At 59.3% G+C, this 192,955-nt stretch carries 192 protein-coding genes and 7 pseudogenes (1 of these 199 cut by a window edge); 122 read left to right on the forward strand and 77 right to left on the reverse strand.

Annotated elements, in window-relative coordinates; translation table 11 throughout:
* The 14 genes from nadC to AC5SSZ_RS12965 all read left to right on the forward strand — a co-directional run.
* A protein-coding gene (nadC, locus tag AC5SSZ_RS12900; RefSeq protein WP_007803184.1) for a carboxylating nicotinate-nucleotide diphosphorylase crosses the window boundary here: on the forward strand, positions 1 to 621 show its 3' portion. It extends 231 nt beyond the left edge of the window; the window shows 621 of its 852 coding nt (coding positions 232–852); its start codon lies beyond the left edge, outside the window; the stop codon is at positions 619 to 621.
* A 132-nt stretch (positions 622 to 753) separates the two neighbouring features.
* Entirely contained in the window at positions 754 to 2,523 is a 1,770-nt protein-coding gene (locus AC5SSZ_RS12905; protein WP_040545931.1) for a thiamine pyrophosphate-binding protein, read from the forward strand.
* Positions 2,523 to 3,557 (forward strand): 2-hydroxyacid dehydrogenase, encoded by a 1,035-nt coding sequence (locus AC5SSZ_RS12910; protein WP_007803182.1) that lies wholly within the window; start codon positions 2,523 to 2,525, stop codon positions 3,555 to 3,557. The genes AC5SSZ_RS12905 and AC5SSZ_RS12910 overlap by 1 nt, the downstream gene beginning before the upstream one ends.
* A gap of 386 nt (positions 3,558 to 3,943) precedes the next feature.
* Positions 3,944 to 4,471, forward strand: coding sequence for a MarR family winged helix-turn-helix transcriptional regulator (locus AC5SSZ_RS12915; RefSeq protein WP_229678654.1), 528 nt, complete (start codon positions 3,944 to 3,946; stop codon positions 4,469 to 4,471).
* A 310-nt stretch (positions 4,472 to 4,781) separates the two neighbouring features.
* Positions 4,782 to 5,771 carry a TAXI family TRAP transporter solute-binding subunit gene (locus AC5SSZ_RS12920; protein ID WP_076626055.1) on the forward strand — a complete coding sequence of 330 codons (990 nt, stop codon included), beginning with the start codon at positions 4,782 to 4,784 and terminating at the stop codon, positions 5,769 to 5,771.
* A gap of 220 nt (positions 5,772 to 5,991) precedes the next feature.
* Positions 5,992 to 7,842, forward strand: a complete 1,851-nt coding sequence (locus AC5SSZ_RS12925; protein ID WP_007803178.1) for a TRAP transporter permease — start codon at positions 5,992 to 5,994, stop codon at positions 7,840 to 7,842.
* A 200-nt stretch (positions 7,843 to 8,042) separates the two neighbouring features.
* Positions 8,043 to 8,618 (forward strand): putative antibiotic biosynthesis monooxygenase, encoded by a 576-nt coding sequence (locus AC5SSZ_RS12930; RefSeq protein WP_040545926.1) that lies wholly within the window; start codon positions 8,043 to 8,045, stop codon positions 8,616 to 8,618.
* 311 nt (positions 8,619 to 8,929) lie between these two features.
* On the forward strand, positions 8,930 to 10,210 hold the full coding sequence (locus tag AC5SSZ_RS12935; protein ID WP_040545925.1) for a Rieske 2Fe-2S domain-containing protein: 1,281 nt from the start codon (positions 8,930 to 8,932) through the stop codon (positions 10,208 to 10,210).
* Between the two features lie 127 nt (positions 10,211 to 10,337).
* Positions 10,338 to 11,480, forward strand: a complete 1,143-nt coding sequence (locus tag AC5SSZ_RS12940; RefSeq protein ID WP_495438355.1) for an alpha-hydroxy acid oxidase — start codon at positions 10,338 to 10,340, stop codon at positions 11,478 to 11,480.
* Positions 11,481 to 11,609: 129 nt separating this feature from the next.
* Positions 11,610 to 12,548, forward strand: a complete 939-nt coding sequence (locus tag AC5SSZ_RS12945) for a PDR/VanB family oxidoreductase (protein WP_007803173.1) — start codon at positions 11,610 to 11,612, stop codon at positions 12,546 to 12,548.
* Positions 12,505 to 13,725 (forward strand): Gfo/Idh/MocA family protein, encoded by a 1,221-nt coding sequence (locus AC5SSZ_RS12950; protein ID WP_256359826.1) that lies wholly within the window; start codon positions 12,505 to 12,507, stop codon positions 13,723 to 13,725. The genes AC5SSZ_RS12945 and AC5SSZ_RS12950 overlap by 44 nt, the downstream gene beginning before the upstream one ends.
* On the forward strand, positions 13,722 to 14,714 hold the full coding sequence (locus tag AC5SSZ_RS12955; protein WP_274566166.1) for an ABC transporter substrate-binding protein: 993 nt from the start codon (positions 13,722 to 13,724) through the stop codon (positions 14,712 to 14,714). The genes AC5SSZ_RS12950 and AC5SSZ_RS12955 overlap by 4 nt, the downstream gene beginning before the upstream one ends.
* A 13-nt stretch (positions 14,715 to 14,727) precedes the next feature.
* A complete protein-coding gene (locus tag AC5SSZ_RS12960) occupies positions 14,728 to 15,171 on the forward strand; it encodes a hypothetical protein (RefSeq protein WP_274566165.1) in 444 nt (147 codons plus the stop codon).
* Positions 15,172 to 15,198: 27 nt separating this feature from the next.
* Positions 15,199 to 16,134, forward strand: coding sequence for an EamA family transporter (locus AC5SSZ_RS12965; RefSeq protein WP_007803166.1), 936 nt, complete (start codon positions 15,199 to 15,201; stop codon positions 16,132 to 16,134).
* On the opposite strand, the gene AC5SSZ_RS12970 is transcribed toward AC5SSZ_RS12965, so the two are convergent.
* Positions 16,131 to 16,583, reverse strand: a complete 453-nt coding sequence (locus AC5SSZ_RS12970; protein ID WP_229678653.1) for a MarR family winged helix-turn-helix transcriptional regulator — start codon at positions 16,581 to 16,583, stop codon at positions 16,131 to 16,133. The genes AC5SSZ_RS12965 and AC5SSZ_RS12970 overlap by 4 nt on opposite strands.
* 115 nt (positions 16,584 to 16,698) lie before the next feature.
* Between AC5SSZ_RS12970 and AC5SSZ_RS12975 the strand changes: the two genes are divergently transcribed.
* From AC5SSZ_RS12975 to AC5SSZ_RS12990, 4 genes and pseudogenes are all read left to right on the forward strand, one after another.
* Positions 16,699 to 17,064, forward strand: a complete 366-nt coding sequence (locus AC5SSZ_RS12975; protein WP_495438356.1) for a Rieske (2Fe-2S) protein — start codon at positions 16,699 to 16,701, stop codon at positions 17,062 to 17,064.
* A complete protein-coding gene (locus AC5SSZ_RS12980) occupies positions 17,051 to 17,350 on the forward strand; it encodes a hypothetical protein (protein ID WP_274566160.1) in 300 nt (99 codons plus the stop codon). The genes AC5SSZ_RS12975 and AC5SSZ_RS12980 overlap by 14 nt, the downstream gene beginning before the upstream one ends.
* A gap of 41 nt (positions 17,351 to 17,391) precedes the next feature.
* Positions 17,392 to 18,609 carry an amidohydrolase family protein gene (locus AC5SSZ_RS12985; RefSeq protein WP_437161079.1) on the forward strand — a complete coding sequence of 406 codons (1,218 nt, stop codon included), beginning with the start codon at positions 17,392 to 17,394 and terminating at the stop codon, positions 18,607 to 18,609.
* A 394-nt stretch (positions 18,610 to 19,003) separates the two neighbouring features.
* Positions 19,004 to 19,666: pseudogene (locus AC5SSZ_RS12990) on the forward strand (IS3 family transposase); the annotation flags it as partial.
* A gap of 331 nt (positions 19,667 to 19,997) precedes the next feature.
* On the opposite strand, the gene AC5SSZ_RS12995 reads toward AC5SSZ_RS12990, so the two are convergent.
* Entirely contained in the window at positions 19,998 to 20,549 is a 552-nt protein-coding gene (locus AC5SSZ_RS12995) for a MarR family winged helix-turn-helix transcriptional regulator (RefSeq protein WP_082032860.1), read from the reverse strand.
* Between the two features lie 93 nt (positions 20,550 to 20,642).
* Between AC5SSZ_RS12995 and AC5SSZ_RS13000 the strand changes: the two genes are divergently transcribed.
* The 4 genes and pseudogenes from AC5SSZ_RS13000 (at position 20,643) to AC5SSZ_RS13015 (ending at position 24,124) form a co-directional block, all read left to right on the forward strand.
* Positions 20,643 to 21,353, forward strand: a complete 711-nt coding sequence (locus AC5SSZ_RS13000; RefSeq protein WP_495438357.1) for an alpha/beta fold hydrolase — start codon at positions 20,643 to 20,645, stop codon at positions 21,351 to 21,353.
* Positions 21,354 to 21,416: 63 nt separating this feature from the next.
* On the forward strand, positions 21,417 to 22,334 hold the full coding sequence (locus AC5SSZ_RS13005; protein ID WP_495438358.1) for an alpha/beta fold hydrolase: 918 nt from the start codon (positions 21,417 to 21,419) through the stop codon (positions 22,332 to 22,334).
* A gap of 162 nt (positions 22,335 to 22,496) precedes the next feature.
* A pseudogene (locus tag AC5SSZ_RS13010) lies at positions 22,497 to 23,196 on the forward strand (IS3 family transposase); the annotation flags it as partial.
* 103 nt (positions 23,197 to 23,299) lie between these two features.
* Positions 23,300 to 24,124 carry a universal stress protein gene (locus AC5SSZ_RS13015; RefSeq protein ID WP_235872053.1) on the forward strand — a complete coding sequence of 275 codons (825 nt, stop codon included), beginning with the start codon at positions 23,300 to 23,302 and terminating at the stop codon, positions 24,122 to 24,124.
* A 79-nt stretch (positions 24,125 to 24,203) separates the two neighbouring features.
* Here AC5SSZ_RS13015 and AC5SSZ_RS13020 read toward each other — a convergent pair whose 3' ends face one another.
* The gene (locus tag AC5SSZ_RS13020; RefSeq protein WP_274566150.1) at positions 24,204 to 25,169 is read right to left on the reverse strand and encodes a LysR family transcriptional regulator; all 966 of its coding nucleotides are present in this window, start codon (positions 25,167 to 25,169) and stop codon (positions 24,204 to 24,206) included.
* 301 nt (positions 25,170 to 25,470) lie between these two features.
* Here AC5SSZ_RS13020 and AC5SSZ_RS13025 point away from each other — a divergent pair, with 301 nt between their 5' ends.
* A complete protein-coding gene (locus AC5SSZ_RS13025) occupies positions 25,471 to 26,214 on the forward strand; it encodes a 3-hydroxyacyl-CoA dehydrogenase family protein (protein ID WP_495438359.1) in 744 nt (247 codons plus the stop codon).
* Here the strand turns inward: AC5SSZ_RS13025 and AC5SSZ_RS13030 are convergent.
* Positions 26,139 to 27,500, reverse strand: coding sequence for an ISKra4 family transposase (locus AC5SSZ_RS13030; RefSeq protein ID WP_040182552.1), 1,362 nt, complete (start codon positions 27,498 to 27,500; stop codon positions 26,139 to 26,141). The two genes, AC5SSZ_RS13025 and AC5SSZ_RS13030, sit on opposite strands and share 76 nt — an antisense overlap.
* A 163-nt stretch (positions 27,501 to 27,663) precedes the next feature.
* On the opposite strand from AC5SSZ_RS13030, the gene AC5SSZ_RS13035 reads away from it, so the two are divergent.
* From AC5SSZ_RS13035 to phnE, 4 genes are read left to right on the forward strand one after another with little or no spacing between them, the layout of a single operon-like run.
* Complete coding sequence (locus tag AC5SSZ_RS13035) at positions 27,664 to 28,737, forward strand: cytochrome c peroxidase (RefSeq protein ID WP_274844608.1); 1,074 nt, start codon at positions 27,664 to 27,666, stop codon at positions 28,735 to 28,737.
* Between the two features lie 11 nt (positions 28,738 to 28,748).
* Positions 28,749 to 29,612: a phosphate/phosphite/phosphonate ABC transporter substrate-binding protein gene (locus AC5SSZ_RS13040; protein WP_240672228.1), complete on the forward strand. Its 864-nt coding sequence runs from the start codon at positions 28,749 to 28,751 to the stop codon at positions 29,610 to 29,612.
* A complete protein-coding gene (locus tag AC5SSZ_RS13045; protein WP_052453653.1) occupies positions 29,609 to 30,391 on the forward strand; it encodes a phosphonate ABC transporter ATP-binding protein in 783 nt (260 codons plus the stop codon). The genes AC5SSZ_RS13040 and AC5SSZ_RS13045 overlap by 4 nt, the downstream gene beginning before the upstream one ends.
* On the forward strand, positions 30,391 to 31,149 hold the full coding sequence (phnE, locus tag AC5SSZ_RS13050) for a phosphonate ABC transporter, permease protein PhnE (protein WP_009820129.1): 759 nt from the start codon (positions 30,391 to 30,393) through the stop codon (positions 31,147 to 31,149). Before AC5SSZ_RS13045 ends, phnE begins: the two co-directional genes overlap by 1 nt.
* Positions 31,150 to 31,152: 3 nt before the next feature.
* On the opposite strand, the gene AC5SSZ_RS13055 is transcribed toward phnE, so the two are convergent.
* Entirely contained in the window at positions 31,153 to 31,629 is a 477-nt protein-coding gene (locus AC5SSZ_RS13055; RefSeq protein WP_043872282.1) for a L,D-transpeptidase family protein, read from the reverse strand.
* Positions 31,630 to 31,728: 99 nt separating this feature from the next.
* Complete coding sequence (locus tag AC5SSZ_RS13060) at positions 31,729 to 34,125, reverse strand: heavy metal translocating P-type ATPase (protein ID WP_234994810.1); 2,397 nt, start codon at positions 34,123 to 34,125, stop codon at positions 31,729 to 31,731.
* Between the two features lie 169 nt (positions 34,126 to 34,294).
* On the opposite strand from AC5SSZ_RS13060, the gene AC5SSZ_RS13065 reads away from it, so the two are divergent.
* On the forward strand, positions 34,295 to 34,564 hold the full coding sequence (locus tag AC5SSZ_RS13065) for a hypothetical protein (RefSeq protein ID WP_050686128.1): 270 nt from the start codon (positions 34,295 to 34,297) through the stop codon (positions 34,562 to 34,564).
* A gap of 39 nt (positions 34,565 to 34,603) precedes the next feature.
* Here the strand turns inward: AC5SSZ_RS13065 and AC5SSZ_RS13070 are convergent, their stop codons facing one another.
* Both AC5SSZ_RS13070 and AC5SSZ_RS13075 read right to left on the reverse strand, forming a co-directional pair.
* A complete protein-coding gene (locus tag AC5SSZ_RS13070) occupies positions 34,604 to 35,269 on the reverse strand; it encodes a L,D-transpeptidase (protein ID WP_043872284.1) in 666 nt (221 codons plus the stop codon).
* 202 nt (positions 35,270 to 35,471) lie between these two features.
* Positions 35,472 to 36,539, reverse strand: a complete 1,068-nt coding sequence (locus AC5SSZ_RS13075; protein WP_050686115.1) for a hypothetical protein — start codon at positions 36,537 to 36,539, stop codon at positions 35,472 to 35,474.
* Positions 36,540 to 36,765: 226 nt separating this feature from the next.
* On the opposite strand from AC5SSZ_RS13075, the gene AC5SSZ_RS13080 reads away from it, so the two are divergent.
* From AC5SSZ_RS13080 to repC, 4 genes are all read left to right on the forward strand, one after another.
* Positions 36,766 to 37,674 (forward strand): recombinase family protein, encoded by a 909-nt coding sequence (locus tag AC5SSZ_RS13080; RefSeq protein WP_065331700.1) that lies wholly within the window; start codon positions 36,766 to 36,768, stop codon positions 37,672 to 37,674.
* A gap of 342 nt (positions 37,675 to 38,016) precedes the next feature.
* On the forward strand, positions 38,017 to 39,216 hold the full coding sequence (repA, locus tag AC5SSZ_RS13085; protein ID WP_065331699.1) for a plasmid partitioning protein RepA: 1,200 nt from the start codon (positions 38,017 to 38,019) through the stop codon (positions 39,214 to 39,216).
* Positions 39,216 to 40,184, forward strand: coding sequence for a plasmid partitioning protein RepB (repB, locus tag AC5SSZ_RS13090; protein WP_228711381.1), 969 nt, complete (start codon positions 39,216 to 39,218; stop codon positions 40,182 to 40,184). The genes repA and repB overlap by 1 nt, the downstream gene beginning before the upstream one ends.
* Positions 40,185 to 40,421: 237 nt before the next feature.
* The gene (gene repC / locus AC5SSZ_RS13095) at positions 40,422 to 41,477 is read left to right on the forward strand and encodes a plasmid replication protein RepC (protein WP_065331697.1); all 1,056 of its coding nucleotides are present in this window, start codon (positions 40,422 to 40,424) and stop codon (positions 41,475 to 41,477) included.
* A 174-nt stretch (positions 41,478 to 41,651) separates the two neighbouring features.
* Here the strand turns inward: repC and AC5SSZ_RS13100 are convergent, their stop codons facing one another.
* Positions 41,652 to 42,164 carry an RES family NAD+ phosphorylase gene (locus AC5SSZ_RS13100; RefSeq protein ID WP_065331696.1) on the reverse strand — a complete coding sequence of 171 codons (513 nt, stop codon included), beginning with the start codon at positions 42,162 to 42,164 and terminating at the stop codon, positions 41,652 to 41,654.
* Positions 42,164 to 42,514 carry an MbcA/ParS/Xre antitoxin family protein gene (locus tag AC5SSZ_RS13105; protein WP_065331695.1) on the reverse strand — a complete coding sequence of 117 codons (351 nt, stop codon included), beginning with the start codon at positions 42,512 to 42,514 and terminating at the stop codon, positions 42,164 to 42,166. Before AC5SSZ_RS13105 ends, AC5SSZ_RS13100 begins: the two co-directional genes overlap by 1 nt.
* A gap of 459 nt (positions 42,515 to 42,973) precedes the next feature.
* On the opposite strand from AC5SSZ_RS13105, the gene AC5SSZ_RS13110 reads away from it, so the two are divergent.
* The 17 genes and pseudogenes from AC5SSZ_RS13110 (at position 42,974) to AC5SSZ_RS13190 (ending at position 57,724) form a co-directional block, all read left to right on the forward strand.
* A complete protein-coding gene (locus AC5SSZ_RS13110; protein ID WP_065331694.1) occupies positions 42,974 to 43,444 on the forward strand; it encodes a hypothetical protein in 471 nt (156 codons plus the stop codon).
* 40 nt (positions 43,445 to 43,484) lie between these two features.
* Entirely contained in the window at positions 43,485 to 44,423 is a 939-nt protein-coding gene (locus tag AC5SSZ_RS13115; protein ID WP_065331693.1) for an ArdC family protein, read from the forward strand.
* Positions 44,424 to 44,492: 69 nt separating this feature from the next.
* Positions 44,493 to 44,882 carry a DUF3768 domain-containing protein gene (locus AC5SSZ_RS13120; protein WP_065331692.1) on the forward strand — a complete coding sequence of 130 codons (390 nt, stop codon included), beginning with the start codon at positions 44,493 to 44,495 and terminating at the stop codon, positions 44,880 to 44,882.
* A 154-nt stretch (positions 44,883 to 45,036) separates the two neighbouring features.
* Positions 45,037 to 47,019: pseudogene (locus tag AC5SSZ_RS13125) on the forward strand (ParB/RepB/Spo0J family partition protein).
* A gap of 76 nt (positions 47,020 to 47,095) precedes the next feature.
* Positions 47,096 to 47,689, forward strand: a complete 594-nt coding sequence (locus tag AC5SSZ_RS13130) for a hypothetical protein (protein WP_025042408.1) — start codon at positions 47,096 to 47,098, stop codon at positions 47,687 to 47,689.
* The gene (locus AC5SSZ_RS13135) at positions 47,689 to 48,342 is read left to right on the forward strand and encodes a DUF6927 domain-containing protein (RefSeq protein ID WP_024099305.1); all 654 of its coding nucleotides are present in this window, start codon (positions 47,689 to 47,691) and stop codon (positions 48,340 to 48,342) included. Before AC5SSZ_RS13130 ends, AC5SSZ_RS13135 begins: the two co-directional genes overlap by 1 nt.
* A gap of 124 nt (positions 48,343 to 48,466) precedes the next feature.
* Positions 48,467 to 48,793, forward strand: coding sequence for a type II toxin-antitoxin system PrlF family antitoxin (locus AC5SSZ_RS13140; RefSeq protein ID WP_005668772.1), 327 nt, complete (start codon positions 48,467 to 48,469; stop codon positions 48,791 to 48,793).
* Complete coding sequence (locus tag AC5SSZ_RS13145) at positions 48,790 to 49,308, forward strand: type II toxin-antitoxin system YhaV family toxin (protein WP_065331691.1); 519 nt, start codon at positions 48,790 to 48,792, stop codon at positions 49,306 to 49,308. Before AC5SSZ_RS13140 ends, AC5SSZ_RS13145 begins: the two co-directional genes overlap by 4 nt.
* Positions 49,309 to 49,402: 94 nt before the next feature.
* Entirely contained in the window at positions 49,403 to 49,567 is a 165-nt protein-coding gene (locus tag AC5SSZ_RS13150; RefSeq protein ID WP_165610558.1) for a hypothetical protein, read from the forward strand.
* A complete protein-coding gene (locus AC5SSZ_RS13155) occupies positions 49,557 to 49,709 on the forward strand; it encodes an antitoxin PaaA2 family protein (protein WP_009820264.1) in 153 nt (50 codons plus the stop codon). Before AC5SSZ_RS13150 ends, AC5SSZ_RS13155 begins: the two co-directional genes overlap by 11 nt.
* 102 nt (positions 49,710 to 49,811) lie before the next feature.
* Positions 49,812 to 54,074: a bifunctional class I SAM-dependent methyltransferase/DEAD/DEAH box helicase gene (locus AC5SSZ_RS13160; RefSeq protein ID WP_065331690.1), complete on the forward strand. Its 4,263-nt coding sequence runs from the start codon at positions 49,812 to 49,814 to the stop codon at positions 54,072 to 54,074.
* 121 nt (positions 54,075 to 54,195) lie between these two features.
* On the forward strand, positions 54,196 to 54,582 hold the full coding sequence (locus tag AC5SSZ_RS13165) for a DUF6878 family protein (protein ID WP_065331689.1): 387 nt from the start codon (positions 54,196 to 54,198) through the stop codon (positions 54,580 to 54,582).
* Between the two features lies 1 nt (position 54,583).
* Positions 54,584 to 55,045: a DUF6915 family protein gene (locus AC5SSZ_RS13170; protein ID WP_065331688.1), complete on the forward strand. Its 462-nt coding sequence runs from the start codon at positions 54,584 to 54,586 to the stop codon at positions 55,043 to 55,045.
* A gap of 100 nt (positions 55,046 to 55,145) precedes the next feature.
* Positions 55,146 to 55,448, forward strand: coding sequence for a hypothetical protein (locus AC5SSZ_RS13175; protein ID WP_065331687.1), 303 nt, complete (start codon positions 55,146 to 55,148; stop codon positions 55,446 to 55,448).
* Positions 55,449 to 55,574: 126 nt separating this feature from the next.
* On the forward strand, positions 55,575 to 56,303 hold the full coding sequence (locus tag AC5SSZ_RS13180) for a DUF736 family protein (RefSeq protein ID WP_065331686.1): 729 nt from the start codon (positions 55,575 to 55,577) through the stop codon (positions 56,301 to 56,303).
* Between the two features lie 155 nt (positions 56,304 to 56,458).
* Complete coding sequence (locus AC5SSZ_RS13185) at positions 56,459 to 56,995, forward strand: hypothetical protein (protein WP_228711382.1); 537 nt, start codon at positions 56,459 to 56,461, stop codon at positions 56,993 to 56,995.
* Between the two features lie 147 nt (positions 56,996 to 57,142).
* Positions 57,143 to 57,724: a rhomboid family intramembrane serine protease gene (locus AC5SSZ_RS13190; RefSeq protein WP_040610019.1), complete on the forward strand. Its 582-nt coding sequence runs from the start codon at positions 57,143 to 57,145 to the stop codon at positions 57,722 to 57,724.
* Between the two features lie 254 nt (positions 57,725 to 57,978).
* Here AC5SSZ_RS13190 and AC5SSZ_RS13195 read toward each other — a convergent pair whose 3' ends face one another.
* The 3 genes from AC5SSZ_RS13195 to AC5SSZ_RS13205 all read right to left on the reverse strand — a co-directional run bounded on the left by AC5SSZ_RS13195 (position 57,979) and on the right by AC5SSZ_RS13205 (position 61,362).
* On the reverse strand, positions 57,979 to 59,424 hold the full coding sequence (locus AC5SSZ_RS13195) for an IS1182 family transposase (RefSeq protein ID WP_065331940.1): 1,446 nt from the start codon (positions 59,422 to 59,424) through the stop codon (positions 57,979 to 57,981).
* 100 nt (positions 59,425 to 59,524) lie between these two features.
* Positions 59,525 to 60,331 (reverse strand): abortive infection family protein, encoded by an 807-nt coding sequence (locus tag AC5SSZ_RS13200; RefSeq protein ID WP_228711384.1) that lies wholly within the window; start codon positions 60,329 to 60,331, stop codon positions 59,525 to 59,527.
* A gap of 80 nt (positions 60,332 to 60,411) precedes the next feature.
* Positions 60,412 to 61,362, reverse strand: coding sequence for a hypothetical protein (locus tag AC5SSZ_RS13205; protein ID WP_495438360.1), 951 nt, complete (start codon positions 61,360 to 61,362; stop codon positions 60,412 to 60,414).
* A 242-nt stretch (positions 61,363 to 61,604) separates the two neighbouring features.
* On the opposite strand from AC5SSZ_RS13205, the gene AC5SSZ_RS13210 reads away from it, so the two are divergent.
* The 7 genes from AC5SSZ_RS13210 to AC5SSZ_RS13240 all read left to right on the forward strand — a co-directional run bounded on the left by AC5SSZ_RS13210 (position 61,605) and on the right by AC5SSZ_RS13240 (position 71,561).
* A protein-coding gene (locus AC5SSZ_RS13210) for an IS5 family transposase (RefSeq protein ID WP_495437918.1) occupies positions 61,605 to 62,362 on the forward strand; the annotation gives its coding sequence in 2 pieces (ribosomal slippage) (positions 61,605 to 61,926 and positions 61,926 to 62,362; 759 coding nt in all).
* Between the two features lie 913 nt (positions 62,363 to 63,275).
* On the forward strand, positions 63,276 to 64,205 hold the full coding sequence (locus AC5SSZ_RS13215) for a DUF2493 domain-containing protein (protein ID WP_065331804.1): 930 nt from the start codon (positions 63,276 to 63,278) through the stop codon (positions 64,203 to 64,205).
* A 132-nt stretch (positions 64,206 to 64,337) separates the two neighbouring features.
* A complete protein-coding gene (locus AC5SSZ_RS13220) occupies positions 64,338 to 65,354 on the forward strand; it encodes a nucleotidyltransferase family protein (RefSeq protein WP_241389327.1) in 1,017 nt (338 codons plus the stop codon).
* 539 nt (positions 65,355 to 65,893) lie between these two features.
* Positions 65,894 to 66,100, forward strand: a complete 207-nt coding sequence (locus AC5SSZ_RS13225; RefSeq protein WP_007120662.1) for a hypothetical protein — start codon at positions 65,894 to 65,896, stop codon at positions 66,098 to 66,100.
* Positions 66,101 to 66,662: 562 nt separating this feature from the next.
* On the forward strand, positions 66,663 to 67,256 hold the full coding sequence (locus tag AC5SSZ_RS13230) for a transposase (RefSeq protein WP_274841081.1): 594 nt from the start codon (positions 66,663 to 66,665) through the stop codon (positions 67,254 to 67,256).
* Positions 67,243 to 69,552 (forward strand): relaxase/mobilization nuclease domain-containing protein, encoded by a 2,310-nt coding sequence (locus AC5SSZ_RS13235; protein ID WP_274841082.1) that lies wholly within the window; start codon positions 67,243 to 67,245, stop codon positions 69,550 to 69,552. Before AC5SSZ_RS13230 ends, AC5SSZ_RS13235 begins: the two co-directional genes overlap by 14 nt.
* Positions 69,553 to 69,560: 8 nt before the next feature.
* Positions 69,561 to 71,561, forward strand: coding sequence for a type IV secretory system conjugative DNA transfer family protein (locus AC5SSZ_RS13240; protein WP_495438361.1), 2,001 nt, complete (start codon positions 69,561 to 69,563; stop codon positions 71,559 to 71,561).
* A 239-nt stretch (positions 71,562 to 71,800) separates the two neighbouring features.
* Here the strand turns inward: AC5SSZ_RS13240 and qatD are convergent, their stop codons facing one another.
* The 5 genes from qatD to AC5SSZ_RS13265 all read right to left on the reverse strand — a co-directional run bounded on the left by qatD (position 71,801) and on the right by AC5SSZ_RS13265 (position 77,953).
* A complete protein-coding gene (qatD, locus tag AC5SSZ_RS13245) occupies positions 71,801 to 72,556 on the reverse strand; it encodes a Qat anti-phage system TatD family nuclease QatD (protein ID WP_495438362.1) in 756 nt (251 codons plus the stop codon).
* Complete coding sequence (qatC, locus tag AC5SSZ_RS13250; RefSeq protein ID WP_495438363.1) at positions 72,553 to 73,887, reverse strand: Qat anti-phage system QueC-like protein QatC; 1,335 nt, start codon at positions 73,885 to 73,887, stop codon at positions 72,553 to 72,555. The genes qatD and qatC overlap by 4 nt, the downstream gene beginning before the upstream one ends.
* 11 nt (positions 73,888 to 73,898) lie before the next feature.
* The gene (gene qatB / locus AC5SSZ_RS13255; protein ID WP_495438364.1) at positions 73,899 to 74,804 is read right to left on the reverse strand and encodes a Qat anti-phage system associated protein QatB; all 906 of its coding nucleotides are present in this window, start codon (positions 74,802 to 74,804) and stop codon (positions 73,899 to 73,901) included.
* On the reverse strand, positions 74,804 to 76,759 hold the full coding sequence (gene qatA, locus AC5SSZ_RS13260) for a Qat anti-phage system ATPase QatA (RefSeq protein ID WP_495438365.1): 1,956 nt from the start codon (positions 76,757 to 76,759) through the stop codon (positions 74,804 to 74,806). The genes qatB and qatA overlap by 1 nt, the downstream gene beginning before the upstream one ends.
* A 276-nt stretch (positions 76,760 to 77,035) precedes the next feature.
* Positions 77,036 to 77,953, reverse strand: coding sequence for a DMT family transporter (locus AC5SSZ_RS13265; RefSeq protein WP_495438366.1), 918 nt, complete (start codon positions 77,951 to 77,953; stop codon positions 77,036 to 77,038).
* A 268-nt stretch (positions 77,954 to 78,221) separates the two neighbouring features.
* Between AC5SSZ_RS13265 and AC5SSZ_RS13270 the strand changes: the two genes are divergently transcribed.
* The 3 genes from AC5SSZ_RS13270 to AC5SSZ_RS13280 are packed head-to-tail and all read left to right on the forward strand — an operon-like array spanning position 78,222 to position 84,263.
* A complete protein-coding gene (locus AC5SSZ_RS13270) occupies positions 78,222 to 80,939 on the forward strand; it encodes a DNA methyltransferase (protein WP_495438367.1) in 2,718 nt (905 codons plus the stop codon).
* Positions 80,932 to 82,992, forward strand: a complete 2,061-nt coding sequence (locus AC5SSZ_RS13275; RefSeq protein ID WP_495438368.1) for a DEAD/DEAH box helicase — start codon at positions 80,932 to 80,934, stop codon at positions 82,990 to 82,992. The genes AC5SSZ_RS13270 and AC5SSZ_RS13275 overlap by 8 nt, the downstream gene beginning before the upstream one ends.
* Before the next feature lie 5 nt (positions 82,993 to 82,997).
* The gene (locus AC5SSZ_RS13280; protein ID WP_495438369.1) at positions 82,998 to 84,263 is read left to right on the forward strand and encodes a GIY-YIG nuclease family protein; all 1,266 of its coding nucleotides are present in this window, start codon (positions 82,998 to 83,000) and stop codon (positions 84,261 to 84,263) included.
* Positions 84,264 to 84,316: 53 nt separating this feature from the next.
* Here the strand turns inward: AC5SSZ_RS13280 and AC5SSZ_RS13285 are convergent, their stop codons facing one another.
* Genes AC5SSZ_RS13285 through AC5SSZ_RS13360 form a run of 16 tightly spaced genes read right to left on the reverse strand, consistent with a single transcriptional unit; the run spans position 84,317 to position 97,223 of the window.
* Positions 84,317 to 85,714: a hypothetical protein gene (locus tag AC5SSZ_RS13285; RefSeq protein ID WP_495438370.1), complete on the reverse strand. Its 1,398-nt coding sequence runs from the start codon at positions 85,712 to 85,714 to the stop codon at positions 84,317 to 84,319.
* A gap of 30 nt (positions 85,715 to 85,744) precedes the next feature.
* The gene (locus tag AC5SSZ_RS13290; protein ID WP_495438371.1) at positions 85,745 to 86,821 is read right to left on the reverse strand and encodes a TrbL/VirB6 family protein; all 1,077 of its coding nucleotides are present in this window, start codon (positions 86,819 to 86,821) and stop codon (positions 85,745 to 85,747) included.
* Between the two features lie 12 nt (positions 86,822 to 86,833).
* Entirely contained in the window at positions 86,834 to 87,244 is a 411-nt protein-coding gene (locus tag AC5SSZ_RS13295) for a hypothetical protein (RefSeq protein ID WP_495438372.1), read from the reverse strand.
* Positions 87,241 to 87,435: a DUF4177 domain-containing protein gene (locus AC5SSZ_RS13300; RefSeq protein ID WP_230798254.1), complete on the reverse strand. Its 195-nt coding sequence runs from the start codon at positions 87,433 to 87,435 to the stop codon at positions 87,241 to 87,243. Before AC5SSZ_RS13300 ends, AC5SSZ_RS13295 begins: the two co-directional genes overlap by 4 nt.
* Positions 87,432 to 88,418, reverse strand: coding sequence for an ATPase, T2SS/T4P/T4SS family (locus AC5SSZ_RS13305; protein WP_495438373.1), 987 nt, complete (start codon positions 88,416 to 88,418; stop codon positions 87,432 to 87,434). Before AC5SSZ_RS13305 ends, AC5SSZ_RS13300 begins: the two co-directional genes overlap by 4 nt.
* Before the next feature lie 4 nt (positions 88,419 to 88,422).
* Positions 88,423 to 89,802: a TraB/TrbI/VirB10 family type IV secretion system protein gene (locus tag AC5SSZ_RS13310; RefSeq protein WP_046212123.1), complete on the reverse strand. Its 1,380-nt coding sequence runs from the start codon at positions 89,800 to 89,802 to the stop codon at positions 88,423 to 88,425.
* Positions 89,799 to 90,494 carry a TrbG/VirB9 family P-type conjugative transfer protein gene (locus AC5SSZ_RS13315; RefSeq protein ID WP_046212124.1) on the reverse strand — a complete coding sequence of 232 codons (696 nt, stop codon included), beginning with the start codon at positions 90,492 to 90,494 and terminating at the stop codon, positions 89,799 to 89,801. Before AC5SSZ_RS13315 ends, AC5SSZ_RS13310 begins: the two co-directional genes overlap by 4 nt.
* A gap of 1 nt (position 90,495) precedes the next feature.
* On the reverse strand, positions 90,496 to 91,149 hold the full coding sequence (locus tag AC5SSZ_RS13320) for a VirB8 family type IV secretion system protein (RefSeq protein ID WP_046212125.1): 654 nt from the start codon (positions 91,147 to 91,149) through the stop codon (positions 90,496 to 90,498).
* A 16-nt stretch (positions 91,150 to 91,165) separates the two neighbouring features.
* Complete coding sequence (locus tag AC5SSZ_RS13325; RefSeq protein ID WP_046212126.1) at positions 91,166 to 91,975, reverse strand: type IV secretion system protein; 810 nt, start codon at positions 91,973 to 91,975, stop codon at positions 91,166 to 91,168.
* Positions 91,975 to 93,129, reverse strand: a complete 1,155-nt coding sequence (locus AC5SSZ_RS13330) for a lytic transglycosylase domain-containing protein (protein WP_317963141.1) — start codon at positions 93,127 to 93,129, stop codon at positions 91,975 to 91,977. The genes AC5SSZ_RS13325 and AC5SSZ_RS13330 overlap by 1 nt, the downstream gene beginning before the upstream one ends.
* Positions 93,119 to 93,286 carry a hypothetical protein gene (locus AC5SSZ_RS13335; protein ID WP_165198600.1) on the reverse strand — a complete coding sequence of 56 codons (168 nt, stop codon included), beginning with the start codon at positions 93,284 to 93,286 and terminating at the stop codon, positions 93,119 to 93,121. Before AC5SSZ_RS13335 ends, AC5SSZ_RS13330 begins: the two co-directional genes overlap by 11 nt.
* Entirely contained in the window at positions 93,283 to 95,646 is a 2,364-nt protein-coding gene (locus tag AC5SSZ_RS13340; protein ID WP_495438374.1) for a VirB4 family type IV secretion/conjugal transfer ATPase, read from the reverse strand. Before AC5SSZ_RS13340 ends, AC5SSZ_RS13335 begins: the two co-directional genes overlap by 4 nt.
* Positions 95,636 to 95,914: a VirB3 family type IV secretion system protein gene (locus AC5SSZ_RS13345; protein ID WP_008327373.1), complete on the reverse strand. Its 279-nt coding sequence runs from the start codon at positions 95,912 to 95,914 to the stop codon at positions 95,636 to 95,638. The genes AC5SSZ_RS13340 and AC5SSZ_RS13345 overlap by 11 nt, the downstream gene beginning before the upstream one ends.
* Positions 95,907 to 96,200, reverse strand: a complete 294-nt coding sequence (locus tag AC5SSZ_RS13350; RefSeq protein ID WP_012187323.1) for a TrbC/VirB2 family protein — start codon at positions 96,198 to 96,200, stop codon at positions 95,907 to 95,909. Before AC5SSZ_RS13350 ends, AC5SSZ_RS13345 begins: the two co-directional genes overlap by 8 nt.
* The gene (locus AC5SSZ_RS13355) at positions 96,197 to 96,811 is read right to left on the reverse strand and encodes a lytic transglycosylase domain-containing protein (RefSeq protein WP_350080339.1); all 615 of its coding nucleotides are present in this window, start codon (positions 96,809 to 96,811) and stop codon (positions 96,197 to 96,199) included. The genes AC5SSZ_RS13350 and AC5SSZ_RS13355 overlap by 4 nt, the downstream gene beginning before the upstream one ends.
* 43 nt (positions 96,812 to 96,854) lie before the next feature.
* Positions 96,855 to 97,223: a hypothetical protein gene (locus AC5SSZ_RS13360; RefSeq protein ID WP_093363101.1), complete on the reverse strand. Its 369-nt coding sequence runs from the start codon at positions 97,221 to 97,223 to the stop codon at positions 96,855 to 96,857.
* Positions 97,224 to 97,433: 210 nt separating this feature from the next.
* On the opposite strand from AC5SSZ_RS13360, the gene AC5SSZ_RS13365 reads away from it, so the two are divergent.
* The 3 genes from AC5SSZ_RS13365 (at position 97,434) to AC5SSZ_RS13375 (ending at position 98,452) form a co-directional block, all read left to right on the forward strand.
* A complete protein-coding gene (locus AC5SSZ_RS13365; RefSeq protein WP_317963157.1) occupies positions 97,434 to 97,685 on the forward strand; it encodes a hypothetical protein in 252 nt (83 codons plus the stop codon).
* 124 nt (positions 97,686 to 97,809) lie between these two features.
* A complete protein-coding gene (locus AC5SSZ_RS13370) occupies positions 97,810 to 98,067 on the forward strand; it encodes a helix-turn-helix domain-containing protein (protein ID WP_132464589.1) in 258 nt (85 codons plus the stop codon).
* Between the two features lie 166 nt (positions 98,068 to 98,233).
* Positions 98,234 to 98,452, forward strand: coding sequence for a hypothetical protein (locus AC5SSZ_RS13375; RefSeq protein ID WP_274840943.1), 219 nt, complete (start codon positions 98,234 to 98,236; stop codon positions 98,450 to 98,452).
* Between the two features lie 109 nt (positions 98,453 to 98,561).
* Here AC5SSZ_RS13375 and AC5SSZ_RS13380 read toward each other — a convergent pair whose 3' ends face one another.
* From AC5SSZ_RS13380 to AC5SSZ_RS13405, 6 genes are all read right to left on the reverse strand, one after another.
* Positions 98,562 to 99,317, reverse strand: a complete 756-nt coding sequence (locus AC5SSZ_RS13380) for a hypothetical protein (RefSeq protein WP_168594906.1) — start codon at positions 99,315 to 99,317, stop codon at positions 98,562 to 98,564.
* A 434-nt stretch (positions 99,318 to 99,751) separates the two neighbouring features.
* Positions 99,752 to 100,696, reverse strand: coding sequence for a cation diffusion facilitator family transporter (locus AC5SSZ_RS13385; RefSeq protein ID WP_008282971.1), 945 nt, complete (start codon positions 100,694 to 100,696; stop codon positions 99,752 to 99,754).
* Complete coding sequence (locus AC5SSZ_RS13390; protein WP_008282972.1) at positions 100,686 to 101,456, reverse strand: transglutaminase-like domain-containing protein; 771 nt, start codon at positions 101,454 to 101,456, stop codon at positions 100,686 to 100,688. Before AC5SSZ_RS13390 ends, AC5SSZ_RS13385 begins: the two co-directional genes overlap by 11 nt.
* Before the next feature lie 93 nt (positions 101,457 to 101,549).
* Entirely contained in the window at positions 101,550 to 102,284 is a 735-nt protein-coding gene (locus AC5SSZ_RS13395; RefSeq protein WP_008282973.1) for a cytochrome c biogenesis CcdA family protein, read from the reverse strand.
* A gap of 78 nt (positions 102,285 to 102,362) precedes the next feature.
* Positions 102,363 to 102,689: a YnfA family protein gene (locus AC5SSZ_RS13400; protein WP_043872274.1), complete on the reverse strand. Its 327-nt coding sequence runs from the start codon at positions 102,687 to 102,689 to the stop codon at positions 102,363 to 102,365.
* Position 102,690: 1 nt separating this feature from the next.
* Positions 102,691 to 103,119, reverse strand: a complete 429-nt coding sequence (locus AC5SSZ_RS13405; protein ID WP_037239845.1) for a MerR family transcriptional regulator — start codon at positions 103,117 to 103,119, stop codon at positions 102,691 to 102,693.
* A gap of 213 nt (positions 103,120 to 103,332) precedes the next feature.
* Between AC5SSZ_RS13405 and AC5SSZ_RS13410 the strand changes: the two genes are divergently transcribed.
* From AC5SSZ_RS13410 to lnt, 10 genes are read left to right on the forward strand one after another with little or no spacing between them, the layout of a single operon-like run.
* Entirely contained in the window at positions 103,333 to 103,899 is a 567-nt protein-coding gene (locus AC5SSZ_RS13410; protein ID WP_043872275.1) for an SCO family protein, read from the forward strand.
* Between the two features lie 5 nt (positions 103,900 to 103,904).
* Positions 103,905 to 104,327, forward strand: a complete 423-nt coding sequence (locus AC5SSZ_RS13415; RefSeq protein ID WP_009820114.1) for a disulfide bond formation protein B — start codon at positions 103,905 to 103,907, stop codon at positions 104,325 to 104,327.
* A complete protein-coding gene (locus tag AC5SSZ_RS13420; protein WP_009820115.1) occupies positions 104,324 to 104,983 on the forward strand; it encodes a DsbA family protein in 660 nt (219 codons plus the stop codon). The genes AC5SSZ_RS13415 and AC5SSZ_RS13420 overlap by 4 nt, the downstream gene beginning before the upstream one ends.
* Positions 104,984 to 105,011: 28 nt before the next feature.
* Entirely contained in the window at positions 105,012 to 105,479 is a 468-nt protein-coding gene (locus tag AC5SSZ_RS13425; RefSeq protein ID WP_040652268.1) for a copper chaperone PCu(A)C, read from the forward strand.
* On the forward strand, positions 105,479 to 106,105 hold the full coding sequence (locus AC5SSZ_RS13430) for an SCO family protein (protein WP_043872276.1): 627 nt from the start codon (positions 105,479 to 105,481) through the stop codon (positions 106,103 to 106,105). The genes AC5SSZ_RS13425 and AC5SSZ_RS13430 overlap by 1 nt, the downstream gene beginning before the upstream one ends.
* The gene (locus AC5SSZ_RS13435) at positions 106,102 to 107,475 is read left to right on the forward strand and encodes a M23 family metallopeptidase (RefSeq protein ID WP_043872277.1); all 1,374 of its coding nucleotides are present in this window, start codon (positions 106,102 to 106,104) and stop codon (positions 107,473 to 107,475) included. The genes AC5SSZ_RS13430 and AC5SSZ_RS13435 overlap by 4 nt, the downstream gene beginning before the upstream one ends.
* Before the next feature lie 3 nt (positions 107,476 to 107,478).
* Entirely contained in the window at positions 107,479 to 107,937 is a 459-nt protein-coding gene (locus AC5SSZ_RS13440; protein ID WP_009820119.1) for a DUF411 domain-containing protein, read from the forward strand.
* 22 nt (positions 107,938 to 107,959) lie between these two features.
* Positions 107,960 to 108,745, forward strand: a complete 786-nt coding sequence (locus AC5SSZ_RS13445) for a ZIP family metal transporter (protein ID WP_040652270.1) — start codon at positions 107,960 to 107,962, stop codon at positions 108,743 to 108,745.
* A complete protein-coding gene (lspA, locus tag AC5SSZ_RS13450) occupies positions 108,726 to 109,220 on the forward strand; it encodes a signal peptidase II (RefSeq protein ID WP_009820121.1) in 495 nt (164 codons plus the stop codon). Before AC5SSZ_RS13445 ends, lspA begins: the two co-directional genes overlap by 20 nt.
* A complete protein-coding gene (gene lnt / locus AC5SSZ_RS13455) occupies positions 109,217 to 110,506 on the forward strand; it encodes an apolipoprotein N-acyltransferase (RefSeq protein ID WP_495438375.1) in 1,290 nt (429 codons plus the stop codon). Before lspA ends, lnt begins: the two co-directional genes overlap by 4 nt.
* Here the strand turns inward: lnt and AC5SSZ_RS13460 are convergent.
* Positions 110,442 to 111,143, reverse strand: coding sequence for an IS6 family transposase (locus tag AC5SSZ_RS13460; RefSeq protein ID WP_065331824.1), 702 nt, complete (start codon positions 111,141 to 111,143; stop codon positions 110,442 to 110,444). The genes lnt and AC5SSZ_RS13460 overlap by 65 nt on opposite strands.
* Positions 111,144 to 111,496: 353 nt before the next feature.
* On the opposite strand from AC5SSZ_RS13460, the gene AC5SSZ_RS13465 reads away from it, so the two are divergent.
* A complete protein-coding gene (locus tag AC5SSZ_RS13465) occupies positions 111,497 to 113,587 on the forward strand; it encodes a protein-disulfide reductase DsbD family protein (RefSeq protein ID WP_412074550.1) in 2,091 nt (696 codons plus the stop codon).
* 2 nt (positions 113,588 to 113,589) lie between these two features.
* Here the strand turns inward: AC5SSZ_RS13465 and AC5SSZ_RS13470 are convergent.
* The 4 genes and pseudogenes from AC5SSZ_RS13470 to AC5SSZ_RS13485 all read right to left on the reverse strand — a co-directional run bounded on the left by AC5SSZ_RS13470 (position 113,590) and on the right by AC5SSZ_RS13485 (position 118,358).
* A pseudogene (locus AC5SSZ_RS13470) lies at positions 113,590 to 114,310 on the reverse strand (MauE/DoxX family redox-associated membrane protein).
* Positions 114,311 to 114,378: 68 nt separating this feature from the next.
* On the reverse strand, positions 114,379 to 115,329 hold the full coding sequence (locus AC5SSZ_RS13475; RefSeq protein WP_050686576.1) for a DUF305 domain-containing protein: 951 nt from the start codon (positions 115,327 to 115,329) through the stop codon (positions 114,379 to 114,381).
* 119 nt (positions 115,330 to 115,448) lie between these two features.
* On the reverse strand, positions 115,449 to 115,838 hold the full coding sequence (gene cueR / locus AC5SSZ_RS13480) for a Cu(I)-responsive transcriptional regulator (protein ID WP_005619161.1): 390 nt from the start codon (positions 115,836 to 115,838) through the stop codon (positions 115,449 to 115,451).
* Between the two features lie 9 nt (positions 115,839 to 115,847).
* The gene (locus AC5SSZ_RS13485; protein WP_043847201.1) at positions 115,848 to 118,358 is read right to left on the reverse strand and encodes a heavy metal translocating P-type ATPase; all 2,511 of its coding nucleotides are present in this window, start codon (positions 118,356 to 118,358) and stop codon (positions 115,848 to 115,850) included.
* 146 nt (positions 118,359 to 118,504) lie between these two features.
* On the opposite strand from AC5SSZ_RS13485, the gene AC5SSZ_RS13490 reads away from it, so the two are divergent.
* The gene (locus AC5SSZ_RS13490; RefSeq protein ID WP_065333231.1) at positions 118,505 to 118,699 is read left to right on the forward strand and encodes a heavy-metal-associated domain-containing protein; all 195 of its coding nucleotides are present in this window, start codon (positions 118,505 to 118,507) and stop codon (positions 118,697 to 118,699) included.
* An 8-nt stretch (positions 118,700 to 118,707) separates the two neighbouring features.
* On the opposite strand, the gene AC5SSZ_RS13495 is transcribed toward AC5SSZ_RS13490, so the two are convergent.
* The 10 genes from AC5SSZ_RS13495 to AC5SSZ_RS13540 form a co-directional block, all read right to left on the reverse strand.
* Positions 118,708 to 119,427: a DsbA family protein gene (locus AC5SSZ_RS13495; RefSeq protein ID WP_005619167.1), complete on the reverse strand. Its 720-nt coding sequence runs from the start codon at positions 119,425 to 119,427 to the stop codon at positions 118,708 to 118,710.
* Entirely contained in the window at positions 119,427 to 119,921 is a 495-nt protein-coding gene (locus tag AC5SSZ_RS13500; RefSeq protein ID WP_005619169.1) for a c-type cytochrome, read from the reverse strand. The genes AC5SSZ_RS13495 and AC5SSZ_RS13500 overlap by 1 nt, the downstream gene beginning before the upstream one ends.
* Positions 119,918 to 121,306, reverse strand: coding sequence for a multicopper oxidase family protein (locus AC5SSZ_RS13505; protein ID WP_005619171.1), 1,389 nt, complete (start codon positions 121,304 to 121,306; stop codon positions 119,918 to 119,920). Before AC5SSZ_RS13505 ends, AC5SSZ_RS13500 begins: the two co-directional genes overlap by 4 nt.
* A gap of 16 nt (positions 121,307 to 121,322) precedes the next feature.
* Positions 121,323 to 122,213 carry a c-type cytochrome gene (locus AC5SSZ_RS13510; RefSeq protein ID WP_005619174.1) on the reverse strand — a complete coding sequence of 297 codons (891 nt, stop codon included), beginning with the start codon at positions 122,211 to 122,213 and terminating at the stop codon, positions 121,323 to 121,325.
* A gap of 4 nt (positions 122,214 to 122,217) precedes the next feature.
* Positions 122,218 to 122,808 carry a c-type cytochrome gene (locus AC5SSZ_RS13515; protein WP_005619176.1) on the reverse strand — a complete coding sequence of 197 codons (591 nt, stop codon included), beginning with the start codon at positions 122,806 to 122,808 and terminating at the stop codon, positions 122,218 to 122,220.
* A 14-nt stretch (positions 122,809 to 122,822) separates the two neighbouring features.
* The gene (locus tag AC5SSZ_RS13520) at positions 122,823 to 123,281 is read right to left on the reverse strand and encodes a c-type cytochrome (RefSeq protein WP_005619178.1); all 459 of its coding nucleotides are present in this window, start codon (positions 123,279 to 123,281) and stop codon (positions 122,823 to 122,825) included.
* Positions 123,281 to 123,853 carry a L,D-transpeptidase gene (locus AC5SSZ_RS13525; protein ID WP_005619181.1) on the reverse strand — a complete coding sequence of 191 codons (573 nt, stop codon included), beginning with the start codon at positions 123,851 to 123,853 and terminating at the stop codon, positions 123,281 to 123,283. Before AC5SSZ_RS13525 ends, AC5SSZ_RS13520 begins: the two co-directional genes overlap by 1 nt.
* Before the next feature lie 128 nt (positions 123,854 to 123,981).
* Positions 123,982 to 124,575, reverse strand: coding sequence for a L,D-transpeptidase (locus AC5SSZ_RS13530; protein WP_005619183.1), 594 nt, complete (start codon positions 124,573 to 124,575; stop codon positions 123,982 to 123,984).
* 17 nt (positions 124,576 to 124,592) lie between these two features.
* Positions 124,593 to 126,035 carry an ATP-binding protein gene (locus tag AC5SSZ_RS13535; RefSeq protein ID WP_050672446.1) on the reverse strand — a complete coding sequence of 481 codons (1,443 nt, stop codon included), beginning with the start codon at positions 126,033 to 126,035 and terminating at the stop codon, positions 124,593 to 124,595.
* Positions 126,032 to 126,751: a response regulator gene (locus AC5SSZ_RS13540; RefSeq protein ID WP_274840845.1), complete on the reverse strand. Its 720-nt coding sequence runs from the start codon at positions 126,749 to 126,751 to the stop codon at positions 126,032 to 126,034. Before AC5SSZ_RS13540 ends, AC5SSZ_RS13535 begins: the two co-directional genes overlap by 4 nt.
* Positions 126,752 to 126,876: 125 nt before the next feature.
* On the opposite strand from AC5SSZ_RS13540, the gene AC5SSZ_RS13545 reads away from it, so the two are divergent.
* The 3 genes from AC5SSZ_RS13545 to AC5SSZ_RS13555 all read left to right on the forward strand — a co-directional run bounded on the left by AC5SSZ_RS13545 (position 126,877) and on the right by AC5SSZ_RS13555 (position 128,394).
* On the forward strand, positions 126,877 to 127,323 hold the full coding sequence (locus tag AC5SSZ_RS13545) for a DUF411 domain-containing protein (RefSeq protein WP_005619190.1): 447 nt from the start codon (positions 126,877 to 126,879) through the stop codon (positions 127,321 to 127,323).
* A gap of 97 nt (positions 127,324 to 127,420) precedes the next feature.
* The gene (locus AC5SSZ_RS13550) at positions 127,421 to 127,963 is read left to right on the forward strand and encodes a hypothetical protein (protein ID WP_050672448.1); all 543 of its coding nucleotides are present in this window, start codon (positions 127,421 to 127,423) and stop codon (positions 127,961 to 127,963) included.
* A gap of 119 nt (positions 127,964 to 128,082) precedes the next feature.
* Positions 128,083 to 128,394, forward strand: a complete 312-nt coding sequence (locus tag AC5SSZ_RS13555) for a DUF2933 domain-containing protein (protein ID WP_037953520.1) — start codon at positions 128,083 to 128,085, stop codon at positions 128,392 to 128,394.
* A gap of 280 nt (positions 128,395 to 128,674) precedes the next feature.
* Here AC5SSZ_RS13555 and ccmI (AC5SSZ_RS13560) read toward each other — a convergent pair whose 3' ends face one another.
* The 4 genes from ccmI (AC5SSZ_RS13560) to AC5SSZ_RS13575 are packed head-to-tail and all read right to left on the reverse strand — an operon-like array spanning position 128,675 to position 132,865.
* A complete protein-coding gene (ccmI, locus tag AC5SSZ_RS13560; protein WP_274840846.1) occupies positions 128,675 to 129,832 on the reverse strand; it encodes a c-type cytochrome biogenesis protein CcmI in 1,158 nt (385 codons plus the stop codon).
* A complete protein-coding gene (locus tag AC5SSZ_RS13565; protein WP_009824475.1) occupies positions 129,829 to 130,299 on the reverse strand; it encodes a cytochrome c-type biogenesis protein in 471 nt (156 codons plus the stop codon). Before AC5SSZ_RS13565 ends, ccmI (AC5SSZ_RS13560) begins: the two co-directional genes overlap by 4 nt.
* Positions 130,296 to 130,862: a DsbE family thiol:disulfide interchange protein gene (locus tag AC5SSZ_RS13570; RefSeq protein ID WP_009824474.1), complete on the reverse strand. Its 567-nt coding sequence runs from the start codon at positions 130,860 to 130,862 to the stop codon at positions 130,296 to 130,298. Before AC5SSZ_RS13570 ends, AC5SSZ_RS13565 begins: the two co-directional genes overlap by 4 nt.
* 2 nt (positions 130,863 to 130,864) lie before the next feature.
* A complete protein-coding gene (locus AC5SSZ_RS13575) occupies positions 130,865 to 132,865 on the reverse strand; it encodes a heme lyase CcmF/NrfE family subunit (protein ID WP_043847210.1) in 2,001 nt (666 codons plus the stop codon).
* A 196-nt stretch (positions 132,866 to 133,061) separates the two neighbouring features.
* On the opposite strand from AC5SSZ_RS13575, the gene AC5SSZ_RS13580 reads away from it, so the two are divergent.
* The 8 genes from AC5SSZ_RS13580 (at position 133,062) to AC5SSZ_RS13615 (ending at position 140,506) form a co-directional block, all read left to right on the forward strand.
* Positions 133,062 to 133,607 carry an EF-hand domain-containing protein gene (locus AC5SSZ_RS13580; protein ID WP_043847211.1) on the forward strand — a complete coding sequence of 182 codons (546 nt, stop codon included), beginning with the start codon at positions 133,062 to 133,064 and terminating at the stop codon, positions 133,605 to 133,607.
* A 39-nt stretch (positions 133,608 to 133,646) separates the two neighbouring features.
* Positions 133,647 to 134,114: a rhodanese-like domain-containing protein gene (locus tag AC5SSZ_RS13585; protein WP_043847215.1), complete on the forward strand. Its 468-nt coding sequence runs from the start codon at positions 133,647 to 133,649 to the stop codon at positions 134,112 to 134,114.
* Position 134,115: 1 nt separating this feature from the next.
* On the forward strand, positions 134,116 to 135,567 hold the full coding sequence (locus AC5SSZ_RS13590; protein ID WP_043847217.1) for a multicopper oxidase family protein: 1,452 nt from the start codon (positions 134,116 to 134,118) through the stop codon (positions 135,565 to 135,567).
* 70 nt (positions 135,568 to 135,637) lie between these two features.
* Positions 135,638 to 135,781: a hypothetical protein gene (locus AC5SSZ_RS13595; protein WP_009824469.1), complete on the forward strand. Its 144-nt coding sequence runs from the start codon at positions 135,638 to 135,640 to the stop codon at positions 135,779 to 135,781.
* Positions 135,771 to 136,445 (forward strand): TVP38/TMEM64 family protein, encoded by a 675-nt coding sequence (locus AC5SSZ_RS13600; RefSeq protein WP_065333228.1) that lies wholly within the window; start codon positions 135,771 to 135,773, stop codon positions 136,443 to 136,445. Before AC5SSZ_RS13595 ends, AC5SSZ_RS13600 begins: the two co-directional genes overlap by 11 nt.
* An 87-nt stretch (positions 136,446 to 136,532) precedes the next feature.
* The gene (gene petA, locus AC5SSZ_RS13605) at positions 136,533 to 137,090 is read left to right on the forward strand and encodes a ubiquinol-cytochrome c reductase iron-sulfur subunit (protein ID WP_009824465.1); all 558 of its coding nucleotides are present in this window, start codon (positions 136,533 to 136,535) and stop codon (positions 137,088 to 137,090) included.
* 121 nt (positions 137,091 to 137,211) lie between these two features.
* The gene (locus AC5SSZ_RS13610) at positions 137,212 to 139,557 is read left to right on the forward strand and encodes a heavy metal translocating P-type ATPase (RefSeq protein WP_043847221.1); all 2,346 of its coding nucleotides are present in this window, start codon (positions 137,212 to 137,214) and stop codon (positions 139,555 to 139,557) included.
* An 85-nt stretch (positions 139,558 to 139,642) separates the two neighbouring features.
* Positions 139,643 to 140,506 carry a cation diffusion facilitator family transporter gene (locus AC5SSZ_RS13615; RefSeq protein ID WP_227512169.1) on the forward strand — a complete coding sequence of 288 codons (864 nt, stop codon included), beginning with the start codon at positions 139,643 to 139,645 and terminating at the stop codon, positions 140,504 to 140,506.
* Between the two features lie 117 nt (positions 140,507 to 140,623).
* On the opposite strand, the gene AC5SSZ_RS13620 is transcribed toward AC5SSZ_RS13615, so the two are convergent.
* Positions 140,624 to 141,337, reverse strand: a complete 714-nt coding sequence (locus tag AC5SSZ_RS13620) for a Crp/Fnr family transcriptional regulator (protein WP_247744727.1) — start codon at positions 141,335 to 141,337, stop codon at positions 140,624 to 140,626.
* A gap of 65 nt (positions 141,338 to 141,402) precedes the next feature.
* Between AC5SSZ_RS13620 and AC5SSZ_RS13625 the strand changes: the two genes are divergently transcribed.
* The gene (locus tag AC5SSZ_RS13625; RefSeq protein WP_009824461.1) at positions 141,403 to 141,786 is read left to right on the forward strand and encodes a hypothetical protein; all 384 of its coding nucleotides are present in this window, start codon (positions 141,403 to 141,405) and stop codon (positions 141,784 to 141,786) included.
* A 69-nt stretch (positions 141,787 to 141,855) separates the two neighbouring features.
* On the opposite strand, the gene lgt (AC5SSZ_RS13630) is transcribed toward AC5SSZ_RS13625, so the two are convergent.
* The gene (gene lgt / locus AC5SSZ_RS13630; protein WP_050672452.1) at positions 141,856 to 142,785 is read right to left on the reverse strand and encodes a prolipoprotein diacylglyceryl transferase; all 930 of its coding nucleotides are present in this window, start codon (positions 142,783 to 142,785) and stop codon (positions 141,856 to 141,858) included.
* A 357-nt stretch (positions 142,786 to 143,142) separates the two neighbouring features.
* Here lgt (AC5SSZ_RS13630) and AC5SSZ_RS13635 point away from each other — a divergent pair, with 357 nt between their 5' ends.
* The 5 genes and pseudogenes from AC5SSZ_RS13635 (at position 143,143) to AC5SSZ_RS13655 (ending at position 146,737) form a co-directional block, all read left to right on the forward strand.
* The gene (locus tag AC5SSZ_RS13635) at positions 143,143 to 143,910 is read left to right on the forward strand and encodes a DUF3047 domain-containing protein (RefSeq protein WP_231886351.1); all 768 of its coding nucleotides are present in this window, start codon (positions 143,143 to 143,145) and stop codon (positions 143,908 to 143,910) included.
* Between the two features lie 255 nt (positions 143,911 to 144,165).
* Positions 144,166 to 144,291: pseudogene (locus AC5SSZ_RS13640) on the forward strand (multicopper oxidase domain-containing protein); the annotation flags it as partial.
* A 52-nt stretch (positions 144,292 to 144,343) separates the two neighbouring features.
* The gene (locus AC5SSZ_RS13645; protein ID WP_233152357.1) at positions 144,344 to 144,457 is read left to right on the forward strand and encodes a multicopper oxidase domain-containing protein; all 114 of its coding nucleotides are present in this window, start codon (positions 144,344 to 144,346) and stop codon (positions 144,455 to 144,457) included.
* Between the two features lie 26 nt (positions 144,458 to 144,483).
* Positions 144,484 to 145,323, forward strand: a complete 840-nt coding sequence (locus tag AC5SSZ_RS13650; protein WP_240477019.1) for a multicopper oxidase family protein — start codon at positions 144,484 to 144,486, stop codon at positions 145,321 to 145,323.
* Positions 145,324 to 145,492: 169 nt separating this feature from the next.
* Positions 145,493 to 146,737 (forward strand): sialidase family protein, encoded by a 1,245-nt coding sequence (locus AC5SSZ_RS13655; RefSeq protein ID WP_050672453.1) that lies wholly within the window; start codon positions 145,493 to 145,495, stop codon positions 146,735 to 146,737.
* 43 nt (positions 146,738 to 146,780) lie between these two features.
* Here the strand turns inward: AC5SSZ_RS13655 and AC5SSZ_RS13660 are convergent, their stop codons facing one another.
* The 6 genes from AC5SSZ_RS13660 to AC5SSZ_RS13685 form a co-directional block, all read right to left on the reverse strand.
* Positions 146,781 to 147,383, reverse strand: a complete 603-nt coding sequence (locus tag AC5SSZ_RS13660) for a hypothetical protein (protein ID WP_227512168.1) — start codon at positions 147,381 to 147,383, stop codon at positions 146,781 to 146,783.
* A gap of 322 nt (positions 147,384 to 147,705) precedes the next feature.
* Entirely contained in the window at positions 147,706 to 149,157 is a 1,452-nt protein-coding gene (merA, locus tag AC5SSZ_RS13665; RefSeq protein WP_050672454.1) for a mercury(II) reductase, read from the reverse strand.
* Between the two features lie 58 nt (positions 149,158 to 149,215).
* Complete coding sequence (locus AC5SSZ_RS13670; protein ID WP_050672455.1) at positions 149,216 to 150,565, reverse strand: dihydrolipoyl dehydrogenase family protein; 1,350 nt, start codon at positions 150,563 to 150,565, stop codon at positions 149,216 to 149,218.
* Positions 150,549 to 150,989 (reverse strand): mercury resistance system transport protein MerF, encoded by a 441-nt coding sequence (gene merF, locus AC5SSZ_RS13675; RefSeq protein ID WP_081285561.1) that lies wholly within the window; start codon positions 150,987 to 150,989, stop codon positions 150,549 to 150,551. The genes AC5SSZ_RS13670 and merF overlap by 17 nt, the downstream gene beginning before the upstream one ends.
* Before the next feature lie 37 nt (positions 150,990 to 151,026).
* Positions 151,027 to 151,332 (reverse strand): heavy-metal-associated domain-containing protein, encoded by a 306-nt coding sequence (locus tag AC5SSZ_RS13680; RefSeq protein ID WP_048535538.1) that lies wholly within the window; start codon positions 151,330 to 151,332, stop codon positions 151,027 to 151,029.
* A gap of 12 nt (positions 151,333 to 151,344) precedes the next feature.
* Positions 151,345 to 151,752 (reverse strand): mercuric transporter MerT family protein, encoded by a 408-nt coding sequence (locus AC5SSZ_RS13685; RefSeq protein WP_009824452.1) that lies wholly within the window; start codon positions 151,750 to 151,752, stop codon positions 151,345 to 151,347.
* A gap of 96 nt (positions 151,753 to 151,848) precedes the next feature.
* On the opposite strand from AC5SSZ_RS13685, the gene AC5SSZ_RS13690 reads away from it, so the two are divergent.
* On the forward strand, positions 151,849 to 152,250 hold the full coding sequence (locus AC5SSZ_RS13690; RefSeq protein WP_037953553.1) for a MerR family transcriptional regulator: 402 nt from the start codon (positions 151,849 to 151,851) through the stop codon (positions 152,248 to 152,250).
* A 69-nt stretch (positions 152,251 to 152,319) separates the two neighbouring features.
* Here the strand turns inward: AC5SSZ_RS13690 and AC5SSZ_RS13695 are convergent, their stop codons facing one another.
* From AC5SSZ_RS13695 to AC5SSZ_RS13705, 3 genes and pseudogenes are all read right to left on the reverse strand, one after another.
* A complete protein-coding gene (locus AC5SSZ_RS13695) occupies positions 152,320 to 152,451 on the reverse strand; it encodes a hypothetical protein (protein WP_264753311.1) in 132 nt (43 codons plus the stop codon).
* An 81-nt stretch (positions 152,452 to 152,532) separates the two neighbouring features.
* Positions 152,533 to 153,312 (reverse strand): arsenic resistance protein, encoded by a 780-nt coding sequence (locus AC5SSZ_RS13700; protein WP_227512167.1) that lies wholly within the window; start codon positions 153,310 to 153,312, stop codon positions 152,533 to 152,535.
* 297 nt (positions 153,313 to 153,609) lie between these two features.
* Positions 153,610 to 153,975, reverse strand: a pseudogene (locus tag AC5SSZ_RS13705) (hypothetical protein); the annotation flags it as partial.
* Between the two features lie 63 nt (positions 153,976 to 154,038).
* Here AC5SSZ_RS13705 and AC5SSZ_RS13710 point away from each other — a divergent pair.
* The 8 genes from AC5SSZ_RS13710 (at position 154,039) to ccmI (AC5SSZ_RS13745) (ending at position 162,300) form a co-directional block, all read left to right on the forward strand.
* A complete protein-coding gene (locus AC5SSZ_RS13710; protein ID WP_040182552.1) occupies positions 154,039 to 155,400 on the forward strand; it encodes an ISKra4 family transposase in 1,362 nt (453 codons plus the stop codon).
* Positions 155,401 to 155,611: 211 nt separating this feature from the next.
* Positions 155,612 to 156,334 (forward strand): response regulator, encoded by a 723-nt coding sequence (locus AC5SSZ_RS13715; protein WP_046212146.1) that lies wholly within the window; start codon positions 155,612 to 155,614, stop codon positions 156,332 to 156,334.
* Positions 156,334 to 157,800 (forward strand): ATP-binding protein, encoded by a 1,467-nt coding sequence (locus AC5SSZ_RS13720; protein ID WP_412074551.1) that lies wholly within the window; start codon positions 156,334 to 156,336, stop codon positions 157,798 to 157,800. Before AC5SSZ_RS13715 ends, AC5SSZ_RS13720 begins: the two co-directional genes overlap by 1 nt.
* A 49-nt stretch (positions 157,801 to 157,849) precedes the next feature.
* Positions 157,850 to 158,041 carry an SHOCT domain-containing protein gene (locus tag AC5SSZ_RS13725; RefSeq protein WP_058239124.1) on the forward strand — a complete coding sequence of 64 codons (192 nt, stop codon included), beginning with the start codon at positions 157,850 to 157,852 and terminating at the stop codon, positions 158,039 to 158,041.
* Positions 158,042 to 158,106: 65 nt separating this feature from the next.
* Entirely contained in the window at positions 158,107 to 160,107 is a 2,001-nt protein-coding gene (locus AC5SSZ_RS13730) for a heme lyase CcmF/NrfE family subunit (RefSeq protein ID WP_046212145.1), read from the forward strand.
* Between the two features lie 8 nt (positions 160,108 to 160,115).
* The gene (locus AC5SSZ_RS13735; protein ID WP_046212144.1) at positions 160,116 to 160,682 is read left to right on the forward strand and encodes a DsbE family thiol:disulfide interchange protein; all 567 of its coding nucleotides are present in this window, start codon (positions 160,116 to 160,118) and stop codon (positions 160,680 to 160,682) included.
* Positions 160,679 to 161,152: a cytochrome c-type biogenesis protein gene (locus tag AC5SSZ_RS13740; protein ID WP_058239070.1), complete on the forward strand. Its 474-nt coding sequence runs from the start codon at positions 160,679 to 160,681 to the stop codon at positions 161,150 to 161,152. The genes AC5SSZ_RS13735 and AC5SSZ_RS13740 overlap by 4 nt, the downstream gene beginning before the upstream one ends.
* Positions 161,149 to 162,300: a c-type cytochrome biogenesis protein CcmI gene (ccmI, locus tag AC5SSZ_RS13745; RefSeq protein ID WP_050686135.1), complete on the forward strand. Its 1,152-nt coding sequence runs from the start codon at positions 161,149 to 161,151 to the stop codon at positions 162,298 to 162,300. The genes AC5SSZ_RS13740 and ccmI (AC5SSZ_RS13745) overlap by 4 nt, the downstream gene beginning before the upstream one ends.
* Positions 162,301 to 162,328: 28 nt before the next feature.
* Here ccmI (AC5SSZ_RS13745) and AC5SSZ_RS13750 read toward each other — a convergent pair whose 3' ends face one another.
* Complete coding sequence (locus AC5SSZ_RS13750) at positions 162,329 to 164,458, reverse strand: protein-disulfide reductase DsbD family protein (protein WP_046212141.1); 2,130 nt, start codon at positions 164,456 to 164,458, stop codon at positions 162,329 to 162,331.
* Between the two features lie 285 nt (positions 164,459 to 164,743).
* Entirely contained in the window at positions 164,744 to 165,046 is a 303-nt protein-coding gene (locus tag AC5SSZ_RS13755) for a DUF2933 domain-containing protein (protein WP_046212140.1), read from the reverse strand.
* Positions 165,047 to 165,202: 156 nt separating this feature from the next.
* Between AC5SSZ_RS13755 and AC5SSZ_RS13760 the strand changes: the two genes are divergently transcribed.
* From AC5SSZ_RS13760 to AC5SSZ_RS13790, 7 genes are all read left to right on the forward strand, one after another.
* Complete coding sequence (locus tag AC5SSZ_RS13760) at positions 165,203 to 165,763, forward strand: L,D-transpeptidase (RefSeq protein ID WP_046212139.1); 561 nt, start codon at positions 165,203 to 165,205, stop codon at positions 165,761 to 165,763.
* Between the two features lie 28 nt (positions 165,764 to 165,791).
* Positions 165,792 to 166,262 (forward strand): c-type cytochrome, encoded by a 471-nt coding sequence (locus AC5SSZ_RS13765; protein WP_046212138.1) that lies wholly within the window; start codon positions 165,792 to 165,794, stop codon positions 166,260 to 166,262.
* Positions 166,263 to 166,634: 372 nt separating this feature from the next.
* A complete protein-coding gene (locus tag AC5SSZ_RS13770) occupies positions 166,635 to 167,228 on the forward strand; it encodes a c-type cytochrome (protein WP_040182553.1) in 594 nt (197 codons plus the stop codon).
* 2 nt (positions 167,229 to 167,230) lie between these two features.
* Entirely contained in the window at positions 167,231 to 168,148 is a 918-nt protein-coding gene (locus AC5SSZ_RS13775; RefSeq protein WP_040182554.1) for a c-type cytochrome, read from the forward strand.
* 43 nt (positions 168,149 to 168,191) lie between these two features.
* Positions 168,192 to 169,586: a multicopper oxidase family protein gene (locus tag AC5SSZ_RS13780; RefSeq protein WP_058239069.1), complete on the forward strand. Its 1,395-nt coding sequence runs from the start codon at positions 168,192 to 168,194 to the stop codon at positions 169,584 to 169,586.
* Positions 169,583 to 170,065, forward strand: coding sequence for a c-type cytochrome (locus AC5SSZ_RS13785; RefSeq protein ID WP_058239068.1), 483 nt, complete (start codon positions 169,583 to 169,585; stop codon positions 170,063 to 170,065). The genes AC5SSZ_RS13780 and AC5SSZ_RS13785 overlap by 4 nt, the downstream gene beginning before the upstream one ends.
* 1 nt (position 170,066) lies before the next feature.
* Complete coding sequence (locus tag AC5SSZ_RS13790; RefSeq protein ID WP_040182558.1) at positions 170,067 to 170,798, forward strand: DsbA family protein; 732 nt, start codon at positions 170,067 to 170,069, stop codon at positions 170,796 to 170,798.
* Positions 170,799 to 170,840: 42 nt separating this feature from the next.
* On the opposite strand, the gene AC5SSZ_RS13795 is transcribed toward AC5SSZ_RS13790, so the two are convergent.
* Positions 170,841 to 171,041 (reverse strand): heavy-metal-associated domain-containing protein, encoded by a 201-nt coding sequence (locus tag AC5SSZ_RS13795; RefSeq protein WP_058239067.1) that lies wholly within the window; start codon positions 171,039 to 171,041, stop codon positions 170,841 to 170,843.
* 152 nt (positions 171,042 to 171,193) lie between these two features.
* Here AC5SSZ_RS13795 and AC5SSZ_RS13800 point away from each other — a divergent pair, with 152 nt between their 5' ends.
* Together AC5SSZ_RS13800 and cueR (AC5SSZ_RS13805) are read left to right on the forward strand one after the other, a co-directional pair.
* Positions 171,194 to 173,704: a heavy metal translocating P-type ATPase gene (locus AC5SSZ_RS13800; RefSeq protein ID WP_058239123.1), complete on the forward strand. Its 2,511-nt coding sequence runs from the start codon at positions 171,194 to 171,196 to the stop codon at positions 173,702 to 173,704.
* 12 nt (positions 173,705 to 173,716) lie between these two features.
* The gene (gene cueR / locus AC5SSZ_RS13805; RefSeq protein WP_038008399.1) at positions 173,717 to 174,115 is read left to right on the forward strand and encodes a Cu(I)-responsive transcriptional regulator; all 399 of its coding nucleotides are present in this window, start codon (positions 173,717 to 173,719) and stop codon (positions 174,113 to 174,115) included.
* Between the two features lie 21 nt (positions 174,116 to 174,136).
* Here cueR (AC5SSZ_RS13805) and AC5SSZ_RS13810 read toward each other — a convergent pair whose 3' ends face one another.
* Both AC5SSZ_RS13810 and AC5SSZ_RS13815 read right to left on the reverse strand, forming a co-directional pair.
* On the reverse strand, positions 174,137 to 174,901 hold the full coding sequence (locus AC5SSZ_RS13810) for a MauE/DoxX family redox-associated membrane protein (protein ID WP_012187037.1): 765 nt from the start codon (positions 174,899 to 174,901) through the stop codon (positions 174,137 to 174,139).
* A gap of 12 nt (positions 174,902 to 174,913) precedes the next feature.
* On the reverse strand, positions 174,914 to 175,702 hold the full coding sequence (locus tag AC5SSZ_RS13815) for a DUF305 domain-containing protein (protein WP_367397392.1): 789 nt from the start codon (positions 175,700 to 175,702) through the stop codon (positions 174,914 to 174,916).
* A gap of 227 nt (positions 175,703 to 175,929) precedes the next feature.
* Between AC5SSZ_RS13815 and AC5SSZ_RS13820 the strand changes: the two genes are divergently transcribed.
* From AC5SSZ_RS13820 to AC5SSZ_RS13835, 4 genes are all read left to right on the forward strand, one after another.
* Complete coding sequence (locus AC5SSZ_RS13820; RefSeq protein WP_082204816.1) at positions 175,930 to 176,511, forward strand: L,D-transpeptidase; 582 nt, start codon at positions 175,930 to 175,932, stop codon at positions 176,509 to 176,511.
* A gap of 125 nt (positions 176,512 to 176,636) precedes the next feature.
* Positions 176,637 to 177,899 carry a multicopper oxidase family protein gene (locus tag AC5SSZ_RS13825; RefSeq protein ID WP_007803424.1) on the forward strand — a complete coding sequence of 421 codons (1,263 nt, stop codon included), beginning with the start codon at positions 176,637 to 176,639 and terminating at the stop codon, positions 177,897 to 177,899.
* A gap of 113 nt (positions 177,900 to 178,012) precedes the next feature.
* Positions 178,013 to 178,525, forward strand: a complete 513-nt coding sequence (locus AC5SSZ_RS13830; RefSeq protein ID WP_442416241.1) for a disulfide bond formation protein B — start codon at positions 178,013 to 178,015, stop codon at positions 178,523 to 178,525.
* 42 nt (positions 178,526 to 178,567) lie between these two features.
* Complete coding sequence (locus AC5SSZ_RS13835) at positions 178,568 to 179,233, forward strand: L,D-transpeptidase (RefSeq protein ID WP_012187180.1); 666 nt, start codon at positions 178,568 to 178,570, stop codon at positions 179,231 to 179,233.
* Between the two features lie 76 nt (positions 179,234 to 179,309).
* Here AC5SSZ_RS13835 and AC5SSZ_RS13840 read toward each other — a convergent pair whose 3' ends face one another.
* Positions 179,310 to 179,867: a hypothetical protein gene (locus AC5SSZ_RS13840; protein ID WP_012187179.1), complete on the reverse strand. Its 558-nt coding sequence runs from the start codon at positions 179,865 to 179,867 to the stop codon at positions 179,310 to 179,312.
* A 397-nt stretch (positions 179,868 to 180,264) separates the two neighbouring features.
* On the opposite strand from AC5SSZ_RS13840, the gene AC5SSZ_RS13845 reads away from it, so the two are divergent.
* The 5 genes from AC5SSZ_RS13845 to AC5SSZ_RS13865 all read left to right on the forward strand — a co-directional run bounded on the left by AC5SSZ_RS13845 (position 180,265) and on the right by AC5SSZ_RS13865 (position 186,220).
* Positions 180,265 to 180,858 (forward strand): EF-hand domain-containing protein, encoded by a 594-nt coding sequence (locus tag AC5SSZ_RS13845; protein ID WP_223229252.1) that lies wholly within the window; start codon positions 180,265 to 180,267, stop codon positions 180,856 to 180,858.
* Positions 180,859 to 180,997: 139 nt separating this feature from the next.
* Positions 180,998 to 181,384 (forward strand): DUF302 domain-containing protein, encoded by a 387-nt coding sequence (locus AC5SSZ_RS13850; protein ID WP_050686143.1) that lies wholly within the window; start codon positions 180,998 to 181,000, stop codon positions 181,382 to 181,384.
* Positions 181,385 to 181,489: 105 nt separating this feature from the next.
* Positions 181,490 to 182,410 carry a prolipoprotein diacylglyceryl transferase gene (lgt, locus tag AC5SSZ_RS13855; RefSeq protein ID WP_050686145.1) on the forward strand — a complete coding sequence of 307 codons (921 nt, stop codon included), beginning with the start codon at positions 181,490 to 181,492 and terminating at the stop codon, positions 182,408 to 182,410.
* 78 nt (positions 182,411 to 182,488) lie between these two features.
* Positions 182,489 to 184,834: a copper-transporting P-type ATPase gene (locus AC5SSZ_RS13860; RefSeq protein WP_012187177.1), complete on the forward strand. Its 2,346-nt coding sequence runs from the start codon at positions 182,489 to 182,491 to the stop codon at positions 184,832 to 184,834.
* Positions 184,835 to 184,882: 48 nt separating this feature from the next.
* Positions 184,883 to 186,220 (forward strand): APC family permease, encoded by a 1,338-nt coding sequence (locus AC5SSZ_RS13865; RefSeq protein ID WP_007803442.1) that lies wholly within the window; start codon positions 184,883 to 184,885, stop codon positions 186,218 to 186,220.
* Between the two features lie 161 nt (positions 186,221 to 186,381).
* On the opposite strand, the gene AC5SSZ_RS13870 is transcribed toward AC5SSZ_RS13865, so the two are convergent.
* Entirely contained in the window at positions 186,382 to 187,743 is a 1,362-nt protein-coding gene (locus AC5SSZ_RS13870; RefSeq protein ID WP_040182552.1) for an ISKra4 family transposase, read from the reverse strand.
* A 232-nt stretch (positions 187,744 to 187,975) separates the two neighbouring features.
* Between AC5SSZ_RS13870 and AC5SSZ_RS13875 the strand changes: the two genes are divergently transcribed.
* The 4 genes and pseudogenes from AC5SSZ_RS13875 to AC5SSZ_RS13890 all read left to right on the forward strand — a co-directional run bounded on the left by AC5SSZ_RS13875 (position 187,976) and on the right by AC5SSZ_RS13890 (position 192,883).
* Complete coding sequence (locus AC5SSZ_RS13875) at positions 187,976 to 189,433, forward strand: transposase (RefSeq protein ID WP_495438380.1); 1,458 nt, start codon at positions 187,976 to 187,978, stop codon at positions 189,431 to 189,433.
* Between the two features lie 22 nt (positions 189,434 to 189,455).
* Positions 189,456 to 190,817, forward strand: a complete 1,362-nt coding sequence (locus tag AC5SSZ_RS13880) for an ISKra4 family transposase (protein ID WP_027246198.1) — start codon at positions 189,456 to 189,458, stop codon at positions 190,815 to 190,817.
* Positions 190,818 to 190,844: 27 nt separating this feature from the next.
* Positions 190,845 to 191,447, forward strand: a pseudogene (locus AC5SSZ_RS13885) (lytic transglycosylase domain-containing protein); the annotation flags it as partial.
* Positions 191,448 to 191,531: 84 nt separating this feature from the next.
* Positions 191,532 to 192,883 (forward strand): IS3 family transposase gene (locus AC5SSZ_RS13890; protein ID WP_154665125.1). Its coding sequence is split into 2 segments (ribosomal slippage): positions 191,532 to 191,868 and positions 191,868 to 192,883, totalling 1,353 coding nucleotides; the frame shifts between segments, so codons are not numbered across the junction.
* The last annotated feature ends 72 nt before the right edge of the window (positions 192,884 to 192,955 follow it).

Below are 192,955 nucleotides of genomic sequence, written 5' to 3' on the forward strand. Positions count from 1 at the left end.
GCGGATGGTACGGCCTGCAAAACGGGCGATACCTTGATGCGTATAGAGGGATCGGCGGCGTCGATCCTTGCCGCAGAGCGTGTTGCCCTGAACTTTGCCGGGCGGTTGTCCGGGACGGCAACTTTGACAGCGTCCTATGTGCAGGAACTTGCGGGTACCAAGACACGTATCACCTGTACACGCAAAACCACACCGGGGCTGAAGCTTGTCGAGAAACTCGCGATTTTGCATGGCGGCGGCCACAATCACCGGTTTTCCCTGTCCGATGCAATCCTGATCAAGGACAACCATATCGCAGCGGCTGGTGGCATCAAACAGGTGTTGGAAGCCGTTCAGCGAAATGTGGGTCACATGGTCGTGGTCGAGATCGAGATCGACGGTTTGCATCAGTTGGACGAGGTGCTTCAGACCGGGGGCGCAGATGTCATCATGTTTGACAATATGTCGACCGAAGACATGGCCGAAGCCGTAAAGCGCATTGACGGGCGGGCGAAGACAGAAGCCAGCGGGAATGTGACCCTTGGCCGTTTGCGCGAAATCGCATCGGCAAATGTGGATTATATTTCCTCCGGTGCTTTGACCCATTCGGCGGGGACCGTCGATTTCGGTTTGGATTTCTGATCCTCTGAACCGCTCCAGACCGTCTGAAATGCAAAATGCCCGCCCTTTCGGCGGGCAATAAATACCTATTGCGTACGCCTTTCAAAATGGGGCGCTGCTGCATCAACACTTCATAAGGAAAGGCCAAAACACATGACAGAGCACAGGCTGTATCAGGTTGAGCGCCCAGTATCGTCGGATAGTTTGGGAGTTTGGGGTAGCGATGTATTTGCGGATATGTTGCGAGGTTTGGGGGTGAAGTATGTTGCGCTGAACCCTGGGTCGAGCTTTCGGGGTTTGCATGACAGCCTTGTGAACCACCTTGGTAATGAAGATCCGCAGATGCTGTTGTGTCTGCACGAAGAGCATGCGGTTGCGATTGCACATGGCTATGCGAAGGTGACGGGGGAGCCATTGGCGGTGATTCTGCACAGCAACGTGGGTCTGATGCATGGGACGATGGCGATCTTCAACGCATGGTGTGATCGGGTTCCTGTGCTGATCTATGGTGCGACGGGGCCGGTTGATGCGGCGCTGCGGCGTCCTTGGATTGACTGGCTCCATACCTGCCGTGACCAGGCGTCGATGATCCGGAATTATGTGAAATGGGACGATCAGCCTGGCTCGATGGAGGCGGCGCTGGAATCGATGTTGCGTGCGGATGTGATCGCGCGGAGCGAGCCGAAAGGGCCGACCTATGTGAACTTTGATGTGTCGATCCAGGAAAAGCAGCACGCGCAGGCCCCGGCGCTGCCGGATTTTGCGCGTTACCAGCCGCCTTTGCCTGCGGCTCCTTCGGCCGAAGGCGTGGCACGTGCGGCGGACCTGCTGAAGAACGCCAAGGCGCCTGTGGTGCTGGCGGGGCGGGTGTCGCGCGATCCGGCGGATTGGGCGCGGCGTGTGGCCTTTGTCGAGGGGCTGGGGGCGAAGGTTCTGACGGATATCCGGATCGGGGCGTCTTTCCCGACGGATCACCCGCGGCATCGGGGTAAACCAGCCTTCTTCATCGACGACGCGGCGGGCGCGGTGCTGCGCGAGGCCGATGTGATCCTGAGTCTGGACTGGCTGGATGTCGCGGGTACGCTGAAACTGGCGGGCGAAGTGACGGCGCAGGTGATCCAGGCGTCGCTGGATTATCAGCTGCACAATGGCTGGGGGATGGAGCATCAGGCGCTGCCTGCGCTGGATCTGCACCTGGCCTGTGGCCCGGATGTTGCGATGCATGCGATTGCCGATGCCCTGGGTGTAGGGGCGGGCGAGATGCCCGGTGATTTGCCGGTCAAACCCGCGCTGAACGCCCCCGATGCAGATGTTGAGCTTGATATCATGACGCTGGCCGGGGCGCTTGGCGAAGGTTTGGAAGGTGTCTGTGCCAGCTTTGTGCGTTGGCCGTTGGGTTGGGCGGGCGAGGCGTGGCACTTCCGTCATCCGCTGGACTTCCTGGGTTCGGATGGCGGCGCGGGGATCGGCTCGGGTCCTGGGATGCTGATCGGGGCGGCGCTGGCGCTGAAAGACAGCGACCGGCTGCCTGTTGCGGTTCTTGGGGACGGCGACTTCATGATGGCGGCCTCGGCATTTTGGACGGCGGCGCATTATGGCACTCCGTTCCTGGCGGTGGTGTCGAACAATCGCTCGTTCTACAATGACGAGGTGCACCAGGAACGCGTGGCAGTGGCCCGCAACCGCCCGGTCGAGAACAAGTGGATCGGCCAGCGTATCGGTGATCCGGATATCGACATTGCCGGAGTTGCGCGGGCGCAGGGCTGCGAAGGGATCGGCCCGGTCTTTACCGCGGGCGAGCTGGTCGAGGCGATCAAACAGGGCGTCGAGATGGTGCGCGCGGGCAAGAGCGTAGTGATCGATGCACGTGTCCAGCCGGGGTATAACCCCAACATGGTCGCTGGCCTGACGCGGAGCGACTGATGATGACCCCGAAGATCTATATTGCGCAGGATCCTGTGCTGGAAGAGGTGTTGGACACCGCAACGGATCGGCTGCGGGCCGAAGGCTGGGAGGTCGTTCGCGGCCCCCAGATCACCCCGGGTGTTCCGCTGCGGCTGACGGAAGAGCAACGGCAGGCGCTGCTGTCGGACGTTGATATCATCGTGGCCAGCTCGCGGTCGCGGCTGAGCGAGGCGGATCTGGATGCCTCACCACGGCTGCGGGCGCTGGTCTTTCCGACGATCGGGGTGGATGCGGTCGATCTGGAGGCCTGTGCCGCGCGTGGTCTGATCGTGGCCAATGGTGCAACGCCCGAGAACTTTCTGGCGATGTCAGAGGCGACAGTGATGCTGATGCTGGTGCTGCTGTACCGGCTGCATGAATCCGAACGCCTGCTACGCGAAAATGCGGGCCGGCCGCAGCAGATGTATGCGCGGATGGTGCGGGGCCGGACGATCGGCCTGATCGGGTCTGGCCGGATTGGGGCCGGGGTGATCGAGCGACTGCTGGCGTTCGAGCCGGCACAGATCCTGGTGCACGATCCGTTCCTGACACCTGACACCGCACCCGCGGGCGTACGGTTGGTGGAGCGCGACGCGCTGCTGACCACGTCCGATGTGGTCAGCCTGCATGTGCCGCTCAACGCGCAGACGCGAGGCATGATTGCCGAGGCGGAACTGCGCGCGATGAAGACAAATGCGGTTCTGATCAACACCTCGCGCGGGGGTCTCATTGACGAGGATGCGCTGGTGCGGGTGATGACAGCAGGACACCTGGCCGGTGCGGGGCTGGACGTGACGGAAACCGAACCGCTGCCCGCCGACCACCCGCTGCGCGGCCTCGACCGGGTGATCCTCACCCCGCATATCCTGGGCCACACCATTGATCTCTACACGGTCATGCCCGACGTCCTCGTCGAAAACGCAACACGCATCATGAAAGGTGATCTGCCGACATATGTCAGGAACCCCGATGTGGTGGAACGCTGGCGACAAAAGTTGAACGATCTGAACTGACCAACCCCTCCGCGCGAACGGTGTGCACAGCCGAACTGCAGAGCCTATGTTCCTTGCACCTATTGAATGGCCGTGAACCGCGCCGGGTTTGCCGGAGGCGTTACACAACGGTTGCCCGGCGCTGTGCGGCACAGTGGTGCAAGGCAGGTGTCGGCGCATGATGGTCGCGTACTGGAAAGCAACCGGCGCACAATCCCGACACAGGGGCAAAACCACCCCGGAAGAAAGTCCATACTCGGGCCCAACGATAGGCACCCCGGCTTCCATGTCTTGACTTTGTACCAAGGCTCGGCACCTATGTTGCGCGCGCCACAACTCTGGAGTTCTTAGCTATCAAGTCCGGGCGGGCGCGCTGTTTGGATAAAAACCATGTGTGGAGACAGGCCGTGAGCGATGCGATGAAAGAAAAGCAATCAAGCCACGTACCTGTCCAACCCGACGAGCGCATGGCCCGGCTGGTGCGACTGGCGGCCCGCGGGTTCAACCGGGCGCTTCAACTTCGACTGCAAACGGAAAATGTTACGTTCGGTCAGTGGATTTTCCTGCGCATCCTCTGGCAGGAAGACGGGTTGTCGCAACGCGAACTGAGCGACCGGGCGCATCTCACCGAACCCACCGCCCACACCGCGCTCATCAAAATGGAAGAATTGGGTTTCATAGAGCGACGCAACGTCGAGGGCAACAAACGGCGCCAGCACGCGTTTCTGACGCGGAAGGGCTTGGAGCTGCGCGACGTTCTCGAACCTCTGGCGCTCGAAGTGAACGATGCAGCGATGGCGGGACTGTCCAAGAAAGCTCAGGAAGACTTGCGACACGCACTTGCCGTGATGATCCGGAACCTCGAAAATGACGAACAGGATGCGGCCGCCAGAGGGGTCCGTGTTCCCCCGACCAAGGGCAACACAGCAAACTGAATCGCGAGCCATGCGTGCCGAGGGTCCGGCGCGGGCCATTCAATGGCGGTGGCGGACATAGAGAGCCTATGGGGGCGGGGGTTTGAGGCCTGCTGCTCCGGGGCTCCACGGGTTGATAGTGCGTCACGACAAAGCACCTACGCCGGACACACGGCTTCGGCGTGTTCCGCGTCAGGAACTATGACCTGAGTGGCTTTCGCTGAACAATAATCTCGACTTCAATCAGGGTTGACGGGTGCGAGTGGATAGACTATTGGCATTAAAGATAGATATCTAATATTAGATGTCTACTGAAAACAGGGAGGAAGACATGAAATTTCCAATCAAAGCCGTTGCCGCATCGATCGGCCTTGCGGTTCTTGCGAGCGCTGCTTCCGCAGAAAGCGTTAATGTGACCCTTTCAGGCGGCAATCCCTCGGGGCTTTGGTCGCTTCTGGGCGCTGGTATTGACCGTGCCGTCAAGGCGGATGACCCGAGCGGCGTGGTGACCTATCAGGCCACCGGGGGTGGCTTTGCGAACATCGGCCTTCTGGGCCGTGAACGGACCGACCTGGGGATGGCACATGATGCCGAGATCAAGCTGGCCCTCGCAGGGGACGAACCGTTTGACGCGCCGATCGAGAACCTTCAAGCCATCGGCTACATGTACAACTGGGCGCCGATGCACTTCTTCATCAAGAAGTCTCTTGCCGAAGAATATGGCATCGACAGCATTGACGACCTCGCGACGTCCGGCGCGGCGATCCGTGTTGCGAACAACAATGCCGGGAACATCGTCGCCAACATCACGACCTTCATGCTCGAAGAGGCGGGCTACGACGAAGCCACGATCGAGTCCAATGGCGGCGTGCTTGTCCGCGGTGGTTCGTCACAGCAAGCAGATCTGATTGCAGACGGCCGCACCGATATGGTGATCAACGGCATTTTCATCGGACATTCGTCGTTCCGTAAAGTTGACGAGGGCAATGACGTCGTGTTGCTCAGCGTTCCCGAAAACATCATCGCTGCGACCAACGAGCGTTTCGGAACCGGCACGTTCACAATTCCAGCCGACAGCTACAAGAACCAGACCGAAGATGTCGTCACGCTCGCACTGGGTGCGATGGTAATCACTTCCGATGTACTGCCGGAAGAAACTGGCTACATGCTCGCAAAGAGCATCGCGTCCAATATCGACGAGATCCGCGGCGTGCATAAGGCGATGCAGGCGCTCACACCGGAACTTCTGACGTCGCAGACCACGCTGCCGTTCCATCCTGGTGCGGAGCGTGCCTACAAGGAACTGGGTCTGCTCAAGTAAGGTCGATCCCGCGATCCGGCCGGCGCGCGCTGCAACGACACGCGCCGGCCCACTCATGGACTGCACAGAGCAATGCCCCGCGGTGGCTACGTGAGATGTCACGTCATGTCATCGCGCGGCCCATACATCGCGGTTCTTTCTCTTCTCTGCCTTATACGGGGTCTACATGAATTTTCCTTCGCTTACAGAAACCGGTCGTCGTAGAAATTTAGGCTCGCCGATGAGAACCATCGTCATGGTTCTGGCGGCGGCATTCGCGGTTTGGGTAATCCACTCGAACCTCTTCATCATCTCCGATCCGCTCATTCAGGGCATTCTGTTCGTATCGGGCATTTTCACGATTCTCTTCCTCGCGATCGGCGCGACCTCGCGCGCGCCGGACAGCATTCCGATCTATGATTGGGTTCTCTCTGCGCTGAGCCTGGCCACAGGGGTGTATTTCTACGTGACCTCGGGAGCGATTGCGGACCGGATCAGTCTACTCGACGAATTCACAACCGATCAGTTTTTCTTTGGCTCAGCCTTGTTGTTTCTGACCATCGAAGCGACCCGCCGGACCACCGGCCTAGGCCTGACCGGCGTTGTCGCCCTCTTCCTGATTTATAATCTGTTTGGCTCTCTTCTGCCGCCGCCATTCGGGCATCGCGTCAGCGAGTTCAGCTATCTCTTGGATATTCTGGTTTTCACCACCGATGGACTTTTTGGCGTGCCGCTTCAGGTCGTTGCCAGCTATGTTTTCCTGTTCGTGATGTTTGGAACATTCCTGGCCAAGGCCGGGGGAGGGGACTTCTTTTTCAACCTTGCAGCGCTTGTGACCGGCAATGCGCGCGGCGGCCCCGCCAAAATCGCGATCATTTCGTCGGGCCTGTACGGCACGATGTCCGGGAGCCCAACATCCGATGTTGTTGCAACGGGGTCGATCACGATCCCTGTCATGAAGCGACTCGGCTATCGGGCACGGTTCGCGGGGGCGGTGGAAGTCGCGGCGTCGTCTGGCGGAAGCGCGATGCCTCCGATCATGGGGTCAGCAGCCTTCATCATGGCCGAGTATTCCGGCATTTCCTACAACGCCATCGTGCTCGCCGCTCTGGTGCCGGCGCTTCTATACTACACGGGTGTCTTCGCTCAGGTTCACTTCCGGTCAGTCAAGCACAACCTTCGACCCTCTGCAGACGAAATACCTTCAGCAAAGGAAACATTCAGGACCGGATGGGTTTTCCTGCTGCCGATCATCGGCATCATCGTCGCCCTCATTCTGGGGTATTCCCCGACCTTCACAGCCGGTGTCGGAGTTCTAGTAACCATCCTGTCCGCGATGATGCTGAAAGACACACGGCTGTCACTGTGGCAGTTGGTGGAAGGGCTGGGGGCGACTACGCTCCAGATTCTGCCAGTCGCCGGCGCTTGTGCCGCGGCCGGTCTTGTGATTGGCGGCTTGTCGATGACCGGCCTTGGAATGAAATCCGCGAACGTCATTTTGACTGTCAGCAACATGCAACCACTGCTGACACTCGTTATCGCCGCGGTCGTCACGATTGTTCTCGGTCTCGGGATGCCAACGCCCAGTGCGTATATCCTGGCAGCCGTGCTGGTCGGACCGGCGCTGGCAAAGCTCGGTTTCCCGACGTTGCCGAGCCAGATGTTTCTGCTCTACTATGCGATTCTCTCGGCACTTACGCCACCGATCGCCGTGGCAGCAATCGCGGCCTCAGCGATCGCCGACGAAGACCCCTTCAAGATCGCTTTCTCCGCAGTCCGGCTGGCCATCGTCGGCTTCCTTCTGCCCTTCGCCTTCGTGTGGAACCCAGGCATCCTCCTAGAGCTCGGTCCTCTGGCAAACACTTTGGCCGTAGTGGGCGCCTTTGCCGGAGCACTCGCGGTCGCAGCCTCTCTGGAAGGCTTGGTCAAGACGCAACTCAGTGCAGTCGAACGGGGCGTACTGCCAATCGCTGCGATTGGCGCCGTAAGCCCTTACTTGGCGGTATCCGCGATCTGTATTTTAGTGATTGTCGCAATGCTATTCCGGCAGATCGCATTCACGACAGAAAACGCCCGCGTGGACAGTGCCTAGCTGTGGCGCCTCAGCAGGTTGACCCGATTGAAGCGCAGTCTGGTCATCGAGGGATTCAACCCAGAGACGGCATGTGGCCTGGGCCAATTTTTAAGGTTGGTCCGGGCCGGTCGGCCTATGACGCGGAACACAGGCGGCTACTTCCATAGGTGGGAGCTGATCACTTCGCAACCGGCGCAAAGTATTTCGAGGTTCAGGAAATGAATGAAACACCGGGGCCGGAAGAACTTGGGCCAAAACAGCTTAGTATTGGCACCGACGCGATCCCCGAGCTGTCGGTTTCCATCAGAGCACCCCTTGCACAGGCCGCGGTCGTCGCGAAGGCGATAAACGATGCCGCTCTGTATCACCTAGATTGGAACCGATTTGACGCTCGCATGTCCCTACAGAATCAGACTGGCATTGACCAGATCATCTTTTCGGTGACCTTGCTTGGGGAAGAAGCATCCGTTTCGCTCCGAGACGGAATGGCCGCCTTGGCCCATGATCTCGAAGAGAGGCTGAGCTTCGCTTCGGTGACTGTAGGGCACCAGGTGCCGGCCAACGGTACTGACCCGAAACCGCCAGCCGCGCCGCGCTATTGGAAGGCCTGGGTCACCAGCATGCTGGGTGTCTATCCCCTGCTGATCCTTATCTACTACGCGCTGCAACCGCTCACGCAAAACCTTCCAGGTCCCGTGTCTCTGTTTCTTGTTGCGCTGGTGCTCACCGGAGTGAACGGTGTCTACGTTGCGCCGTTTCTGGGCAAGAGATTGCGTCCATGGCTCACACGGTGAAGCGAGATGGTTCGCTTGCCGCGACTTATGCACAGGCTGGCTGCCATGACACCTCAGAGACGGGCCCGGCAAGCCGCTGTCGGGGAGGTTCCGGACCACAATTGCGCGAAAGTATCTCGGTTTTGCGATCTCGTCAGCTTGATCTAGTTCAGAACCCGCTATTTCGGACAACAAGTTAGGTCGATACCTACAACGCGGGAAAAAAAAGTGGCAGGTTACGTTGACAGATAAAACTTAGAGAGCTAAGAATAGTTGAGAGGTCGAAAACCACTCATCCACTGAAAGAGTCGGATGCCATTGGAGGAGCCCAGATGCTTACACCCGAAGAGAATGAACTGCTTACACGCGTAACGGGGGATGCCCCGATGGCGCGACTTATGCGTCAGCATTGGACGCCTGTATGCCTGATCGAAGAGGTTGAAGAGTCGGACGGCAAACCGCTTCGAGTCGAAGTTCTCGGCGAAAGCTATGTCGCGTTCCGGGATACCAAGGGTCGTCTGGGAATGCTGGATGAGCTTTGCCCGCACAGAAAGGCCTCTCTGGTCTATGGCCGTAACGAGGAATGTGGGCTGCGCTGCCTCTATCACGGCTGGAAGATGGATGTTGAAGGCAATGTCGTCGCAATGTCTTCAGAGCCGGAAGGCAGTCCATTGATGGACAAGGTCAAACATCGTTCCTACCCCGTGCGGGAGTGGGGCGGCTTCGTCTGGGCTTGGCTCGGCGAGAAAGATGATATGCCCGAGTTCCAGCCGCCGGCCTTTGCGCCAACCGAAGACACCCCAGTTTCGATCCTGAAGATTCGCGTGCCCGCCAACTGGGCGCAGATTCACGAGGGCCAGATCGATAGCGCGCATTCATCATCGCTCCATTCCTCGAATATGGTTCCGGCACGGGTCGAGGGCGCCGCGGCGGACGACAAATCATGGTACCGCCCATCGACAGACAAATCTCCGCGTATGCAGACTGAAACCACGAGCTACGGTTTCCATTACGCGGCGATCCGTAAGCCGATCAAAAACGCTCAGACGCACAACTATCTCCGGATCACCGAATTTATCGCGCCCTATTATTCGCTGATTCCGCCGAACAACAACTACCGGGTCGCCAGCGTCATCGTGCCGATCAATGACGATGAGACAGCGTTTCACTTCATAGCCTTCGACGGACCGAACGTTCCCTCCACTGAAGAGTGGCGCAAGTTTGCCCATGCCGTACCGGGTGAGGACGTGGACCACAAATGGCGCTCTCTCCGGACGTTGGAGAACGACTTCAAGCAGGACCGAGAAAGGATGAAAGAGGGCCACTTTACCGGCGTGGACGGCATTCCGAACGAAGATATTGTGATGTGGGTTTCGATGGGTAGCCGCGTACAGCGTCACACGGACATTCTTGGGGCCTCCGACCTGGCGATTGTCGAGTTCCGCCGCCTCATGGCCGATGCGGCAAAGAAAGTCGCCGAAGGTGGCCAGGCAATCGGCACCGAGTCGAAGATTCCGCAAAGGGTAATCGCCTCTCACGAGGGAGTGTATCCTAAGGACGTCGATTGGCGAACACTGGTGGACACGTCGAGCAAGACGGAAGCGGCGGAATAACTTGCGCACATGTTTCCTCCCTGAACCGTCCAAGGCCTCAAGGGGTTTTGGGCGGCTCTTTTTTCGTGGTGCCGTCGGACTTTCATAGCTTCCCTCGACGGATTCTGCTCGGCGGGCGACAGGCGTTATGACGACAGCAATCAATATCGAAGACTTGCGGGCGCAGGCACGGCGTCGCCTGCCACGGGTGGTGTTCGATTATTTGGATGGGGGCGCGGAATCGGAGGTGACGCTGCGGCACAATCGCAGTTCCTTCACGAATATCGTTCTCACGCCGCGAATCCTCAAAGGGGGGAGCGTCGATCTCACCTTGGAGCTGTTCGGGGAAACATACTCGAAGCCGTTTTTCATAGGGCCGACAGGGCTGAACGGCCTCTACTGGCCCCAGGGAGATCTGCACCTCGCCGCTGCGGCCGAACGAGCCGGGGTCGGGTTCACGGTTTCGACCGCCTCGAACACGACGCTGGAAGAGATCGCGCGGAGGAGCAAGGGTCCCCTCTGGTTCCAGCTTTATCCGTGGGGGAAGGGCGCATTCGCTGATGCGCTGATCGACCGGGCACAGGCGGCCGGTTACTCGGCTCTGGTACTGACTGTCGATTCACTCGTGGGCGGCAAGCGCGAACGTGATCTGCGGCACGGCTCCGCCCACGAAATCCGCATTGGCCCCCGGACTGTTCTCGATGGGCTTCTGCATCCTGCTTGGCTGACCTCCGTATGGCTCGGGCCGCACCGTCCCAGACTTGAGAACCTCTTGGACTTTGTCGGAAACAGCGCGAGCGACAGAGAACTGGCCGAGTTTACCCGATCTCAGCGGAACCCGGAGTTTTCTTGGGGAGATGTTCGCCGCATTCGGGAGAAATGGAAAGGCCCGCTGCTGATCAAGGGTATCATGTGCCCAGAAGATGCGATTGACGCGCAACGCGCCGGTGTGGATGGAATCGTCGTCTCGAACCATGGTGGCCGTCAGCTTGATGGCGCTCCTGCCACCATCGACGTACTCGCAGATATCATCGCGGCTCTTGATCGGAAGTTTCCGGTTCTGCTGGACGGCGGCATTCGTCGCGGCAGTGACATCGTGAAAGCCCTCGCCTTGGGTGCGAAGGGCATTCTGCTGGGTCGCGCGCCGCTCTATGGCTTGGCGGCGCAAGGCGAGGCGGGCGTGTCACGGGCGCTTTCGATCCTTGAAGAGGAGATGACGAGGACCATGACCTTTGTGGGCGCAAGATCCGTGTCTGCGGTCTCTGATTTCAACGTCGAAATTCGACGGTAATAAATGGTTCCTCCGCCAGTAGCGCTTGCACGATCAACGTTTTGGATGACTGCGTAGTTCAAGGTCGGTTGACACACATAACTTAGCTATCTAAACAAATTCACAATCACGACCATATGGGAGGACCTCATGGAGAATATCAAGATGCGCGTCGAGAAACGGCGTGACTTGACCCCGAGCATCGCCGAATTCACCCTGGTGCCGGTTGGGGCCGATGTGCTCCCTAGTTTCGATCCTGGTGCTCACATCACCTTGGAAACTCCGTCCGGAGCGATGCGTCGCTATTCACTGATCAACGATGGCAGCGACCCAAAGGAATTTGTTGTCGCGATCAAAAGAGAACCGAATTCGCGTGGGGGCTCCGCGTCGATGCACGAACAGGCGACCGTCGGGTCCGAGTTGACAGTCGAATTCCCGGAAAACGATTTCCCGCTAACCGATGTTCAGAAGTACCTGCTCATCGCCGGCGGTATCGGGATCACGCCGATTCTGTCGATGGCACGGTATCTCGACAAGAAGGGCAAGATGCTCAGAATCATCTACGTCAGCCGCAGTCCGGAGGAATCGGCCTATCTGGATGAACTGATGAGAGATTTCGATGGCCGGATCATTGTGCACCATGACGGCGGCGCTCCGGATGCAGTCTACGATTTCTGGGACGATCTCGTCACGCCCCGTGCCACTCACGTCTTCTGTTGTGGTCCGAAACCGCTGATGGATGAAATCAAGGCCGTTTCCGGGCACTGGCCGGAGGGGCGAGTTCACTTCGAGGATTTCAAGCCCGTCGATGTGGTGCGCCAAGACGATGTCTCTTTCGAAGTGGAGCTGAAAAAAAGTAGCGAAACCGTCACGGTGCCCGAAGATCGTTCGATCTTGGAGGCATTGCGTGACGCCGGATTCGCAACGTCCAGCTCCTGTGAAAGTGGCACATGCGGCACCTGCAAGATCCGCCTCCTCGAAGGGGAAGCTGACCATCGCGACATGGTGCTTATGGAAGAGGAAAAAAGCGACCATATAATGATTTGTGTATCGCGCGCGCTATCGGGGAGGCTGGTTCTTGACCTCTGATCCCGTCCGCCTCGGAGTTGCGGGATTGGGGCGGGCTTTCATGCTGATGGTCCCCACCTTTGATGCCGACGCACGCGTCAAGCTCACGGCCGCGGCCGCGCCGAGGGCGGAAAGCCGGGCCGCATTCGAAGAGCAATACGGCGGTGTCGCCTATCCGACTGTCGAGGAACTATGCGCCGATCCATCTGTGGAAGCGATCTACATCGCCACCCCGCACCAAATGCATGTAGATCACGTTCTGGCCGCGGCGCGCGCTGGAAAGCACATTCTCGTGGAAAAGCCGCTCGCGATCTCGATGGAAGACGCCGAGACCATGGTCGCCGCCGCGAACGAGGCGGGGGTTCACCTGATCGTTGGGCCCAGCCACAGTTTCGATCCGCCGGTCGAGCTGGCCGCGCAGTTGATCGCGAGCGGCAAGTTCGGCCAGCTGAGAATGATCCAGGCCCTTAACTACACTGACTTCCTGTATCGTCCCCGACGCCCGGAGGAGCTGCGCACCGAAGAAGGAGGAGGGGTGCTGTTCAGCCAGGCCATCCACCAGATCGACGTGGTCCGACGGCTTGCGGGCGGCATGGGAGAGAAGATTTATGCCATGACCGGGGCATGGGATCCAAAGCGTCCAACAGAAGGCGCCTTTACGGCGCTGATGAACTTTGAGGGTGGATGCGTCGCCAATCTCACCTATTCGGGCTATGCCCATTTCGATAGCGACATTTGGATGAACGACGTCGGAGAGCTGGGGCAGCGAAAACTCGCCGGCGCCTATGGCGATGCAAGGCGGGCGCTGATGGACCTCGATCCCGATGACGAGGCGCGCCTCAAGACGACGCGCACATTCGGCAGCGGTAAGACGGTCGACGCAAAGCACAACGAGCATTTTGGCCCAGTCATCGCGCTTTGCGACCGTGCCGACCTAAAGCTGACTCCGGACGGAGTTGAAGTATTTGGTGACACCGAGCGTGGCTTCATCGAAGTGACATTCGGGCCCGCGCCACGTAGAACCGTGAACGATGCACTGGTAGCCGCTGTCCGCCAGAACAAGGCCCCCGTCCAGACGGGCGCGTGGGGTCTGGCAAGCCTGGAGGTTTGCCATGCGATCCTGCAGTCCGCCTCGACCGGCCAACCTGTCGACCTGCGGCAACAATGCAAAACAAATGAGGAGGAACAAACTGGATGAGCAATCTCAAACTATCCCTTGCCATGGGAAATTATGACCGGACGCGTGCCATTGTGGATGGAAGAGTGCAGATAGACGGTGTCGATCCCGTGCCCATGCTACTGTCCCCAGAGGAAATGTTCTTCCGGGCATTCCGCCACGAAGCTTTCGATATCAGCGAAATTTCGTTGTCCTCCTATTCGATCTCGGTCGCCCGCGGAAATCCGCACTATGTCGCGATCCCGGTCTTTCTGAGCCGGGCATTCCGTCACACTTCAGTCTACATTCGAACCGACAAAGGGATCGACACGCCGCAGGATCTAAAGGGCAAGCGCATTGGCATCGCCGAATACCAGCTGTCCGCCAATGTCTGGGTGCGCGGCATTCTCGAAGAGGAATACGGTGTCAAACCCTCCGACATCATCTGGGTGCGCGGCGGTATGGATACGCCGGGCCGGCCCGAAAAGATCAAGGTTCAGTTACCCGACAATATCCGCATGGAAGAGGCGCCAGTTGGCAGCACGCTGAATGGCATGCTCGAGGCCGGTGAGATCGACGGCTTCGTCGGCCCGCGTTGGCCGCGTTGTTTCGCCGAGCGGCATCCGCACGTAGGTCGGCTCTTTGCAGACAGCATCGCTACGGCCGAAGCCTATTTCGAAAAGACACGGATCTTTCCGATCATGCATGTCCTTGGGGTGCGCCGCAGCCTCGCAGAAGAATACCCGTTCCTACCCGCCGCCCTGCTCAAGGCGTTCACGCAATCGAAGCTGTTGGCAGAAGAAGCTCTGTCTGACACCTCGGCAACGAAAGTAACGATGCCCTTCGTCGAGGATAATCTCAACCGCGTGCATGCGCTAATGGGTGACGACCCATGGAGCTATGGCGTCGGCGGCAACGCCCATGTCCTGAACAAGTTTTTGGATTACCACGCGAGTCAGGGTCTGTCCCCGCGCCGAGTGGAGATCGAAGAACTGTTCCATCCCTCGACCCTAGAAGCCTACAGCCTTTAAGAGGAGCGCCACAATGGAAGAGTACGCACCCGGAGATATCGTCGAGGTCGAAACACCGAAGGGGTTGGCTTACGTGCAGCTCACCCATACCCACCCGAGCTATCCTCCCGTGGTCAAGTTCCTCCCGGGGCCTTACGAGCACCGGCCCGACAATGTGACTGTATTGGCCGAAAAACCCGCACCGATGGCCATGGTACCCTTAACAGGGGCATTGAATCGGTTAGGGTTGAAGCACGCGCTTGCCGGAAGGTCGGACATTCCGCATTCGGAAAGAAGTTTCCCGATTTTCCGGATGCCGATTCGCGACAAGCAAGGCGAGATCATCTATTGGTGGTTCTGGGACGGCCAAGGGTTGACCTATTCTACCGAGCTGATGGAGCAGCAGGAGACGCTGCCAATGCGCGAGGTTATATCCTCAGACCACTTCCTGGATCAGTTGCTGGCCCATGACAAGTAGCAGGTACAATCCGCGCCGACACGCGCGATGACTGCGGGGTTCGGCGGCCTCTTGGCCGCGTTCGGAGCGTTCTGCTACGCCTTGAGTTCGGTTTCCATTGCCAAGAGTTCCCAATCGGTTCAAGGCCGCGGCAACGACGTTCTTATCTCTGTGCTGATGACCGCCGTTGTCTCCGGGGCGCTTTGGCTGCTCCTGGGTCCAACGATGCCGGAACTTGGACGCGGTGTACTCATTGGTGTGGCCTATTTCGTTGCAGCCGGGGTGCTTGGCAACGTTGTCGGCCGTCTTACGCTGTTTCGCTCCGTAGAGCTTGCCGGAGCCATCGAGACCGGTTTCATCCGACGCCTGATACCGGTGTTTGCGGCGCTGTTGGCGTTCTTTCTGCTGGGTGAGGTCATCACCACACCTGTGGTCATCGCCTTCTTTCTGGTTACCAGCGGCGTGGTGGTCATGATGTCACGCGCTTCTGTCAAATCGGCTTCTGACTTAGCGGTCGGAGAGCCCGACCCTCTAGAGAGGAACAAGGGCCGCGCGATGGCCGTAGCGTCGGCCGCCGGATATGGTGGCTCTTTCGTCTCCCGAAAACTCGCGATGCAGACTTTGCCAGACCCTCTGGCCGGCGTGTTCATCGGTGCGATGACGGGTCTAATGTGGTTCGCGGTCTCCTGGGTGTTCCGGTTCAAATCGCGCAACGCGCTGTCCTGGCGAATTCAGCGGCCGAGCGGGTGGCAACTTCTGGCTGGCGGTTCGATGACCGTTGGACAAGTGGCGCTGTTCTTTTCGCTTATATTTACTGATGTGACCGTCGTCGCGATCATGTCATCGATCGAGATGTTCTTTGCCGCCTGGCTCGCAGGCCATATCTTCAAAACCGAACGGCGCCCAGGTCCCAGATTCTACCTGGCGTCTGCACTGGCCGCGACCGGTGTGACACTTCTCGCCCTTGCGCCAAGGTTTGGTTAGCGGGACTGGCAACACACGCTTGCGAGATTATCCAGAAGCTTGTCCATCGCAGCGAAAAGGCGACCCAACTCGTCGGGTTCAAATCCCGCCGAGGCGTGATCTGCCGCGAGACGCGCAGATTTCATTGCGCCATCGATCCTTCGAAGGCCTGTGTCAGTCAGGTCGACATGAACCACGCGCCGGTCGGACTGGCTGCGGTTACGCGTGATAAGATCTCGCTTTTCGAGCTCGTCCAGTACGCGTGTAGATGACGCCTTTTCGATGCCCAGCAACCCGGAAAGCTCGGATTGTTTTAGTTTGCCTTCCTCTCTCAGGCACCGGAGATGAATGTACTGCGCCATGCTGAGCCCGGTTTCGCGCAACTGCTCCTGCAGCAGCTTACCATAAAGATGATGCGCCAGGCGGAGCGACGCCCCAAGACCACGTTTCCTAGAAGGTGATTGCGGCACGATTTGCGCCCCCCTAATTTAGATGTCTTATTTCTTGACAATTCTAAAGCCACTCTTATAGTAAGGCAATCTTACTAACTTGAAGCAAGACTGGGCAACAGACGGAGGAGCTAAGATGCCAGAAAGATTGCTATGTGCGGTGTCGGACTTGAGCGACAAGACGGCAAAGATTTGCGAGGTCGACGGGGTCGAGATCGGGGTCATTCGGCACAAAGGAGACATCGTTGCATATAAGAACGTGTGTCCGCACCAAGGTGGCCCGGTATGCGAAGGCCTAAAGATGCCGCAGGTCTGCGTCGAACTCGACGACCAGCAGCGCGCGCTCCGGCAGACCTTCAACGAAGACGAACTGCATTTCGTTTGCCCGTGGCATGGCTGGGAATTCAAGATTGCGACGGGCGAAGCGGTCGGCGATCCGAAATACAAAATGAAACGCTACAACGTGGTGGAGAGAGGGGGTGAGGTCTATGTCGAAATTTGATCAAATAGCCACTGAAGCTCCTGCTCTGGACGCATCGCTCGATGCTGTCCTGAATGCACTTCGCAACCCCGAAAGCAGTGGCCTGCGCGCCGAGCAACTTCAGGCGCTGCTTTCACACGCTGTGACTGCATATGCAAAACTTCGCGAAACCAATGACGGCTTGCCCGCATTCCCACGAGACAACGATGTCTCGGCGACAGCTGTCGCCATCGCCGCGACCGGCATTCTCGATGCCGCCGATATGGCGGTGTTCGAGTTGGGCATGTGGCAGACACTAAATCCGTAACACGAGGGGAGAGAGATAAAATGTCATTAACGGGCAACACGATGAACTACAGTTCGGATAACGATCCGGCGATCCAGGAATTTAATACCAGCAAGCTGCTGAAGAACGCACGTAAGCAAGCGGAAGATCGCAACTACAAAGACTTCTTCATTTGCGATGTGGACAGCCACCACTATGAGACTGAGGCCTTGCCGGAAATCCTGCAGTACATGGACGACCCAGTGATGCGCCATCTTGGCTTGTCAGCCGGTAACGTTGGTCGAGCCGGCCTTATTCCGCAGGCGATCGGTTCGCAGGACATGGCTGGGCGCGTGACGCGCTATGCGGGTCGGGACAAAGAAATTGTCCCCGAAGAGCCGCACCGCGACATCACTTTGGCCCGGCGCTGGATGGACGCGATGGGTACGGATATGGCGTGCCTTTTCCCAACCCCAATGCTGCTGTTGGCGACGCACCCCCAAGTCGAGGTCGAGGTGGCAATGGCCCGCGCCTATAACCGTTGGCTGAGCGAGCGCATTCTTGAAGAAGACAATCGCCTCGTATCCATGGTCTATCTGCCCATGAACGAGCCGCACGAAGCCGAGAAGATGATTGACGAGTTCGCCGAAAAGAAAGGCGTCGTTGGGTTCCTTTCGACTGGCTATCTCAAGCGCCCAGTGCATGACAGCGCAAACATGCGTATTTATGCCAAACTGGAAGAGCACGGAATGCCTCTTGGCTTCCACGCGGCTTATCACTGGGCCGACACCTCGTTGGCACAGCTGAACAAGTTTATCTCAGTTCACGCGCTTGGTTTCAGCTTCTGTAACATCATCCACATGACCAACTGGGTTATGAACGGCATGCCCGAGCGTTTCCCAAAATTGAAAACCATGTGGATCGAAAGTGGTCTGGCTTGGGTTCCCTTCCTGATGCAACGGCTGGACAACGAGTACATGATGCGTACATCCGATGCCCCGCTCTTGAAGAAAAAACCCAGCGATTACATGCGCGAGATGTTCTACTCTACGCAGCCGATGGAGCTGGTGGACAACCGCGAAGCGTTGGAGGTCACCTTCAAGATGATAAACGCAGAATCGCAGTTGCTCTATTCGTCCGACTACCCGCATTGGGATATGGATCTTCCGAGCACGATCTATGATCTTCCGTTCTTGGACGAGAAGGCCAAGCGGAGCATTCTAGGTGGAAACGCGCAGAAACTGTTCAATCTTGACCCAGTTATGTCCGAGTGGAAACTGGAGGCAAACGCCAAAGGTTGACGCCGTTCTCGTCGTCCGTTTCCAACAGGACACGCATATACGGATCGCTGCGAGGCTGCCCGGAGAACATCCGGGTGGCCTTTTTCATGCTCGAGCGGCGCGCAGTTTGTCTAACGGCGTGAGCGTCCGTTGAACCCGCCCTAACGGTGTCGAGGATGATGTGACCCCCGGAATCGCCCTCGATTCTGGTTAGGGTTTTTCGCTAGATTTCCCAGGCTGGGAGAGGAGCGGAAACGCATGAAGGCATCGAAGTTCACGGACGCGTAGAAGGCGTTCATCATCAAGCAGGCCGAGGACGGGACGCCCGTCGCGGAGGTCTGCCCGAAAGAGGACGCTGGTCGATGAGATGCTGGCGGATTGGCAGGTGTCGATCCGCCAGGCCTGTGCGGTGATCCGGTTCGGATACCGTCGTGTCCATGTGCTGTTGAAGCGCGAGGGCTAGGAGATCAATGCTAAGTAGACCTATCGCATTTACAAGGAATTGGGCATGCAGCTCAGGAACAAGACGCCCAAGCGGCGGGTGAAGGCGAAGCTACGAGAGGACTGTACGGAAGCCGTTGGGCCGAACGATGTCTGGGCCATGGACTTCGTGCATGACCGACTGGCAACGGGGCGGAAGATCAGAGTTCTGACGGTTGTCGACACCTTCTCAGGCTTCGTGCCGGTGCTTGATCCGCGGTTCAGCTATCGAGGCGAGGATGTGGTCGCTACGCTCGAGCGGGTATGCCGCCGTATCGGCTATTCGGCCACGATCCGGGTCGACCAGGGCAGCGAGTTCATCTCGCGCGACATGGACCTTTGGGCCTACCAGCGCGGCATCACGCTCGACTTCTCGAGACCAGGCAAACCGACGGACAATCCCTTCATCGAGGCGTTCAATGGGCGATTCCGGGGAGAATGCCTGAACAGCCATTGGTTCATGAGCCTTGAAGATGCGGCGGAAAAGTTGGAGGCTTGGCATAGAGACTACAACGAGGAACGGCCGCACAGCGCCATCGGGCACAAAGTCCCGGCGTACCTGATGAAAACAGCGCACGACACCAGCCCGTGTACCTGATCAAAGGGCGGAAACTCTGACAACCGCCGAGGGCGCGTTGGGTAGCACATTACATAGGCGGCCCAGGAAATCTTCTGTCACACGTTTGATGGAGAAAATCTGGTCGTTGTTGTCTATATCTTCCTCCGATCTGCGGTCATTCGAAATGGCCTCTGATTTTAGGTGAGCATGCTCTTGCGGTTCCACTCTTCAGCAATTTTCTGCCCACTTGACTGGTCACCGCCGATTGGAATGTCGGCTTTTTTATCGCTGACGGGTGAGGTCCTAGGTTTCCAAAGGAAATAGCCGCCCACTGCACATGCAATAAGAAGTGCCCCTTTGACGCTTGGGGTTAATCGACGAATTTACGGCGCATGCGCCGTGCGCTCGCATCCAGATCGTCGCTCTTGCCAGTCCAACCTGGAACGCCGCCAGCGATCTTCGTCAGTAGCGACATATATTGCCGCCGCTCCGCCTTTGAAAGGGGCGCCAGCATGGACGCCTCCCTGGCCATGAGTTCGGGAATGAATGCACTATACGCACGCCGTCCCAGATCGGTCAGGTAGAGCAATTGACGGCGATTATCACCCGGATCGACATCTCGTGTAATCATGCCATTTTTGTTCAGCGCGTTAACTGCACGGCTTACATTGGTCTTGGAATGACCGGTCAGATCGCACATTTCCTGGGCCGCCACGCCATCGCGAAACGACAAAAAAAGCAGCAAGATCGCCTCGGATCGCTTCAGGCCAAGCTCATTTTCAATAACCCTGAATAAGGGCTCTCGATAGAAGTTGAGAATATAGGAGGCTTTGTAGGCGAACGGTATTTCAGTACCGTTCAGGATCACATCGCGGTCCTGTAAACCCACATCCTTCTCATTTTTGCTTTCATCGGGTTTCATAGTTGCAATTGGGACTAATTATAGTTGCATATGGAACGAATTCATCCTATCATATATACACTGAATAACATCTTAACGCCATGGGAGGTAATCATGAAAATCATATTGGTGCATGGAGGCTGGCAGGGCGGCTGGGCGTGGGACGACGTCGCCGCAGCGCTTGAAGAGAAGGGCCATGAGACCTTCCACCCCACAATGTTGGGCCACGAAAAGGACGACGACAGGGCCGGGGTGACAATTTCCAAAATTGCCGACGACCTCATTGCCAGGATCAAGGACCAAGGCTGGACAGAGTTCGCAATAGTCGGACATAGCGGCGGCGGCCCGCTGGCGCAATTGGTGGCTGACGCTATGCCGGATGCAGTAAAAAACATTACCTTTGTGGACGCCTGGGTCCTGCACGATGGCGAATGCATAAATGATGTACTGCCCGCAGAACTCGTGGGAGGTCTGACCGCGATGGCCAGCGCATCTCCTGACGACACGGTCCCCATGACCCGGGAGTTGTGGGGCAGAGCTTTCATGCAGGACGCCAATGCGGAAAGCTTGGACCGGCTTGCGCAGCGGTTGATACCCTGCCCGATGGGATGGCTCGATCAACCGATCCGCCTCAACAGCTTCTGGCGAAGCAAACACCCATCTGCCTACGTCTTCCTCAAAGAAGATATGGCCATGCCTGCTGAGGTCTATCGCAACATGGCGTCCCGCCTGGAAAATCCCAAAACCGCCGAAAGTCCCGGCAGCCATCAGGCGATGATGACACGCCCACGCGAATTGGCCGACACCATCGACAGCGTCCTCTGATGCGTCCCAATGCATTGATCCCTGGAGGGTGCAGCTTCAGGTTCCCCAAGGCAATGGAATCCAATGATTGAGGACGCATGCCTGTCCAAAACATCCGGCCCCCTTGGGCTGGATTGCGTTTACGCCGACATCATTGCCCCGGCTGACACCGATTTCGCAAGAACCCACGTCATGGTACACGGCGGCATGCACACTGGCGCCTGCTGGATGCGGACGCCGGATAACCGGGAAGGTTGGGCTATACGGCTCGCTCGCACCGGTGATCGCGTCATATGCGTCGATTGGCCGGGGTGCGGCCGCAGCGGTTATGTCCCGCCCGAAAAGTTGACGGGACAGCTCGTTGCCGACCAGATAGCTGCGGCGGTAAAAACTCTCAAGGGCGAAATCATCCTCTGGACCCATTCTATGGGCGGCGCCATTGGCTGGCGGATTGCCGAATTGCTGGCCGGCCGGCTCAGCCGTTTGGTCGCGATCGCGCCTGGCCCGCCTGGCAACATCCAGCCAGTCGCCAAACTGATGTCTCAAGGCCCGGATCGATTGACCATGGAATTTGCCGGCGTTCCACTCGATGTACATCCGAACGGGCCGGTTGTGCTCAGCCATGAGGCAGCCCGCGCCAAACTCATAGGCTCAAGCACGCAGTTTCCCCGTCAACACACTGACAGCTACCTTGCCGGACTGCAGGCAGTCCCTCGACAACTTTTTCTGGAGCGTGTCAATTTCGAAGGTCAGCAATTGCGAATGTTGACCCCAAATGCACTGGCCGGGACCCAGGTTCTGATTGTCACCGGCGACAGCGACCCCGATCATCCCCCCGCTACGGACTCCGCTATCGGCGATTTCCTGACGGAACAGGGGATGATCAGCCGCTTTGTATACTTACCCGACCATGACATCACCGGAAACGGACACATGATGATGCTCGAACGCAACAGCGATCAGATCCTTGATCTTATCCTAGTTCTTATCAACGAGTCGTAGAGAATCAGCCCAACGCAAACACAGGATACGGGCTCTGCTCAGCGCTCGTCCAGTTGAGAAAATGGCGGGTATGACAGGGATTGAACCTGTGACTCTGGAGCAGCCCCCTGAAAGTGGTCCACCAACTGGGATAGCTTTGTCCCATAGATTGGAGGATCAGCGATGGCTGCAAAACGAGAGAAGCCGAAAGATATTGTATCTAAGCTTCGACAGGTTGAAGTGCTGCAGGGACAAGGTGTGACACTTGTCGAGGCGGTGCGTCAGATCGGCGTGACGCAGCAAACGTTTTATCGATGGCGTAAACTTTATGGCGGGATGCAGCGGTCACAACTTGCTCGGCTGAGAGAGATTGAGAAAGAGAACCAGAGGCTGAGACGGGCGGTGTCTAATCTGAGCTTGGACGAGCTCATTCCAACCGAGGCAGCCAGGGGAAACTTCTTAACCTTCGCGTCGCCGCAAGTGCATTGACCAAGTTCGGCAGGAACTGGGCGTGTCTGAGCGCCGCGCCTGCCGTACTTTGGCCCAGCACCGATTCACGCAGTGTAAAATTCCGCTGGGCTGTGTTGATGAGACACGTTTGACAGGCGACATCATCGAGCTGGCCGATTAGTACGGGCGCTATGAATATCGGATGGTGACGGGTCTGCTGAACAACGCGGGCTGGCTGGTGAACCACAAGCGGGTCGAGCGCATCTGGCGACGCGAAGGGCTGAAGGACCCCAAAAAGCAGAAGAAAAAGGGACGGCTCTGGCTGAACGACGGGTCGTGTGTGCGCCTGCGGCCCGAGCGACCCAACCATGTCTGGTCCTACGACTTCGTCCAGGACCGCACCGCTGATGGCCGGGGCTATCGGACGCTTACTAGCGGCGATCGCGACCCGGCTATCTCTTGAAGTGCGGCAAAAAACATAGACATCTAAGTAATCAGATGATAGCGTGCCTTAGCGTTCGATCAGTGAGGCGAAGATGAGCATCAAGAATATCCTTATTACGCATTCCGGGAGTGCTGGATTCCCGAGTGGCGTAGGTCATGCGACAAAAATTGCGGCCAAGCACGATGCATGGCTGACGGCGGTATATGGCAGCACTTCTTCCTACTTCGAACATGTTCTCGGCCTGACCGAAGACCTTCTCGGCAAGCTCGGAAATGTGCGGAATGAGAAAATCGAAGCTGCTCGAGCCTTTTTTGAGGAGCAAGCTTCTTCGGCTGGAGTGGCCGAACGGTCGCGTTTTGTTATGCCAAGCGAGATCGGAAAGTTAAGTTTGCCCGAAATCGCACGTAATTTTGATTTTGTGGTGACAGGCTACCACTCGAACCTTCCTACCGATGAATTTCGTGCTGTGAACCCCGATCTCATGGCACTACAAAGCGGCCGCCCAGTCCTTGTTGTACCCAATGGATACTCCACCGACAAACTTGGTTCACATGCTCTCGTCGCCTGGGATGGAAAGCGCTCGGCAGCCCGAGCGCTCAACGACGCTATGACGATCTTGGAGGAGAGACCGCGCAAGGTCACGATCTTGAGCGTTGGCGCGAGCCTGCCGAAAATGCCCGAAGGAACAGACATTGTCACCCACCTCCGACGCCATGGTGTTGACGTGGAACAGGTCGAGCGCCCCAAAGGCAAGAACGGCATAGCCGACGTTATTCAACGGACCGCTGCCGAGTTGGGGGCAAAGTTGATCGTGATGGGGGCTTTCGAACACAGCAAGTTTTCGCAAGACCTGTTCGGGGGCGTTACCCACGAAGTCATCAGGAGCAGCCAAGTGCCGGTGTTCATGTCCCACTGACCGCATCGTCGTGCCCTTCGGAGGGTGTCCTTTGCATGGCTCGCAGTGTCGCCCCCCGCGCGGGGCCTTCTGTACATGATCATGCAGGCTCGGCGAAGGATTGGCGGATTCGATCCATGAGCTGAATTTGCGGCGCGGAGAACACCGTCTTCTTGTCGTAGACTAGGAACAGTGGCATCGCAATTTCCAGCTCTGGTGTATCCACAAGGCGAAGCCCCGACGCCTCTGGGTCCCTCGGCAATGCGCTCTTGAAGACGAAACCGGCCCCGACATCGGCGCGGATCGCATTTAGGATCGGCTCGGGATGCCCGAAGGCCAGTACGCTGTTGGTTCTCACAACCCCAGCGGCGCGCAGCACCTCGTCGATGAGTTCTCGCGCCATTTGCCCCTTCGGCGGGGTGATCAGCGGCAATGTCCCTAGCTCATCGATATAAGCGACATCGCCGACCAATCGGCTCTCTATCGCGGCCACCAGATAAAGCGGCTCGCGCCAGAGCAATTCGATCTCCAACCGTGAGGTGTCGCGATTGTGATCAACCAAAGTGATCCCGAAGTCGCAATCCCCAAGCAGTACTGATTCCGTGGCAAGGTAGGGGCTGGCCATCGACACCGAAATCCTGGCTGATGGGAATTCCTTTTTGAACGCAATTATAGTTTCAGACAATTTGTAAGTGCCGGCCACCATCGACGAGGCGATCCGCGTTCGGCCAACCAGACCTTTCTTGATGTCTGCAAGGTCAAGAAACATATCTGAGCTGCGCTGAATAGTTTCCTTCGCCCAGGCAAGAGTGCGACGCCCGGCTTGTGTTAGTTCGATGTTGCGCCCAGCCTTGCGCACCAACTTGACACCAAGGCTCTTCTCAAGACTGCGCAGGTGGGCGGTAACTGCGGGTTGCGCGATATTCAGATACTCCGCCGCGCGGGTTACACTGTTGAATTTGGCGATCGTGCAAAAGACGTGCAGCTTGTGCAGCGTGAGGTTGCGCGACCGAAGCAAGTCTTTCGACAGCGTGTCGCTCGGTTCTTCTGGCCGATCTTTGGGCAATTCCTGTTCTCCTGTGTCAGGCATCCGGTTTGATGGCTCGGAAGCATACCAAAACCACAATAAATCAGTCGGGCAAGTTCAGGAATCAACTCAGTTGATTGAGCGCCCGGCATTAAATCATAACCATAGCCATATATATTGTCGACGTTTGCGTATTGGACGCGAGGCCGCTCGGCATCGCACAATCGGAACATTCCTGATCCTCGCGCGGCTATCGCAGCGGCTCGGGTGAAACAGTCGGCTATAAGCCTGTCGTCCAGAAGAGGCGAAGGTTCATACCATTTCAAGGGAGGAGGAAAGTTTGAAGGAATTTGCGTTCGGTACGGAGCCGCCCGGGTCCGGTAGGATTTGCGTCGTCGGGGCCGGATTCATGGGATGCGTCATCGCGACACTCTATGCGCATCACGGCTATGATGCGGTGATCTGCGACAGCAATCAGACCATGCTTGACACTTATGTGGAGCGGGCCCGCCCGATCGCGGCAGGACTGGTCGAGAATTCGGATGCATCGGAGGCCATGCTAGCCGGAGTGACACTTGAGCCGGATCTTGCAAGCGCAGTCGAAGGGGCCTTCCTCGTGCATGAAGCAGTGCAGGAATCCCTGGAAGTCAAACAGGCCCTGTTCGCGGAACTCGACAGAATCTGTCCAGAAAACATGGTGCTGGCAACCAACACCTCGTCCTTCCTGATCTCCGACATCGCCGCGCAAATGACGCGCAAAGAGCGGATGATGGGCATTCACTATGTTACTCCGGGTCATATCGTTCCGGTAATCGAGTTGATCCACGCGGCCGATACACCGGCGGAGTTGGTGGCATGGAGCCGCAAGCTGGTGCAGAACATCGAACATGTTGGTGTCGCGATCCTCGAACGTCCGGGCTTTCTTGTGAACCGAATTCAGTTTGCCATGCTGACCGAGATCTATCGTCTGATGGACGAAGGCTTGGGGGAGTGGACAAAACATGGGGGTCATGCGGCGCGTTTTCTGTTTGCGACGGTCAGCCGACCATCGAGAACTGCGGCCCTTGTGACGGCTACTCGGTGAGCCCCTTTGGGCGACCACCGCATCCTTCTGCGCTTTCCCATGCGGGCATTGGCAATGTCATCGACTGATCCTTCGGCACGAGATGACGAGATGGGCAGCCCGTTACGGTACCGTCGGCCATAGTCGACAAGGGATTCCATGTTGTTCGCGAGATAGGTGTACAGTGTCCCGCATCGGGCCTGCACACGAGCGGCAGCGGTGCGGACAGCCAAAGGTTCTTCCGCAAGGCGGGTGCAATCGTGCATGAGCCCTTTCAGATAAGTTTCCGCGACCCGTGCTCTGCCATGCCACAGCCACCAGCGAAGGCTTTTCGCGGGGCGCTGGAACAGCACCGGAATTCCAGTGAATCCCGGTATCTGGACCAGACCCTGAACGGCGGCCTCGACATGTCGAATACGCATCGAGATGTGCCACCAGTCGAGGATATGCTTCACCTGGCCGTCGCCACCCATGGCATTCCGTATGAGGTTCGGGAGAGCAAGCTCGCCATCAGAGATTACCGTCAACAGACGGCCCGGCTTCCATCCAAAGTCTGACAGCTCTTCTCGCATCCGGCTGCCTGGCGATGCCGTCGCATTGGCGACCAAGCCAAATCGTCGGCACATATTGCGACTTTCAATCTTACCGACCACAAGATCCAGGTGTCGCTGCTGATACTCCGGTCGACAGCGGATATGCGCACCGTCCAGAAAAACCGTCAAACCCCCTTTGGGAAGTGCTTCAGCGGGATCGCCTGATGCCCTTCGACTTTTCTCGAGCCCCGCGGCTACTCTTCCCAACCGGTCACGCACCGTGGTGTGATGGGGCGGATGGCAGGGGAGGAAGCTTTTCATCAGCCGCGCGGCTTCGCGAAAGGAATGCCGGGACCCGAGTTCCGCATGGAGCCGCTGCAGCTCCGGGGTAGCCCGGTCAGGAAAGAAATAGGCCAGCGGAGAAATAGGTCCGCCTGGCATCGCCGCTGACCTGGCATCACACGAACAGCGGCGCAAGCGCGCGGCTTTGACCCGAACCCGCCCAAAGAGCGTGTCGAGATCGCGCGTGCGATAGTCATGAATGGCACGAACCGAGGCGCAATCCGGGCATACGCGGCTTTCTCGGATGATTTCCTCAACCTGATCGCAAAGAATTGCCCGCTGAATCTGTTCGACAACCCTCTTCCCATCCTCGAGGCGCAACCCGATCCCGTCTGGACAGGTCACCCGGTAGGGTCGTGAAATGCCGTCAAGCTGATGAGTGCGCTTCTCCCCGTTGTCGAAGGTAGTTTCGATTGTAATCCGTACGTCCATGGCAGCCCCACACGCAAAGAACTCACCTTAGCACGGGCCGCAACGACGAAGATGACCCCCATGTTTTGTCCACTCCCTCGTTGGATTTCCCATCTCACAATTAAGGGCTACGCGACAGCAGGGCATCGACGAGACCGACCTGCCATTGGTGGCCTATGGCGACATGCTATTCGACAGCGCGCAAATCTTTGGCAATCCGGCGCAGGGTCTCGGGGTCGCTTGTTCGACCTGTCACAACCGATCGGACGTTAACCAGAGGCTTTTCATTCCGGGTGCGAGCCATCAACCAGGCGCGATCGATGTCGATGGCGCCTTCTTCAACCCGATCTTCAATGACCGGCGTGATGATCCGATTGACATCCCCAGCCTCCGTGGCCTGCGCTTCACCGGGCCCTACGGCCGCGATGGCCGCTTCGCCTCCTTGCGCGATTTCACCCGCAACGTCATCGTCAACGAGTTCGGCGGCGATGAACCGACGCCCTTCATGCTGGATGCTCTGCTCGCCTACATGCTCGAATTCGACTTCCTGCCCAACTCCATGCTGACACCGGATGGTCAGCTGACCGAAGCCGCTCCCGAGGCAGCGCAGCGCGGCGAAGCGATCTTCAATACACCCTTCGCGGCGCTCGGCGACCGTTCCTGCTCCAGCTGCCACGTCCCGGACACGAACTTCCTGGACCGGCAGGCCCATGATATCGGCTCGGTTGCGTTGGCCTACGATGGCGCCCGCACCGGTGCGATGGATACACCCACGCTGCTCGGCACCGTCTACACCGCGCCCTATTTCCACGACGGGTCGCTGCCGACCCTGGCCGCTGTCGTGGACTGGTTCGACGAATCGAAGTCGCTCGGCCTGACCGGAGCGGAACGGGCCGACCTGACGGCCTATCTGGAGACCGTGGGCGCAGCGGACGAGCCCTATGAGGCATTCGACGCCGAGAACACCGCCTTCCGGCTGGCATTCTCCGAACTGACGACCTTCGCCTCGACGCTTGATACGCTGCTGCCGCAGCGGGATGCAAAACATATCCTGCTGCTGACCGACACCGTGGCCGCGGACCTTTCGGCGGACGCCAGCACAATGTCGAACCTGGCTGCGCGGCCTGAAGTCTACGCGTTGGCCCAACGTCTGGCCGAGGTTGGTGACGCCGTTCGTACTGATGACTGGGTGGCTGCCGAAACAAGCTGGACCGCGTTCAAGTCCGAAGCCGACGCAATCGAAGAGAGGGCATTCTGATGGCGATCCATATGAACCGCAGAACGATGTTGGCGCTGGCCGCTGCGGGCGCAGTATCGCTCGCAACCCCGCTGGCCGCGCAGGACACTGCGTTGCGGCTGGCTTTCATCCCGCAGGAGAACCCCGAGAAGCTCCTGGGCGACATAGAGGCCATCAGCGGCTGGCTGGCCAGTGAGATCGGCGTCCCCGTCGAAGGGTTCGTCACCATCGACCATGCGGCGGCGGTCGAGGCGCTGAGAAACGGCGACGCCGACATCTCCTTCATGGGCGCCCTGCCCTTCGTTCTGGCCGAGGCCGAGATCGGCGCGGTGCCGCTTCTCTCCGAGGTCTACCGCGACGCGCCGAGTTATACGGGACGCATTTTCGTGCGTCGCGACAGTGGCATCGGCGCGCTTGCAGACCTGCGCGGACGCGACATCGCATTCGCCGATCCGATCTCGGAATCGGGCTATCTCTACCCGCTCGCCGAATTCGTCGAGGCTCGGCTGATCGACGGCCCAGGCGCGGCGGAGGCATTCTTCGGCCGCGTCTTCTTCGCAGGCGGCTATCAGCAGGCCATGCAGGCGATGGCCGAAGGTCTGGTCGACGCTGCGGGTGCCAGCCAGTATGCCGACCTGCTCCTGACGCCGCAGCAGCAAGCACAGGTGACATGGATCGCGGAAAGCCCGCCAATCCCCAGCCATGTCGTGATCGCGCGACCCGGGTTGGATGCCGAGGTGCAAGACCGCTTCACCAACGCGATGCTGCGGCTCAACGAGCCCGAGAACCGCGACAAGCTGCGCTATCTCTACGGGCCGGACGGCTATGTCAGGGCCGACCCTGCCGCCTATGACGGCGTGCGCGACATGGCACGGCGATATGGGCTCCTGGAATGACCACCGCCATCCGGATCGACGACCTGAACTTTGCCCATCCGGGCGGGAGTGTTCCGGCGCTGGAGCGAGTCTCGCTTACGATTTCGACCGGCGAAAGCGTCGCTTTGCTCGGCCCGTCCGGGGCAGGAAAAACAACGCTGCTGGCATTGCTCGATGGCAGGCTCCACGGCTGGCGCGGGCGCGTTTCAGTCTTGGGTGCGCCGCTCGATCCAGACCAACCGCCGCCGCGCGCAAGCCGACCTGATACCGGTTTCGTATTTCAGGAATTCGCCTTGGTCGAACGCTCCACGGTTCTGCGCAACGTGCTCAACGGCCGCCTAGGCCGGATGGCGCCCCTGCGCGCCCTGCTGGGGTCGCCAAGGCCACATGATCTCGACATTGCGCGCACAGCCCTCACTGATTGCGGCATTGCCGATCTCGCCGAACGCCGGGTCGACAGTCTCAGCGGCGGCCAGCGGCAGCGCGTGGCCATTGCGCGGTGTCTCGCGCAGGAGCCACGGCTGATCCTCGCCGACGAGCCGGTGAGCAACCTCGACCCCACCCGCGCTGGGGAGGTCTTGGCGCTGCTGACCGGGGCGGCGCAAGCGCGCGGCGCAACGGCGCTGTTTTCCTCGCACCAGCCCGACCTGGCGCGGCGTTTCGCGCAGCGCATCATCGGCATGCGGAACGGGCGGATCGTGTTCGATGTGCCGACATCCGAGTTGCAGGACGAGGCGACGGCGGCTCTCTACCGGGAGGCAGAGCCGATGCCCGGTTCCGGCCTCCGGGCGGTGTCCTGATGGGCCACCGCAGGTTCGGCGGCTTCGCGACCAGCACCCTGATCGCAGGCGCAATCCTCTGGTCCTTCGCCACGACCGATGTCGAGTTGTCGCGTCTCGTTTCGGCCGGTCCGCGGATCGCTGACTTTCTCGGGCGGATGTTCCCGCCCGATCCGACAGTGATGGCCGAGATCAGGAAGGGCAGCGCGGAAACGCTGAGAATAGCGATCCTCGGTTCCCTCGGCGCTGTGATCCTGTCGATCCCTCTGGCCATCCTCGCCTCCGAGACCATGGTCTCGCGCATGGTGTTCGGCCCTGTGCGCGCGCTGCTGGCCTTTATCCGGGCCGTGCCGCTGATCCTCGTGGCCATGCTTATGGTGGGCGCTGTCGGGCTCGGGCCGCTGCCCGGCATCATCGCGGTCGCCTTTCATGCAACGGGGATGCTCGCCAAGTTCTATGCCGAGGCGATCGACGGCGTGTCCCGCGCGCCGATCGCAGCACTGGAAAGCGCCGGCGCCGGACCGCTCGTGCGGCTCAGGCATGCGATCTGGCCGCAGATGGCCCCAGTCATTGCCCGCGACACGATTTTCCGGTTCGAACTGAACCTGCGCGAGTCGCTGATCCTCGGCATCGTCGGCGCGGGTGGGATCGGCTTCTACATCCAGACCTACGTGAGATCCTTCCAGTATGATAAGGCCGCCAGCGTCACGATTGCGGTCGTCGTCATGGTCATGGCCATTGAGGCGATCAACGTCGCACTGCGGCGCCGCTTCACCTGATCCTTAGGCGTAAATGTCGATCGGTGTCCCGTCCCTGACCATGGCATAGATTTCCTCGATCTGGCGGTCAGTGACGGCGATGCAGCCTGCCGTCCAGTCGCGGACATTCATTGGGTCGATCCCCTTGCGCGGTCCTCCGTGGATGAAAATGTCGCCACCGGGCGACTTTCCTTGCGCCTGCGCAAAAGCGATGTCTGCCGCGTTGGGATATGAGATGCCAATCGACAGGTGAAAGAGGCTCTCCGGGTTGCGCCGATCAATCACGTAGGAGCCCTCCGGCGTACGGCCGTCCCCCTCGAACTGCTTGTGACCTTCGGGCGCGAAGCCTAATCCGATGGGATAGGTCCGCAAGACGTCATCCACCCCGTCCAGAACCAGAAACCGCTGTGCCTTATACATGCGTAGCCGGGTCACTTCGGGTCCGTTGTAAGACCGGAACTTGCTGGCACAACCTGACAGGAAGGAGGCCAATCCGCCCATCAAAAAGGCGCGCCGTGGAAATCTGGTGTTTGTCACTGCTCGACGCCCCTTTTTGCGAGGTCTGTTGGTGCCAGAGGTTACTCTACCGAAGACGTCGGATCAATGACCGTGCGCCAGTGCTCCCTTCGCCATCTGCTCGCCCACCGGTTCACCGCCCGAAGGCCCGTCCTTGATCCGATGGCCGTTCAAAAGCCGCAGCGCATTGGCGACCACCAACAGGGAAACGCCTACATCCGCAGCGATGGCGCCCCACATCGAGGCCATCCCGAACGCGGTCAGCCCGACGAACAGCGCCTTTGTTGCCAGCGATATACCGATATTCTGGTGGATAATCGTCATTGTCCGCCGAGAGTGAGTAATCAGCCACGGCACTCGAGCCAGATCGTCGGTCATCAGTGCAATATCTGCCGTTTCGATCGCCGCATCCGATCCGACAGCCCCCATGGCAATGGCATAATGCGCGCGCGCCATTGCGGGCGCGTCGTTCACGCCGTCGCCGATCATCGCCACCATATCGTGGCATTCCACCAGTTCCTCGATGGCCTTCACCTTGTCTTCTGGCAAGAGTTCGGCGCGCACCTCGTCAATGCCGACCTCGGCCGCCACCGCACGTGCGGTGCGTTCGTTGTCGCCCGTCAACATCACGATTGTCTTCACACCCTGCGCGTGCAGACGCGCAACGATACCCTTTGCATCGGGGCGAATGCGGTCACGAAGCTCCAGCACGCCGGTCACGCCGGTCTCGTCACCCACGGCAACCAGGGTGCTGCCTGCCCCTTCGATCCGGTCCCGAAGATCCGCCGGAATGGCATTGCTGAAACCTTTCTCTTGGGCAAACCGATCTGATCCGAGCCAGATCGCGCGCCGGTCGGCGCGTCCTTCGAGCCCGCGCCCAGGCACGGTCCGCGTGTCCTCTGCGGCAGACACGGAAACACCATCGCTTTCTGCGCGCGCGAGGATGGCGCGTGCCAGCGGGTGCGAGGACCGCGCCTCCAGACTGGCTGCCAGCGTGATGATTTCGCGAGCGGAGGCTTCACCCAGCGGGTGAACCGCCGCCACCTCAGGCTCGCCCATGGTGATCGTTCCCGTCTTGTCCATCGCCAGCGCTGTGGTGCGCCCTGGCGCTTCGACATAAGCGCCGCCCTTGATGAGCACCCCTGCTCGCGCCGAAGCGGCCAGCGCTGCTACAATGGACACCGGCGTAGAAATGACCAGTGCGCAAGGACATGCGATGACAAGAAGGACCAGCGCATTGTAGAACCAATAGTCCCAGGCGCCGCCGAGCAAGAGTGGCGGCACCACCGCGATGGTGATCGCCACCGCCATCACGATGGGTGTATAAATGCGCGCGAATTTCGCCACCCATTGCTCGACCGGCGCGCGGCGGGCATGGGCATCACCGACCAGACGGATGATCTTGGCCAACACTGTGTCGGAAGCTGCCTTGGTCGCTCGTACCGTCAGTGTGCCTTCGCCGTTGATCGTGCCGGCATAGACCTCATCGCCCGGCTCCTTTGGCACGAGCGCGCTTTCTCCGGTAATGGGAGCCTGATCGACGGCTCCCGCCCCCTCCACCACTTCACCGTCGAGGGGGATGCGGTCGCCGCCGCGCACAATGAAGCGATCGTTCACGGCGACCTCTGCCGCAGGCACATCGGTTTCGCTGCCATCTGATCGGATCACCCGAGCTGTCGGCGGCGCCAGATCCAGCAAGGCCGATACCGCGTTGCGGGCCCGCCCCACACTCCAGCTCTCAAGGTAAAGCGAAAGTGAGAAGAAAAACGCAACCGTCGCGGCCTCGAAGAATTCGCCCAGCCCGATGGCACCCGCCACTGCGACCACCATCAACAAGTTCATGTCAGGGGAAAACCGTCGCGCGGAAGACCAAGCCTTGGGCGCGACCAGCCAGACCCCGAAGAGAATTGCCACCGCGAATAACCCTGCTTCCGCGAGTGGCATCGGCATTTCTCCGTGCCCTGCGAATAGCCCGAGCGCACCACCCATGCCGGTTTCGACGATGTGGTAGAGAAAACCTGCCACCCAGAAGCCGCCGCTGAGCGCGGTAAACCGCTTTTGACGTGCCAGATGCGCGGCCTGATTCTCTGCTGCGTTGTCGGCGTCCCACGGTTTTGCGCTCATGCCGGTACTCGCGACCAGTTGCGAAATCTCGTTGTCCGAAATCCCGACTGCGGTATCCAGAATTGTCATCCGCCCATTGATGACATCGAACGCCAGATGCTCAGTCCCGCCGACTTTTGGACCGACCACCCTATTCAGGATTGCCACCTCTTCGGCACAATCCAGACCGGAAACTTGAAAACTTCGCCCATTCGACGGGATGGATTCTGCCGGTCCCGTGTTGGCTCCAGCACCGCAGCACGCAGCACCATCTCCATGAGAGTAGCGAGCTACGCTCGCATGTTTGTGATCATCAACATGATCGTGACTGCAGTCAGAGCTGTGCTTGTGGTCGTGGCGGTGGCCATTGGAAGACATGGGATTGACCTCGGGATTCGTTCATTCCACATTGAGATAGCCCCTACAGTAACTAGAGCTTCAAGAGCTAAAACAGAAACTTGGTCAAGTAAGGACACCGATCTGCGGAACCTTGAAACGCGTTGCCAAGTCTGTGGACGCGGCTGACCTGCCAAAAAGTGAGATAGATATGCTTCAAAAATATGCGGTGATCATGGTTGCAACATTGGCCCTGGCTGGCTGTGCGGTACCTCCGAAGGAAGACAACGATCCATTCAGGGTCGGGAATATTCCAGAATCTGTCGCAGCCCTCGCTGCACCCGACCAGGATCTCAACACGGCACGGCTACGTCCCGAAGATAATTGCTATTGGTATGCGCATAGTGGGCCTGTGGAAACGACCTTGGTCCCGTTGCGATCGGCAGGCGGCAATCCCATCTGCGTCGCGCGCCAATCCTGATTGACGCGTCCAAGCGTCGGATTGACGGCGCGGCTTGGGTCAACTCTGCGGAGTCACGCTGTCCTCGGCCGAATATAGGAACGCCATCGAGCCAATCTCCACATTCGGATACAGATCGTTTATGTGCGCCATGACCATCCGGACGCAACCGGAACTTGCTCGGCCGCCGATGCTTCGCGGCTGTGGTGTACCATGGATGCGCAGATAGGTGTCTCGGTCCCCGACAAAGAGATAAAGCGCCCGTGACCCGAGCGCGTTCTCAGGTCCGGGTTCCATACCGTCAGCGATATCGGCGTAGAGCTCCGGGTCGCGGTCAATCATGTTCTGTGTTGGCTGCCAATGCGGCCACCTGACCTTGCGCTTAATCGTGTAGACACCCGGCTCATAAAGTTTGCCACGAGCAATCGCTACGCCATAGCGCATCGCCGTTCCGCCTTCCTCGATATGGTAAAGATAGCGCGCAACAGCATCGACATGGATGTCACCGGCCACAAGACCATCTTTAGCTACAACCCGCTGCGGCAGAAAGCGCGGATGCAGGCCCCACGGGTTTGATGTGGCTGGATTATAGCCCGGCGGTGTAACCTGTGCATCCCAAGCAGCCTTTTCCGCTTCAGTGGGCCAGGTGTCAGCGAGGAGCGGACTCGAGATAGACGCCGAGAACAATGCGGTAGTCGTCTGGATGAAGTGTCGTCTTGTCAGCATGTATCGTGCTCCGCGCAGTTTCTATTTCGGTGTCGGATCTGTCAGATCGATTTGCTCCACGCTAAAACGTCTAGCAACTAGAGGTTCAAGGGTTAAATTTTCACTTAACCGCGAGAAGCAGAGGGTTGAATAGCGATTTCAATGCTAGACGTTCACGCGCCAACTGGGTCAGCAAAGGGCTAAATCCAAAAAGGCTTCTCTACTATATCGTTGCACGCCACATCCGATAGCGCCCCTGCCCGGTCACCTCACGGATCAGACCCCGCGCTTCCAACCAGCCAAGGTTGCGCTGGACGGCGGCGCGGCTGGCGCCAGTCAAGATTTCGGTCATCGGTGCAGAGACGAGTGGCCACTCGGTCAGTAAGGCGCGGAGAGCAGGTGGCGTCTTGCCCGAGAGCGGTGCCATTTCGGCGTCTGCGCGCATAGCCCATGCCTCTATGTCGTCTAGGTGCCGCATCGCGCTCAAGGATGCTGTCATCATCCCATCGAGCCAACGCGCCAGACGGTCAGCGGGTGGGCCGCCAGCGCGCAGCCCCCCTGATCCGCCCATGGCCAGAGGTGCAAAGACTGCCCCCCTTCCCTCACCGGCCGCAATCCTTGCGGCTGTGACTGCCGCCTCCATCCCGTCTCCGTGCTGTCCAAGACCAGCGAGGTTCCAGAGGTGGAAACCCATGCAGGCGCGGCTGATCGGATGCAGATCGACAGCTCGCGCCATCAGATCCAGCCAGCCGCTCGCACGATTCATGAAAGGTTCGGCATCATCACCAAGGTTCTCGGGGTCGCGGCGGTCGAGAAAGGCGGAAAGGTCCACCTCGGGCCCCGGCCCGCCGCTCAAACGGCGAACTGCCCATCCGACACGCGCGAGTGCTGCGGTGTCCTCCTGAACGCCTGACAGGCGCATGGATATCCAAAGAGCAAGGCGATCCGGGACGATACGATCACCCACAAACCAGCTGAGGTCAGCTGCCTCGATCAGGGCAAGCCTGTGTCGCCATCCTTCGGGGCCGCGCTTCAGGCGGTCGTCCAGCGCGCCGACGCGACCAGCTACACTGGCAAGACGCGCGGCGAGACCCGCCTCTGCTTTCCGCCATTCATCAAGGACTTCGGTTTCGCGCGGTTCGGCCCGTGGTCCGGGCGGCAGATAATCCGGCTCCTCTTCCATGGGACCGGGCAAGAACCAAAGATCGTCCTCGGACGACTGTTCCACCCCCTCAGCATCGAGAAAGAGAGCGTCCGATTCATCATGAAAGGCAGGCGCTTGAGGCTTCATATGTGCAAAATACTGGATTTTTGCATTTTACCCAAGGGTTTTGTCAGAGTGGACCCACGCTTCTTAGATAGCACGCGCGGGCGATGGTCGGCGAGGGCTCTCTGATCGCGCTCAGCGCAAGGAAACCAAGGGTTTTTGGACGAGCACGACGAGCGAGCACTTACTTGCTTTCGTTTACAAACGGTCATTTAGTGGCGATACCTTAAATTGCAAACGGCTCGTTTTCATGCCCTTGATAGGCTATGCACGCGTATCCACAGAGGATCAGACCCCCCTGCCCCAGTCAGAGGCCCTTCAATCTGCGGGATGTTCCGAGATTTTCGAAGAGCACGCCTCAGGTGGAAATCGTGCGCGGCCTGTGCTTGCCCGCGTGCTGGAGCGAGTTGACAAAGGCGATACGCTGGTCGTCGTTCGGATCGACCGGCTTGCACGGTCCTTGTCGCATCTTCTCGAAGTGATTGAGCGTCTGGAGGCCAAGGGTGCCTTCTTTCGCTCCCTGCAGGACCCCATCGACACCTCATCCCCGCAGGGCAAATTCACGCTGCAAGTTCTGGGCGCTGCCGCCGAGTTTGAACGTGCCCTGATCCGAGAGCGTACCAAGGCCGGCCTTGCCTCGGCACGCGCCAAAGGGCGCGTAGGTGGCAACCCAGGGCTTCGCGCCAAGGACCCCGCCGCGCTTCGCAAGGTCCGGCTGGCGCGACAGGAAGGCTACATGGAGCGTCTGAACGAGACCGCGCAGGATTGGGTGCCCCATGTGCGCCGCTTGCGCCCCGATATGGCTTGGGAAGACGTCCTGCGGATTGTCAATGGCCCCCTGCCGCCAGATCGCCATTGGACCCAAAGCCGCCTGCTCCGCGCCGTGAAGGCGTATGTGCGCGACGGATATCTGCCCAATGAAGTGCTTGGCCGCGCCGGACGCCGCGAAACCAACGATCGCCTGCCCGCAATCGTCGCCGGCATCAAGGGCGCGGACCCAGACATCACTCTTCAGGCAATCTGCGACCGGCTTGAGTCTATGCGTGAGCGCACCCCTCGAGGTCGCACGAGCTGGCAGCCGTCGTCGGTCAAGATGCTGCTCGAACGAGCGGAGCGACTTGGACTAATTTCATCAGAATCGGCTCACTCCCGACTGTAATTAGCAGGGGCTCATCCAACAGAATCTATTGCTCCAGACACCGTCAGAAGGACAATTGTGCCATTGGTTGCATGGGTTTAGCTGAAACCATCCAAACAATTCGGATTGGTGGCTTGAAACGCGATCGTGTCGACTTAATGCAATAAAATCAAACGTTTGCGGCTATCCTGATGCGGCTGAACGTATTGGCGCTGTGGATAACTTTCACACTACATCTAGATTCTTCTTGCCGGACTCACCGGATCGTGGCATTCCCATCCTGACGGCAAAACGCGTCAGATACGCTGTACACCGTCAGAATGACCAAGAGCCTCAACAGAGGCCGAGAGTGGGCGGCAGGATATGGATGATCGTAACGTTGGATACGCGCAAGGCATAGGGTCTTCCGACATCGGAGCATTTGCCGACAATCTGGCTGAGTCTTTGGATCGCCAGATGAAGATCGCTTTCGAGCCCGAAGAACGAAAGTCCCTGCGCCGTTTCAGTTCTACCGAGGTCGCCAGCCTCCTGCGCGTGAGCACATCTAACCTGCGCAACCGGCACAAGGACGGCAGCTTCCCGGAAGTACATACAGACAACCGCGGACACCGGTTCTACACAGCCCAAGAGATTGATGAGTTGCGCGATATTCTGGGGCGCACTGGAAAGAACGCAGAAAACTACCGCCCTGGTCGACGTGAGGGCGATCGTCTCCAGGTGATATCTGTCGTCAATTTCAAAGGCGGATCGTCAAAAACGACAGCAACGATACATCTTGCACAACGGTATGCCTTGCGAGGCTACCGAGTATTGGTTTTGGATCTCGATCCGCAGGCAAGTCTGACCACCTTTTTCGGCTTTCGGCCCGAGCTCGAGTTCGCCGAAGGCGGCACAATCTATGATGCCCTGAGATATGAGGAACAAGTTCCACTCTCAGCCGTCATCCAAAAAACCTACTTCCACAAGCTCGATATGGTCCCAGCGGGCCTAATGCTATCGGAATACGAAACCGAGACGGCAAACGCCCTCGCCCGCCGGGTGCAGCCCATATTTGCGGAGCGTCTCGCCTTAGCGCTTGAGGAAGTAGAGGCGAATTACGACATCGTTCTGATCGACTGCCCACCTCAACTTGGTTTTTTGACCCTTACGGCGTTGGCAGCCTCGACGGGGCTTTTGGTAACCGTGGTACCTGGCATGCTCGACATCGCTTCCATGAGCCAGTTCCTGAAACTTGCTTCGGAAACGGTCAAGGCCGTGGAAGAAGCCATTGGCCGGCGCGTTACCTGGGACTTCGTAAAGTTCTTGATCACGAGATACGAACCGTCGGACGGGCCTCAGACGCAAATGGCAGGCTACCTGAGATCGATCTTGGCCGGACAGGTCATGACTGAACCAATGTTGAAATCTACGGCAATCTCGGACGCTGGTATGACCCAACAAACCGTCTACGAAGTTGATCCGAGCCAATTCATCAGAAAAACGATTGATCGCGCTCTGACCAGCGTGAACGGCGTTGGCGATGAGTTGGAACAGACAATCCAAATGGCATGGGGGCGTCGCTGATGGCCCGAAACATCTTCAATCAGCCACCAAAGGACGAGAAGGAGAGCGCGGCCCCCTCCCCTACCCCACCAAAGGCAGCAAAACTGCCAGGATCTGTTGGCGGATTGCGCGACTCTTTGCGCGAGATTACCGCGAATTCGATCCGTGACATCGAGCCCGACCAGATTGATATGGATGGCCTGCGCGATCGGTTGGTGCTGGAGGATTCCAGTATTGATGAGTTGGCCGAAAGCATTCGCAAGCATGGGCAACAAGTGCCAATTATGGTCCGTCCATCGGCCCAACCGGACAGATACCGCATCATCTACGGACGACGCAGGCTTGCAGCGATCCGCATGGTCGGCGGAACGGTCAAGGCGATCGTTCGAACCTTGGATGATGACGCATCTCTGATCGCACAGGGCCAAGAGAACAACCTCCGACTAGACCCGTCTTTCATTGAGAAATCTCTTTTTATCAAAGAGATGCAGGAATCAGGTTACAAGCCAAACGTCATTCAGGATGCTCTCGGCTTGACACGGCAGGGCGTGTCCAACCATCGCGTGGTCATAGAGCAACTGCCAGAAGGGCTTGTACAGCTGATAGGGCCGGCACATGGCATCGGACGACGGCAATGGGGTGACCTGGCCGCTTTCTCGAAAAAGATAGATCTGGTGAACACGGCCAAAGAGGTGATTGCCGCCCTGCCCGACGACACTCCAAGCGCGGAAAAGTTTCAGGCAGTCTACTCGGCTTGTTCGAACAAGGCACGTAGCGACAAGAAGCAAGCCAACGGCAGCCTAACGTCCGTCGTCAAAGATGCGGACGGTAGCTCTGTGGGAACGCTGACAATCGATCAGAAAACGATCGCCATCAAGATCGCCAAGAAGGACAACCCAGAATTCGGCCAATGGATCGAAGAGCGCGCGGAGGCAGCGCTTTTGAAGCTCTTCGAACAGTGGCGGAATGAGAGCGGCTCTGGGTCCTAACCCAAGCCACACAGAGTAACGCGAGCAGAGGAGAAAAGCGAAGACCAGAAGAAAAGAGCCCCCCAAAGTTTCCCCTGGAGAGCCCTCATCATTCGATTAGCACTCATGATGTAGCAACCTCCAGCAAACCGGTCAAGAGTCACCGATTCGGTGGACGGATTTTTATTGCCTTTTCCTGAGCGAAATCTCGGGAAGAGACTGGGAAGCTGTGGGCCGAACGGTCGTCGTGAACAAACCATGGCATTTACAAAACTATCGATCAGAACCGCTGGTGCTGATGCATCACGCGGCTCAATTTCTGCGGATGAAACCGACATCTGGACCATCTTCAGGGCACTGAGAGATGCACGTAGTGTATTCGGTCTGCGTCCTGGCCATATCCAAACACTTCAAGCCATGCTCAGTTTCTTGAAGCCCGGCCATGGCGAAACGGTTTTCGCGTCCAACGACTCGATTTGCCAGCGCGTCGGCGGAATCGACGAACGGACGCTCCGCAGACACATCAACCGCTTCGTCGAACTCGGGTTCATCAAACGCAATGACAGCTCGAACCGAAAGCGCTACCGCGTTCGCTCGTCCAGCGGGGAATGCATCAGCTATGGACTGTCTCTAACCCCCCTCCTCCAACGCGCGAGCGAGCTTATCGCCATCGCACATGAGATGGATAATAACCGGCGGGATCGGATATTTGTCCGCAAACAGATCCTTACAAAGCTCGCCCATTTGGAAGAGCATGATCCCAGCAACTCATTCATCAACCACGCACGGAGAGCTCTACGCAGGAAGCTGAGCCTGCCCGAATACCACGCGCTGCTCGCTGACACGGACAGAGAATGCCTGAGTTTGAATACACCAGATGACACACCAGAAACTGTGGAATTGCCCGCCAATGACGGACAAACTGTCCGGCACCAATCTAAGTCCGAAGAAGAAAAAAAAGATTTAGATAGCAACATAGGCAATGAAGCTCTGAAACCGGACTTGCTAACCTCAGTCTGCGATCAAGCGACATCGTTCTCCACAGAGAAACTTAGAGACTGGTTGGACATTGAGATACATGCTCGAACACTTGCACCCATGATGGGCATTCACCCAGAAACGTTCGAGAAAGCCAAGAATGCGGTAGGAGCTCAGAAAGCGTCATGCGCGATCTTCATCATGCTGCAACTTGGACAACGCATCAGGGACTTTGGAGCGTATTTTCACAGTATCACCTTGGGCCAACGTCAAGACCAGTTTGATCCAGTGGCTTTGATCAAGCGTCTGTCAAAAACTGCTATGCAAACCGCCTAGTGTCCACCGCGGTGGACGTCTGGCCGGCAACTAGTCCAATGACGCGCGGTCTCTCCACGTGCATCAAAGCGACCGAGCCAAATTACACTAGGGCGATACTGCACGGTCAATCCGTGTTCCTCCGACCCGCCGATGTCCACCGCGGTGGACAGATCAGGCACCAAGTCTCACAACTCACATGCGTGACAGCCGCTCTTCGTCATCCACCACTTCCAAAGAACCTATATTGTCAGTCCAGACCCACAGCACAATATTGAAGTCAGATGATGACGCGCCCTTTGCAAAACTCTGGATCAGAAGCCCCGCGAACCGATCTGCTATGAGGGCGCTTGCCAAATCCTGTGTCGGCACAGGTTGGCCATCGAGCATCTTCATGCGCCATGCAGGGTCGGCAAGCATTGACGCTGTCACACCATACCGATCGAGCCTGTCCTGATCGCGGGTATCGAAAATAGGCCCAAGGTCGGCCTTGTAGGACACCAGGATAGTGGGTTGCAGGCTGCCTACCTGGTTGGCTTCTCTAAGAGCGGTCGCGGGATCCAGCGAGGTGTAGAGGGCAGGGGTGCCCTTGGCATTAAAGCGCCCTCCATAGAGTTCAGCGCCTAGTCCGGACAGAGGTTCACGCGCATAGACCGGGTTCAGGGCGCGGTAGAGCGGCCCTGAGTAGCGTCCATCTTTCAGCGGCATCAGGCAAAGACGCCTGCATCGACCGCATCGATGTATTCCAGAACTTGCTGAGCTTTGCCTTCCTGAACCAGCTGCATGGCTGTTCGGCCATCAAAGCCGGGCAGGGGCTCTGACCGGTACCATGCATAGGCCATCAGTTCCGAGCCGAAGCGGGGTTCGACTTTGTTCAGCACCTCTACCAATTCGCGCAGGCGGCGCTGCGTCTTGTCCGAACCGATGCGGGCTCGCCTCTGCAACGCGTCTTTGCCCAAGCCGACGGTCAATGCGATCTCTTCTGCTGATGTGCGTAGCACCGCGGCGATCTTCCGCGGTTCGAATTGCCCAGCTTCAGCAAAGCTCGTGATGTGCATGATCTGTGCTCCTACAGTGATACTGACGGTATATAGCGGCAATATTGCTGAAATTCAAGTTTTCAGGAAGTGCTGTGCCTTCGTTTCCCATACTTATTCGTAACGCTCCATTACTCAGAACGTCGAAAACCCTGATTTTTGGGCTTGAGAAGTCGCCGTTGGCGCGTTCTTTTCCGATCGAGAACGTCAGATAAGTTATTGATAATATGACAAAGACTGCGGCAGTCGGACCGGAGTTGCCGATATGGCTTGCCGATCTTGGATCGGAACCGGCACTTACTGCATGCAGTCACTGGGGTCCGCGGTGGTGTCGAGCCATTGACAGTTACCTCAGACCAGTTGGCTGGTGGAAAGTGAAAGTGGACTTCGGGTTTTGTGACTGACGGATGAGGGCCTTTGGGGTGCCTCGGACGGGTCCGGGCCGGGTTCCGGTCTGCCGTTCCTGATAAGGGCATTCCCATGCAAATAGGTGTCTTGCGCGTCTTGCGCGCGACCGCTGCCTCCTGGTGGCGGCATAGAGAACTGCGCCGAACTGGCCAGACGGCGCTGGCACAGCAGCTCGAACGCCAGACCGTCCAGCGTGACCTCGGCTATCTCAGGCAGGCGGCGACAATGCCGGACGCGCATGTGATCTGCGGGGAGGGTGGCACTTTCCTGCATCTCGGCTGGACCAACGTTTCGACTCTCACGCCGATCGAGTGCTTTCCGTTGGCCGCCCTGGCAGTCGCACGAGGGACGCCCCTCATCGATATCCGGCCCATCACCGATGTCATCGCCTTCGCGAACCTGCCGCAGGTGAGGCGGGACGGATCGGTCAACCCTGAGCATTCGGGTGCCGGCAGGTCCGTTTCTCTGACCACCTACATCGACATGGTCGAAGAGCTCGGCGCGAGCATCACCAACGATCCACGGCCCTGTCGGTCAACCTAGTCGCCACTCCCTCTCATCAACACTCGAAAGGAGGCCAGCCATGGCCCGATCCCGCACGCCCAAATTCGATGCCTCCGAGGTCATCACCAACGAAATCATCCGCATCATCGAGCGCGGCGTCCTGCCCTGGCGCAAGCCCTGGACCATTGGCGGCAGCTCTCGTCCCCTGCGCGTGGGCGGAGAACCCTACCAGGGTGTGAACAACTTCCTGCTCACCATGCGAACGGTGATGGCGGGCCACAGCTCGCCCTTCTGGATGACGTTGCCGCAGGCCAATGCGTTGGACGCAAAGGTCCGCAAGGGCGAGAAATCCTCTGTCGTCGTCTATTACGGCCAAAGCCGGAAAGACGCGGGCGGCGAGGACGACCGCAGCGATGGCGATGATCGCTCCGAGGAAGCCCGCATCTTCCGCTTCCAGAAAGCCTACCGCGTGTTCAATGCCTGCCAGATCGATGGCCTGCCCGACAGTTTCTTCCCCGACCCGGAGCCCGCACCCGAGCATCCTCCGTCCGAGCCCATCCCGCACATGCAGGCGTTTTTCGACGCCATCGACATCACGACCGTCTTCACGGGGACGGAAGCCTACTATTTGCCACCTGTAGACAAGGTGTTCATGCCATCCATTTCCAGGTTCGAGAACCCGCGGAACTTCTACGGGGTCTGGGCGCATGAGCTCGCCCATGCCACCAAGGCGCGCCATCGGCTGAACCGCGACTACGGCCTCTCGCGCTTCGGCAACACGGCCTATGCCCGCGAAGAGATCGTCGCCGAGCTGACCTCGGTGTTCCTTGGTCAGACGCTCGGCTTTACGGCCCATACGCTCGAGATGAACGCGGCGTATCTCTACAATTGGCTGCGGGTTCTGCGCTCGGACAAGGGCGCCATCTTCAAACACGCCGCTGACGCGCAGCGCGCCTGCGACTACCTGATCGCACTGTCGGAGGCGGGCAGGGCATGGGAGGTCGACCAGGCCGCTTGAGGGGATGTGTGTCGGCAAAGGGAAAGCAGGCTTTGGGAAGGGTGTTTCAACTTCACAGAGGAATGCCCCATGACCAGTACCGCACAACCCCAGACAGACCGCCCGGACTCGAGTGTGATCGCAGCGCAGAACGACGCGTTTCGCAAGCTCGCTTGCCTCGGGGTGCCGCCCGCGCAGCCCATACAGGGCCGCATGCATGTCACCCGCTCGATTATGGAGGCTGGTGACGGCTTCATGGCCGAGGCGGTGAAGGCCACGGGCATGTTCGAGACCTTCGAGCCCGAGAACGATCCCGAAGGATGGCATGATTTCGGGGCGGTCGAGGTCCGCGGCGAGACCGTGTTCTGGAAACTGGATTTGTACGAAGCGGATTCCGACTTCCGCTATGGCGCCGAGGCCCCGGACAATCCCGCCACCACCATGCGCGTGCTGACCATCATGCTGGCGCGCGACTGGTAGGGGAGGGGACACCCCTCCTGACAGCCCAGGCGATGAAGGCCCGCTGACCCCTCAAAGGGAGAGTGGGCCTTTTGTTGTGGTGATCCCTGAAGACGGGGATTGGCCGCGCATCTGAATGCGCGGGCCGCTCCAAACCCACCGAAAAGGAAACGCCATGACCACAAGCTTCAAACCCGTCTCCGTCGCCATCGGCGATCTGGTCTCACATCCCGCCAATGTGCGCAGCAACTCGCCGGAAACCTATGATCCTGAGAACATCGCCCATCTGAAGGCAAGCATCGCCGTTCTGGGTCTCCTGCAGCCGCTCATGGTCCAGAAGCTCGACGGCAAATATGCTGTCCTCGCCGGTGGCCGTCGGCATGCCGCGCTGAAGGAGCTGGTCGCGGACAGGGCCGCGAAAGGCTTCACGGCGAAGGCCAAGATCGACTGCCGTCTTGTGCCAGAGGATTGCGATGTCACCACGGCCCTGTCGCTCGCTGAGAACATCACCCAGGCGCCGATGAATGCCATCGACGAGTTCGAGGCTTTCGCGCGGATGATGGAGGTCGACGACCAGACGCCCGAGACGATCGCAAAGACCTTCGGCACCACGGTGGCGGCCGTGAAAGGCCGGTTGCGCTATGGCCTAATCCACCCCGACATCCGCGCCGCGGCCCGGGCCAAGACGATCACGCTCGACACGATGAAGGCCTTTGCGGAGCATCCGAGCCAGGAGGTGCAGCGCGAAGTCTTCGAGGCGCTCACCAAGGAAGATAGCTACCTGCAGGCCTATACGGTCCGCCAGGCGCTCAAATCCCGCGGCGTGCAGGTCAGTGACGATATCGGGGCCTTCGTGCGCGCGGACTACGAGGCGCGGGGCGGCGCTGTCGCCGCTGACCTTCTGGAAGAGCATTCCGTGCTCGAAGACGCCGCGCTGGTCGAGACCATCCTGCTCGAGAAGCTCGGTGCCGCCGCCGAAGAGGCCCGCATAAAGCTGGGCTTTGCCTGGGCCGATGCCATGGTCCGCTATGATTACGCGACCATGGCCGACTACGGCCGCGTTTATCCCGGCCCGATCGAGCCTGATGAGGCTGCGCAAAAGCGCATCGATGAGATCACCGCCGAGCTTGAGAAACTGCAGCTCGAGATGGAGGATGAGGGGCTCGAGGACGGTGCCTACAACGCGCTTTACGAGCGCGTGGACGCCTTGGAAGAGGAAGCCCGCGACCTGCAGGAGGCCTACAGCGCCGAGGACCTCGCGCGGTCTGGGGTAATCGCGTCCTGGTCGGGCGGGCAGGTGACCCTCCATGTTGGCCTCGTCCGCCCGGAAGACACCGTCAAAAAGGAGGGCGCGCGCGGCTCCTCGGCTAGCCCGACCGGGGAGGAGGCCCCAGACGCCGGCGAAATCACCTATCCGGCCTCACTGGCTGAGGACCTCAAGACCGAGCGAGCCATGGCGCTTGGGGCCGCGATGGCGCTGCATCCGGAAGCTACGCTCGATCTGACGCTCTTCAAGCTGGTGAGCGACGTTCTGGCCAGCGGCATGAGTGTCACGCAGGCGATCAAGATCGATGCCCGCAAGTAATACCGCAGCCATGCCAAGATGGACGAGATCGACGCAACCTCGCGCGAGCAGGTGGCGGCGGCGCATGAGGCGCTGGACCTCTCCTGGCTCGATGACACCCGCGCGCCCGCCGATCAGTTCGCGGCGTTTCGCGCGCTGGAGGCAGGCGAAAAGGCCAAGCTCGTGGCCTATGCCACGGCCAGCACCACGCAGTCCTGCTTCGCGCGGGACCGCCAGCGCGACAGCCTGATGCATGCGTTCGAGATCGAGATCATGCCCGACATCCGCTCCCACTGGACGCCGAATGCGGCGCTCTTCAACCGCTTCAAGAAGGCTTGGCTCCTGAAGATCCTCGGCGAGGATCTGGGTCTCGCCCAGGAGGCGGTGACGCTGGCCTCGTCGAGCAAGAAGGAGATCGTCGCCTTTTGTGACAAGCTCTTCGCCGAGCCCTTCGCCACGCTCACGGACGCGCAGCGCGCTGCCGTGGCCGCCTGGTGCCCGCCCATGATGCAGACAGCCGGTGTCGCCTGTGATGAGGCGGAGCCCGCGGCGGAAACCCCGGAGCCTGACGGCGACATCGCGCAAGCGGCCTGAGTCCTCACGCGACCCGCGCGTGGACCATGCCGCCCGCGCGGGTCGACCCTTCCAAACCGAACAGAAAGACATCCCCATGGCTATTCTCAAGTTCTCTGCCTCCGCTGTTGCGGCGCAAATCGCACATGCGCGTGCCTGCAAGACCTTCCTGCCCAACTGGAACGGGCCCGTGGACAGGCCGGCCCTGATCCTCATCGTCGGCAATGGTGTGCATCTGCGCTCAAACGGCATCGATGGCACGACCACCCGTATCGTTACCACCGAGCAGGCCGATCCCTCCTTCGCCTTCGCCGACGGCATGAACCCGTTTCGGGACACCGACTGGATGGCGCAGCGCCGCATGGCGTTTCGCGATCTGACCGGCCAGTTTTACACCGACATCCTGGATGACGTGCAGGTGCTCATCGACCGGGGGCGAGGGGCCATCCGGCTCGCCACCGATGGCCACAGCATCCGCGTCTTCGTGCGCCGGGCCTCGGACTATCTCATCGGCGGGACCTACGAAGTGCCCTCGGGCCTCGGTGGCACCTTCAGGGTCATCCTCAAGGATGCCTGCGACACCTTTGCGATCGTGCAGAACTGTGGCAATTGCGAGGATTTTGACGCCATGCAGCCCTACCGCGTGCCGCTCGATGCGCTGATGGAAATCGATGACCGGAGGGCGGCGTGATGGGTTGGCTCTTCTACACCGACGGCCGCGTCCAGACCTACGCGGATGAGAAAGCGGAGATTGCTCGGCTGTGCACCTTCGAGGGCGAAAGGCGCAAGACGGAACTGGTCAAAGCCTGCAAGGTGGGTTCGACTTGGTACGCGGCGGCAAAGGTCACAAATATCGACGGCACCCCTGTCGAAGACACGACCTATGTCACCGATGCGGATGGCTCCATCACTTTCGCCGCCGTATTCCTTACCCGATATGATGACGGCTGCTGGGGCTACAAGGACATGGAGGAAAGCGCGGGACCGGTCGAATCCCGCGCGCCACTGAGCCTATTGGCCCTGCTGTCCGAGCTGAAAGACCCAGACAGCTATGCTCATGCCTGGCGCCAGCGCTGCCAGGACTGGGCTGCGATCCCGGACTACGAGGAAGGCGACAAGATCAAGCTCGCCACCCCTGTGACGCTCACCGATGGCAGTACCTGCCAGATTGTCACCGCGACCCACTACAGGCGTGGGCGGCAAAAGCGCCGCTGCTACCGCATCGAGGAAACTGGTGGGCTCGTACGCCTGTCGAAGGCCTCGCTTGCGGGCTCGGAGCTGCTCAGCTCCACGAAAGGTGCGGCTAGCCCGGTGCTGGCGGAGTTCCTGGCGGGGCGAAATTAGGTCCTGCGCCGGACGGTTCATCGACCTGCCCGGCGACAGCAGATGCTGCGGCTTGTCTTGACAAGGCAATGCAAATGCATTACCTATCGCGGGCAGCAAAGCCCCTTTTCTTCAGGAGACTGCCATGACAGCCCTCGCACAAGATGTCTCGAAGCTCACGGATCGGTATCAGACGACCGTGCCGGCGGGTGTGCGCAAACAGCTCAAGCTGGGCAAGGGCGACCAGATTCGTTACTGCACCGAGCCGAGTGGCAGGGTCTATATCGAGCCCGTGCGCAGCGACGAGGAAGATCCCGTGCTCGGAGCCTTTCTCGATTTTGTCGAGGCCGATATCAAGGCGCATCCGGACCGCATTCGGGCTTTCGATGGGGCTTTGCATGACCGTCTTGCAGCACTGGTCGGAGACGTTGATGTCGATCTCGATGCGCCGCTATCGCTCGAGGATGAATGAGCGGCGATAGCGTGCCCGCCCAAGCGCCCCTTGTCGTGAATGGATGGTCGATTTATGCGCACCCACTCTTTCTGGACCAGCTCGAAGGGCTGGTCGAGGAGGTAGAGGCGCGTAAGGCTCGCGATCCCAAGACCTGGCACAAGAAAAACCCGACGAAACGGCTGGCCGCCATCTTCAAGCTGGTCACCGAGGCCATACCTGCAGATCCGGGTGCCGCCGCCTTCCGGCAAGGCGGCACACTCGGCGATCACCGCAAGCACTGGTTCCGGGCGAAATTCTTCCAGCAGTATCGGCTGTTCTACCGGTTCAACAGCGATGCGAAGGTCATCGTGGTGGCATGGGTGAACGACGACAAGACCCTGCGCGCCTATGGCAGCAAGACGGATGCCTATGCGACGTTCAAAGGGATGCTGGAAGATGGCAATCCACCTGACAATTTCGACGCGCTCTTGAAAGAAGCAGCGGCGGCGAACAAGCGGTTCGAGACGTCCCTTGAAGCGGCGCCCGATCGGTAAGTGGGCCAGCTTGCTGTGACCCTTTGGCATTATCGTTTACGACGCCCCGCTGGTAGATGTAGCATCGGCTGATAATACGGTCGGAGAAAGCACAATGATTGAGGCGGAAAAGGATAGGCAGCACCTCGGGCTAGAGGAGCAATGCGCGCCTGACCTGACGGGGCACCGTTTCCCAATTGCTGTGCACATTGCAGACATGCCCGATGACCTCGGCAAGCTGCTGGATATCGGGCTCGAGGAGCATTTCCGTGGCGGCTGATGTCAATTCGTATGACGCGTGGTTTCGCGCGAAGGTGCAGGCCGCGCTGGAGGAGGAATGCACGGGAACATCTCAAGTTCAGGTGATGCAGGCCGCACAGGCATTGATTGATGCGAAACGGGAGGTCGAACCCAAGTCCTGACCAAGCCTTGGAGGTCAGCGCAGTCTGACCCCCGTCACCCTGAAAAGCGAAAGTGGGCTTTTGTCCTTTGGAACTCAGACCCTGATCCAAAGGAAAATCCCCATGTCCAAACCCAAACTGGCAAACCCGGCTCTCGCAATCTCCGAAGCCGATCTCGCCTCTGCGCTAGCGCTAATCGGCGCGGAGTTCGACCACCAACCCCTGCGCAGCTCAGCGCTCGCGCGCATCATGCGCGAGACGTTTCATGGCAGCGATGCCGGCGGTGCCTGGGACTGGCGCATGGCCTATGACCTGATGCAGGCCGCGGCCGTCCAGGTGCTGCTGCGTGGGGCCGACGCGGCAGGTGACATCGCTGCTGCAAAGCTGCTTGCCTCACGGCTGCTGACGGAAACCCGCCGGTCAGAGCAGCAGATCCGGCTGCAGCAGTTTTCCACGCCAATGCCATTTTCCGCCTTGGCTGTGCGGGCGGCTGCGGTCCGCAAGGGCGAGACCGTTCTGGAGCCCTCGGCTGGCACCGGTGCCCTGGCAGTTTTCGCTGCCCGGGCCGGTGCCACCCTTGTGCTCAACGAGATCGACCCCTTTCGCCAGAGCCTTTTGCGCGCGGTCTTTGGCGGCGATGTGACGGGCCATGACGGTGAGCATATCGACGATCTGCTGCAGACGCCGGTTCTACCCGACGTCGTGGTGATGAACCCGCCCTTTGCCTCCTCGGTCGATCGCTCGCGAGACAAGCACATCGCTGCCAAACATCTCATTGCGGCCGCGAAGCGCCTGGCACCCGGTGGGCGGCTGGTGGCGATCATGCCGCCGGGGTTCAGCCCCGAACGTGATGGCGCGCATTGGTCGCGCGCCTGCGGTCTCCTGACGCCGCGACTGGCGTTGACGATACCGGGGCAGGTCTACCGCAAGCTCGGCACCTCGGTGGAAACCCAACTGATGGTCTTCGACAAGGTGCAGGAGGACGGCGAGATGATCCGCGCCGCGGTTCAGGATCTGGAGGAAGCCCTTCCTTTTGTTGACACCATGGCCGCAAACCGGCCTGAGACGCGCCCAGTCCAACGGGCGGCGACAAACCCTCATGCGCGATCGGTCGGTCCACTACTTGTCACGCGCAAGCGCCCAGTTGCCAAAGTTGCGGCGTCCAACGCTCAGACCAACGCCGCCATACCGCTCACTTTCACAAGCCTTGAGGCCCCGCGCGACAACACGCCCGTCTCGGACATCTATGCGCGCTACCGTCCGCAGCGGATCGAGATCGCGGGTGCGCAAGAACATCCCACGCCGCTCGTCGAAAGCATCGCCATGGCCTCGGTTGCCCCGCCCATGCCCTCAAACACGGGCAGTGATGACTTGCGTCTGCCCGCCAGGCTGATCGAGGAGGGACATCTCTCAGAGGCACAGCTGGAAACCATCATCATGGCGCATGATGCCCATGGGCGTGATTTGCCAGGCCGGTTCACGATCGATGACGACCAGACAAAGCTGACGCGTGCCGATGATGACCCGTATGCGTGTCACTATCGCCTCGGGTATTTCCTCGGCGACGGCACCGGTTGTGGCAAGGGCCGCGAATGCGCGGGGCTCATTCTCGTGAACTGGCTTTTCGGGCGCAGGAAGGCGATCTGGGTCTCCAAATCCGCCACGCTTATCGAGGACGCGATCCGCGACTGGACCGATCTCGGCGGCTCGCCTGCCGACATTCAGCCACTTTCCAAATGGAAACCCGATCAGCCCGTCCCGATGGGCGACGGAATCCTCTTCGTCACCTACGCCACGCTGCGGTCCGCGGGCAAATGCGGTACCACGCGACTGAGCCAGGTTCTCGACTGGATGGGTGAAGACTTCGAAGGCGTCCTCGCATTTGATGAAGCCCATGCCATGCAGAATGCGGCAGGGTCCGAGCAGGGCAGGGGGGTCAAACCCTCCCAGCAGGGCCTTGCGGGCCTGCGGCTGCAACTGGCCGCACCGCGTGCCCGCGTCTTCTACATCTCGGCCACGGGTGCCACGAGCGTGCACAACCTGGCCTATGCCGCGCGGCTGGGGCTCTGGGGGCAGGGCCCCGAATACCCCTTCCCGAGCCGTGAGAGTTTCGTCTCGGCAATGGAAGCCGGCGGCGTGGCTGCCATGGAGGTGGTCGCGCGCGATCTCAAGACGCTTGGCCTCTACACGGCCCGCGCCCTCAGTTTTGATGGGGTGGAGTATGACGTACTCGGACACGCGCTCACCCCGGCCCAGATCGAGATCTACGATGCATACGCGGGTGCGTTTCGGACGATCCACCACAATCTCGAGGCGGCGCTGACGGCGACCGGTGTCAACGATGCCTCGGGGGAGACCAACGCCTCCGCCGCACGTGCCTCGGCCAAGTCCCGTTTTGAGAGCACGAAGCAGCGCTTCTTCAATCATCTGCTGATGGGCATGAAGGCACCGACCATCATCCGCGCGATCGAGGATGATCTGGCAACGGGCCACGCGTGCGTCATCCAGGTGGTTTCGACCGGCGAGAGCCTGCTGAAACGTCGGCTTGAAACGATGGACGCGGAAGACGAGCTCGTCGAGGGTGCCTTGACGCCGCGCGACTATGTTCTGGGCTACCTGGAACAGGCCTTCCCGATCCATGCGCAAAAGCTGGTCGAGATCGACGGTAACATGGTGGCGGAACCCTTGCGGGATGAGACCGGCGCGCTCGTTGTCTCGCGCGAGGCGCTCGCCCTGCGCGATGCGGCCATGATGGAGTTGATGACGCTGGCGCCGATTCCCTCGGCGCTCGACCAGATCCTCTGGGCCTTTGGCGACGAGGCAGTGGCCGAAGTGACAGGGCGGTCTATCCGGCCCCTCAAGGCCGAGGATGGCCATCTCTTCATCGAAAAGCGCGCCGCCAGCAGCAATTCCTCCGAGACCCAGGCCTTCATGGATGGCGAGAAGGATATCCTGATCTTCTCGGATGCGGGTGGCACGGGCCGGTCCTACCATGCGGCCCAAATGGCGAAGAACCAGAAACGGCGGCGGCACTATCTTCTGGAGCCCGGCTGGCGCGCCGATGCGGCCATCCAGGGGCTCGGGCGCACGCATCGCTCGGCGCAGGTCAGCGCGCCCTTCTTCCGGGTCTGCACCTCGGATGTGCATGGCGAAAAGCGTTTCACCTCGACGATCGCCAAGCGCCTCGACCAGCTAGGGGCCTTGACCAAGGGTCAGCGCGAGACCGGCTCGCAAGGCATGTTCCGCGAGGAGGATAATCTGGAAAGCCCGATCGCACGGGCAGCTTTGCGTGGGTATTTCGCCGATCTAGCCGCCGGGCGCGCCGAGGCGATGAGCTTTGAGAGCTTCACCGACTGGACGGCCCTGCGGCTGATCGACAAGGACGGGGTACTGCTCGAGGAGCTGCCGCCGATCCAGCGGTTTCTGAACCGGGTGCTTGCCCTTCCCATCCACATGCAGAACGCACTCTTTGCGGAGTTCATGGCGAGAATATCCGATCAGACGGAACGGGCGCGCGCGGCGGGCACGCTCGATCTCGGCGTCGAAACCCTGCGCGGCGAAAACATCGAACAGGTCTCCACCGAAGACCTCTGGACCTGCCCGAAATCCGGTGCGGTCACGCGGATCATCGGGCTCGAGGTGACGGACCCGGTCCGTGTGCTGTCGGCGGATGGCGCCCTGTCGCGCAACCCCGACAAGCTGCCGATGGTCAATCGCGCCTCCGGCCGCGCGGCGCTCATCTCGGCGCGGCCAATGCAGATGTATGACGAAGATATCGTCACCCTCATGCGCAAGGCCGTGCGGCCCAACGGGTCGAGCTATCTCGAGGAGGTGCGTTTCGCGTCCTCGGCCTGGGAAGAGATCGGCAAGCCCGAGTTCTCACGGCTTTGGGATGCCGAGGCTGCGTCCCTGCCGAATACCACCACGACCAAGCTCTACCTGCTGACCGGGCTGCTGTTGCCGATCTGGAAGGACATTCCGACCACGAATGAACGCATCTTCAGGGTCACGCCTGACGGGGCAACCGCGATGATTGGGCGCACGCTGAGCGAAGAAGGGGCGGCCGCGCTGCGCGCCCGCTTCCTCGTCTCCAACCCGGAAACACCGCAAGAGATGCTGACCGCCGCCCTCGGCACCACCGCACCGGTCGATCTGGGCCGGGGTCTCACCCTGACCCGTCGCCGTGTCGCAGGCGAGATACGCCTCGAGCTGGGCGGTGCGGATCTGGGTATGATCGAAAGCCTCAAAGCGCTTGGCTGTTTCACCGAGATCATCGCCTTCCAGTTGCGGGTGTTCCTCCCGCATGGGGACGGTGTCGACACGGTCAGCATTCTGGCCCGGATCGTTGGGCAGGGAACCACCAAGGCGGCAGAACAAGCCGCCTGAAAAGCCAAAGCGGGCTTTGGGTCGGGCGTCGCGGATCGGGGTTTGGCCGGTCTGCGCTTTCCGGGCCCGCGCTGACCAATGCGACGCCTGGCCCCCCAACTTCTGACAAGAGGACAGACCCATGACCAATCCCCAGATCGACTATGCCGCAATGGCGGCTCAGTGGCGCGCCGAGCGCGAAACCACCCTGAAAGCAACCCGAGCGGAACTGATCGCGCAATTGCGCGCGCTTGGCATCAACGAGGTCACCGCCGAATACGAAGGCTATGGCGACTCTGGCAATGTCGAGGACGTGAATGTGCAGCCTGCGGAGGTCAAACTGCCGGAAGCGCTTGTCACCGCCGTGGGCGATTTCGCCTGGTCACTCGCCTATCACCATCATCCGGGGTTCGAGAACAACGAGGGCGGCTACGGCACGCTGACCTGGGACATTGCAGCAGACAGCATCACCCTCGATCACGCCGACCGCTATGTCGAATGCTCGCACAGCTATGACGAGGGGCTTTGATATGGCGCATCCGCTTCATCATGCCGAAAGCTCGGCCCGAAAATTCGGCGGGGTGCCGTCTGACTATCAGGCCATCCACGATTGGTTCGATGCCTCGAAAGAGCACCTGGCGCTCTTCACGCACAGGGCGCTTCGCCACCATACCCAAGGTCTGTTCGATGCTGAACGTGTCTTCGGTCTGACCCTGACCAATAGCGCAGGTCGGGACATCCCCGTGCGCTGGATCGGCGAGCAGCATATCCGTGAAGACTGCCAAGGCCGTATCCCGAGTATGGCGGACTGGCTGCGACGCATACAGCCTGAGCCATGGATGGCCAATGGCCATATCGAGCAGCACCTCAGCGGGGAGCCCTGCGGTGATCCAAGGGTTGCCTGGGCCTCCGAGGTCGCCGCCGGACGAACGGTTCTTGGCCTGAAAGATTGGATGGCGGCGCGCGCGACGCAAGCCACGCAAAGCGCCTGACAGCTCTCGGTCGTTTGCCCAACGAATGCTGCGCGTAAGCCCTGTTGGACGACCGGGCTTCTTGCGTCGTTTCCCCACTATTGTTCTTGAGGAGGAGTGCATGACACTCGAAGATATCAAAGCGGCCGTCGATGCCGGGCAGACCGTGCACTGGGCCAATACCGGCTACGTTGTCCACAAGGACCGGCTGGGTCAGTACCTGATCACCTATGTGCTGAACGGCAGCTGCATCGGCCTGACCGACAGGGGCGGGCAAAGGTTGAACGGGGAAGAGGCGGAGTTCTTCCTCGCGCGATCGGAGGACGGCGCGGAAAATCCTGGCAGCCAATCAAGACCACACGGGCAGGGGAGGGGCGTAGCACCCGGAGGCGCGGGGGCACATCCACTCGGACGGCAGCGCTGAGCCGGGGGCGGGGCATAAAGGGAAAGCAAGCTTTCTGATTTGTGACCCTAGGAGGGGTCGAGAAAGCAATCCCGGATGCGCTGGCAAGAACGTCAGGCACTGGCCAATCCAAGAAGGAACTATCCCATGTTCGCAGGAACCCTCACCCGCAACGTCGAGACCGCAGCCGCCGAATACACCGGCATGATCCATTCGACGCGCTTTGACATCGCCATCCAGCTCGAGGCACGGGCCAAGATGTCCGCGCGCAGCCCGGATTTTGACGTGACGGCCGTCAACAAATCAGGCCGCAAGGTGCGCATCGGCACGGCCTGGAACGAGACCGGCAATACCAGCGGTAACCCCTACATCTCGATGCAGATCGATGTCGGCTTGGGTCCGTTCCGGGTCAACGCGGTGCAGACGAACGAGGCGCGCGCGGCCCAGAGCGGCGCGTTCGAGATCATCCCGCTGGTCTCGAACGGCCTGATGAAATCCGGCTCGATCTCGGGCGAGCTCACCGCCATGGACGCCGACAACGCCTTCACCGGCTACATCGCCAACATGATGTTCGATCTGGAGTTCATGCTGATCGAAAACAGCTACAAGACCGAGGAGACCCACCCCGACTACCGGATCGAGGTCAGCTCGCCCCGGGGCACACCGATCCGCGTCGGCTCGGCCTGGATGGCCAAGAGCAGCCGCACGGGCAATGACTACCTGTCGCTTCTGATCAACACGCCCGATGGCGACCTGCGCGTGAACGCCGTGCAGAACGAAGAGCAGCGCGGTGGCCAGACTTTCTCGATCATTCCGTTCATCGACAGCGGTGATCAAGCGCAAGACGCGGGCGCGGGGCTGTCGCTGGTTGCCTGATCAGCGCGCGGGGTGAGACGATCTGAACCGAAAGGGGAGCCGTGGGATCACGGTTCCCCTTTTTCCATGTCCGTTTGCGTCAAGGACGCCACCCGCTTGCGATCTGCTGACTATGATATACGATAATATATTATTGAATGGACAAGGGTAGGCGCATGGTGGCGAGACTGGGAAAAGCTCCGTGGTTCGAGAGCTTTGATGTAGACGCAGAGGTTGCAGAGCTTCTTGCTCATATCGAGCGTTGCACCGGATTTGCGCTGCCTGAACGACAGCGTGATGTCCTCATGACCCATGCAAGGGCAAAGCTCGACAGGACAAGGCAGGCAGTTCTGGAGGCCAAGGCTGCGGGAAAGCCGGTGTCCACATCGCGCCGCGCCTATCTGACCGACCTGCAGGACACGATCTTCATGGCGATCCCGGAAGAGAACCTCGCGCGGATGCTTCTGAGCGAGCAGGTTGTGAACGATCCATCATTTTACGCGGACGCCATGCACCGTGCCGCTGCGATCAGCGAGGATGAGCTATTCATGGCGCTGTCCTCTTCGCTGAAAGACATGACAGTTCAAGACGCCCGCGCGTTCGTCTCCAAACTTTGGCACGGCACGATTGACGACAATGCCCGCAAATATGCCGAAGCGTTGAAGCGCCCCGAGCGTGAAATCATGCCGCTGCGGCCTGGGAACACCGTGTAAGATCGGAGCCATTCTCTTGGCTTGAGCACTACCGAGGTTGGCCGCCGCGACCCCCTTTCCCGGAGGTGGCACCCTGTGCAGCGCGCGAAAGCCGTTGAAGGCGCTGTGGGGACGACTACTGTCGCCAACATGATGAAACGGGATCACATGCGCGTCTTCTTCCGGCGAACCGCGGCGCTTGCCGCCTTTGTCGCGCTGCTCTGGGCGGTTCAGGTTGTCAATTGGATCACCGGTTACGGCCTGAACCCGGCCTTCGGCCTGATCCCCAGGCATGGCAGCGGGTTGGATGGTGTCATCGCTATGCCCCTCCTGCATGGGAGCTTCTCGCACCTGATGGCCAACACGCCGCCGCTCCTGGTGATGGGTGGACTGCTGGTGGCAACAACCACGCGAGCCTTGCTGTCCGTGAACGCCGTGGTGATCGGCCTTGGGGGCGGTCTCGTGTGGTTGTTCGGCGGCTCGGCGATCCATATCGGTGCGTCGGGGCTGATCTTCGGCTGGTTTGGCTTCCTCATCGCGCGCGGTCTTGTGGATCGCTCCCCGATCACGCTGGGCGCGGCACTGGTGGTCGGTGTCCTCTATGGCTCTATTATCTGGGGCGTTCTTCCGGGCCAACCCGGCGTGTCGTGGGAGGCACATCTCTTCGGCGCCATCGCGGGCGCGGGCGCTGCGTTCCTAATCCGAACGCATGTACATGCGCCGCGCCTCGGCGGCGTCGATCTGAACTGAAGCCGTACGCCAGACGTGGTCGGCCCCGAACTGCCGTTTATCCTTCAATCTGATTGCCGCATTTGCAGCCCGCAAAGCGGAGAGGCTGTGTGGAAACTGGCTGGTGTTGCCCAGCTTTCCCCGAGTTTGGGTCTTGGAGCGTGATTTGCCAATCGGTTCAATTGGAAACTTCAGGCTCGGCCAGGATTCCGCCTCTGCGGCGCTCTGGGTCAGTTTCCCTTTTCAAGAAGCCGTTTTTGCCAAAGCATCGCGGATTAGGCCCTCATCGCGGCAATCAGGGCTGGGATGCCGATGATCTTCATGACGCGGGTCATATTGTAGGCAAGAACGTGCAGGGCCATCTCGGTGGCGACGTTTTTCAGCCGCCTCATCTTGAAGTGCGTCGCACCCATCCATGACTTGATCGTGCCGTAGGGGTGTTCGACCGTCATGCTGCGCACAGCCAGTTGGGTGGGATCCTTGTCCAGGCGCTGTTGAACACGTTCCAGAACATCTTCATGTTCCCACCTACGGATGCGACGTTCTTTGCTGTTCGTGCATTTGTATTTGAGCACGCAACCCTCGCAGTGGCTGGACCAGTAGGTCCGGATCGCTTTGCCGTCTTGCTGACCCGTGAACCGATAGATCAGTTGTTGGCCTGCCGGGCAGATGTAAGCGTCAGCCGCAGCGTCGTAGGCAAAATCGGCTTTGTCGAACTGCCCGCGCGCACCAGCATTCGATGTTTGAGGTTTGGGGACAACGACCGCGATACCGGCCTCTTCGCAGGCCAGGATTTCTTCACTCTTGTAGTACCCCTTGTCCGCGATGACCTCGATCTGATCTGTGGCCATCGCATCGCGGGCGGCCACCGCCATCATCGACAAAGCATCCCTGTCATAACCCTGCATGGTGACTTCATGGGCGACGATAAGGTGGTTATCTGCCTCCACCGCCGTTTGGACGTTGTATCCCACGACGCGCGGCATGCGGGACGTTGTCGCCATGGAGCGCGCATCGGGATCACTCAGCGACACCTGTGCCTCGCCCGTTTCATCCATGCGTCTCTCGATCGATCTGTAGCGACAGGCTTCCTTTTGCAGATGTTCCAGCTTTCGCAGGGTGCGTTCCATGCGCGCTTCGGGCAATACCGTTCCGGTCTGCTCAAACACCTCGTCGGCGCGATCCAACTCACCCAGATATCGTTCAATCGCCTTGTCAATCTCGCCCAGCTTCTGACGCAGCTTGCCACGCGTGTAGTTCTTGGCCTTCGCATTCACCGCCTTGAACCGGCTGCCATCGATAGCAACGAGGGTCCCATCCAGCAGGTTGATGTCGCGACATAGCGCGACGAACTGCTGACAGACCTTGCGGATCGCGGGGCCGTTATCCCTGCGGAAGTCCGCAATTGTCTTGAAGTCCGGCTTCAAACGGCCCGTCAGCCAAATGAGCTCCAAGTTGCGCCCGCACTCACGCTCCAATCGCCGCGATGACTGGACCTGATTGAGATAGCCGTACAGGTAAATTCGCAGCATCAGCCCCGGATGATAGCCGGGTCGACCCGTCGCAGCGGGCGACGCGCTGAAGCCCAGCACGGCAAGATCAAGCATCTCAACGAACGCATCAATCGCTCGAACTGCGCTGTCTTCACCCACGTAGTCGTTAAGGCATTCAGGCAGCAACATCGCCTGATGTCGATCAATGCCCTCAATAAACTGACCCATAAAATGCCTCCGCACCGAATGCAGAAATCATACCATCATTCAGATCAGCAAGGGAGTTTTCACACAGCCTCCGGACGTTGCCGACGGGGGCTAACCTCAATCAATCCTCGAAAAAGCGCCCGTCAATAGCCTTGGAGAACCGCAAGAACGCAGTCACGCTGTCGAAGACAAAACGAGCTTCCTCCATCTGCACGAGGTCAGGATTGTCATGCGCAAACGACTGATCGTTGCGGATTGGATTCAGCGCCTCGAAGACGCTGATGGAGCTTTTGACAATGCGCTCTGAGATGGGATTAAGGTTCTTCTCTTCGCGGAGGATTTTAACGTATTTTGCGACCCGCGCATGAAGGGCATCGTCCTTCCCGCAATCTTCGCCACCATGCTTGCGGACAAGAGAGGCAAAACGCTTCATGCAGTAGGTATGAAGGCGGTCAAGCGCCGCTTGGGGTTTGTTTGCATCCAGGTCACGGCGGATTGAAGCAACCAATTCTTCCAATGTCTCGTTCGGCTCGAAAGTCTCAATGGCAGAGGCATCAATTGCATCCGTACGCCCCTCGATCCGTGCGACAGTAGAAAAATACGATTCTTTAAGTTTGTCTTCATTCCGCGCATCTTGTGCAAACTCTATCGCCTCCCGATACTCCCAGAGTTCGCGCAGGATTTTTGCCACTAACGTGGGCTGAGCACGTTCGACAAACGCTCGCAATCTTTTCGCTTTCGATGTTCCTCGCCCGCTAAAGAGCTGCGACTGATCTTCCGGATCGATGGCAATGGTCTCATAGAAGAAGTCGTTGAAAGTGCGATCGCTGAAATCTAGAACATATCCGCCTTCCATCCCCAATGCCTGCTCGAGCGCTTCGCGTTCATGCCGCGGTATCAACTTTTCATATGTATTTCGGCCTATCATGCTTTGCAGACACCTAAGTGGGATAAGACAATCGAGAGGGGCCACCAGTAGTCGCCCGTTTTTACAGTGCGATTGAACGACTATTGCGCTGCCGATAGTGTGCCCTTCGACTTCCGGTCAAAGTTTGAGCGTCCCTCCAGCATGCTGACGAACGCCTCATTGCGGTTGCTGGCTCGGTCAATCAGCCTATCAAACGCCAGAACTTCAATAATGAGATTCAGCTCTCGGTAGTAACGATAGGCCATCTGCCCACCGAAATTGGTGCGGATGAAGTCTTCCGTTTTCAAATAGCGCTCAAGCTTATCGTTCCAATCCGCCAAGATGTATCCGCGCACCATAGATGTAGCATCAATAGAGATTTCGCGACCGCCTGAAGTGATGACCTTGCCCCGCTCACGGATGTCCAAGACTTGGTTCTTCAACTGGTCTACTGGGTTCTTGGTGTCGGCCTCTTTGGTGCTATCATAGTCCTTTTTCTGGGGACGCTTCATTTCTACAATCATAAGCTCATCGTCATTGTTTATGAGCAAATCGTGCGCAAACTCGCCCTTGCGCCTCGCATTACCTTCCGGTGTTCGATCACTTGAAATGTAGCGTGCATAGGCCAAGTCATCGTCAATCAGCCAAAGATTGTGAGACGCATAGTCGATTTGCTCACTGTCTCTGTATCGTGGATAAATCAGTTTGTGCACCTTATCTTCGGTCGCCAACCCATCATCATCTTTGTTGAGCAACTGGCGAAATACTTGGATCACATTGTTCCGATATGCAACGTAGACCGCCAACGCTTCTTTGGCATCTTCCGGTATCTTGTCTCGTACGAGCCGCACAAGATCTTCGACACTTGTTTCTTCACTCAGTTTGGTGAAATCGAATTTCTGTCGGAAGCGTTCGACGAACAAATCTTGTGCCAATTGTTCGCGGGTTTCCGTGATGCCACGTTTCTTGACAAACTCTTCGCTGGTCTTTCCTCCCAAGCCGCGCCTTAGAAGCGGATCAATCGCAATCAGGTGGTCAACGTGTTCCTTCATCTTTAGACGCCGATCGGACGTATACGTCTGCTCAAGGTCCAAGATGTGGGCTTTAGCCATTGCAATCAGGTGGTCCTTAATCGACTTCTTGGTTTTGTTGTGGTGAATCTTAGCGTGCAGGTTTGTGATCCGATCACGCGACTGAGAAGACTTAAAGAAATCGCTGGAAACAGCTACTAGGGTCAGGACCCATTGATTTCCGTCCAGCGGCGTGATTCACGGTTCGAAAATCGAGCGGTAACATGTCTGATCTATTCTGGCTTACGGACGCGCAGATGGCGCGTCTTGAGCCCTTCTTTCCCAAGTCCCATGGCAAGCCACGCGTCGATGATCGACGTGTGTTGAGCGGTATTATCTTCATTAATCGCAATGGGTTGCGTTGGCGCGATGCCCCTGCGGCCTATGGCCCGCACAAGACGCTCTACAACCGCTGGAAGCGGTGGAGTGACAAGGGCATCTTCGCCCGGATGATGGTGGGTCTGGCTGCCGAACACGGCGAAGAGAAGACTGTGATGATCGATGCGACCTACCTCAAAGCACACCGGACAGCGACCAGTTTGGGCGTCAAAAAGGGGGGCGTGGACGCCTGATTGGTCGGACGAAGGGCGGCATGAATACCAAATTGCACGCCATTTGCGACAGCCAAGGACGCCCACTGAACCTGTTCGTGACCGCAGGACAGGTCAGCGATTACATCGGTGCCCGCGCCATGGTGAGCAGTTTGCCCAAGGTGGACTGGCTGCTTGGAGATCGTGGCTATGACGCTGATTGGTTTCGGGAAGCGTTGAAAGACAAAGGGATACGCGCCTGCATCCCTGGCCGAAAACAGCGGAAGAAAACGGTAAAGTACGACAAGCGTCGCTATAAACGCCGAAACCGGATCGAGATCATGTTCGGAAGGCTCAAGGATTGGCGACGTGTCGCAACCCGCTACGACAGGTGCCCAAAGGTCTTCCTGTCAGCCATCGCACTCGCAGCGCTCGTCATTTACTGGCTATGAGTCCTGACCCTAAATCGTTTTCCCACCTGTCTTCTATTGAGTGAAAGGCATTGGAAATTGCCTCATACATGGGGAATAGGAAGCCTTGCAGTCCATCCGGTAATGTGGCGCGCTTAACTTCGGCAGTTAAATCAATCGTCTTATGCTTCAAATGGAGCACCTTTCATGTATTTGGTCGTGCGTCAGTGAAGAGCTTGGCCCGGTCCACCCCTTGATACCACGAGGTTTGGGCCGGACCAATGTCCGTTCCCCATTCCTATGAATGTTGATTTGTCCCCTCGATGAAAGTCCGCTCCCCGACCATCACCTCGAATGCCTGGACAAGCAATCCCTATAGTCGGCAGCGTAATTCCTGCACATCAATCGTGGCCAGAGCCTTACGGCCTCCCCTGCTCGGCTTCGCGTGTCGCAGGGGAGAACGGCCCTTCGGTCCGTCGCGCATTCGGCCATGCGGCCTCACCGCGGCGTCGCACCCGGCATCCCGGTTTGCCCGCCTCACGAGCACGTCCCTCCCCGGCCGCTCCGCCGGATTGCGCTCTGGTCTGTTTTGCGGGGCAAAACGATCCCGCCGCTGCATCCGTCTCCCGCGTCCGGTCGGGCCGTTTGCCTGCTCGTGTCGGGCAAACCTACCGTCAAAACACACACACATGAGTGTGGAAGCATATCCTCCGGATGGCCCCCAAATCAGCCCGCGTCAAGGATCGCAAAACTTTTCGGCGAGGGCGGGGTCTGTGGCGTTGGGCGGTCCCGTGCGTGAGCGCGCGCGTGTGTCGGGTGCTGCGCGCGGAAAACTTTTGCGCCCGGCAAGCCGGCGGCTGCGCCGTCCCTGACCCGGGCAGATTCGGAAACCAGACATTCGGCCATGCCCCCACACTCACGTGGTGGCTCTATAACCGAACACTGGAGACCAGACATGGCTTACGACACCGCAAACACCTACGAGACCATCGAACTTTTCGGACTGACCGAGAAGGACGCACAGCTGCCGATCCCGGAAGATCACGTCCTGACCGACCACATCATCCGCGAAAGCTTCGAGGCTCTGCTCGGTCCGCTGCGTGGGACCGGGCTCGAGGCAGAAATCGAACCGCTGGCCCATGGGTTGGCGACGATACTGCAGCGGCGCAAGGTGGCACTTGGCAAGGAGATCGACCGCACCGCCGACAAAATCGGCGCGCTGGCAAAATCCCATGACGGATCGGAGATCGCCGAGACCGCGCTCGAAGAAGCGCAGGCGCGCTTTCTGCAGCTGCGCGAGGTCGTCAGCGCCATCGAGGTGATGAGCGAGGCTGCGGCGGAATGCTACGAGATCGAGACGGGCCACGCCTTCATCCCGGCATCCGGGTCGCGCGCAAGCGTCCGGGCGCAAGAAACCGGGGCGGTCTTCGAGGCGCGGCAGCTCCTGGAGCAGCATGACCGCGAAACCGCTGAAAAGTCGAAAGTCGAGGGGGTGCCCCTGATCGTCTCGGGCGCCACCGACTGGACTGATGTTGATGTGATCTTCAACACGCTCGACAAGGTTCGGGAGCGGATAAGGCAGAACCGCAATCAGGAGATCTTCCTCTGCCACAAGGGTGGCAAGCACGGGGCGGAGATGATCGCGGCTCGGTGGGCTCGCGCACGGGGTGTCGCACAAGCGCGTTTCGATCCGCGCTGGTCCGCGCATGGGCGGGCGGCACCGTTCAAGTGCAACGACGAGATGCTGGACGACAAGTTCGCGGCGACGGGGGTTGTGCTCTTCGGCGGCAACGGGGTCGCGCTGAACCTCGGGCAGAAGGCGGAAGCGAAAGGCCTGACGGTCATGCGGGTTGCTGACCTGGCGAAGAAGGCGTCGCAGGATTGAAGAGAGAGGGTCGCCTTCGGGCGGCCCTTTCGTCGTTTCTTATGGGTGTGGACGTTCTCCAAATCACTTTGCCTAGCAATTTCCTGTTTTGATAGGTATATGAATGCCAAGCAAAACTTGGAAATGATAGGCATGACCCCACTCAGCAGCATCGCGATGAGCGCCTATACCGACCTGGTGCGTCTTCTGAAGGACGACGCCTTGTCCGGTGTCGAAGGCAAGCCCACACTCAAGGAGCGTGGGGATAAGGCCTATTGGTATGCCGCGCGCCGTGTCGGGACGGAGATGCGGTTCATCTATATCGGCGAAGACAGCGACGAGACGCGCGCGCGCATCGACCGGATCGAAGAGCTGCGCGCAACGGCCAAGGATCGGCAGGCGGAACGGTCGCGGCTTGTTCGGCTCTTGCGTGCGGAAGGCATGACGCCCATCGACCGGGCGACCGGTTCCATCCTGTCGGCCATGGCCGCAGCCGGGACCTTCCGTTTGGGTGGCACCATCGTCGGAACCAATGCATTTCGCCTCTATGAAGGCGAGCTTGGTATCCGTCTGCCAATTGGCGGTATGGCCAATACTGGCGACATCGACATCGCGCAGTTCGAGAAGCTCAGCGTTGCGTTGCAGGATCAGGTCGACCCGGGTCTTGCCGAGACGTTCTCAGCGCTCAAATTCGATCCTCTGCCAGCTCTTGACCAAGGTCGGACATGGCGATGGGCCCAGGGTGGCAGCGGCCAGTTGGTCGAGTTCCTGACACCGGCGTTCGGGGATGAGACCATCCGTGATCTGCCAGCATTGGGCGTGAACGCCCAAGGATTGAACTATCTCAACTTCCTGATCGCTGAGCCGATCCACGCGGCGGCGATCTATAGATCCGGCGTTCTGGTGCAGGTGCCCCGCCCGGAGCGTTATGCAGTCCACAAACTGATCATTGCCGACCGGCGCCGCGATGGGGCAGGGAGCCTGAAATCCGCGAAGGACCGCGAGCAGGCGGCTTTCCTTATCGAAGCGATGGCCGAGGACCGGCCCGATGATCTGGCTCGGGCCTATGCCACCGCAATGGAGGTTGGGCCGCGCTGGCGGGAACACATCGGCAACTCGCTGAAGCGAATGCCTGATACCAGGGGGATGCTCGACAGCTTGGGCGCGTGATGGCCATAACCGGGTCGCCTTCGGGCGGTCCTTTCGTCAAATCTCATGGCGCGTGCGATCGGTCACACTTGATCTGCATCTCACGGCGTCCAGCACCGTCATCCCTCTACCCAGCCCGTCAGAGTTCGGCCCATCCGCATCGGTACGGGCTGGGGATGGTGCGCACCTAGCACATCGTCAGCAGCGCAAGACGCGAGGGGTCGAGACGTCGCACTTGAGGCTGAAGCCCTGCTCGACCCTCGGGTGGTGTCGCGGAACATCGCATCCACGCGGGCGGGCGTCATCAGCACCCCGGCCAGGTTCGGCAGGACGTGGACGCGGATGGTGGCGACTGCGTGATGGCACAGGTCAATCGGGTCCCTCCTTTTTGCTATGCATGTGGATCGCACGGGGTCGGCCCGTTCGTGCCCTCAGCTCACGCTTCGGCAAGCACAAATACGGTTTCCACGGCGGGGCCGCGGATCCTCCGCATTTGCGCTTGCGACCGGTCCTCTTGCCCCCGTGCTGGGTGATCCTCATCGCAATAAGGAGTAACCCAAATGACCAACCACTACGTCGCCACCGTTCCCGTCAAGTTCACCGATACCGATGGCCAGGAGCGCACCCGATTCCAACGCGTGGGCGCCATGTTCCGCAACACCCGCAACGGGGACGGCTCGGAGTTCTTCAGCCTCAAGCTCGACTTCCCGGTCGCGGTCTCGGAGCTGGTGATGTTCCCACCGAGCGCGAAAGATCCCCAGGACTAAATCCTCTGGCGAGGATGGGCCGCCCCAGGACGATCTTGGGGCGGCCCGATCCCTGTTCCAGGGATGCCGTGTCCGGCGGTCAGTTCGCCCGAGGTGACCTCCTCTTGGTGCCGGTCGCTGCGCGCGCAACGGACGATCGCCGCTCGGAATGATCAGGCCGCGACAGACCGGCCAGTCAGCCTCAAGGGGGACCATCCACAAAAACCTATCGGCCAAGGCCTCCCGGTTTTTGCGGCAGAGATTTGGCGGAGCCAAATCTGGCCCTCCTTGACCCTGCCTGTCCGCCCTGTCGGTGGGGTTTGCGCCCGCCCGCGGTTCCGTCCGAACACTTGGTGTTCGGCCAGACCTGCGGGCGGTGCTGGGGAAGGGGGCCTATTGGACAGGTGGGTCGCCCGGTGGCGAGGGGGCAGGCCCGCGTCCCTGCGGTCTGCGGGGGAAGCGGACACCAAGGCTGCCTGAGCTCGAATTCAACGTAAGTATATAATTGACAGCGCGGTATATTATTGTAAGGTGGGGGCAGCCTTGGTGGAAGGTGGCAGGAAATAGGGGGTCTTTCTTCCGCATGTCCCGAACAAAACGCCTGACAGAGATCGAGAAGATGCAGATCGTTCGCGAGGCTGCGGAAGGTGTGTCGACGTCTGTGTTGGCGGAGCGTTTCGAGGTCACATCGCGGGCCGTGCGCTACGTTCTGAAAGCCGATGCCGAGCGTCAGATGGATGCCGCGATCCCGGTCTCGGCGGTCAGTGTGAAGGTCACGGCTGCGGAGCTTGAGGCGCTCGACGCGGTGTTGGCGAAGGCGGGGATCGAGAGCAGGGCCGAGGGGCTGCGGCGGCTCATTCAGGCGGCAGGTGGGGTGTTCGTTCCGGACGCGCAGATGGCAGCAGAGATGGCGCGCTACCGCGCCTCTCTGCACGAGGTCGGAAACGGGGTCGCACAGATCGCCAAGCAGATGACGCGTGCCAACCGGATGGGGCAGGGGGCCGTGGGGGACGCGAGTGCCGAGTTCACCGAATTGCGCCTTGCGCAGATGCGCGGGTTGGCGCGGTTCATCCTCGATTCCGCCGACGAGATCGATCTGCTCCTGCGGCGTCGGCGCGACGCGATGCAGCTCGAGGCCAGTGCCGCGCTAAGGGAGTTTGCCCATGCGGCTGAATGATGCTGTTGACGCTGTCACCGGCGAGGTCTTCCGGGACGGCTGGAGCCGGATCAGGGGCTCGATGCAGGGGCTGCACGTGGCCAAGCAGAGCCAGCTTGTGCGCGCGGCTGCGGGGCATCGGCCAGCGGTCTTCAAGGCGATCCGGGGTGGGGGCACGCATACCAAATCGCAGCTTGCAAACCAGCTCGAGTACCTTACCACCAAGTCCACCCATATCGTGGACTCGAGCGGGTTCCTGGATGGCAAGGCGAAGCTCGAGGCGCGCGACATCAAGGACCTCACCGAGCGCTTTGCCAAGCGGTGGAATGCGGGCTTCAAGCCCAAGCTCGGGCAGACCACCCATATGTTGATGTCCTTCCCCATCGGCACGCGGGGCGAGGATGTGCGCGACATCGCGACGGATGTGGCGGAGCGGTTCTTCCAGACCGATCAGGGGCATTTCGATTATATCATCGCGGTGCATGAGGACCGCGATCATCCCCATGCGCATCTGGTGCTGAACCGCCGCTCGCAGGAAGGCGAGTTCTTCTTCCTGGGGCGCAACCATCGCTTCAACTATGACGACTTCCGCCTGGCCATGGTCGAGGAGGCGGAGAAGTATGGCGTGCGCCTGGAGGCTACGCGCCGGGTCGATCGGGGTGTTGTGCACTACCCCGCCCCTACGCGCGAGGTCTATGCGGCGAAGGAAGAGGGCCGCGCGCCCCGCGAGCGGGAACGCGTGGGGGCCGACTTGACCCGGACGCTGGCGGAGATCGCCAATACCAGAACCGTCTACCACGCGCTTGCCGCAGAAGCCTCCAGAGAGGCCCGTGAGGATATTGCCGCGGCACTCTTCCGCGCGGGCGAGCTGCTGGCGCGCGGCGGGCAGGTGGATCGAACAGGAGATGTATACATGGCCGAGGATCAAAGCTTCGAGGACCTGAGAAGCCTCTATGCGGAGAAGCTCGCGCGGGTGCAGGGCATGATCGCCGAGAAGTCTGACGCCGAGCGTCCCGGGCTGGAAAAGCGCCTCATCGAGATCCAGACGCAGGTCCAGCACATGCAGCCTTTGGGACTTCGATCATCCACGCTGTCGGACGCCCCCTCGGAGGGCGGCATCTATTCCGAAGTGAACATCCAAGAGAGCCAGTTGGAGCGTCTATCCGAGCCGCGGCTGCGGTCGCGGATCGATGCGGCCCTGCGCGGCACCGGGATCAGCACATCGGAAGTGGTGTCCCGGATCGAGACGGGCGCCCCAAATGCAGCGCTGGAGCATCAATGGATCGCCAATGATCTCTCCAAGGTGGCCGAGGCGCGGGATCTGAACCTCGAACGCCGCGCCGATCTGGAAAAGGCGCGCGACATTCTCAACGATGTGCATGTGGAACTTGGCACGCTCTTGGAACGGGAGAACGTGCTGCGCCGGGACGGTGTTATGGAAGCGGAAGCGGTCAGCGAGCGGTTCCACTATCACGAGGGTGCGGTGCGGGAGATGGAAGGGACAATCCGTCAGGAGATGCGCGCCGAGGGTTTGACTACACAGCAGATCGAGGACCGGGATTGGGAGGTTGTCTCACGGGCGGAGCGCCGGATCGAGGCGGAGCAGCGTATGTATCTCGCTGCACACCCAGACTTGCTCGCACGGCCTGGCGATGTGATCGACCGGTCTGAGCCCTACAGGGAGGCCATCACCGATGCTTCCCGCGCCAGCGAGATGACCCGCGAGGTCGACCGGATCATGGACGCACGCGACCTCCGTACGTCCGTTGCGGATGCGGTCGCCGATGACTTGCGTGCGCGCTATCCGGACATGCCGTCCCACCTCGCCCGTGGGCTCGGCGCGACCTATGCCGCCGTCGTCGAGATACGGGACACGGAGGTCATCAATCAGGTCCGCCGCGAAAACGAGATGCGCGACGACATCCTCGCAACCCGCGATCAAACTGCACCGCAGTCTGACCGTTCCGACCGCATCGCAGACGAGATTGTGCGTGTCCTGGATCATGAGCGGGCGGGGGAATTGTCCGCGCCCTTCGAGACCGAGGCGGAGCGGGATGCCTTCCGCGAGGAGATCGCGCGGGTGCTGGATGGCCGCCAATTGGGCCGGCTCACATCCGGCGATGCCGATGCGCTGGAGAAAGTCCTGGAGGACCGCCTCGACCGGCTCTATGTCGCCAAGGTCTATCTGCAGTCCGATGCCGCGACGGCCAATACGGAGGCCTTGCGCCAGGTGGTCGATGAACTCGCCGACGCCGAATACGAAAAACACCGCGCGACAGACGTGGATGGCGAGACCGAGCGGGGTCAGATCCATTGAGCGCCTCCATGGGAAAAGCGCGGATCGCCACGGGCGTCCTTCTGGTGACGCTTGTGACTGGGGCCATGGGCTATACCATCGCCTCGGCGGTGCTGACCTACCAGGATCTCGGCTTCGGGGCCGAGATCGACTTTGCCTATATCGCGCAGAACTATCTGGCGATTCTCGACCGCCGCCCGGAGGATGCGCAACTTATTCACCTGATCATCGGCAGCTTCGCCGCCGCCGGCCTGATGCTGAGCCTTGCTCTCTCTGGGTCTGCTCTCACACGGTTTGGCCAGACCCATTGGCAGACCGCGCGGGAGATGAAGGCCAACGGGTTCTTCGGGGCACCCGGGACCGGGTTCATCCTTGGCAAACTCGGCACTCCGAAGTCCCGCGCGAAGTACATCTGCTCGAAAGTCTTCCCGCACGCGCTGATCGTTGCGCCCACGGGCCGCGGCAAGACCACGGGGTTTGTCATTCCGAACCTGCTGACCTGGCAAGGCTCCGCCGTGACGCTCGATGTGAAGGGCGAGTGTTTCGAGGCCACGGCCCGGCACCGCGCAGCCCAGGGCGACAAGGTTTACCGCTTTGCCCCTACCGATTGGGAGGGCAAGCGCACGCATCGGTACAACCCGCTCCTGCGCATCTTCGAGCTGAAGGACCCCGCGCGGCAGCAGATGGAATTGCAGCTCCTGGCGACGCTCTTCCTGCAGAGCGACAACGACCGGGTGCAGGGGCTTCTGAAAGGCGGGATCGATCTCTTCGTGGCGGCGGGGCTTCTGGCTTTCCAGCGCAAGCGCCCGACCCTGGGCGAAATCTACCGCATCGCCGCCTCGGGCGGGAACAAGCAGAAGGAGTATTTCGCCCGCGGCCACGAGGTGGAGAACCGGGCAGCCAAGCTGATCTTCACGCGGCTGGCCTCGACAAACAACGACACGCTGACCTCATATGTCTCGCTCCTGATGACCTCGGGGCTGGACCAGTGGCAGAACCCGGCCATCGATGAGGCGACGGCGGTGTCGGATTTTGATTTCCGGACGATCCGGAAGAAACCCTTTTCGGTCTATCTCGTGGTCCAGCCGCTGATGGTGAAGCCGCTCGCGCCCCTCATCCGCCTCTTCTTCTCCGATCTTCTCTCGGCCATGCAGGAAAAGGACCCTGGACCGGATGAGCCGTGGCCCGTGATGATCATGCTCGATGAGTTCAATCGTCTCGGCAAGATGCCCATCGTGGTCGAGAGCATCGAAACCTTGCGGACCTATCGCGGACATTTGGCCGTGGTGACACAAACCATCCCCGCCCTCGATGAAATCTACGGTGAGAACACCCGCCGCGCGCTACAGGGCAACGCGGGTGTAAAGCTCTACCTGACGCCCTCTGATGAGAAGACCTTGGAGGAGCTGAGCAAGGCCGTCGGCAAGACTACGAAGACCGTCGTCACGCGGTCGCAATCCATCGGCAAGAATCCCTTCGAGGGCCGTAGTCAGTCGACTCGGACCGAAGAGAGCTCGCTGTTGCCGGAAGATGAGGCGCGCCGCCTGCCACTCGACGAGATCGTCATGGTGATTGATGCCCAGATGCCGGTCCGGGCTAAACGGATCCAGTATTTTGACGACCGGCTGTTCAAGGCGATCCACGCGGCACAGACGGGCGAGTTGCCGTTTCCGGAGCCGGGAGGAAGGGGGGCACAGGGCACGCTGCCGCTGAGTATGCGCGCCATGCCGATGACACCGCCATCGGACGGTTCAGGTGGGCAGGAGGCCGACGCGGAGGCCGCACGCCAGGCTGCTGATGGCGAATCGTCAGGGCAAACCCATGTCGCCCCAAAGAAGACCGCGCCAGTTGTTCAAGCCGTCGTCGCCGAGGAGCAGCGCCAGATGGAGATGGATTTTGGGGGCCAGGTTGCGGAGACCGAGGCAGCGGGCGCGGATGATGAGGCGCAGGTGCGCTCTGCCGTCGATGGCTTGGACGACATGGAAGTGATGTTGCGCGATGGCGGTGGTCAAGAGCTGGTTGCCCGATAGGGCAGCGGGCACGATTTTCTGCCAAACGGGCTGAAGGCGGGCATTCGCTGCAAAAGCGAGCACTGACGCGAAGATTACAGGAAGCGAATGTTCCCAAACGAATAAGTCATCATCTACTTTCCAACAACCCGGAGCCCCTCACGTTCAAAGCAAGCCCAGTTTGGTCCGTTCTATTGGAGGAATGCTGCTGTGTGATGGGCATTTACTCATGAGCGCGGATTGCACAGAATAGATGATCCTCAGCTTAGGAGTGCTCGTAAGTTTTCGTTAAGCCATACGTCCACCTCGTCATGCTCCAAGCCGAAAAGCTTTGCTAGGCCGTCTCGCGCAGGCTTCACGTCAGCTGGCGCTCCTTCACTCGATTCTCCACGAGTGAAAGGACCGTCTGTCTCCGTCAGAATACGCCGCCTCGGGAGTGAATGTACAAGCTTTGCAGATCGATCGTTGCGTAGCATTTCGGCATTAATTGAGAAGTAACATCCCATCTCTGCAGCTCGGCGTGCCTCTGCAGCAGATCCGGTGAACCAATGAAGCACCACGCGGCTGCTCCCGACGGGTAGTTTTGCCTCAATCATATCGAGGACGACTTTCGCGCAGCGGACACTATGGACCGAGATTATTTTGTCACCAGCGATAGCACATGCACTCAAGACTTCTGCGAATACGGACTTCTGCTGTTCGAACGAGCTATAAAACCGTCGTCCCGCGTCCAAACCGACTTCACCCACATATCGCGTTGACGGGAGATACTCTTTCCAAATCAGGAGTTCTTGTGCGCGATCGGCGACGAGCTGCGGATGTAGTCCGAGTGCGGCCCTCACATATTTCGTGCGATCCGCCAATTCCTTGTTTCGCGGGAATGCTTGCGGCGTCGTTGTCACAGTTAGTGTGAAGACGCGCTCCCGTTCGCGTTGTGCTACCGCTGCAGCATGATCGGGGTAGAGGTCAAGGTGGCAATGAAAATCGACCAGTCGTGGGGTTCGGCGATAGGTCATGATGGTGCCGTCTTGACGCCATCCAATATCTTGCCAACCTCTTCCAATCCTCGGCGATAGACGTCCGCATAGGAATCAATTCTGTCGGGATAGTCGGACAATGGGCCGGGTTTGTGGATCAGCAGTCGCGCCACGTCGGGTCGACGTGCCAATCGGCCTATCGCCAATTGGAATGATCTGACCTGCTGTCCTTCGGCTTGGCGGGTATCCAGCGTACTTTCCGTAAGATCCTGGACGCCGTATTTGGTTGGGTCGCTCCCGTCGAGCGATGCTCTTCGGATCAGGCAGGGAAGGCAATAACCGCAATGCCCTTGCGGTTCTCCCTTCCAACGCGCCTTTGCAGGGGATGAACATGACAGTGAGTGTCCAGTAGCCGAGTCTAGGGCATCGCGATTGGCGCATTCTTTCACCATCTCGCCTTTGGTTTTTTCCCAATAAGGATTGACCAGCTCACCATCGATCCCGAGCGCGTCCAAGAGTTCGTTCCATCGAGCCATGTAGAAGGGATGCGTAGTGCGGGTGCTCAATGCGCCTAATCGCAGTCGATCAAGCGGGACGTTCAAAGCGATGAGGCCGTTCTCGGGCACGCGCATGACGAATTCCTTACCCAGACTGGCACCTGCTGCCACGCCGAGCGAGAAGAACAAAAAAGATCGCCCGCGCGTGGTGCTTTCGGACTCCACACCGTCGATCAGCCCGTCCCCAAACGTCATCCAGATACGCAGTCGATCGAATGCGGCATCCGGATACGCCGTCTTCAAGACCTCATAACAATCTTCCTGAGATTTGCTGACCGCACCTTCACCGGCATGGCTCACAAGCAAAGGTGCACCAGACGCTTCGAGTGTGTCGATCGCGCCAATCAAACTGTCGAGGCCGCCGGAGAATAGATTGATCGCGTCGAACGGCACCGGAAGCAACGGTTTCGGTCGTGGCTTCGCAAGCGTTGCCTGGGCCGCGGGACGTGCCCTGAATCCGATTTGCCACCGATCACCCGTCAGGAAGTCGAGCGCGCGCTTTATGATACTCGCCGCCCGGGTCCAGAGATTCGGATCGCTGACCGGCACGACCAACCTGATCTCTCGCGACCAGCCATCTTGCGATTCCGTGCTCCGCGCGAGGCGCGTGTCAGCGGCATGAATGTGAGCGGCAAGCACCATCAGATCGACCGCAACCTCGCTCGGTCCGAGGTTCAATTTCTCCATGTCTGATAGGGCGTAGCCGATCCCGTGTCCGAGACGGTCGCCGACCAAGAGGTCGAGTTTCGAAACAATCTCATCGCTGGCCACAGGGATGCCGACGTCGTCCTCCGACCCGAAGTGTCCGATCAATAGGTGCCGTCTCATGCCTGGGCCTCGTTTTCTCCAAGTGCTTCGAGCATCTCGAAAGCCGCCTCATACACAGTGTCGACGAATCCTGAGACCTGATCTTGTGAGAGTGCGCCGATGTCGACCCCGGCCGCACTTACCGCATCGCTCACGCCTCGCTGAATAAACTCCGACAATTGCGCCTCGATCCGTTCCACCGTCCGGGCATCGGATGGCATCGTCACGACCCGCGTGCCGATGTCGTTGCAAATCCGCGCCTCGATAGTGTGCGACGCGTAAAGCTCGAAGACCGTCTGGATCTGTTCCGATGTCAGACCATCAATATCGGTAATGCCTGCGTCTGCAAGATCGGCGATGGTCTCGATGAACGCGTCACGGGCGATGCCTTCATCGATCGATCCCCCGTCTGGGCAGATGTAATCCGCCAATCCGGCGAATATCTCTTCCACCGGACGACCAGCAAGGCTTTCGAGATTAAGCGATCGCAAAGCCTCTCGGACACCGTTCGCACGGGCATTTCCCAAGAAGCTGACTATGCCTGATGCGGTGCTGCGGGACGATCCCATGCGACGTGCAGCGGACCCGGCACCGCCAGATGATCGCGACACATATTGTGACATCGCCCGACCGAGACTGCGTCTGTCGCTCCCACCCGAACCAGCGAACCGCGTGAAATTGCTACGCGCCGATCGAAACCTATCGCTGGTCGGGGCCGGAACCACTGGCTGCCGATCCGCGGGCGCGGCGGGCGGCACTCCAGTAGTGGCTACAGGCGCGTCGCCATTGATTTCATCGGTGGGCGCGGCATCCCCACCGGGCGCATCCCCGTCGTCGGCCCCACCATCGCCGTCGCCTTCCAGCCAACTCGGGACCAGAGGTGTACCGCCCGACGCCCCTCCGAATGCATTCGACGTGCCCATCAGCGCCTCCTCTTGCTTGTGCGTGTCGCTGTGCCCGCGGCCGCCTTGAGGGTTGGGGACCCGTTCTCTGACCAGTCGGCGAGGAGGCGGTCGAAACGAGCAACGAATTCGCTACCTTGGATCACCCCCGTCCAACCCGAAGCGACCCAGGGGCCGCAACGATCGGCAGGTAAGCTCTCGAGCATGTCGAGGAGATTCGTCTGCAGGATATCGTGTGCACGAACGAGGACCGTCATTCCCGCCACCCCAGCCGGCACCGTCTCAAATGAATCCCCGCCCATAATGCGGCCCCGCAGTTCTTCGAAGACTTGTCCGGCTTCGGCTGGCGCCAGCTGCTTCAACTCGCCCTCTTGGGCCTGGACCGCGAGCTTCGAGCCCATCAACTTTTCAACCACCGCGCTCAAGCGTCCGAGTACCGATGCAGCTCCGAAGTAGTCCTTCCGATCCTTCGCGACAAACAGATAGGGCCGTAGATCTTCCTCCCCAATCTTCGGAGACAGCTTCGCCCAGGACCGGATTACATCCGACCCTTTCCATTCGGCGAGCATTACGCTGTCCAGATTTGGTTCGGATTTCTTCCGAGGATTGTCCAAGCGCGAGATTTCGGGGCCCTTTGTGGCCTTCTTCTTCGGTTTCTCGGCAGGTGGGTCATCGGTTTCCAAGCGTGCAAGATCCTCACATCGTCCATGTTCATCCTTCGCCGCCGCCGTCGCGATCTGGTCGAACAAGCGCGACATAAACCGTTCCGCGAGCATGAGCTTCGCCAACACCGGCAGTCGCACATCACGACCAAACCCTCGGGCCTGCGCGGTCTGGTTGCGCAAAAGGAGGGTGTTCAGGAACCGCTTGATCTGCCGCGGATTGCCCTGCGTTCCGCTCGCAAGGATTGGACCGATCTGATCGCTGAGTGTCAGTGCGTTGGTCACGCCGGTGCCTAGGTCTCCCAGCGTCTCCTTCACCGTCGCCGCGTCAAGACCGCCGGCTTCCCACGGTCTCTCGAGCTGCTTTCGCGCAACTGCGATCAGCTTTCCGTAGTCTTCATGAGCTTCGCCGAGTTCCGCGCCGATCAGCAAGAGTGTCACATAGATGCGAGTCTCGGTCTCACCCAGAGCCGGTATCCTGAACGGTACCTGGATCAGCTTCTCGAGATAGTTACGTGCGTAGTCGCGCGGACCCGTCGTATCGGGTAGTTCGGGGAAATGCTTGCGGACTGAATATTCGATCATGGCCTCGTCCGCCGCCACGATGAACGCCGTCCGATCTGTGAACACGAACAAGCGGACCGCCTCCAATGTCTCTATCGCGATATCAGGCAGACACCGATCCAGATCGTCGATCAGCACGACGAGTTGCTTGACGTCGGCCTTATCCAACAATTCGTTAAAAGCTTCCCGGAACGCCCCAATCTCTTCGGGCAGACGCTTCGATTCATCGGGCTTCAACAAGCCATCTATGCCGTTGACCACGGCATCGTAATTCTCCCTCGTTGCGAGCTCACCCGGATCCGCGAGAAGGCTCTTCACTCCGCCGACAGCTGCGCGTATCTGGTCGGGTGTGGGGATCCCCGAAAGGGCCGTGAAGGCGAGCCCGCCTCCATGCCGCGCGACTTTGAGCCAGTCGATCCGCTTGAAGACATTCGTGACTGCCTCGACCGCCTCGGTGCCGAGGGATCGCTGCTCGATCAGTTCGGTAACGATGCCCTCTATGAGCGCGATCTTCGCGTCCTCGAAACCCTGGAAACGCCAGCCGTTGAATTTGATGCAAAGAACGTCATCATCGTCCCGAAGCGAGGCATCGATCATCTCCAATATGCTCGATTTGCCCGCTCCCCAATCGCCGTGCACTCCGATCGTGACGGCCTCTTCGGGCCGCTTCGCGAGCAGGTCGATAATCGTCTTTGCGATGGCCTCATTATTCAGGAGGTCCACCTTCGTTTCGTTGTCGGTCAAAAGCAAACGGTGGTACCTTTCCAAAATACATGCACAGATTGCGACGGCCAATCCATCAGCCTGTAGTAGTTGAATATCACGCAATCACAAAAAATGGTAGATAACTACCTTTACTGGTAGAAAGTTTTCCCATTCAACATCATAGGCTAATAGGGCGTCGCACATGTCCGGAAGGTCGTTTCGGCCATGGGCTATTTGTTCCACGAAGGTCACCTTTGACTAAGCTGCAATGCCGCATTGCTCATCAAGACTAATTTCTGCAATGGGCCGTAGGTTACGGTTCTAAGGAGCCGTGATTGGCGGTGGTTTTCTTCGCTTGCCCGAAAGCGCATTGCCCGCAATGGCTGCGAGCAGAACAGCACCTCCGATCAGCGTGTTCGCAGTCGCGGTTTCCCCCAGAAACAGCCAGACCCAGAGTGGTCCGAGTAGCACTTCGGCTAAGGACAACAGGGCGAGTTCTGCCGCGGGGAGGCTGCGCGAGCCCAGTGTGTAGAGGATCAGACCTGCGCCGACCTGGAATACCCCCATGCCCATTGCAATGCCGCCATCACTGGGGCTCAGCACGAAGGAGAGCCCGAGGCCCAAGCATATGGCCGAAGTGATGACGATCGCGAAGAGGCCAGACAGGAACACCGCTGGCAGCATTTCTCCTGTGCGCCCCCATCGCAGCGCCACGGTGAAGACAGCAAAACCGAAGGCTGATCCAAGCGCGGCGATGCTGCCCTTTAGGGCGACGCCTCCGGACTTGTCGGCGACCATGATCCCGATCCCGCCGATAGCGACGGCGATCGCTATCCAGGTTGCCGCGCGGACGGGCTCCCGCAACACGATCTTTCCAAGCACTGCTGCCATAAATGGAGCGGTTGCAAACAGAAGCATGGCATTTGCGACCGAAGTGTTCTGGATCGCATAGATGCCGCCGGAATAGGCTGCAACCAGCGACAGGCCCGCGACGACAGCCGGAAAGCCTATGCGGCGGATCTGAACAAATGGGCTTTCGCCAGACCGCACGCGGATAAGCACGTAGAGAAACAGCGACAGGCTGATCGACCGGTAGAGCAGTATCTGCCACACGACGGCGTCTTCGATCAGGCGAATACCAAGACCGACCGTCGACCACAAAACCCCCGCCGCAAAAACGAAGAGCACACCGTACTTGTGGGCATCCGCAGTGGAAGGGGCTGTGGTATTTGATGTCATGTCCGGCCGATTAAAGATGTCACTTTCTTCAGCTTAGCCTCAGGGCCGGGGTGCCGATCATTCATTTGCGACATTGTCGATGGTTGCTGCACAATGCTGCGCTGGACCAAATTCGCCAGTGATTTCCGATTGGCTCAAATGGCTGCGTAGTATCAACGCACATTTTTTCATTGGCGACAGCCGAATTGGGCTGTCAAAGGCTTCGGTCGCTATCGTCATCGCCACAAAATTTCTGTAGCATTCGTATGAGTTTACCGACGGACCTTACATGAACCCTACGGAAATCGCAGACGCCCTGGAAGAAATCGCCGCTCGCCCGTTCGACGGCGGCGAGTTCCCGTTTAAGTTCGCTGCGGCCATGGGAAGTCCGCAAGCCACGGTTTCAAAGCTCCGCAGTGGGACAATCAACAAATCGAAGGTGCCCGGTGCGGTCCTGATGAACCGCAAGTTCTATGCCATGGTGACCGAACCGGGCGCAGTGGACCAGGGTCTGTCGATGATCCGGTCGGACAAGAAGACCACAACCCACAAACCGGCGATCCTTCTGGCAACCGACGGCGTTGACCTGTCCGCCGAACATGTCGCATCGGGCGACAGCCTGCACATCAAGTTCGCCGACTTGCATCATCACTTCGGGTTCTTCCTGCCGGCGGCTGGCATGTCACGCTACAAGGCGGCAGAGGAGAACGAGGTAGACGTCAAGGCGGCGGGGCGACTGGCCAAGCTCTATGATGCGCTTCTCAAGAAGAACCCGGACTGGAAGACACCGGAACGGCGGCATGACCTGAACCAACTGATGACGCGGCTGATCTTCTGCATGTTCGCGGAAGACGTGGGCATCTTCGAAGACAACCTGTTCTCGCGCCTCATCTTCACGCATGCGGGCGACAAAGGGGAAGAGGCACAGTCCTGCATCGCGTCGGCTTTCGCAGCGATGAACCTGCCAAAGGGCCAGCGTCAAAACCTGCCGGCATGGGCCGATGCCTTTCCCTATGTGAACGGCGGACTTTTCGCCGATACACTGGACGTGCCGAAATTCGACCGCGGGGCCTATCGCTACCTTCAGGATGCCTGCCAGCTCGATTGGCAAGAGATCAACCCGGACATCTTTGGATCCATGATCCAGTCGGTCGCCGATCCGGACAAACGGTCCGAATTGGGGATGCACTACACCTCGGTGCCGAACATCCTGAAAGTGCTGGGGCCGCTGTTTCTTGATGATCTGGATGAGCAGATCGAGAAGGCCGGCGATAGCCGAAAGGTGCTGGCGCGCGTGCTGAAACGGATCGCGGGGATCCGGGTATTTGACCCGGCCTGTGGATCGGGCAACTTCCTTGTTGTCGCCTATCGGGAGCTTCGAGCGCGCGAGATGCGCGTGCTGGAGCGTCTGGCGCAGCTGGATGGCGGGGCATCGGCGCAGATGTTCTCTGGCGTGCGACTGGCGAATTTCTACGGCATCGAGATCACGGATTTCGCGGCGGAGACGGCCAAGCTGGCGCTGTTCATCGCCGAGTATCAGGCCAATGCGCGCTTCGGCGAGATGTTCGGGAACACAGCCCCGGCACTGCCCCTGCGAGATGGCGGGAACATTGTTTGCGACAATGCACTGCGATTGGATTGGGAGGGGGTTTGCCCGCCGCCGGGGGAAAATGAGGAGGTCTTTATTGCTGGGAATCCGCCATTTGTCGGTTTCAACTCGAGGACGTCAGCGCAATCAGAAGACATGCGCTTCCTGTTGGCTGACCGGCTGAAAAGTTTTGAACGCCTCGATTTGGTGATCTGTTGGTTCATCAAGGCTGCTGACTATATTCGCGGCCGCGCTGGAGCGGGCGCATTGGTTTCGACCAATTCCATTGCTCAAGGAGTGACGGTCAATATTCTATGGCCCGAGGTCTTGCGTGAGGGGATCAGAATTCATTTCGCCCATCGACCTTTCATGTGGTCCAACAATGCTGCAAAGAATGCGGCGGTTTCATGCGTGGTAGTCGGCATCTCATCATCAAGAACCGGACAGTCTATCATCTTTGATGGCGAACTTCGGAAGGATGCCAACAACATCAATGGCTATCTTCTCGATGCACCCGACGTAACGGTTGCACAGAAGGGTCGGCCAATTTTCCCGCTTCCAAAAATGGATGTTGGCAGCATAGCGCGTGACGAAGGCAATTTGATTTTCTCGGAAACAGAAAGAAACCAACTTATTTCGGAGCATCCTGAAGCCGCGCCATTTATCCGCCGTTACATGGGTGCCAGAGAAGTAGCTCAAGGATTGGTCCGTTATTGCCTGTGGGCGGAGACCAATGAACTGGACGATGTGCGACGCTTTCCTCCCTTGGCGAAACGACTAGATGCGGTAGCCAAGTTTAGGTCCGAAAGCGATGCACAAGTAACTCGAGACGCAGCCGCTGTGCCCCATCGGTTTGGTCAAATAACGGGCAAAGGCGTGCCGAAGAAATCAGCGATCTTAATGCCGCGAACATCTTCCTCTCGCAGACCTTATCTACCGGTTGAGTTGGTCGGCAGTGATGTTGTTGCTTCGGCAGATTGTCAGATCATCTTTGACCCCCCTGATTGGTGTTTTGCGATCTTGGCATCTAAGCTTCAATGGTGTTGGGTGAGTACCGTCAGCGGGCGTATGAAGAATGATTTCCGCTACAGTAGCACCTTGTGCTGGCACGTTTTCCCAATACCGCGTTTCACCGAGGATCAGCTGGAAGCGCTGAACACGTCCGCACGCGCGATCCTCAAGACCCGATACATGCACCACCCCAAGACGATCGCGCAGCTGTACGACCCAGACGACATGCCGGACGACCTGCGCGAGGCTCACCGCCAGAATGACGAATTGCTCGAGACGATGTATATCGGGCGTCCGTTCCGCAACGATACCGAACGACTTGAGCGGCTGTTCAAGCTCTATGCTGCCCGGATCGAGAAGCTGAAGAAGGAAGAGGCCCCCAAAAGAATGGTAAAGAGTAATGGTTGATCTTGTGCGTATGACCTATGGCCATTCCGGCGCTGACTCCAAGACAAACAGCCTTGGCCAGCGTCCGATGCAGGCCCGCGTCTATGAGGCGCGCGCCGCACAGTTCCTGTTGTTGAAGGCGCCACCGGCGGCGGGCAAGTCCCGTGCTTTGATGTTCCTGGCGCTCGACAAGCTCGAAAACCAGGGCGTGAAGAAGGTGGTCGTGGCGGTGCCTGAAACCTCTATCGGCAGCTCGTTCCGCTCGACCGACCTCACCTCGCACGGGTTCTGGGCCGATTGGGACGTGGACCCGCAATGGAACCTTTGCCTGTCTGGCGAAGACGGCATGGCGAAGTCTCAGAAGGTGAAAGCGTTCGAAGCCTTCATGGACAGCGACGCCCGTGTGATCGTCTGCACCCATGCGACGTTCCGCTTTGCCTTCGACGCGATCGAGAAGGCACGCGGGGTGGAGGCATTCGACGATTTCCTGATCGCAGTCGATGAGTTCCATCACGTTGCCGCGGCGGACGACAACCGCCTGGGCGAGATCCTCCGCAAATTGCTGGCCCGCGAGAAAGCCCACATGATGGCGATGACCGGGTCCTATTTCCGGGGCGACAGCGTTCCGGTTTTGCGCCCCGAGGATGAGGCGCGGTTCAAGTCCATCACCTACAGCTACTATGAGCAGCTTGAGGGATACGAGCACCTGAAGTCGCTGGGGATTTCCTATTCGTTCTATCGCGGGCGGTACATCTCGGCGATCCCTGATGTCCTCGACACCGACCGGAAAACCATAATCCACATCCCGCATCGCGGGTCTGCTGAGGCGTTCGGCGAGAAGCACGATGAGGTCGGGTTGATCATGGGCGCCATCGGTGAACACGTTGGCCGGGATCCGGACACCGGGTTCGACCTGGTGAAACGCGCCTCGGACGGCAAGGTTTTGAAGATCGCCGACCTCGTGGATGACGGCGACGGGCGCGACGGCATCAAGGCCGCGTTGCAGGCAGAGGCGAAGGGTCCTGATGGCAAGCGGGACGACGAAGCGGATCGGGCCAAGGTTGACATCATCATCGCGCTCGGGATGGCCAAAGAAGGCTTTGACTGGCCGTGGTGCGAACATGCACTGACCATCGGCTATCGGAATTCGCTAACAGAGATCGTCCAGATCATCGGCCGGGCCACCCGCGATGCACCTGGCAAGCCCCACGCCCAGTTCACCAACCTGGTCGCCGAGCCCGGTGTGGAAACAACAGTCGTCGCCGACGCGGTCAACGATATGCTCAAGGCAATTTCGGGTGCGATGCTGATGGAGCAGGTGCTGGCGCCCAACTTCAAATTCTATCGTCGAGAAGATGGGGATATCCGCGCGCCCGTGGAAACGACGAAAGACGGCACTGTGCATATAGGGATCAAGGGCTTGATGGAGCCGCCCACGGCCCGCGCCCGTGCGATTGTCGAAAACGACATGAACGAGCTCGTGGCCAAGGCTTGCCAGGCAATGGACCGGCGCGTTGTCGCGGATGATGTGGCCCCGGAAGTCGCCACTCAGATGGTGCTGACGGATATCATCGAGACGACCTACGAAAACCTGTCCGACGACGAAACGGAATCCGTGCGCCAGGACCTCGCGGCGCGGATGAACCTGATCGGTATGGCGAAACGCGCGTCGCAAGAGGGTGGGTTTTCTGAAGAGGGCGAAGAGTACGACGCTGAGCCGTCGGAAAACCTGTCCCTGATGAACATGGTGAAGCGATTCGTGAACGTGCGCGAACTGGATATCGACTTGATCGATAGCGTGAACCCATTCAAGGAAGGTTTCGACGTCGCCTCGCGCGCCTTTGACACCCCACTCTTGAAGACCATCCAGGACGCGATGATCTCGCAACGCATCCAGATGAGCGAAAAGGAAGCGCTGACACTGTGGCCACGCATCAAGCGGTTTCGGGCGCAGGAAGGCCGCGAACCCAACCCGCATTCGGCGGATCCATTGGAGAAGCGCCTTGCGGAGGCTCATGCATACATTAAGACGAAGAAGGCCGAACGCCAGCGAGCGGCTCAGTCGGGAACCTGAGCCACATGCCGCGCTACCGATCTCTCGATGAAATCTTCGACGAGCCGGATGAATTCGGGCTTCTCGACATAAAGGAAACAAACCGCGGCGCGGCGGCAACGCCAGATGCTCGGAACGCCGAGATCGTCTCGCAGGTGAATGCTTTCTATGAGTCGAACGGTCGGATTCCGGACGACAACAGCCTGGACCTTGAGGAGATGAAACTCGGGACAATCTGGCGTTCAATTCGGACCAGTCCATCGGCTGCGATGATGGCGGCAGACCGGAACCGGCTGCTTGGGCATGGCCATCCAGTGGCACCGGCCGCAACCATTCCCGAAACGGAGTCTCCGGCTGAGCCCGAGCCCGATTGGCGCGAAGACGTTGCCGACGAGGACGTTCCGGCAAGCCTCGACGACATCTTCGGCGATGATGACTTGGACGTGCACGATGCAGTTCTCAACATCCGAAACGTGACGCCAGCCTCAGAGCGTCAGTTGCCTGACCACCGGGCTGATATGTTCCCGTGCCCGGATTTCGAACACTTCGAAGGCGGCTTTGCCGAGATGCAGTCGAAGCTCGAGTCCGGAGATCGAAAGGTTCTCCCGGTTCAGGACAATGTTGAGATCACGGTCTATGAAGGCGATTTCTTCATTCATCGCGGTCTCCTGGTCTATGTCGCCGAAAAAACCGAACTTTCGCGCAGGAGCGGTAAGCCGGATCACCGTTTACGGATCATCTTTTCCAATGGCATGGAGAATGATCCTCTATCATCGTCATTCCGCAAAGCGCTCGCAGCGGATAAGACCGCACGGATCGTCGAAAGAGCCGGGTTTGGGCGGCTCGATCCGGAATGGGATCAGGATAGCATGGCGGTCACCGGCAAAGTGTATGTGGCGCGAAGCCTGTCGACAGCCCCGGAAATCGCAGAAGTGTCAAGGATCCTGCACAAGGTCGGTGTGACCAGTCAGGATGTCCGGAGGCGCATTGCTGATGCGAAGAACGACCCAACATTCCTGCTCGCGCCTGTAGAGATTGTCGCCACCTACGAGTTGCACAATCTGGAGCGCATGAAGGTCGAAGACCTTTTGCATCGCTTTTTTGATGCAGCGCGTCCGCAGGGTCTTGTGATCACGGACCGGTTTGGCAAGGCGGTCCACCCTCGAGAATGGTTCTACGTGCTCCCTGAGCATGTGAGCCAAGCCGTTCAGCTCATTCAGGAACGCAGGTTGCACGAGTACAGGTACGACAGCCAACGCCAGTTGATCGTCAAGGTGGAGCCGGACAATTAGGCGTGCTTCTCTATTGAAACAGGTTCGTGCGGAGTAGGGCGCGCGATCCGAGCTCAGAAGAAGGTGACCTCCCGCAGGCCTTGAAAGGCGCCTTCTTTGAACGCGCCAGCTTTATGCAGCCGCGGGAAATCCGGGAGCTTTTCAACCTCCATCAGGGGAAGCAAGATCTCGGCGCTGAACCATGGCATTTTCGCGCACCGGCTTTCATCATACATCTTCGAAAGTGCCCTTCCGACCGCATAAGCTCCGGCCAGGTCAATTTTGGAAACGCGTGTTCGATTTCGAGGCAGCAGGCTCCCAGTTGTCGAACTACCACCGACATTGAAATAGATCAGGTCATTGCCCCACCCGAGCCGTATGATATGTGTCCGGTCGGACCGTTGGATCGAAACTCTCGGAAATAGGTCCCTGACCCAAACCTTATGTTCATCGCACCAGTCGAGGGCTTCCTTCAACATCGCTACGCCGCCTAGGTCTTTCTTCCAGATCGGACATAAGTGCTGAAACCCGGCGAATTTGACCCGCTTCTCACTTCTGATGTCATTGGCAACGAAATCGCCTTTGCGTGTGACCTTTGGAGACCACATTTTTTCTTCAAGCGCGGCTGCATCTTCCAAACCTATGTGCATGTCATCAATCGCAACTTTGGTATTCGCAGAAATGGCTCTGTGTCGTGCTTCAAGCAGTGTGATGGGTGGTAGCGGTTTCCTCGGGTGTTGGTCGAGGATCGAAGGCCCATTGGGTCGAACGATATCGTCAGAAACGTCAACTGGTCTGTCCGTTTTCACGTCGTGGTTGACGAGCCAGCGGTAGGGTGCTCCAAGGTCCTTAGGATCGTCGTTCATGAGTGAAAGATGTGGCAGACCCTTTTTGATGAACGCCATGATCTCGCGCGTATCCTGACGTTCCGCCCCCATGAGCCTCCCCTGAAAGGATTGGCGGTCTGACCTGCTTTGGCGGGCCTTCAGTGCATTTTCGATGCGCTTTCGTTCGATATCGCCCAGTTGGCGCCGCATATACACAATCGAAACATCTACGTCCCCGTAGTCGTCACGCTCCTCGAGCGCGCTGCCGAACAGCTTCAAGGTGATGCGCTGCAAGCGATCGGGGTCGCCGTTGATGACCTTGGCCCGGGCGAGAAGTGCAGAAATGATGGTCTGGACCTTGTCGCGACCGATACGCTTTCGCTTGGGTTCCAGTGCGAGGCGTGTCCCATTCGGGGTGAGCTGCCAATAAAACAAACCGTCCAGGATGTCGGCAGGCTCCAAGTACCCAGCCTCAGCCATCTGGCGCAAGACGCGGTTGGCATGATGCGCATCGCAGTCCAGAACACGTACTGCCTCTTCAAGCCCGATAGATCTTCCATGGGCTGCTGAGCGCAGGATTGCTTGCACCAGCTCCAATGGCAAGGTTTTTACTGGCGAATGCTTCTGGGACCCTCGTTCATCCATGGCTCAGTAGCATTGCAAAACAAAACTTCATCACCGCCGCCCCAGCCTTCCAAGACGTGCCAGTTGCGCAAGCATCTGGGACCCGGCCCCCGGTGACCCAGTGCCGCTTGCCTGACCTGTCTGTCCCATGCCTTGCCGCACTGGCATCTGCTGTACGCCGAAGAACTGCCGCGCTCTAAGGGCGGCATATTCCGCCCCACTTGCCCCGCCGATCAAGTAACGATTGTACGCCTGTTGGCTGCCCATTGCGGCGCGGGCGAAGCTGTAGCTTCCGCCGAGACCGCCGGAGAGGGCAGGCATCATGATGTTACCGGAGATCGCGCGGACGATAAATGGGGTGGCGATGATGAAGCCCTTGGCCATGAGCACCATCATGAAGAAGGGGATGAGAGCGCCGATATTTGAGGCGCCTTCCGGGTCGCCAAGCTCGCCGATGAGTGCGGAAGAGACGCCCGTGATTGTCGCGAACACGCCGGCGACGACGATGGGGTAAAGCGCAAAGGAAACCAGTGCCGAAAGCCATCGCGCGAAGTAATCTTTGGTCACTTCGAAGAGGGTCAGGAAGATCATCACCGGGGCAATCCCAATCAGGAGCGCGATCATCAGGCGGGATGCCACAAGAATGAAGGCGGCCAGCCCGCCGAGGATGGAAAGCAACAGCACCCCGACTATGTCGAGCATGGCGCCGGCCATCCAGTTCAACTCTGAACCAGCGGCGTTCAAGTAGTCCCCCAACTCGGCGATCAAACGGTCGAATTCTTCCGCAAAGGTCCCAGAGGGACCCGGGGTTCCACCACCAACCGAAGCCACCAGCGCACCAGCAATGCTGTCGATGCCTGCCAGAATAGCGGCGGAAAGTGCGTTGAACTGCACCCAGTTAGTCGCAAATACCCCGATCAGCCCGATCTTGACCGCTAGCCAGAAGGCAGTGCGCCCGTCCATCGCTTTGTACTGGTAGATCATGTTCAGGAAGACGAGGATCACCACGAGCGTTGTTCCCAGGACGAGAAGCGTGCCGACAGTTGCCGCAACGGAACCGAACTGGGTTTCCGCTGCGGTGTCGAGATAACCCTGGGAGGTTTCAACGAAGTAGGTGACGACGCTCATAATGGGGCTGCCCTACCAATTGCCTGCGGCTTCGCAGATGGCTTTGGCCTCAAGGCGAACGTCGTTGGCGCGGCGGTTGTATGCGTCCGAAGCTTGCAGCATCTCCCAGCGTTCGTCACTGGCGCGGCGCTCACGAAACACCGCCTCGGCAGCGTCCCAGGACGGGAACCGGATTTCGCAATCGCAGTTGCCGCTCTCAACGATGCGCTCGAGGTTTTGGGCGCGGTATATGTCTTGGACCAATACGCGCTGATAGGCTTGGCGCAGGGGGATTTCTTGCATCCAGACGGGCTCGGCGGGCCGGTCCGGACAGACGTTGAAGCTGCGACCCAGGGTCGGCACCAGATTGCGCTCGGCGAAGGCGGGGATAGCCAGTAGGCTCAGGGCCATCGCGGCCAAGGCGAGGTGCTGCGCTTGTCTCATGCCGTGGCTCCAGCGGGTGTGGTTTCGCGCTTCAGGAAAACGGTGTGCCCGATATTGGCGAACTCCGAGGAGCTGATTGACACCACCTCCCAGCCTTCGGCCCCCTTCGCGTTCAGGCTGGCCTGCATGTCGGCAAGACTCGTCTTGCGGGTCATGGGAAAGCTGAGGATGTCGTATTCAAAGGTCTTCATTGGGAAGCTCCGATCTCGGTTGCGCCGGGGAGGTAGAATTCGGTGATGCCGCGTTTGCCGCTGTGGCGACCGGCCTGGATGATCACGTCGATGGAATTCTCAATGTACTGGATCATATCGGCATAGGTCATGGGGATCTCGGTCTTGAGGGCTGCAATGGCCAGACGTTGCACGGCAAGTTGCGGCGTTTCGGCGTGCAGCGTGGTCATGGACCCGCCATGGCCGGTGTTGATGGCTTCGAGGAAAGTCATGGCCTCCTTGCCACGTACCTCGCCCAGAATGATCCGGTCGGGGCGCATACGCAGCGTTGCGGTCAGAAGCACATCGGCGGTCTGGAACTCCGCATCGCGGTTGGCGATGAGGGTCACGGCATTTGGCTGGGTCGGCAGAAGTTCGGCGGCTTCCTCGATGGTGACGATGCGTTCCTCGGCCGGCACGTGGGAGAGGATCTTGCGCGCGGCGACGGTCTTGCCGGTGGAGGTGCCGCCCGAGACGATCATGTTGAGCTTGTTGCCGACGCAGAAGGCCAAGGCATCGTCGATAACGCCAGACGCCACGACCTCTCGCAGTTCGCGGGTTTTCTCGAGGCGGAGTTCTTCGAGCTTGCGTTCTTTCCCATAGAGGAAATCAAGCGCGATCCCATCGAGCGGCAGGCTCGAGAAGAACCGCAGGCTGATCGACATGGCAGAGAGCACGGCAGGCGGGGTGATGACTTGGGCCCGGATCGGTCGGCCCTTGTAGGTGATCGAGACCGAGACGATGGGGCGGTCCTTGCTCATTGTTGTGTTGGCGGAAGAGGCGATCTGGTTGCCGAGGTCTTTGACTTCGGTTGCGGTCAGCTTCTGGTCGAGCTTTCGCATGAAGTGGTCGCCCTGGAATTCTCCCCAGCAGGTCCCGTCGGGGTTGATGCAGATCTCGATGACATCGTCGCGGGCGGCAGCGTCGATCCGATCAAGCGAGGTCTGGAGATAGCTCAGCGACATGGCCTCAAAAGATCTCCAGATCGCGGTCGACCATCACCGTGACGCGGGCCCCCTGGTCGACATAGATGACGGGGCCGATGGAGAGGTAATCGCCAATGACGCTGTCCGTGGCATCTGCCAGATCATCGCCCACGTCTTCGAGCACATCAGCCGCGGTCTCATCCTGCACATTTGCAGCGGCAGCGCTTGGTGCGGCGGAGATCAGCGAAATCAGCGCTGCCGAGCCGAAACGCTCATCGAAGCGGGTATTGACAAAGCCGGTCACGCCTGAGCGGCCAAGCTCATCACCGCCGAAAGAGCTGATCTGGATGGTTTGATTGTCAGGCAGGATGATCCGGTCCCAGGCGATGGTGACCCGGCGCTGCGCGATATCAACGCCGGAGCGATACCGCCCGATGAGGCGGGACCCACGCGGGATCAGGAGACGAGAGCCGTCGACGCTGTAGACATCTTCGGAGACAACTGCCCGGGTCTGGCCGGGCAGGGAGCTGTCGAGGGCGGTTTCCATGACGGCCTGGATCATCGTGCCCTGAATGATGGTGTTGGACGGGTTTGCGATGACCTCGGCTTGAGTCACCGACGTGGGCAGTGCGCCATTCAGCACAAAATCCGTCACTTCGCCGAAGGTGCGTTCGGTCAAGGCCGTCTCATTTGCGCCAGACGTGCCGCCAAAAGCGATGGTGGGCGAGGTGATGCGCCGTTCCTGGAAGGCGCGTTCCTCCGCGGCGCGGCGCTCCAGCTCGGCCATGCGCCGGGCTTCTTCCTCGCGGCGCAGTCGCTCTTCTTCGCGTGCGCGCAGCTCGTCCTCAGATGGGCCCAACGGCGCGGGGGCAGGGCGATTGGCTTCGAGTTGCGCAAGTTCGAGGTCCATGCGGAGCTGCTCCAACTCGCGATCGCGCGCCGTGAGCTCATCGCGAAACTGCTGCTGCGCGGCTTCCGACGCCGCTTGCAGCGCTGCGATCTGCGCGGTCAGCGCATCGATGGCTTCGGCGGCAGCCGTGTCTTCCTCGACCACCGGTTCGGGCGCGTTGCGCAATTCCTCGATCTGGGCCTGAAGGGCGGCGAGCTGCGCCAAAAGCTCGGCGTTCGGTTCCACCGGCTCTGGTGCGACCAGAACGACTTCAGGTTCGGGTGGGGGAAGGGTTTCGATGGCGCCGAACCCGTCGCCTTCGTTCTGGAACACGTCTGGCGTGGCCGTGGGCAGGGCTTCCTCTTCCTCGGGTTGGGACAGGAGATAGAGCAGTGCACCGCCGGCGCCGATCGCGAGGGCAATGACCAAAGCGAGCAGCGGCGAGCGTCGCAGGGCAGGGGGCGAACTTGCGCCTTTGCCCTGCTCGAGGGCGGCGAGGCGTTTTTCGAGGTCCGCGTTTCCGGTGTCGCTCATGATCCCACCCCCGCAGGCGGTGTGGCCTCAATACAGACCACCTCGTCACCGATCCGCAGAACCCATTGCCTATTCACCCCGGAGACCCGGATCACGCCGTCCTCGGTGGCCTGTGTGTTGACCGTACGCTCGCGACCATTCGTGTAGCGAAAGATTGCGGGCACCGGCGCGTTCCGCGGGAATTCGAAATACGTGAAGGTTCCGTCATCCCAGACGCGGGTTGGGGTGACCTCGGTGCGCGCGCTGGCCCCGTAATTGTAGTTCGGCGCTTGGGCCGCGATGGTACGCGTGGGCCGCGTATTGTCTTCGGGGTAGCGGAACTGGACCACGTAAAAGGTCGGACTGCGGGTCTCCTGGACGTTAAAGTAATAACTGCGCCTGTTCGTGTAGACGGTCACATTGGTATGCACCCCGCGCGCCACCGGCTTGATCGCGAAGGCCTGACCGCCGGGTACGCCGTCGATCTCGAAGCCTTCCGTGTCGCCCGCAATGATCGAGCGGATGCTCTCGCCTTCCCCGAACTCGACCGTCGTCACATGAGTAAGCGAGACGTTGAGGCGATAAACCTGACCTTCCTGGTAGGTAGCCAAGCGCACCCGGCTGTCGTTGGGCCCGCCGCGCGGGATCGCTTCGGCATGGGCGAGGACCGGCAGCAGGGCAACTAGGCCAGCAACAAAGAACTTACTGATCAAACTAATTCTCCAATCTGTCGGAGCGGACGGAATATTCGAGGACCGTGAAGCCGAAGGGGTTGGTCCAGACCTCATCGATGGAGCGGCGGGTCTCGGGGCGGAACTCGAAGAGAAGCGTGGTGGTGAAAAGCCCGGTTTGGACGCCATTGATGGAGGTCAGGCGCTTGCGCAGGCGGACGGTGGCGCGGTTGGTGCCGATGCGATTGATGCTGAGGATTTCCACATCGAGCCGGGCATTGGGTCCATAAACTGTCGGCGGGTAATTCTCGTTGGCGCTGTTCCAGATCTGGCGTAACCCGCTCTCGGCCGCCCCGTCCGAGCGGCGCAGGACGCTGCGGATGCGCAGATCATTGTCGAGCTGATTGTAGACCTCGCGGTCGGTCACGTAGCGGAAGACTTCTGCCTCGATGATAGCCTGGTTGGCTGTGACAGACGTCGCGCCCACTGAGGCCTCGGGCAGGGCAAAGCCGGTCTCGGGATCATAAGGCACGACCACAGGCGGCGGATCGACATCGAGGATCGCGACAGCCGCCGCGCTTAGACATCCGAGGATGCCGAAGATCAGGCCGATGAGTCCAAGGCGCTGCCAGAGCCGTTCGCGGCGCAGGGCACCATAGACCAGCTCTTCTTCGATGATTTCCTGTTCACTCGCCACGCGTCACACCCCTGAATCAGTCTGCGCGCAGGTCTGGCAGCGTAAAGTCCATGAAGCGCTGCTCTTCTGCGATGGTGGCGGCATCGATCACACCGCCGGTGCCGTCGCCTACAGTTTGCACCGCTTCAAGCTGCCACATGGCGACGAGCGCAATGGCGAGCTCCGCTGTGACGCGCGTGTTGAGATCGATGCTTTCCTTGAGTTCGTCCATGTCATCGATCAGCCCGACGAGCCGGTCGACGCGCTCCAACGATTGCCCTGCGTCTTCATAGCTGTTCTGGGCCGCCGCCGAGACGAGTGCGCCGGTTGTGGCTTGTGTCGCCACACGATTGGCCCCAGGATTGCCGCTGGTGGCCATTTCCGAAAGCGTGTCATCATCAAAGCCGAGATCGGCCAGCACCCGGTCCATCTGTGTTTCGATCTCGCCCGCGCCGGAGCCCGACAGGCCAGAGAAGTCTCCGGTCTTGATCGCCTCAATCGTGGCGATGATATCGCCGAACTCCTGGTCGAGCAGGCCGTTCAGCTCGTCCTCCATCTCGGTGCGGATAATCTCGGGAAGTTCGGCAAGGCGGGTAAGTGCTTCATAGGTTCTTTGCAGCTCCGCGAGTTGGTCCGTGAGTGTCGCAAGCTGTTCGCGGAGCTGCGTCAGCTGTTCGTTTTGTAGGATCTCGTCTTCGATCATCTGCCGGAGCTGCTGGATGTTTTGCGCGATGTTCTGGGTGTCGACGACGGGCACACCTTGCGCCAGGGCAAGGGAGAGGGTTCCCAAGTGTAGGCCAATCCCAAGTGTCGTGGCTAAGGCCGTTCTCAAGAGTAAATCTCTCATCAGTCTATCTCCCTGATCGTGAATTCCATGAACGCGCCCTCGGCCATGCGGGCGCTGGCCTGTGCCAGCTCTTCGGCCGAGAGTACGCGGGTCCGCGCCGCCTGTAGCCGGATGCGGGCCGCGACGAGACGCACGAGTTCGGCGCGGGCAAAGGTGTTGAGCGCGACGCTTTCCTGCACGTCTTCCGTCGCGGAAATCCGCGTGACGATGTCTTGGATACGCAGGGCAGCTTGCCTGATCGCGGCGGGCGAGTTGTTGCCATAGAAAGCCGCGCCATGCCCGGTCATCGAGAGGTTAGCATTGGCCAGCAGAGCGGGGTCGATCGTCCCAAGCGCTTCGATCCCGCCGATGCGGCTTAGGTAGAGATTGTAGCGTTCGGGGATGACCTGGACGTAGTGCTGGGTCTCGGTAAAGGGCGGGACACCGCCATATTCGAAAACCCGGCCGGGCCCCGCGTTATAGGCCGCAAGCGCGTTGATGATATTGCCGTCGAAGGTGTTGAGCTGGGTGGCGAGATAACGCGCGCCGCCATGCACCTGCAGGTAGGGGCTGTCGTAGTATTCTGGGTTGATGCCGAGATCGCTGGCCGTACCGGGCATAATCTGGGTGAGGCCAAAGGCGCCGACGGGCGAGCGGGCGCCAATAGTAAACCGGCTTTCCTGCCAGATGAGCGCCTGTAGGAGTGCGCGCCATTGAACCGGCGAGAGACCCGCGCGGCCCACGCCTGCAAAGCCGCTGGTCTCCTGCGCGACGCGGATGATGAGCTGCTCGATGTTTTCCGCAGCATCCCCGAACATCTGTGCGCCGCCGGGATTGGGATCGATCTCACCCGTGCCATAGACCGCCTCGACGGAGCGGGTCGGATCGCCGCTGCCGCTCTCGAGCCCGGAGACCATGGCCGACAGACCCTGGCCGCCAAAGCTTGTCTGGGCATCGAGGATGCGCTGCAGGGTGGCCAATTGCTCGCGTTCAATCTCGGCGATGAGTTCGCGCACGGCAAGCTTGTCGGCCTGGATCGCAAGATCGGCCTCGCGATCGCTGGTCTCGACGATATCGCGCGCGGTCAGCCCGCTGTCATTGGTCGGCACACCTTGGGACAAGGCGAGACCGGGCAGCAGGCAAAGGGCCAAGATATGGGGCAGGCTAGACTTCAATGTCGCGCTCCGGTGCGCCGATCGGCGTGAAGCTGCAATCAGACGCGATGGGGGCCGTCGAAGCGAGGAAGGTGAAGCAATTGGCCTGCGGTTCCTGGTATTGGGTGCAGGAGGCCAAAGCGCCGAGTGCGGCGAGCAAAAACAAGATACGGGTCATGAAATCCTCCAGAAGTCCGGGCGGTTGCGGTAATCGGCGCCGACAAGCGCCTCGCCTTTTTCCATGCCGCCAAGGATGGTTAGATTGGGCCCAAGCGCGCTCAGATCGGCATCGACGACGATGGAGCCCTGGTCGTCTCGGATGAGGGCGAGACGGCTGTCGCTGCCGGTATTGAGAAGGACGTCCAGCTCCTTCTCATAGAGGTTCAGCATCGCGTAATCGGCGGCATGGGCGCGGATGTTCGGAAGCAGGATCTGCGTGGGCACGGCTTCGATGATGGTCTTGCCGGTCTGGGTGCGCTCGAGCTGGCTGGCGTATTGCGTCATCATCACCGTGACAGTGTTCTGCTTGCGCGCGGTTACCAGCCAGTTCGACAGCCGCTCGGCGAAATACGCGTTATCGAGCGCCTTCCAGGCCTCGTCGATCACGATGATGGTGGGGCGCCGATCCTCGATCTCGCGCTCAACCCGGCGGAAGAGATAGGAGAGGACGGCCATGCGTTCCTTCTCGGCCTCGCTGTCGAGAATGCCGGTCAGATCGAAGCCCACCACATTGCCCTTCAGCGAGAAAGTGTCTTCCAGCGTCTGTCCGAAAATCCAGCCGTAGCGGCCCTCTTCGGTCCACTCGAGCAGCCGCTGGTGCAGATCGCCGCCATCGTCGGTCGAAACGAACAGCGATGCGAAGTCGCGCCAGTTCCGCAAGGCTGGGTTCGTGGCCTGCGCATTCTGGCGCACGACCTCCTGGATGCGATTTGTTTGCGCGGGCGTCAGCGGCTTGTCGGCACGATAGAGCAGGGTGGCGAGCCAGTCCGAGAGCCAGGCGGTGCCGCGCGCATCGGTCTCGGTCCAGAGCGGGTTGAGGCCCGTGGATTGGCCGGCTTTGAGCGATGCGTAGCGCCCGCCGTTGGCGCGGACCGCCATCTCCATACCAAAACGGTAGTCGAAGACGAAGATCCGCGCCCCTGCTCGACGGGCTTGCGTCATGAGGAAGGCCGAGAGGACCGACTTGCCTGACCCGGGTCGTCCCATGATCAGCGTATGCCCGCTGGTCGGTTCTTTGTCGGGCGAGCCTTGCTCGTGATAGGAAAACCGGTATGCGCTCTGCTCGGGCGTGGGCAGATAGGTGATAACCTTGCCCCAGGGTGTTTTCTCAGCAGGCTTGCCAAGCTGAGTCCGGTGAAATGCTGCGAAATCCGCAAAGTTGCGGTTGGTGATCGCACTGGCACGCACGCGCTTGGGCTGGTTGCCGGGATGCTGACTGAGGTAATGCGCATTGGCCGCGACCCGCTCGCCGATCATCTTCACGCCTTCGGCGGCCGCGGCGTTCACGATCTCGGCGCTCAAGCTCTGCAACTCGTCCAGCGTATCGCAGAAAATCGTCACGACCATGTGGTGCTCGCCGAAGCTCTGCCGCTTGGCCTCCAGATCATCGGCAGCGATATCGAGGGCTTCCATGAGCGAGAGGGCCGCGTCCTGGCTGGCCTGCATCTGGCGCTTCTGGCGCTTGATCCGGCCCGCCATGAGGTTCGAATTGATCGGCGTGAAGGAATGCGTGACGATCATGTCGACCGGCAGGTTCAGCATGTCGAACATGGTGCAGGAGGTGCCTTCCGAGTATTCCCCGATGGTGAAACTCTTGCCGTAGCGGTGTCCCACGACGCCTTCGGAGAGTTCGAAGTGATCGCCTTGAAACGTCACTCGCGTGTTGGCGACGTTGAAGGACAGGAAGCCATAGGTGTTCGCCGGATAGAGCGGCCGTTCCTGGCCAGTGTTGAGGGCCCCTAGGAAGCCAATCAACTCGCCGGACTTGGCCGAAAGCACACGTGGGTTAAGCTCCGTCAGGCCAGACAGGAACACGTTCACGGCCTCGCCCAATCGGCGAAGGCGCTTCTCGGTCGCTTCCTTGAGGCGATCCGGCGAGCTGCGGTTCAGGAATGGCAGGACGCTTTTTGGAGGCGGGCGATGGATGATCGTAAGGGTGAGCGTCTTGTCGCGCAGCCCGCTGGTCTCTAGCTTTTTGCGCCAGAGCCGGTCGACTTCTCCCGCGAAACTGTCCTCGCGCAGCGGCTCGAGGTCCGGCGTGATCGCCTTCGAGACCTTATGGACGTAATAGCTGAACTCCGGCCCCAATTGCGCAATGATCCGGGCAAAGAGCGCGGTCACCTTGTCGAGATAGGCATCATCGGTCGTGTAGCTATTGACCCCGTCGAGCCGGATGCACTGGAAAAGCTCGTTGACCCGGGTCCGCACGGTCTGGTGATCGACGAGGCTCACATAGGGCAGCATGTGCGCGAGGCGGGTCTCGCGCGCATACCACTCCGGCGTCATCGTGCGGAGATCAAGCGCGGCTTCACGGGGCATAGCTGTCCCCGCCGTGGATGGAGCGGTTCCGCGTGGGCGGCGTCTCTTGCAGCGCCGTCATCATCACGTCGATGAAACGCGGATCCCAGTCCGCGGCCTTCCAGAGAACCGGGTAGAGCAGGGCGGCTACGCCCAGCACCGCAATGTGCTGGACCCAGACGAACAAGAGCACCGAGCCGAAAAGCCAGACCATCGCGTACATGATGGGCAGGCCCAGAAGCTTCGGCGGGCGCACGAGGCCCAGAAAGAGAGGCGAGCGCTCAGCCACCGGCGAAAACCGCGGCGACGATGGTGGGAGCGGCCGCAACACCAGCGATCCCGACGAGGACCCAGAGCGCCTGACGCAGATCGATGATATTGAAGAACCAGCTCAAGAAAACGCCAAGGACCGCGAGTGTGGCGATCACGACGCCGAGCGGGCCGGTTAGAGCATCGACAATGCCCTGCAACAAGCTTTGGATCGGGGATAGATCGATGCTTTGGGCAAGGGCGGGCTCGGCAATGAGCAGGAATAGCGCCAGTGAGGCGACAAAGAGGTTTGAAATCTGTCTCATGAATTTGATCCTTCCAATCGGGCCACGACGGCCATGACGCGGGCCACGTGGTTCTGGGTTTCTCGGTAGGGGGGAATGCCGCCGTACTGGCGGACCGCATCGGGTCCGGCGTTGTAGGCTGCGAGGGCAAGGCGTGGATCGCCAAACGTGTCCAACATCATTGCGAGGTAGCGGGCGGCCCCGTCGAGGTTCTGCAGCGGGTCACGCGGGTCAACGCCGAGATCACGGGCAGTGGCGGGCATCAGCTGGCCAAGGCCTATAGCGCCCGCGCTCGAGATCGCATCCTGTCGATAGGCGCTCTCAACCTCGATATTGGCCCGATAGAGAGCCAGCCAATCGGTCACGGAAAGCCCCGCGCGACGCAGGCCCGGATGGCCGGCATAGCGCAAGGCCGTGGTCTGAATCCCAGAGAGAACATCGGCGCGGGGCAGGGGAGTCAGGCGGGCAAGGGCCGCAACTTGGACGCCCTCTTGCTCGTCCTCTACCTCGCCGAATATTGCGATCCCATCGGAGGCCGAACCCTGACCAATCCCGTCATTGTAGTTTCGAGCAAAGCTGCTTTGGGAGCGGGACGGGGTCAGGGAGCCGTCGCTCTCCATGACCAGGACCATTTGCGCTGAAGCTGGCGCTGTGACCAGCCAGAGACAGACGAGGCTAGCTGCCAGTGCCCTTTTCTGATGGGGCTTTGTCTGGCGGGGCGAGTTTGTGCGTACGGCTTGTCCCCGCCTCAAGCGGCAGGTCGACATGCGCAAAACCAAGGCCAATGAAGAAAGACACCACGCCAGAGATCGTCTTGAACTCGCGGATCTTGATGTCGTTATAGGTCGTCCGAGTACGGGCCGTGACCAGCAGCTTCTCCACGCCTTCGTTGGAGACCACACGCATGATCCAGACCCCGTAATAGCTGGGGCCTTTCTTGTGTGCCGATTCTTGGCACAGGATTTCTGCGCTATAGCCGCTTTCCACGAGTTCGCGGAAACGTGCTTCCGTAACCACATTTGGTGCTTCGATGTCCCAGTTCATGGCCCGGCTCACGCTTTCTCCAATGGCGCGACCCTAGGCATTCCCACTTGAAGCCCAGAGTTACGATAGTATATTATCAACCGCAAGATGTAATATCATGCTTTGGCTGTAGTTTGGTCACGCAAACACTAGTCTCGGCCAGTGTCCGCGATCAAGGAGATAACAGGTTTGAGAAACCCGAGGTTGATATGCCTGCTCCCATTGCAAGCTCTGGCCCTTCTGATCTGCGTTCCCGGGCCGGTTTTGGCGGAATCCTGCTTCGCCCCGCCCCGCCCCTTCCTGCCAAGTGATTCGCAGGCCGCGCGGGACTATGCGGCTATCATCCGCGGCGATTTCGAAAATTACATCCAGGATATCCAGAGCTACTTCCGTTGCCTTGACAGCGAACGCGCCCGCGCTTTCGAAGAAGCGCGGGAAGTCAGCGAGGACTATGGCCGATTTCTGCAATTGGTAGGGGATTGATGGGCAGCCTCGGGAGCATCAGACTAGCAGCCCGTGAAAACCAGACACCGATAACACCCTCAAATATCTACTTTTTAGATAACAGATTTCATCCGCTAGCGACGTCACAAAAGGTATGTGACGCGTGGCAAAAACAATCAGAAGCAAAGGGCAGGTGGCACTCTGCCAGGCGTTGGTCGACGCGCGCAAAAGAGCAGGCTTGGGCCAGGACGACTTGGCGAACAGGCTCAAGTGCCATCAATCTCTCGTGGCGCGCATTGAGAGCGGCGAACGCCGGATCGACGTCGTCGAACTGGTCGTTCTGGCGCGCGCCATCGGCTTTGACCCGTTCGATGTCTTGGCGATCGTCGAAGCCGCCACGGAGCCCGACCACAGGATTTAAGCGATTTCATCAATCGAGAACACGGGAGGTGACTTCTCCCGGTGTGAATTCGTTACCGCGAGGACGAACAGTAACCGATTTTAACGAGGCCCGGCATACGGTTGCAGCAAACGATTTGTATCTGAGCTGCTATCCGCAACGCCAAATTGCAGGAAGTCAGTAAACAGTGAATGAAATTGAGGTCGAAGGCGTCGCGATCGCCAATTTGATTGCAGCCGATGAAGAAACCATTATCGGCTGGGTATATCGCTGGAACACAGGTGCTCTGGCAATCCGGTGGGACATGCATGGCCCACAGCGCGTCTCAAGGATTTACCCGGATCTTAGCGATGCCGATAAAGCTGAAATCGACTTCGCGTCTCTCACGCAGCTGAATTGTCGCTAGGACTGATATGGAAGAATATGGCCTTTATGGCCCTCGATTGTGTGGTTTTTCCTGCATTCCAGATTTGATTTCGTACAAGGCTCTGCGCGACGTCGCTGCGCATCAACAGTCAGTAATTGACCTGCTCGAAGCCGTAATTCCCGCTATAGTCACGCCACTCAACGAAGACGGATCTGTGATAAATGCTCGGGCAGTGCTGGCCCCATCGCTCGAGACCGGCATGCGCCGCGGGAAGCGCTGCGGGTGACGACGCCCTCCAAGAAAAATCGCCCTGGATCCCGTAGGTGCCGAGGACAACGACGGCGCTGCGGTTGCAGTCGCCATCTCGCCCGGATTCATGCTGGCGGGCATAACGAACGTCAAAGACGCGGATGGAGCGCACGAAATTGAACTCCGGCCCGCTGATATCGATGTCGGCGCGGTCTTCCACGAGCTGGAGAGCGTAATCGGCCCTTACGAGGCTGTCCCAAGCCGCGTTGGAGCCTTTAGGCCCAAGCATCCCGCCTGCCCTGGCTGCCTGCTCGAAGAGCGGGGCTGAAGAGTTTGGAGGGGTTCCTGAACCACCATATAGGGCATCGAAGATCCGGTCCGTGGGCCGCGACCTGGCAGGTCCATCGTAAGACGCACCCATCGGGCAGCGCCAAATCTGAAGCGGCGGCTCCACCGGCCATGGAGTTATGCGCCGGATGAACTCGGCCCGTGCGCGGGCGCAGGGCACGGAAGCTGGCCATCCACCGGACAAACACAGCAGGATGGCACAATCGATCTGATAGGTTTGGGCGCGTGCTTGTGTCGGAACTGTTGGGCCGGTCAAGGCGAGAGCTAAAAAGGCCGCCAGAGGGAGGTTTTTGAATTCGAAACGCATGGCAAGGACCCTTGACAATCTTCACCCAGCATACCTACGAAAATATACTATTGCAACAATGATGATGCGTGTTGCGGTTGCGGCGGTCAGCAAGATCGCGAGGTGACCGAGCCGCCCGTCGTCATCCGCCACGTTCCGCGCTGCGCCAATCCCACGGCATGTCAAAGCGTCCGAGCCATCTCGATCGTCAAATGAGTCTCGAATTGCCCTTAAATCGGTTCTACCTAAATCTGTTTGGCGAATAGGACGCATTCGGGCTCTCAGCAGTTCTGCAACGGCTCAGAAGCAGACGGAACCTTGAAGGCTTCGAACCTCGTGAGTTCGAGGACCAGGCCAGGCTGGCTTGAAGCAGGCCGTGCACCCGTTTCAGGTCGCTGTCGCTTAGCTTGCACTCGCAATCGACGTCGATCACACCTTCATGACCTCTCACAAGCTCAGTGAAAACGGTTCTCCTCCTCTTCAGGCTTGCCGTGACCGTAGAGGTCGGCGTTTTCGTGTGCGCGGTCTTCGTGTTCGAACTCCAGGCTGGAATGGGCGATGTTGAAGTCCTCCTTCAGCCGGTCCTTGATCGCTGCCTTGATCTTTTCGATTTTACCCCAGCCGCCCGCTGTCAGCACCACGTGGCAGTCCAGCGCCGCCTTGTGCTCCTCCATCTGCCACAGATGCACGTGGTGAACGTCCGCTACACCATCGACGCTCCGCAGCGCCTCAACGACGGCTGCATTGTCGATGTCGGGTGGGCTGCCGAGCATCAGGGTTCTGATCGGACCGCCAATCTCAGTGAAAGCCAGATAGAGGATGTAAAGGGCAATGCCGATGGTGATTGCGGGATCGACCCATCGCATGTCGTAGAGGATGATCAGGGACCCTCCAATGATGACTGCCACAGAGGCCAAAGCGTCCGACAGGTTGTGCAGGAAAAGCGCACGGATGTTCACACTGCCTTTCTGCATCGAATAGGTGAGCAGCGCCGTCAACGTGTCGACGACGAGTGCCACACCGCCCAGGATCACCACCGTCCAACCAGCGACCTCGGGCGGGTCGATCATCCGCATGCCACCCTCATAGATCAGGTAGAAACCGATCAGGATCAGGGTCGTGTAGTTGATGAGTGCCGCGACGATTTCAATCCGACCATAGCCGAATGTCATGCGTTCATCGGCGGGTCGTCTGGCGATTTTGCGCGCAACGAACGCGATCACCAGTGACGCCATGTCCGAAAAATTGTGTAGGGCATCTGCGATCAGCGCCAGGCTGCCGGAAAGGATGCCGCCAACGATCTGCGCGACGGTCAGAAGCCCGTTGGCCCAGATTGCGATGGAGACCCTACGATCACCTGATTCAGGATCAATGTGGGTATGGCCATGATCATGCGGCACGGTTGTTCTCCTCATGGCTGTGGTTCGGTCGACTGAGACCAGGGACCTTTGGCAACATTCCACGACGGATGCGGCGAACCCGGGCATTCATCCAGTGACGGATGACGTGGCGATAGAGAAAGTCACGCGCAAATCCGAAGTTCTGACTATATTTCAAATAAAAGTCATCGGGCGCATCAAAGGTTCCAAAATCACGAACGATACCGGTTTTCTGAATATAAGTGCTGCCGCCGTTCCAACTGACTGGTGGCGCACTCAGGCAATCCGTTCCAGCGCCGTAGCCGCAAAGGCTTTCTGTTTCGCTGAATTCCTTCTGAAGCGACTGCAGGAAGGGGGCGTCCAGAATGAAGCCTTCGAGATTGATCCAGCCCTCTTCTGTTTCGACTTCGACCCACGAGTGCAGAATTTCGGACGGTGCGAGGGGGTAGACCAATTCGGGCACCACGCCACGCTGCAGGGCCTTGTGGATGGTGAAGCCGTGCAGTCGGCAGCGGATGCCTACGCTGCGCAGCAGTGCCATGAGAAGCGTCCCTTTCGTGTTGCACTGCCCGTAGCCGTCGGTCAGCACCGCAGAGGCGGGAATGTCGTCGACGCGGTTGTAGCCGAACGCAATCACGTTCCGGACAAAGTCATAAACCGCGCCAATCCGGTCGACACGGGCAAGGTCATGCCAGCCACGATCTCGTACCAGGTTCGAGATTGAGGGCGAGTCAAAATCCAGCAGTCTTGTTGCGGTTAAATAGGAATCGGTGGGTGCCACAGGGTCTCTCCTCGAATCGTTCACGAGGAGTCTTAATCTCTACAGTGACTAGAGAGACAAGCCTTTTCTCAAATGTTACTTTCGATCACAGCTCTATCCGATAGTGCCAAGGGCCGGGAAGGTTTCGAGCAGCCAGAAGGCAAGGCGGCTGATCTGACCTGTCATCACGCCGATACCCATCAGCACCATCAGTCCGCCCGATATACGATAGAGCCATCGACCAGCCGCACCGATCCGCTTTAGCCTGCCTGCAATCTCGTTGGTGAAGAGCGCTATGATTAGAAACGGCAGTCCAAGCCCTGCGGAGTAGATTGCCAGCAAGGCCATCCCGTCCGCTCCAGATGTCGCGCTTACTGCCAGGATCGACCCAAGCACAGGGCCTATGCAGGGCGTCCAGCCAAAGGCAAAGGCAAGACCCAAAAGGTAGGCTCCAACGGCGCTGCCGCCGTCAACTTTTACGTCGGGCCTCGTGTCACGCATCATTGCGGGGATCTTGATCGCGCCCATCATGACAAGTCCGAACAAGACGATCAAGAAGCCACCCGCAAGCCCGAGTTCGTATTTCCAGCGCAAGAGCATCCCGCCCAAAAGACTTGCCCCGGCCCCGAGCGCCACGAAGACTGTCGAAAACCCGAGCACGAACCACAAACTCAGGACCACGCTGCGCGCCCGTTCGGCAATGCTGCGCGCCGCCCCGGATTTCGCGGCGGGCTGTCCCGCGATGTAAGAGACGTAGCCAGGTGCAAGAGGCAAGACGCAAGGCGACAGAAAGGATATAGCGCCACCCAGAAAAGCCGCGACGATTCCAACACCTGAGATTTCGAACATTCAATTCCTGCCTTGCTTTAGCCTGTGAAACGCGCACCGTTGTAAAAGCTAAAGCTACTGTAGGAGCAATGCCGTTTTTTACGCTCCGCGGGGTGCCGCGAGGATGATAGCGGCACCCAACAAGCATACAGCGGTGCCGAGCAGATCCCACCTGTCCGGCCGGTGCCCTTCGGCGAGCCACATCCAGAGAATGGACGCGGCAATATAGATCCCACCATAGGCCGCAAAGGCGCGTCCCGCAGCCACAGTGTCGACCTGAGCCAGAAGCCAGCCGAACGCCACCAGCGCCGCTACACCGGGGACAAGCCAAAGAGGGGACGCGCCAAGACGCCACCATGCCCAGATGGCAAAGCATCCGGCGATCTCAGCCAAGGCCGCGAGCGGATAGACGAGCACTGCGGTCATCTCAGGCGCCGATCTCGTCGTGGTCCGTCAGGCACTCGGAATGGTCGCGCAACACCTCCAGCACACGGCAATCGGCCGTGTGCCCGCCGCTGCATTCATGCACCATCCTCTGCAATTCTGTCCGAAGGGCTTCAAGTCGGGCCATACGTTGCTCAACCTGCTTAAGTTGCCTGCGAGCGATGGCATCGGCCTCCGCGCAAGACTTGTCCGGATGATCGCTCAGATCGAGAAGCTCACGGATCGCGTCCAGCGAGAACCCGAGTTGCCGCGCATGCCGGACGAAAGACAAACGGTCAAGCTCACTATCTCCATAGCGCCGCTGACCGCCAGCCGATCGCCCGGGCTCGGGCAAGAGTCCGATCTGCTCGTAATAGCGGATCGTCTGCACCTTCGTCCCGGTCTTTTTTGCCAAAGTGCCGATTGTCAGCATATCATCTCTCCAGACTATCTACAGCCCGTGTAGCTTTAAGCGTTTTTTTGCACAAGTTCCGCTTGGCATCTCACAGGTCAGTGAACATCGCTCTTCCATCCATAATAAGTCTTGAACCTACAGTAGCTAGAGGGTGTAAACGCGCTGAAAATATAGAATCAAATTCGGGCGGAGCGCGTGAAGCTTTCAAATCTTCAGAAAGTACTATGGGTTTTGGCGGGCGCGGCGGCGTTCGTTTTCATCTGGCTGCTAATGTGGGCGGACTACCGCGCCGACCTTGCCCAAGCCGAGACCGAACCACCTTTCTTTGCGCAGTTCGAACTCACGGATCATCGCGGCATGGTCCAAACAGACGAAGATTTCGCAGGGCGCTGGATGCTGGTCTTCTTTGGTTTCACCAATTGCCCCGACGTCTGTCCAACAACACTGTCCGAAGTCGCGGCCGTGATGGAGGGCTTGGGCGACGAGGCGGCAAAGGTCCAGCCGATCTTTATAACGATTGATCCGGAGCGGGATACGCCGACAGCACTTGCCGGGTATGTGCCCCTGTTCGACGCTGGGATCATCGGGCTGACCGGCACGCCGGAGCAGATCGCCGCAACATCCGAGACCTTCCCAATTTTCTTTGAGAGGATCGAGGAGGCCACCGCGCCGGGTGGATACACAATGGGGCACACATCGCACCTGTTTCTTTTTGATCCGCGGGCGGGCTTCGCCAATTCCTGGCCCTACGGCACACCCGCCGAAGAGATCCTTGCGGATCTGAGAAAGAGGATCTGATTGCCATGACCCGCCTTTCCGGAGAAGCGGCCCTTGTTCTTGCTTGGATCATTGCGCTTATCGCATCGCTTGCCGTGCTCTTTATTGGCGAGGTGCTTGGTCAAACGCCTTGCGTCCTTTGCTGGTTCCAGCGCGCCTTCATGTTCCCCCTGGCTATCGTTCTTGGGCTCGGGCTGTGGTGGCAGGATCCCCGCGTGGGGCGCTATGGCGTTGCGCTAGCGCTTGGGGGGGCGGCAGTGGCGTTGTATCACATCGGCCTCTATGTCGGGCTGATCCCCGAGGCGATCCAGCCCTGCACGGCGACCGGCCCCTCTTGTACCGACGACAACCAGGTGGTCTTCGGCATTCCGATTCCGCTGTTGGCGCTTGTCGCCTTCACGATGATCGGGATGCTGTCGGCCCTTTCACTGAAGGAAAAACAAACATGAATCGACGCGGCCTCGTTCTATCCGTTCTGGCTGTTGGCGCCGCAGGTTTTGGCGGCGCGGCCTGGTATGCCACCCGCCCCCAACCCATGGCAGAGGCAGTCCCTGTCGCGCCCGAAGTGAACGATGTGCTGATCCGGCCCTATTCCCCGATCCTCGGCCCCGAAACGGCACCTGTCACGATTGTCGAGTTTTTCGATCCAGCTTGCGAGGCATGCCGCGCATTCTATCCCGTGGTCAAAGAGATCATGGCTGAGCACGGTGATGCGATCCGTGTCGTAATTCGATACACCGCGTTTCACGGGGACGCTTCGGTGGAAGCGATCCGTGTTCTCGAAGCTGCGCGGATGCAGGATGTGTTCGAACCCGTGCTGGAAGCGGTCCTGCGCGAGCAGCCGCGATGGGCGTCCCATGGCACTCCGGCACCGGGTTTGATCCTTGAGATTGCCGCAAGCGGTGGTCTGGATGTCGAAGCTGCTCGGACACAGATGCTGGCCCCCGGTGTCGTGGCGGTGCTCAATCAGGACCGCGCTGATGTCGAAGCGGTAGGCGTGCGACAAACGCCCACGTTCTTCGTCAACGCCAAGCCATTAGACCCGTTCGGTGAGGCCGAACTGCGGCGACTGGTGGCTGCGGAAGTTGCGGCCAGCCAAAGTTGATGCTCGGCCAGATACAGGAGAATTCTTCATGACAAAACGATCTTACATCAATGGTTTGCCCCTTGTCTTGCTACTCTCGGGCATGTCGACTCCGGCATTTGCCGGTTCGGAGGATGTGGTCGTCGAAAACGCGTGGTCCCGTGCTTCAATCGGGGTCAACCGCCCTGGTGCGGCCTATATGACTGTGCGCAACACCGGTGAAGACACGGTCACGCTGACCGGGCTTACAACACCACTGGCCGTGATGCCCCAGATCCATGAGACGAAAACCAACGCCGACGGCGTCAGTTCTATGGCGCCTGCTGACGAAATCACGATTGAACCGGGCCAAAGCGTAGCATTGGAACCGGGAGGGCTGCACGCCATGCTCATGAAGCTGCAAAACCCGATGATCGAAGGCGAGACCTTCCCACTGACACTGACGTTCTCGGACGGTGGTGAAGTGACTGTTGAGGTCCCAATTCTGGGGATCGCCGCGCGCGGGCCGGAGAGCTGATGCAGCGTCGACATGTGGTCCAATACGGTGCAGCCGGTGTAGGCGCTGTCGCTCTGATGCTCGGCGTCGGTTGGTGGCGGGTGGATGGTCCCGGTGCACCAAAACCGGCCGGCCAAAGGCCTCTCCCCCTGTCGGCGATGGATTTCCGACTGACCGATCACGAAGGCAATGAAGTGGGCCCGGAAACCCTGATCGGACGCCCGACCATGGTGTTTTTCGGGTTCACCTACTGCCCGGATGTCTGCCCCACGACGTTATCGGATATCTCAGGTTGGCTTGAAGATCTCGGGGACGACGCCGCGCGGATGAACGTGGTCTTCATCACAGTCGATCCGGAGCGGGACACGGTCGAGGCCATGGCCGAATATGTCGGCTATTTTCATCCGGCTATTCGCGGCTGGACTGGGCCGGCAAACCAGGTTGCCCGCGCTGCAGAAGGATTTCGTGCCTCGTATGAGCGCGTCCCGACCGAAGGCGGCGACTATACAATGAACCATACGGCAAGCGTATTCCTGTTCGATGCCAAGGGTGAACTCGTCACCATGATTGACTATCACGAGCCAAGAGAATTCGCAGTGCCGAAGATCCGGCGTGCACTGACAGAAGACGTAGAGGGGGCAACATGAAGATTAGAATTGTTTTGGCGAGCGCTGTGGTCGCAGGCGCTTTTTCGCTGACCGCCATCGCCATTTCTGGCGTTCTTTCTAAAGAGCCAGTGCCTCCTGCGATTGCTGAAGCGACCCTCTGGACTCCCGATCCGCTCTCGATGCCTCAGATCGCCGACTACGATGTGACACCGCCCGCTGCATTTCACGCCGACAATGCTAGCCCAATGCGACCTCTGCCGCTCTTGCAATCTGTCTTCGCAGAAACCGCCTTGCCCGAGATTGAACCGCCTTTGATCACTTGGTCGCGTGAGATCGCGTCGGGCGAGACGCTGGATGCGGTCCTGGCGAACGCGGGTATCGCTGCGCCTGCGCGTGCCGAAATCGCGCTCGCGCTTGGTGCAGAATATGACCTGCGCCGATTGCGCCCGGGCCATGAGATCACTGTGATCTCAAAGGTGGACGGAAATCCGAGCCGCGTGGAACTGGCAGTTGACGATGGGGTGCGGATCGAAACGGTCTTTGGTCAAGAACTTGTCACACGCGTGTTGGAGCCAGACCCTGAAATGGTGACGTTCGCGGGCGAGGCAGTGATCGAAAGCTCTGTCTTCGCGGCGTTGGACAAAGCAGGCATCCCTGCTCGTTTTGCGGTCGACATGGCGCAGATGCTGGGCGGCACAGTAGATTTTCGACGCGAACTTTCCGGTGGCGAGACGATGCGTATTCTTTGGCGCGAAGCCCGCGACGGAAACGAGAGGATCGGTCAGCCCGAACTTGCCTTTGCCACACTGGACCTTGGTGAAACGGTCTACGAGATCGTCTGGCCGGATGACGGCAGCGGTGAAGCAACGATCTATGTCGATGGAGAGGTCCTGCGTGTTTTTGCCCAACCGGTGGAAGGAGCGCGGCTGAGTTCCGTCTTTGGCCGTCGCACACACCCGGTCTATGGGAATGTGCGCATGCACACCGGGGTCGACTTTGCTGCGGCCCGCGGTACGCCGGTGAAAGCGACAGCACCCGGACGCGTGAGCTTCATCGGACGTCGTGGTGGATATGGCCGGGTGGTGGAGATAGCGCATGGATCCGACACCCTGACACGATACGCACATCTCAGCGAGGTGCCGGACACACTCGAACAAGGGCAGCGCGTTTTGGCCGGAGACATGATCGGTCGCGTCGGTGCGACCGGCACCGCGACCGGCCCAAATCTCCATTATGAGGTTCTAGTCGATGGTCGCCCGACCGATCCTCTCTCAGACGACAGACTGGCAGAGGCGGCCGAGCGGGATGCGGATGACACGGCTGCACTTGAGCGATTGGCTGAGGCACGCTCGCTACTGGCCGAGAGGCTCACCAGCGAATTTGTGCAAACAACAACCGAAAGGCTTTAATCCATGAAACGACTGGCTCCCGCCCTTGCAGTCACGCTGGCCTTGTTTCCCGCAGCGCAAGCGGTCGCCGATGCGATCCAGATTGATGTCCGGAAGACAAACGGCTGCGGCTGTTGTCTGTCCTGGATGAAGCACCTCGAGGAAAGCGGATTCGCGCCGACAGGCGAGGACATGTTCGGGGGATCTCTTGTGCGCTTCAAACTCGACAATGGCGTGCCTCAGCGCATGGTCTCCTGCCATACGGCTTTGGTCGACGGCTACGTGATCGAAGGACATGTACCGGCATCAGACATTCAGCGTTTGTTGGATGAGCGTCCAGATGCAGTGGGGTTGGCGGTGCCCGGAATGCCCTATGGATCGCCGGGCATGGGACCGGAAGACGATCGAGAGGCTTATGAGGTCTTCCTGATCCGCGGCGATGGATCGACCGAGATCTTTAGCAGTTATTCGGCCGCTGACTGACGTATCGACGAGACCTCAACGCTTGGAACCCCTCTCCCCAATTACCCTTGGCTTTCTAGGAAGTCTGGCCGCCGGATCGCTGACAGCGGTCGGGGCGATCCCCGTTCTTTTCGGGCGCATCCCATCCCGGGCTACACGCGATCTGCTACTTGGCTTTGCAGCGGGTGTCATGCTCGCTGCATCGTTTTTCTCGCTGATCATCCCGGCTCTCGATGCAGCCGAAGGACAGTTCGACAACGGTGCTCTCCCGGCGGCCATCGTTTGTGTTGCTATCTTGCTTGGCATGGGCGCGGTCGCTCTGATGAACGAACGGCTGCCGCATGAGCATTTCAAGTCGGGGCGGGAAGGCCCTGACTCTGCTTCGCTGCGCCGCGTCTGGCTCTTCATCATCGCGATCACGATCCACAATTTCCCCGAAGGACTCGCCGTTGGTGTCGGGTTCGGGGCTGACGGTCTTTCTGGTGGCTTGCCGCTTGCGATTGGCATTGGGCTGCAAAACGCTCCCGAGGGTCTCGCCGTAGCGGTCTCATTGCTTGGTGAGGGATATTCCAGGCGCCGTGCGTGGGGCATTGCCGCCCTGACAGGTCTTGTCGAGCCGGTAGGCGGGCTTCTTGGGGCTGGGATCATCAGCATCTCGCAGCCGCTGTTGCCATGGGGCCTCGCCTTCGCCGCCGGGGCGATGCTCTACGTCATCAGCCACGAAATCATTCCCGAAACCCACCGTTCTGGCCATCAAAACAGGGCGACACTCGGTCTCGCGGTTGGCCTGGTGATCATGTTGTTCCTCGATGTATGGCTGGGAGGATGAGATGAAACAGTCCCATTTCCAAGGTTTCTTTGCGGCTGGAACTGCTTTTCTTGTCGATCAGGTGACAAAAGCAATTGTCGTCGCCAATGCGGCAGATTTGAGCGCCGGAGTTCCGGTCTTTCCCGGTTTCAATCTCATCTACCTGCGCAACGATGGCGTGACATTTGGATTACTTGGTGGAGCGCCATGGTGGAGCCTTACAGTGTTGGCCCTCGCGGTCTGCGGCTGGTTGACTGTCATGTTATTGCGCACTGACAACCGGGCCGAGGCTATCGCCTATGGTGCGATTATCGGTGGCGCGCTCGGCAACGTCCTCGACCGCATCCGGTTTCGGGGTGTGACGGACTTCCTCGATTTCTATGTCGGATCCACGCATTGGCCCGCCTTCAACATGGCGGATGTTTTCGTGGTCAGTGGCGTGGGCCTACTGCTCATAGCCCCTTGGTTGAGCGCCAAGTTGAAAACTGGCACATGATGGCGGGCTTGCGACCACTGACGGGTCGTGGCCGTTACATTCCCCTGCGATCAGGGATTAGCTTTGCAGCGGGCGGTTTAACGGTTTTAACCCTTCCACCATTCTCATGGCTGATCGTTGTTCCGGTCGCCTTCTCAGCACTCTTTCTCGTCCTCCGGCAGGTTTCGACAGCGCCCGCCTTCTTCATCGGCTGGGTCTTCGGAATGGGCCAGTTCGGGTTTGGAGTTTCCTGGATCGCCGAGAGCTTCTACGTCGATGCCGAACGTTTCGGTGCCCTTGCGATCCCGGCAGTCGCGGGACTGTCCGCCGGACTGGCCATATTCCCAGCGATTGCGGCGATGTTATTTGCCACCATCATGCAGCGCCGTGCTGTCGGCGGCATTACGGCAGGTCTTCTGCTTGCAACCTGCTGGGTTGCCGCAGAATGGCTGCGCGGTCATGTCCTGACGGGGTTTCCCTGGAACCTTGCCGCTTATGCTCTTGTCGAACATGCCGCCCTGCGCCAACCGGCCGCCTGGGTCGGAAGCTATGGGCTAAGCTTTCTCACGGTCTTTATCGGGCTGTTGCCCGGTGTGTTGATTGTGGCGGCACCAAACAGACGCGTGCCTGTTCTCGTGCTCTTCGCCGCTGCGGTGATGGGCCTCTGGGGTGGCGGCGCGCTGCGTTCAGGGACGGATGTGCCGCCGACGGACATCGCTTTGCGCATCGTCCAGGGCAATGTGCCGCAAGTCGAGAAGTGGGCACCGGGCAGCCGCGAGCGAACACTGGAAAAATACTTCAGCTTGTCTGCGCAACCTGGACGCTTCGACCTGCTGCTGTGGCCGGAAACGGCCTTTCCCGGTTTTCTGGACGAGGACGCCTTGGCGCGCAGGCGGTTATCCACGGTTCTGCCAGACGGCAGGATCCTTTTGACAGGAGTGCCTGACCGCGTAGAGGGCGATGGGGAAACCCGATATTTCAACACGGTTCAAGCCTATGACGGCAACGGCGAAATTCTGACGGGATATGCAAAACATCATCTTGTTCCGTTCGGGGAATATGTGCCCCTGAGAGGCTGGCTGCCGATCGAGCGGCTCACCGAAGGTTTGGGCGATTTCACGCCAGGACCAGGGCCACGCACGCTGGCGATCCCGGGTGCGCCTCTGGTCGCGGTGGCGATCTGTTACGAGGGTGTTGTCACGTTAACTCGCCGAATTTGCAAGTTGGCAAGCTGTTCGTTGATCAAGCGGCCTGTGCCGCGGATTTCCACGCCTCGAATGCTTCGAGCCGATGGTAGCGGATGGTGAGCGCAGAGCGGCGGCGGGCTGGGACAGAGAAACTATTGCGGGTTGCAGACTTCATAGATACGAAGCGTTGTAATCCACCCGGCGATCGGAAGCCTTGCATCACCCGCTCTCGTTTTCGGAAGGGCAAGTGGCTGTTTTCTGCGCGGTTATTGAGTCCCTTGTGTGACCAATGATCAAGGCCAGGCGCGACCTCGCGCTTTGCGGCACCATAGGAGCGCAGCTTGTCCGTAATGATCCTTTTTGGCACGAAGCCCCAACGTTTCATCAGCTTGACCAAAAGCCGCTTTGCGGCGCGCTTGTCTCGTCTCGATTGGAGAATTTCCTCAAGAACAAAGCCGTGTTGGTCGACCGCGCGCCAGAGCCAGTATGACCGACCCGCGATCTTCACAACGACTTCGTCCAGATGCCAGACATCGCCGGGGCGCGGCTGCCGTCGCTGTAGAACGTGGGCGATCAGGGGGCCGAACTTGACGCTCCAGCGCCGGATTGTCTCATACGAAACGTCGACGCCACGTTCCAGCATCAGCTCTTCGACCTCGCGCAGGCTCAAGTTGAACCGGACGTAAAGCCAGACAATATGAGCGATGATCTGAGGCGGAAACCGGTGGCGTTTGTAGCTGATCTTTTGTGTCTGCATCGACACCGCCTACGCCCAGATCAATGAACCAGCAACCTCAGGACCGTTAATGTGACAACACCTCTTCTTCCTTCTCTCAATTGCTAAGCGTTCAACTAAGTCATCCGCATTTGGTTTCAATTTCCAGCGCTGGAAGGTTGGAGGCCGCGGTTGCGATTGAAATGTTCAATGAAGAAAAAAGCTTCTATTGGCCTTCCTGCTACGAACGCGGACTTCGTCGCGTTATTCTCGCAGCGGGATGGCTTCACAAACGACATTGTATCCGTTTGTAAAGTTGACCAACCGGGAGATGCAGCCATAGAGGTGCTTCGGATTTCGATCTCGGGACAAGGGTGGAAGCGAGCCAAAAGATGATGCGAACCACGTTGCGCCTATTCTTCCTTCTCATGGCTTGCCTTTGGGCCTCCATGGGCTTTGCTGCATCGAGCGATACCTACGAGAATTCAACAATCACGGCCCGGCTCATCTCCGTTGAAAATGGGGTCGCGGAAACCTCCAGAACCCTTTCCCTTGGCCTGGATGTCGAGCTGGCCGAGGGCTGGAAAGCCTATTGGCGTTCGCCCGGCGAGGTGGGTCTGCCGCCTGAAATTTCATGGGATGGATCGGAAAATCTGGTGAGCGCACAGATGCTCTGGCCCGCGCCTGAGCGCTTCACGGCATTCGGCATCGAGAATTTTGGCTACAAGACCCGTGTCGTCCTGCCCATTCAGGCAGTTCTCGAAACTGCGGGCCAGTCCGCAACATTGCAGGCGCGTGTTTCATTGCTGGCGTGCTCGACTGTCTGTGTGCCGCATGATTTCGATCTCGCACTGACAATTCCGGCGGGCACCGGGATTGACGCGAAGGCGGCGGGCCTGATTTCGGAGTATGCCCAGCGGGTGCCGCTTGGTCCCGAAGAGAGCGACATCATTGTCGAAACGGCGGTGATCGCGGATGATGCGCTTTATGTGACGGCGCGCAGTGCGAATGCCTTTGTGAAGCCGGATATCTTTCCGGAACTGGGGCCGGAATTCACCTTTGGCAAACCGGACATCCGAACCGATGATGCGGGAACAGCCCTTTGGGCCAAGCTGCCTCTTCTCGCGCAAGGGGAGGATCCGCCGCCCCTGCAACTGACTTTGACCGATGGATCACGCGCGGTGACAGCGCAGCCCGCTTGGTCAGACCGCATCCCGGGTGCACCATTCGAGGTTATGGCGAACCTGCCGGATCTGACGCAAATCCTGGCGATTGCGGCCTTTGCCTTTCTTGGCGGTCTGATCCTGAATGTCATGCCCTGTGTTCTGCCTGTCCTGTCCATCAAGCTGACATCGGTTCTCAATCATGGAAACAAGCCAGCGCACGAGGTCCGGAATGGGTTCCTGATGTCGGCGCTTGGCGTTCTGGTGTTCATGTGGGCCCTCGCCGCAATCATTCTGGTTCTGCAATCCGTCGGCGTCACCGTTGGGTGGGGCCTGCAATTCCAAAGCCCTGTTTTCCTGACCGTCATGTTTCTGGTGCTTGCCGTGTTCTCTGCCAATCTGTTCGGGGTGTTCGAAGTTTCATTGCCCTCCGTGTTGCAGTCACGGCTGGCCAGATCAAGCGGTCGCGACGGGTATGGCGGAGATTTTGCAACAGGCGCCTTCGCGGCGGTGCTGGCCACGCCCTGCTCGGCCCCGTTTTTGGGGACAGCGGTTGCCTTTGCCCTGTCCGGGCGCCCGATTGATGTCATTCTCGTTTTCACGGCTCTGGGGCTTGGGCTCTCCCTGCCCTATCTGGTTCTGGCGGGGAAGCCTGGTCTGGTCCGGTTGTTGCCCAGGCCGGGACGTTGGATGGTTGTCGTCAAATGGGTGCTTGCCGGTCTTCTGGCCGGGACCGCGATCTGGCTGCTCTGGGTACTGATAGGGGTGGCGGGTGGCCGGGTGGCCATGACCGTGCTGCTTATGACGAGCCTTTTCATTCTTCTCGCAACAATACGTTTGCCGGGCAGATTGACGCGCCCGACAGCGCTGGTGGTGGTTGCTGTTCTCAGCCTTCTGGTGCCGACGGCGCTGACAATCCCGCCGCAGACGAGAGCGGTGGGCCAGGACTGGGTCGCGTTCGATCGCTCCGAGATACCGAAACTGGTGTCGCAGGGAAAAACCGTCTTTGTCGACGTGACCGCAGACTGGTGCCTGACGTGCAAGGCCAACAAGACGCTGGTGCTGGACCGTGCGCCCGTGGTCGACCAACTGCGGGGTGATAATGTCGTTGCGATGCGGGCAGACTGGACTAGGCCCAGCACTGACATTTCCCGGTATCTGGAAAGCCACAACAGGTTTGGCATCCCGTTCAACATCGTCTACGGGCCAAACGCGCCAGACGGGATCATCCTGTCCGAGGTTCTGACGTCCGAAGCCGTTCTCGACGCGCTGAGCAGGGCTGCACTTGGCGACCCTGTGACCGCTTTGAAAACGGATGGTTAGGCCTAAAAGAGGCCCATCGCACGCGCCGACATCCAGACGCCCATGAATATCATCATCAGGTTTTCGGTCAGGGACACGAAACCCAGCGGCACGTTTGAACCGCCGCCCACGCAGGCGCACTTGATCTCGCGCTTATCGATGTAGACGGCCTTGAAAACTGAAGCCGCTCCGACCGTACCGATGAACAGTGCAACAGGCGCGCTGATCCAGACCAAGGCACCGGCGACCATGAGAATACCGGCAAGTGCTTCGCCGAAGGGATAGACATAGCCATAGCGCACCCATTTCTGGGCAAGCAGATCGTAGTTCAGAAACATCGTGGAAAACGTCTCGACGTCCTGCAGTTTTTGAACAGCAAGAAAGCTCATCGAGATCGCGATGAACCACTCGAATGCCCGCAGCGTCAGGATCGAACCGTAAAACGCCCAACTGAGACCAAGCGCCATAAGGAATGCGACAGCGAATATCGCAATGACGGGTTGATAAGTCGTCTCGTCGTCATCCTTTACGTCCTGGCCGAAAAATTCCCTCAGCGCGTCATAGCCACCAATTCTTTCATTGCCGATAAAGGTCTGCGGAGTCGTTTCGACACCGTGTTCTTCCATGAAAGCATCCGTTTCCTCGCGGGTGTTCAGAGGCCGGTCCTCAATCGAATACCCCTCCCGCTCAAGCAGGTCCTTCGATTTTCAGCCCATAGGGACAAACATGCTCCTCCATCACCATTCGGTACAAAACCGCCGTCTTCGGGGTGGATTTTGCCTCTCTCGTCATGACGCGTTCCTTTAAATCCTTTAACCGTTGCAGGTCCAATACCCGGTAAATCCGACAGTCAGAGGCGTCTCTCCCGTCAATTCAAACAGCAGGGTGGCGTCTTCACCGTCCGCGTCACCCGGCGCCAGCGTGAATTGGCCACCATCGGCAGACAGGACGCCACCGGACGTCACTGTGTCTTGCGACGTGAAGTTGACCAGCGATCCGGATATCTTGGCGACGCCGTTCCCCGCCCCGTCCGTGACCAGAATGGGATCGGCGTTCACGGCGCGAATGAAACGGCATTGTCCGTCGGACCCCAGTGCGCGTGTTATTTCTTCGGCTTTGAGCGGTGCAGGACGGATTCCGGCAATCACCGGGGTTGCAATCGCTTCTTGAAGCCCCTCCATTTCAGCCGGACCGTCCGCTTCACCAAGTGGCCATTCAGGACCGGCTTCGCCATTTGCCTCAATGTCATCTATGAGGAAACGCATTTCGGAAATTTCGCGGTTTTGCGCCGTCACAATTTCCGAAGCCAGCGCCTCGACCCTTGGATCTGTCAGCTCGGCCCGTTCGCTTGTCATGATCGCAATGGAGTGGTGCGGAATCATCGCGCTCATCCAGCTTTCGTCCTGAATGGTCTCCTGGCTTCTCACGAGCCAGAGCGCGCCGGCGAACATCACGACAGACCCGAGAATGATCGCGGCGTTGACGCCCTTGTTCTTGTACATGTTCAACATGAAAAGGAGCATCACGGTCGCCATCGTCGCGCCCATGATGAACGTCATGTAAAATCGGGTTTCGCTCCAGTAGACATGTTCGAAGGAGTACGAGTTGATGTACATCAGGCCGAACATGATCGCAGTCGATGTGCCGACCATCGCCAGAAACCGGCCATAGGATGAACCTGAATGGCCTCCCGAATGTGCTGCACCTTCACTTGAACGGGTGTCGGACCCGCCACGAGATTTCCCGATCGCATCTTCAGACATCTGATCTCTCCATCATGGATTCTATTTGTGGAGGAACAACATTCCAGCGCTGGAGGGTTTCAAGACGATATATCGAAACGGCATGAAACCCCATAAATGTCTGGCCCAGGCATCGTGCGTTACGGGTCTTTGGCCAGATCTTTCAGGATTGGACAATCGGGGCGGTGATCGCCCTGGCAGGCGTCAACGAGGTGAGCCAGGGTCTCTCGCATCGACTTGAGCTGGGCGATTTTTTCGTCAACGGCGGCCAGATGCTCTTGAGCGACAGCCTTGACCTGTGCACTTTCCCGCGTCTCATCTTCATAGAGATCAAGCAGCGTGCGGCAGTCTTCGATCGAGAACCCGAACGTCCTGGCGCGACCGAGAAATGCGAGCTTGTGGATGTCGCTGTCGCGAAAGGCGCGATAGCCGTTGTCGCTGCGCAAAGGCCGGACAAGGCCGATGTCTTCGTAGTAGCGGATTGTCTTCGCTGGCAAACCCGCGCGTTCTGATACTTCTCCGATGTTCACACCTGTCTCCTATTCTGCGGGCTGCGTTGCGAATTTCGTCTCCGCGTCGTGGGGCGGATCCTGTTCCGACATCGTCGCCTTGATCCGTCGCAGCCGCAGCGCGTTGGTCAGAACCGACACGGAGGACAGCGCCATGGCCCCGGCGGCAAACACCGGCGACAGGAGCAATCCAAAGGCCGGGTAAAGCGCGCCCGCCGCCACAGGGATCAGCGCGACGTTATAGCCAAAGGCCCAGATAAGGTTCTGCCGTATGTTGCGCATGGTCTTGCGCGACACGTCGATGGCATTCACCACGCCGCGCAGGTCGCCCGACATCAACACCACGTCGGCGCTTTCGATTGCGACATCCGTGCCGGTTCCGATGGCGATGCCGACATCGGCATGGGCCAGCGCTGGCGCGTCGTTGATGCCGTCTCCGACAAAGGCGATCTTGCTGTTCCCTTGCCGCAATTCGTCCAGGGCGGCGACTTTTCCATCCGGCAACACCCCTGCAATGACATGGTCGATCCCGACCTCGCGGGCGATGGCATCTGCCGTGGCCTTCTTGTCTCCGGTGATCATCGCGACCTTGATCCCTCGATCATGCAGAGCTGCGATCACTTCGGCGCTGGAGGATTTGACCGGGTCTGCCACGGCAATCACGGCCGCCAGGGATCCGTCCACCGCAGCATAAAGCGCGGTGCGTCCCTTTTCGGCCAAGGCCCTTTCGCGGTCTTCCAGCGGGCTGGTGTCAATGCCCTGCTGCACCATGAAGCGATCCGCACCGACATGAACCTTGCGGCCCTGGACAAGCGCCTCGACACCGTAGCCGGTCACGGACCGGAATTCCGTCGCATCGGGCCAGGACAGGCCTTCGCTCTTTGCGGACTGCACAATGGCCTCTGCCACCGGGTGCTCAGACTGCGCCTCGACAGATGCGATGAGGGCGAGTGTCTCTGCCCGGTCAAAGCCGTCGGCCGTGATGAGGTCTGTCAAACTGGGTTGCCCTTGCGTGACCGTCCCGGTCTTGTCCAATGCGACAACGCCAACTTCATCCAGATGTTGCAGCGCATCTCCCTTGCGGAAGAACACCCCCATCTCAGCCGCGCGTCCTGTCCCCACCATGATCGAGGTGGGCGTGGCCAACCCCATGGCGCAGGGGCACGCAATGATCAGAACGGAGACACCCGCCACAAGCGCAAAGGTCAGAGCCGGATCGGGACCGACCAGCAGCCAGACAACCACAGTCGCAAGCGCCAGAACCAGAACGGCAGGCACGAACCACATGGTCACGCGATCCACTAGGCCTTGGATCGGCAGCTTGGCCCCCTGAGCATCTTCGACCATGCGGATAATCTGCGCCAGCGTGGTATCCGCCCCGACTCGCGTCGCCGTTATGGTCAGGCTCCCGGTGCCGTTCACCGTGCCGCCGGTCACCGGTTCGCCAGCAGCCTTTGGCACGGCGAGGGGTTCACCGGTGATCATGCTTTCATCGACGTTGCTTGATCCTTCTGTGACCTCGCCATCGACAGGCAGCCTTTCACCGGGACGCACGAGGATCTGATCGCCGATCCGCAGTTCCTTGATGTCAACCTCGGTCGCCTGCCCGTCACGCAGGACCCTGGCTGTCTTTGCCTGCAGACCAAGAAGGGCCTGAATGGCTGCACCGGTCTTGCCCTTGGCCCGCGCTTCAAGCCAGCGACCCAACAAGATCAGAACGACAATAACCGCCGCTGCTTCGAAATAGACGGCGCGCACACCGTCAGGCAGCACCTGAGGCAGGAAGGTCGCGACTACGGAATAAGTCCACGCCGCCCCGGTTCCCAGTGCGACAAGGCTGTTCATATCCGGGGCACGCTTGATCAACGCCGGAATGCCCTTCGCAAAGAACCCCCAACCCGGTCCGAAAAGAACCACCGTGGCAAGCGCGAATTGGATCAGCCATGACGTTTGAATGCCGATTGTGCTCTCAATCAGGCCCTCAAAGCCGGGTATGGTATGTTTTCCCATTTCCAGAACGAACACCGGCACGGTCAGGATCGCGGCAAGGATGACACGGCGCGCCAGCGCGTCGGCTTCTTCTGCCTTGCGGTCCGATCGGTCCTCGTGCGCATCGCTCTGCGCAATCTCGGCCGGGTACCCCGCCTCCGTACTGATCCGGGCAATCTTTTCCGGGGTGATGGCATCTGGCAGATACTCTACCACAGCCGTTTCGGTTGCCAGATTGACCGCCGCATTCAATACGCCGGGTGTCCGTACAAGCGCCTTTTCAACCCGACCGACACAGGACGCGCAGGACATGGCGTCTACGTTCAATGTTACGCGCCCCGTCCGTGCCGGGTATCCGGCGTTCGAGAGGGCCGTGACCGCCACGCCCGTGGTGGCCGGATTATCCATCTGAAATTGAGCCGTTTCGTTCACAAGGTTGACACTGACGTTCGAAAGGCCCGGAACCTCGTTCAAAGCCTTCTCAACCCTGCCCACACAAGACGCACAGTTCATGCCGGAAACGGATAGACGTATCGTATTGGGGTCGGTCATGAGGGCCTCCTCGGTTGAACTTACCCTGATATAGGGCTTCCAGTTGCTGGAAGCTCAAGAGAGTATCTAATTTTTTTTGATATTTGCTTGACCTTCCTCCCGATGGAACGACCAAGTCTGAGGTTGTACCAAAAATGGAGGCCTTCATGATTTTTTCCGTCCCGAAAATGAGCTGTGGACACTGCACATCCGCTATAGAAAGCGGCATCAAGGCAAAGGATCCATCAGCCGTTGTCACGGCCGATCTGGACCTTCGCCTTGTCACTGTCCAAAGCACATTGAAACAGGCGACCGTGCGGCAAGCCATCGCTGACGCTGGCTACGACGCTTCAGCCGCGTAGGATTGTCCTTATTCGGCGGCCCGTGCCTGATCGACAAGCTCGATCATCTGGTCCGCCTGGATCAGGCCCGGCGCAAGACTGTCGCCGATCACAAATGAAGGTGTGCCACTGAACCCCAGAGATTGCGCAAGCCGCATGGAAGTCTGTATGTGTTCTTCGATTTCCGGTCCGTTCATGTCGCGACGCAACTGTGCAACATCGAGGCCGATGTCTTCCGCAGTGCGGAGAATCGATGCTTCCTCTGCGCGTTCCTTCAGTTGCATCATGGCCCAATGAAACTCTTCATATTTGCCCTGGTTTCGGGACGCCAGCGCCGCGCGGGCGGCAAAAACCGACCCGTCCCCCAGAATGGGCCATTCCCGGTAAACGACCCTGACGTTGGGATCAGCAGCGAGCAGGGCCTCCATTTCAGGTTTAACCCGGCGGCAATAGGGGCAGTTGTAGTCGAAGAATTCGACAACCGTGACATCGCCATCCGGATTGCCCAGAACGGGCGCATTGGGATCATTTTCAAGCGTGGCTTTTTCCGTATCGAGAACCTGCGCTGCGGCTTGCGCCTGCAACGCCTGCTGTTGCTGTTCGAACAACTGCGCGGCCTCGAACACGATGCCCGGATTCTCGCGGATGGCTTCCAGCACCAGTTCCTTGATCCGGTCTTCGTCCATGCCGTCTGCCGTCGCAGCGATGGGAAGCATTAACAGTGCGGTGGTAGCCAAGAATCTTTTCATTATCCGTCTCCTTGTGAGGCAATATCCTGGGCCGTGCGCTCGGCTTGCGTGGCGCGTTCACGCTCCGGCCATGTTGACTTGATGTATGCGAGGATGTCCCAGATTTCCCCGTCGCTCAGTTGGTCGCCGAAACCGGGCATGCCGCTGTTGAAGTCAACGCCTTGCGCCGCGAGAACCTCGGCGCCCCCCAGCTTGGTGTAGGCGAACAGCATGCTGTCCGCGTGGTGCCAAGTGTGGCCGCTTGCATCATGCGGCGGTGCGGGCAGGCTTCCGTCATCACGCGGACTGCGCCAGTTTTCTTCACCTTCCAAATTTGCGCCATGGCACGCGGCGCAATTTTCGGCATAGAGAACTTCGCCCGCGGCCACATCGGCTGAGGAGTTGATGAGGTTTTCCGCCGTATGGTCGGTTCCGCCGGACCGGGTCCACAGGAATATGGTAGCCACCGCAACGGTAACTACGCCCAACGCAAGATAGACGGATCGCGGGGTCATCCAACGACGATCTTGGTCATCATGCCCGAAGCCGCATGCGACAGCATGTGGCAATGTAGCAGCCATTGGCCCGGGTTGTCCGCCACAAAGGCAATCTCGCGCGTCTGACCCCGTTCAAGAAGGGTCGTGTCACGCAGTGGCCCAAGGGTGCCGTTTTCGGCGACCTCGTGGAAGTGAATGCCATGCAGGTGCATCGCGTGCGGAAACGCCGTGTCGTTCACCATCTTCAATCGTACATTCTGGCCGCGGTCCAGCCGCGCAAGGGGATCACCGTTGATGCCATCCACTCTGCCGTTGAACGACCAGAAATACCCGGCCTCGACGATCTCGCCAATCGGCTTGAGCTCACCTCCTAGGGAGGCGGACCTCATGCGACCCATGGCACCGCCTTCCATGCTGAGGCTGAGCGTCGTGGCTTCTTTCAGGTCGACCATCCTGTGGTCGTTCGGCGGCAAGGCCAAGGGCGCGTCGCGACGGTTTGTCGTGCCCCCCTCAACAACCTCGAATGCAACCTGGCTGAAGGCTTCTTCCCGGCCGAACTGAAGAATATGAGCCGCTTCACCAACATCCGCGACCACATCGACGATCAGGTCAATCCGTTGTGCCGGAGCGAGGATCATCGCCTCTGTCACCTTCACGGGTGCCGTCAAGGGCATGCCGTCCAGCGCGACCACCCAACCGTCCAGGCCTTCCAGGCCCAGCTGGAAATTGCGCGCATTGGCAGCATTGATCAGCCGCAAACGCAGTCTTTCGTTCTTTCGGGCACGCAGGCCCAGATTGAAGGTTCCATTGGTCGTCAGCAGGTTTCCGATGCGCCCTGCGTGGCTAAGATCATGAGACGCGCCGAAGTCGTCCTTGATTTGCGCGGTTTCGGGATCAATAAGCCAGTCATCCAGGATCAGGACTTCCTCGCGATCAATGTCGAGAGGCTCGGCCTCTTCCACGATCAGTGCACCGTAAAGCCCTCTGCCCACCTGCTCGAACGACCTATTATGGGCATGGTACCAATAGGTCCCGGCGTCCGGGACGGTAAAATCATAGTCGAATGTTTCCTCCGGCTGGACCGCGTCCTGGGTCAGGCCGGAAACGCCATCCATTGCATTGTTGATGCGGATGCCGTGCCAATGCGTCGACGTTCCCTGAGAAAACCGGTTGACCAACCTGCGCTGGACACGCCCCCCCTGCGCCACGCGAATCTCCGGACCGGGTGAGCCGCCGTCAAAGCACCAAAGCGATGTCTTGCCATAGTCGCCGGGCAGCAGCTGCACGTCGCTTTGCTGGGCTGTCAGGGTCGCGAATGGCGTGCCCGCAAATCCAGTGCTGGCCGACAGACCACTGAACGCAGCAGATGTTGCCAGAAACTGGCGGCGATTGAGCGTGATCATTCGTGGGTTCCCAAGATTATGATTTGTTGTCCAGCAGGTAGGTGGCCATCGCGTTCAAGTCCGCATCGCTCAGAAAGCCTGTGCCATAGCGCACGACTTCGGCCATTGAACCACCAAAGACGTCGCCGGAAGGAGTTATTCCAGATCGCAAAGCATAAGCCATATCGTCCACCGTCCAGCCTTCTGACAAAAGGTCGCGTGACCGGATCGAAGGCGCTTTGCCGCCTCCGGGCAAGGCGTCGTTGCCGGAAAACCGTTCCGCCACGATGCGCGCACCTGCAAAGTTTCGCGACGTGTGGCAGGCAGAGCAATGCGCGGCCCCGTTGACCAACAGCTTGCCCCTGTTCCATGCATCGCTTTTGTCCGCCACTGGTTTTGTATCAGGCTTCGTTAGAAAAGCCGCCCGCCAAAGTTTCATTCCCCACCGCTGATCGAACGGGAATGGCACCTCGTGCGCCGGGGCCGACACGCTCACGGCTGGCACGGTCTGGAACGCGGCCCACAGATCGGCAATGTCTTGATCCGTGAAGTTCGCGTAAAACGGATAGGTGAAGGTCGGATAATAAGGATCACCATCCGGGGAAACACCCTGCCGGACGGCCCTTGCAAAGTCTTCTACGGTCCAGCCCCCCATTCCGTGTTCGACATCGGTGGTCAGATTTGGCGGATAGAACGTACCGAAATCGGTCCGGAGCGGCGCTCCTCCTGCCAATGGCGCCCCGCCAGCTTCAAAGTTGGTGTGGCACGCAATGCATCCACTGGCGCGCGCCAGATACGACCCCCGCTGGGCATCGCCTTGCAGGGTCAGGTCCGAGACTGGCCCACCGATCGGCCAGGCTATCGTTGCCGCGACAACGCCGATGCCGCCGACGACCCCCGCACCGATGATCCAACGCCACCACCGCATCTGATCACTTGTCCTCTTTGCGGAACTTCTGGTGGCAGGCCGAACAGGTCTGGGCGACCATCGCGAACGCACGGTCGGTCGGCATGTCCGCAAACATCTCGGTCGTCATGGGAAGGTCCGATCCCATCATGCCCCCTCCCATTGCAGGCGCGGACCCGCCACCCATCATCCCGTCAGTGGCGCCGCCCATCATTGATTCGCTACCGTTGCCCTGTGCTGCGGCCAACCCATTGCCTGCGCTCAACTTCAATCCTTCGGCGGCTGTTCTCAACTCTTGCGCAAGGGCCGCGAACTCTTCGCTGTTTTCCCAGACCGACGGCAACGCCTTGGACACTCCGCCACCCGAGCCTTCAGGAAACAGTCGCGTCATTTGCTCACCGGCATGGCCGATCATCGCGCCAGCTTCCCTGCGGACGACATCGGCGTCATAAGGTACCTGACCCCGCATCATGGGTGATAGCGTCTTGAGTGTTTTGGCCATCGCGGACATGCCCTGCATCCGCTCCAGCACCACGCCGGTTGCTCCGGAATGCGCCAAGGCAGCAACGCCGGTCGTCCCGATCGCAATGGCAGTAATCCATATCTTCATGTTCATGTTGGTCATTCCTGTCAATTGATCCCGTTGGCGCGCTGAAGTTCCCGCACATATGCAACAACCATCTTCACATCGCCGGGTGTGACGCCTTCAACTGGCGGCATATTGCCAAACTTCCAATGGTGCGCTCTGACACCTTGTTTCGCGGCAAGCAAAAAAGCGGCGTCACCGTGATGGCTCGGTTCATAGATCTTGTGGACAAGCGGCGGTGCCACGCCATTCTGTCCGGCAGCATTCGCACCGTGACAAGCGGCGCAAGCGCCATCGAAAACACGCTTTCCCAATTGGGCATTTGCTGAGAATTCAGCAGGCACAACCACGTCTGCAATCGGCGCGCCCTCTTCCGTCTGCGAAAGATCAGGCGTTGTCATTGTGTGGCCGGGCATCGAAGACGATGGCTGCAATTGCTGCCAGATCACAACCGCGCCACCGACGACAAAAAACGCCGCAATCAGGATGCCGGACTTCGACATCAGATTAATCGTACCTGCGTGCCGACCGGTGTCCTTTCGAACACCTCGATGATTTGCTCGTTGTAGAGACCGATACACCCGCTTGAAGAGCGTCTTCCGATCTTGCGCGTATCATGGGTGCCGTGAATCCTGTAGTACGTCCAACTCAGGGGCAGGGCACGGACGCCCAACGGGTTATCCGGCCCGGGCGGCATATAGGCTGGCAAAGACGGGTCACGTTCGCGCATGGAGGGTGTAGGGGTCCAGTCAGGTTCGGGGTCCTTGAACGTGACTGTCGTGTAGCCGCGCTTTGTCAGCTCGTCAGACAAGGGAACCGATGTCGGATAAATGCGCATTTCGCCATCGGCCGTCCAGTGTTGCATCACGCGGGTAACGGTGTCTGCGATGATGATACCCTTGTCCAAAGCGTCAAAGTGGTCTTGCCAAGCGTGTGTACGAAACGATGAGATATTCCTTCGGACACTGGTTTGATCCACCTGGGCACGCAGGATGGACGGGGCCGCGAAAGCTGCCGGTGCGGCACCTGCCGTGAATGCTCGACGCGTTACACGTGTTTGCTTGCGGGTCATCATATGGCCTCATGTTGTTGTCTGCCTATCCACTAGACTACCCGCCTGGTCGCATTTCATGAACAGTCCGGGGCCTGATATTATGTAACGATATGTATCCCGGCCAACGGACACGTCTTCGCGCTGCTGCCTCAAACCTCGATGGGTTTCAGGACAACACGCGTGTCGAGCGGGACCTTCTCATAGAGTTCGATGATCTGATTATTGGTAAGCCTTGCACAGCCGTTTGAGACACGTCGACCAATCGTCTTCGGATCCGTTGTGCCGTGAATTCTCAGGTAGGTGTCCCCACGCCCTGGCTGGTAAAGATACAAGGCGCGGGCACCGAGTGGATTGTTCAGCCCACCGGGCACACCGCCCGCAAAACGAAGATATCGGTCAGGATCTCTGGCTATCATGGCGGGTGTGGGCGTCCACCGCGGCCACTTTTGCTTGCGCGCGACATAGAACTCGCCGGATTCATAGAGCCCCTCCCGGCCAATTCCGACGGTATACCTGATTGCCCGATTGTTCGGCAAAGTCCAAAATAAAGCGAACTGGTTCGGATCGACATGTATTTCTCCCGGTTTGTCTGCCTCGGTGAACGGAACCTGGCGCGGCAACTGCTCCGGGGGCACCACAGATGGCCCGACGCGCCGGTCGTGCTCTGCGTCACTATGCGCGAATGCTGTTTTTCCACTCACCGAAAGAGCTGCAACAGAAGTCAGGAAATATCTTCGTTTCATATACTTGCCTCACTAAACTAGTCGGGTTTGAGGTGACGAACAACCCGCGCCATATGTGGCGAGCCTTCCTCTTTCGGGGCTGACTCGGCGCTTTGTTTGACGGGCAGCGTGATTTCAGCGCGCAGACCCCCATCAGTGCGGTTTTTCAGTTCGATAGAACCACCGTGCTCAAGGATGATGCTGCGCGCAATCGACAGCCCCAGGCCATGACCGCCGGTATCCTGTGATCGCGACGTCTCGAGCCTGACATAGGGTCCGAAAACAGCCTCCAGCTGATTGTCGGGAATACCGGGCCCCTGATCGTCGATGGCGACCACTACCTCACTGCCCATGCGTTGCCACGAAACCCTGGCCTCACTCCCGTAGCGGATCGCGTTCTCAATCAGGTTTCTCAACGCGCGCCCCATCGCGCTTGGTTTCACGGATACGATGAGTGGACCTTGGCTGGTCACCTGAACCTTGTCCAAGCCCATACCAGTGATCAGATCGTGCAGATCAACCGATTGGACCTCTTCATGCTGTCCGACGCCCTTCGCGAAATCGAGGGTCGCATCGACCATCCGTTGCATCTCTTCACTTGACGCCACCAAGGACGTGCGCGTGTCTTCGTCGTCCACCATTTCGGCCCGCACCCTAAGCGCCGTCAAAGGCGAGCGCAGATCATGCGCAAGCGCTGCAAGCATCTGGGTCCGGTCACTGACAAATCGCGTCAGGCGATCCTGCATGATGTTGAATGATCGGGTCAGATCCCGAACTTCCTTCGGCCCTACGACCGGCAGATCGCCCTTGGCGGCGCCGCGACCCAGACGTTCGGACGCAGTCGCGAGATCGTTGAGTGGTCCGGTCAGTCGGGACAGGAGAAACCAGAAACTTGCAACCAGCAGAAGTCCCGCAGTCAGTGCAAAGGATATGTTGGACGCCAGCGACCTTTGCAGAGGCGGCCGTTCGAACCGCGTCTCGATGTTGAGCCAATTCCCACCGGACAGCGCAATGGACAGCTCCATCTCGATGGCCGCAAGGCTGCCCTGCATCATTTCGGCGTGCATTTGCGCCATTTCCGGTGACAGGTTCGGAAGGGGCAGCAGACCTCCCTCGATTTCATGAACCTCAACCCGGATATCCCGGCTGTAGCTTTCCTGAAGCAGTGCCCGTATCCGCGCTTCGACCGCTCCACCGTCATCGTGTTGTCCGTGTGCAACCGACGGCTCGTCTGTAAGGTCGAACCGTACGAGCGGAGACGTTGCCGCGCGGACGATCTGGGCATGCAATTCCGGGGGTGCGCCTTCAATCAACTGTGCGACATTTGCGGCCCTTCCGGCGGCTTCGGCACCGATGGCGGCCTGAATGGCTAACGAGCGTTCATCAACGAAAAACCAAAGACTCAGAGCTTGCGCGAGGATCAAGACACCGAGGACCAGAAGGGCAATCTGTGCACGCAACGTCCGCGGAAGCAGCTTCATTCGCAAATCTCGACATCGCAGGAAAGACTATACCCCCCATGCCGGACAGTCGCGATGATCTTCGGGCGCAAAACGTCCTCTTCCATCTTCCGGCGCAACCGGCTCACCTGATTGTCGATGGTTCGGTCCAATGGACCGGCGACCCGGCCGGTGCTCAATTTGAGCAGCTCGTCGCGGCCAATGACCGTCCTTGGCCTTTGCAGGAACAGGGTCAGGAGTTTGAGTTCACCGGATGTAAGTTGCGTACGCGAACCGCCTTGGTCAATCAGTGTGCGGCCATCGAAATCCAGCTTTAGGTGTGCAAACTTCAACGTTTTCCCCGCAAAACCATTCGGTTTTGGGATCAGCTGCGTCCGACGCAATATCGCGTTGATCCGCGCCACCAGTTCCCGGGGATTGAACGGCTTGGCGAGATAATCGTCAGCCCCGCCATCGAGACCAGCGATGCGGTCTTCGTCGTCACCCAATGCGGTCAGCATCAGGATCGGGGTGTGCCCTTCCTTGCGCAATCGCCTGCACGCAGAAAGTCCGTCTTCCCCCGGCATCATGACATCGAGAACAATCAGATCGAACCGCGCTTCCGCGAGCCTTGCGTCCATCTCTACTGCATTTTCCGCCGCTGAAGCACGCATGCCGTTGCGTTCCAGATAACTGGTGACGGATTTCCGGATCTCTGAATGGTCATCGACGACAAGGATGCGTGGCAGATCGCTCATGCCGCCAACATAGTCATTTTCACCAAGGGACGCCCATCCCGTGTTTGTAGCCAAATGTAACAGGGCGGGCAGTCGACTCCGGGATAACGAGCAACTATTTAAGGCAGAACATCGAGGAGTTTTAAATGAACAGACGTGAATTTGGCCTTACGGCACTCAGCATGGTCCTGGCCGGGCCTGCTTTGTCGCAAACCGCCGCACCGACGTTGCAGGTGACAAAGACACCGACCTGCGGCTGCTGCGGCGCTTGGGTAAATGAGATGATCTCTGCCGGTTTCAAGGCATCGGTCGAGGACGTGGATTACGACACGCTTCAGGTTCTGAAGCAGAAACACGGCATCGCGCCAGAACTGGCAGGATGCCACACGACGTCCGTGGGCGGATACTTCGTTGAGGGTCACGTGCCAGCGGCTGACATCGAGCGGTTGCTGAGCGAAAAGCCTGTCGCGCGCGGTCTGACAGCACCGGGGATGCCCATGGGTTCGCCCGGCATGGGCCCCCAAGGTGATCCCTATGATGTGCTGCTTGTACTGATGGATGGGTCGACGCAAGTCTTCGCAACCCACGGCTGACGTGTTTGCCCGCGATACGTTCCGACAAAGTTTTTCGCCGACCTTACCATTCGGCAGATTTTGTTGGAACGTATCCGTTCTGAGCTTGGCAAGCATATTGCCGTTCCTGCTTGTCTACATCCTCGCAACGCCTGGTTTTGCGACGCTGCTGCTGACGAATGGGACCGCGCTCTCGCGCTTCCTCCGGCAGGTCTTTACCAATGGGTTTGTGGTCGTTTTCCTCGTGAATTACTTGGGGTTCGTTTCCGCATCGGTCGCGCTGAAACAGTACCAGCATCGGCCGATTGTTTACCTGGTTTTAGATGGCCTGCTGCGGAGTGTCGCATTCATTGGGGTTCACATTGCCGTCTATGTGATGTCGGCCGATCTGTTCGGCTCGTTCAACGGCAGCCGTGCAACAGCTTTGAGCGTGGTCGGACCAACGCTCGAGCGGTCGTTCATGTTTGGGAACATCTCGGGCGTATATCTCTATGCCCTGGCGCCCGGCACCTTCATCGCGCTTCTGGTGGTTCTGACAGAACCTTCTGGCGAGGCATCGAAGCCTACCATGTTCAGGACAATGAGCATGGCCTTGCTGTTCAGCCTGACCCCGATCCCCCTCGTCACATTCCTGTCCTATGCGTTGGATCTGGCAACCTGACGGGCCAACTTGGTCAACGACCCGCAGGCTGTCATCTGATCAAATTGTATCCGAATGTACCCTTGACCTTGCCTCACTGGAATGTCGCAGAAGAACACGAGCATATTCTGGAGAGCTACATGTCTGACAATCAAAGTCAAAAATCCACCGGTTCATCGAAACTGATGCAGTATGGTATGATGGCCTGTTGTGCCGTTATGTTGTTTCCAGTCGCCGCATTCTTTATTGCAGGCGGCACGATCGCGGGTCTGTGGGGCAACGTCGGCCTTTTTGCGCCGCTCGCACTTTGTCTTGGTGCGCATGTCGTCATGCACAGGATGATGGGAAAGTCGTGTCACGGGTCAAGAGTTGAACAGGCGAACGAGGCGACTGTGGATGCAGAATTTGAAGATGGCCAAGCTCCCGAACGAGAACTGGTACGCGCCCGCTAGAACGCGGCTGACAATCGGAATTCCGATTGCAGGTATTCTGGCCCTCGGCGGTTGTGCCCAGTCGGCCTCGGGCAAGCTTTGCCCACTTGAGCCCCCTTCCGTGACACGGGATGCGGCACACGACGTCATGCTTCCCGTAGGATGTCGCTTGGTCGGTCAGTCTGAAGGTACTACCCACGAAATAGTCTGTGACGACGGCCGGACCGGATGGGCTTTCGATTAAGCGCCAAACCTTGATCCTGCCTCACATTCACCTGCACAGCGACGGCCGCCCACGCCACTACGGGCGCAACCGTTCCAACGCGCTTTGCACGGCTTGACGGCGCGGGTCATCTCCCGGCGCCTCCGACAACAGGATTTCAGCGTGTTCAAACGCCGCGATTGCCGGCGCGGTATCACCCAGAACCGAATAGGCATTGCCAAGCCGCATCCATCCATCAAGATCGTCAGGCTCATCTTCCAGCCGCGTGGCCAGCCGTTCGACCATCGAGCGGATGAAATCCTGTCGTTCCTCCACACTCATGTCCTGCGCGTTTTCGATGTCTTCCTGTGTCGGGCCGGACGCACTGGTCTTCGGGGCATAGTCGGCCAGCGAGATCGGAGCCTTGCCGATCTTCGCGCCAATCCGGTTGGCTTCGCCAACAAAGCTTTCCATCCACGGGAAAAACCTATCCGCATCGTCCAGCCGGGCCACCAGCGTTTCGTGAGCCCGAGCCTCATCGCCCTTCTGCTCGAGCGAGACTGCCTTGAAAAAGGCAGCACCGGGATTGGAAGGATCCAGTTCGTACGCCCGATCAATCGCGGTGTCCGCTTCAGGTGTCACCACACCTTGCTCTGCGTAGATCAGAACCTCGGCCAACATGGAGAAGACGGCGGAATCGGCCTCCGGTCGTTGTGCGACAACTCTATATGCATCGGCTGCATCCGCATACCGGCCCATTTTCGAATAGGTTTGCCCCAGCAGCATCCAGCCTTCCGAAGGCCCGCCTTCGGGGTCTGAACTGAGCCGGACGTACAGACGATCTGTCAATTCGGCGATTTCCGCCGCTTCCTGCCGTTCAGTGGCACGTTCGGCAAAGGCGACACCTGGGATCTCTGGCGAGCCCATTGCGGAGTAATATCCAAAAGCGAAGACCGGCACGAACACTGCGCTCAGAACGACCATCAAGCGGCCCCCTGCCGCCGGTTTCCCATCTGACAGAACGGACCGGCGCGACTGCACGAGGATCCGTCTCTTGATCTCCTGCTCCGCCGCCGTGGCCTCGGTGTCGGAAATGACACCGCGCTCAAGATCCCGCCGAACCTCATCCAACTGATCCATGAGGACCGCATCCGTGGCGTCAGCCGGGACGGGTGTCCGCGACGACCGATGGCGCAGCGGCAGGCCCATGAAAAGCAGACCTACAACGGATAACAGGGCGAAAACCAACCAGATCATGAACCGTCCTTTGAAGCGTTCTCTTCAATGAAACGCGCAATTTCCGCTTTTTCGTCATCGGAAAATCCCGTTGCGGCAGCCCTGCGCCGGCTTCTCGAAATGACGGTCCAGCCGACAAGCAGCGAAACAAGCGCAAACACGAAGGGCGCCATCCAGAGCGCGAGAGTGGCGCGATTCAGGGGCGGGCGCATCAGGACATAATCGCCATACCGGGCGTGGATGTACGCGATGACCTCCTTGTCGCTGTCACCGGCAACAAGCCTTTCGCGCACCAGTATGCGCAGGTCCCGCGCAACCCCGGCGTTGGAGCTGTCGATGTCCTGATTCTGGCAGACAACGCAGCGCAGTTCCCGTGATATTTCACGGGCGCGTTGCTCCAGTACAGGATCCTGCAACATCTCGTCTGGCTCGACCGCCAAGGCCGTCACCGGAAGCAGCAGGAGGAAAGCAAATGCGATATACCTCATCCGTTCTGGCCCCTTGCTAACGCGCCAGCCTGGATCAATGCTTCCCTGAATGTGGAAATCGCCGTTTCGCCCACGACGGGGCCGACATATCTGAACAACACCGTCCCGTCAGAGCCGACAATGAATGTTTCAGGTACGCCCGAAAGGCCCCATTCAATCCCCACTCTGCCGCTCAGATCAGACCCGATCCTTTCGTAGGGATTGCCAAGCTCAGCAAGCCATTTAGTCGCATCCTCCGGCTTGTCCTTGTAATTGATCCCGAACAACGTCAGCCCGTCCTTTTCGACCATCTGGGTCAGAACCCCGTGTTCGGCCCGGCAGGGCACGCACCACGAGGCAAACACGTTCACGATGACCGGTCGCGGGTTCCCGACCAGATCGGCGCGGGAAAGCCCTGGCGTCTCCAACCCGTCGACAGCGGCCAGATCGAATTCGGGTGCCGGCTGCGAGATCAGAACCGAAGGAATGTTGTTCGGGTCCCGGTCCGGGTTCAAGCCCCACAGAAAAAACCCCCCGAAAATGGCCGCGATTGCCAGCGGAATGAATGCCAGTATACGTCCCATGCCTACTCCGCAGGAAGTGCTGCGGGCGCTGTCGCCTTGCGACGGGGTGCCCCGACGCGCAACCGCCGGTCAGACAGCGAAAGACCCCCACCAAGCACAAGCATCGCCGATCCGATCCAGATAAAGTTGACCAGAGGTTCATACAGGATGCGCAGGGTCCAAGCCCCTTGCGTGCTCTCGTCCTCGGCGGCCGGATTTGCGATGGACGCATAGAGATCACCGGCCATTGTCGATCTGATGGCGCTCTCTGTGGTGGTGGTTTGCGCGACCGGATAGGTACGCCGCTCCGGGAAGAGATCGGTGACATAGTTCCCCTCCCGGGCCACACGAAGCGTGCCACGATCCGCGAAGTAATTTGGCCCACGCACACGTTCGGCCCCCTCAAAGGTGACATCGAACCCACCAATGCTGACCTCTGTACCGGGCCGGACAAAGATGATTTCCTCGGATTTCCAGACCGTCGAGCCGATAAATCCGAACATCGCCATCGCGAGCCCCGCATGAGCCAGTGTCATCCCATGAGAGGATCTGGGCAGGTTGCGTGCACGGCGCACCGATTCCGGGAACGGTGCCTCAAACAGCTTTATGCGCATCGCCCATTCCCGCAGGGTTGAGAAAAACAGCCAGAATGCAAGCATCAGCGACAGATACCCCAACACCGGACCGCCCTCGGCGAGATACCAGGTCACCAATGTCGCGAGCACGGCCAGAACGACCACGAAACGCAACCGCTGCAGAACGCCCGCCAGATCGGCACGTTTCCAGGACAGGTAAGGCCCCAGCCCCATCGCAAAGACGAGCGGCAGCATCACGGGAATAAAGGACGCATTGAAGAAGGGCGGCCCCACCGACAGTTTTTCACCGCCCGTCGCGGCTTCGTAGAAGAGCGGGTACAAGGTGCCGAACAGCACAATGCCGGTGGCCGTGGCCAGCAGCAGGTTGTTCACCAATAGCCCCGCTTCCCGGCTGATCGGCTTAAACAGGCCGCCGGGCTCCATTGTCGGCGCGCGCCAGGCAAACAGAGCAAGGGAACCGCCGATCGAAACGGCCAGCAATCCAAGGATATAAAGTCCCCTTTCCGGGTCGACCGCGAATGCATGCACAGAGGTCAGCAGGCCCGATCGGACAATGAACGTGCCCAAGAGCGATAGGGAAAAAGTCAGGATCGCCAGAAGGATTGTCCAGCTTTTGAACGCATCCCGTTTCTCCGTCACGATTGCGGAATGCAGCAGTGCCGTGCCCATCAGCCATGGCATGAAACTGACGTTCTCAACGGGATCCCAGAACCACCAGCCGCCCCAGCCAAGCTCATAATAGGCCCACCAGGATCCCAGCGCGATGCCTGCGGTCAGGCTCATCCAGGCAGCCAGCGTCCACGGACGTACCCACCGTGCCCAGGCCGCGTCCACCCGCCCTTCGATCAGGGCGGCAACCGCGAACGAAAAGACAATCGAGAACCCGACATACCCGAAGTAGAGAAGCGGCGGGTGCATGGCGAGACCGACATCCTGCAATAATGGGTTGAGGTCCTGACCGTCGTCTGCCGGAGGGAAAACGCGGTCGAAGGGATTGGACGTCAGCAGCATGAAAGTCAGGAAACCGACACTGATCCAGGCCTGCACCGACAGCGTTCTTGCCTTCAGCGACAGAGGAATGTTCGATCCGAAGAGGGCGACCGCCGCACCAAACACCGTCAGGATAAGGGTCCACAGCAACAGGGATCCTTCGTGACTGCCCCAGGTGCCTGCCACCTTGAACAGCATCGGTTTGAGTGAATTGGAATTCTCCACCACGTTCTTGACCGTGAAGTCGCTTGTGACGAAGGCTTGCATCAGCGCCAGAAACGCGATGCCGACAAAGAAAACCTGACCGAACGAGGACCATCTGGCAGACTGCATCCACAGGATGTTTCCGCGCCCCGCACCGAGGATGGGCAGCACACTTTGAACAAGCGCCATGGCCAAGGCCAGTGCCAGCGCGAAATGACCGATTTCAGGTGTCAAAGGATCATCAGCCTCTTCAATGAATTCACTGGATCGACGTCTGTCTAGCAAATCGTCCGGCGAACTGTGAGTGGTTGCTTTGTCACCGTTTGTAACAGGATGCTGTGACAAATGATTACAAAACGGCCCGCGCTTGGCCTTTAATCAAAGCGCTATAACGCCAATGTATCTAGGGTAAGTCTGAAAGGAATGAGAAATGAAAAAACAAGAAATTATTGCGCTTGGCGTGGTGATCGCGGTTGGCATGGCGCAAACAGCATTTGCGGAATCCGACGGGGCTGCCGACAGCAAGCCTGACAGCGGGAATATGTCCGGCATGGCGATGGGCGATGGCGACAATCAGATGGGCATGATGGGCGGGGACATGATGCCGATGATGCGAAAAATGATGAAGATGCATGCCGCTATGATGGGTGGCCAGGGCAACATGATGGGAATGATGGATCGGGACATGATGTCGACAATGATGTCCGGTGGACAGCCTCATGAAATGGCCGCGCAGATGTCCGAAAAAATGCGGGAGTTCGATGCGAATTCCGATGGAGCGTTGACACTTGACGAGTTCGAAGCCTTGCATATGGACGCAATGCGCGCGCGCATGGTAGATCGCTTTCAGCATCTCGATGCGGACGGTAACGGCCAGATCTCTCAGGACGAGATGGAAGATGCCGGTACACGGATGAGCAAAATGAACGGTACTTCCACCGGAACGGACATGGAAGGTCATCATGACAGCGAATAAGGGTCAAGCCTGCGGCACTCAGCTTGATGGGGGCAAATTATGGCCTTCTTTCTGACGCGCCGCGGCGCAAGCCTTGCGATGTTGGCCAGTTCCGTTGCACCTTTCTCGGCTGTCGCCCAGACCGCCGAGGTCTGGTCGGCGGACATGGCAGCAGATGCGCTGCAACAGGACCTGATCCGGATGATCGACGTTCGGTCGCGACCGGAATGGACCGACACCGGCGTTGCCGACGGTACCTGGCCCATCAGCCTGCATGAGGACCGTTTCGCCGAGCGGCTTTTTGCCGCCCGGGAACGGGCCGAAGGGCGGCCTGTCGCGCTCATCTGTGCGACAGGCGGGCGGTCTGGCCGCGTCATGCGAAGTCTTCGGCAGGCTGGCTACAGCGGCTTTCTTGACGTATCCGAAGGCATGCTCGGTTCTGCCGCCGGACCGGGCTGGATCGCGGGCGGTTATCCGGTCGTCAGTGTCGATATGGCTCTGGCGGCGCTGCCAGAGGAATTGAGTTGAAGTGAAACTGTTGAACCGTCGAGAACTGTTGGGCCATGCCGCAGGCTTTGGGGCTGCATTTGCCCTGCCATCGGCTGCATTCGCGGCATCGGACAAGAGGCTCGCGTATCCTCCCCTTCTCGATGCGACGACATCCCGGCTTTTTCAGCTGGAAGCCCGCACGGGCGAGACCCGTTTTGACGACGGTGCCGCCAGCGAAACGTTCGGCTACAACCAGGGATACCTTGGCCCGACGATCCGGGTGCAGGCCGGGGTCGAGACACGGGCAGAGGTGCACAACACGCTTGGCGAGCCGATGTCGGCGCATTGGCACGGGTTGGTTGTTGCCGGTGAGTTCGATGGCGGACCACATCAGGCCATCGCACCGGGAGACACCTGGAAGCCGGTGCTGGACCTTGACCAGCCCCCGGCAACGGCCTGGTATCACAGCCACATTCACGGCGCGACGGCACGGCAGGTCATGCTGGGGCTGGCGGGTGTTCTGCAGGTGACGGATGACGCGGATGACGCCCGTGGATTGCCATCCGCCTACGGGGTCGATGATCTGACCCTTGTATTGCAGGACCGTCAGTTCAACTGGCGCGGACGCCTGAAATACGATCCCGGCATGCACCAGTCCATGAACGGGTTTCAGGGCGACACAATGGTTGTGAACGGTCAAATCGGCGCGTCGGCAGCGGTTCCGAAGGGGATCGTGCGGTGCCGTGTCGTCAACGGCTCGAATGCGCGGGTTTACCGCCTGTCCATGTCTGACAGCCGGTCGCTTCATCTCATCGCGACAGATGCCGGATTTCTGGATCGACCGATTGCGCTGAACCGCCTGACCCTTGCACCAGGAGAGCGCGCAGAAGTGCTTGTGGATTTCACAAGCGGGCGGGACAGTGTTTTGAAGTCCGACGATATCATTAATTCGGCCATGGGCGGAATGATGGGCGGCGGCGGTTCCGGCAGTCCATTCACCGTGCTGCCTTTCGCTGTCGACACAACCCTTCCGGTTCGCATCGACGCCCTGCCCGGCTCTCTGGACGGGCAGTTGCCTGATCTTGCGGTCAAGGACGCGCCAGTCCGACGTCTGTCACTGGATATGTCGATGGGCATGGGGATGATGTTCTCGCGGTCCGGTAACCGATTTTCGATCAACGGCGCGTCATACGATTCGGGAACGCTCAATTTTTCCACCAAACTCAACAGCATCGAGCGTTGGATTGTGCGTGGGGCCATGATGATGCACCCGTTCCATGTTCACGGCGTCCGGTTTCAGGTCCTGTCGGAAAACGGTACGGCACCGCGTGCAGAGAACAGGGGTTGGAAGGATACGGTACTGGTGGATGGTGAAGTGGAGCTTGCGATGAAATTCGAAAAACCTGCCTCAGCGGCTGCGCCCTACATGTATCACTGCCACATTCTGGAACACGAAGACGGCGGCATGATGGGGCAATTCAGTGTTGCTTAGCGCAGAAATCCCTTTACCCTCCGCTGACAGGAACCTTTAGGGGAATCCTATTCCTCGATAGAGGTTTGAGATGAAAACCGAATTGCACATCAAGCGGCTGACCCTCGCCGGCGGGCTGTTGATCGTCATCTCTGCGCCTATGCATTTCATCTTGCCCGAGCAAAGGCCAATTGTCTTCGCAGCTCTCTTTCTTTTGGTGCTCCATGCCGCTTAGCAAACCGCGCCTGCATCGGGTTGGGCTATGGTTGGTGGTTGCGCTTGGCGTACTTTTGATAGCCATATGGGCAATGGGATATGGCCCGGCGATAGCCCGCGAGACTATCGAGGTCTGGATAGAGCGGGCCGGCGCTTTGGGACCGTTGCTCATCATCGTGCTCATGATGGTTTCGATCGTGGCAAGCCCCATTCCAAGTGCACCGGTCGCACTGGTGGCAGGCGCGGCGTATGGTCATGTTGCCGGAGCTGTCTATGTCGCCATCGGGTCGGAACTGGGTGCACTCGTGGCATTCATCATCGCCCGCTATATCGGGCGCGACCACGTTGAGCGCTGGCTTGGGGATAAGGCCGGTTTCGGGTTATTGGGCTCTCAAAATCTGTTGATGTTGACGGTGTGCGCGTCTCGCCTCTTGCCCTTCATCTCGTTTGACGCAATGAGCTACGCTGCCGGTCTCAGCCGCCTGCGCCTTTGGCGGTTCCTGATCGCAACTCTGGCAGGCATTCTTCCAGCCAGTTTCCTGCTCGCGCATTTCGGAGCAGAGGCCATGTCGGGAGATTTCGGCACTGCTGAGTGGATCATCATCGGTCTTGGATTGATGACTGCCGCACCGTTGCTGGTCGCAGCGCTCTGGCGAACAAATCGGTCAACCAACGCTTCCTAAGTCTGAGTATGTCAGCAAAAATGAAAACCGTGATTGCCTACTTTACCATTGACCTTCCCCCACAGGAAGCTGCGACCGTGAATCGCTATGGATACACAAACACCACAACTCCGCCGGGATTTCCTGTACTACGCCACCGCCGGAACGGGCGCGGTTGCCGTAGGGGCTGCGGTCTGGCCATTGCTCAATCAGATGAACCCATCCGCCGATGTCCGCGCGCTGTCCCAGATCCGCGTCGATATCTCCGGTGTGGAACCCGGAACGCAATTGACTGTCAGTTTTCTCGGCAAGCCGGTGTTCATCCGGCACAGGACCGACGCGGAAATCGCGCAGGCCCGTTCGGAAGATGTGCTTTCCCTTCCTGATACCGTCGCCAGAAATCCCAACATATCCGGAGATGACCTGGCCACCGATGCAAACAGGGCAGTGGCGGGAAATGAGAATTTCTTGGTCATGATAGGCGTTTGCACGCATCTGGGATGTGTACCACTTGGTGACGGAGCCGGCGATTTTGGTGGTTGGTTCTGTCCCTGTCATGGCTCCCATTATGATACAGCAGGACGCATTCGAAAGGGTCCGGCACCGGAGAACCTGCATATTCCCACGATGTCCGTTTCGGAAGACATGATACTGACCCTGGGCTGACAGGAGCTTCGCGCATCGCGAAGGCCCATAAAATTCATACGCAGCGTTGTCGGAAGAGTCTTGACCCTCCAGTAACTGGAAGGGTTATGTGTTCAATTGTCTTGAAAACGGGAATTAGAAGATGGCCACGGACCAAGAACATCATCATGACATGACGCGCACCTCGACCGCATCAGACCCAGATACAGCGACCGACCCGGTGTGCGGCATGACCGTCGAGATAGACGAAGACACGCGCAGTGCCGAGTATGATGGAGAGGTCTTTCATTTCTGCTCGGAAAACTGCGAAACCAAGTTTGGCAAAGACCCATTTTACTATGCGTCGGGAAACGCCCAAAAGACACCAGCACATGGCGAGGCCGGTACGCAATGGACCTGCCCGATGCATCCGCAAATCCTGAAGGATGAGCCCGGGTCCTGTCCGATCTGCGGCATGGCGCTTGAACCGATGCTTCCATCGGACGAGCCGTCAGAAGAGTTGTCCGATTTCACAACACGCATGTGGATCAGCGCGGCAGCCGCCGTTCCGCTGGTTATCCTGACGATGGGTGAACTGGTCGGCCTACCTGTGCGGGAATGGATCGGACATCAGACGGCTGTCTACATCGAATTCGTCCTCGCAACCCCGATCATTCTCTGGGCGGCTCTTCCCTTCTTCAAAAGGGGGTGGGAATCGATCAGGAATATATCGCCGAACATGTGGACCCTGATCGCGCTTGGCGTCGGGGCTGCCTATATCTATTCGCTTGCCGCAACATTCCTGCCCGGCATTTTCCCCGAAGCGTATCGAAACGGCCAAAGCGTCGGGACATATTACGAAGCTGCGGTTGTGATCGTTGCGCTGATCTTTGTCGGTCAGGTGCTCGAGTTGCGCGCCCGCGAACGGACGGGTGATGCCATCCGTGCATTGCTCGATCTCGCACCAAAAACGGCGCGGCGGATCCTGCCGGACGGGACGGAATATGACGCACCTCTCGAACACATTGTTGAGGGTGACAGGTTGCGGGTACGCCCCGGCGACAGCATACCCGTCGATGCCGAGGTCCTCGAAGGGCATTCATCTATCGACGAAAGTATGATCACCGGAGAGCCGTTGCCGGTCGAGAAAACACAAGGCGACCGGGTCACAGGCGGCACGATCAACAAGAACGGCACATTGGCGATCCGGGCCACACAGGTCGGTGCGGACACGGTCCTGTCCCAGATCGTGGACATGGTGGCAGGTGCAAAGCGGTCGCGCGCGCCGATTCAGGGTCTGGCGGACCGGGTATCGTCCGTCTTTGTTCCGACGGTTGTCGTCATTGCGATCATATCCTTCGTTGTCTGGCTGTTCTTAGGGCCCGATCCCGCGCTCGCCTTCGCTGTTACTGCAGCCGTATCCGTTCTTATCATTGCTTGCCCCTGTGCCTTGGGCCTTGCGACGCCCATTTCGATCACAACGGCGGCGGGCCGCGGGGCACAGGCTGGCGTTCTGATCAAAGACGCCGAAGCACTGGAACGCATGGCGCGTGTCGATACCGTCATCGTTGACAAGACCGGAACACTCACCGAAGGGCGCCCCAAGCTGACAGACGTGGTGCCCACGGGGGACAAGGCTGAAAATGACCTGCTGACAATGGCTGCGGCCCTCGAACGGGGCTCCGAACATCCGCTGGCCGAAGCAATAGTCGAGGGTGCGCTGGCACGGGGGCTGACGCTTCCGAACGCAACGGAATTCGAAGCCGTGACTGGCAAGGGCGTGAAAGGCATGGTCGATGGCCAGGTCGTGGCACTTGGGAATCCCGCCATGATGGCAGAGATCAACGTTGACGCTTCGATTGCGGAATTTGCTGCGGACGACCTTCGTGAATCTGGAAAGACAGCAATGCTTGTGGCGATAGATGGCACTTTTGCCGGCATTGTCGCTGTTGCCGATCCCATCAAGGAGTCCACGGCAGACGCCATCGATGACCTTCATCGCCTCGGTCTCAGGGTCATAATGGCAACCGGTGACAATCAGAAAACCGCCGAAGCCGTCGCCGCAAAGCTGGGTATTGATGAAGTCCACGCAGGCGTCTTGCCCGAAGACAAGAAGGCATTGGTGGACTCCCTCAGACAAGAAGGGGCCCGGATCGCCATGGCAGGAGACGGCGTGAACGATGCCCCTGCCCTGGCGGCGGCTGATGTGGGCATTGCGATGGGCACCGGTGCCGACGTTGCCGTGGAAAGCGCAGGCATCACCCTTCTGGGTGGTGATCTTGTCGGCATCGTGCGTGCGCGCCGATTGGCAAAGGCAACGGTGCGAAACATCAAGCAGAACCTGTTTTTTGCCTTCGCCTACAATACCGCAGGTGTGCCCATCGCGGCTGGTATTCTCTACCCGTTTTTCGGCCTTCTTCTGTCGCCGATGATCGCCGCCGCCGCGATGAGCCTGTCTTCGGTCTCCGTCATTAGCAATGCACTGCGGCTGCGACGGGTACGGCTTTAGTCGCAAACTAAGGAGATAGATGATGGCAGGCGGACATCAGGGGCATATGCCGTCCGGCGGCAAGGGGCTGGCGATATCAGCCTAGTTGACCGGCATCTATTTTGTGATTGAACTGGCGATTGGCCTATGGACAGGGTCAATCGCGGTCATCTCCGACGCGTTCCATACCTTTTCGGCCGTGGGCGGTGTGCTGGTCGCCATTGTCGCGGCGCGTATGGCGTTGCGTCCGGCGGATGAAGAGCGGAGCTTTGGCTGGGCGCGCGCCGAAATCATCGGCGCCCTTGTGAATGGCGGCTTCTTGCTGGCCATGGCGGTTGTTGTCATCGCGATGGCTGCCATGCGCATGTCTGCGCCAATTGATCTTCCAACGGGTCCGATGCTGATTGCGGCTGCCGGGGGGCTCTTTACGGAGTTCATTTCGCTTGCGCTGATCTGGAAGCAAAGCAAGGAAGATCTGAACACGAAGGGAGCGTTCTGGCATATCATCCAGACCTTTGTTGGCAGTCTGTTGATCATCGTGACCGCCCTCGCAATCGAATTCACCGGGTTTCTGCTGATCGACCCGCTGCTTGGCATGGCGTTCGGGTTTGTCCTGCTATGGGCGAGCTGGGGATTGCTGAAAGAAGCGGCGCATCTTTTGATGGAAGGCACGCCTCCCGAAGTGAGTCTGCCTGAAATCAAACGTACCCTTGAAGAACTGCACGAGGTTTCCGATGTTCACCATATTCATGCCTGGGCGCTGACAAGTGGCAAGCATGTCTTCTCCGCGCATCTGCGTGTCACAGATCAAGAAGAGGTCCTGCAAACCGCCTACGACATGCTGCGTAAGGACTTCGGGTTCTTTTTCGCAACCCTGCAGATCGAAACACGGTGCTTCGACGAAAGCGGCGCTGAGGCAATCGACCTTTCAGCGGCGAGCAGTAAGACAGGGCATAACGGCGATCTTTGAAAACAGGTCATCGTCGCGGGCAGCAATTCTCATTGTTATCGGGCAAGCGAAATACCCGCCAAGCTTTGCTACCGCACCTTTTGTTATCTCGAACCGGGCATGGTCCGGCTGATCCATTCAGGGGCGCAAATGATACGTTCCCCGGGTCGGATTTGCGATCCGGCCATCATTCACAAGCTTTCGCAAGGCCCGATAGGTGGCCTCGTGCGAAAGGTGCAGCGCGCTGGCAAAATCGACAACGGAGCTTTCAAGCAGGCCCGCCACCATACCGGCATAGACCCGTTCTTCTGCGCGGCGGATGCCTACGATCTCAAGCGCCTGACGTTGCGCTTGTATCTGCTGTGCCGCTTGCCGCGCATAGGCGCGTGCAAAATCCGGATCTGCAAAGGCAGACAAGACCGCCGCTTTGTCGATCTGTACAAACGCCCCAGCCTCCGCCACGACCGCATCGCAGTGGTATCTATCCGAAAACACCGATGCTTCGGCAAGGCTCATCCCGGGCTCGGCACGGTAGATGATAAATCGTTCGCCATCCGGGCCGACACGCTCAAGATGAACGCGCCCGCACTTAACAACATAAAGGCCGCAGGTCCGCGCGCCCTGACGAAAGACCGTATCCCCTGCGGCCCTCGTCAGCGGACGCAAGGCGGAGGGCGGTATGAGATTATAGGGTTCAGGCATCATATGATCCAAATCATATTTCAGGGTCCGATCAGGTACTAGGCTGAATCCGAATACACTCAGGAAAGGCTGGTCCATGCGACTGATACCCGTTCTCTTCGCTGTCTTGCTTGCGACACCCGTTACGCCGCAACAAATGCATTCATCCATGGGTCACGCGTCCGACGCCCCAGGAAACCGGCCAGTCCGCCTTCGCCGCATTGGCCGAAATAGTTGTGCTGCTCCAGGCCGATCCCGAAACCGATTGGGGCGCCGTCAATATCGACAAACTGAGGGACCATCTGGTCGATATGGACCTTTTGACACGAAAGGCAGAGGTCACCCGCATTCTGCGGCCCGACGGGGCACGGTTCGAAGTGCGTGGCAGCCCGCGTGTCCTGTCGGCCATCAACACAATGGTTCCCGCCCATGCACCGTTCCTTGCCGGTGAAACAGGCTGGAGTGTTGCGTCAGAAGAAATGGAGGATGGTGTCGCACTGATCGTGGGTGGCGATGGTGAACAAATACAGGGCCTTGGTTTCTTTGGTCTGATGACAATCGGTGTACATCATCAAGAGCACCATCTGATGATTGCGAAAGGACGCAAGCCGCATCATTGAGCACGCGCCCAAGGCTCATATGCGGACCCAGGCCGCAATGGTCACTTCGCCAACACTACGCTCGGATATTCACAAAGAATCTGATGTCGACACCAGATCCGCAGAATTAACCGTCACACGCCTGCGGGACCATACGATCAGGGCCGCGCCAAGGATAATCATCGGCAACGACAGCAGTTGGCCCATTGTCAGCCCATAGCCCGCCCAATGAACCGCATGTCCAATCGGGTTGTCCTGCGTGACGAACTGCATATCAGGCTGCCGGAAGAACTCGACAAGGAACCTTGCGCTTCCGTATCCCGCCAGGAACAGGCCAGTAAGGCTTCCGGGAAAGCGCAGCCAACCGCGTTTCCAGGCCAGAAAGATCAGGACCGAGCCAAGCAGGATACCCTCCAGAAGAGCCTCATAAAGCTGGGACGGATGGCGGCCACACAGGCCCACGACGCCCGCACAGGACTGGGCCGCCTCGCCGGGGAATGCCACCGCCCAGGGCACATCGGTCGGACGGCCCCAAAGCTCGTTATTGGTGAAGTTGGCCAGCCGACCGAGGAAAAGACCCGGTGGTGTTGCAACAGCGAGCAGATCCGCCGTTGATAGAACGGGTGCGCCGTTGCGATAGCAAAAAAGCAAGGTGGCCACGACCACGCCGAAAAAGCCGCCATGAAATGACATACCACCCTGCCAGACCATGAAGATTTCGACGGGGTTCTGAAAATAGTACTGAGGTTGATAGAAAAGCACGAACCCCAGCCTGCCCCCCACGATCACGCCCAGAATGATCCATGTCAGCAGGTCTTCCAGTTGCTTGGGTTGCAGCGGCGGCGCCCCGGCCCCCCAGACTGACGAAGAGCGGACCAATGCGACACAGATGCGCCAGCCGATAAGGAGGCCAACAATATAGGCCAGCGCATACCAACGCAGGGCAAAGCGGAACGATCCGATATCAACGGCAAAAATCTCTGTTCCGATGTCAGGAAATTGGATAATCGAAGTCAGCATTCTTTGTTACCTTTGCCTGTTTCACACAAGGCCACATTTTGTTTCCCGCAACGGACGTTGGCGCGTTCAACCCTGTTGTCCCCAGCCCAAAGCGCTGTGGTGAATGTGCCATCCTTGCGTGCGGGAGTCGGTTCCGTTGAACCAGAGATGACGCACATCGGCACCCGCGTCCATGTGTTCAGGCGCTTGTATCCCATGAGTTTTGTACTTGTTTGTAACGGTTGGAAGCTCCGCCGCCTACTGGATCCGTCCGTCGCGGGAAATCAGCCGATCAAGGTCGCGCTCCATGATCTGAATTCGCTCCCGCGTCCTGCAACGACCATTGCGCAACCACATCTATGATCACGGATATGTTCATTGAAGTTGCGCGCGCCCGGCACAATTCAACGGATCATGACGGCACATAATGGTGATAACCGGGATCAAAGCAGGACCAGCGGCATCGCAAAAGGAGTTCAGATGTTTATACGGTCCCTCGCAGCGACACTTTTCATCGCTTTTGTTGCATTAGCTGCAAACGCCCCGCCCCTCTATGCGCAAGGAAAGACAATTCCATTCGATGGAAGCTGGAAAGAACAGGGCCTCTTGCGGCTCTTTTCGAACGAGTACGGCCTGCAAGGTCGGCGGCTGGACGTGATTTCCGATGGCACGGTTTCGGTTCTCTGGCGTCCGGTCAGCGCAGCCCTTGGCACCGCAAAGGCAGCAATGTGGGAATGGTCCGTCACGCAGGGTGTTAAGGGAACCGACCTCACACGGCGCGGCGGCGATGATCGCAATCTTGCTTTGTACTTCATATTCGTCGATCCGCAGACCGCAAGCACGCTTGGCCGAACAACGGCGCGCAAATTGCTGCGTGATCCCAATACGCGGGCGCTGGTTTATGTCTGGGGTGGCAATCATGCGAAAGGCGCATTGCTGAACAGCCCCTACTCGACGGGTCTCAAATCGAAAATTCTGCAAACGGCGCAAACCGGCAACTTCACCGAGAATGTGAACCTGGATCGCGATTTCGTGCGTGCGTTCGGGGACATGCCAAAGGTTCTGGTCGGTCTTGCGGTGACAGCCGACAGCGATGATACCGACGGAAAGATCCTTGCGGCCATTCAGGACCTGCAGATACGTTAGGTGCTCTCCGGTATTCCGCCAAACCTGGGCGCCGATCTGCAATGTATCAATATATCTCGCCGGGACGCCCTTCCGCAACGGTGGGGGATGTGGGTTGCAGGCCCCAGAAACGGAATACACGGAAACCCATGCTTAAGCGTCTTCAGATGATGGTTGCGCTTGGCGCAGCCACGCTCCCCCTGCCCCTGAGTGCGGCTTCGGTGCCTGTCACCCTGACGCCCGGCCTTCACCCGGATCGGGTCGCGGGACATTGCAATGCTTGGATTCAATGGCACCTGTCCCGGCCCCGAAATCAGACAGCGCCAGAACGATATTCTGCGGGCGCGGGTGGAAAACGGGCTGGAGGACGGGACCCTCGTACACTGGCATGGCATTCGGTTGCCCAACGCGATGGACGGCGTAAACGTCCTGACACAGGATGTCATCATCCCGAATGAGGGTTACGAGTACCGGTTTCCGGTTTCCGGTTCCCGATGCCGGAACCTACTGGTATCACTCCCACTACCTTTCCTACGAACAGGTCGCCCGCGGACTGTTCGGCCCCTGATCGTCGAAGAACCTGCCCCGCCAGACGTGGATCAGGACATCACGGCCATCCTCTTCGACATTCGGCTTGATGACACCGGCCAGTTCGACATGGAATTCGACCGCGCTGATTTCATAACAGCAGGTAGGCTGGGGAACTTGATGACCACCTTCCTGTCGTCTGAGCAGGCGCGGCTGGGGGATCACATCCGGTTGCGTCTGATCAATCCGACACCGGATCGCATTTTCGAGATACGTATCGACGGGCTGACGGGCTTTTGTGTGGCCTATGACGGGATGCCGCTGCCCGAGCTGGTTTCGCTGGGCAATCTAAAACTCGCACCGGCGCAGCGCATCGACATCATCGCAGATGTGACGGGTGATGTGATCCTAAGAGAAACCGTGCCTTCGGGTGGCGAGGAACTGGGGGGCATTATGTTGAACGGTCAGCGACAAATCCGGTCTGCGCCGATAGCTCCCCTCCCCGCGAACCTCGTGCCCGCGCCCGGAGAGATCACGCAAACGGCAGATCTCTTCATGCAAGGCGGTGCCGGGGACGGCGCGCACGGCGGGTTCGGGGGCTGGGCCTTCAACGACGTGAGCGGTCTGCCGAACAAACCGCTGATTTCGGCAAGACGTGATGAAGCAGTGCAGGTGCGGATGGTGAACGACACTGCTTTTCCGCACGGTATCCACCTGCATGGCCACCATTTCTGGGAAACCGATCAGAATGGTGCGCGAACCCACCTTCGCGACACGACCCTCGTAGCGCCGGGCGAGACGATGACGATTGTGTGCGTACTCGACAATCCCGGCGCGTGGATGCTGCACTGCCATATGCTGAGCCATCAGGCTGATGGCATGGCGACCTGGATGCAAGTCAGCTGAGGTCGGAGCGGTGGTTGCGCCAACCGTTGACGCGAAGCTGTGCCACAACGGGATATCGCTCTTAACAACAAGCACAGGCCCGTCATACAAAAGTTTACATGGCACTCGCCAAAATTTGCCTATGCTCAGGTTGTGAATGACGCTGGTCTGATAATCGGAAAGGTGCGCAATGCCATCAAAAATCCATTCTGGCGTGATTGTGGCCCATCTGTTCATGGGCATGACGGCGGGCATGGTCCTTGCCGAGCCATTGGAGTTCGCCGACCTAGACCCACCGGTCGGGAACAATGCGCAGGAACCCACCCTGTTCGCACTGCAGGATGATCGGGTCCTGCTGGGTTGGACCGAACCACACCCTGCCGGGTTTGCGGTAAAATTGTCGGTCCTTGAAGACGCAGAATGGAGCGCGGCCCGCACTGTTACCGTGTCCGACGAACTCTTCGTGAACTGGGCCGATTTTCCGTCCGTTGTTGCGCTTGATGACGGTACCTTTGCGGCTCACTGGCTGTGGGAAAATTCCAAAAACGACTATGCCTATGACGTCAAGATCTCTCTTTCGCCGGATGAGGGCCTGACATGGAGCGCACCGATAACGCCACATGATGATCGGTCGGTTAGCCAACACGGTTTTGTCACGCTCCAGCCGCTCGAAGACGGTTCCTTGATGTCTGTCTGGCTTGACGGACGCGCATATGACAAGCCGCTTTTCACCAGCGCAGCCAGCAACTACCCGGATGCAATGCAGTTGCGCGCAACCCGGATCACGCCCGAAGGTACGCGAACCGATGATGTTCTTGTCGATGCGCAGACCTGTTCATGCTGCCAGACGTCCGCCGCATCGCTGGACGATGGCACCGTCCTTGTCGCATACCGCGACAGAACAGATGCGGAAATCAGGGATATATCTGTCGTAAGACACCAAGGCGGCATGTGGTCAGAACCAACAAACGTCCACAATGACGGCTGGGAAATCTCCGGCTGCCCGGTCAATGGCCCCGCCATCGCGACCGCCGGTCAAACAGCCGCCGTGGCCTGGTTCACGGCTGCAAATGACAAGCCGGAAGTCAAGGTTGCGTTCTCTTCCGATGGTGGCAGAAATTTTGGCGATCCGGCGAAAGTCAGCCTCGGGATTCCCGCCGGTCGGGTCGATATTCTCATGCTGGACCCTCAGACTGCGTTCGTGACGTGGGTCGAATGGGCAAATGAGAGCGAGGTGATCCTTGCTTGCCAGATCACAACCGGTCAGCAGTGTAAGGACCTGCAACTGATTGCGCGAAACAACGGCGCAGGTTCGGTCAACTTCCCGCGCACGGCGCGAACGAATGAAGGGGTTTACCTGTCGTGGACACAGCCCAGCAACTCGGATGATCCGGAACCGAGTTCGACTATACGCACGGTTTTCGCTTCCTATTGAAGGTTTCCGGACGAAAGCTGATGGTTCTTTCGCTTGGCTCACATCAGGAGTGGGTCCAACGATCACCGTCAACAAGAATTGCATTTCCTGCAATAGAGCTACCGGCAAATGACGGTGATTTCTCATCCATAGTGACTGGTCTCTGGCCCGGAAATTGTAGCGTGCCACGCTTTTTCATGATCCCGGTCCCGAGCATATGACCCACCAGCGCTACCCAGGCAATGCCGGTGAAATTCAGAAAGAAGGGAAGATCTGCGACAGAAGTAGTGCCCCCGATGGCCAACACCCACAGGCCGAACCCATAAATCGCCGAGGGCAAAAACCAGTTCGTCTGCCCCGCGATACGGTGCCAAATTGGTCTAAAGACGAACAACCAACCGACGGGATAGCCAATCAGGCCAACAAGATAAAAATGTACGAAATATCCTGCGAAATCACCGTTCGGCAGACCAAGGCTGCCGAGTAAGCTCCTCGCTAGCCCGTGCGGTGACAACCGCGAAAAGCCCAAGCCCGGGCTGATGATCTGACCCAACAGATCGAACGCGACGGTCGCAAAGAAACCTGCGACGAACATTAACCCTAAAGTTCGGGCGTTGAATGCGGGTAGTGAACCTGTTGTGCGAGAATCAGTATCAACTGTATTCATGGCGATTCTTTCTTTGTATTGCGGGCGATCAAATAGACAGGGCTAATGTAATGACCAATTGTTGACCCAGCGACGTTCTCGGCAACTCCCGATCACTTTCCATCTTGATGAGATCGGTCTGTTTATGAACCCCGCCACAATAACCAACCTAATGACAGAACGTGGGATGTGCACTGCTGGCTCTAATATGTGATTATCCGTTACCGCCGTCAGCCTCCATGCCGAGAGAATGCTGACCGCCACAAGCACTTTGTGGCTTTGTACGCGCTGGTTCACAATGAGCGCTGCTTATGAGTCGGTGTCGCCGGAATTTCTCGTCTTTTCACCCCGCGCAGCAGCTGAGTTTGGCTACATCCTTGTCGAAGGTTTGTGCGGCGAGTTTCAGCCCTTCGACCGTGGTCAAATAAGGAAAGATCGTCTCTCCGAGCGCCCGTGCGGTCATGCCGAATATCAGCGCCATTGCCAGTGTCTGAATCGTGTCCGACCCCTCCGGTGCTGCGATCTGACCGCCCAGCAGGCGGTCGGTCTTCGCGTCGGCCACCAGCTTAATCACGCCGCGGGTATCGCGTGCAGCGACGGCGCGGGGCACGTTGTCGAGCGTGATCACACTGGTTTTGACCTTGTGCCCCGCCGCCTTGGCCTCAACCTCCGAAAGGCCGACGCCGGCCACTTGCGGGTCGGTAAACACGACCCACGGCATCGCCGCGTTGTCATAGCGCATCTGCTCCAATCCAAGGGCATTGTTGATCGCCACCTTGGCACCATAGGCCGCCATGTAGACGAACTGGTCACGGTCAGTGACATCGCCCGCGGCCCAGACGCCGGCACGCGTGGTCGCCATGTCCTGACCGACCTTGATAGAGCCGCGTGCGTCGGTCTCGATGCCAAGCTCTTCCAATCCAAGGTTCTCGGAATTGGCGATCCTGCCGGTGGTCACAACCAGCCGTTCGGCGGTCAGATCCTCGGTCTTGCCACCCCGTTCGACAATCAGATTGACGCCGCCCGCAGCTTTCGCGACCGAGACGTAAGCAAGACCGGTCTCGACCGCGATGTCTTCGGCCTTCAGCGCTTGCGTCAGCGCCTGGGCCACCTCCGGTTCGGCGCCCGGCAGGAGGCGCGAGCGGGTCACTAGCGTGACCTTCACCCCCAGCCTTGAAGCCATTTGCGCCAGCTCGCAGCCGATATAGCCGCCGCCCAGCACCAAGATGCTTTCGGGCCGGTCAGGCAAAGTCAATAGATCGGTGGAATCGAGGGGCTCCACTGTGTCGATCCCCTCGATCGCTGGCAGGTGGGGGCGCGAGCCGGTGGCGATCAGGACGCGCGGGGCGGATATCACCCGTCCTCCAACAGCGACGCCACCCTCGACCAATCGCGCCGGGCCATCCTCGATATAGGTAACGCTTTTATAGGCGGGCAGCAGGTCTATATATTTCTTGTGCCGCATCTCCTCGACCAGATCGGTGGTGCCTTGCACTACGGCACCCCAATCCACCGCATGATCACAGGGCTCGACGCCCGGGAACCGGGCGGCCGACGCGCCGCCATGCACCGCCTCTGCGGCGCGGATCATCGCCTTGGACGGCACGCAGCCGACATTCACACAGGTGCCGCCGGTGGTGCCGTGCCCGATAAGCGCCACGCGCTTTCCGGCATCGGCTGCCGTGATCGAGGCAGAAAACCCGGCCGAGCCGGCACCAACGACAATGAGATCGTAGTTGTCATCGCGGGTTTCACTGGCAGTGCAGCAATCGTCTTTCGTTACAGTTTGGTCCATTGGTTCTTCCTTAGCTTGCGATCGGTATCGCGACACGGCCCCGATCAATAATTTTGAATCACACCATCGAACCGATGTCGGAGGCATAGCTCGGATAGGCGAAAATCATGGCCTTGATCTGGTTGGCGGTCTGCCCGGCACCCATGGCCATGGCGAAAAGATTGATCTGCTCCTCGGAGCCCGGCCCGATCAGATGCGCGCCGAGGATCTGTCCGCTGCCCTCTTCGACAAGAACCTTGAATCCGGTATGTTTCGCGCCGACGCGCAGCGACGAATACCAGTCCCCTGTCTTTTCGAAATGGGTGTCGAACTTCAGCCCCTGTTCCCTGGCCACCGCTTCCGACAAGCCCACGGTGGCCACCATCGGGAGGGTGAAGACTACCGACGGGATCGGCGGATAATCCACGGTACGCTCGTCTTCTCCAGCCAGCAGGTTCTTGCCTGCCACACGCCCTTCGAAGGCGGACACCGGGGTCAGCTTGGGCCCACTGGCAGCGCAGTCGCCCGCGGCGAAGATCGCCGGATTGGTGGTGCGCATCGCGTCGCTCACCTTGATGCCACGGCGTGAGTATTCGACGCCGGCGGCCTCAAGGTTAAGGCGATCGATATTGGGCACCCGGCCCGTGCCATGCACCACCAGATCGCAAGTGATCGTTTCGGTGCCGTCGGGAGTTTCCACCGTGACGGTGAATTCGTCGCCCTGCTTTTCGATCTTCGCCACCTTCGCCTTGGTGCGGAGATCGACGCCGAGCTCTTCGGTTGCCTCAACCAGCATTGCGACCAAGTCGGGATCGAAAGGACCCAAGGGGCGGTCCATCATCTCCAGCACTGTCACTTCGCGCGCGCCCGCCCGCTTGACAATATGGGCGAATTCCATGGCGATGAAGCCGCCGCCGACAAAGGCGATGCGGTTCGGTCGCTCAGGCAGTTCCAGGAATTCGGTGCTGGTGGTCAGATGCTCTTCGCCCGGGATGTTCAGCGTCATCGGCCGCGCGCCGGTGGCGATATGAAAATGCTTCGCGGTCAGGGTCTCGCCGTTCAACTCGATCGTATTGGGGCCGGTGAACCGTGCCAGCCCATGCAAGACGTCGATCCCCGCTTTTTCCAACCCGGCTTCGATGCGCGGTGGCATAGCTTCGGTGAAGCTGCGCTTGAAGGCGATCATGTCGGGCCAGTTGACCGAAGGTTGCGCCTCCAGCCCCTTGCCTTCCATGTTTTCGGCCCATTCGACACCCTCGGTGACCGCGACCAGCATTTTCTTGGGGTCGCAGCCGCGCAGGGCGCAGGTGCCGCCATGGGGTTCGCTGTCGATGCTGGCGACGCTCCAGCCTGCATCCGCGGCCATCCGGGCGACGCCATTTCCAGCGGTGCCGCCGCCGATCACGATGAGGTCATAGGTCTTGGTCATACCTGTTCCTTTCCTTGTGCCAGTTTCTCTTGATCCGGCTCACTGCTGAACTGCCTGATTTTCTGAGCCAGAGCGCATATCCCGCCACCGCCAAAGCGGCGGCAACCGAGATCCGCAGAGCAAAGCGGAACTCCAGCCAGAACAGCAGAGCCGAAAGAACAACCGCCAAGCCGATGAGAAGGGCTTTCGGACTGTGCCCTGGTCTGCCGGCTTGCTGCCACAGGGCATATGCAACCGCACTCAGCGAGGCGAAGAGCATCGGGAAAAGCGCGTAGTCGAGCCAACCAACAACGGCAGAAAGTCCGACCCCGGCGACGATCAGCACCAGGAACGGCGTGAAGCAACAGATCGCCGCAAATACGCTGCCGATGAGGCCGCGCCGCAAAAGGGTCGTGGGTTCATTGTTATTGTTCATGTCTGTCATGCTGTCTCCAGCTCCGAGTGCGGGTCGGTGAATGCGATCAGAAATCGCCGGACTCGACGATGTCCGCCGAATAGCCGGTGGCGCGGATTGCTTCGACGATCATGTCCTGATCGGCGGCCTCGTCATCAAAGGCGACGATGTAGGTGCCGGTGCCGAATTCCTCTCCTTCCATGAAGTCGATGATCTCGACCGAGGGAACGCCCCGCATGGCCGCCGCCACCGTGTAGGAGCAGGTCGGGCATGTCAGTTCGCCTACCCCGATATTGATGCGCTGTTCGGCGGCGCTGGCGGGGGAAGCTGCGAGAGTGCCAACGACCGCAAGGGCAAGATGGAGTGACTTCATGGGTTCGGCCTTTCAGTAGGACAGAAGGTATGGGGTGAGATAGGGAAAGATCATCGCGACGGTGACGATGGCGGTGGCAATCCAAAGAATGGATCGCATGAGTTTCCGGTTCATGGGGCGCGCGCAGGTGCCATCCGCGCAGGCCTCAGTCGGGATCGGACGGTAGGCCTTGTAGAATCCATAGCCGATGCAGGCGGCACTCAGCGCGAAGGTGATCCATTTGTACTGGTAGAGAACGCCCAGCTGCGCAATGAAAACGCCGGTAACGCCGAAGCTGACCAGCACCAGCGGCAGGATGCAGCATGAGGTCATCGCCAGCGCGCCAAGCGCGCCGAGCCAGGTTGTCGTCCATGCCTTTTTGTCGGCAGCCCCTGTTTCGTCCATTGCCGTCTGCCGGTCGGCGGATGTGGTTTCAGTCATGGTTCGAATCATCCTTGCCTCAGTGATGATCTCAATCTAGGGTCTGTAGCAGGTACAGGCTCAAGAGGGTCAAACGTGAAAAATCGTCACAGATCGGTGAAGGTCCTCAGGCGCGGAGATCTGGCCAGGCTGACCGGCTGCAATCTCGAGACCATTCGCTACTACGAGAACATCGGCGTTATGCCCGAGCCGCCGCGCTCCAGCAAAAACTATCGCGTCTACGATGATCGGCATGTCGCGCGCTTGTGCTTCATCATGCGCGCGCGCGAGCTTGGGTTCACGCTCGACGAAGTCCGCGATCTGCTCGCCTTGGTCGATGGCGGTGCCCAGACCTGCGGCGAGGTGCAGGGTCTGGCAAATTCGCATCTCGCCTCGGTCCGCGCCAAGATCGACGATCTCAAACGCATCGAACGCGTGCTGTCTTCCACCGTGGCGCAATGCACCGGTGACGATGTCCCTGAATGCCCTGTGATCGACGCGCTGACGGAGGTGACCTGAAGGGCCATAGTTGAGGACGCCCATGCATGTCAGCCAAGCGGACAATGGTGCCAGCGCCGTTGTTTGCGATCATTCGTTCCCCGCGGAGTCCTGCGTGGTCGCCGCATGTTCGGGGACCAGATAGCGCGGCACGATCCACAGATAGGCGACCATGCCGAAGAGCTCGACGAGCGACTGGAAGACGATGACCACGGCCGCCACGTTCCACTCCGGTCCAAGCACCAGCACCAGCGGAAGTACGACGAAGGAGTTGCGGGTTCAGAGCGAGAAGATGACCGTTCGTCACCCGCTAGTGGACAATCCGGCCGCCCGCCCGGTCGCCGCACCGAGAAGTGCTGCGGCGACGAGGTAGGCGACGTAGGCGCCCGCCACCTGCGCCAAAACCGGCAGCGCATCCCGTACCGCGTCGACTTGCGAGGCCGCGATCAGGAACACCACGACAGCCAGAAGCGGAACCGGCAGCCAGGCGAGGCGATTTACGATCGCGGCCCGCTCCGGGCGCGCCTCTGCCCAACGCTCCAGCAGGAAAGCCGCTGTGAGCGGCAGCAGGACAAGCGCCGCAAAGACGGCGGCAATGCGGTCGGCGGCGAGAAGCTCAAAGAATGCCTCGCCGAGAAAAAGCCAAAGGAAGAGCGGCAGACTGGCGAACTGAACCGCGAGGAGGATCGGTGTCGCGGACGCGGCACGCACCGCATCGCCGCGACCGAGATGGGTGAATGTGATGAACCAGTCGGTGCAGGGCACCAGCAGCACGACAAGCACCCCGAGCCGAAGCGCAGGATCGTCAGGCAGGAACGCGATCAGCCCCCAGACCAGCAGCGGCACCAGGACGAAATTGCCGATCAACATGGTGCCGATGAAACGCCGGTCGCGCGTCGCGCGCGGCAGGTGCGCTAGCGGCATCTGAGCGAAGGTAGTGAAAAGCATAAGCCCCAACACCGGCCAAAGCAGCGCCTCGAACACCCCCGAGATACCGGGGGCGAGCGAGCCCAAGACCAGACCGGAAAGGATGGCAGCGAGGTAGATCCAGGCTTGATGGCGTTCGAGATTTTGCAGCTTCATGTCCTGCCCCTGCTCTTTCCGAAGGCGATTTTCAAGAAGACATCACTCGACATGCCATTGCGACAACGGCTCGTTCGTCGCTTGGAGCGTTGTATGGTCTGTCCGGTTTATACCCGCAGACCGGTCACGACCCAGTCGACAATGCTTTCATGGTAGTTGGGGACGTGGCGATAGCCGAATTGTCTCAGCCGATCAGCCGAACTCTTTGACCTCGAGCATCTGCAAAACGGTGCTCCTCACCGTTTCAGCCGTGCTGCGGATAGACGCAACATCGGCGCGCACAGATCGCTTCGACAATCAGTTTGTGGCGCGCCACATTCGGAACCGTCCTTGCCCTGTTAGCTCGCGGACCAGATCCCGCGCTTCCATCCAGGCGAGGTTGCGCTGGACAGCGGCGCGGCTGGCTCCGGTCAGGGCCTCGGCCATAGGGGCAGAGACCAGGGGCCATTCGGTCAGCACTCCGCGCAGGGCTGGCGGCGTCTTGCCCGAGAGTGGGGTCATCTCGGCTTCCGCCAGCGCCGACCATGTCTCGATATCGTCGAGGTGCCGCATCGCGGTCAGGCAGGCCGTTTCCATTTTCTCGAGCCCGCGCGCCAAACGTTCAGCCGGGGGGCCGCCGGCGCGCAGCGCCCCCGCCCCACCCATGGTGGGGAGTGGACAAAACATGGGGGTCATCTTCGTCGTTGCGGCCCGTGCTAAGGTGAGTTCTTTGCGTGTGGGGCTGCCATGGACGTACGGATTACAATCGAAACTACCTTCGACAACGGGGAGAAGCGCACTCATCAGCTTGACGGCATTTCACGACCCTACCGGGTGACCTGTCCAGACGGGATCGGGTTGCGCCTCGAGGATGGGAAGAGGGTTGTCGAACAGATTCAGCGGGCAATTCTTTGCGATCAGGTTGAGGAAATCATCCGAGAAAGCCGCGTATGCCCGGATTGCGCCTCGGTTCGTGCCATTCATGACTATCGCACGCGCGATCTCGACACGCTCTTTGGGCGGGTTCGGGTCAAAGCCGCGCGCTTGCGCCGCTGTTCGTGTGATGCCAGGTCAGCGGCGATGCCAGGCGGACCTATTTCTCCGCTGGCCTATTTCTTTCCTGACCGGGCTACCCCGGAGCTGCAGCGGCTCCATGCGGAACTCGGGTCCCGGCATTCCTTTCGCGAAGCCGCGCGGCTGATGAAAAGCTTCCTCCCCTGCCATCCGCCCCATCACACCACGGTGCGTGACCGGTTGGGAAGAGTAGCCGCGGGGCTCGAGAAAAGTCGAAGGGCATCAGGCGATCCCGCTGAAGCACTTCCCAAAGGGGGTTTGACGGTTTTTCTGGACGGTGCGCATATCCGCTGTCGACCGGAGTATCAGCAGCGACACCTGGATCTTGTGGTCGGTAAGATTGAAAGTCGCAATATGTGCCGACGATTTGGCTTGGTCGCCAATGCGACGGCATCGCCAGGCAGCCGGATGCGAGAAGAGCTGTCAGACTTTGGATGGAAGCCGGGCCGTCTGTTGACGGTAATCTCTGATGGCGAGCTTGCTCTCCCGAACCTCATACGGAATGCCATGGGTGGCGACGGCCAGGTGAAGCATATCCTCGACTGGTGGCACATCTCGATGCGTATTCGACATGTCGAGGCCGCCGTTCAGGGTCTGGTCCAGATACCGGGATTCACTGGAATTCCGGTGCTGTTCCAGCGCCCCGCGAAAAGCCTTCGCTGGTGGCTGTGGCATGGCAGAGCACGGGTCGCGGAAACTTATCTGAAAGGGCTCATGCACGATTGCACCCGCCTTGCGGAAGAACCTTTGGCTGTCCGCACCGCTGCCGCTCGTGTGCAGGCCCGATGCGGGACACTGTACACCTATCTCGCGAACAACATGGAATCCCTTGTCGACTATGGCCGACGGTACCGTAACGGGCTGCCCATCTCGTCATCTCGTGCCGAAGGATCAGTCGATGACATTGCCAATGCCCGCATGGGAAAGCGCAGAAGGATGCGGTGGTCGCCCAAAGGGGCTCACCGAGTAGCCGTCACAAGGGCCGCAGTTCTCGATGGTCGGCTGACCGTCGCAAACAGAAAACGCGCCGCATGACCCCCATGTTTTGTCCACTCCCTGTTCGAAAACCTCATCGTTTGATCGGTTGCGGTTCTATGCGTCACGGGCCACGTGCACGACGCTACCCGGGAGTGCCGCGCGGTGCAGGTTTAGATTTGTATCCATGTGTAGCAAGGGACTGACCTGATACAAACAGCTACAATTCTGCCCCTGAAACATGAAACGACTATGATTTAGGAAGGACGCCATGGGACCACCACCTCATATCCTTATCGTGGATGATCACGCTCAGATTCGCGAAAGCGTCGCGCGCTTTCTGGAGAAGAACGGGATGCGGACCACAGTCGCCAAAGACGCCGTGGAAATGGATGCGAAACTCGTGACCGGCCATTTCGACCTGCTCGTGCTCGATGTCATGATGCCTGGAGAGGATGGCCTGTCGGTGTGCCGACGCCTTGCGCCCAAAGGTGATCTTCCGATAATTATGCTTACGGCGCTTGGTGAGGAAACAGATCGTATTGTGGGTCTGGAAATCGGCGCTGATGACTATCTGGCCAAGCCTTTCAATCCGCGAGAACTGCTCGCCCGGATCAAATCGGTTCTCAGAAGAAGCAACCGCGATGAACCCTTGGCCGGAAGTCTGGCTGGACGGAAAGTCAGTTTTGCGCATTGGATCCTGGATACCGACCGACAGGTCCTGATCGACGGCTCCGCCACCGAGACGCCATTGACGACATCCGAGTTCAAATTGCTGGCGGTCCTGCTTGAGAGAGCGAGGATGGTGCTCAGTCGTGACCAGTTGCTTGACCTGACCGCCGGTCGGAGCGCCGGTCCCATGGATCGCACAATTGACAATCAAATCAGCCGTCTTCGCCGCAAGATCGAGCCGGATGTGTTAAGACCAAGCGTCATCAAGACAGTGCGAAATGGTGGGTACTGTCTGGCGGCCGATGTCGAGGATGCGATATGATGCGCCGTGCGTTGGCCTCTCTGAGCGGACAGTTGATCCTGCTTGTGGTCGCCGCGCTTGTCGTGGCCCAGGCAATCAGCCTTTTCCTCTTCGCAGATGAGCGCAGCCTGGCTATCCGGGCGGCTTTGGGTTTTGAAGCCGCCGGTCGAGCGGCGAATGTCGCACGGCTGATCGAGGAGGCGCCGCGGGATTTGCATCAATCGATCCTTCGAGCGGCAAATTCACCTCTTATCCGTTTTGATCTATCGAGTACCCCGAGTGTCGAACACACCGGCCATTCCGACGGCGGCATCGTAGAGGGACGCATACGCGCCCTGATGGATGACAGCTACAGCCGGGATATTCGTGTTGAGTTGCATGAGGTCGAGGGCGAGTTGCGACCCTTGCCCAATCTCTCTGATGAAATGACAGAAATGCATCTCGCAATGATGCGTGGGGAGTTGACAGCGGTTGAAATGAACTTGTCGATCGCGATCGAGGGATCGCGTTGGCTGAATATTGGAACGCGGTTCGAGCGGCCACCAATCCAGTGGCCTTTTTATTCGATGCTGACCTTCGGGATCTCCGCTGGACTGCTTCTGGTGGCCATCATCTGGTTTGTCATGATGCGCCTGACGCGTCCGCTTCGGAATTTGTCCAAAGCCGCCGACCATCTCGGCCGAGGCGAGGATGTGCCGGAGCTGGCAATTGCAGGGCCGACCGAAGTCAGGGACCTGACTGTCGCCTTCAATCGCATGCAAATCCGGCTGACCCGGTTTGTCAGTGATCGGACACGGATGCTCGCAGCCCTCGGGCACGATTTGCGCTCGCCGCTCACCGCCATTCGGGTCCGCGCGGAACTGGTTGACGATGCAGAGACTCGCGAAAGCCTCATTGCATCGGTTGAGGAGATGCAAACCATGGTCGAAGCGACGCTCACCTTTGCTAGAGGCCTGACCGGATCCGAAGAGTCCGAAGTGGTGGATCTACGCGACTTCCTGAAAAGCTTGTGCAGCGATATGTCGGCACACTGCTCGTTTGGCCTGAGCGACGATATTTCCGTGCGGCTTCGACCCAACGCGTTTCGCAGGGCGCTTCGGAACCTGCTGGAAAATGCCGTTCGCTACGGTGGCGGCGCCCAAATCAGCTGGGCGGTCCGAGACGCGAACCTAGTGCTCAACATCGATGACACCGGCCCGGGCATTCCGGACAATGAATTGCAAAAGGTGTTCGATCCCTTCTATCGGCTGGAGCAATCGAGGTCGCTTGAAACGGGTGGCTACGGACTAGGGCTCTCCATCGCGCGGACAATCATCCAATCCCATGGCGGGGATATTGGATTGGTCAACCGGCACGGTGTCGGCTTGCGCGCAGTCGTGACCATTCCGTTGGATGAAAACCAAGAAATGAAAGGAGAAACAGATGAAACCGAAGACGTTTTTTCCAATGTTACTGTCCAGCTTGCCCGCCAGCATGGCGCGAGCTGATGGACCCGACTCCTGGACAGGTCACATGTGGGGCGGAGGCTATGGCTTTATGGGCGGCTTCATGATGCTCGCCTTCTGGAGCGTCGTGATAGCATTGATCGTGTTTCTGGTGCTCAGGCTGCGGGACAATGGCACCCGTCCCCCGGACTCGGACGCGCAGGAAGCGCTCCGGCGCCGCTTTGCGAATGGGGAAATCGACGAAGAAGAGTTCCGTCGCCGCAAAGCAACGCTCGACGAATAGACCCCGCCGCGGACGCCAAAGCCGTCCGACGCGACGCCCACCGACACTGGATAGGAAAGAACGCCATGGTCCCGGAAATTGGTCACTTCGCACTGGCCCTCGCGCTTGCGCTTGCGCTTGTTCAAAGCGTTCTGCCGATTGCAGGTGCGTCGCGTGGAAACGCCGTCTGGATGAAATCCGCCCAGGCGACGGCAATAGGACAAGTGCTGTTTGTGGCCATCGCCTTCGCAGCGCTGATGCAGGCTTTCATCGTCAGCGATTTTACCGTCAGGAACGTCGTCGAGAACTCCCATTCGCTCAAGCCAATGCTCTACAAGGTGGCCGGGACCTGGGGCAGCCATGAGGGTTCGCTGCTGCTCTGGATCCTGATACTCGCGGTGTTCGGCGCGGGCGTCGCCTGGTTCGGATCGAACATCCCCGCCGAGACCAAGGCGCGCACCTTGTCGGTGCAGGCGTGGATCAGCGTCGGCTTCCTGTCCTTCCTGCTGCTGACGTCGAACCCCTTCGAGCGGGTGTTTCCGCCGCCGCTCGACGGCAATGACCTCAACCCGTTGCTTCAGGACATGGGTCTCGCCATGCACCCGCCGCTCTTGTATTTCGGGTATGTCGGCTTCTCCATCGTGTTTTCCTTTGCCGTTGCGGCTCTTCTGGAAGGGCGCGTCGATCCGGCCTGGGCCAGATGGGTCCGCCCGTGGACATTGGCCGCGTGGGTCAGCCTTACGGCAGGTATCGCTCTTGGATCGTGGTGGGCCTATTATGAACTGGGCTGGGGCGGCTGGTGGTTCTGGGACCCGGTCGAGAACGTGAGCTTCATGCCCTGGCTTCTGGGCACGGCGCTGCTGCATTCCGCCATCGTCACCGAAAAGCGCGACGCGTTCAAAAGCTGGACCATCCTACTTGCCATCCTGACTTTCTCGCTTTCGCTGCTCGGGACGTTCATCGTCCGGTCGGGCCTGCTTACATCCGTGCATGCCTTCGCCGTCGATCCAGAGCGCGGGCTTTACATTCTGGGTCTGCTGGCCGTGTCCATCGGTGGGTCGCTGGCGCTCTACGCCTGGCGGGCGCCCGAAATGGAGCCTGGCGGTCTGTTTCGCCCGATCAGCCGCGAAGCCGGGCTGCTGGTGAACAACCTCATTCTTGCCGCCGCTACCGGAACAGTCCTGTTCGGAACACTTTATCCGCTAATCCTGGAGGCTGTCACCGGGGACAAGATCTCGGTGGGTCCACCTTTCTTCAATGCCGCATTTATCCCGATGATGCTGGCTTTGGTGGTGTTCATGGGTCTCGGTCCATTCCTGTCGTGGAAACGGGCCGATATCGCTGGGTTGCTCGATCGCATTCGGTTCGTAGCCGTGCTGGCTGTCATCGCAACTTTGGCCGCGTGGTATCTTCTGAACGGTGGGCCGATCATGGCCTATCTTGCCATCCTCGGCGCTGCGTGGCTGCTTTTGGCGACTTTACGGGAATGGGCGCTACGCATCCGTCTGTTCGAGGTTTCCTTTGCTGAGAGCGCGAGACGGGCGCGCAACCTGCCACGGGCGTCTCACGGCATGACGCTTGCCCATGCCGGCGTTGCCATTTTGATGATGGGGATGATCGGCTCCAGCGCTTGGAAGAGTGAAGAGATCGTCTTTGCTGCTCCAGGGACCGAAGTTGCGATCGCCGGGTTCGACATCACCTTCGAAGGCGCCGCGCAGGTTCAAGGGCCGAACTACATTGCGGATCGCGGCACCCTTGTGGTCCGCAGGGATGACGAATTGGTCACGACACTGTTCCCGGAACGTCGATATTACCCGGTCGCGGAAAGCCAGACGACGGAATCGGCGATCCGGTCCACACTTGCGGGCGATCTCTACACGTCGATTGCAACGCCAGCCTCGGATCAAGTGAACAACGCCGGAGCATGGACCCTGCGGATCCTCTATGAACCGCTCGTCAACCTGATCTGGATTGGCTCGATCCTGCTGGTGATCGGCGGCTGTCTTTCCTTGTCGGATCGCCGCTTGAGGGTCGGGGCGCCGCGCCGCGCCAAACAGCCTGCCAGCGACGCTGTTCCTGCCGAGTAGGAGAGAAGATGAAACGTCTCATCGCCGGGCTGCCGTTTATTGCAGCAGTCATATTCGGGGGGTTTTTCCTCTGGGGGCTCAATCCCGACCGGGATCCGAACGAAATCCCCTCCGTCCTCATCTCGCAACCGGCCCCGGCGTTCGACCTCGATCCCGTGCCGGGGTTGGAGACACCCGGCCTGGCCCGAAGCGATCTTGTCGGCAACGAACGACCGGTCGTGGTCAATGTCTTTGCGTCCTGGTGCGTGCCCTGCCGCGCGGAACATGCCGTGTTGACAAGATTTGTCGAACGAGACGGCATGCGGTTGTTCGGAATAAACTACAAAGACAAACCTGAGGATGCCGTGAAGTGGCTCAATGACCTCGGCAATCCCTACGAGCGGATCGGGTCCGACCTGTCGGGCCGCACCGGGATCGAATGGGGACTCTCGGGCGTGCCGGAGACCTTCATCGTCGATGGCGATGGCACCGTTTTGTTTCGCTATGTCGGGCCAGTTGTGGGTCCGGACGCTGTTGAACGTTTCACTACAGCCCTGACGCAAGCAGGCGCGCTGCCAAACGGAGCAGGATCATGAGACAGCTGATTTTCGCATTGTGCATCGGGGCGCTTCCCTTTGCTGCCAACGCCGTCGAACCGGACGAAATGCTGACTGACCCGCTATTGGAACAACGTGCACGGGAGATCTCCAAGGATCTGCGATGCGTCGTCTGTCAGAATCAGGACATCGACAGCTCCAACGCGGGTGTGGCCCGGGACCTGCGCCTTCTTGTCCGCGAGCGACTGGTCGCAGGAGACACTGACACCCAGGTGATCGAGTACATTCGGGCGCGGTACGGCGATTACGTGCTGCTCAAACCGCCTCTGGAGCCTGCGACCTACGCGCTTTGGTTTGCGCCGATCGCTTTCGTTCTGATCGGGGTTTTCGTTGGTGGCGGGGTACTGATGAGTCGGCGAAAGCAAGAGGCTTTTGAAGATTTGGGCGCGGAGGATGAGAACACCGTGTCCGAGATTCTCAGACAAAACGAAGCGGGGGATGCGTCATGATCTGGGGTATTTTCGGTCTTCTGACGCTGGTCGCGATCGGAATAGTCCTCTACCCGCTGCTGCTGTCCAAATCGAACACTCTCACCAGAGGAGATGCGGTACCGGCCATCCTCGCCGATCAGATGCAGGAAATCGAACGAGACATGGACCGCGGTTTGATTTCTGAACAAGAAGCTCAAGCAGCCAGACTCGAGATCAAGAAACGGATCCTCGCGACGACCCGCAATTTGGAAGCAAAAGCCGGATCGTCCCGTAGTGGTGGCAGAGGCACTCTTGTTGTCGCGGCGGTCCTCGCGCCGGTTATTGCCGCGGGCTACTATCTGACAATGGGATCGCCGGAGGTGCCTTCAATGGCCTTCGCTGCCCGTGCAGAGGAGCGCGCACAGACTGATGAAGTGACGGCGCTGGCAATACAACTTCGCGAAAGGCTTATATCCGATCCGACCGGCGGCCCCAGCGAAGGGTGGATGCTGTTGGGCCAGACCTATCAGCGCATGGGCAGAACAGTTGATGCTGTCGAAGCATTCGAAGTTGTCGCCAAACGGGAGGATGCCACCTCCGCGACATTCTCCATGCTGGCGGAGGCTGTCGCGGTTGCCAATGATGGCGTTGTTATTCCACGGGCGAAATTGGCCATTGATCGCGCTTTGGAACTTGACCCATCCAATCCTGCGGCAACCTATTTCGAGTCTCTCTACCATCTTCAAAAAGAAGAGACGCGTAAGGCCTACGATCTGCTCGTTTCCCGGCTGAACCAGGAAAAGACGTTCGTGCCCTGGATGGAAACATACGTTTTGCAGATCAACCGGATTGCAGCGGCAGCTGACCTCCCGGTCGTCAATCTACCCAGCGGGCCGACATCCCCACCCGGCCCGAGTGCGGCAGATGTCGCGGCGGCGTCGGAGATGAATGACGCGGACCGCGCGGAGTTCATCCGATCGATGGTCTCGCGGCTGGCCGAGCGTCTTGAGGATGAACCGGACGATCTGGATGGTTGGATGCGGCTGGCAAACGCCTATACGGTCCTTGAGGAGCCCGATCGCGCCGTTGAGGCCTACCGCAAGGCTGAAGCGCTGTTGGAGCAGCAGCCCGCCAGTGATCCTCGGCGTGCGGCGGTCCGTGCCGCGCTTGAGCGGCTCGGCGGCTGACTGCTGGTCGGTGTCCCGCCCGGGCAGGTCACTCCTGTCCGGCAACCTTTGCGGAAACATCCCGACCGCTGGCTTGCGCCAAGGCGTCCATCACGTCTTCGGTTGTTAGCAATTCGGACAGCACAATGCCGTTCGGTGCCGATGGTCCGTAGACGGCATTGAAGGGGATGCCGTATCTGCCGAAACTCTCAAGGTAGCGGGAAATGCGCGTGTCCGGGCGTGTCCAATCTGCCTGCATCGCCGTGACTCCAGGCGCTTCAAGCGCGCTCCGGACTGGCTCCCGGTCGATGACAAGTGTCTTGTTCGCTTTGCAAGTCAGGCACCAGTCAGCGGTCACATCGACAAAAACGACCTCTCCTGCGGACACGCGTTTCGCTATGTCCGAACGATCAAATGCGATCCAAGCCATTGCCAACTGCGGCGTCGAACGCGCAGGTGCTGATTGCTGCAAGAGAGGACCTGCGGCAATGGCCAGGACAAGGCTGGCTATGGCAATAGACCACCTGAACTGGGACTGCACATTCGGGAGAGATAGTATCAGAACGGCGAGACCGGACAACGCCGCGACCGCGATGACAGACACAAGCCCGGCGACACCGTCGAGCACCCAGAACAGCCACACGGCGGTTGCAAGCAACAAGACCCCCATGACGCTTTTGATGATCAGCATCCATCGACCAGGCTTAGGCATGAATGCGACCAGACGCGGGAACGCGGCGATGACGAGATAGGGCAGGGCGAGGCCGAACCCGAGGCTCGAAAAGACTATGAGGATGTCCAAGCCACGCCCGGCCAAAGCAAAGGCCACAGCGGTGCCGAGGAACGGTGCCGAACAAGGCGTCGCCATGACGGCACCGAACATGCCAGTGAAAAAGTCGGCGGAATACCCGTTGCGTCCACCGGCCCCTGCAAGCCGCGTTTGAATGCCGTGTGGAAGGGCGAACTCGAACGCTCCGAACAGATTTGCCGAAAAGACGAGCAGGACAGCGATCATCACCGCAAGAAACAGCGGGCTTTGAAACTGCAGACCCCACCCGACGCTGAGGCCTGCCGTCTGGAGCGCCCAGAGGACGAGCGCCAGACCCCACATGAACGTCATGATGCCGGCGCTGGCAGCGACGAAACCGAACCGGACACGGGTTGTGTCGTGATCGGTGTGTTTGAGCACAGACGACACCTTGATGGACAGCACCGGCAGCACGCAGGGCATCACATTCAGGATCAATCCGCCCAGCAGCGCGATCGCGGCAATCCAGATCAGTTCCATCATGTCCGGTGTCGTGGCGGCCAGCTCAAAGGGTGGTGCTATTCCTTGCGCCACGCGATCCGCGATGATCGTGAAGGCCCGGTTCTCGCCGTCGGTGACGGTAATCGACGGAGCCACTGTCACATCCGTATTCGACGAGAGGATCGGCAAGCGCGCCCAAAGCAAACGATCCTCTTCTCCCAAACGGATATCGGGTTTGCCAAGCGCAACACCCATACCCAGTTCGGGAAACACATCCGGCGACTGGAGTGGTTCATCGACGCGAAGGCTGACGATCAACTCCGTGAGGTCTTCGTCGATGAAGGCATTTGCCTCGCTGACGCCGCTCGTCTTGGCCCCTTCGGGGACGCGCTCGGAAAACGTACCGATCAGCCCAGCCGAAGTGCTGTCGATGACGTTGCCCCGTCCGAGGCGAAGTGACAGGTCAAACTCTTCCGGGACACAGACATTGGAGCACACCAGCAGTTTGACCTGCGCGGAAAGAGTCACAGGTGCGCCGGGATCTTCGAGCGTTATGCGCAGCGGAAAGACGACTTCACCCGCATAACCAAAATTTTCGATGCCGAAGGCGGTGAAGCGCGTCGGGGCGGGCCACATGAATTCGACATCTGCGACGTTTTCGGAACCGCTCCATTCGACCGAAGGCGGTATTCCCACCTCGCCCGCCGACCGCCAATAGGTCTTCCAGTTTTCGTTCAGTTGAAGGTGAAGCCCGGCTGACAGAGTCTGTGTGTTCTCGGGAACGCCGTCCTGTACACTAATGAGATGCGCGGTGAGTGGCGCGCTCTGGTATTCAGCAGAGGTTGCTGCCGCGACACTTCCAGAGACAAGGGCCAGGAGCACGAAGGGAATAAGCAAAACCCGTCGCAGGATCAAAAGGCAATCGATCAAGATACCTGCTTCCTTCCCTTATTTTTACCGCAGATTTCGCCAAGACGGCGGAGGTCGCCTCAACGGAAACCTACGGCAAAACCCTGACGACCATCCGCGCAGTCAACTCGCGCGACGCCAGTCGCAGAAGTTGAAAGATACCGACACCCATCCGGCAGAAGGTCTGACGCTTGCTTCGTGGACACGATAGCGCCGCGATCCGGGCAGTCTTCTAGACTTCCTGCACATCCCCCAAGCAAGAAACCCGACAACAGCAACGCGCCTACGCGTACCTTCCCGCGTACATCACGGCCTGTCGCGGACCACGACTGGAATCGCGGAGGTCATGGGCTCGGTCGTTTCCTCGATAGTATCCTTTGCCTTGTCGGAATGGCACGATTTCCCCATGAATTTGTGCATCGCAAGATGCGCCCCCACGCACAGCAGGAGCGGGGCGAAAGCCGCTGCATTGCCCCACATGCCCGCCAATGTGCCGCCGGCAAGAAAAAATCCCGCAACGGGCAGCAGCATGACGGCGCAACACGCCATCATTCCGTAATGCATGAGCCTGTCCGTGATCGGCTTTTTTCTGTGGTTCTGGTGGTCCATGACACCCTCTTTGTCTCGTTTCCCGCGTCATTTGCGGCCCTCCAGCAGGGTAAGGTCAAGGATACAAATGGATACACTTCTCGCGGCCTTGTCAGGTTGCCAGATGCCGGGTCTCGCGTAAAAGACGTGTGACAAAACCGAGGCTGGGAGTGTGTCATGACGTCTTTGCCGAATAACAAGATTAACCGACGACGCCTATTTGGTTTGGCGGCGGTTGCTTTGGCTGCCCCAAGCGTGGTTCGGGCCGAAGTCATTCGCCGCAATATCTCTTCTTTCCGAGTTCACGAGTGGCAAGACCATTTCGATACGCTTGGAAAGGGTATCATTATCTCGGACACGGAAACACGGGCTCTGCAGCATTGGACAGCAGATGGGTCAATGCGGATCTATCCGACATCCGTTCCTCTGACCGATGAACTCACAAAACGCGGTTATACCGAAGTCGTGGAAAAGCGCAAAAACCCCAGCTGGGCGCCGACGCCCTCCATGCGGGAACGCAATCCAGAATGGCCGGCACGTGTCGAGGGAGGCGATCCTGCCAACCCTCTGGGTACCCGCGCATTGTATCTGTCCTGGCAATACTACCGTATCCACGGAACACAGGACACGCGAAAAATCGGCCGTCGGTCATCAAATGGCTGCATCGGTTTGTTCAACGAACAGGTTGAAGAGCTTTACGAGCGGGTGCCCGTCGGCACTCAAGTCAAACTCATCTGACCCAAGAGACAAGGCGGAAGATACAGGCATGGACAAATTGACCGCGCTTATTGGAGCCGTAGTTATAGCTGGCGGGGGAGTTGCAACTTGGCAGTTCATTTCTGCGGAAGATTCTGCGGAAGATACAGCGATGGGTCATTCCATGACGCCTCCTGACACGAGTAGCATAGAAGCAGGCGACCCAATCGTTCAGGTCCAACTGCCGGCAGAATTCTCGGAGCAAGCCACGATTGGGAAAACCATATTCGAGGCTAAGTGTTCCGAGTGCCATGGAGCAAACGCAGCGGGACAAAACGGGATTGCCCCGCCTCTTGTGCACAAGATTTACGAGCCGAGCCACCATTCAGACATGGCCTTTGTTCTGGCCGCTCAAAATGGCGTGCGTGCGCATCACTGGAAATTCGGTAATATGCCCAAGATCGAGGGGCTGACCCAAGGAGACGTCAAGATGGTGGCTGCCTATGTCCGAGAACTACAGCGGGCCAACGGGATCAACTGATGCGTTGGTCGAAGACGAACAGATGGATCCTGTCGATCGTTTTTGGCCTGTTCCTTGTGGTTCTCGGTGTCCCTGAGGCACCAGCGTTCCATGATAGAGCGTCTTTGGCGCAAGAATCACACAGTCATGAAAATGTGGGGCCATCTACGAGCGAGACCTCTGGTCACTGTCATCCGGGACTCGACTGTTCTGTTCCGGCAGCGTTGTTGTTCCCAGAAACGGTGGTTTACGAGCCTCATTTTATGAACGCCGTCATGCAAGACGGCGCGACCCAACGAACCGAATTGCGCCCCGACAGCGATCCTCCACCCCCACGGAAGTGGGTCTGATTTCACACCCCTCTTAGAGCAGACCCATTAAAGGATCGAAGACATGAAAAAGACGACTATCGCAGCGGCAGTGTTGATTGCAGGAACCGCGGTCGCGGCATTTGCGCATAGCGGTGCCACGGGCATCGTAAAGGAACGCATGGATGCCATGGCCGCCATGGGAAAGGCAGTCAAAACCGTAGCCCCGATGATGCGGGGCGAAACGGCCTATGACGCAGAAATAGTGGGCGATGCAGCGCGCCTGTTCCAGCAGCACGCCGGTGAGAGCATGACAAAGCTGTTCCCAGAGGGCACAGGTGGCATGCCCTCGGAAGCCAAAGACGAAGTGTGGACCGATTGGGACCGCTTCGCAGCACTGGCAAATCAGCTGGAAGAATACTCTGAAGGCCTGAAACGCGCAGCCGACAATGGGCTAGGCGGCATGGGCGGCAATACCTCCACGGATGGCGCCTCGATGATGGGCGGCGGATCCATGATGGGAAGCGATACAACCATGATGGGCGGGAGCACGATGATGGGCAGCGGCGGCATGATGGATGCTGCCGCCATTGCCGAAATGCCCGCCGACGCGGCATTCGCGATGACGACACAGGTCTGTTCCGCATGCCATGAACGCTTCCGGGCGGAAGAAGACTAACCATGCGCCGGTTTTTGAAACTCGTCACCGGGGTCGCCGTGCTGGGCGCGGCCGGCCTCGGCGTGGTGATTGCATGGCCTGTCGGCAGTGCAGTGACTCCGATTGCAACAGAGGGCAATGTCGACCGGGGCGCATATTTGGCGCGCGCCAGTGGGTGCATTGCCTGTCATACCAATTTTGAAGCGGGCGGCGCACCACTTGCCGGAGGGGCGCCGCTCGAAACCCCGTTCGGAACGTTCTATCCGCCCAACCTGACGACCGACCCCGAACATGGCATGGGCGAATGGACGGCAGAACAGTTCGCAAAAGCCGTGCGGCAGGGGATCGGCCCCGATGGAACGCCCTACTATCCATCTTTCCCATATACGTTCTATGCGGATTTTTCTGACCAGGATATCGCTGACCTCTGGGCGGCGTTTCAAACCGTGCCGCCCGTGGACGAACCTGCACCAGAAAACGATGTCAGCTTCCCATTCGATCAACGATGGGGGCTGAAGCTCTGGCGAGCGGCGTTCTTCTACGATCCGGATACCGAACCGGTTGAAGGGCGAAGCGGCGCATGGAATCGCGGACGGGAATTGGTGCGCGGTGCGGCACATTGCGGAGCCTGCCATACGCCGCGCAATCTTGCAGGAGGTCGCGATATCGGTGCTTCCTTTGCAGGCAACGCCCAGCTTCCCGGTGGCAGCAAGGCACCCGCGATACGGCCAAAAGACCTGGCCAAAAATGACTGGACGGTTTCAAACCTCGCTTATGCGCTCCAGACCGGCATCATCCCTTCGGGCGATGCTTTCGGCGGCAGCATGGCGGAAGTGGTTCGCGAGGGAACTCGGTTTCTGACACCTGCCGATCGCGAAGCGATGGCGCTTTTCCTGCTGAACAAGGACACGGTCGAGGCGGAGAACCCCGCGTCGAACTAACACCACGCGGGGGCAACAAGCCCCCGCTTTCTCGAGGATCGAAATGAGACAAACACGTCGGGATTTCTTGCGCCATGCAACACTGGCGGCCTGCGCGGCGGCCATCCCGCGGTCGGCTTTTGCCGCAACCCCGTTCGAGGACGTGGTTGCCAAGGTTGCACGTCAACAGCTTCTTCCGGACACCTACCCGGAAACAGAGATCTGGGGCTATGACGGCCTTGTTCCGGCCCCGGAAATCCGGGTCGCTCAAGGCGATCGGGTGCGCCGCAGGTTCCGCAACGAGGTACCCGATCCCAGTTCGGTTCACTGGCACGGAATCCGGATCGATAACGCGATGGATGGCGTTTCAGGGCTGACCCAAGAGCCCGTGGCACCTGGTGAAACCTTTGACTACGACTTCGTCGTACCGGACGCCGGGACCTATTGGTACCACGCGCATAATCGCTCATACGAGCAGGTCGCGCGTGGTTTGCGCGGTGCTTTGATCGTCGAAGAGGCCAATGGACCGGACATCGACCGCGAGGAAGTCATCGTTCTGGAGGACTGGTTGCTCGATCCCGAAAGCGGGCAGCTTTTCGACAATTTCGAGCAGCCTATGATGATGAGCCACGGTGGACGCATCGGCAACTTTATCACGACCAATGGGCGCTATGACCTGACCTTGTCCGCGAAGCGCAACGAACGCATTCGCTTGCGGATCATCAACGCAGCAAGCGCGCGGATTTTCCCGCTGACGCTCTCGGGGTTGAGTGGCTGGAGGGTGGCCGTCGATGGAATGCCAATCGGCCAACCCCAGCAGATTGACGGCGAGTTGATCCTCGGCCCGGCACAGCGCGTCGACTTAATTGTCGATGTGACCGAAGACGAAGGCGGCGTGGCCCATTTGCTGCGCATCGGCGATGACGATCAACCGACCCCGCTCGTGAGTTTTCCGATCGACGGCACAGCCAGTTCAGTACCAAGAGGCAAGCCACTGCCGTTGCCGCCGAACCCCGCAGCAAACGCCCCGGACCTTGCCGATGCGCGAGATTTGCGACTGGTCATGTCCGGCGGTGCAATGGGGCGGATGCAGTCCGCGTTGCTCGGTGGGGAACGTCTTGGATTCCGTCAGCTTGCCCAAGCGGGCAAATTCTGGGCCCTGAATGATGTCGCCGATATGACCGACACGCCACTGGCCGATCTATCCCTGAACGAGCCGGTGCGCTTGAAGATCGAGAACCAGACCGTGTTCCCACATGCGATGCACCTGCACGGGATGCATTTCCGTGAGCTGCGCCCCGACGGCGCGTTCGGGCCGATGCGGGACACGATCCTGTTGGCCGGCAACGAGTCCCGGGAGATCGCCTTTACGGCAGACAATCCCGGCAAGTGGCTGTTCCATTGCCACATGCTCAGCCACGCCGCGTCCGGCATGACAACCTGGATACGGGTCACATGAGGTATCTCGTTTGGTCCGTTCCGATCACTGTCGCAGCAGCCGCCTTCACGTATTGGCTCTCGACCAGTGCATCCTCGGATGTCGGCAGCGCGTCCAAGGCGGAGAGCTACGACATCGAAGAAGGCGCGTTGCTCTACGCAGAAAACTGCGCGTCTTGTCATGGCGCGGATCTGGAAGGCCAGCCGGAATGGCGAACGCCGGGCGCGGATGGGCGCCTGCCAGCACCACCGCATGATGAGACGGGTCACACCTGGCATCATCCTGACAGCCTGCTCTTCGATTACACAAAACTGGGGGGTGCAACGCTTCTGGCGCGTCAGGGCGTCGAATTCGACAGTGGCATGCCCGGTTTCGCAGACGTGCTGACCGACCAGCGAATTCACAACATCCTGGCCTTCATCCGGTCCACCTGGCCAGATCGCATCCGCGAAGTCCAGGCCGCGCGGACAGAAGCCGACGAACAACGGGGAGAGAACTAAAATGCGTTTCAGACAAGCCTTCACGACGGTCGCGATAGCTGCCTTGCTTCCGCTACCGGCACTCGCCGACGAACTGTCAGAGTCCCGGGTCAAGGAACTTGTGCTGGAAGCAATCCGCGAGAACCCGGAGATTGTCATGGAGGCCGTCGCCATCCTTGAACAAAGGCAGGCGCAAGCGCAGGAGCTCAGTCAGGCCCAAGTTCTGAATGACCAGCGCGATCTGATCGAGAACGATCCGAATGCGCCGGTTCTCGGCAACGCGGAAGGGGACGTCACCGTTGTGGAATTTTTCGACTACAACTGTCCTTATTGTCGGCGGGTCAAACCCGAGGTGCGGGCTTTGATCGAAGACGATCCAAACATTCGCCTCGTCTATCGTGAATGGCCCATTCTCGGAGACGGATCGGTGTTCGCCGCGAAAGCGGCCTTGGCAGCGCGCAAGCAGGACAAATACGAAGAGTTTCACTGGGCGATGATGGGGCTGGAAGGCCGCGCGGAAGAGGCCTCCGTGCTGCGCGTTGCCGAGGAGATCGGCCTGGATATCGCACAGTTGCGCAAGGACATGGAGGCCCCCGAGGTCGAAGAGCACATTGCGACATCCATGCAACTGACCCAAGCTCTGGGCTTTAACGGCACGCCGTCTTTCGTGATCGGTGACGCGCTGGTCCCGGGCTTCGTCGAAAAGGCGCAGCTTGTCGACTTGGTCGAGGAAGCCCGCAAAGTCGAAGACTGAAATTCTGTGCCCGGACCGCCCTTGGGTGGTCCAGGCACTGCATCAAGCGGCCGCAGGTTCCACGTTGTAGCCCGCATCCCGAATGATCGCTAGGACTTGATCGGCTGGTAACACGCTGGCGACACGCACATGTCGGGCAGAAAGGTCACATTCTACGCCTGCATTCGGATCTGCGCTCTTCACCGCGCTTTCGATTGCTGCGGTGCAATGTCCACAGCTCATGTCCGGAACGCTGAACTTCATCGGAACCACTCCTTGATCTGATTTCTGTCGGTGACATGGGGCTTCCCCCCGCTGGAAGGTCAAGTGAAGAAATTTATTTGGCGCCCTCCCATTGACCCTCCAGTAACTGGAAGCCTCATATTCCACTTCGAATGGAAAAACAGGTGACACATATGCCCGAACCCAAACAGATCAGCCTGCCGATCGAAGGCATGTCATGTGCGTCCTGCGTTGGCAGGGTCGACCGCGCATTGAATGCAATCGACGGCGTAGAGGATGTGTCGGTGAATCTTGCATCCGAAACCGCGCGTATGAGCGTGGACGCGCTCAAGCGCGTTCCGGAAATCATCGAAACCCTTCGCGAGCTGGGCTACCCCGCGCGGACGGCCAAGGCCGAACTCACGATTGCAGCCATGTCCTGTGCCTCTTGCGTCGGGCGGGTCGACAAGGCGCTTTCCGCGGTGCCTGGAGTGGTCGAGGTGAACGTCAACCTCGCCTCCGAGACGGCGACGGTGGTTTACGTCGAAGGTCTTGTCACGACATCCGATCTGGTAAATGCAAGCGGCGCGGCAGGGTATCCAGCAACCGTGGCAACGGCCCAAGCCGGTGACGACAGGGTTGCGCGCAAGGAGGAAGAGGCTCAGGCGCTTGCCAAACGGGTCACCTTTGCAGCCATCCTCGCCTTGCCGGTCTTTTTGATCGAGATGGGTGGCCACGTCATTCCGGCCGTTCATATGCTTATCGAGACCACGATTGGTCAGCAGACGAGTTGGCTTCTTCAATTCGTTCTCACGACAATCGTTCTCTTCGGCCCGGGCCGGACGTTTTACACCAAGGGTTTCCCGGCCTTGTTCCGGGGTGCCCCCGACATGAACAGCCTCGTCGCGGTCGGCACCGGGGCGGCTTACCTTTATTCCGTGGTTGCGACATTCGTACCGTCGGTCCTGCCTGACACGCTGCGCACCGTCTATTTCGAGGCGGCAGCGGTCATCGTCGTTCTGATCCTTCTGGGGCGGTTTCTTGAAGCGCGCGCCAAGGGGAGAACGGGCGCGGCCATCCAGAAGCTATTAGGGCTTCAGGCGCGGACTGCACGCGTGATGCGGGACGGAGAAAGCGTCGAGATCGAGATCGATGCGCTGGTTCAGGGTGACATCGTCATCGTGCGCCCTGGTGAACGCATCGCGGTCGATGGCGAGGTCATCGAGGGGACCAGCCGCGTCGACGAAAGCATGCTGACAGGCGAGCCGATCCCCGCTGAAAAAGGTGCCGGAGATACGGTGACCGGCGGGACGGTCAACGGCGCCGGAAGCCTGCAGTTCCTCGCCACGCGGGTCGGCGCCGACACGACCCTGGCGCAGATTATTCGCATGGTCGAAGAGGCCCAGGGCGCCAAACTGCCGATCCAGGGATTGGTCGACCGGATCACCTTGTGGTTCGTGCCTGCCGTGATGGCGATCGCGGCGGCGACCGTGCTGGTCTGGCTGTTTTTCGGGCCTGATCCGGCCCTGACGATGGCGCTGGTCGCCGGTGTGTCGGTGCTCATCATCGCGTGCCCCTGCGCGATGGGGCTTGCGACGCCGACCTCGATCATGGTCGGGACGGGACGTGCTGCGGAAATGGGCGTCCTGTTCCGCAAGGGCGACGCCTTGCAGCTACTTGATTCCGTTGATGTGGTCGCCCTCGACAAGACAGGCACGGTGACCGAGGGGCGACCCGCACTGACTGACCTTGTGCTGGCGGAAGGGTTCGATCGTTCAACAACGCTCTCGAAGATCGCCGCCGTGGAGTCGCTCTCCGAGCATCCTGTCGCGGACGCCATCGTCCGCGCCGCCCGGGGCGACGGCGCCCCGCTTGTGGGGGCCGAAGGTTTCCAGTCGGTCACCGGTTACGGCGTGCGCGCCTTGGTCGAAGGCGCGGAGGTGTTGGTTGGGGCCGACCGCTACATGACGCGGGAAGGCATTGACATCTCGGCATTGGCACCAGAGGAAACGAAGATCGCGAGCAAGGGTCGGACGGCGCTTTACGCTGCCATAGATGGACGTATCGCCGCCGTGATCGGCGTCGCCGATCCGGTCAAACCGGCAAGCCGCGCAGCCATCGCAGCGCTGCACGAAAAGGGTCTTGCGGTTGCGATGATCACCGGGGACAAACGCGAAACCGCCGAAGCCATCGCCCGCGAAACCGGCATCGACCATGTCGTCGCCGGCGTTCTGCCAGACGGCAAGGTCGCGGCGCTCAACAGTTTGCGCGAGGGCGGCAAGCGCATCGCCTTTGTCGGCGACGGGATCAACGACGCCCCGGCGCTGGCGCATGCCGATGTGGGCATCGCCATTGGAACCGGCACCGATGTGGCCATCGAATCTGCGGATGTCGTCCTGATGTCGGGCGATTTGCGCGGCGTGGTGAACGCCTTCGAAGTATCGCGGCGGACCATGCGCAACATCCGGCAGAACCTGTTCTGGGCCTTTGCCTACAACGTGGCACTTATTCCGGTCGCTGCCGGGGTGCTCTATCCGGCCTTTGGGTTGCTCCTGTCACCAATCCTTGCGGCGGGTGCGATGGCGTTGTCCTCGGTGTTTGTCCTGACCAATGCCCTGCGGCTGCGGCGCATCGCGCCTGCGATGGACGAGCAGCGCGCAATCCCGGCAGAGATGGCAGCCGCCACTCCTGCTCCAGCAGAATAACGGAGGTCCGACATGAACATCGGAGACGTTGCCCGACAATCGGGTGTGCCCGCCAAGACGATCCGCTACTACGAGGACATCGGTCTGATCCGCCCGAACCGTAGCGAGAACGGCTATCGCGCGTTCACCGAGAACCATGTTCACAAGCTGGCGTTTCTGGGTCGCGCACGGGCCTTGGGGTTCACCATCGAAGATTGCAGGACGCTCCTGTCGCTCTACGAGGATGAAAACCGCGAAAGCATGCAAGTGAAGGCGGTTGCGGAAGACCATCTGCGCCAGATCGAGGAAAAGATCGCGAAACTGCAATCCATGCGCGCGACGCTCGCCGAACTGGTGGAAAAATGTGCCGGGGATCACCGGCCCGACTGCCCCATCATCGAGGATCTGTCGCCGGAGCGGTTGGCCAAGTGACAGGCAAGAAGGGGCTGTACCTCAGAACCAGATCGCGCGGACCGGCATCCAGATACCCATGAAGATCATCATCAGGTTTTCCGTCAGCGAAATGAACCCCAGCGGGACGGAACTGTCACCGCCGACGCAGGCGCATTTCAGCTCTCTCTTGTCGATATAAACAGCCTTGAACACGCTGACAGCGCCTACCGTGCCGATAAACAGGGCGACAGGCGCCGAGAGCCACAGCAGCGCGCCGGCAGTCATCAGGACACCTGCCAACGCTTCGCCGAACGGGTAGACCTTGCCGTATCGCACCCATTTGCGCGCCAGCAGATCGTAGTTGAGGAACATCGTCGAAAACCCTTCGACATCCTGCAATTTCTGGATCGCGAGAATGGTCATGGACAGCGAAATGAACCATTCGAACCCCCGCAAGGTAAGGACCGACCCGTACTGGTGCCAAGACAGGCCCAATGCCAACAGCGCGGCAACGGAAAAGATCGCGATGACCGGCTGGTAGGTCGTGTCGCTTTGCTCTTCCTCGGGTGGGTCAATGTCGAAAAACACCCTGAGATCATCGTAACCGCCGATCCGTTCGTCCCCGATGAAAGTCTGCGGCGTCGTCTCGACCCCGTGCTTCTCCATGAAAGCATCGGTGTCTTCACGGGTGTCAAGCGGATGGTCTTCCACCTCGAAGCCTTGCCGCTCCAGCAGGTCTTTCGATTTCAGACCGTAGGGGCAGACATGGCCCGGCATGACCATGCGATAAAGCTGCGCGGATTTACTGTCTGTGTCGCGGGGCATGTCCTTTCCTCCTTATCCGCTGCACGTAAGTTGACCACGGAACCCGGCTTCGTAGTCGGTTCCCGCGCTGACGATCAGATCGGTCAGGTCACCGTTCGTCTCTGCGATCTCGGCCGACAGCGGGCCTTCAGAAAATGCATTTTCGCCCTGCGCATTCAGGCGCACCAGATCACCGCTGATCTTCATTGCGGCGGCAGACCCTTCGCCGGTTTCACCAGTCACCAGTACAGCCGGACTGTCCGAGGTGTAAGCAAAGCGGCAATTTCCGCCATTCGGGAACACCGCAGCGATTTCGTCTTCCGTCAGAAACTCAGGATCGACCTTCGACACGACCTCCGTTTGAAGCGCCTGTTGCGCATCCACAACCTGCGCCGGCGTTTCGCTTCGCGTGGCCGATGCTTCGCCGTTTGCTCCAATGTCAGCAATAAGGTAGCGCATTTCGGCGATTTCCTTGTCCTGCGCATAGATAATGTCGTCTGCGAGCCCCCGGACGCGCGGGTCGGTGATCTCGGCACGAGTCGACGTCATGATGGCGATCGAGTGGTGCGGGATCATGGCGCGCATGTAGGACCTGTCCTGCACCGTGAATTGCCCGCGAACCAGCCAGAGGCTCGCCGCGAAAAGGACTATTGCGCCAACGAAAATCGCGATGTTGGCTTTGGTGTTCTGATACATGGACAACATGTACGCCAACATGATCACGGCCATGGTCGCCCCCATCAGGATGGCCATGTAAAGGCGTGTCTCCGAAAAGAAGATATGGCCCCAAAGATAGGTGTTCAGGTACATCAGAACGAACATGACCACGGTCGATGTTCCGATCATCATAAAGAATCGTGAGTAGTGCATTTCCAGTCACCTCCTTGCAGTTCTCTGTAAAACAACAACATTCCAGCGCTGGAGAGTTCCAAAAGCACGAATTTTCGTAGTTTCAAGGCAACAAAGGCGCGTCGTTTGCCCCGGTTCACGGCTTCTTTTCTTTGCCCCTGACGCGCACTGAATTTTCATGGGTCCGAGGAGATCGCGCCATGCAGAATTTCACGAGACGAGAATTGATTTGTGCCGGAGCGATGGGTTGCTTTCTGCCCACAACTGCCTGGGCCCACAAAGTCAAATTGCCCGAACGGTTCGAACCACAATTGGTAAACACCCGTCGTGGTGACTGGGTTAAAGGCGATGTCCACGTCGTTCCCGACGATTTTTTCCTTTATTTCATGCTCGAGGACGGGATGGCGATCCGCTACGGGGTCGGGGTAGGGCGCAAAGGTTTGTACGAACCCGGAGAGTTCACGGTAGCGCGCAAGGCCAAATGGCCATGGTGGCGGCCAACGAACGCCATGATCCGGCGCGAGCCACGCAAATACGCAAAGTACAAGGATGGACTGAAAGGCGGGCCAAACAACCCGCTCGGGGCCCGCGCGCTCTATCTCTACGATGCCGAGGGACGCGATACCTATCTTCGCATTCATGGAACGAACGCCCCGGAGACAATTGGGTCTGCCGTGTCGAATGGATGCGCGCGGTTGACGAATGAACATGTGAAGAATCTGTACGAACGCGTTGAAATCGGCGCCCGCGTCTTCCTGTATCCCAAAGTGACAACGGCGTGAGGAGTGTTCTGTCGCCTTGAAGTTCCTCTTCCGGAAATGGCACAAGTGCGGCAGTTGGCGAAAGCCAGTCTATCATTCATGAGGTGACGGAATTGTCTTTGAGCCGGAGGTCTTTCCTTGGCGGGATGACCGTTGCGCTGGCTGGTACCCGCTTGCCAGCAGCGACACACGAGTTGATCCTCGCGCCCCAATCGATCAAGGCGCACCTTGCTGGGTACGACGTGTCGATGTTGGGCTTCAACGGTGGTCTGCCGGGCCCAGAAGTCAGAATGCGACAAGGACAAACCGCCCGCATTACCCTCGATAACCGATTGGAGGAGGGCGCTCTCGTTCACTGGCATGGGTTGCGGGTTCCAAATCGGATGGATGGTGTCAACGTCCTCACTCAGGATGTGGTCATTCCGGGCGACTCGTATCGTTATCAATTCGGCGTCCCGGATGCCGGCACGTATTGGTATCACTCGCATTACCTGTCTTACGATCAGGTCAGCCGCGGTCTTTTCGGCGCCTTCATCGTCGAGGAGCAAAATGCGCCGGCTGTCGACCATGACATCGTTGTTCAGTTCTTCGATGTCTTGCTGGATCAGTCCGGGCAGTACGACGAAGCGTTCAACCCGGCCCATTTCGCAACCGAGGGCCGTATCGGCAATACGGTCACGGCACTTGTTTTCAATGGAACCGGCAAGACTGTGAAACGAGGCGACCGTCTGCGACTGCGTCTCATAAATCCCTCTATCGACAGGGTGTACCGTGTCGGCCTGGATGGTTTGATAGGCAAGATCGTTGCACTGGATGGCATGCCTCTGGCGCATCCTCGGACGCTCGAACCGATCCTTCTCGCTCCGGGGCAAAGATGCGATGTGATTGGTGATGCGACCGGGCCTATTAGATTCGACGACAGCTTTGGAGAACAGACGTTGAGCCTTGGCGAAATCGCTGTTTCCGGTTCCCGTGAGCCCGCGAAAGCGCCCATCACCGCATTGCCCGCCAACCGAATGCCCGCCCCGAAAGACCCCGGCCAAACCGCGGAGCTGGTGCTCCAGGGAGGTGCGGGAAGCGCGTCCCACAACGGCACAGGGACATGGGCGCTCAATGACGTATCCGGCCTGCCTCGAAGGCCTTTCCTATCCGCCGCGCAGGGGACGACCGCGCGCATTTCGATCCGCAACGAAACCGGGTTCCCACACGTCATGCATCTGCATGGCCACCATTTCTGGGAACTCGATGCGGCGGGTGAAGCCGGTCCATACCGGGACTCGACCTATCTGGATACCGGCGAGACGCGGGATATTCTCGTCGTCCTGGACAATCCGGGATCGTGGATGCTGCATTGCCACATGTTGAGCCACCAGGCCGACGGTATGGCAACGTGGATCAGAGTCGGCTGAGGGTCGCGACGGATACATACCGTTACAAATCTCTGAATGATAACAGCCCTTCTGCCGTTTACGTAACCTGACAAGCGAGAAACAGGTCCATCGATTGCCAACGGGAGCGTTCATTGACCCTGACACCAAAATCTCTCGGCATGACTGCGGCGGCAGGATCAGCCGCCTTGCTGTTAGGGGCCTTCGTTTTCCAGGCTCTTGGCTACGCGCCTTGCGCAATGTGCATCTGGCAACGCTACCCACACGCAATCGCCATTGGAATGGGCGCTCTGTTGCTCTTTGCTCTGCCGATTTTGCCAATCCTGATAATCGGTGCCCTGTCGGAACTCAGCACATCCGCGTTGGGAGTGTTTCATACCGGTGTCGAGCGCGGCTGGTGGGAGGGACCGACTTCTTGCACGGGATCCGGCCTCGATGTTTCCCAAATGTCGGTATCGGAATTGCTGCCCTCTGCCAGTTCAAATGCGTCCAATCTTGTTCTGTGCAGTGAGGTTGTCTGGGAATTTCTGACGTTGTCCATGGCGAGTTGGAACGCGATCCTAAGCGGTGTCCTTGCTTGCCTCTGGTTGGTCGCGATCGCAAGACATCAAAAGGTTCGGTGGCATGGGGTCGCGGACGTTTCTTGAATCGTCCCGCATTCATCGAAAACAAACAAAGGGCTTCGCTTCATGGTTACAAGACGACACTTCCTTGCACTTTCCGGCTCGCTGTTTTCAGCTTCTCTGAGTTCGCCAGCATTCGCTAAGACCTGGCCGTCAACAGCCGAAAAAGCAGCTTGGGATGCGCAGATCACGCCCGCCAACTATGACCCGGCAACAACCAACCCATGGGGGCTGCATCCCAGGCTGCTGCCGCAACGCGTTTTGGCGAATGACGGTTTGCGCCCGGGTGACATTCACGTCGATGCGATCGCGCGCTATCTGTACCATATCGAGGAAGGTGGCACCGCGATGCGATACGGGGTGGCGATTGCCAAGGGCGATCTCTATGAACCCGGCACCTATACGATCCGCCGAAAGGTCGAATGGCCGCACTGGACGCCAACGCAGTCAATGATCGAACGCGATCCGGAGGCTTACGAGCGGTTTGCCGACGGTATGGAGCCCGGCCCCAACAATGCCTTGGGCAGCAGGGCTTTGTATCTATTCGTCGGAGATCGGGATACGTACCTTCGAATTCACGGAACGCCGAGCCCTCGCAGCATTGGCGGCCGGGCCAGTTCGGGATGCGTGCGCATGGTGATGGCCCACATCAATGATCTCTATCCGAATGTCGCTGTCGGATCGACGGCGTTCCTTTACTCGGCCGAAGACAGCGTTACCGCTCGAAGCTAACCTATTGCATCTTTGGCTCACACGCCGAGGACTGCGTCGTGCAGGGACATCTTCCAATGAATTGTTGGACGAACACTCACGGCTGTGTCGCAAGTGAACTTTCGAACTGTGCGATCGCTACGGATTTGTCGTCCTCATCGTTCTCGAACAGCTTTGTGGTTCGCACGCCCGGCAACTTGCCAAAATCCGCCATCAGGCGCTTTGGAAAAAATGTGCGTCCGATGGATTCAAATCCTGGTAATTGTCTGAGTACCGCGGAGGTACTGGCACTACAAAAACCGGAAGCGGCTGGGCCGCTGGCAATTGCAAGGCGCAAAGCCTGCTCCGCGACTTCGGGAGACACATCGATCTCTTGTATGACGACATGGTAGGTCTCGCGAGCATGAGCCCGCGCATAAAAATCGGCCACTTGTGGAGTAATGCCATAAAGCACATCTCCCCGTTCCGGTACAGCGCTCAGCCGGACCGTTCCTGCCGGATCGAAGATAACACGCTGCGACCCATTAATCATGACGCTGCTATGCGCACCCGCCCCGGACCTGTTGTTGATCATGGTGTACAACGTCAGCGCGGCCGGTCCATCGTGACGGTAGGATGCGCTACTGATGACTTCGGCTGAAGCATCCGGGCGCATGTCGTTTCCTGCGCCGCACCCCGCCAAAATTACCAAGGTTAGAACTGAGAAAATGCGGTTCAAAAAGAGCACCCTGCAGCCTCCTGCCATGGGTTGAATAATTGAATTTTCGGGATATTCAGGTCCTCTACCACTCTCGACACCAACTCTTCCGGATTTCACGTCCACCGAAACACGGGTTCGGTGTCGGTTGGTACGCGACTCCTCGACAGGTTTTTCTCTGGATATCGCAAGTCTCAGATTAAGAGGAGCGTTCGCCCCGAATTGATTTGTCGCAATTTGTAACAGACCCCGCCTTTGTGACCTCGCGATACAAAACACCGGCTCGCGTGGCATTCCGCATCTGCAGGTGCATCCCATATGGTGGCTATCGTAACACTGACACGAGGTGATCGACATGAAACGCAATACTCTACTCGCTGCAATGACTCTGGCTGCAACCGCCTTTGGTGGCGTCGCCTTGGCGGATGCCAACCATGGGCACAGTGGTCAACCTGGTGCCCAAAGTGGGGCAGGCATGATGCAGAACGGTGGTCCGGGCATGATGGGGAACATGGGCGGAATGATGGACATGATGCAGCGCATGCACGGAAACATGATGGGCGCAGGCATGGGCAGTGGTATGATGGGCGCAGGCATGGCTGGCGGCATGATGCAAATGTTCGACACCGATGGAGACGGCACAACGACGCCGGAAGAAATGCGCACGCAGCTGCAGGCCAAGCTTTCCGAGTTTGACAGCGACGGGGATGGAAACCTCTCGATTACCGAGTTTGAAGCTCTCCACAGCGCGATGATCCGCGAAATGATGGTGGATCGTTTTCAACACCTCGATGCCGATGGCGACGGCGCGGTGACGCCGGAAGAGATGGCCGCTCCGGCCGATAGGATGGAGCGGATGCAGATGATGCGGTCGAACATGGCAGATGCGCCTGCGCGGCCGGGCAACGGTCAGGGCATGGGCAACGGCTCCATGATGCAGGACAACTGAGCCAACGGGTGCCGGTTTTTTCCGGCACCCGTCCTCAAAACGCCAAAACCGTTCTCGGCCGGGACATTGAACCGAACCGCGACCTGAACCGTTTAGCCTCGTTATGCCAAAAAATAGAGACACGGAAAGGAAAATTCCCATGGCCTATACCTATGATCGCGTCCTGAAAGACACCAATATCGATGACGCAGAGATGCGTGTTCGGGATGCTTTGGCAGACAAGGGCTTCGGCGTTCTGACTGAGATTGACGTCAAAGCGACGATGAAAAAGAAACTTGATGCGGACATGCCGCCTTACCGCATTCTCGGGGCCTGTAATCCGGGCATGGCGCACAAAGCCATCGAGATCGAGCCTCGCATCGGTGCGATGCTTCCCTGCAATGTCATCCTGCGGCAAGTGGACGGCGACACCGAGGTCAGCGCGGTCGATCCTGTCGCTTCGATGCAGGCGGTGCAGAACCAAGACCTGGACGCGGTCGCCGGCGAAGTCCGCGATCTACTCCGGGACGCCCTCGACGCCGCGTGATGGCGGGATGGGCGTTGGATGCCCTGTCGCAGATCGAGCGCCTTTAGCGGTGCTCGATCAATGCCATCTAATCCCCACGTAAATTCCTGATGAGGAACTCACCCAGTGCTGCCAGCGGGATTGCCATTTCCGGATATTGGAACCGACCTCATCTCCTTCGACATCGGGGGGGTCACATTCGCACTCCGCTGGTACGCGCTAGCCTATATCTTCGGTATCCTGATTGGCTGGCGCATTTGTTTGAGTGCGATAAGCCGTCCCGCGCTCTGGACATCAGTTGGACCGCCGCTTGACCGGACGCAGATCGAAGATCTTCTGACGTGGATCATCATCGGCGTGATTGCTGGTGGTCGCCTAGGCTTTGTACTGTTCTACCAGCCCGCATATTATCTCGCAAATCCCTTGGAAATTCTGATGGTCTGGCAAGGCGGCATGTCCTTCCACGGGGGGTTCGCGGGCGTTGTCATCGCTGCCTTGCTGTTCTGCCTTCGACAGAACGCGTCTTTGCTCAGCACTGGCGACTTGCTGGCTTTGGCGGCACCGCCAGGCTTGTTTCTTGGGAGGCTGGCGAACTTCACCAACAATGAGTTGTGGGGGCGGCCGACGGACGTTCCCTGGGCGGTGATCTTTCCCGGCGAAGTCGCGCAGGCCTGCCCAGGGATTAGTGGCCTCTGCGCCCGACACCCGTCCCAGCTGTACGAGGCGCTATTGGAGGGGCTCATTCTTGGAATGCTGCTCATTTATCTCGCTTGGGGCCGGGGCTGGCTGAAAATGCCCGGTGCCTTGGCTGGCGTGTTTCTGACCGGCTATGGTCTTGCCCGAAGTTTCGTCGAGATGTTCCGGCAACCGGACCAACAATTTGTAACGGCGGACAACCCGATCGGCCATGCGCTTCATTTTGGTGAGTGGGGTTTGACCATGGGCCAGTTGCTCTCCATGCCAATGGCGCTGGTCGGGCTGGCGTTGATCGTGTTCGCCCGGCGGGAACGGGGCCGGACAGCGCCACCCCGCAGAGCCGCAATGTAATCGCCGTACTGATCTCTCTTGACCCTCCCGCGGATGGAAGCCCTAGGCAAGAGAAGCATTCTCGGAAAGGACCGCAAAATGAGCACTCCCGACAGTTCTGAAACCACAGCAGCTTCTTCGGTATTCGTTTGCCCCATGCACCCTGAGGTGCGGCAGGACGAGCCCGGCAATTGTCCGAAATGCGGGATGCACCTCGTGCCGGAATCGGAGCTCGAGGTCCATTCAGCACATGATCATCACGAACACCACGCGGGTGCCACGCCGGCCGATGGCCGATATGATCTGGTTCCTACAGGACATGATGGTCCCATTTTCACCTGCCCGATGCACCCTCAGGTGCGGCAGCCTGATCCGGGCGCGTGTCCGATCTGTGGTATGGGATTGGAACTGGAATCCGGTGTGCCGGGCGATGAAGGTCCAAATCCCGAACTGGTGGATTTCACACGGCGGTTCTGGGTCGGCACAGTCCTGACGATCCCGCTCCTTGTCCTCACGATGGGGCCATTCGTCGGTTTCCCCGCAGTCCGGACTTTTTTTGGCGAAAGCACCACACAATGGATCGAATTGATCCTGGCAACGCCAGTGGTCTTGTGGTGCGGCTGGCCGTTTCTGGAACGCGGATGGATTTCGTTCCGCACATTGAACCTCAACATGTTCTCCCTGATCGGCATGGGCGTTCTTGCCGCCTGGCTCTTCAGCGTCGTTGCCGTTCTCGCACCGGACATATTCCCTGATGGGTTCCGAGACTCCGAAGGCCATGTCGGCGTCTATTTCGAGGCGGCGGCGGTGATCGTGACGCTGGTGCTGCTCGGCCAGGTGATGGAACTACGCGCCCGCGAGGGGACCGGCAAGGCGATCCGCGCGCTTCTCGACATGGCGGCAAAGACCGCGCGGGTCATCCGGGACGACGGATCCGAGGAGGAAATCCCGCTGGAGGACGTGCAAGTCGGGGACCGGCTGCGCGTGCGGCCCGGTGACAAGGTGCCGGTCGATGGCGTGGTTCTGGACGGCCGGTCCTCGGTCGACGAAAGCATGATCTCCGGTGAACCCGTGCCGGTCGAGAAGACCGAGGGCGACCCGCTGACCGGCGCGACGATCAATGGCACCGGCAGTCTGGTGATGGAGGCGACGCGTGTCGGGTCCGACACGATGCTGGCTCAAATTGTCGAGATGGTGTCGAACGCGCAGCGCTCGCGCGCCCCGATCCAGAAATACGCCGACAAGGTGGCGGGATATTTCGTTCCGGCCGTCATCGGTATCGCGGTCCTGTCCTTCATCGCCTGGGCGATCTGGGGGCCCGCGCCTGCGCTTTCCTACGCATTGATTTCGGCGGTGGCGGTTCTGATCATCGCCTGTCCTTGTGCGCTTGGCCTGGCGACACCGATGTCGATCATGACAGCGACAGGACGGGGCGCTCAGGCAGGGGTGCTGATCAAGAACGCCGAGGCGCTGGAGCGGTTCGAGAAAGTCGATACCCTGATCGTCGACAAGACCGGCACGTTGACCGAAGGCAAGCCGCGGCTTGTCGACGTACTCCCGCAACCCGGCCACGACGAAGCCGAGGTCTTGCGTCTCGCCGCATCGCTTGAGCGCGGATCGGAGCACCCCTTGGCCGAAGCGATCGTCAGGGGTGCGGAGGAGCGAGATGTCAAAATGGACGAGGCACGGGACTTCGAGGCGGTCACTGGCAAGGGCGTCAAGGGGGTCGTTGACGGCAAAGCGGTCGCGCTCGGCAATTTGGCGATGATCCGCGAATTGGGGCTCGAGGCGGGCGCGTTGACCGCCAAGGCCAATGCCCGCCGCGACGAAGGCGAGACGGTCATGTTCGTTGTGCTGGATGGCGAGATCGCCGGTCTAGTTGCTGTCGCCGACCCAGTGAAGGAGACCACGCCAGAAGCCATCGAGGATCTGCATGAACTGGGGTTCCGCGTCATCATGGCGACCGGCGACAACGAACGCACGGCCAAGGCCATCGGCACGCGGCTCGGAATCGATGAGATCCGGGCCGACGTGCTGCCGGAGGACAAGGCGCGGATCATCCTTGAGTTGCAAGAGGCGGGCCACAAGGTCGCCATGGCCGGGGATGGCGTCAACGACGCCCCCGCGCTCGCGCAGGCCGATGTCGGCATCGCCATGGGCACCGGCGCCGATGTGGCCATCGAAAGCGCGGGCGTCACGCTGGTCAAGGGCAACCTTGATGGTATCGTGCGTGCGCGGCGGCTCGCCCGGGCCACGATGCGCAACATCCGCCAGAACCTGTTCTTCGCGCTGATCTACAACGCCTCCGGCGTGCCGGTCGCGGCGGGAGTTCTGTTTCCCTTCTTTGGCATCCTCATCAGTCCGATGTTTGCTGCCTTCGCCATGAGCGCGTCGTCAATCTCGGTGGTGCTCAATTCGCTGCGCCTTCGCGGCGTTCGTATCTAGAAGCGCGCAACAGCGTTCGGATGAACCAAAATTAAAAGGGGGCCATTTATGCAGAGCGAAAAAGAAACGTACCGCGAAAATTCCATCAGTCTGGGCGGAGCCGTTGCGATGGGGACAGGCGTGATGATCGGCGCTGGAATCTTTGCGTTGACGGGGCAAATCGCGCAGCTCGCCGGCCCGCTTTTCCCGCTTGCATTCATCGCCGGCGCGGTCGTCACAAGCTTCAGCGCCTACAGCTACATCAGGATGTCGAACAAATGGCCGTCCTCGGGTGGCATCGCCATGATCCTGCAGAAATGCTATGGCCCCGGAGCCATCGCGGGCGGGGCCGCACTGCTGATGGCGCTCAGCATGGTGATCGCGGAAAGCCTCGTCGCGCGAACCTTCGCCACCTATGTCCTGCGCCCTTTCGATATCGAAGGTGGCCCATTGGTCCCCGCTCTGGCTGTGGCCGTGATCGTTTTCGCCTTTTTGGTGAACATGGCCGGAAACCGCTCGGTCGGGCTGTTCTCGTTGATCATGGCCGCGATCAAGATCGGAGGCATAGCTCTGTTTGGCATCGCGGCCCTGTGGTCCAGTGGTTTTGCGTTCGCCGCGGCGTCCGAGACCTCACAATCCTACGGGCTCACGGGGTTCATCGCCTCTACGGCGCTGGCCATCCTTGCGTTCAAGGGATTCACCACGATCACCAACAGCGGAGCCGAGATCACTGAACCAAATCGCAATGTTGGCCGAGCGATCATGTTCTCTATCGGAATCTGCGTCGTCGTCTACCTGTTGGTCGCCTACGGGGTCGGTTCGAGTCTCACGATCGAGGAGATCATCTCAGCGCGTGACTATTCGCTGGCACAAGCGGCGCAGCCCGCCCTTGGACAAACCGGCTTCATACTCACGGTGATCCTGGCCGCTGTCGCAACGGCGTCCGGCGTTCTGGCCAGCGTCTTCGCGGTGTCGCGTATGCTGGCGATGCTGACCGACATGGAAATGATCCCGCACAGCCACTTCGGTATGCCAGGTCCCATCCAACGCCACACCCTGGTCTATACTGTCGTCATCGCCGCGACGTTGGCCGTGCTCTTTGATTTAGGCCGGATCGCATCCCTCGGTGCTTTCTTTTACCTCGTCATGGACATGATCATACATTGGGGCGTGTTCCGCTATCGTCGAGCAGACGTCGGCGCCTTCGGTATCGTGCTTTTGACTGCCCTGGCGCTCGATGCGATAGTACTGGCAGCTTTCACCGTGATGAAGCTTCAAAGCGACCCGATGATCGTTCTCTACGCCGCTGTCGGGATGATCGCTGTGTTCGCCTTCGAGCGCGTTTACTTGTCGCAATGGGTGGCACCGCAAGTCGCCCCCGCCCCCGCCCACGCCCACGGTGATTAGCCTGCCATCACCTGGTGTCGCGTAGCCCTTAATTGTGAGATGGGAAATCCAACGAAATCAACGGCTGAGCTTTGCCCTTAAATATGAGATTTTGCCTTTAATTCTGATATTTTTGCCCTTAAACCTGAGACAGGGTTCAGGGAGTGGACAAAACATGGGGGTCATGCGGCGCGTTTTCTGTTTGCGACGGTCAGCCGACCATCGAGAACTGCGGCCCTTGTGACGGCTACTCGGTGAGCCCCTTTGGGCGACCACCGCATCCTTCTGCGCTTTCCCATGCGGGCATTGGCAATGTCATCGACTGATCCTTCGGCACGAGATGACGAGATGGGCAGCCCGTTACGGTACCGTCGGCCATAGTCGACAAGGGATTCCATGTTGTTCGCGAGATAGGTGTACAGTGTCCCGCATCGGGCCTGCACACGAGCGGCAGCGGTGCGGACAGCCAAAGGTTCTTCCGCAAGGCGGGTGCAATCGTGCATGAGCCCTTTCAGATAAGTTTCCGCGACCCGTGCTCTGCCATGCCACAGCCACCAGCGAAGGCTTTTCGCGGGGCGCTGGAACAGCACCGGAATTCCAGTGAATCCCGGTATCTGGACCAGACCCTGAACGGCGGCCTCGACATGTCGAATACGCATCGAGATGTGCCACCAGTCGAGGATATGCTTCACCTGGCCGTCGCCACCCATGGCATTCCGTATGAGGTTCGGGAGAGCAAGCTCGCCATCAGAGATTACCGTCAACAGACGGCCCGGCTTCCATCCAAAGTCTGACAGCTCTTCTCGCATCCGGCTGCCTGGCGATGCCGTCGCATTGGCGACCAAGCCAAATCGTCGGCACATATTGCGACTTTCAATCTTACCGACCACAAGATCCAGGTGTCGCTGCTGATACTCCGGTCGACAGCGGATATGCGCACCGTCCAGAAAAACCGTCAAACCCCCTTTGGGAAGTGCTTCAGCGGGATCGCCTGATGCCCTTCGACTTTTCTCGAGCCCCGCGGCTACTCTTCCCAACCGGTCACGCACCGTGGTGTGATGGGGCGGATGGCAGGGGAGGAAGCTTTTCATCAGCCGCGCGGCTTCGCGAAAGGAATGCCGGGACCCGAGTTCCGCATGGAGCCGCTGCAGCTCCGGGGTAGCCCGGTCAGGAAAGAAATAGGCCAGCGGAGAAATAGGTCCGCCTGGCATCGCCGCTGACCTGGCATCACACGAACAGCGGCGCAAGCGCGCGGCTTTGACCCGAACCCGCCCAAAGAGCGTGTCGAGATCGCGCGTGCGATAGTCATGAATGGCACGAACCGAGGCGCAATCCGGGCATACGCGGCTTTCTCGGATGATTTCCTCAACCTGATCGCAAAGAATTGCCCGCTGAATCTGTTCGACAACCCTCTTCCCATCCTCGAGGCGCAACCCGATCCCGTCTGGACAGGTCACCCGGTAGGGTCGTGAAATGCCGTCAAGCTGATGAGTGCGCTTCTCCCCGTTGTCGAAGGTAGTTTCGATTGTAATCCGTACGTCCATGGCAGCCCCACACGCAAAGAACTCACCTTAGCACGGGCCGCAACGACGAAGATGACCCCCATGTTTTGTCCACTCCCAAGGCTTGGTGTCGCGTAGCCCTTAATTGTGAGATGAGAAATCCAACGAAATCAACGGCCTTGCTTTGCCCTTAAATATGATATTTTGCCTTTAAATCCGATATTTTTGCCCTTAAACCTGAGACAGGGTTCGCAGCTTCGTGTGGCAAATATTGATGGATGATGATCGCGAAGACTTCGTTGCCGCTGGTGCTGAGGAGGCGCGCAGGGCGGCCGTTCTGCGTCCGCTTGTTCAGGCATATCTCAAAGGAACTGGCAGTCTGGAAAGTGGCATCAATGACGCCGTTTGGGAGCTTGGTGTCAGCAGGGCGACTGTCTGGCGCTGGATAAAGCGTCTGGCCGAAGAGGGTGGGCGCACCAGCGCGCTGGCTTCTCGGAAACGGGGCCGCCCGACTGGTACAACCTTGATATCCGGCAAGGTGGAAGCGGTGATCGAAGAACATCTTCGCCGTTATTTCTTACGGCGGGAACGCCCAAGCCTGTCGCGCATCGTGACAGAAATCCGAAGCGCGTGCTGGCAGCAGGGCTTGCAACCGCCGACACGTCGGACGGTTCAGCGCAGGCTGGATGCAATGGATGCCCGTGAAATTGCCAAGGCACGCGAAGGCGCAAAGGCGGCCCGCCAGAAATTTGCGCCGGTCGTAGGCGACAACAAGGCAAACCGGCCACTGGAGGTCGTGCAAATCGACCATACGCCTGCGGACATCATTCTCGTCGACAGTTTTGAACGCAAACCAATTGGGCGGCCTTGGGTCACGCTGGCGATCGACGTCGCAACGCGGATGGTGACCGGATATTACACCTCTCTCGAGGCACCTTCGCGTCTGTCGGTGGCGCTTTGCCTGACACAGGCTGTGGCCCCCAAGGCGGAACTTCTGGCGGAATTGGTGCGCAATGTTCCTTGGCCCGCGCAGGGTAAACCGCATAGCATCCACGTCGATAACGGGCGCGATTTCCGGTCGCATGCCTTTCGGTCGGCATGTGCGGAATGGGGGATCGATCTGGTCTATCGGCCGCCAGGCAGTCCTCATTTCGGAGGGCACATCGAACGATTGATCGGCACGATGATGGGGGCCGTGCACCTGTTGCCTGGAACAACGCAATCCTCGGTCGTGGCCAAGGGCGACTATGACGCCGAGGGCATGGCCACGATGACCTTAAGCGACTTCGATCGCTGGTTTGCTCTGGAAATCTGCCGCTACAACAACAGCATTCATTCAAGTCTTGGCTGCACGCCCGTTGCCAAATGGGAGGCGCTCTCAGAGCAAATGATGGGCGATATCCCCTTCGAGATTGAAGCCTTTCGGGTGAGCTTTCTGCCAAGTGAACTGCGCAAGGTCAGGCGTGACGGCATCCATCTGTTCCAGATACGGTACTGGTCCGATGCGCTTGCAGGCCACATCGGGCGCGGGGATGGAAAGGTGGTCGTCCGCTACGACCCTCGCGACCTCTCGGTGATCTGGGTCGAACTGGATAATGACCGATACGTCGAAGCTCGGTACCGAAACCTGGAAATTCCGCCTGTGTCGCTCTGGGAATATCGCGAAGCCATGAGGAAGGGAGTGGACAGAACATGGGGGTCGTCGTCGGTGATCTGGCCTGTGCTAAGGTAAGCTCTTTGTATGGGGGGCTGCCATGGACGTACGGATTACAATCGAAACTACCTTCGACAACGGGGAGAAGCGCACTCATCAGCTTGACGGCATTTCTCGACCATACCGGGTGACCTGCCCAGACGGGATCGGGCTGCGCCTCGAGGATGGGAAAAGGATCCTCGAACAGATCCAGAGGGTAATCCTTTACGATCAGGTCGATGAGATCATTCGAGAAAGCCGCGTATGCCCGGATTGCGCCTCGGTTCGTGCCATTCATGACTATCGCACGCGCGATCTCGACACGCTCTTTGGGCGGGTTCGGGTCAAAGCCGCGCGCTTGCGCCGCTGTTCGTGTGATGCCAGGTCAGCGGCGATGCCCGGCGGACCTATTTCTCCGCTGGCCTATTTCTTTCCTGACCGGGCTACCCCGGAGCTGCAGCGGCTCCATGCGGAACTCGGGTCCCGGCATTCCTTTCGCGAAGCCGCGCGGCTGATGAAAAGCTTCCTCCCCTGCCATCCGCCCCATCACACCACGGTGCGTGACCGGTTGGGAAGAGTAGCCGCGGGGCTCGAGAAAAGTCGAAGGGCATCAGGCGATCCCGCTGAAGCACTTCCCAAAGGGGGTTTGACGGTTTTTCTGGACGGTGCGCATATCCGCTGTCGACCGGAGTATCAGCAGCGACACCTGGATCTTGTGGTCGGTAAGATTGAAAGTCGCAATATGTGCCGACGATTTGGCTTGGTCGCCAATGCGACGGCATCGCCAGGCAGCCGGATGCGAGAAGAGCTGTCAGACTTTGGATGGAAGCCGGGCCGTCTGTTGACGGTAATCTCTGATGGCGAGCTTGCTCTCCCGAACCTCATACGGAATGCCATGGGTGGCGACGGCCAGGTGAAGCATATCCTCGACTGGTGGCACATCTCGATGCGTATTCGACATGTCGAGGCCGCCGTTCAGGGTCTGGTCCAGATACCGGGATTCACTGGAATTCCGGTGCTGTTCCAGCGCCCCGCGAAAAGCCTTCGCTGGTGGCTGTGGCATGGCAGAGCACGGGTCGCGGAAACTTATCTGAAAGGGCTCATGCACGATTGCACCCGCCTTGCGGAAGAACCTTTGGCTGTCCGCACCGCTGCCGCTCGTGTGCAGGCCCGATGCGGGACACTGTACACCTATCTCGCGAACAACATGGAATCCCTTGTCGACTATGGCCGACGGTACCGTAACGGGCTGCCCATCTCGTCATCTCGTGCCGAAGGATCAGTCGATGACATTGCCAATGCCCGCATGGGAAAGCGCAGAAGGATGCGGTGGTCGCCCAAAGGGGCTCACCGAGTAGCCGTCACAAGGGCCGCAGTTCTCGATGGTCGGCTGACCGTCGCAAACAGAAAACGCGCCGCATGACCCCCATGTTCTGTCCACTCCCGCTTCGATATCCGCGCGCTTGAGGGCAATGCGGATTTCGGGGTGGCGGCTGTCTATCCCAATACCGACCCAAGCCCGATGAACAGCCGCCTCTTCGGCGAGGGCCGCGAGACGGTCGAGATGATGATCGTCGAGGTCGCCGGCGAGTTCGCAGGCGCCCCCGGCGTCGCCCGGGCCGGGCTCTCGGCCACCCAGTGGCGCTGCCTCTTCCAGGCCCTGATCAAGCAGGAGAGCCGCTTCAACGTCGCTGCCGAAAGCCCGGTCGGGGCCTATGGCCTCACCCAACTCATGCCCGGCACCGCTTCCGATCTCGGCGTCGACCGGTATGATGTGAAGGACAACCTCCGCGGCGGCGCGCGCTATATCACGACCCAGCTCAACCGTTTCGGCAATATCCCCCATGCGCTCGCGGCTTATAACGCGGGCCCTGGCCGGGTCATCGAATTTGGCGGCGTGCCGCCCTTCGCCGAGACCCAAGGCTACGTGCGCAACATCTCAAAGTTCTACAACGAATATCTGGCCGTGGTGGGGGGCGCCGACGCGCTTGGCACGCTCTCGCCCTCGGACTTTGCCCTCGCCGAATATGCCAGCATCTCCGAGGCGGGCGTTGTCTGACGTCAGCACCAATGGGACAGTTTAGGGTGATTTGATAAGAGAGGGTTTCTGGCTCATCGTAACCACCAAGGAGTGAAGATGAGACAGAAACCCGGAAGCAAGCAGAGCCACGGCGAGAAGATCATCAAAGACATCCGCCGGGTCACGCGCAAGCAATATTCTGCGGAAGAGAAGATCAGGATCGTTCTGGACGGCCTGAAGGGCGAGGACAGCATTGCCGAGCTGTGTCGACGTGAGGGTATTGCCCAGAGCCTCTATTACAGCTGGTCGAAGGAGTTCCTCGAAGCTGGGAAGAAGCGGCTGGCTGGGGACACAGCGCGTGCGGCGACGTCGAGCGAGGTCAAGGTTCTGCGCCGTGAGGCCCGTGATCTGAAGGAGGTCGTGGCAGAACAGGCGCTGGAGCTACGGCTGCTCAAAAAAAGCATGCTCGGGGATGGGGGCGACGACGAATGAGGTATCCCGCATCCGAGAAGCTGGAGATTATCCGGCTGGTCGAACAGTCCCATTTGCCGACCAAACGCACGCTGGACAAGCTGGGCATCCCCAGGACCACTTTCTATCGCTGGTATGACCGGTATCTGGCCGGTGGTCCCGAGGCGCTGGAAGACCGCCGCCCCAGGCCGTCGCGGGTCTGGAACCGCATTCCTGGGCCGGTTCGCGAGAAGATCAAGGATTTAGCCTTGCAGGAAAGTGACCTGTCCCCACGCGAGTTGGCCATACGCTTCACCGACACGGAAAAGTATTTTGTGTCAGAGGCTTCTGTGTATCGCATCCTCAAATCCTGCGATCTGATCACCAGCCCGGCCTATGTGGTTCTGTCGGCGGCCGATGAGTTCCGGGACAAGACGACCCGGCCGAACCAGCTGTGGCAGACCGACTTCACCTATCTCAAGGTTATCGGCTGGGGCTGGTTCTATCTCTCGACGATCCTCGACGACTTCAGCCGTTACATCATCGCCTGGAAGCTCTGCACGACGATGAAAGCGGGCGATGTGACCGACACCCTGGACCTGGCCCTACAAGCCTCAGGCTGTGACCAGGCGACGGTGCTGCACAAACCGCGACTGCTCAGTGACAATGGGGCGAGTTACATCTCGGGCGAACTGGCCGAATGGCTGGAAGATCGGCAGATGGATCACATCCGCGGCGCCCCGTACCACCCGCAAACCCAGGGCAAGATCGAGCGCTGGCATCAGACCCTGAAGAACCGCATCCTGCTGGAAAACTACTATCTGCCCGGCGATCTCAGGCAGAAGGTCGACGCCTTCGTCGAGCATTACAACCATCGGCGCTATCACGAGAGCCTGCAGAACCTCACCCCGGCCGACGTCTACTTCGGGCGCGGTCAGACCATCCTGCAACAGCGAGAAAGGATCAAACGAAAGACTATCGAAACCCGGCGCTTGCTTCACCGAAGATCCGCCGCATAATCAGACCAACCAGATGTGCCAGACCCTCTCTTAGATCAGGCCGCCAACTGGCCCAAAAACTCTGACGACGGA

It is taken from the genome of Phaeobacter sp. CC-HEC084 (genome assembly GCF_059429255.1).

Excerpts from the sequence above, each read along its gene's own strand:
- AC5SSZ_RS12905 (WP_040545931.1), top strand. The coding sequence starts at position 754 with ATGACAGAGCACAGGCTGTATCAGGTTGAGCGCCCAGTATCGTCGGAT.
- AC5SSZ_RS12910 (WP_007803182.1), top strand. The coding sequence starts at position 2,523 with ATGATGACCCCGAAGATCTATATTGCGCAGGATCCTGTGCTGGAAGAG.
- AC5SSZ_RS12920 (WP_076626055.1), top strand. The coding sequence starts at position 4,782 with ATGAAATTTCCAATCAAAGCCGTTGCCGCATCGATCGGCCTTGCGGTT.
- AC5SSZ_RS12925 (WP_007803178.1), top strand. The coding sequence starts at position 5,992 with ATGAGAACCATCGTCATGGTTCTGGCGGCGGCATTCGCGGTTTGGGTA.
- AC5SSZ_RS12930 (WP_040545926.1), top strand. The coding sequence starts at position 8,043 with ATGAATGAAACACCGGGGCCGGAAGAACTTGGGCCAAAACAGCTTAGT.
- AC5SSZ_RS12935 (WP_040545925.1), top strand. The coding sequence starts at position 8,930 with ATGCTTACACCCGAAGAGAATGAACTGCTTACACGCGTAACGGGGGAT.
- AC5SSZ_RS12940 (WP_495438355.1), top strand. The coding sequence starts at position 10,338 with ATGACGACAGCAATCAATATCGAAGACTTGCGGGCGCAGGCACGGCGT.
- AC5SSZ_RS12945 (WP_007803173.1), top strand. The coding sequence starts at position 11,610 with ATGGAGAATATCAAGATGCGCGTCGAGAAACGGCGTGACTTGACCCCG.
- AC5SSZ_RS12955 (WP_274566166.1), top strand. The coding sequence starts at position 13,722 with ATGAGCAATCTCAAACTATCCCTTGCCATGGGAAATTATGACCGGACG.
- AC5SSZ_RS12960 (WP_274566165.1), top strand. The coding sequence starts at position 14,728 with ATGGAAGAGTACGCACCCGGAGATATCGTCGAGGTCGAAACACCGAAG.
- AC5SSZ_RS12965 (WP_007803166.1), top strand. The coding sequence starts at position 15,199 with ATGACTGCGGGGTTCGGCGGCCTCTTGGCCGCGTTCGGAGCGTTCTGC.
- AC5SSZ_RS12975 (WP_495438356.1), top strand. The coding sequence starts at position 16,699 with ATGCCAGAAAGATTGCTATGTGCGGTGTCGGACTTGAGCGACAAGACG.
- AC5SSZ_RS12980 (WP_274566160.1), top strand. The coding sequence starts at position 17,051 with ATGTCGAAATTTGATCAAATAGCCACTGAAGCTCCTGCTCTGGACGCA.
- AC5SSZ_RS12985 (WP_437161079.1), top strand. The coding sequence starts at position 17,392 with ATGAACTACAGTTCGGATAACGATCCGGCGATCCAGGAATTTAATACC.
- AC5SSZ_RS12995 (WP_082032860.1), bottom strand. The coding sequence starts at position 20,549 with ATGAAACCCGATGAAAGCAAAAATGAGAAGGATGTGGGTTTACAGGAC.
- AC5SSZ_RS13000 (WP_495438357.1), top strand. The coding sequence starts at position 20,643 with ATGAAAATCATATTGGTGCATGGAGGCTGGCAGGGCGGCTGGGCGTGG.
- AC5SSZ_RS13005 (WP_495438358.1), top strand. The coding sequence starts at position 21,417 with ATGATTGAGGACGCATGCCTGTCCAAAACATCCGGCCCCCTTGGGCTG.
- AC5SSZ_RS13015 (WP_235872053.1), top strand. The coding sequence starts at position 23,300 with ATGAGCATCAAGAATATCCTTATTACGCATTCCGGGAGTGCTGGATTC.
- AC5SSZ_RS13030 (WP_040182552.1), bottom strand. The coding sequence starts at position 27,500 with ATGGACGTACGGATTACAATCGAAACTACCTTCGACAACGGGGAGAAG.
- AC5SSZ_RS13035 (WP_274844608.1), top strand. The coding sequence starts at position 27,664 with ATGCTATTCGACAGCGCGCAAATCTTTGGCAATCCGGCGCAGGGTCTC.
- AC5SSZ_RS13040 (WP_240672228.1), top strand. The coding sequence starts at position 28,749 with ATGAACCGCAGAACGATGTTGGCGCTGGCCGCTGCGGGCGCAGTATCG.
- AC5SSZ_RS13045 (WP_052453653.1), top strand. The coding sequence starts at position 29,609 with ATGACCACCGCCATCCGGATCGACGACCTGAACTTTGCCCATCCGGGC.
- phnE (WP_009820129.1), top strand. The coding sequence starts at position 30,391 with ATGGGCCACCGCAGGTTCGGCGGCTTCGCGACCAGCACCCTGATCGCA.
- AC5SSZ_RS13055 (WP_043872282.1), bottom strand. The coding sequence starts at position 31,629 with ATGGGCGGATTGGCCTCCTTCCTGTCAGGTTGTGCCAGCAAGTTCCGG.
- AC5SSZ_RS13060 (WP_234994810.1), bottom strand. The coding sequence starts at position 34,125 with ATGTCTTCCAATGGCCACCGCCACGACCACAAGCACAGCTCTGACTGC.
- AC5SSZ_RS13065 (WP_050686128.1), top strand. The coding sequence starts at position 34,295 with ATGCTTCAAAAATATGCGGTGATCATGGTTGCAACATTGGCCCTGGCT.
- AC5SSZ_RS13070 (WP_043872284.1), bottom strand. The coding sequence starts at position 35,269 with ATGCTGACAAGACGACACTTCATCCAGACGACTACCGCATTGTTCTCG.
- AC5SSZ_RS13075 (WP_050686115.1), bottom strand. The coding sequence starts at position 36,539 with ATGAAGCCTCAAGCGCCTGCCTTTCATGATGAATCGGACGCTCTCTTT.
- AC5SSZ_RS13080 (WP_065331700.1), top strand. The coding sequence starts at position 36,766 with ATGCCCTTGATAGGCTATGCACGCGTATCCACAGAGGATCAGACCCCC.
- repA (WP_065331699.1), top strand. The coding sequence starts at position 38,017 with ATGGATGATCGTAACGTTGGATACGCGCAAGGCATAGGGTCTTCCGAC.
- repB (WP_228711381.1), top strand. The coding sequence starts at position 39,216 with ATGGCCCGAAACATCTTCAATCAGCCACCAAAGGACGAGAAGGAGAGC.
- repC (WP_065331697.1), top strand. The coding sequence starts at position 40,422 with ATGGCATTTACAAAACTATCGATCAGAACCGCTGGTGCTGATGCATCA.
- AC5SSZ_RS13100 (WP_065331696.1), bottom strand. The coding sequence starts at position 42,164 with ATGCCGCTGAAAGATGGACGCTACTCAGGGCCGCTCTACCGCGCCCTG.
- AC5SSZ_RS13105 (WP_065331695.1), bottom strand. The coding sequence starts at position 42,514 with ATGCACATCACGAGCTTTGCTGAAGCTGGGCAATTCGAACCGCGGAAG.
- AC5SSZ_RS13110 (WP_065331694.1), top strand. The coding sequence starts at position 42,974 with ATGCAAATAGGTGTCTTGCGCGTCTTGCGCGCGACCGCTGCCTCCTGG.
- AC5SSZ_RS13115 (WP_065331693.1), top strand. The coding sequence starts at position 43,485 with ATGGCCCGATCCCGCACGCCCAAATTCGATGCCTCCGAGGTCATCACC.
- AC5SSZ_RS13120 (WP_065331692.1), top strand. The coding sequence starts at position 44,493 with ATGACCAGTACCGCACAACCCCAGACAGACCGCCCGGACTCGAGTGTG.
- AC5SSZ_RS13130 (WP_025042408.1), top strand. The coding sequence starts at position 47,096 with ATGGCTATTCTCAAGTTCTCTGCCTCCGCTGTTGCGGCGCAAATCGCA.
- AC5SSZ_RS13135 (WP_024099305.1), top strand. The coding sequence starts at position 47,689 with ATGGGTTGGCTCTTCTACACCGACGGCCGCGTCCAGACCTACGCGGAT.
- AC5SSZ_RS13140 (WP_005668772.1), top strand. The coding sequence starts at position 48,467 with ATGACAGCCCTCGCACAAGATGTCTCGAAGCTCACGGATCGGTATCAG.
- AC5SSZ_RS13145 (WP_065331691.1), top strand. The coding sequence starts at position 48,790 with ATGAGCGGCGATAGCGTGCCCGCCCAAGCGCCCCTTGTCGTGAATGGA.
- AC5SSZ_RS13150 (WP_165610558.1), top strand. The coding sequence starts at position 49,403 with ATGATTGAGGCGGAAAAGGATAGGCAGCACCTCGGGCTAGAGGAGCAA.
- AC5SSZ_RS13160 (WP_065331690.1), top strand. The coding sequence starts at position 49,812 with ATGTCCAAACCCAAACTGGCAAACCCGGCTCTCGCAATCTCCGAAGCC.
- AC5SSZ_RS13165 (WP_065331689.1), top strand. The coding sequence starts at position 54,196 with ATGACCAATCCCCAGATCGACTATGCCGCAATGGCGGCTCAGTGGCGC.
- AC5SSZ_RS13170 (WP_065331688.1), top strand. The coding sequence starts at position 54,584 with ATGGCGCATCCGCTTCATCATGCCGAAAGCTCGGCCCGAAAATTCGGC.
- AC5SSZ_RS13175 (WP_065331687.1), top strand. The coding sequence starts at position 55,146 with ATGACACTCGAAGATATCAAAGCGGCCGTCGATGCCGGGCAGACCGTG.
- AC5SSZ_RS13180 (WP_065331686.1), top strand. The coding sequence starts at position 55,575 with ATGTTCGCAGGAACCCTCACCCGCAACGTCGAGACCGCAGCCGCCGAA.
- AC5SSZ_RS13185 (WP_228711382.1), top strand. The coding sequence starts at position 56,459 with ATGGTGGCGAGACTGGGAAAAGCTCCGTGGTTCGAGAGCTTTGATGTA.
- AC5SSZ_RS13190 (WP_040610019.1), top strand. The coding sequence starts at position 57,143 with ATGCGCGTCTTCTTCCGGCGAACCGCGGCGCTTGCCGCCTTTGTCGCG.
- AC5SSZ_RS13195 (WP_065331940.1), bottom strand. The coding sequence starts at position 59,424 with ATGGGTCAGTTTATTGAGGGCATTGATCGACATCAGGCGATGTTGCTG.
- AC5SSZ_RS13200 (WP_228711384.1), bottom strand. The coding sequence starts at position 60,331 with ATGATAGGCCGAAATACATATGAAAAGTTGATACCGCGGCATGAACGC.
- AC5SSZ_RS13205 (WP_495438360.1), bottom strand. The coding sequence starts at position 61,362 with ATGAAGGAACACGTTGACCACCTGATTGCGATTGATCCGCTTCTAAGG.
- AC5SSZ_RS13215 (WP_065331804.1), top strand. The coding sequence starts at position 63,276 with ATGGCTTACGACACCGCAAACACCTACGAGACCATCGAACTTTTCGGA.
- AC5SSZ_RS13220 (WP_241389327.1), top strand. The coding sequence starts at position 64,338 with ATGACCCCACTCAGCAGCATCGCGATGAGCGCCTATACCGACCTGGTG.
- AC5SSZ_RS13225 (WP_007120662.1), top strand. The coding sequence starts at position 65,894 with ATGACCAACCACTACGTCGCCACCGTTCCCGTCAAGTTCACCGATACC.
- AC5SSZ_RS13230 (WP_274841081.1), top strand. The coding sequence starts at position 66,663 with ATGTCCCGAACAAAACGCCTGACAGAGATCGAGAAGATGCAGATCGTT.
- AC5SSZ_RS13235 (WP_274841082.1), top strand. The coding sequence starts at position 67,243 with ATGCGGCTGAATGATGCTGTTGACGCTGTCACCGGCGAGGTCTTCCGG.
- AC5SSZ_RS13240 (WP_495438361.1), top strand. The coding sequence starts at position 69,561 with ATGGGAAAAGCGCGGATCGCCACGGGCGTCCTTCTGGTGACGCTTGTG.
- qatD (WP_495438362.1), bottom strand. The coding sequence starts at position 72,556 with ATGACCTATCGCCGAACCCCACGACTGGTCGATTTTCATTGCCACCTT.
- qatB (WP_495438364.1), bottom strand. The coding sequence starts at position 74,804 with ATGGGCACGTCGAATGCATTCGGAGGGGCGTCGGGCGGTACACCTCTG.
- AC5SSZ_RS13265 (WP_495438366.1), bottom strand. The coding sequence starts at position 77,953 with ATGACATCAAATACCACAGCCCCTTCCACTGCGGATGCCCACAAGTAC.
- AC5SSZ_RS13270 (WP_495438367.1), top strand. The coding sequence starts at position 78,222 with ATGAACCCTACGGAAATCGCAGACGCCCTGGAAGAAATCGCCGCTCGC.
- AC5SSZ_RS13275 (WP_495438368.1), top strand. The coding sequence starts at position 80,932 with ATGGTTGATCTTGTGCGTATGACCTATGGCCATTCCGGCGCTGACTCC.
- AC5SSZ_RS13280 (WP_495438369.1), top strand. The coding sequence starts at position 82,998 with ATGCCGCGCTACCGATCTCTCGATGAAATCTTCGACGAGCCGGATGAA.
- AC5SSZ_RS13285 (WP_495438370.1), bottom strand. The coding sequence starts at position 85,714 with ATGGATGAACGAGGGTCCCAGAAGCATTCGCCAGTAAAAACCTTGCCA.
- AC5SSZ_RS13290 (WP_495438371.1), bottom strand. The coding sequence starts at position 86,821 with ATGAGCGTCGTCACCTACTTCGTTGAAACCTCCCAGGGTTATCTCGAC.
- AC5SSZ_RS13295 (WP_495438372.1), bottom strand. The coding sequence starts at position 87,244 with ATGAGACAAGCGCAGCACCTCGCCTTGGCCGCGATGGCCCTGAGCCTA.
- AC5SSZ_RS13300 (WP_230798254.1), bottom strand. The coding sequence starts at position 87,435 with ATGAAGACCTTTGAATACGACATCCTCAGCTTTCCCATGACCCGCAAG.
- AC5SSZ_RS13305 (WP_495438373.1), bottom strand. The coding sequence starts at position 88,418 with ATGTCGCTGAGCTATCTCCAGACCTCGCTTGATCGGATCGACGCTGCC.
- AC5SSZ_RS13310 (WP_046212123.1), bottom strand. The coding sequence starts at position 89,802 with ATGAGCGACACCGGAAACGCGGACCTCGAAAAACGCCTCGCCGCCCTC.
- AC5SSZ_RS13325 (WP_046212126.1), bottom strand. The coding sequence starts at position 91,975 with ATGAGAGATTTACTCTTGAGAACGGCCTTAGCCACGACACTTGGGATT.
- AC5SSZ_RS13335 (WP_165198600.1), bottom strand. The coding sequence starts at position 93,286 with ATGACCCGTATCTTGTTTTTGCTCGCCGCACTCGGCGCTTTGGCCTCC.
- AC5SSZ_RS13340 (WP_495438374.1), bottom strand. The coding sequence starts at position 95,646 with ATGCCCCGTGAAGCCGCGCTTGATCTCCGCACGATGACGCCGGAGTGG.
- AC5SSZ_RS13350 (WP_012187323.1), bottom strand. The coding sequence starts at position 96,200 with ATGAGACAGATTTCAAACCTCTTTGTCGCCTCACTGGCGCTATTCCTG.
- AC5SSZ_RS13355 (WP_350080339.1), bottom strand. The coding sequence starts at position 96,811 with ATGGTCCTGGTCATGGAGAGCGACGGCTCCCTGACCCCGTCCCGCTCC.
- AC5SSZ_RS13360 (WP_093363101.1), bottom strand. The coding sequence starts at position 97,223 with ATGAACTGGGACATCGAAGCACCAAATGTGGTTACGGAAGCACGTTTC.
- AC5SSZ_RS13380 (WP_168594906.1), bottom strand. The coding sequence starts at position 99,317 with ATGCGTTTCGAATTCAAAAACCTCCCTCTGGCGGCCTTTTTAGCTCTC.
- AC5SSZ_RS13395 (WP_008282973.1), bottom strand. The coding sequence starts at position 102,284 with ATGTTCGAAATCTCAGGTGTTGGAATCGTCGCGGCTTTTCTGGGTGGC.
- AC5SSZ_RS13400 (WP_043872274.1), bottom strand. The coding sequence starts at position 102,689 with ATGACCGCAGTGCTCGTCTATCCGCTCGCGGCCTTGGCTGAGATCGCC.
- AC5SSZ_RS13405 (WP_037239845.1), bottom strand. The coding sequence starts at position 103,119 with ATGCTGACAATCGGCACTTTGGCAAAAAAGACCGGGACGAAGGTGCAG.
- AC5SSZ_RS13415 (WP_009820114.1), top strand. The coding sequence starts at position 103,905 with ATGACCCGCCTTTCCGGAGAAGCGGCCCTTGTTCTTGCTTGGATCATT.
- AC5SSZ_RS13420 (WP_009820115.1), top strand. The coding sequence starts at position 104,324 with ATGAATCGACGCGGCCTCGTTCTATCCGTTCTGGCTGTTGGCGCCGCA.
- AC5SSZ_RS13425 (WP_040652268.1), top strand. The coding sequence starts at position 105,012 with ATGACAAAACGATCTTACATCAATGGTTTGCCCCTTGTCTTGCTACTC.
- AC5SSZ_RS13430 (WP_043872276.1), top strand. The coding sequence starts at position 105,479 with ATGCAGCGTCGACATGTGGTCCAATACGGTGCAGCCGGTGTAGGCGCT.
- AC5SSZ_RS13435 (WP_043872277.1), top strand. The coding sequence starts at position 106,102 with ATGAAGATTAGAATTGTTTTGGCGAGCGCTGTGGTCGCAGGCGCTTTT.
- AC5SSZ_RS13440 (WP_009820119.1), top strand. The coding sequence starts at position 107,479 with ATGAAACGACTGGCTCCCGCCCTTGCAGTCACGCTGGCCTTGTTTCCC.
- lspA (WP_009820121.1), top strand. The coding sequence starts at position 108,726 with ATGTATGGCTGGGAGGATGAGATGAAACAGTCCCATTTCCAAGGTTTC.
- lnt (WP_495438375.1), top strand. The coding sequence starts at position 109,217 with ATGATGGCGGGCTTGCGACCACTGACGGGTCGTGGCCGTTACATTCCC.
- AC5SSZ_RS13460 (WP_065331824.1), bottom strand. The coding sequence starts at position 111,143 with ATGCAGACACAAAAGATCAGCTACAAACGCCACCGGTTTCCGCCTCAG.
- AC5SSZ_RS13465 (WP_412074550.1), top strand. The coding sequence starts at position 111,497 with ATGCGAACCACGTTGCGCCTATTCTTCCTTCTCATGGCTTGCCTTTGG.
- AC5SSZ_RS13475 (WP_050686576.1), bottom strand. The coding sequence starts at position 115,329 with ATGTCTGAAGATGCGATCGGGAAATCTCGTGGCGGGTCCGACACCCGT.
- AC5SSZ_RS13485 (WP_043847201.1), bottom strand. The coding sequence starts at position 118,358 with ATGACCGACCCCAATACGATACGTCTATCCGTTTCCGGCATGAACTGT.
- AC5SSZ_RS13490 (WP_065333231.1), top strand. The coding sequence starts at position 118,505 with ATGATTTTTTCCGTCCCGAAAATGAGCTGTGGACACTGCACATCCGCT.
- AC5SSZ_RS13495 (WP_005619167.1), bottom strand. The coding sequence starts at position 119,427 with ATGAAAAGATTCTTGGCTACCACCGCACTGTTAATGCTTCCCATCGCT.
- AC5SSZ_RS13500 (WP_005619169.1), bottom strand. The coding sequence starts at position 119,921 with ATGACCCCGCGATCCGTCTATCTTGCGTTGGGCGTAGTTACCGTTGCG.
- AC5SSZ_RS13505 (WP_005619171.1), bottom strand. The coding sequence starts at position 121,306 with ATGATCACGCTCAATCGCCGCCAGTTTCTGGCAACATCTGCTGCGTTC.
- AC5SSZ_RS13510 (WP_005619174.1), bottom strand. The coding sequence starts at position 122,213 with ATGCGGTGGTGGCGTTGGATCATCGGTGCGGGGGTCGTCGGCGGCATC.
- AC5SSZ_RS13515 (WP_005619176.1), bottom strand. The coding sequence starts at position 122,808 with ATGAACATGAAGATATGGATTACTGCCATTGCGATCGGGACGACCGGC.
- AC5SSZ_RS13520 (WP_005619178.1), bottom strand. The coding sequence starts at position 123,281 with ATGTCGAAGTCCGGCATCCTGATTGCGGCGTTTTTTGTCGTCGGTGGC.
- AC5SSZ_RS13525 (WP_005619181.1), bottom strand. The coding sequence starts at position 123,853 with ATGATGACCCGCAAGCAAACACGTGTAACGCGTCGAGCATTCACGGCA.
- AC5SSZ_RS13530 (WP_005619183.1), bottom strand. The coding sequence starts at position 124,575 with ATGAAACGAAGATATTTCCTGACTTCTGTTGCAGCTCTTTCGGTGAGT.
- AC5SSZ_RS13535 (WP_050672446.1), bottom strand. The coding sequence starts at position 126,035 with ATGAAGCTGCTTCCGCGGACGTTGCGTGCACAGATTGCCCTTCTGGTC.
- AC5SSZ_RS13540 (WP_274840845.1), bottom strand. The coding sequence starts at position 126,751 with ATGAGCGATCTGCCACGCATCCTTGTCGTCGATGACCATTCAGAGATC.
- AC5SSZ_RS13545 (WP_005619190.1), top strand. The coding sequence starts at position 126,877 with ATGAACAGACGTGAATTTGGCCTTACGGCACTCAGCATGGTCCTGGCC.
- AC5SSZ_RS13555 (WP_037953520.1), top strand. The coding sequence starts at position 128,083 with ATGTCTGACAATCAAAGTCAAAAATCCACCGGTTCATCGAAACTGATG.
- ccmI (WP_274840846.1), bottom strand. The coding sequence starts at position 129,832 with ATGATCTGGTTGGTTTTCGCCCTGTTATCCGTTGTAGGTCTGCTTTTC.
- AC5SSZ_RS13565 (WP_009824475.1), bottom strand. The coding sequence starts at position 130,299 with ATGAGGTATATCGCATTTGCTTTCCTCCTGCTGCTTCCGGTGACGGCC.
- AC5SSZ_RS13570 (WP_009824474.1), bottom strand. The coding sequence starts at position 130,862 with ATGGGACGTATACTGGCATTCATTCCGCTGGCAATCGCGGCCATTTTC.
- AC5SSZ_RS13580 (WP_043847211.1), top strand. The coding sequence starts at position 133,062 with ATGAAAAAACAAGAAATTATTGCGCTTGGCGTGGTGATCGCGGTTGGC.
- AC5SSZ_RS13585 (WP_043847215.1), top strand. The coding sequence starts at position 133,647 with ATGGCCTTCTTTCTGACGCGCCGCGGCGCAAGCCTTGCGATGTTGGCC.
- AC5SSZ_RS13595 (WP_009824469.1), top strand. The coding sequence starts at position 135,638 with ATGAAAACCGAATTGCACATCAAGCGGCTGACCCTCGCCGGCGGGCTG.
- AC5SSZ_RS13600 (WP_065333228.1), top strand. The coding sequence starts at position 135,771 with ATGCCGCTTAGCAAACCGCGCCTGCATCGGGTTGGGCTATGGTTGGTG.
- petA (WP_009824465.1), top strand. The coding sequence starts at position 136,533 with ATGGATACACAAACACCACAACTCCGCCGGGATTTCCTGTACTACGCC.
- AC5SSZ_RS13610 (WP_043847221.1), top strand. The coding sequence starts at position 137,212 with ATGGCCACGGACCAAGAACATCATCATGACATGACGCGCACCTCGACC.
- AC5SSZ_RS13620 (WP_247744727.1), bottom strand. The coding sequence starts at position 141,337 with ATGGATGAATGCATTTGTTGCGGCGTAACGGGTGTCGCAAGCAAGACA.
- lgt (WP_050672452.1), bottom strand. The coding sequence starts at position 142,785 with ATGCTGACTTCGATTATCCAATTTCCTGACATCGGAACAGAGATTTTT.
- AC5SSZ_RS13645 (WP_233152357.1), top strand. The coding sequence starts at position 144,344 with ATGAGGGTTACGAGTACCGGTTTCCGGTTTCCGGTTCCCGATGCCGGA.
- AC5SSZ_RS13655 (WP_050672453.1), top strand. The coding sequence starts at position 145,493 with ATGCCATCAAAAATCCATTCTGGCGTGATTGTGGCCCATCTGTTCATG.
- AC5SSZ_RS13660 (WP_227512168.1), bottom strand. The coding sequence starts at position 147,383 with ATGAATACAGTTGATACTGATTCTCGCACAACAGGTTCACTACCCGCA.
- merA (WP_050672454.1), bottom strand. The coding sequence starts at position 149,157 with ATGGACCAAACTGTAACGAAAGACGATTGCTGCACTGCCAGTGAAACC.
- AC5SSZ_RS13670 (WP_050672455.1), bottom strand. The coding sequence starts at position 150,565 with ATGACCAAGACCTATGACCTCATCGTGATCGGCGGCGGCACCGCTGGA.
- merF (WP_081285561.1), bottom strand. The coding sequence starts at position 150,989 with ATGACAGACATGAACAATAACAATGAACCCACGACCCTTTTGCGGCGC.
- AC5SSZ_RS13680 (WP_048535538.1), bottom strand. The coding sequence starts at position 151,332 with ATGAAGTCACTCCATCTTGCCCTTGCGGTCGTTGGCACTCTCGCAGCT.
- AC5SSZ_RS13685 (WP_009824452.1), bottom strand. The coding sequence starts at position 151,752 with ATGACTGAAACCACATCCGCCGACCGGCAGACGGCAATGGACGAAACA.
- AC5SSZ_RS13700 (WP_227512167.1), bottom strand. The coding sequence starts at position 153,312 with ATGAAGCTGCAAAATCTCGAACGCCATCAAGCCTGGATCTACCTCGCT.
- AC5SSZ_RS13710 (WP_040182552.1), top strand. The coding sequence starts at position 154,039 with ATGGACGTACGGATTACAATCGAAACTACCTTCGACAACGGGGAGAAG.
- AC5SSZ_RS13715 (WP_046212146.1), top strand. The coding sequence starts at position 155,612 with ATGGGACCACCACCTCATATCCTTATCGTGGATGATCACGCTCAGATT.
- AC5SSZ_RS13720 (WP_412074551.1), top strand. The coding sequence starts at position 156,334 with ATGCGCCGTGCGTTGGCCTCTCTGAGCGGACAGTTGATCCTGCTTGTG.
- AC5SSZ_RS13725 (WP_058239124.1), top strand. The coding sequence starts at position 157,850 with ATGGGCGGCTTCATGATGCTCGCCTTCTGGAGCGTCGTGATAGCATTG.
- AC5SSZ_RS13730 (WP_046212145.1), top strand. The coding sequence starts at position 158,107 with ATGGTCCCGGAAATTGGTCACTTCGCACTGGCCCTCGCGCTTGCGCTT.
- AC5SSZ_RS13735 (WP_046212144.1), top strand. The coding sequence starts at position 160,116 with ATGAAACGTCTCATCGCCGGGCTGCCGTTTATTGCAGCAGTCATATTC.
- AC5SSZ_RS13740 (WP_058239070.1), top strand. The coding sequence starts at position 160,679 with ATGAGACAGCTGATTTTCGCATTGTGCATCGGGGCGCTTCCCTTTGCT.
- ccmI (WP_050686135.1), top strand. The coding sequence starts at position 161,149 with ATGATCTGGGGTATTTTCGGTCTTCTGACGCTGGTCGCGATCGGAATA.
- AC5SSZ_RS13755 (WP_046212140.1), bottom strand. The coding sequence starts at position 165,046 with ATGGACCACCAGAACCACAGAAAAAAGCCGATCACGGACAGGCTCATG.
- AC5SSZ_RS13760 (WP_046212139.1), top strand. The coding sequence starts at position 165,203 with ATGACGTCTTTGCCGAATAACAAGATTAACCGACGACGCCTATTTGGT.
- AC5SSZ_RS13765 (WP_046212138.1), top strand. The coding sequence starts at position 165,792 with ATGGACAAATTGACCGCGCTTATTGGAGCCGTAGTTATAGCTGGCGGG.
- AC5SSZ_RS13770 (WP_040182553.1), top strand. The coding sequence starts at position 166,635 with ATGAAAAAGACGACTATCGCAGCGGCAGTGTTGATTGCAGGAACCGCG.
- AC5SSZ_RS13775 (WP_040182554.1), top strand. The coding sequence starts at position 167,231 with ATGCGCCGGTTTTTGAAACTCGTCACCGGGGTCGCCGTGCTGGGCGCG.
- AC5SSZ_RS13780 (WP_058239069.1), top strand. The coding sequence starts at position 168,192 with ATGAGACAAACACGTCGGGATTTCTTGCGCCATGCAACACTGGCGGCC.
- AC5SSZ_RS13785 (WP_058239068.1), top strand. The coding sequence starts at position 169,583 with ATGAGGTATCTCGTTTGGTCCGTTCCGATCACTGTCGCAGCAGCCGCC.
- AC5SSZ_RS13790 (WP_040182558.1), top strand. The coding sequence starts at position 170,067 with ATGCGTTTCAGACAAGCCTTCACGACGGTCGCGATAGCTGCCTTGCTT.
- AC5SSZ_RS13795 (WP_058239067.1), bottom strand. The coding sequence starts at position 171,041 with ATGAAGTTCAGCGTTCCGGACATGAGCTGTGGACATTGCACCGCAGCA.
- AC5SSZ_RS13800 (WP_058239123.1), top strand. The coding sequence starts at position 171,194 with ATGCCCGAACCCAAACAGATCAGCCTGCCGATCGAAGGCATGTCATGT.
- cueR (WP_038008399.1), top strand. The coding sequence starts at position 173,717 with ATGAACATCGGAGACGTTGCCCGACAATCGGGTGTGCCCGCCAAGACG.
- AC5SSZ_RS13810 (WP_012187037.1), bottom strand. The coding sequence starts at position 174,901 with ATGCCCCGCGACACAGACAGTAAATCCGCGCAGCTTTATCGCATGGTC.
- AC5SSZ_RS13815 (WP_367397392.1), bottom strand. The coding sequence starts at position 175,702 with ATGTTCGTTCTGATGTACCTGAACACCTATCTTTGGGGCCATATCTTC.
- AC5SSZ_RS13820 (WP_082204816.1), top strand. The coding sequence starts at position 175,930 with ATGCAGAATTTCACGAGACGAGAATTGATTTGTGCCGGAGCGATGGGT.
- AC5SSZ_RS13825 (WP_007803424.1), top strand. The coding sequence starts at position 176,637 with ATGACCGTTGCGCTGGCTGGTACCCGCTTGCCAGCAGCGACACACGAG.
- AC5SSZ_RS13835 (WP_012187180.1), top strand. The coding sequence starts at position 178,568 with ATGGTTACAAGACGACACTTCCTTGCACTTTCCGGCTCGCTGTTTTCA.
- AC5SSZ_RS13840 (WP_012187179.1), bottom strand. The coding sequence starts at position 179,867 with ATGCGCCCGGATGCTTCAGCCGAAGTCATCAGTAGCGCATCCTACCGT.
- AC5SSZ_RS13845 (WP_223229252.1), top strand. The coding sequence starts at position 180,265 with ATGAAACGCAATACTCTACTCGCTGCAATGACTCTGGCTGCAACCGCC.
- AC5SSZ_RS13850 (WP_050686143.1), top strand. The coding sequence starts at position 180,998 with ATGGCCTATACCTATGATCGCGTCCTGAAAGACACCAATATCGATGAC.
- AC5SSZ_RS13860 (WP_012187177.1), top strand. The coding sequence starts at position 182,489 with ATGAGCACTCCCGACAGTTCTGAAACCACAGCAGCTTCTTCGGTATTC.
- AC5SSZ_RS13865 (WP_007803442.1), top strand. The coding sequence starts at position 184,883 with ATGCAGAGCGAAAAAGAAACGTACCGCGAAAATTCCATCAGTCTGGGC.
- AC5SSZ_RS13870 (WP_040182552.1), bottom strand. The coding sequence starts at position 187,743 with ATGGACGTACGGATTACAATCGAAACTACCTTCGACAACGGGGAGAAG.
- AC5SSZ_RS13875 (WP_495438380.1), top strand. The coding sequence starts at position 187,976 with ATGGATGATGATCGCGAAGACTTCGTTGCCGCTGGTGCTGAGGAGGCG.
- AC5SSZ_RS13880 (WP_027246198.1), top strand. The coding sequence starts at position 189,456 with ATGGACGTACGGATTACAATCGAAACTACCTTCGACAACGGGGAGAAG.